General features: G+C 73.6%; 214 protein-coding genes, 4 tRNA genes and 1 pseudogene (2 of these 219 running past the window's edge). 158 read left to right on the top strand and 61 right to left on the bottom strand.

The features are described from left to right. The 3 genes in view from AMOR_RS29135 to AMOR_RS29125 are tightly spaced (at most 18 nt apart) and all read left to right on the top strand, a layout consistent with a single transcriptional unit that may run on beyond the window. On the top strand, nt 1–374 hold the final stretch of the coding sequence (locus tag AMOR_RS29135; protein WP_248357267.1) for a 2-oxoacid:acceptor oxidoreductase subunit alpha. The gene continues 793 nt to the left of window position 1, outside the view; only the last 374 of its 1,167 coding nucleotides appear in the window; its start codon lies off the left edge, out of view; it ends in the stop codon at nt 372–374. Next, nucleotides 371–1,249, top strand: a complete 879-nt coding sequence (locus AMOR_RS29130) for a 2-oxoacid:ferredoxin oxidoreductase subunit beta (RefSeq protein ID WP_248357266.1) — start codon at nt 371–373, stop codon at nt 1,247–1,249. The genes AMOR_RS29135 and AMOR_RS29130 overlap by 4 nt, the downstream gene beginning before the upstream one ends. Nucleotides 1,250–1,267: 18 nt before the next feature. Continuing rightward, nucleotides 1,268–1,822 carry a 2-oxoacid:acceptor oxidoreductase family protein gene (locus tag AMOR_RS29125; RefSeq protein ID WP_248357265.1) on the top strand — a complete coding sequence of 185 codons (555 nt, stop codon included), beginning with the start codon at nt 1,268–1,270 and terminating at the stop codon, nt 1,820–1,822. Nucleotides 1,823–1,888: 66 nt separating this feature from the next. On the opposite strand, the gene AMOR_RS29120 is transcribed toward AMOR_RS29125, so the two are convergent. Next, nucleotides 1,889–2,692, bottom strand: coding sequence for a tetratricopeptide repeat protein (locus AMOR_RS29120; RefSeq protein ID WP_248357264.1), 804 nt, complete (start codon nt 2,690–2,692; stop codon nt 1,889–1,891). A gap of 29 nt (nt 2,693–2,721) precedes the next feature. Between AMOR_RS29120 and AMOR_RS29115 the strand changes: the two genes are divergently transcribed. Then, complete coding sequence (locus AMOR_RS29115; RefSeq protein WP_248357263.1) at nt 2,722–3,219, top strand: hypothetical protein; 498 nt, start codon at nt 2,722–2,724, stop codon at nt 3,217–3,219. On the opposite strand, the gene AMOR_RS29110 is transcribed toward AMOR_RS29115, so the two are convergent. Next, nucleotides 3,210–3,830 carry an FG-GAP repeat domain-containing protein gene (locus AMOR_RS29110; protein WP_248357262.1) on the bottom strand — a complete coding sequence of 207 codons (621 nt, stop codon included), beginning with the start codon at nt 3,828–3,830 and terminating at the stop codon, nt 3,210–3,212. The genes AMOR_RS29115 and AMOR_RS29110 overlap by 10 nt on opposite strands. Before the next feature lie 141 nt (nt 3,831–3,971). Here AMOR_RS29110 and AMOR_RS29105 point away from each other — a divergent pair, with 141 nt between their 5' ends. From AMOR_RS29105 to AMOR_RS29075, 7 genes are all read left to right on the top strand, one after another. Continuing rightward, a complete protein-coding gene (locus tag AMOR_RS29105; RefSeq protein WP_248357261.1) occupies nt 3,972–4,163 on the top strand; it encodes a ribbon-helix-helix domain-containing protein in 192 nt (63 codons plus the stop codon). A gap of 22 nt (nt 4,164–4,185) precedes the next feature. Then, nucleotides 4,186–5,127 (top strand): UDP-glucuronic acid decarboxylase family protein, encoded by a 942-nt coding sequence (locus AMOR_RS29100; RefSeq protein ID WP_248357260.1) that lies wholly within the window; start codon nt 4,186–4,188, stop codon nt 5,125–5,127. Between the two features lie 87 nt (nt 5,128–5,214). After that, nucleotides 5,215–6,150 carry an NAD-dependent epimerase/dehydratase family protein gene (locus AMOR_RS29095; RefSeq protein WP_248357259.1) on the top strand — a complete coding sequence of 312 codons (936 nt, stop codon included), beginning with the start codon at nt 5,215–5,217 and terminating at the stop codon, nt 6,148–6,150. Between the two features lie 264 nt (nt 6,151–6,414). Next, the gene (locus AMOR_RS29090) at nt 6,415–7,002 is read left to right on the top strand and encodes an RNA polymerase sigma factor (RefSeq protein ID WP_248357258.1); all 588 of its coding nucleotides are present in this window, start codon (nt 6,415–6,417) and stop codon (nt 7,000–7,002) included. Further along, a complete protein-coding gene (locus tag AMOR_RS29085; RefSeq protein ID WP_248357257.1) occupies nt 6,999–7,730 on the top strand; it encodes a zf-HC2 domain-containing protein in 732 nt (243 codons plus the stop codon). Before AMOR_RS29090 ends, AMOR_RS29085 begins: the two co-directional genes overlap by 4 nt. Then, the gene (locus tag AMOR_RS29080) at nt 7,727–9,307 is read left to right on the top strand and encodes a caspase family protein (RefSeq protein ID WP_248357256.1); all 1,581 of its coding nucleotides are present in this window, start codon (nt 7,727–7,729) and stop codon (nt 9,305–9,307) included. Before AMOR_RS29085 ends, AMOR_RS29080 begins: the two co-directional genes overlap by 4 nt. Beyond that, a complete protein-coding gene (locus AMOR_RS29075; RefSeq protein WP_248357255.1) occupies nt 9,300–10,247 on the top strand; it encodes a hypothetical protein in 948 nt (315 codons plus the stop codon). The genes AMOR_RS29080 and AMOR_RS29075 overlap by 8 nt, the downstream gene beginning before the upstream one ends. On the opposite strand, the gene AMOR_RS29070 is transcribed toward AMOR_RS29075, so the two are convergent. Then, nucleotides 10,172–11,176, bottom strand: coding sequence for a biosynthetic peptidoglycan transglycosylase (locus AMOR_RS29070; RefSeq protein WP_248357254.1), 1,005 nt, complete (start codon nt 11,174–11,176; stop codon nt 10,172–10,174). The genes AMOR_RS29075 and AMOR_RS29070 overlap by 76 nt on opposite strands. 269 nt (nt 11,177–11,445) lie before the next feature. On the opposite strand from AMOR_RS29070, the gene AMOR_RS29065 reads away from it, so the two are divergent. The 44 genes from AMOR_RS29065 (at nt 11,446) to rsmI (ending at nt 39,582) form a co-directional block, all read left to right on the top strand. Further along, nucleotides 11,446–12,051 (top strand): superoxide dismutase, encoded by a 606-nt coding sequence (locus AMOR_RS29065; RefSeq protein WP_248357253.1) that lies wholly within the window; start codon nt 11,446–11,448, stop codon nt 12,049–12,051. Between the two features lie 112 nt (nt 12,052–12,163). Then, a complete protein-coding gene (gene mutY, locus AMOR_RS29060) occupies nt 12,164–13,318 on the top strand; it encodes an A/G-specific adenine glycosylase (protein ID WP_248357252.1) in 1,155 nt (384 codons plus the stop codon). Between the two features lie 110 nt (nt 13,319–13,428). Continuing rightward, nucleotides 13,429–13,800 (top strand): 30S ribosomal protein S12, encoded by a 372-nt coding sequence (gene rpsL, locus AMOR_RS29055; protein ID WP_248357251.1) that lies wholly within the window; start codon nt 13,429–13,431, stop codon nt 13,798–13,800. Between the two features lie 24 nt (nt 13,801–13,824). Further along, nucleotides 13,825–14,295, top strand: coding sequence for a 30S ribosomal protein S7 (rpsG, locus tag AMOR_RS29050; RefSeq protein ID WP_248357250.1), 471 nt, complete (start codon nt 13,825–13,827; stop codon nt 14,293–14,295). Nucleotides 14,296–14,452: 157 nt separating this feature from the next. Continuing rightward, nucleotides 14,453–16,546 (top strand): elongation factor G, encoded by a 2,094-nt coding sequence (fusA, locus tag AMOR_RS29045; protein WP_248357249.1) that lies wholly within the window; start codon nt 14,453–14,455, stop codon nt 16,544–16,546. A 36-nt stretch (nt 16,547–16,582) separates the two neighbouring features. Then, the gene (tuf, locus tag AMOR_RS29040) at nt 16,583–17,773 is read left to right on the top strand and encodes an elongation factor Tu (RefSeq protein ID WP_248357248.1); all 1,191 of its coding nucleotides are present in this window, start codon (nt 16,583–16,585) and stop codon (nt 17,771–17,773) included. Nucleotides 17,774–17,869: 96 nt separating this feature from the next. Beyond that, a complete protein-coding gene (rpsJ, locus tag AMOR_RS29035) occupies nt 17,870–18,175 on the top strand; it encodes a 30S ribosomal protein S10 (RefSeq protein WP_011421000.1) in 306 nt (101 codons plus the stop codon). An 11-nt stretch (nt 18,176–18,186) separates the two neighbouring features. Then, the gene (gene rplD, locus AMOR_RS29030) at nt 18,187–18,807 is read left to right on the top strand and encodes a 50S ribosomal protein L4 (RefSeq protein ID WP_248357247.1); all 621 of its coding nucleotides are present in this window, start codon (nt 18,187–18,189) and stop codon (nt 18,805–18,807) included. Beyond that, entirely contained in the window at nt 18,804–19,097 is a 294-nt protein-coding gene (locus AMOR_RS29025; protein WP_248357246.1) for a 50S ribosomal protein L23, read from the top strand. Before rplD ends, AMOR_RS29025 begins: the two co-directional genes overlap by 4 nt. Nucleotides 19,098–19,119: 22 nt before the next feature. Next, nucleotides 19,120–19,968 carry a 50S ribosomal protein L2 gene (rplB, locus tag AMOR_RS29020; RefSeq protein WP_248357245.1) on the top strand — a complete coding sequence of 283 codons (849 nt, stop codon included), beginning with the start codon at nt 19,120–19,122 and terminating at the stop codon, nt 19,966–19,968. Between the two features lie 21 nt (nt 19,969–19,989). Beyond that, nucleotides 19,990–20,289 (top strand): 30S ribosomal protein S19, encoded by a 300-nt coding sequence (rpsS, locus tag AMOR_RS29015; RefSeq protein WP_248357244.1) that lies wholly within the window; start codon nt 19,990–19,992, stop codon nt 20,287–20,289. Nucleotides 20,290–20,300: 11 nt separating this feature from the next. Then, nucleotides 20,301–20,741, top strand: coding sequence for a 50S ribosomal protein L22 (rplV, locus tag AMOR_RS29010; protein WP_248357243.1), 441 nt, complete (start codon nt 20,301–20,303; stop codon nt 20,739–20,741). A gap of 14 nt (nt 20,742–20,755) precedes the next feature. Beyond that, a complete protein-coding gene (gene rpsC / locus AMOR_RS29005) occupies nt 20,756–21,430 on the top strand; it encodes a 30S ribosomal protein S3 (RefSeq protein ID WP_248357242.1) in 675 nt (224 codons plus the stop codon). Nucleotides 21,431–21,467: 37 nt separating this feature from the next. Next, nucleotides 21,468–21,884, top strand: coding sequence for a 50S ribosomal protein L16 (rplP, locus tag AMOR_RS29000; RefSeq protein WP_248357241.1), 417 nt, complete (start codon nt 21,468–21,470; stop codon nt 21,882–21,884). A gap of 13 nt (nt 21,885–21,897) precedes the next feature. Beyond that, a complete protein-coding gene (gene rpmC, locus AMOR_RS28995; protein ID WP_248357240.1) occupies nt 21,898–22,122 on the top strand; it encodes a 50S ribosomal protein L29 in 225 nt (74 codons plus the stop codon). A gap of 5 nt (nt 22,123–22,127) precedes the next feature. After that, entirely contained in the window at nt 22,128–22,388 is a 261-nt protein-coding gene (gene rpsQ / locus AMOR_RS28990) for a 30S ribosomal protein S17 (RefSeq protein WP_248357239.1), read from the top strand. Nucleotides 22,389–22,391: 3 nt separating this feature from the next. Further along, a complete protein-coding gene (gene rplN, locus AMOR_RS28985) occupies nt 22,392–22,760 on the top strand; it encodes a 50S ribosomal protein L14 (RefSeq protein ID WP_248357238.1) in 369 nt (122 codons plus the stop codon). A gap of 2 nt (nt 22,761–22,762) precedes the next feature. Beyond that, complete coding sequence (gene rplX / locus AMOR_RS28980; protein WP_248357237.1) at nt 22,763–23,080, top strand: 50S ribosomal protein L24; 318 nt, start codon at nt 22,763–22,765, stop codon at nt 23,078–23,080. A gap of 91 nt (nt 23,081–23,171) precedes the next feature. Beyond that, entirely contained in the window at nt 23,172–23,714 is a 543-nt protein-coding gene (gene rplE / locus AMOR_RS28975) for a 50S ribosomal protein L5 (protein ID WP_248357236.1), read from the top strand. A 9-nt stretch (nt 23,715–23,723) separates the two neighbouring features. Then, nucleotides 23,724–23,909, top strand: coding sequence for a type Z 30S ribosomal protein S14 (locus AMOR_RS28970; protein ID WP_248357235.1), 186 nt, complete (start codon nt 23,724–23,726; stop codon nt 23,907–23,909). 12 nt (nt 23,910–23,921) lie between these two features. After that, nucleotides 23,922–24,320 (top strand): 30S ribosomal protein S8, encoded by a 399-nt coding sequence (rpsH, locus tag AMOR_RS28965; RefSeq protein ID WP_248357234.1) that lies wholly within the window; start codon nt 23,922–23,924, stop codon nt 24,318–24,320. 14 nt (nt 24,321–24,334) lie between these two features. Continuing rightward, nucleotides 24,335–24,877, top strand: a complete 543-nt coding sequence (gene rplF, locus AMOR_RS28960) for a 50S ribosomal protein L6 (protein ID WP_248357233.1) — start codon at nt 24,335–24,337, stop codon at nt 24,875–24,877. Between the two features lie 66 nt (nt 24,878–24,943). Next, a complete protein-coding gene (gene rplR / locus AMOR_RS28955) occupies nt 24,944–25,303 on the top strand; it encodes a 50S ribosomal protein L18 (RefSeq protein WP_248357232.1) in 360 nt (119 codons plus the stop codon). Between the two features lie 29 nt (nt 25,304–25,332). After that, on the top strand, nt 25,333–25,839 hold the full coding sequence (gene rpsE, locus AMOR_RS28950) for a 30S ribosomal protein S5 (RefSeq protein WP_248357231.1): 507 nt from the start codon (nt 25,333–25,335) through the stop codon (nt 25,837–25,839). 10 nt (nt 25,840–25,849) lie between these two features. Beyond that, nucleotides 25,850–26,083, top strand: coding sequence for a 50S ribosomal protein L30 (gene rpmD / locus AMOR_RS28945; RefSeq protein WP_248357230.1), 234 nt, complete (start codon nt 25,850–25,852; stop codon nt 26,081–26,083). A 35-nt stretch (nt 26,084–26,118) separates the two neighbouring features. After that, the gene (rplO, locus tag AMOR_RS28940) at nt 26,119–26,613 is read left to right on the top strand and encodes a 50S ribosomal protein L15 (protein WP_248357229.1); all 495 of its coding nucleotides are present in this window, start codon (nt 26,119–26,121) and stop codon (nt 26,611–26,613) included. Nucleotides 26,614–26,695: 82 nt separating this feature from the next. After that, entirely contained in the window at nt 26,696–28,036 is a 1,341-nt protein-coding gene (gene secY / locus AMOR_RS28935; RefSeq protein WP_248357228.1) for a preprotein translocase subunit SecY, read from the top strand. Between the two features lie 57 nt (nt 28,037–28,093). Further along, nucleotides 28,094–28,738, top strand: coding sequence for an adenylate kinase (locus tag AMOR_RS28930; protein ID WP_248357227.1), 645 nt, complete (start codon nt 28,094–28,096; stop codon nt 28,736–28,738). Between the two features lie 14 nt (nt 28,739–28,752). Beyond that, nucleotides 28,753–29,544: a type I methionyl aminopeptidase gene (gene map, locus AMOR_RS28925; RefSeq protein WP_248357226.1), complete on the top strand. Its 792-nt coding sequence runs from the start codon at nt 28,753–28,755 to the stop codon at nt 29,542–29,544. A gap of 241 nt (nt 29,545–29,785) precedes the next feature. After that, nucleotides 29,786–29,902: a 50S ribosomal protein L36 gene (gene rpmJ, locus AMOR_RS28920; protein ID WP_011420977.1), complete on the top strand. Its 117-nt coding sequence runs from the start codon at nt 29,786–29,788 to the stop codon at nt 29,900–29,902. A 27-nt stretch (nt 29,903–29,929) separates the two neighbouring features. Further along, entirely contained in the window at nt 29,930–30,319 is a 390-nt protein-coding gene (gene rpsM, locus AMOR_RS28915; protein ID WP_248357225.1) for a 30S ribosomal protein S13, read from the top strand. Nucleotides 30,320–30,348: 29 nt separating this feature from the next. Further along, nucleotides 30,349–30,843: a 30S ribosomal protein S11 gene (gene rpsK / locus AMOR_RS28910; RefSeq protein ID WP_449658176.1), complete on the top strand. Its 495-nt coding sequence runs from the start codon at nt 30,349–30,351 to the stop codon at nt 30,841–30,843. A gap of 21 nt (nt 30,844–30,864) precedes the next feature. Continuing rightward, a complete protein-coding gene (rpsD, locus tag AMOR_RS28905; RefSeq protein WP_248357224.1) occupies nt 30,865–31,491 on the top strand; it encodes a 30S ribosomal protein S4 in 627 nt (208 codons plus the stop codon). Nucleotides 31,492–31,676: 185 nt separating this feature from the next. After that, nucleotides 31,677–32,696 (top strand): DNA-directed RNA polymerase subunit alpha, encoded by a 1,020-nt coding sequence (locus AMOR_RS28900; protein ID WP_248357223.1) that lies wholly within the window; start codon nt 31,677–31,679, stop codon nt 32,694–32,696. Between the two features lie 29 nt (nt 32,697–32,725). Next, on the top strand, nt 32,726–33,205 hold the full coding sequence (rplQ, locus tag AMOR_RS28895; RefSeq protein WP_248357222.1) for a 50S ribosomal protein L17: 480 nt from the start codon (nt 32,726–32,728) through the stop codon (nt 33,203–33,205). A 163-nt stretch (nt 33,206–33,368) separates the two neighbouring features. Beyond that, nucleotides 33,369–33,968, top strand: coding sequence for a hypothetical protein (locus AMOR_RS28890; RefSeq protein ID WP_248357221.1), 600 nt, complete (start codon nt 33,369–33,371; stop codon nt 33,966–33,968). A gap of 113 nt (nt 33,969–34,081) precedes the next feature. Continuing rightward, nucleotides 34,082–34,348 carry a 30S ribosomal protein S16 gene (rpsP, locus tag AMOR_RS28885; RefSeq protein ID WP_248357220.1) on the top strand — a complete coding sequence of 89 codons (267 nt, stop codon included), beginning with the start codon at nt 34,082–34,084 and terminating at the stop codon, nt 34,346–34,348. 7 nt (nt 34,349–34,355) lie between these two features. Further along, the gene (locus tag AMOR_RS28880; RefSeq protein ID WP_248357219.1) at nt 34,356–34,586 is read left to right on the top strand and encodes a KH domain-containing protein; all 231 of its coding nucleotides are present in this window, start codon (nt 34,356–34,358) and stop codon (nt 34,584–34,586) included. Between the two features lie 9 nt (nt 34,587–34,595). Continuing rightward, the gene (gene rimM / locus AMOR_RS28875; RefSeq protein ID WP_248357218.1) at nt 34,596–35,087 is read left to right on the top strand and encodes a ribosome maturation factor RimM; all 492 of its coding nucleotides are present in this window, start codon (nt 34,596–34,598) and stop codon (nt 35,085–35,087) included. A gap of 32 nt (nt 35,088–35,119) precedes the next feature. Continuing rightward, nucleotides 35,120–35,863 (top strand): tRNA (guanosine(37)-N1)-methyltransferase TrmD, encoded by a 744-nt coding sequence (gene trmD / locus AMOR_RS28870; protein ID WP_248357217.1) that lies wholly within the window; start codon nt 35,120–35,122, stop codon nt 35,861–35,863. Between the two features lie 15 nt (nt 35,864–35,878). Then, nucleotides 35,879–36,286 (top strand): 50S ribosomal protein L19, encoded by a 408-nt coding sequence (rplS, locus tag AMOR_RS28865; RefSeq protein ID WP_248357216.1) that lies wholly within the window; start codon nt 35,879–35,881, stop codon nt 36,284–36,286. 140 nt (nt 36,287–36,426) lie between these two features. Further along, complete coding sequence (locus AMOR_RS28860; protein ID WP_248357215.1) at nt 36,427–38,289, top strand: AAA family ATPase; 1,863 nt, start codon at nt 36,427–36,429, stop codon at nt 38,287–38,289. After that, the gene (locus tag AMOR_RS28855; RefSeq protein WP_248357214.1) at nt 38,286–38,690 is read left to right on the top strand and encodes a YraN family protein; all 405 of its coding nucleotides are present in this window, start codon (nt 38,286–38,288) and stop codon (nt 38,688–38,690) included. The genes AMOR_RS28860 and AMOR_RS28855 overlap by 4 nt, the downstream gene beginning before the upstream one ends. Nucleotides 38,691–38,694: 4 nt before the next feature. Next, the gene (gene rsmI / locus AMOR_RS28850; RefSeq protein ID WP_248357213.1) at nt 38,695–39,582 is read left to right on the top strand and encodes a 16S rRNA (cytidine(1402)-2'-O)-methyltransferase; all 888 of its coding nucleotides are present in this window, start codon (nt 38,695–38,697) and stop codon (nt 39,580–39,582) included. 4 nt (nt 39,583–39,586) lie between these two features. Here rsmI and AMOR_RS28845 read toward each other — a convergent pair whose 3' ends face one another. The 3 genes from AMOR_RS28845 to AMOR_RS28835 form a co-directional block, all read right to left on the bottom strand. Beyond that, nucleotides 39,587–40,936, bottom strand: coding sequence for a hypothetical protein (locus AMOR_RS28845; protein ID WP_248357212.1), 1,350 nt, complete (start codon nt 40,934–40,936; stop codon nt 39,587–39,589). 168 nt (nt 40,937–41,104) lie between these two features. After that, nucleotides 41,105–42,517, bottom strand: a complete 1,413-nt coding sequence (locus tag AMOR_RS28840; protein WP_248357211.1) for a sigma-54-dependent transcriptional regulator — start codon at nt 42,515–42,517, stop codon at nt 41,105–41,107. Nucleotides 42,518–42,558: 41 nt separating this feature from the next. Beyond that, the gene (locus AMOR_RS28835; RefSeq protein ID WP_248357210.1) at nt 42,559–44,802 is read right to left on the bottom strand and encodes an ATP-binding protein; all 2,244 of its coding nucleotides are present in this window, start codon (nt 44,800–44,802) and stop codon (nt 42,559–42,561) included. A gap of 177 nt (nt 44,803–44,979) precedes the next feature. Between AMOR_RS28835 and AMOR_RS28830 the strand changes: the two genes are divergently transcribed. From AMOR_RS28830 to AMOR_RS28805, 6 genes are all read left to right on the top strand, one after another. Continuing rightward, the gene (locus AMOR_RS28830; RefSeq protein WP_248357209.1) at nt 44,980–47,319 is read left to right on the top strand and encodes a lytic transglycosylase domain-containing protein; all 2,340 of its coding nucleotides are present in this window, start codon (nt 44,980–44,982) and stop codon (nt 47,317–47,319) included. Between the two features lie 87 nt (nt 47,320–47,406). Continuing rightward, nucleotides 47,407–48,000 carry an HNH endonuclease gene (locus AMOR_RS28825; RefSeq protein ID WP_248357208.1) on the top strand — a complete coding sequence of 198 codons (594 nt, stop codon included), beginning with the start codon at nt 47,407–47,409 and terminating at the stop codon, nt 47,998–48,000. 30 nt (nt 48,001–48,030) lie between these two features. Continuing rightward, complete coding sequence (locus AMOR_RS28820) at nt 48,031–49,038, top strand: P-loop NTPase (protein ID WP_248362636.1); 1,008 nt, start codon at nt 48,031–48,033, stop codon at nt 49,036–49,038. Then, the gene (locus AMOR_RS28815; RefSeq protein ID WP_248357207.1) at nt 49,035–50,006 is read left to right on the top strand and encodes a helix-turn-helix domain-containing protein; all 972 of its coding nucleotides are present in this window, start codon (nt 49,035–49,037) and stop codon (nt 50,004–50,006) included. The genes AMOR_RS28820 and AMOR_RS28815 overlap by 4 nt, the downstream gene beginning before the upstream one ends. 71 nt (nt 50,007–50,077) lie before the next feature. Beyond that, on the top strand, nt 50,078–50,344 hold the full coding sequence (locus tag AMOR_RS28810; protein WP_248357206.1) for a hypothetical protein: 267 nt from the start codon (nt 50,078–50,080) through the stop codon (nt 50,342–50,344). An 81-nt stretch (nt 50,345–50,425) separates the two neighbouring features. Next, nucleotides 50,426–51,346, top strand: coding sequence for an RluA family pseudouridine synthase (locus AMOR_RS28805; protein WP_248357205.1), 921 nt, complete (start codon nt 50,426–50,428; stop codon nt 51,344–51,346). Nucleotides 51,347–51,359: 13 nt separating this feature from the next. On the opposite strand, the gene AMOR_RS28800 is transcribed toward AMOR_RS28805, so the two are convergent. From AMOR_RS28800 to AMOR_RS28780, 5 genes are all read right to left on the bottom strand, one after another. Then, nucleotides 51,360–52,844, bottom strand: a complete 1,485-nt coding sequence (locus tag AMOR_RS28800; RefSeq protein WP_248357204.1) for a hypothetical protein — start codon at nt 52,842–52,844, stop codon at nt 51,360–51,362. Between the two features lie 107 nt (nt 52,845–52,951). Then, the gene (locus tag AMOR_RS28795; protein WP_248357203.1) at nt 52,952–54,379 is read right to left on the bottom strand and encodes a hypothetical protein; all 1,428 of its coding nucleotides are present in this window, start codon (nt 54,377–54,379) and stop codon (nt 52,952–52,954) included. A 183-nt stretch (nt 54,380–54,562) separates the two neighbouring features. Next, nucleotides 54,563–55,387 carry a hypothetical protein gene (locus AMOR_RS28790; RefSeq protein WP_248357202.1) on the bottom strand — a complete coding sequence of 275 codons (825 nt, stop codon included), beginning with the start codon at nt 55,385–55,387 and terminating at the stop codon, nt 54,563–54,565. A gap of 89 nt (nt 55,388–55,476) precedes the next feature. Beyond that, nucleotides 55,477–56,055 (bottom strand): class I SAM-dependent methyltransferase, encoded by a 579-nt coding sequence (locus AMOR_RS28785; RefSeq protein ID WP_248357201.1) that lies wholly within the window; start codon nt 56,053–56,055, stop codon nt 55,477–55,479. Beyond that, nucleotides 56,055–57,923: an ABC transporter ATP-binding protein gene (locus AMOR_RS28780; protein ID WP_248357200.1), complete on the bottom strand. Its 1,869-nt coding sequence runs from the start codon at nt 57,921–57,923 to the stop codon at nt 56,055–56,057. Before AMOR_RS28780 ends, AMOR_RS28785 begins: the two co-directional genes overlap by 1 nt. 89 nt (nt 57,924–58,012) lie before the next feature. On the opposite strand from AMOR_RS28780, the gene speA reads away from it, so the two are divergent. The 3 genes from speA (at nt 58,013) to AMOR_RS28765 (ending at nt 60,797) form a co-directional block, all read left to right on the top strand. Then, nucleotides 58,013–59,977 (top strand): biosynthetic arginine decarboxylase, encoded by a 1,965-nt coding sequence (gene speA, locus AMOR_RS28775; protein WP_248357199.1) that lies wholly within the window; start codon nt 58,013–58,015, stop codon nt 59,975–59,977. A 64-nt stretch (nt 59,978–60,041) separates the two neighbouring features. Then, nucleotides 60,042–60,452: a DnaJ family domain-containing protein gene (locus AMOR_RS28770; protein ID WP_248357198.1), complete on the top strand. Its 411-nt coding sequence runs from the start codon at nt 60,042–60,044 to the stop codon at nt 60,450–60,452. Between the two features lie 141 nt (nt 60,453–60,593). Beyond that, nucleotides 60,594–60,797 carry a dodecin gene (locus tag AMOR_RS28765; RefSeq protein ID WP_248357197.1) on the top strand — a complete coding sequence of 68 codons (204 nt, stop codon included), beginning with the start codon at nt 60,594–60,596 and terminating at the stop codon, nt 60,795–60,797. Between the two features lie 3 nt (nt 60,798–60,800). Here the strand turns inward: AMOR_RS28765 and AMOR_RS28760 are convergent, their stop codons facing one another. Together AMOR_RS28760 and AMOR_RS28755 are read right to left on the bottom strand one after the other, a co-directional pair. Further along, nucleotides 60,801–61,937 carry a ferritin-like domain-containing protein gene (locus AMOR_RS28760; protein WP_248357196.1) on the bottom strand — a complete coding sequence of 379 codons (1,137 nt, stop codon included), beginning with the start codon at nt 61,935–61,937 and terminating at the stop codon, nt 60,801–60,803. 50 nt (nt 61,938–61,987) lie between these two features. Then, a complete protein-coding gene (locus AMOR_RS28755; protein WP_248357195.1) occupies nt 61,988–62,269 on the bottom strand; it encodes a hypothetical protein in 282 nt (93 codons plus the stop codon). A 133-nt stretch (nt 62,270–62,402) separates the two neighbouring features. Here AMOR_RS28755 and msrA point away from each other — a divergent pair, with 133 nt between their 5' ends. Then, on the top strand, nt 62,403–63,047 hold the full coding sequence (gene msrA, locus AMOR_RS28750) for a peptide-methionine (S)-S-oxide reductase MsrA (RefSeq protein WP_248357194.1): 645 nt from the start codon (nt 62,403–62,405) through the stop codon (nt 63,045–63,047). A 67-nt stretch (nt 63,048–63,114) separates the two neighbouring features. Continuing rightward, nucleotides 63,115–63,597: a response regulator gene (locus AMOR_RS28745; RefSeq protein WP_248357193.1), complete on the top strand. Its 483-nt coding sequence runs from the start codon at nt 63,115–63,117 to the stop codon at nt 63,595–63,597. Nucleotides 63,598–63,656: 59 nt separating this feature from the next. Here AMOR_RS28745 and AMOR_RS28740 read toward each other — a convergent pair whose 3' ends face one another. From AMOR_RS28740 to AMOR_RS28720, 5 genes are all read right to left on the bottom strand, one after another. Then, the gene (locus tag AMOR_RS28740) at nt 63,657–64,589 is read right to left on the bottom strand and encodes a zinc metalloprotease (RefSeq protein WP_318653842.1); all 933 of its coding nucleotides are present in this window, start codon (nt 64,587–64,589) and stop codon (nt 63,657–63,659) included. Nucleotides 64,590–64,739: 150 nt separating this feature from the next. Beyond that, nucleotides 64,740–65,180, bottom strand: coding sequence for a GNAT family N-acetyltransferase (locus AMOR_RS28735; protein WP_248357192.1), 441 nt, complete (start codon nt 65,178–65,180; stop codon nt 64,740–64,742). 10 nt (nt 65,181–65,190) lie between these two features. Beyond that, the gene (locus AMOR_RS28730) at nt 65,191–65,736 is read right to left on the bottom strand and encodes a metal-dependent hydrolase (protein WP_248357191.1); all 546 of its coding nucleotides are present in this window, start codon (nt 65,734–65,736) and stop codon (nt 65,191–65,193) included. Nucleotides 65,737–65,863: 127 nt separating this feature from the next. Beyond that, a tRNA-Sec gene (locus AMOR_RS28725) sits at nt 65,864–65,959 on the bottom strand. 55 nt (nt 65,960–66,014) lie between these two features. Further along, nucleotides 66,015–66,662 (bottom strand): phospholipid scramblase family protein, encoded by a 648-nt coding sequence (locus tag AMOR_RS28720; RefSeq protein WP_248357190.1) that lies wholly within the window; start codon nt 66,660–66,662, stop codon nt 66,015–66,017. A 158-nt stretch (nt 66,663–66,820) separates the two neighbouring features. Here AMOR_RS28720 and AMOR_RS28715 point away from each other — a divergent pair, with 158 nt between their 5' ends. Further along, a complete protein-coding gene (locus AMOR_RS28715) occupies nt 66,821–67,591 on the top strand; it encodes a hypothetical protein (protein WP_248357189.1) in 771 nt (256 codons plus the stop codon). 16 nt (nt 67,592–67,607) lie between these two features. Here AMOR_RS28715 and AMOR_RS28710 read toward each other — a convergent pair whose 3' ends face one another. Then, complete coding sequence (locus AMOR_RS28710; protein ID WP_248357188.1) at nt 67,608–69,278, bottom strand: HAD-IG family 5'-nucleotidase; 1,671 nt, start codon at nt 69,276–69,278, stop codon at nt 67,608–67,610. A 132-nt stretch (nt 69,279–69,410) separates the two neighbouring features. On the opposite strand from AMOR_RS28710, the gene AMOR_RS28705 reads away from it, so the two are divergent. After that, a complete protein-coding gene (locus AMOR_RS28705) occupies nt 69,411–69,611 on the top strand; it encodes a hypothetical protein (protein WP_248357187.1) in 201 nt (66 codons plus the stop codon). 43 nt (nt 69,612–69,654) lie between these two features. On the opposite strand, the gene AMOR_RS28700 is transcribed toward AMOR_RS28705, so the two are convergent. Further along, a complete protein-coding gene (locus AMOR_RS28700) occupies nt 69,655–69,900 on the bottom strand; it encodes a helix-turn-helix domain-containing protein (RefSeq protein WP_248357186.1) in 246 nt (81 codons plus the stop codon). Nucleotides 69,901–70,133: 233 nt separating this feature from the next. Between AMOR_RS28700 and AMOR_RS28695 the strand changes: the two genes are divergently transcribed. Genes AMOR_RS28695 through AMOR_RS28685 form a run of 3 tightly spaced genes read left to right on the top strand, consistent with a single transcriptional unit; the run spans nt 70,134 to nt 73,473 of the window. Then, nucleotides 70,134–71,453, top strand: a complete 1,320-nt coding sequence (locus AMOR_RS28695; protein WP_404800928.1) for a M16 family metallopeptidase — start codon at nt 70,134–70,136, stop codon at nt 71,451–71,453. After that, the gene (locus AMOR_RS28690; RefSeq protein ID WP_248357184.1) at nt 71,450–72,769 is read left to right on the top strand and encodes a M16 family metallopeptidase; all 1,320 of its coding nucleotides are present in this window, start codon (nt 71,450–71,452) and stop codon (nt 72,767–72,769) included. The genes AMOR_RS28695 and AMOR_RS28690 overlap by 4 nt, the downstream gene beginning before the upstream one ends. Before the next feature lie 8 nt (nt 72,770–72,777). Continuing rightward, nucleotides 72,778–73,473, top strand: coding sequence for an RluA family pseudouridine synthase (locus AMOR_RS28685; protein WP_248357183.1), 696 nt, complete (start codon nt 72,778–72,780; stop codon nt 73,471–73,473). 2 nt (nt 73,474–73,475) lie between these two features. On the opposite strand, the gene AMOR_RS28680 is transcribed toward AMOR_RS28685, so the two are convergent. Continuing rightward, nucleotides 73,476–74,246, bottom strand: a complete 771-nt coding sequence (locus AMOR_RS28680) for an SH3 domain-containing protein (protein WP_248357182.1) — start codon at nt 74,244–74,246, stop codon at nt 73,476–73,478. A gap of 110 nt (nt 74,247–74,356) precedes the next feature. Next, nucleotides 74,357–74,773: a hypothetical protein gene (locus tag AMOR_RS28675; protein WP_248357181.1), complete on the bottom strand. Its 417-nt coding sequence runs from the start codon at nt 74,771–74,773 to the stop codon at nt 74,357–74,359. A 96-nt stretch (nt 74,774–74,869) separates the two neighbouring features. Between AMOR_RS28675 and AMOR_RS28670 the strand changes: the two genes are divergently transcribed. The 8 genes from AMOR_RS28670 to AMOR_RS28635 all read left to right on the top strand — a co-directional run bounded on the left by AMOR_RS28670 (nt 74,870) and on the right by AMOR_RS28635 (nt 81,790). After that, complete coding sequence (locus AMOR_RS28670) at nt 74,870–75,622, top strand: MlaE family ABC transporter permease (RefSeq protein ID WP_248357180.1); 753 nt, start codon at nt 74,870–74,872, stop codon at nt 75,620–75,622. Between the two features lie 7 nt (nt 75,623–75,629). Next, nucleotides 75,630–76,376, top strand: coding sequence for an ABC transporter ATP-binding protein (locus AMOR_RS28665; RefSeq protein ID WP_248357179.1), 747 nt, complete (start codon nt 75,630–75,632; stop codon nt 76,374–76,376). A 25-nt stretch (nt 76,377–76,401) separates the two neighbouring features. After that, nucleotides 76,402–78,105, top strand: coding sequence for an MlaD family protein (locus AMOR_RS28660; protein ID WP_248357178.1), 1,704 nt, complete (start codon nt 76,402–76,404; stop codon nt 78,103–78,105). Nucleotides 78,106–78,249: 144 nt separating this feature from the next. Further along, the gene (locus AMOR_RS28655; protein ID WP_248357177.1) at nt 78,250–78,768 is read left to right on the top strand and encodes a TlpA family protein disulfide reductase; all 519 of its coding nucleotides are present in this window, start codon (nt 78,250–78,252) and stop codon (nt 78,766–78,768) included. 40 nt (nt 78,769–78,808) lie between these two features. Continuing rightward, the gene (locus AMOR_RS28650; protein WP_248357176.1) at nt 78,809–79,015 is read left to right on the top strand and encodes a DNA gyrase inhibitor YacG; all 207 of its coding nucleotides are present in this window, start codon (nt 78,809–78,811) and stop codon (nt 79,013–79,015) included. Continuing rightward, entirely contained in the window at nt 79,012–79,950 is a 939-nt protein-coding gene (locus AMOR_RS28645; protein ID WP_248357175.1) for a 2-hydroxyacid dehydrogenase, read from the top strand. The genes AMOR_RS28650 and AMOR_RS28645 overlap by 4 nt, the downstream gene beginning before the upstream one ends. 68 nt (nt 79,951–80,018) lie before the next feature. Continuing rightward, nucleotides 80,019–80,744 (top strand): tyrosine-protein phosphatase, encoded by a 726-nt coding sequence (locus AMOR_RS28640; protein ID WP_248357174.1) that lies wholly within the window; start codon nt 80,019–80,021, stop codon nt 80,742–80,744. Beyond that, nucleotides 80,741–81,790: a lysylphosphatidylglycerol synthase transmembrane domain-containing protein gene (locus AMOR_RS28635; RefSeq protein ID WP_248357173.1), complete on the top strand. Its 1,050-nt coding sequence runs from the start codon at nt 80,741–80,743 to the stop codon at nt 81,788–81,790. Before AMOR_RS28640 ends, AMOR_RS28635 begins: the two co-directional genes overlap by 4 nt. Here AMOR_RS28635 and AMOR_RS28630 read toward each other — a convergent pair. The 4 genes from AMOR_RS28630 to AMOR_RS28615 all read right to left on the bottom strand — a co-directional run bounded on the left by AMOR_RS28630 (nt 81,787) and on the right by AMOR_RS28615 (nt 83,831). Continuing rightward, on the bottom strand, nt 81,787–81,960 hold the full coding sequence (locus tag AMOR_RS28630) for a hypothetical protein (protein ID WP_248357172.1): 174 nt from the start codon (nt 81,958–81,960) through the stop codon (nt 81,787–81,789). The genes AMOR_RS28635 and AMOR_RS28630 overlap by 4 nt on opposite strands. Beyond that, a complete protein-coding gene (locus tag AMOR_RS28625; RefSeq protein ID WP_248357171.1) occupies nt 81,957–82,124 on the bottom strand; it encodes a hypothetical protein in 168 nt (55 codons plus the stop codon). Before AMOR_RS28625 ends, AMOR_RS28630 begins: the two co-directional genes overlap by 4 nt. Nucleotides 82,125–82,298: 174 nt before the next feature. Continuing rightward, entirely contained in the window at nt 82,299–83,414 is a 1,116-nt protein-coding gene (locus AMOR_RS28620; RefSeq protein ID WP_248357170.1) for an FAD-binding protein, read from the bottom strand. Nucleotides 83,415–83,757: 343 nt separating this feature from the next. Beyond that, a tRNA-Met gene (locus tag AMOR_RS28615) sits at nt 83,758–83,831 on the bottom strand. A gap of 127 nt (nt 83,832–83,958) precedes the next feature. Here AMOR_RS28615 and AMOR_RS28610 point away from each other — a divergent pair. The 5 genes from AMOR_RS28610 to AMOR_RS28590 all read left to right on the top strand — a co-directional run bounded on the left by AMOR_RS28610 (nt 83,959) and on the right by AMOR_RS28590 (nt 89,219). After that, nucleotides 83,959–84,828, top strand: coding sequence for a hypothetical protein (locus AMOR_RS28610; RefSeq protein WP_248357169.1), 870 nt, complete (start codon nt 83,959–83,961; stop codon nt 84,826–84,828). An 80-nt stretch (nt 84,829–84,908) separates the two neighbouring features. Then, a complete protein-coding gene (locus AMOR_RS28605) occupies nt 84,909–86,678 on the top strand; it encodes an acyl-CoA mutase large subunit family protein (protein ID WP_248357168.1) in 1,770 nt (589 codons plus the stop codon). Nucleotides 86,679–86,772: 94 nt separating this feature from the next. Then, on the top strand, nt 86,773–87,540 hold the full coding sequence (locus AMOR_RS28600) for a class I SAM-dependent methyltransferase (RefSeq protein ID WP_248357167.1): 768 nt from the start codon (nt 86,773–86,775) through the stop codon (nt 87,538–87,540). Further along, complete coding sequence (locus AMOR_RS28595) at nt 87,537–87,959, top strand: cobalamin B12-binding domain-containing protein (protein WP_248357166.1); 423 nt, start codon at nt 87,537–87,539, stop codon at nt 87,957–87,959. The genes AMOR_RS28600 and AMOR_RS28595 overlap by 4 nt, the downstream gene beginning before the upstream one ends. Before the next feature lie 114 nt (nt 87,960–88,073). Then, complete coding sequence (locus AMOR_RS28590) at nt 88,074–89,219, top strand: C45 family autoproteolytic acyltransferase/hydolase (RefSeq protein ID WP_248357165.1); 1,146 nt, start codon at nt 88,074–88,076, stop codon at nt 89,217–89,219. 2 nt (nt 89,220–89,221) lie between these two features. On the opposite strand, the gene moaA is transcribed toward AMOR_RS28590, so the two are convergent. After that, nucleotides 89,222–90,232 carry a GTP 3',8-cyclase MoaA gene (gene moaA / locus AMOR_RS28585; RefSeq protein ID WP_248357164.1) on the bottom strand — a complete coding sequence of 337 codons (1,011 nt, stop codon included), beginning with the start codon at nt 90,230–90,232 and terminating at the stop codon, nt 89,222–89,224. A 55-nt stretch (nt 90,233–90,287) separates the two neighbouring features. Next, a complete protein-coding gene (locus AMOR_RS28580; protein WP_248357163.1) occupies nt 90,288–91,385 on the bottom strand; it encodes an HD domain-containing phosphohydrolase in 1,098 nt (365 codons plus the stop codon). Nucleotides 91,386–91,556: 171 nt separating this feature from the next. On the opposite strand from AMOR_RS28580, the gene lipA reads away from it, so the two are divergent. The 12 genes from lipA to lipB all read left to right on the top strand — a co-directional run bounded on the left by lipA (nt 91,557) and on the right by lipB (nt 105,218). Further along, a complete protein-coding gene (lipA, locus tag AMOR_RS28575) occupies nt 91,557–92,543 on the top strand; it encodes a lipoyl synthase (RefSeq protein ID WP_248357162.1) in 987 nt (328 codons plus the stop codon). Nucleotides 92,544–92,558: 15 nt separating this feature from the next. Then, complete coding sequence (locus AMOR_RS28570) at nt 92,559–93,749, top strand: thiamine pyrophosphate-dependent dehydrogenase E1 component subunit alpha (protein WP_248357161.1); 1,191 nt, start codon at nt 92,559–92,561, stop codon at nt 93,747–93,749. A gap of 13 nt (nt 93,750–93,762) precedes the next feature. Beyond that, nucleotides 93,763–94,737, top strand: a complete 975-nt coding sequence (locus AMOR_RS28565) for an alpha-ketoacid dehydrogenase subunit beta (protein WP_248357160.1) — start codon at nt 93,763–93,765, stop codon at nt 94,735–94,737. A gap of 16 nt (nt 94,738–94,753) precedes the next feature. Continuing rightward, nucleotides 94,754–96,106 carry a dihydrolipoamide acetyltransferase family protein gene (locus tag AMOR_RS28560; protein ID WP_248357159.1) on the top strand — a complete coding sequence of 451 codons (1,353 nt, stop codon included), beginning with the start codon at nt 94,754–94,756 and terminating at the stop codon, nt 96,104–96,106. Between the two features lie 162 nt (nt 96,107–96,268). After that, nucleotides 96,269–98,068: a PQQ-like beta-propeller repeat protein gene (locus AMOR_RS28555; RefSeq protein ID WP_248357158.1), complete on the top strand. Its 1,800-nt coding sequence runs from the start codon at nt 96,269–96,271 to the stop codon at nt 98,066–98,068. Nucleotides 98,069–98,224: 156 nt separating this feature from the next. Beyond that, nucleotides 98,225–99,802 carry a YiiX/YebB-like N1pC/P60 family cysteine hydrolase gene (locus AMOR_RS28550; RefSeq protein ID WP_248357157.1) on the top strand — a complete coding sequence of 526 codons (1,578 nt, stop codon included), beginning with the start codon at nt 98,225–98,227 and terminating at the stop codon, nt 99,800–99,802. After that, a complete protein-coding gene (locus tag AMOR_RS28545) occupies nt 99,799–100,575 on the top strand; it encodes a TatD family hydrolase (protein ID WP_248357156.1) in 777 nt (258 codons plus the stop codon). The genes AMOR_RS28550 and AMOR_RS28545 overlap by 4 nt, the downstream gene beginning before the upstream one ends. A 153-nt stretch (nt 100,576–100,728) precedes the next feature. Further along, on the top strand, nt 100,729–101,175 hold the full coding sequence (locus AMOR_RS28540) for a DoxX family membrane protein (RefSeq protein ID WP_248357155.1): 447 nt from the start codon (nt 100,729–100,731) through the stop codon (nt 101,173–101,175). A 57-nt stretch (nt 101,176–101,232) separates the two neighbouring features. Further along, nucleotides 101,233–101,565: a hypothetical protein gene (locus tag AMOR_RS28535; RefSeq protein WP_248357154.1), complete on the top strand. Its 333-nt coding sequence runs from the start codon at nt 101,233–101,235 to the stop codon at nt 101,563–101,565. Between the two features lie 79 nt (nt 101,566–101,644). Continuing rightward, nucleotides 101,645–102,490, top strand: coding sequence for a tRNA threonylcarbamoyladenosine dehydratase (locus tag AMOR_RS28530; RefSeq protein ID WP_248357153.1), 846 nt, complete (start codon nt 101,645–101,647; stop codon nt 102,488–102,490). Nucleotides 102,491–102,645: 155 nt separating this feature from the next. Next, entirely contained in the window at nt 102,646–104,094 is a 1,449-nt protein-coding gene (lpdA, locus tag AMOR_RS28525; protein WP_248357152.1) for a dihydrolipoyl dehydrogenase, read from the top strand. After that, nucleotides 104,091–105,218, top strand: coding sequence for a lipoyl(octanoyl) transferase LipB (gene lipB, locus AMOR_RS28520; RefSeq protein ID WP_248357151.1), 1,128 nt, complete (start codon nt 104,091–104,093; stop codon nt 105,216–105,218). The genes lpdA and lipB overlap by 4 nt, the downstream gene beginning before the upstream one ends. A gap of 11 nt (nt 105,219–105,229) precedes the next feature. On the opposite strand, the gene AMOR_RS28515 is transcribed toward lipB, so the two are convergent. Beyond that, nucleotides 105,230–106,588: a serine/threonine-protein kinase gene (locus AMOR_RS28515; protein WP_248357150.1), complete on the bottom strand. Its 1,359-nt coding sequence runs from the start codon at nt 106,586–106,588 to the stop codon at nt 105,230–105,232. A gap of 32 nt (nt 106,589–106,620) precedes the next feature. On the opposite strand from AMOR_RS28515, the gene AMOR_RS28510 reads away from it, so the two are divergent. Continuing rightward, a complete protein-coding gene (locus AMOR_RS28510) occupies nt 106,621–108,237 on the top strand; it encodes an OPT/YSL family transporter (RefSeq protein WP_248357149.1) in 1,617 nt (538 codons plus the stop codon). 18 nt (nt 108,238–108,255) lie between these two features. Here the strand turns inward: AMOR_RS28510 and AMOR_RS28505 are convergent, their stop codons facing one another. After that, nucleotides 108,256–112,149, bottom strand: coding sequence for a serine/threonine-protein kinase (locus AMOR_RS28505; RefSeq protein WP_404800970.1), 3,894 nt, complete (start codon nt 112,147–112,149; stop codon nt 108,256–108,258). 202 nt (nt 112,150–112,351) lie between these two features. Between AMOR_RS28505 and AMOR_RS28500 the strand changes: the two genes are divergently transcribed. The 3 genes from AMOR_RS28500 (at nt 112,352) to AMOR_RS28490 (ending at nt 117,160) form a co-directional block, all read left to right on the top strand. Continuing rightward, nucleotides 112,352–113,362 carry a hypothetical protein gene (locus AMOR_RS28500; protein ID WP_248357147.1) on the top strand — a complete coding sequence of 337 codons (1,011 nt, stop codon included), beginning with the start codon at nt 112,352–112,354 and terminating at the stop codon, nt 113,360–113,362. Nucleotides 113,363–113,381: 19 nt separating this feature from the next. Then, on the top strand, nt 113,382–115,646 hold the full coding sequence (locus tag AMOR_RS28495) for a PAS domain S-box protein (protein WP_248357146.1): 2,265 nt from the start codon (nt 113,382–113,384) through the stop codon (nt 115,644–115,646). 131 nt (nt 115,647–115,777) lie between these two features. Further along, nucleotides 115,778–117,160: an aspartate kinase gene (locus tag AMOR_RS28490; RefSeq protein ID WP_248357145.1), complete on the top strand. Its 1,383-nt coding sequence runs from the start codon at nt 115,778–115,780 to the stop codon at nt 117,158–117,160. A 33-nt stretch (nt 117,161–117,193) separates the two neighbouring features. Here the strand turns inward: AMOR_RS28490 and hutH are convergent, their stop codons facing one another. After that, nucleotides 117,194–118,714, bottom strand: coding sequence for a histidine ammonia-lyase (hutH, locus tag AMOR_RS28485; protein WP_248357144.1), 1,521 nt, complete (start codon nt 118,712–118,714; stop codon nt 117,194–117,196). A 161-nt stretch (nt 118,715–118,875) separates the two neighbouring features. Here hutH and AMOR_RS28480 point away from each other — a divergent pair, with 161 nt between their 5' ends. From AMOR_RS28480 to AMOR_RS28460, 4 genes are all read left to right on the top strand, one after another. Beyond that, nucleotides 118,876–119,283 (top strand): ComEA family DNA-binding protein, encoded by a 408-nt coding sequence (locus AMOR_RS28480; RefSeq protein WP_248357143.1) that lies wholly within the window; start codon nt 118,876–118,878, stop codon nt 119,281–119,283. A gap of 52 nt (nt 119,284–119,335) precedes the next feature. After that, nucleotides 119,336–120,994 (top strand): zinc-ribbon domain-containing protein, encoded by a 1,659-nt coding sequence (locus tag AMOR_RS28475; RefSeq protein ID WP_263009832.1) that lies wholly within the window; start codon nt 119,336–119,338, stop codon nt 120,992–120,994. Nucleotides 120,995–121,045: 51 nt separating this feature from the next. Further along, nucleotides 121,046–122,263, top strand: coding sequence for a glycosyltransferase family 2 protein (locus tag AMOR_RS28465; RefSeq protein ID WP_248357142.1), 1,218 nt, complete (start codon nt 121,046–121,048; stop codon nt 122,261–122,263). A gap of 383 nt (nt 122,264–122,646) precedes the next feature. Beyond that, nucleotides 122,647–124,254 (top strand): amidohydrolase, encoded by a 1,608-nt coding sequence (locus AMOR_RS28460; RefSeq protein WP_248357141.1) that lies wholly within the window; start codon nt 122,647–122,649, stop codon nt 124,252–124,254. On the opposite strand, the gene AMOR_RS28455 is transcribed toward AMOR_RS28460, so the two are convergent. Beyond that, nucleotides 124,251–124,901: a CHAP domain-containing protein gene (locus tag AMOR_RS28455; RefSeq protein ID WP_248357140.1), complete on the bottom strand. Its 651-nt coding sequence runs from the start codon at nt 124,899–124,901 to the stop codon at nt 124,251–124,253. The two genes, AMOR_RS28460 and AMOR_RS28455, sit on opposite strands and share 4 nt — an antisense overlap. A 41-nt stretch (nt 124,902–124,942) precedes the next feature. Further along, the gene (locus tag AMOR_RS28450) at nt 124,943–125,119 is read right to left on the bottom strand and encodes a hypothetical protein (protein ID WP_248357139.1); all 177 of its coding nucleotides are present in this window, start codon (nt 125,117–125,119) and stop codon (nt 124,943–124,945) included. 20 nt (nt 125,120–125,139) lie between these two features. On the opposite strand from AMOR_RS28450, the gene AMOR_RS28445 reads away from it, so the two are divergent. The 9 genes from AMOR_RS28445 (at nt 125,140) to AMOR_RS28405 (ending at nt 135,563) form a co-directional block, all read left to right on the top strand. Next, on the top strand, nt 125,140–126,408 hold the full coding sequence (locus AMOR_RS28445; protein WP_248357138.1) for a winged helix-turn-helix domain-containing protein: 1,269 nt from the start codon (nt 125,140–125,142) through the stop codon (nt 126,406–126,408). Between the two features lie 39 nt (nt 126,409–126,447). After that, entirely contained in the window at nt 126,448–128,643 is a 2,196-nt protein-coding gene (locus AMOR_RS28440) for a M3 family metallopeptidase (protein ID WP_248357137.1), read from the top strand. A gap of 75 nt (nt 128,644–128,718) precedes the next feature. After that, nucleotides 128,719–130,872: an ATP-dependent helicase gene (locus tag AMOR_RS28435; protein WP_248357136.1), complete on the top strand. Its 2,154-nt coding sequence runs from the start codon at nt 128,719–128,721 to the stop codon at nt 130,870–130,872. Nucleotides 130,873–130,983: 111 nt separating this feature from the next. Further along, nucleotides 130,984–132,081: a BON domain-containing protein gene (locus tag AMOR_RS28430; protein ID WP_248357135.1), complete on the top strand. Its 1,098-nt coding sequence runs from the start codon at nt 130,984–130,986 to the stop codon at nt 132,079–132,081. Between the two features lie 117 nt (nt 132,082–132,198). Beyond that, nucleotides 132,199–133,812: an Hsp70 family protein gene (locus AMOR_RS28425; protein ID WP_248357134.1), complete on the top strand. Its 1,614-nt coding sequence runs from the start codon at nt 132,199–132,201 to the stop codon at nt 133,810–133,812. A gap of 3 nt (nt 133,813–133,815) precedes the next feature. Beyond that, on the top strand, nt 133,816–134,226 hold the full coding sequence (locus tag AMOR_RS28420) for an SCP2 sterol-binding domain-containing protein (RefSeq protein ID WP_248357126.1): 411 nt from the start codon (nt 133,816–133,818) through the stop codon (nt 134,224–134,226). Between the two features lie 13 nt (nt 134,227–134,239). Continuing rightward, complete coding sequence (locus AMOR_RS28415) at nt 134,240–134,584, top strand: hypothetical protein (protein ID WP_248357118.1); 345 nt, start codon at nt 134,240–134,242, stop codon at nt 134,582–134,584. Nucleotides 134,585–134,640: 56 nt separating this feature from the next. Continuing rightward, nucleotides 134,641–134,712: transfer RNA gene (locus tag AMOR_RS28410), tRNA-Val, on the top strand. 341 nt (nt 134,713–135,053) lie between these two features. Continuing rightward, nucleotides 135,054–135,563 (top strand): hypothetical protein, encoded by a 510-nt coding sequence (locus AMOR_RS28405; RefSeq protein WP_248357116.1) that lies wholly within the window; start codon nt 135,054–135,056, stop codon nt 135,561–135,563. Nucleotides 135,564–135,966: 403 nt separating this feature from the next. Here the strand turns inward: AMOR_RS28405 and AMOR_RS28400 are convergent, their stop codons facing one another. From AMOR_RS28400 to AMOR_RS28390, 3 genes are read right to left on the bottom strand one after another with little or no spacing between them, the layout of a single operon-like run. Further along, nucleotides 135,967–136,323 (bottom strand): metal-sensitive transcriptional regulator, encoded by a 357-nt coding sequence (locus AMOR_RS28400; protein WP_248357108.1) that lies wholly within the window; start codon nt 136,321–136,323, stop codon nt 135,967–135,969. Between the two features lie 5 nt (nt 136,324–136,328). Further along, nucleotides 136,329–138,731, bottom strand: coding sequence for a heavy metal translocating P-type ATPase (locus AMOR_RS28395; RefSeq protein ID WP_318653841.1), 2,403 nt, complete (start codon nt 138,729–138,731; stop codon nt 136,329–136,331). Next, nucleotides 138,731–139,120, bottom strand: a complete 390-nt coding sequence (locus tag AMOR_RS28390) for a cupredoxin domain-containing protein (protein ID WP_248357106.1) — start codon at nt 139,118–139,120, stop codon at nt 138,731–138,733. The genes AMOR_RS28395 and AMOR_RS28390 overlap by 1 nt, the downstream gene beginning before the upstream one ends. Nucleotides 139,121–139,392: 272 nt before the next feature. Here AMOR_RS28390 and AMOR_RS28385 point away from each other — a divergent pair, with 272 nt between their 5' ends. The 3 genes from AMOR_RS28385 to AMOR_RS28375 all read left to right on the top strand — a co-directional run bounded on the left by AMOR_RS28385 (nt 139,393) and on the right by AMOR_RS28375 (nt 143,259). Beyond that, nucleotides 139,393–139,671, top strand: a complete 279-nt coding sequence (locus AMOR_RS28385; protein ID WP_248357104.1) for a hypothetical protein — start codon at nt 139,393–139,395, stop codon at nt 139,669–139,671. A 178-nt stretch (nt 139,672–139,849) separates the two neighbouring features. Next, on the top strand, nt 139,850–140,236 hold the full coding sequence (locus AMOR_RS28380; RefSeq protein WP_248357102.1) for a hypothetical protein: 387 nt from the start codon (nt 139,850–139,852) through the stop codon (nt 140,234–140,236). 296 nt (nt 140,237–140,532) lie between these two features. Beyond that, nucleotides 140,533–143,259, top strand: a complete 2,727-nt coding sequence (locus AMOR_RS28375) for a hypothetical protein (protein ID WP_248357101.1) — start codon at nt 140,533–140,535, stop codon at nt 143,257–143,259. Between the two features lie 131 nt (nt 143,260–143,390). Here AMOR_RS28375 and AMOR_RS28370 read toward each other — a convergent pair whose 3' ends face one another. Then, nucleotides 143,391–144,791, bottom strand: coding sequence for a hypothetical protein (locus tag AMOR_RS28370; RefSeq protein ID WP_248357092.1), 1,401 nt, complete (start codon nt 144,789–144,791; stop codon nt 143,391–143,393). A 379-nt stretch (nt 144,792–145,170) separates the two neighbouring features. On the opposite strand from AMOR_RS28370, the gene AMOR_RS28365 reads away from it, so the two are divergent. From AMOR_RS28365 to AMOR_RS28345, 5 genes are all read left to right on the top strand, one after another. Next, nucleotides 145,171–145,683, top strand: a complete 513-nt coding sequence (locus tag AMOR_RS28365) for a cupin domain-containing protein (RefSeq protein ID WP_248357091.1) — start codon at nt 145,171–145,173, stop codon at nt 145,681–145,683. Nucleotides 145,684–145,686: 3 nt separating this feature from the next. Beyond that, nucleotides 145,687–146,853, top strand: coding sequence for a PQQ-dependent sugar dehydrogenase (locus tag AMOR_RS28360; protein ID WP_248357089.1), 1,167 nt, complete (start codon nt 145,687–145,689; stop codon nt 146,851–146,853). Between the two features lie 223 nt (nt 146,854–147,076). Continuing rightward, the gene (locus AMOR_RS28355; RefSeq protein ID WP_248357088.1) at nt 147,077–147,313 is read left to right on the top strand and encodes a hypothetical protein; all 237 of its coding nucleotides are present in this window, start codon (nt 147,077–147,079) and stop codon (nt 147,311–147,313) included. A gap of 78 nt (nt 147,314–147,391) precedes the next feature. Next, nucleotides 147,392–148,960, top strand: a complete 1,569-nt coding sequence (locus AMOR_RS28350; protein WP_248357086.1) for a sensor histidine kinase — start codon at nt 147,392–147,394, stop codon at nt 148,958–148,960. Then, entirely contained in the window at nt 148,923–150,278 is a 1,356-nt protein-coding gene (locus AMOR_RS28345; protein ID WP_248357085.1) for a sigma-54-dependent transcriptional regulator, read from the top strand. The genes AMOR_RS28350 and AMOR_RS28345 overlap by 38 nt, the downstream gene beginning before the upstream one ends. Nucleotides 150,279–150,286: 8 nt before the next feature. On the opposite strand, the gene AMOR_RS28340 is transcribed toward AMOR_RS28345, so the two are convergent. The 3 genes and pseudogenes from AMOR_RS28340 to AMOR_RS28335 all read right to left on the bottom strand — a co-directional run bounded on the left by AMOR_RS28340 (nt 150,287) and on the right by AMOR_RS28335 (nt 151,768). After that, on the bottom strand, nt 150,287–150,775 hold the full coding sequence (locus AMOR_RS28340; protein ID WP_248357083.1) for a DUF6328 family protein: 489 nt from the start codon (nt 150,773–150,775) through the stop codon (nt 150,287–150,289). Between the two features lie 121 nt (nt 150,776–150,896). Continuing rightward, a pseudogene (locus AMOR_RS29900) lies at nt 150,897–151,169 on the bottom strand (DUF6328 family protein); the annotation flags it as partial. Nucleotides 151,170–151,384: 215 nt separating this feature from the next. Continuing rightward, the gene (locus AMOR_RS28335; RefSeq protein ID WP_248357082.1) at nt 151,385–151,768 is read right to left on the bottom strand and encodes a hypothetical protein; all 384 of its coding nucleotides are present in this window, start codon (nt 151,766–151,768) and stop codon (nt 151,385–151,387) included. Nucleotides 151,769–151,850: 82 nt separating this feature from the next. On the opposite strand from AMOR_RS28335, the gene AMOR_RS28330 reads away from it, so the two are divergent. Next, nucleotides 151,851–152,486 (top strand): HAD family hydrolase, encoded by a 636-nt coding sequence (locus AMOR_RS28330; RefSeq protein WP_248357080.1) that lies wholly within the window; start codon nt 151,851–151,853, stop codon nt 152,484–152,486. Nucleotides 152,487–152,610: 124 nt separating this feature from the next. Continuing rightward, entirely contained in the window at nt 152,611–153,435 is an 825-nt protein-coding gene (pheA, locus tag AMOR_RS28325; RefSeq protein WP_248357073.1) for a prephenate dehydratase, read from the top strand. Between the two features lie 1,202 nt (nt 153,436–154,637). On the opposite strand, the gene AMOR_RS28320 is transcribed toward pheA, so the two are convergent. Continuing rightward, nucleotides 154,638–155,471 (bottom strand): homocysteine S-methyltransferase family protein, encoded by an 834-nt coding sequence (locus AMOR_RS28320; protein ID WP_248357071.1) that lies wholly within the window; start codon nt 155,469–155,471, stop codon nt 154,638–154,640. Between the two features lie 50 nt (nt 155,472–155,521). After that, a complete protein-coding gene (locus tag AMOR_RS28315; RefSeq protein WP_248357069.1) occupies nt 155,522–156,907 on the bottom strand; it encodes an MBL fold metallo-hydrolase RNA specificity domain-containing protein in 1,386 nt (461 codons plus the stop codon). Between the two features lie 89 nt (nt 156,908–156,996). On the opposite strand from AMOR_RS28315, the gene AMOR_RS28310 reads away from it, so the two are divergent. The 5 genes from AMOR_RS28310 to AMOR_RS28290 all read left to right on the top strand — a co-directional run bounded on the left by AMOR_RS28310 (nt 156,997) and on the right by AMOR_RS28290 (nt 162,362). Beyond that, nucleotides 156,997–157,386: a (deoxy)nucleoside triphosphate pyrophosphohydrolase gene (locus tag AMOR_RS28310; protein WP_248357067.1), complete on the top strand. Its 390-nt coding sequence runs from the start codon at nt 156,997–156,999 to the stop codon at nt 157,384–157,386. Nucleotides 157,387–157,626: 240 nt separating this feature from the next. Continuing rightward, the gene (gene ftsH, locus AMOR_RS28305) at nt 157,627–159,699 is read left to right on the top strand and encodes an ATP-dependent zinc metalloprotease FtsH (protein ID WP_248357065.1); all 2,073 of its coding nucleotides are present in this window, start codon (nt 157,627–157,629) and stop codon (nt 159,697–159,699) included. Then, on the top strand, nt 159,696–159,932 hold the full coding sequence (locus tag AMOR_RS28300; RefSeq protein ID WP_248357058.1) for an RNA polymerase sigma factor region1.1 domain-containing protein: 237 nt from the start codon (nt 159,696–159,698) through the stop codon (nt 159,930–159,932). Before ftsH ends, AMOR_RS28300 begins: the two co-directional genes overlap by 4 nt. A 116-nt stretch (nt 159,933–160,048) precedes the next feature. Continuing rightward, nucleotides 160,049–160,657, top strand: coding sequence for a nucleotide exchange factor GrpE (locus AMOR_RS28295; protein WP_248357056.1), 609 nt, complete (start codon nt 160,049–160,051; stop codon nt 160,655–160,657). Nucleotides 160,658–160,772: 115 nt separating this feature from the next. Then, nucleotides 160,773–162,362 (top strand): trypsin-like peptidase domain-containing protein, encoded by a 1,590-nt coding sequence (locus AMOR_RS28290; protein ID WP_248357054.1) that lies wholly within the window; start codon nt 160,773–160,775, stop codon nt 162,360–162,362. Between the two features lie 86 nt (nt 162,363–162,448). Here the strand turns inward: AMOR_RS28290 and AMOR_RS28285 are convergent, their stop codons facing one another. After that, nucleotides 162,449–163,051, bottom strand: a complete 603-nt coding sequence (locus AMOR_RS28285; protein ID WP_248357053.1) for a DUF6066 family protein — start codon at nt 163,049–163,051, stop codon at nt 162,449–162,451. A gap of 158 nt (nt 163,052–163,209) precedes the next feature. On the opposite strand from AMOR_RS28285, the gene AMOR_RS28280 reads away from it, so the two are divergent. From AMOR_RS28280 to AMOR_RS28270, 3 genes are all read left to right on the top strand, one after another. Beyond that, nucleotides 163,210–163,584, top strand: coding sequence for a PilZ domain-containing protein (locus AMOR_RS28280; RefSeq protein WP_248357051.1), 375 nt, complete (start codon nt 163,210–163,212; stop codon nt 163,582–163,584). 125 nt (nt 163,585–163,709) lie between these two features. Next, entirely contained in the window at nt 163,710–164,477 is a 768-nt protein-coding gene (locus AMOR_RS28275; RefSeq protein WP_248357044.1) for an ABC transporter ATP-binding protein, read from the top strand. Continuing rightward, nucleotides 164,474–166,159: a hypothetical protein gene (locus AMOR_RS28270; protein ID WP_248357042.1), complete on the top strand. Its 1,686-nt coding sequence runs from the start codon at nt 164,474–164,476 to the stop codon at nt 166,157–166,159. Before AMOR_RS28275 ends, AMOR_RS28270 begins: the two co-directional genes overlap by 4 nt. A 12-nt stretch (nt 166,160–166,171) precedes the next feature. On the opposite strand, the gene AMOR_RS28265 is transcribed toward AMOR_RS28270, so the two are convergent. Further along, nucleotides 166,172–167,698 (bottom strand): Glu/Leu/Phe/Val family dehydrogenase, encoded by a 1,527-nt coding sequence (locus AMOR_RS28265; RefSeq protein ID WP_248357040.1) that lies wholly within the window; start codon nt 167,696–167,698, stop codon nt 166,172–166,174. A gap of 494 nt (nt 167,699–168,192) precedes the next feature. Here AMOR_RS28265 and AMOR_RS28260 point away from each other — a divergent pair, with 494 nt between their 5' ends. The 5 genes from AMOR_RS28260 to AMOR_RS28240 all read left to right on the top strand — a co-directional run bounded on the left by AMOR_RS28260 (nt 168,193) and on the right by AMOR_RS28240 (nt 176,008). Beyond that, nucleotides 168,193–169,515, top strand: coding sequence for an aminotransferase class I/II-fold pyridoxal phosphate-dependent enzyme (locus AMOR_RS28260; protein ID WP_248357038.1), 1,323 nt, complete (start codon nt 168,193–168,195; stop codon nt 169,513–169,515). Between the two features lie 514 nt (nt 169,516–170,029). Then, complete coding sequence (locus tag AMOR_RS28255) at nt 170,030–170,296, top strand: hypothetical protein (RefSeq protein WP_248357031.1); 267 nt, start codon at nt 170,030–170,032, stop codon at nt 170,294–170,296. A 92-nt stretch (nt 170,297–170,388) separates the two neighbouring features. Then, on the top strand, nt 170,389–171,180 hold the full coding sequence (locus tag AMOR_RS28250) for a phosphatase PAP2 family protein (RefSeq protein WP_248357029.1): 792 nt from the start codon (nt 170,389–170,391) through the stop codon (nt 171,178–171,180). A gap of 115 nt (nt 171,181–171,295) precedes the next feature. Then, the gene (locus AMOR_RS28245; protein ID WP_248357023.1) at nt 171,296–173,569 is read left to right on the top strand and encodes a hybrid sensor histidine kinase/response regulator; all 2,274 of its coding nucleotides are present in this window, start codon (nt 171,296–171,298) and stop codon (nt 173,567–173,569) included. Between the two features lie 87 nt (nt 173,570–173,656). Next, nucleotides 173,657–176,008 carry a hybrid sensor histidine kinase/response regulator gene (locus tag AMOR_RS28240; RefSeq protein ID WP_248357021.1) on the top strand — a complete coding sequence of 784 codons (2,352 nt, stop codon included), beginning with the start codon at nt 173,657–173,659 and terminating at the stop codon, nt 176,006–176,008. A 361-nt stretch (nt 176,009–176,369) separates the two neighbouring features. Here AMOR_RS28240 and AMOR_RS28235 read toward each other — a convergent pair whose 3' ends face one another. The 3 genes from AMOR_RS28235 to AMOR_RS28225 form a co-directional block, all read right to left on the bottom strand. Beyond that, the gene (locus tag AMOR_RS28235; RefSeq protein WP_248357014.1) at nt 176,370–177,389 is read right to left on the bottom strand and encodes a hypothetical protein; all 1,020 of its coding nucleotides are present in this window, start codon (nt 177,387–177,389) and stop codon (nt 176,370–176,372) included. A gap of 30 nt (nt 177,390–177,419) precedes the next feature. After that, nucleotides 177,420–178,559, bottom strand: a complete 1,140-nt coding sequence (locus AMOR_RS28230; RefSeq protein ID WP_248357012.1) for a hypothetical protein — start codon at nt 178,557–178,559, stop codon at nt 177,420–177,422. A gap of 327 nt (nt 178,560–178,886) precedes the next feature. After that, a tRNA-Thr gene (locus AMOR_RS28225) sits at nt 178,887–178,962 on the bottom strand. 100 nt (nt 178,963–179,062) lie between these two features. Here AMOR_RS28225 and AMOR_RS28220 point away from each other — a divergent pair. After that, nucleotides 179,063–179,380 (top strand): translation initiation factor IF-2, encoded by a 318-nt coding sequence (locus AMOR_RS28220; RefSeq protein ID WP_248357011.1) that lies wholly within the window; start codon nt 179,063–179,065, stop codon nt 179,378–179,380. A gap of 5 nt (nt 179,381–179,385) precedes the next feature. Here AMOR_RS28220 and AMOR_RS28215 read toward each other — a convergent pair whose 3' ends face one another. Further along, nucleotides 179,386–182,127: a BamA/TamA family outer membrane protein gene (locus AMOR_RS28215; protein WP_248357009.1), complete on the bottom strand. Its 2,742-nt coding sequence runs from the start codon at nt 182,125–182,127 to the stop codon at nt 179,386–179,388. A 165-nt stretch (nt 182,128–182,292) separates the two neighbouring features. Beyond that, entirely contained in the window at nt 182,293–183,219 is a 927-nt protein-coding gene (locus AMOR_RS28210; RefSeq protein ID WP_248357007.1) for an alpha/beta fold hydrolase, read from the bottom strand. 113 nt (nt 183,220–183,332) lie between these two features. Between AMOR_RS28210 and AMOR_RS28205 the strand changes: the two genes are divergently transcribed. Genes AMOR_RS28205 through coaD form a run of 4 tightly spaced genes read left to right on the top strand, consistent with a single transcriptional unit; the run spans nt 183,333 to nt 186,451 of the window. Further along, nucleotides 183,333–184,346: a cation diffusion facilitator family transporter gene (locus AMOR_RS28205; RefSeq protein WP_248357001.1), complete on the top strand. Its 1,014-nt coding sequence runs from the start codon at nt 183,333–183,335 to the stop codon at nt 184,344–184,346. Nucleotides 184,347–184,387: 41 nt separating this feature from the next. Beyond that, on the top strand, nt 184,388–185,377 hold the full coding sequence (locus tag AMOR_RS28200; protein ID WP_248357000.1) for a hypothetical protein: 990 nt from the start codon (nt 184,388–184,390) through the stop codon (nt 185,375–185,377). Then, a complete protein-coding gene (gene rsmD / locus AMOR_RS28195; RefSeq protein WP_248356998.1) occupies nt 185,374–185,916 on the top strand; it encodes a 16S rRNA (guanine(966)-N(2))-methyltransferase RsmD in 543 nt (180 codons plus the stop codon). Before AMOR_RS28200 ends, rsmD begins: the two co-directional genes overlap by 4 nt. 19 nt (nt 185,917–185,935) lie before the next feature. Continuing rightward, nucleotides 185,936–186,451: a pantetheine-phosphate adenylyltransferase gene (coaD, locus tag AMOR_RS28190; RefSeq protein WP_248356992.1), complete on the top strand. Its 516-nt coding sequence runs from the start codon at nt 185,936–185,938 to the stop codon at nt 186,449–186,451. Here coaD and AMOR_RS28185 read toward each other — a convergent pair. Beyond that, entirely contained in the window at nt 186,448–187,173 is a 726-nt protein-coding gene (locus AMOR_RS28185; RefSeq protein ID WP_248356987.1) for a Cif family virulence factor, read from the bottom strand. The genes coaD and AMOR_RS28185 overlap by 4 nt on opposite strands. Before the next feature lie 33 nt (nt 187,174–187,206). On the opposite strand from AMOR_RS28185, the gene AMOR_RS28180 reads away from it, so the two are divergent. From AMOR_RS28180 to AMOR_RS28130, 11 genes are all read left to right on the top strand, one after another. Continuing rightward, nucleotides 187,207–187,644, top strand: a complete 438-nt coding sequence (locus AMOR_RS28180) for a Crp/Fnr family transcriptional regulator (protein ID WP_248356980.1) — start codon at nt 187,207–187,209, stop codon at nt 187,642–187,644. A gap of 96 nt (nt 187,645–187,740) precedes the next feature. Next, entirely contained in the window at nt 187,741–190,977 is a 3,237-nt protein-coding gene (gene carB / locus AMOR_RS28175; RefSeq protein ID WP_248356978.1) for a carbamoyl-phosphate synthase large subunit, read from the top strand. 168 nt (nt 190,978–191,145) lie between these two features. Beyond that, nucleotides 191,146–191,655 carry a transcription elongation factor GreA gene (greA, locus tag AMOR_RS28170; protein ID WP_248356966.1) on the top strand — a complete coding sequence of 170 codons (510 nt, stop codon included), beginning with the start codon at nt 191,146–191,148 and terminating at the stop codon, nt 191,653–191,655. A 29-nt stretch (nt 191,656–191,684) separates the two neighbouring features. Next, complete coding sequence (gene recG, locus AMOR_RS28165; RefSeq protein ID WP_248356964.1) at nt 191,685–194,513, top strand: ATP-dependent DNA helicase RecG; 2,829 nt, start codon at nt 191,685–191,687, stop codon at nt 194,511–194,513. A gap of 58 nt (nt 194,514–194,571) precedes the next feature. Then, a complete protein-coding gene (locus tag AMOR_RS28160; protein ID WP_248356962.1) occupies nt 194,572–195,213 on the top strand; it encodes a protein-L-isoaspartate(D-aspartate) O-methyltransferase in 642 nt (213 codons plus the stop codon). Nucleotides 195,214–195,255: 42 nt separating this feature from the next. Continuing rightward, the gene (locus tag AMOR_RS28155; RefSeq protein ID WP_248356960.1) at nt 195,256–195,789 is read left to right on the top strand and encodes a hypothetical protein; all 534 of its coding nucleotides are present in this window, start codon (nt 195,256–195,258) and stop codon (nt 195,787–195,789) included. Between the two features lie 74 nt (nt 195,790–195,863). Beyond that, nucleotides 195,864–197,069 carry an aminotransferase class I/II-fold pyridoxal phosphate-dependent enzyme gene (locus AMOR_RS28150; protein ID WP_248356958.1) on the top strand — a complete coding sequence of 402 codons (1,206 nt, stop codon included), beginning with the start codon at nt 195,864–195,866 and terminating at the stop codon, nt 197,067–197,069. A 2-nt stretch (nt 197,070–197,071) separates the two neighbouring features. Next, nucleotides 197,072–198,430: a threonine synthase gene (gene thrC / locus AMOR_RS28145; RefSeq protein ID WP_248356956.1), complete on the top strand. Its 1,359-nt coding sequence runs from the start codon at nt 197,072–197,074 to the stop codon at nt 198,428–198,430. Between the two features lie 12 nt (nt 198,431–198,442). After that, the gene (locus tag AMOR_RS28140; protein WP_248356954.1) at nt 198,443–198,820 is read left to right on the top strand and encodes a hypothetical protein; all 378 of its coding nucleotides are present in this window, start codon (nt 198,443–198,445) and stop codon (nt 198,818–198,820) included. Next, entirely contained in the window at nt 198,817–199,479 is a 663-nt protein-coding gene (gene tmk / locus AMOR_RS28135; RefSeq protein ID WP_248356948.1) for a dTMP kinase, read from the top strand. Before AMOR_RS28140 ends, tmk begins: the two co-directional genes overlap by 4 nt. 38 nt (nt 199,480–199,517) lie before the next feature. After that, nucleotides 199,518–200,267 (top strand): competence/damage-inducible protein A, encoded by a 750-nt coding sequence (locus AMOR_RS28130; RefSeq protein WP_248356946.1) that lies wholly within the window; start codon nt 199,518–199,520, stop codon nt 200,265–200,267. Nucleotides 200,268–200,285: 18 nt separating this feature from the next. Here the strand turns inward: AMOR_RS28130 and AMOR_RS29695 are convergent, their stop codons facing one another. Beyond that, on the bottom strand, nt 200,286–205,304 hold the full coding sequence (locus AMOR_RS29695; protein WP_263009831.1) for a tetratricopeptide repeat protein: 5,019 nt from the start codon (nt 205,302–205,304) through the stop codon (nt 200,286–200,288). 99 nt (nt 205,305–205,403) lie between these two features. Continuing rightward, nucleotides 205,404–205,604, bottom strand: coding sequence for a hypothetical protein (locus tag AMOR_RS28115; protein WP_248356942.1), 201 nt, complete (start codon nt 205,602–205,604; stop codon nt 205,404–205,406). Nucleotides 205,605–205,656: 52 nt separating this feature from the next. On the opposite strand from AMOR_RS28115, the gene AMOR_RS28110 reads away from it, so the two are divergent. Beyond that, nucleotides 205,657–206,508 carry a c-type cytochrome gene (locus AMOR_RS28110; protein WP_248356940.1) on the top strand — a complete coding sequence of 284 codons (852 nt, stop codon included), beginning with the start codon at nt 205,657–205,659 and terminating at the stop codon, nt 206,506–206,508. Nucleotides 206,509–206,517: 9 nt separating this feature from the next. Here AMOR_RS28110 and AMOR_RS28105 read toward each other — a convergent pair whose 3' ends face one another. Then, nucleotides 206,518–206,913 (bottom strand): hypothetical protein, encoded by a 396-nt coding sequence (locus tag AMOR_RS28105; protein WP_248356938.1) that lies wholly within the window; start codon nt 206,911–206,913, stop codon nt 206,518–206,520. A gap of 134 nt (nt 206,914–207,047) precedes the next feature. On the opposite strand from AMOR_RS28105, the gene AMOR_RS28100 reads away from it, so the two are divergent. Continuing rightward, nucleotides 207,048–207,953 carry an acyl-CoA desaturase gene (locus AMOR_RS28100; protein WP_248356937.1) on the top strand — a complete coding sequence of 302 codons (906 nt, stop codon included), beginning with the start codon at nt 207,048–207,050 and terminating at the stop codon, nt 207,951–207,953. A gap of 7 nt (nt 207,954–207,960) precedes the next feature. On the opposite strand, the gene AMOR_RS28095 is transcribed toward AMOR_RS28100, so the two are convergent. After that, nucleotides 207,961–209,256: a lysophospholipid acyltransferase family protein gene (locus AMOR_RS28095; RefSeq protein ID WP_248356935.1), complete on the bottom strand. Its 1,296-nt coding sequence runs from the start codon at nt 209,254–209,256 to the stop codon at nt 207,961–207,963. A gap of 72 nt (nt 209,257–209,328) precedes the next feature. On the opposite strand from AMOR_RS28095, the gene mutL reads away from it, so the two are divergent. From mutL to AMOR_RS28080, 3 genes are all read left to right on the top strand, one after another. Beyond that, nucleotides 209,329–211,149 (top strand): DNA mismatch repair endonuclease MutL, encoded by a 1,821-nt coding sequence (mutL, locus tag AMOR_RS28090; protein ID WP_248356933.1) that lies wholly within the window; start codon nt 209,329–209,331, stop codon nt 211,147–211,149. A gap of 419 nt (nt 211,150–211,568) precedes the next feature. Then, the gene (locus AMOR_RS28085) at nt 211,569–211,736 is read left to right on the top strand and encodes a hypothetical protein (RefSeq protein WP_248356929.1); all 168 of its coding nucleotides are present in this window, start codon (nt 211,569–211,571) and stop codon (nt 211,734–211,736) included. A 108-nt stretch (nt 211,737–211,844) separates the two neighbouring features. Then, nucleotides 211,845–212,375 carry a hypothetical protein gene (locus AMOR_RS28080; RefSeq protein WP_248356921.1) on the top strand — a complete coding sequence of 177 codons (531 nt, stop codon included), beginning with the start codon at nt 211,845–211,847 and terminating at the stop codon, nt 212,373–212,375. Nucleotides 212,376–212,383: 8 nt separating this feature from the next. Here AMOR_RS28080 and AMOR_RS28075 read toward each other — a convergent pair whose 3' ends face one another. From AMOR_RS28075 to AMOR_RS28045, 7 genes are all read right to left on the bottom strand, one after another. Further along, entirely contained in the window at nt 212,384–212,977 is a 594-nt protein-coding gene (locus tag AMOR_RS28075) for a hypothetical protein (protein WP_248356920.1), read from the bottom strand. Next, entirely contained in the window at nt 212,974–214,794 is a 1,821-nt protein-coding gene (locus AMOR_RS28070) for a sigma 54-interacting transcriptional regulator (protein WP_248356919.1), read from the bottom strand. Before AMOR_RS28070 ends, AMOR_RS28075 begins: the two co-directional genes overlap by 4 nt. Continuing rightward, nucleotides 214,794–215,651, bottom strand: coding sequence for a tetratricopeptide repeat protein (locus AMOR_RS28065; protein WP_248356912.1), 858 nt, complete (start codon nt 215,649–215,651; stop codon nt 214,794–214,796). Before AMOR_RS28065 ends, AMOR_RS28070 begins: the two co-directional genes overlap by 1 nt. Further along, the gene (locus AMOR_RS28060) at nt 215,648–217,468 is read right to left on the bottom strand and encodes a serine/threonine-protein kinase (RefSeq protein WP_248362630.1); all 1,821 of its coding nucleotides are present in this window, start codon (nt 217,466–217,468) and stop codon (nt 215,648–215,650) included. Before AMOR_RS28060 ends, AMOR_RS28065 begins: the two co-directional genes overlap by 4 nt. A 231-nt stretch (nt 217,469–217,699) precedes the next feature. Continuing rightward, nucleotides 217,700–218,758, bottom strand: coding sequence for an NAD-dependent epimerase/dehydratase family protein (locus tag AMOR_RS28055; protein ID WP_248356911.1), 1,059 nt, complete (start codon nt 218,756–218,758; stop codon nt 217,700–217,702). Between the two features lie 128 nt (nt 218,759–218,886). After that, nucleotides 218,887–221,373, bottom strand: a complete 2,487-nt coding sequence (gene lon, locus AMOR_RS28050; RefSeq protein WP_248356909.1) for an endopeptidase La — start codon at nt 221,371–221,373, stop codon at nt 218,887–218,889. 166 nt (nt 221,374–221,539) lie between these two features. Continuing rightward, the gene (locus AMOR_RS28045; protein ID WP_248356907.1) at nt 221,540–221,764 is read right to left on the bottom strand and encodes a hypothetical protein; all 225 of its coding nucleotides are present in this window, start codon (nt 221,762–221,764) and stop codon (nt 221,540–221,542) included. Nucleotides 221,765–221,820: 56 nt separating this feature from the next. Here AMOR_RS28045 and AMOR_RS28040 point away from each other — a divergent pair, with 56 nt between their 5' ends. Beyond that, nucleotides 221,821–222,163: the 5' end (the start) of an ATP-binding protein gene (locus AMOR_RS28040; RefSeq protein WP_248356905.1), read on the top strand. It continues 716 nt past the right edge of the window; 343 of the gene's 1,059 nt are visible here — the first part of the coding sequence; it begins with the start codon at nt 221,821–221,823; its stop codon lies off the right edge, out of view.

The following is a 222,163-nucleotide window of genomic DNA, read 5'->3' as shown; positions in this document are numbered from 1 at the left end:
ACAAGATCCTGAAGAACGTCGACAAGATCGTCCGGTGGGAGGAGAAGAACCTGGCCGACGCCGAGGTGGTGGTCGTCTCCTACGGCATCACCTCCCGCGTCGCCGAGAAGGCGATCCAGGCCGCCCGGGAGAAGGGCGTGAAGGTCGGCTCGTTCCGGCTCATCACCGCCTGGCCGTTCCCGGAGAAGCAGATCAAGGCGCTCGCCCCCAAGGTGAAGGCCTTCGTCGTCCCGGAGCTGAACCTCGGCCAGATGGCGCTCGAGGTGGAGCGCGTGGTCGGCGGGAAGACCAAGACCGTCCTCGTCCCGCACGTCGGCGGCACGGTCCACAACCCCGACGTCATCCTCAACGCCATCCTGGGAGCGGTTCGATGAGCGCGCCGGTCAAGGAGAACCCCGTCAACAAGTACCTGCGCACCGAGCGCATGCCGTCGATCTGGTGCCCGGGCTGCGGCATCGGCACGACGGTGAACTGCTTCACGCGCGCGCTCGACGCCTCCGGCTTCGATCTCGACAAGGTCGCGATCGTCTCCGGCATCGGGTGCACCGGCCGCGTGGCGGGCTACCTCAAGCTCGACTCGTTCCACACCACGCACGGCCGCGCGATCCCGTTCGCGACCGGGCTCCAGCTCGCGAACCCCGACCTGAAGGTCATCGTCTACTCCGGTGACGGCGACCTCACGGCGATCGGCGGCAACCACCTGATCCACGCGGCGCGCCGCAACGCCGACATGCTCGTGGTCTGCGTGAACAACTTCACGTACGGCATGACGGGCGGGCAGGTGACGCCGACCACGTTCCGGCCGGCGATCGCCTCGACGACGCCGTACGGCGCCTACGAGGAGACGTTCAACCTCCCGATGCTCGCCGACTCGTCGGGCGCGGTCTACGTGGCCCGCTGGACCGCGTACCACGTCCGCCAGCTCGCGAAGTCGATGGGCGAGGCCCTCAACAAGAAGGGCTTCCGGTTCATCGAGATCCTCGCCCCGTGCCCGACGCTGTACCTGCGCCGGAACAAGCTCGGCGACGGCCTCGACGAGATGAAGTTCTACCAGGAGAAGAGCGTCATCAAGAACGGCGCCGACACGCGCGAGGTCTTCCTCGACTACCGCAAGGAGATCACGGTCGGGAAGTTCGTCGATCGCGAGCGGCCGACGCTCGAGCAGGCGATGGAGACGCAGATGAAGCAGGCGCTCGGCTCCAAGTACGTCCCCTACGAATCGCCGGGCAAGAAGCCGGCGTGGTCCTGAGCGAGAGAGGACACGAACATGGGTCCCACTGAGATCAAGTTCGGCGGGCTGGGCGGGCAGGGCGTCATCCTCGGCGGCATCATCGTCGGGAAGGCCGCCGCGCTCTTCGACGAGAAGTTCTCCTGCCTCACGCAGGCGTTCGGCCCCGAGGCGCGCGGCTCCGCTTGCAGCGCGCAGGTGGTCGTGGACAAGGAGCCGATCCTCTACCCGTACGTCCACAACCCGCACATCATGGTGACGCTCTCTCAGGACGCGTTCGCCAAGTTCGCGCCGGAGCTGCGCCCGGACGGCATGCTCCTCATCGAGGAGGACCTCGTGAAGCCCACGAACCTCCCGAAGGGCGTGAAGGTGTTCGCCGTCCCGGCGACCCGCATCGCGGAGGAGCTCGGGCGGAAGATGGTGCTGAACATCGTGATGGTCGGGTTCTTCACCGCCGTCACGGGGCTCGTCAGCGAGAACGCCGCCCGCGAGGCCGTGAAGGACTCGGTCCCGCCGGCCACGATCGACCTCAACATGAAGGCGTTCGATCGCGGCTTCGAGTACGGCAAGAAGCTCGTCGCGGCGAAGGCCTAGCCTTCTCTCGATGGTCGTTTCGGCGGCCGGCGCCCCTCGGGGCGCCGGCCGTCTTCGTTCTCGGGGTCACTCGCCGGCGCACGCCAGCGCGCCGGCGAGGCTGGTGCGGCAGCGGTCGGCGCCCGGCGCGAGCTCGAGGCAGCGCTCGCACACCTTCGCCGCCTCCGCGCACCGCCCGAGCCGGACCAGCGCGATGCACCGCCCGTGCTGCGCCTCCTGCGACCCGGGCGCGAGCTCCGTCGCGCGCCGGTAGCTCGCCTCCGCCCGCTCGAACCGTCCCTCCACGTAGTCCATGAACCCGAGGTCGTGGTTCGCCGCGGCGCTGTCGGGCGTCGCCTCGAGCAGGTGGAGGTACTCGGTGCGCGCCGCCGCGAACGACGACGCGCGATCCGCTCCTGGGACGAGACCGCGCCGGAGCAGCGCCCGCGCGAGGTTGAGGCGCGCGTCGGCGAGGTCCGGATCGATCCGGAGCGCGGCGCGGAGCGCGCCCTCCGCGTCGGCGAACCGGTCCTCGGAGAGCAGCAGCTCGCCCAGGTTCGCGTGCGCCTCGGCGAAGTCGGGGCGGAGGCGGACGGCGCGCTCGAAGCGCCGGCGCGCCCGGTCGAGGTCGCCCCGGGTTCGCCACACGATGCCGAGCCCGTTCTCGGCCTCCGGAAGATCGGGGTCGAACGCGAGCGCGTGCGCGAACGCGATCTCGGCGCGCTCCGCGTCGCCGGACGCCAGGTGCCCGTAGCCGCGGCGGACCTCCTCGGCGGCGCGCGGAGGCACCGCGTGGCGCACGGCGCAGGCGAGGAGGGCTGCGAAGGGGAGGGCGAGCCAGAGGAGCGACAGGTAGGGCGCGGCACGACGCAGGGGATCGGGGAAGGTCATGCGCACGCGGGTTGCTACGGACGTGCCGCATGCGAACGCTCCTGCTCCTCTCCGCCGCGCTCCTCGCCCTCGCCGCCGCGCCGGCGCGCGCGCAGCTCTCCACGCGGATGATCGCCCTGGAATCGGGCGCCTCCACGCCGCTCGGGTCCGGCCCCGGCGCTCACGCACCTGCGGCGGTGGCCGCCGCGCTCTGGCTCGACGGCGACCTCGACCTCGTGCTCCGGCTCGCGCTCGGGACCGCGCCGCGGACCTCCGGCCGCCCGGCGGCCGGCTGGATGGCGGGCACGGCGGCGCTCCGGTGGTCGCTGGCGCCTGGCCCGCTCCGCCCGCAGCTCCTCGTCGAGGCTGGGTGGACGCGCGGCCGTGGGCCGGGCGGGGCGAATCGCCTCGCGCTCGGCGGCGGGGGTGCGCTCGAGTGGTTCTACGCGCGGGATCTCTCGGTGGCGCTCGCGGCGGCGGTGCGCCGCGCGCCCGCCGGCCCGGGCGCGCGGCTCGATCTGACGGCCGCGCTCGCCGCCTACTTCTGAGCGGCGGTCGTCTCGCCCCCCTCGACGGCCTTCCGCGTCTCCCAGCGATCGACCTGGCCGTCGCCGTCGAGGTCGACGCCGATGCGGTCGATCTCGCCGTTCTCCCAGTACTCCCAGTAGTCGACCTTGCCGTCGCCGTTCGTGTCGCGCTCCTTGCGGACCAGCTTGCCCTTCTCGAAGAAGCTCGAGCTGCGCGACGCGCCGTCGAAGCCGAGCGCGTACTCCTTCTTCACCAGCTGGCCCTTCTCGTACGTCAGCGTCACGTCCGGCTTGCCGTCGAAGTCGAGGTCGTACACCACGAGCGTGAGCGCGCCGTCGGCGCCGTACGCCTCCCATGTGTCGATCCGGCCGTCGCCGTTCAGGTCCTTCTCCTTCCGGAGGAGGACCTCCTTCCCGTCCGCGTCCTTCGTCACGTACTTCCAGACGTCCGGGCGGCCGTCCCGGTTCAGGTCGTACTCCGCGACGATCTCGCCCGGCTTGTGCTCCATCCCCGGGATGGGGGCGCGAGGCGCCTCGGCCGGAGCGGTGGCGGAGCTGACCGCGGGCGCCTTCGTCCGCCCGGCACAGGAGAGGGCGAGAAGACCGGCGGTGACGGCGAGCAGACGGCGCATGCGTGGGGACCCTCCGGGACGGGAGCGGGATTCTAGCCGCGCGCTCCGAACGGGCTCAACCGCGGGCGCGTGGCGGTATTTGACACTATATCAGTCGTCACATAGCTTCCGGAGGCGATCTACCGAACCGCCGGGACGCTCATGGCCCGCAAGAAGATCTCGACGACCGTCTACATCACGCCCGAGCAGAACGAGCGGCTCAAGATCCTGCACGAGCGCACGAAGGTCCCGGTCGCCGAGTACATCCGGCAGGGCATCGATCTCGTCCTCGACAAGTACCGCGGCGCCCTTCCCGGCCAGCTCACGCTCGAAGACGTGAGCGGCAAGAAGTAGCTACATTCCGGACCGGAGCGACATGAGCGAGAAGAGAGCCGTCATCCTCGGCGCGGCAGGTTTCATCGGCAGTCACCTCGTGGACCGTTTCCTCGCCGAGGGCTGGCGCGTCACCGGGGTGGACAACCTCATCACGGGAACGCTCCGGAACATCGAGCACCTCTCTCGCGAGACGCGGTTCGACTTCCTCGAGGCCGACGTCTGCGGCTCCCTCGACGCGATCCAGGGGACCGTCGACGCGGTCCTGGACTTCGCGTCGCCCGCTTCGCCCATCGACTACCTCGAGCATCCGTTCGAGACCCTCCACGTGGGCTCGATCGGCGTCGAGAACGCGCTCAAGCTGGCGAAGCGGACCGGCGCGGTGTTCCTCCTGTCCTCGACGTCGGAGGTCTACGGCGATCCCCTCGAGCACCCGCAGCGGGAGACCTACTGGGGGAACGTGAACCCCATCGGTCCCCGCGCGGTCTACGACGAGGCGAAGCGGTTCGCCGAGGCGATCACGGTGGCTTACCGGCGCTACGAGAAGGTGCAGGTCCGCATCGCCCGGATCTTCAACACCTACGGGCCCCGGATGCGGCTCGACGACGGTCGGGTGGTGCCCACCTTCGTCGCCCAGGCGCTGCGAGGCGAGCCCATCACGATGTTCGGCGACGGCTCGCAGACGCGGAGCTTCTGCTACGTCGACGACAACGTCGAGGGCATGTGGCGCCTGCTGCACTCCTCGTACGAGGACCCGGTCAACATCGGGAATCCGCACGAGCTCACCATCCTGGAGTTCGCGAAGGCGGTGCAGCGGCTCGTCGGCTCGGACGTGCCGATCGTGTCGAGGCCGCTTCCGCAGGACGATCCGCGGGTGCGGCGGCCGGACATCACGCGCGCGAAGGAGCTCCTCGGCTGGGAGCCGAAGGTCGGCTTCGACGAGGGGATGCGCCGCACGATCGCATGGTTCGAGCAGCAGGTCTGAGCGCCTCCGCGCGAGCGGCAGCTCCGGGAGAAGCGGCGGCGGCGTGAGCCGCCGCGGGGGCGCGCGCGGCGCGCCGGGGAGAGACAGATGGCGAGGCGGATCCTGATCACGGGCGGCGCAGGCTTCATCGGCTCCACGATCGCCGATCGGTTCCTCGACGCGGGCTGGGAGGTCGCGATCCTGGACGACCTCTCGACCGGGAAGCGCGAGAACGTGCCGGCGGGCGCGCGGTTCTATCCGGTCGACGTGCGCAGCGCCGCCGCGATCGAGGCGGTGAAGAAGGAGCGGCCGCAGGTGATCTGCCACCAGGCGGCGCAGATCGACGTCCGCCGGTCCATGGCCGATCCGCGGTTCGACGCCGACGTGAACGTCGGCGGGCTCCTCAACGTGATGCAGGCCGCGGTGGAGGCGCGATCGGTCGAGCACGTCGTGTTCGCGTCCTCCGGCGGCGCCACCTACGGCGACACCGACGTGATCCCGACGCCGGAGGAGCACCCGCAACGTCCCGTGTCGCACTACGGCGCGGCGAAGGCGGCGAGCGAGATCTACCTCGGCGTGTACCGCGCCAACTTCGGGATCCCGTTCACCGCGCTGCGGTACGCGAACGTCTACGGGCCGCGGCAGGATCCGCACGGTGAGGCCGGGGTCGTGGCGATCTTCTGCGGCCGGCTGCTCGAGGGTCGCGACTGCACGATCTACGGGGACGGGAAGCAGACGCGCGACTACGTCTTCGTCGGCGACGTGGCCCGGGCGAACCTGCTCGCCGCGGAGAAGCGGTTCGACGGCCCGATCAACGTCGGCACCGGCGTCGAGACCGACGTGAACGCGCTCTACGATCACCTGGCCCGCGCGGCGGGCACGTCGAGACCACCGGAGTACGGGCCGGCCCGCCTGGGCGAGCAGAAGCGCTCGTGCATCTCGCCGGCGGCCGCGGCGCGCGCCATCGGCTGGCGCCCCGAGGTGCCGCTCGCGGACGGCCTCGCGCGGACCTTCGAGTGGTTCAAGGCGCGGCGCGGCGGCTGAGCGATTCGCTCGCCCCGCGAGCTCGAGGGGCGCGCCGCGTCCTTCGAGTCCGCCCCCGGGGCTGTCGCACATCGACTCCGGCGCGCGGCGATGGCACCCTTTCCATCCAGGAGGGGGCGCGGTGTCATCCTCCAGGGAGCGGCCACGGCGCCGATCCGGAGGAACACCGACATGAGCGACACGACCGCCGGTCCGATGACGCCGGCCGCCGGCGCACCCGGACGGCCACCGCGCGACCTCGATCTCGCGGTCGCCTGACGCGGCGTGGCGCGGCTGGCCGTCATCCCGGGCGGACGCGGCGGCGAGGCCGCCGCTTCGCCGTCCCACGTCGACGCGCCGGCGGGCCTGGTCGAGCAGCTCTACCGGCGGCACGCCGCGGCGGTGCTCGCGCGCTGCCGCTACCTCCTCCGCGACGACGAGGCCGCCCGGGACGCGACGCAGGAGGTCTTCTGCCGCGCCCTGCGCGCGTCGGTCGAGCTCGAGGCGGCGGCGTCCCCGACCGCGTTCCTGCTCCGCGCCGCCACGAACCACTGCCTGAACCACCTCCGCGCCGCGCGAGCCGCGTGGCGGGACGAGGTGGTCCGGCTCGCCCGTGACCGCCACGAGCGCGGCATCGAGCCGGACGCCCGCGAGCTCGTCCGGGCGCTGCTCGGCGCGGCGCCCGCGGAGGCCCAGGAGATCGCCGTGCTCTACTTCGTCGACGAGCTGACGCAGGCGGAGGTGGCGGAGGTGACCGGGCGGAGCCTCCCGACGGTCCGCAAGCGACTCCGCGAGTTCCTCGCCGCGACGCGCGGCGCGCTGCGCGACGCGTTCCCCGACGTGATCCTCCCCGATCCGGAGGTGCTGCCATGACGCCGACGCTCGGCGGCCCCGGCGTCGCCTGCTCCATCACCCGCCTCCGCCGGCTGGAGGCCGGCGAGCTCTCGGGCGAGGAGCGCGCGCGGGTCGCCGCGCACGTGGAGGGCTGCGATCGATGCCAGTCCTCCCGCCGCGAGCTCGCCGCGGAGGCGCGCGCGCTCGCGGCGTCGCTGCCGTTCGAGGACTTCGCGGCCGGCGTCGCGGGGCGGCTCGCCGCCGCCGAGCGCCCCGCGCCGCGCCGCGCCCGACGCCTCGCGCGCGCGCTCGCGCTCGCCGCCGGGCTCGTGGTCGCGGCCGCGGTCCCGCTCGTGCTCCGGTCCGTCCGCCCCGGCCCGGTGGAGCGCACCAAGGGCGGCGCCGAGCTGACGGTCTACGTGCGCGAGCGCGACGGCGCGCGCGTCCTCGCCCCCGGCGAGCCGGTCCCGCCCGGCGCGGCCCTGCGCGTCGGGATCGACCCGGCGGGGCGGCGGCACGCGGCGCTCGCGCTCGTGGACGCGGACGGCGTCGCGATCCTCTACGCGGGACCGGCGGGCGCGGGCGTCCTCGCCGACGCGTTCGAGTGGACCGGGAGCGGCGCGGGGCGGCTCGTGCTCGTGCTCGACGACGCGCCCGTCGATGGGCCGGCCCTCGCGCGGCGGCTCGCGGCGGGCGGGATCGGCGCGGCGGCGCCGGGCCGCGCCGCCGAGGTCGTCGTCCGGCCGCTCGCGCGGGGCCGCCCGTGAGCCGCGCGGGCGTCGCCGCGGCGCTGCTCGCGCTCGCCGCCGGGGCGGGCGCGGCGGAGCCGCACCGGTTCGCGCTCGTCGCCGGAGAGCCCGACGGTGGCCCGGGGGCGGTGCGCCTGCGCTACGCGGAGCGAGACGCGCGGCGCATCCACGACATCCTCCTCCGCGTCGGCGGCGTCCGGCCCGAGGACGCCCGGCTGCTCCTCTCCGCGGGCGTCCGCGCGTTCATGGACGCGCTCGCCGAGCTCTCCGCCCGCGCCGAGGCGGCCCGTGCCCGCGGCGAAACGACCGTGCTGCTCGTCTACTACTCGGGCCACGCGCGCGACGGGGCGCTCCGCCTCGGCAGTGGCCGCCTGCCGTTCGACGACCTCCGCGCCGCCCTGGAGCGCGCGCCGGCGGACGTGCGGATCGGGCTCGTGGACTCGTGTCGCTCCGGCGCGATCGCGCGCGCGAAGGGCGCGCGGCCCGCGCCCGCCTTCGACGTCGCCAGCGCGGCGGGGGAGGGGCCCCGCGGCCTCGTCCTCATCGCGTCCTCGGCCGCCGACGAGGACTCGCAGGAGTCGGACCTCATCGGCGCCAGCTGGTTCACCCACCACCTGGCCTCGGGGCTCCTCGGCGGCGCCGATGCCTCGGGCGACGGGAAGGTCACGCTGTCCGAGGCGTACGCGTACGCCTACGCGCGCACGGTCGGCTCGACCGCGTCGAGCTCCGGCGGCGTGCAGCACCCGGTGTTCCTCTACGACCTCGGCGGCGCCGGAGACGTGGTGCTCTCCGACCTGACGCCCGTCGGCGGCGGGCTCGTGTTCCCGCCCGCGGCCGAGGGGCTGTACGTCGTGCTCGACGGCGGCGGCCGGGCCGTCGCGGAGGTCGCGAAGGGCGCAGGCGCCGAGCGGCGCGTCGCGCTCCCGCCCGGGCGCTACGTCGTGAAGAAGCGGCTCGCGGACGAGTCGGGGCTGCTCGTGACGCCGGTGTCGCTCGGCGGGGGCGCGGTCGCGGTCGACGACGCGCGGATGGACCGGGTGGCGCTCGAGCGGGATCCGCAGAAGGGCTACGGCGGCGCGCGGTGGTCGCTGCTCGGCGGCCTCGGCGCGCAGCGGTTCTTCGACCGCGCCGCGCGGGACGGCCTCTTCCCGCCCGCGACCCTGCTCGGCGCCGAGCTCGCGGTGCGCGACGACCTCGGGCACGGGCTCGCGTGGGGGCTCGACGCCGCGCTCGGCGGAGGGAACGGCGACCTCCGGATGCCGGGAGTGGAGCCCGTCCCCGTCAAGTTCGTCGAGGTCGCCGCGGGCGCGTCGCTCTGGAAGGACTTCCGCGTCGGCCCGGTGACGCTCTCGGCCGGCGGACGCGTCGCCTTCACGTGGCTCGCCCGGAGCTTCCCGGCGGAGGCCGGCCTCCCGTCCCAGTACTTCTTCACGGCCACGCCGGGCCTCGTCGGCGCGGTCTCGTGGCGGGCGACGCCGCGCCTCTCGGCGGTCGCGCGCGCCCGGATCTCGTACCTCTTCTACAACGTCGACCGGAACCGGAGCCTCGGGTTCGCCGAGGGGATCGTCGGGGTGGAGTATGCGCTCGGTGAATAGGCAGACGTTCGCGACGGCGGTCGTGCTCGCGCTCACGGCGTGCGGGAACTACTCGACGGAGGACCTCCGTTTCCTCGCGGCGGTGCCGTCCCGGGACGAGCTGCAGGTCGAGCTCCCCGCCGCGACCGCAACCGCCACGTCGGCCGCGAGCGCCGTGTCGGCGTGCGCGGGCGGGACGGCGGACACCTGGCTCTGGGCGAAGCCGACCTCGGATCACCTGAACGCCACGGTGGACGTCCTCGTCGGCCACGTGGACTTCATCCGGAGCCACGAGCCTTCGTGGCGCCAGGCCGACGCGCGCGGGTGGGGGCCGTTCCCGGACGCGCGGCACCCCGGCCGCGAGCTGCGGGTCATCATGGTCCGCACGTTCCCCGCGGGCCAGGACGGCGCGCCGGAGTTCGCGTACCGGGTCGACGCGCGCGTCGCCGGGAGCGCCACCTGGACGCCGGTGCTCGCGGGTACGTTCCACGGCGCCTCGGCGCGCAGCGGCGCGGGAGAGCTCCGCCTCGACTTCGACGCGCTCTGGAGCCTCGCGATGGCCGACGCCGACGCGCCGCGCGGCGTCCTCGTGGCGCAGTACGACCGCACCACGACGCCGGTCACCGTCTCGCTCGTGCTCGACCGCGACGGCTACGGCCTCCAGCGGTTCGGCTACCGCTTCGCCGGCTACGAGGACCGGAGCGGCGCGTTCGACTATGCGTTCCGGAACGCCGCGGGCGATCTGCTCACGGTGCAGGCGGGGTTCGACGCGGCGGGCGGCGGGCGCGCGCAGGTCGCGTTCCAGGCCGCGGGTGGCGCCTCCGGGGGCTTCCGCCAGTGCTGGGATCCGGCGGCGTGCCTCGTCTACGTCGACGACCCGGCGAGCTACTCGTGCGGCGCCGCGCCCTGCTCGTTTGGCGCCATGACCGCCTGCCCGGCCGTGCCGGCGCCGCCGTTCTGATGATCGGCGTCCTCGCTGCCGCGCGCAGGCGCCGCCTCGGCCTCGCTCGCCGGCGCGGCGGCGACCGGCGGTGGCGAGACGGTGGGCGGGGCCGGCGCCGTCGGGGCGGCCTCCTCCTCCGGCGGCTCCTCGCGGTCGTCGCCGGGAGTCGGCCCGGCGAGGATGCGGTCCAGCTCGGCGCTCGCGTGGAGGTGCTCGTCCGCGGAGATCCGTCCGGCGGCGCGCAGCCGATCGAGGAGCCGGCGCGAGCGGCGCTTCACCCAGGTCGACGGGTTCCCGAGGTCCACCCGGCGCGGCGCCGGGAGCATGCTCGCCATCACGACCGCCTGGGCCGTGTCGAGCCCCGCCGCGCTCGTCCCGAACCTGTCGCGCGCACCCGCCTCGATGCCGAACACGCCGTCGTCCCACTCCGCCACGTTCAGGTAGAGCGAGAGGATCCGGCGCTTCGTGAGGGCGCGCTCGAGCTTCCGCGCGAGGATCGCCTCCTTCGCCTTCCGCCAGAGGCTCTTCTCGGTGCCGAACCACAGGTTCTTCGCGAGCTGCTGGGTGATGGTCGAGGCGCCCACCGCGAAGCGGCGCTGCGTGAGGTCGCGGCGCGCCGCCTCCTGGATCGCGTCCCAGTCGATCCCGTCGTGCCCCCAGAAGTTCGCGTCCTCGGAGAGCAGCACCGCCTCGACGAGGCGCGGGGAGATCCGCTCGAGGCCGACCCAGACCTGCCGGGGGCGGTAGGCGCGGCGCCGCGCGCGCGCCTCGCCCCGGCGCTGCTCGATGAGCGCGGTGGTCCGCGGGTTCACGCGGGCGAGCGGGGCGGGGTCCGGGAGCGCGGCCCACAGCAGCGCGAGCGCGATCGCGCCCGACGCGACGAGCGCGGTGGCGGCGAGGAGGGCGCCGCGCAGGCGGCGCCGGAGCGGCGTTCGGCCCGCTGGCATCGCGCGCAATCTACCACCAGGGTCGCCGCCAGGAGGAGGGACGTCGTGCGGAGCCGCGCGCCGGGTTCGCGGCGGCCGCGCACCGGCGACGTCGCGACGATCGCGCTCGCGACGGGTTCGCGCCGTCGCAGGGCTGACCCGTTATCTGTACGTGAACACGGTTGCCCGCCCGGGACCCCGATCGGCTCCTTGACACATCCGGGGCTGGTCACTACTTCCCGGCCACCAGCAGCACCGATCTCGCGGCCGCTCGGCCCCACGGAGGGAACATGGCAGACACGAAGAAGTACGCGCCCAGGGATTACTCGAAGGTCCGCGGCCTGACGGGCATCTCCGACAAGCAGATCGAGGAGCACCTGAAGCTCTACGAGGGCTACGTGAAGCGCACGAACACGCTCACGGAGAAGCTCTTCGCGCTCTGCAACGACGGGAAGGCGTCCGGCGCGGATCCGGTCTACGCCGAGCTCACCCGCAGGCTCGGGTTCGAGTACTCGGGGATGGTGAACCACGAGTACTACTTCGAGAACATGGTGGGCGGCGCGCAGGCGGAGCCGCCGGCGGGCTCGAAGGTCCGCAAGGCGATCGAGGCGTCGTTCGGCAAGTTCGAGACCTGGCTCGCCGACTTCCGCGCGGTGGCCACGATGCCGGGCGTCGGCTGGGCGATGCTGTTCCAGGACCCGTCCACCGGCTGGCTGTCGAACCACTTCGTGCAGCTCCACCAGGACAACGTCCCCGTCGGCTTCAAGCCCATCCTCGTCATGGACGGCTGGGAGCACGCGTTCATGCGCGACTACCTCGCGACGGAGCGCGCGAAGTACGTGGACGCGTTCTTCAAGAACGTGAACTGGGAGGCGCTCGAGAAGCGCATCGCCTAGCCACGCGGAAGGCGCAGGTCTTCCGGGGGCCCGACCGCGACGCGCGGCCGGGCCCCCGCCGCATCCTGGGCGCGTTTGACCGGCGCGCGGGCGGGCCGCTACCGTGCCGCGCGTGTCCGGGATCCCGCCTGCTCGCCGCGCCGCGCTCCGCCGCCGGCTCCTCGCCTGGTACGACGGCGGGCACCGGGAGCTGCCCTGGCGCTTCCCGCAGCGCGCGGCGGATGGGTACCGCGTCTGGCTCGCGGAGGTGATGCTGCAGCAGACGCAGGTGCAGGCGGTGATCCCGTACTTCGAGCGGTTCCTCGCCCGGTTCCCGACGCTCGACGCCCTCGCGGCGGCGCGGGAGGAGGACGTCCTCGCGCTCTGGAGCGGGCTCGGCTACTACGCGCGCGGCCGGAACCTGCTCGCCGCCGCGCGGGCGGCCCGAGCGCGCCACGGCGGCCTGCCGGCGTCGGTCGAGGCGCTCCGCGCGCTCCCGGGCTTCGGCCCGTACACCGCGGGCGCCGTCGCGTCGATCGCGTTCGCGATCCCCGCGCCCGTCGTGGACGGCAACGTCGCGCGCGTGCTCGCGCGGCTGTTCCTCGTGGACGGCGCGCCGGGGGACGCCCGGACTCGCGCGCGCCTGTGGGCGCTCGCTGCGGACCTCGTGGATCCGGCGCGGCCCGGCGATCTCAACCAGGCGCTGATGGAGCTCGGGGCGACGGTGTGCGGGAAGCCGGCGCCTCGCTGCGACCGGTGCCCCGTCGCGGCGCTCTGCGCGGCGCGTGCGGGCGGCCGCGAGCGGGAGGTCCCGCCGGCGCGGCTTCGCCCGGCGCGGCGGCCGCTCGTCCTCGCGTGCGCGCTCGTCGAGCGCCGCGGCGCGGTGCTCGTGTTGCCGCGGCGCGCGCGGGGGCTCTTCGGCGGGCTCCTCGGTCCGCCCGCGGTCGAGGTCGCGGGCGGCGACGACGTGCGCGCGGCGCTCGCCCGCACCGTCCGGGCGGAGCACGGGATCGACCTCGCGGTGGGGGAGGAGGCGGCGGTCGTTCGCCGCGTGCTCACGCACCGGGAGCTGACGCTGCGGGGGTTCCGATGCGAGGCCGCCCGCATTCCCCGGGGCGCGGAGGGGGCGTGGATCCGGGAGGCGGCCGGGCGGAGGAGCGGGCTACCGACCGCCTTCGCGGCGCTGATCGACACATTTTTCTCGACGTGTCGCGGGGTTCAGGATAAGAAGCGCCCCCTCCGGCGTGGTCCTCCCGGAGCCAAGTTCCGGGATCGCGTTCGGGCTTGACACGAGAGGGCACATCCGTATAATTCGCCGCCCTTACGACGGGTTTGTTCACCGACGCCCCCAGAACAGCAGAGCGGGGCGTTTTTGTTGAGAAAAAGAGCTCGCACACGATGCCGACGATCAGCCAGCTGGTGCGCAAGGGGCGCGAGAAGCTCGAGGTGAAGAAGAAGGCGCCTGCGCTCAAGGAGTCGCCGCAGAAGCGCGGCGTCTGCACGCGCGTCTACACCACGACGCCCAAGAAGCCGAACTCCGCGCTCCGCAAGGTGGCGCGCGTCCGCCTCACCAACGGCTTCGAGGTGACGAGCTACATCCCCGGTGTCGGCCACAACCTGCAGGAGCACTCGGTGGTGCTCATCCGCGGCGGCCGCGTGAAGGACCTCCCGGGCGTTCGCTACCACATCATCCGCGGGACCCTCGACGCCGTGGGCGTGCAGGGCCGCAAGCAGGGCCGCTCGAAGTACGGCGCGAAGCGCCCGAGCTAGCCTCTCGAATCAAGGAAACGGCCGATGCCTCGTCGTCGCGAAGTCGAGAAGCGGAAGATCCTCCCTGATCCGAAGTTCCAGGACCGGATCGTGGCGAAGTTCGTCAACAACCTGATGCGCAAGGGCAAGAAGTCGACGGGCGAGCGCATCATCTATGGCGCCTTCGACCAGGTCGAGCAGAAGCTCAAGGACGATCCGCTCAAGGTGTTCAAGAAGGCCCTCGACAACGTGAAGCCCGTCGTCGAGGTGAAGAGCCGCCGCGTCGGCGGCGCGACCTACCAGGTGCCGGTCGAGGTCCGTCAGGACCGCCGCACGGCGCTGGCGATGCGCTGGCTCATCGAGTACTCGAAGGGCCGCGGCGAGAAGACGATGGTCGAGAAGCTCGCCGGAGAGATCATGGATGCGGCCTCGAACCGCGGGAACGCGGTGAAGAAGCGCGAGGACACGCACAAGATGGCCGAGGCCAACAAGGCCTTCGCCCACTACCGCTGGTAAGCAAGGAAGAGGAGGATCGAGGGAGAGCAAGAGGCCGGCTCGGTCGGCCGGGGTCGCAGGGAAGGACCCCTTCGCTCTTTGACAGCTCGGTCGTTGGTCTCGGCGCCGCTTCGGCGGGCCGGCTCTGCGCACGTACGAAGGTTTCGAGGAACGAAAGATGCCCCGCACCAATCCACTCGAGCGCTACCGCAACTTCGGCATCATGGCGCACATTGATGCCGGGAAGACCACCACGACCGAGCGCATCCTCTTCTACACCGGCGTCACCCACAAGATCGGCGAGGTCCATGAAGGCACGACCGTCATGGACTGGATGGAGCAGGAGCGCGAGCGCGGCATCACCATCACGTCCGCCGCGACCACTGCCTTCTGGCGCGATCACCGCCTGAACATCATCGACACCCCCGGCCACGTCGACTTCACGATCGAGGTCGAGCGGTCGCTGCGCGTCCTCGACGGTGCGTGCGCCGTGTTCGACGCGGTGAACGGCGTCGAGCCGCAGTCCGAAACCGTCTGGCGGCAGGCGGACAAGTACAAGGTCCCGCGCATCTGCTTCATCAACAAGATGGACCGCGTCGGCGCCGACTTCTACATGTCGGTCGGCACGATCAAGGATAAGCTCGGCGCGCGGCCGCTGCCCATCCAGATCCCCATCGGCGCGGAGGACAAGTTCCGCGGCATGGTGGACCTCGTCAAGATGAAGGGCATCACCTTCGACGACGAGACGATGGGCGCGAAGTACCAGGAGATCGACATCCCCGCGGACCTCCTCGAGCAGGCGCGGGAGTACCGCGCGAAGATCGAGGAGACCATCTCCGAGTTCGACGACGCGCTGATGCACAAGTACCTCGACGGTCACGCGCTCTCGAACGAGGAGGTCACCCGCGGCCTCCGCGCCGGTACGCTCGCGATGCACTTCTTCCCGGTGCTCTGCGGCACGGCCTTCAAGAACAAGGGCGTCCAGCAGATCCTCGACGCGGTCGTCGACTACCTGCCGAGCCCGCTCGACAAGCCTCCGGTCCAGGGCGTCACGCTCAAGGGCGAGGAGGTCGTCCGGAAGACCGCGGACAGCGAGCCGTTCAGCGCGCTCGCGTTCAAGATCATGAACGACCCGTTCGTCGGGAACCTCACCTTCTTCCGCGTGTACTCGGGGAAGCTGGAGGCCGGGTCCTACGTCCAGAACGCGACGAAGGACAAGAAGGAGCGCATCGGCCGCCTCCTCCAGATGCACGCGAACAAGCGCGAGGAGATCAAGGAGGTCTACGCCGGCGACATCGCCGCCGCCGTGGGGCTCCGGGCGACGACCACGGGCGACACGCTCTGTGACGAGGGCAGCGCGGTCATCCTCGAGCGGATGGAGTTCCCGGAGCCGGTGATCCACGTCGCGATCGAGCCGAAGTCGAAGGCCGACTCCGACAAGATGGGCATCGCGCTGAACCGCCTCCAGATGGAGGACCCGTCCTTCCGCGTCCGCACGGACGAGGAGACCGGCCAGACGATCATTGCCGGCATGGGCGAGCTCCACCTCGAGATCCTCGTGGACCGCATGTTCCGCGAGTTCAAGGTCGAGGCGAACGTCGGCAAGCCGCAGGTCGCCTACCGCGAGACCATCACGAAGCAGGTCGAGTCCGAGGGCCGCTACATCCGCCAGACCGGTGGTCGCGGCCAGTACGGTCACTGCTGGCTGCGCCTCATCCCGCAGGAGCCGGGGAAGGGCTTCGAGTTCGCCAACGAGACGGTCGGCGGCTCGATCCCCAGGGAGTTCATCAACCCGATCCAGAAGGGCATCGAGGAGGCCATGACGGGCGGCGTGCTCGCGGGCTACCCGATGGTGGACCTCAAGGTCGAGGTCTTCGACGGCAGCTACCACGACGTCGACTCGTCCGAGATGGCGTTCAAGATCGCCGGCTCGATGGGCTTCAAGGACGGCGCCGCGAAGGCGAACCCGATCCTGCTCGAGCCGATCATGGAGGTCGAGGTCGTGACGCCCGAGGAGTACATGGGCGACGTGATCGGCGATCTGAACTCGCGTCGCGGCAAGATTCATGCGATGAATCCGCGCACGGGCGTCCAGGTCATCGAGGCCCTCGTGCCGCTCGCCGAGATGTTCGGCTACGCGACCGACCTGCGGTCGAAGACGCAGGGCCGCGCCACCTACACCATGCAGTTCGCGCACTACGCGCAGGTCCCCAACAGCATCGCGGAGACCATCGTCACCAAGGCGAAGGGTGCCGCCGCCGGCGCGAAGTAAGACCGCCGCACGGACTCGAAAGGAAGAGAGGGAGTCATGGGCAAGGAGAAGTTCGAGCGTAACAAGCCGCACGTGAACGTCGGCACCATCGGTCACGTCGACCACGGCAAGACCACGCTCACGGCGGCCATCACCAAGTACTGCGCCTCGAAGGGCATGGCGCAGTTCATGGCCTACGACCAGATCGACAAGGCTCCCGAGGAGCGCGAGCGCGGCATCACCATCGCGACCGCCCACGTGGAGTACCAGACGGCGGCGCGGCACTACGCGCACGTCGACTGCCCGGGCCACGCGGACTACGTGAAGAACATGATCACCGGCGCGGCGCAGATGGACGGCGCCATCCTGGTGGTCTCGGCGGCGGACGGCCCGATGCCGCAGACGCGTGAGCACATCCTCCTCGCCCGCCAGGTCGGCGTGCCGTACATCGTGGTCTTCCTGAACAAGGTCGACATGGTGGACGACAAGGAGCTGCTCGACCTCGTGGAGCTCGAGGTCCGCGAGCTGCTCAGCGCCTACGAGTTCCCCGGCAACGACATCCCGATCATCAAGGGGTCGGCGCTCAAGGCGCTCGAGGGCGACAAGGGCGAGCTCGGCGAGCCGGCGATCCAGAAGCTGCTCGACGCCGTGGACAGCTACATCCCGACGCCGAAGCGCGCGACGGACAAGCCGTTCCTGATGCCGGTCGAGGACGTGTTCTCGATCTCCGGCCGCGGCACGGTCGCGACGGGTCGCGTCGAGCGCGGCATCGTGAAGGTCGGCGAGGAGATCGAGGTCGTCGGCCTGAAGCCGACGGTCAAGACGGTGGTGACGGGCGTCGAGATGTTCCGCAAGCTGCTCGACGAGGGGCAGGCGGGCGACAACATCGGCGCGCTCCTCCGTGGTCTGAAGCGCGAGGAGGTCGAGCGCGGCCAGGTGCTCGCGAAGCCGGGCTCGATCACGCCGCACACGAAGTTCAAGGCCGAGGTGTACGTGCTCACGAAGGAGGAGGGTGGTCGTCACACCCCGTTCTTCAACGGGTACCGGCCGCAGTTCTACTTCCGCACGACGGACGTGACGGGCTCCGTGCAGCTGCCGGCTGGCGTCGAGATGGTGATGCCGGGCGACAACATCACGATGGAGGTCGAGCTCATCACCCCGATCGCGATGGAGAAGGAGCTGCGGTTCGCGATTCGTGAGGGTGGGCGGACGGTGGGCGCGGGCGTGGTGGCCGAGGTCATCCAGTAAAGGTTTCACCACGGGCGAACGGCGGAGCCTCCCGGCCCGCAGGACGGGCATCGGGAGGTTCCGCGCCGCGCCGCGTGACGGAGAGAAGGCTTTCCGATGGCAACTCAGAAGATTCGGATCCGGCTCAAGGCCTACGACTACAAGCTTCTCGACCAGTCGGCCGGCGAGATCGTGGAGACGGCGAAGCGGACCGGCGCGAAGGTCGCCGGCCCCATCCCGCTCCCCACCCGGATCAACAAGTTCACCGTCCTCCGCAGCCCGCACGTCGACAAGAAGTCGCGCGAGCAGTTCGAGATCCGCACGCACAAGCGGCTTCTCGACATCCTCGAGCCGACTCCTCAGACGCTCGACGCGCTGATGAAGCTCGACCTGTCGGCGGGCGTGGACGTGGAGATCAAGTAGTCGAGGACACCATGGCCAAGTTCGACGTCTACGACCTCGAGAAGAAGAAGGTGGGCGAGCTCGAGCTCGCCGACGCCATCTTCGCCGGCGAGGTGAACGAGCACCTCTTCTACGAGGTGGTGAAGGCGAAGCTCGCCTCCGATCGCTCGGGCACCCACGCAGTGAAGAACCGGTCGCTCGTCTCCGGCGGCGGCAAGAAGCCCTGGAAGCAGAAGCACACGGGCCGGGCCCGCCAGGGCTCGACGCGTGCGTCGCAGTGGGTGGGCGGCGGCAAGGCCATGGGGCCGAAGCCGCGCGACTACTCCTACGACGTGCCGAAGAAGGTCCGGAAGGCGGCCCTCCGCTCGGCGCTCGCGCTCCGCAACCAGGATGGCAAGCTCGTGATCGTGCAGGAGTGGAAGCCCGCCGCGCCGAAGAGCTCGGCGGCGGCCAAGGTCCTCGCGAAGCTCGGCGCGAAGAAGGCCCTCGTGGTCGACGCCGGCGCGAACGAGGCGCTCGCGAAGAGCGTGCGGAACCTGGACGGCTCCGACTTCCTCGCGGTCGAGGGCCTCAACGTGTACGACATCCTGAAGCACGACATCCTCGTGCTCACGGCCGACACGGCGAAGAAGCTCGAGGAGGTGCTCGCGTGAACCTCGCGAACCAGGAAGTGGTGAAGCGTCCGCTCATCACCGAGAAGGCGGAGCGGAACCGCGAGGCGGCCCGCCAGTACGCCTTCGAGGTGCACCGGGACGCGACCAAGATCCAGGTGAAGCAGGCGGTCGAGAAGCTCTTCAACGTGCACGTGCTCGCCGTGCGCACCGCCATCGCCCGCGGAAAGACCAAGCGCGTCGGCCGCAACATCGGCCGCCGGCCCAACTGGAAGAAGGCCTTCGTGACCCTCAAGGAAGGCGAGACCATCGCCCTCTTCGAGGGGACGTAGCAGCCGGGACGGGAGATCGAACATGGCACTCAAGGAGTACAAGCCGACGAGCCCGGCCCGACGCCACATGACGGTGTCGGACTTCGCGGAGATCACGAAGTCGAAGCCGGAGAAGAAGCTCACCCGGCCGGTGAAGAAGAGCGGTGGCCGCAACGCCCACGGCCACATCACCACGCGCCACGTCGGCGGCGGCCACAAGCGCCGCTACCGCGTGATCGACTGGCGGCGCGACAAGGACGGCGTTCCGGCGAAGGTCGCGGCGATCGAGTACGATCCGAACCGCACGGCGCGCATCGCGCTCCTCCACTACCGGGACGGCGAGAAGCGCTACATCCTCGCGCCGGTCGGCGTGAACGTGGGCGACGTGCTCGTCTCCGGCGAGACGGTCGACATCCGCCCCGGGAACACGCTGCCGGTCCGGTCGATCCCGCTCGGCACCGTGATCCACAACGTCGAGACGCAGCCCGGCTCCGGCGGCAAGATGATCCGGACCGCCGGGTCCTTCGGCCAGCTCATGGCGAAGGAGGGCGCCTACGCCCAGATCCGCATGCCCTCCGGCGAGGTCCGGCAGGTGATGCAGGACTGCAAGGCGACCATCGGTCAGCTCTCGAACGTCGAGAGCTCCTCCGTGCGCGTCGGCAAGGCGGGCAAGAGCCGCTGGCTCGGCATCCGGCCGACCGTCCGCGGCCTCGCCATGAACCCCGTCGATCACCCGCACGGCGGCGGCGAGGGCAAGTCGGGGCAGGGCAACCCGCACCCGGTCTCGCCCTGGGGCCAGAAGACCAAGGGCCTCAAGACCCGCAACAACCGGCGGACCGACAAGTTCATCGTCTCCCGGCGCAAGCCCGGCATCCGGAACACGCCGCACTAGCGCGGGAAGGGACAGGCACTCATGGCGCGTTCGATCAAGAAGGGCCCGTTCGCGGACAAGCACCTCACGAAGAAGGTCGAGGACGCGAACAAGGGCAACAAGAAGTCGGTCATCAAGACCTGGTCGCGGCGGAGCACGATCCTCCCCGACTTCGTGGGCCACACGTTCGCCGTGCACAACGGGCGGAAGTTCGTCCCGGTGTTCGTGACCGAGAACATGGTGGGCCACAAGCTCGGCGAGTTCGCGCCGACGCGGACCTTCCACGGCCACTCGGCCGAGAAGAAGGTCGCGGCGGCCCCGGCCCCGGGCCCGAAGAAGTAGCGAGGACGACAATGGCCGAGACCCAGACCACCAAGAAGGGCTCGAAGCGCGTGCGCACCCCGGTGCCCGCGCGCCGCTCGAAGCCGAACCGCCCCGCGCTGCCCGCGCCGGGCCCGCACGCGTCGCTGAGCTTCCTCCGCGTGGCGCCGCGCAAGGTCCGCCTCGTCGCCGAGGGGCTCCGCGGGATGCCCGTGGGCGACGCCCTCGCGACCCTCAAGTACACCCCCCAGGCCGCGGCGAAGCCGCTCGCCAAGCTCCTCCGCTCCGCGGTCGCGAACGCCGAGCAGAAGGGCGGCCGGGTGGACGTCGACGCGCTGTTCGTGAAGACGCTCACCGTCGACCAGGGGCCGAAGATGCGCCGCTTCATGGCACGCGCGATGGGCCGGGCCTACCGCGTCGAGAAGAAGACCAGCCACGTGTACGTGGAGCTCGGCACCGCCGCCCGCGGCTAGCCAAGGAGACGAACGTGGGACAGAAAGTTCATCCTATCGGTTTCCGCCTCGGGGTCATCCGGTCCTGGGAATCGAAGTGGTACGAAGAGAAGAACTACGCGAAGTGGCTCCACGAGGACATCCACCTCCGTGAGTTCGTGAAGGAGAAGCTCGGCCAGGCCGGCATCTCCCGCATCGAGATCGAGCGCGCCGCGAACAAGGTGAAGATCAACGTCCACACCGCGCGCCCGGGCATCGTCATCGGGAAGCGGGGGGCGGGGATCGAGGGCATCAAGAAGGAGCTGCAGGCCCTCACCGACAACGAGGTCTTCCTCAACGTCGTCGAGGTCCGGAAGGCCGAGACCGACGCGCAGCTCGTCGCCGAGAACATCGCGACCCAGCTCGAGCGCCGCATCGCCTTCCGCCGCGCGATGAAGAAGGCGGTCCAGACCGCCCAGAAGTTCGGGGCGAAGGGGATCCGCGTGGCCTGCTCGGGCCGCCTCGGCGGCGCCGAGATGGCGCGGTACGAGTGGTACCGCGAGGGCCGCGTGCCGCTCCACACGCTCCGCGCGGACATCGACTACGGGTTCGCCGAGGCGAAGACCACCTACGGCAAGATCGGCTGCAAGGTCTGGATCATGCGCGGTGAGGTGCTGCCCCAGTCTGCGGCCGCCCGCGCCCCCCGGAACACCGGCGGCGCCCGGCCTTAGTGCCCCGGCGGACGCCTAGCGACACCAGGAGAAGGACATGCTTCAGCCGGCGCGAACGAAGTACCGCAAGATGATGAAGGGCCGCATGCGCGGCAAGGCGTACCGCGGCTCCGACCTGAACCAGGGCGAGTACGGCCTGCAGGCCACCGAGTGCGGCTGGATCACGGCCCGCCAGATCGAGGCGGCCCGCGTCGCGATCACCCGCTACGTGAAGCGCGGCGGGAAGCTCTGGATCCGCGTCTTCCCGGACAAGCCGATCACGAAGAAGCCGGCCGAGACGCGAATGGGCACCGGCAAGGGCAACGTCGAGTACTACGTCGCCGTGATCAAGCCGGGCCGGATCCTCTACGAGATGTCGGGCGTGGACGACGCCATCGCGAAGAAGGCGTTCCACCTCGCCGCCCACAAGCTGCCGGTCTCCACCAAGATGGTGAAGCGCGGCACGACGCTGTAAGGAGGCTTCGGACATGGCGACCATCCAGGAGCTGCGCGAGCTGTCCGCGACCGAGCTCAAGGCTCGCGCGGTGGAGCTGAAGGGGACGATGTTCGAGCTCCAGAGCAAGCTGAACACCGGCGTGCTCGACTCGACCGCCGACCTCCAGAAGACGAAGCGCGACATCGCGCGCTGCCTCACGGTGGCCCGCGAGAAGGAGCTCGCCGCCGCGGCGCAGGCCGGGAAGGCGAAGGAGTGACCGACATGGAGCGCGGCAACCGGAAGTCCCGCATCGGCGTGGTGGTCTCGAACAAGATGACGAAGACGGTCGTCGTCAAGGTCGAGCGCCGCGTCGCGGACCGGAAGTACGGGAAGATCGTGACCAAGGCCGAGAAGTACAAGGCCCACGACGAGAATCAGGCGTGCAACATCGGCGACCGCGTGCGGATCGTCGAGACCCGGCCCATGTCCAAGGACAAGCGCTGGCGCGTCGCCGAGACTCTCGAGAAGGCGGCGGAGGTCTAGGCCATGATCCAGCAGCAGACGATGCTCGATGTCGCCGACAACTCGGGTGCCAAGAAGGTCATGTGCATCAAGGTGCTCGGCGGCAGCAAGCGGAGGTACGCCTCGATCGGCGACGTCATCGTCGTCTCGATCAAGGAGGCGATCCCGCAGGCGAAGGTGAAGAAGGGCGAGGTCGCCCGGGCCGTCATCGTCCGCACGAGCCGCGAGGTGAAGCGGCCGGACGGCAGCTACATCCGGTTCGACGGCAACTCGGCGGTCCTCATCAACAAGGATCTCGAGCCCATCGGCACCCGCATCTTCGGCCCGGTCGCCCGCGAGCTCCGCGCCCGGAAGTTCATGAAGATCATCTCGCTCGCGCCGGAGGTCCTCTAGTCATGGCGGAGATCCGCAAGGGCGACACCGTCAAGGTCATCGCCGGCAAGGAGAAGGGGAAGCAGGGCAAGGTCCTCGAGGTCCTCCGGGAGAAGGGGCGCGTCCGGGTCGAGAAGCTCATGACCGTGAAGCGCCACATGAAGAAGGGCCGGAGCCAGGCCAACCCCGAGGGCGGGATCCTCGAGAAGGACGGCACGATCGCCCTCTCGAACGTGATGGTGGTCGGCAAGGACGGCGCGCCCGTCCGCCGCGAGAAGATCGGCCGTGAGCTCGGGGCGAAGGAGAAGGCCCGGGCCGAGAAGAGGGCGGCCGCGAAGTAGTCGCATCCGAAAACTGGCGGTATCGCAGCAACCGTAAGAGAACGCATCGCCCGGCACTCGGAAGGCGCCGGCCGAAGGCAAGGAGAGAACGATGGCAGCGCGACTGAAGGAGCGGTTCGAGAAGGAAGTCCGCTCCGAGCTGATGAAGGAGTTCGGGTTCAAGAACCCGATGCAGGCCCCCCGCCTCGAGAAGATCGTGGTGAACATGGGCCTCGGCGAGGCGATCAACAACGGCAAGATCATCGACGCCTCGGTGGAGCAGCTCTCCGCGATCACGGGCCAGAAGCCGGTCGTGACGCGCGCGCGGAAGTCCATCGCGAACTTCAAGCTGCGGCAGGGCCAGTCGATCGGCGCGATGGTCACGCTCCGCGGCGACCGGATGTACGAGTTCTTCGACCGCCTGGTCTCGATCGCGCTGCCGCGCGTGCGCGACTTCAAGGGCGTGTCGCCGAAGGCGTTCGACGGGAAGGGGAACTACACGCTCGGCGTCCGCGAGCAGATCATCTTCCCCGAGATCAACTACGACAAGGTCGAGAAGATCAAGGGCTTGAACATCACGGTCGTGACGACCGCCCGGAACGACGAAGAGGGCCGAGCGCTGCTGCGCCACCTCGGCATGCCGTTCCGTCAGTAAGGAGAGACCATGGCGAAGCTTTCGAAGATGGCGCAGGCCAAGCGCAAGCTGAAGTTCAAGGTGCGCCAGTACAACCGCTGCCCCCTGTGCGGCCGCCCGCGGGCGTTCCTCCGCAAGTTCCAGATGTGCCGCATCTGCTTCCGCAAGCGCGCGCTGCAGGGCGAGATCACCGGCGTCATCAAGTCGAGCTGGTAGGAGACACGATCGATGAGCTTCACCGATCCCATTGGCGACATGCTGACGCGCATCCGGAACGCCTCGAGCGCGCGGCACGAGAAGGTGCTCGTCCCGAAGTCCCGGCTCAAGGTCCGGATCGCCGAGGTCCTCCGCGACGAGGGCTTCATCAAGGACTTCGTCGTCCACCAGGACGGCGTCCAGGGCGCGATCACCATCGTCCTCAAGTACAGCGCCGATCGCGAGCCGGCGATCAGCGACATCAAGCGCGTCTCGAAGCCGGGGCTGCGCCGCTACGTCCCGACCGACTCCATCCCGCGCGTGCTGAACGGGATGGGCATCGCGATCCTCTCCACGTCCAAGGGCGTGCTGGTGGACCGCGAGGCCCGCAAGCAGAAGGTCGGCGGCGAGCTGATCTGCACCGTCTGGTAAGGGAGCCTCAGGTCATGTCCCGAGTCGGCAAGATGCCCGTCAAGATCCCGGAGAAGGTGAAGGTCTCCGTGGACGGCCACCTCGTGAAGGTCGAGGGGCCGAAGGGCAAGATGTCCTTCAACACGAATCCCATCGTGAAGGTCCAGGTCGACAAGGGCGAGGTGAAGGTCACCCGCCCGGACGACACCCGCATCGCGAAGGGCCTGCACGGCCTCACGCGCACGATGGTCAAGAACGCGCTCGACGGCGTCGTGAAGGGCTACGAGCGCGGCCTCGAGATCAGCGGCGTCGGCTTCAAGGCCGAGGTGAAGGGGAAGGACATCCACTTCACCCTCGGCTTCTCGCACCCGGTCGTCTTCAAGCTCCCCGAGGGCGTGACGGCCGAGGTCGACGCGAAGCAGACGAAGCTCACGGTGAAGGGCGTGGACAAGCACCTCCTCGGCCTCACGGCCGCGAAGATCCGCGCGCTCCGCCCGCCCGAGCCTTACAAGGGCAAGGGCATCAAGTACGCGGAAGAGACGATCCGTCGCAAGGAAGGCAAGACCGGCGCCGCGTAGTCGCGCTGGTGAACGAAACCCGCTCATGCGGCGGCTGAGCCGTCGCCGCCGCACGGAGGAACGATCATGGCGAAGCACGTCACCGCGCGCGAGAAGCGCAAGGCCCGCATCCGCCGGAAGGTCACGGGCACGTCCGCCCGTCCGCGGCTCACGGTCTACAAGAGCCTCAAGCACATGTACGCCCAGCTCGTCGACGACGTCGCGGGCAAGACCCTCGTCTCGGTGGGCACCAACTCCAAGGCGCTCAAGGACGAGGTCAAGGAAGACGACAAGACCGGCGCCGCGAAGAAGGTCGGCGAGGCGCTCGCGAAGGCGGCGAAGGGCAAGGGCATCGAGGCCGTCGTCTTCGACCGCAATGGCTTCGACTACCACGGCCGCGTCGAGGCGGTGGCCGCCGCCGCGCGCGAGGCCGGGCTGAAGTTCTAGGGCTGATCGAAAGGGTTTCGAGGGACCGAATGGCTACTCCCATCAACGCAAACGACCTCGAGCTTCAGGACAAGGTCGTCCACATCAACCGCGTCGCGAAGGTCGTGAAGGGCGGCCGCCGGTTCAGCTTCTCGGCGCTCGTCGTCGTCGGCGACGGCCAGGGTCACGTCGGCGTCGGCCTCGGGAAGGCGAACGAGGTCCCCGAGGCGATCCGCAAGGGCGGCGACCAGGCGAAGAAGAACCTGTTCAAGGTTCCGCTCGTCGGGACGACCATCCCGCACGAGGTGCTCGGCCACTTCGGCGCGGGCTGGGTGCTCCTCAAGCCCGCCGGCGAGGGTACCGGCGTCATCGCGGGCGGCTCCGTGCGCGCGGTCCTCGAGGCCGCCGGCATCCGGAACGTGCTCACGAAGTGCCAGGGCTCCCGCAACCCCCACAACGTCCTCAAGGCGACCGTGGCGGGCCTCAAGCGCCTCCGCGCGCTCGAGGACAGCGCCCGGCTCCGCGGCAAGCAGGCCGCCGAGATCACCGGGGCGTAAGGAGAACATCGTGGCTGCCATCAAGGTGAAGCTCGTCCGCGGGCTCGCGGGTTGCCCTGCGCCGCACCGGGTCATCGTCCAGGGCCTCGGGCTCAAGAAGCGGGACTCGACCAAGATCCTCCCCGACACCCCGCAGACGCTCGGGATGATCGCGAAGGTCGCTTACCTCGTCGAGTGGGAGCGGGTCGACGCTCCGCCGCCCGTGGGCCGGAAGGCCAAGAAGGCGGCGGCCGCGCGGTCGTGACACGCGCCCCCCGCGTGATAAAAGGAGAATCCTTCATGTCGCTCTCCAAGCTCAAGGCGCCCAAGGGCGCCAACCGCCGTAAGGTGCGCGTCGGTCGTGGCCAGGCCTCCGGCCTCGGCAAGACCGCGGGCCGCGGCGGCAAGGGCCAGAAGGCCCGCACCGGCAACATGCACTTCGAGGGGTTCGAGGGCGGCCAGATGCCGCTCCAGCGCCGCCTGCCGAAGTTCGGTTTCCACAACGTCTTCCGCCGGGAGTTCGAGGAGGTGCAGGTCGCCGACCTCGAGGGCCTCACCGGCACCGTCGACCCGGCCGCGCTCAAGGCGGCGGGGCTCGTCCGCGGCAACCGGGACGGCGTCGTCGTCCTCGGCCAGGGCGAGCTCAAGGGCGCCGTCAGCGTGCTGGTCCACCGGATCACGGCGGGCGCGCGGGCGACGATCGAGAAGGCGGGCGGGAAGGTGGAGCTCATCCCGGCGCCGGTGACGATGCACGAGAAGGCGAAGGCCGCGAAGAAGGCGGCGCAGGCGAAGTAGGGGCGTTCGACGGATCCACGTGCTCGGGGCGGCCGACCGGTCGCCCCGGGCTCGTCGAACGAAGGGTGCGAAAGGGGTCGGCATGGCTGCGAGCGGGCTGTTCAACATCTTCCGGGTCGCTGAGCTCCGGAAGCGGCTGCTGTTCAGTCTCGGCATGCTCGCCGTGTACCGGCTCGGCATCTTCGTCACGACGCCGGGCGTGGACCGGCGCGCGATGCAGGAGGTCGTGGCGCAGGGCGGCCTCTTCAACCTGCTGAACTTCTTCTCCGGCGGCGCCTTCGAGCAGCTCTCGATCTTCGCGCTCGGCATCATGCCGTACGTGTCCGCGTCGATCATCCTGCAGCTCCTCACCGTCGTCGTCCCGAAGCTCGAGGCCCTCCAGAAGGAGGGTGAGATGGGGCGGCGGAAGATCACGCAGTACACCCGCTACCTCACCATCGTCCTCGCCGGGATCCAGGGCTACGGGATCGCGACCTTCCTCGAGGCGCAGCGCACCAGCGCCGGCGTCATGGTCGTCGCGGATCCGGGCTGGGGCTTCCGCCTGCTCACGATGATCTCGCTCGCCGCCGGCACCGCCTTCATCATGTGGATGGGCGAGCAGATCACCGAGCGCGGCATCGGGAACGGCATCTCCCTCATCATCTTCGCGGGCATCGTGGCGCGGGCGCCCGCCGCCGTCGTCACCACCTGGAAGCAGATGCAGGCGTCGGGCAGCTCCTCGCTCTCCGGCGTGGGACTGCTCGTGCTCGGCGCGCTCATGGTGGTGGTGGTCGGCGCGATCGTGTTCGTCGAGCGCGGCCAGCGCCGCATCCCGATCCAGTATGCGAAGCGGATGGTCGGCCGGAAGCTGTACGGCGGCCAGTCGACCCACCTGCCGCTCAAGGTGAACACGTCGGGCGTGATCCCGCCGATCTTCGCCTCCTCGCTGCTCCTCTTCCCGGCGACGCTCGCGGGCTGGTTCCCGATGCTGTCGACGCTGTCGAACGAGGTCCGGCCGGGCAGCTGGATCTACAACACGCTCTACGTCGTCCTCATCATCTTCTTCGCCTACTTCTACACGGCCGTGACGTTCAACCCGGTCGACGTGGCAGACAACCTCAAGAAGTACGGCGGGTACATCCCGGGCATCCGGCCGGGGAAGAAGACCGCCGACTACATCGACTTCGTGCTCTCGCGCATCACGTTCGGCGGCGCGATCTACCTCGCCGCGATCTGCGTGCTGCCCACCGTCATCACCGACAAGTTCGGCGTCTCCTTCTACTTCGGCGGCACGTCGCTGCTCATCGTGGTGGGCGTCGCGCTCGACACGGTGCAGCAGATCGAGGGGCACCTCATCACCCGCCACTACGAGGGCTTCACCGGCCCTCGCGGCCCGCGCATCCGCGGGCGGCGGCTGGCGACCGGCACCGCGGTCAACGCGTAGATCGCGTACGAGGGGCCTCGCCGACGGCGGGGCCCTTCGCACCTCGGAGACACGACGATGATCCTCATCCTCCTCGGCCCGCCCGGCGCCGGCAAGGGCACGCAGGCGAAGCTCCTCGCCCAGCAGTACGGCGTCCCGCACATCTCGACCGGCGACATGTTCCGCGATCACAAGGCGCGCGGCACGCCGCTCGGCAAGAAGATCCAGGCCATCATGGACGCGGGCGGCCTCGTGACGGACGACGTCACGAACGAGATGGTGAAGGACCGCCTCTCGCAGCCCGACGTCGCGCCCGGCTTCATCCTCGACGGCTATCCGCGGACGGTAAACCAGGCCCAGTACCTCGACCTGCTCCTCCGGTCGCTCGGCCGGACGATCGACAAGGTCGTCTCCTACGAGGTCGCCGAGGAGACCGTCATCGAGCGGATCAGCGGGCGCCGGAGCTGCCCGAAGTGCGGCGCCGTCTACCACGTCTCGCAGAACCCGCCGAAGCGGTCGGGGTACTGCGACCGCGACGTGACGCCGCTCGTGCAGCGCGAGGACGACAAGCCGGAGAATGTCCGCAAGCGGATGCAGGAGTACGGCACCAAGACCGAGCCCCTGAAGCGCTTCTACCGCGAGCGCGGGCTCGTCGCGGAGATCGAGGGCGTCGGCACGCCCGAGGGCATCCTCGCCGCCACGCGAAAGGCGCTCGGCCGCTAGCGCCGACGCACTCGATGGACGGCACGACCCGCGAGAGGATCGCGACGCGGAGCGCGGACGACATCGCGCGGATCCGCGAGGCGGGGCTCGTGGTCTGGGAGGTCCTCGAGGCGCTCTCGGCCGCGGCGGTCGCCGGCACCACCACGCTGGAGCTCGACCGGCTCGCCGCGGATCGCACGCGCGCCCTCGGCGCGGAGCCGGCGTTCCTCGGCTACCACGGCTATCCCGCCTGCCTGTGCGCGTCCGTGAACGACGAGGTGATCCACGGGATCCCCTCGAAGCGCGTGCTGCGCGCCGGAGACGTGGTGGGCCTCGACTACGGCGTCGTCCTCCGCGGCTGGTACGCCGACTCGGCGAGGACGGTCGCGGTCGGGCAGCCGCCCCCGGAGGCCGCCCGCCTGCTCGCCGCCACGCGGAACGGGCTCGCGTCGGCGATCGCTGCTGCGCGCGCCGGTCACCGCATCGGGGACATCGGCGCGGCGGTCCAGCGGTACGTCGAGGAGCGGGGCTACTCGGTGGTCCGGGACTTCGTGGGCCACGGCATCGGCCGCCGACTGCACGAGCCGCCGCAGGTGCCGAACTACGGTCGCGCCGGGTCGGGGGCGTCGTTGCGGGTCGGGATGGTGCTCGCCATCGAGCCCATGGTGAACGCGGGCGGCTGCGAGGTGGAGACGCTCGACGATGGGTGGACGGCGCGCACGCTCGACCGATCTCTTTCCGCGCATTTCGAGCACACGATCGCGGTTACGGAAAACGGTCCGGAAATCCTGACGTTGCCGCCAGGTGTGGAGTTCCGCGTGGAGTGAGGACGGCCGAAGGAGGGAGGGGAGACCCGGCGGGCCCGGGGCTTCCGCTTGCACCCCAAAATCTCCTGTGTTATAGGGCCCGCTTCGCAACGGCCGCTCGGTGAGGGGCGGCCCTCCGGAAATCCCGGAGAATTCGGGCGGCTATGAAGGGGGCTCTGGGGCTCCCGCCGCCAATCCCCGCCGGCGGTCGCGGCGGGCGTTCTTGTCTTTTGGGCAGCATCGAGCATCGGAGGCGTAGGTCATGAAGGTCCGCGCGTCGGTCAAGAAGATTTGCGACAAGTGCAAGGTCATCAAGCGCAAGGGCACCGTGCGGATCATCTGCCCGGCCAACCCCCGCCACAAGCAGCGCCAGGGCTAAGGCCCCGCGCGTTTTTCGGAGAGACGAATGGCTCGCATCGCCGGCGTCGACCTTCCCCGTGAGAAGCGGATCGAGGTCAGCCTCCAGTACATCTACGGCATCGGGAAGACGACCTCGAAGCTGATCCTCGAGAAGGCGAACGTCTCGCCCGTCACGCGCACGAAGGATCTCACCGACGACGAGGTTCGTCGGATCCGCGAGACCATCGAGCAGAACCTGAAGGTGGAGGGCGACCTCCGCCGCGAGATCTCGCTCAACATCAAGCGGCTCATGGACCTCGGCTGCTACCGCGGCCTCCGTCACCGCAAGGGCCTGCCCGTCCGCGGCCAGCGCACGCACACCAACGCGCGCACGCGGAAGGGCCCGAAGAAGGGGCTCGTCCGGAAGCCGAGCGCGGCCCCGGCGCCCAAGGCCTAATCCACAGATAGCCAACCGGAGATTCCAGAGTGGCCGACGAGAAGCAGACGAAGCCCGCAGCTGAGCAGCCGAAGAAGGAGGAGGCGACCGCGCCCGCGGCGCCGAACCTCGGCGGCATCGAGCCGGTGACCGCCTCGCCCGTCACCCCGAAGAAGGGGAAGAAGCGGGTGAAGAAGAACGTGGCGACCGGCATCGTCCACATCGCCTCGACCTTCAACAACACGCAGATCACCATCTGTGACGCCTCGGGGAACGTCATCGCCTGGTCCAGCGCCGGCGCGCGCGGCTTCAAGGGCTCGCGCAAGTCGACGCCGTTCGCGGCCCAGGTCGCCGCCGGCGACGCCGCCGCGAAGGCGATGGAGCACGGGCTCAAGACGGTGAGCGTGCTCGTGAAGGGGCCGGGCGCCGGCCGCGAGTCGGCCCTCCGCGCCCTGTCCGCCGCCGGCCTCAAGATCACCCTGATCCGCGACGTCACGCCGATCCCGCACAACGGGTGCCGGCCTCCGAAGCGTCGCCGGGTCTGATCACCTTCCAGGAGAATCGACGTGGCTCGTTACAGCGAATCCGTGTGCCGGCTCTGCCGCCGCGAGAACCTCAAGATGTATCTCAAGGGCGATCGGTGCTACACCGACAAGTGCGCCATCGAACGCCGCCCGTACCCCCCTGGCCAGCACGGCCAGGGCCGGACCAAGTTCTCCGAGTACGGCGTCCAGCTCCGTGAGAAGCAGAAGGTGAAGCGGATGTACGGCCTCCTCGAGGCCGGCTTCCGCCACGCCTACCAGAACGCCGCCGCCGCGAAGGGCAAGACGGGCGAGAACCTGCTGCAGACGCTCGAGCTCCGGCTCGACAACGTCGTGTTCCGCCTCGGCTTCGCCGACACGCGCAACGAGGCGCGCCAGCTCGTCCGCCACGGCCACTTCAAGGTGAACGGCCGCAAGGTGAACATCCCGAGCTACATGTGCCGCCCGGGCGACAAGGTCGAGCTGAAGGACCGCTCGAAGAAGGTCGTCCGGATCAACGAGGCGCTCGAGGCCGTCGATCGCCGCCAGGTCCCGGCCTGGCTCGAGCTCGACAAGGGCGCCTTCAAGGGCACCGTGAAGACCTCGCCCGCGCGCGAGGACATCACCATGCCCATCCAGGAGCAGCTCATCGTCGAGCTGTACTCGAAGTAGCCCTTCGGCAGGCTCAGGGCGACCGGGCGGGTGATCCGCCTTGCCGCCCAGCCAGGTCGCGGGCGGGCGCGGTGGCCACGAGCCCCCGGCCCGCCCCTTTTCAGATGGTCGCGCGTCCCACGGAGCCCCGCACCGGCACTGGCTGAGCGGAAGCGGGGAGGGGGCGGCGGCCGAGGAGACAGCCCATGGTCGATCCCATCGTCACGAAGAACTGGCGGGACCTCATCAAGCCCCGCGGCCTGGTCGTGGACCAGGAGAGCCTCTCGAACACCTACGGGAAGTTCGTCGCCGAGCCGCTCGAGCGCGGCTTCGGTATCACGCTCGGCAACTCGCTCCGCCGCGTGCTCCTCTCGAGCCTGCAGGGCGCGGCGATCACCTCGGTGAAGATCGAGGGCGTCGAGCACGAGTTCATGACGATCCCCGAGGTGGCCGAGGACGTCACCGACATCATCCTGAACCTCAAGGAGGTCCTCCTCCAGATCCACACCAACGAGGTCAAGACGATCCGGATCGAGGCGGACGGGCCGAAGGAGATCAAGGCCGGTGACATCATCGCCGACGCCCAGGTCGAGGTCCTGAACCCTGGTCACCACGTCCTCACGATCAGCGAGGGCGGGCGGGTCCGGGCGGAGATGACGGCGCGGCGCGGCCGCGGCTACGTGCCGGCCGAGAAGAACAAGGTCCCCGGCGCCCCCATCGGCACCATCCCGATCGACGCGCTCTTCTCGCCGATCCGGAAGGTGAACTACCAGGTCACGAACGCCCGCGTCGGGCAGCAGACCGACTACGACAAGCTCACGCTCGAGGTCTGGACCGACGGCTCGGTCGCCCCGGCGGACGCGGTGGCGTACGCGGCGAAGATCGTGAAGGAGCAGCTCTCGATCTTCATCAACTTCGACGAGGCCGAGGAGCCCGCCGAGGAGATCAAGCCGGTCGAGGAGCAGAAGCTCAACGAGAACCTCTTCCGGTCCGTCGACGAGCTCGAGCTCTCCGTTCGCAGCGCGAACTGCCTGCAGAACGCGAACATCAAGACCATCGGCGACCTCGTGCAGAAGACCGAGGCCGAGATGCTCAAGACCAAGAACTTCGGGCGGAAGTCGCTGAAGGAGATCAAGGAGATCCTGGCCGAGATGGGCCTCTCCCTCGGCATGAAGCTCGAGAACTGGCCGCCGAAGGCGCCGCCGCAGGGCGCGCCCAAGGTCTAGCCCCAGGGCAGGGACAGGAGACCAACCAGATGAAGCACCGCGTCGTCGGCCGCCGGCTCGATCGCACCACCGAGCACCGCACGGCCATGTTCAGGAACATGGTGACGAGCCTCTTCCGCCACGAGCGGATCGAGACCACCACCCCGAAGGCGAAGGAGCTGAAGCGCTTCGCCGACAAGGTGATCACGCTCGCGAAGAAGGGTACGCCGCACGCTCGCCGCCAGGCGAACCGGGACGTGCGCGATGTCGAGGTGCTGAACAAGCTCTTCGGCGATCTCGCCGGCCGCTTCGAGAAGCGCCCGGGTGGCTACACCCGCATCGTCCGCGTCGGCCGCCGCGCCGGCGACAACGCGGAGATGGCGATGATCGAGCTCGTCGAGCGCGCCGCGCCCGCCGAGGCCGCGGGCGACGCCGAGGGCGAGAAGACCGCGAAGAAGGGCAAGGCCGCGGAGAAGGCGCCGAAGGCCGAGAAGAAGCCCGCCAAGAAGAAGGCCGAGAAGGCGGAGTAGTCCGCCTGCCGGAGGTTTCACCGAAGGGGGCCGCGTGCGCGACCGCACGCGGCCCTCGTCGTTTCCGCCGCTCGCCGGGCGCCCGCTCGCCGCCCGGCCTGGATCGCCGCTCCGCGCTCCCTTTCCGCCCCGGGGGACCGCTGATACAAGAGGGGCCGTCCCGATGCCGCCCTTCTTCCCGCAGCCGCCGCTCGACGCGCTCGCTCCGGGCGCGCCGCGCTGGCTCGACGTGGCCCTCACGGCCGTGACGGTCGCGTGCGAGCCTTGGGCGCTCGCGCTCATCGGCGTGGCGGTCTACTCGTGGCTCGAGCGCGAGGTGCCGGCGGTGCTGAAGGCCGCGGCCCCGCTGGTGGCTGCGCTGGCGGCCGGCGGCGGGCTCGCGTTCGCGGCGCGCTTCGCCTGGGCGGCGCCGCGGCTCGCCGGCGCAGGCGAAGGCCTCGCTCCCTTGCTCCATCGCGTCCTGCCGGGCGCGCAGGTGGTGGGGCTGGGCGTGTTCGTGGCGTACTCGCTCCTCGCCTACGGGCGGCGCGCGGCGCCGGCCGCGATCGGGCTCGCGGGCCTCGGCGGGGCGGCGCGGGTCTGGGCCAGCCCGCACTGGGTGTCCGACCTCGCGGGGGGCGGCGCGGCGGGCGCGCTCCTCGGGGCGGTCGCCTACCTGATCGCCGTGCGGCTCTTCCCGGAGGGGCACCTGGCGCGGCTCCGGGCCGCCCGGCGGGCTCCGTCAGCGCCCCCGGAGGCGGAGGCGGAGCGTCCTGCGTCTTGACACGACTGCTAAGTTGGCGTAAAGGAACCCACTTTTCGTGGTGGGCTCCGGCGCGCCGCGCTGAGAGAAGTCCTCACGTTCCAAGAGCTTAGGTTTTCGAGGAGGCAGACTTCATGGCGGTGGTTCTTCGGCTGTCGCGCGCGGGCACGCACAAGGCGCCCTTCTATCACGTGGTGGCGACCGACTCGCGCAACGCGCGGGACGGCAAGTACATCGAGGACGTCGGCATCTACGATCCGACCAAGCGCCCGGAGCGGATCGAGCTCAAGGCCGAGCGCATCGAGCACTGGCTGAAGGTCGGCGCGAAGCCGAGCCAGACGGTCGCGATGATCCTGAAGAAGGCCCAGAAGGCCCAGCCGGCGGTCGAGAAGAAGGCCTAGGCGTCCCGTGCGCGACCTCGTCCTCTGGCTCGCCCGCGAGCTCGTCGAGAAGAAGGACGCCGTGAAGGTGGACGCCATCGAGCGCGATCGCTCGAGCGTCTACGAGCTCACGGTGGACCCCGACGATCTCGGGCGCGTCATCGGGCGGGGCGGCAAGACCGCCAAGGCGCTCCGCACCGTCCTCGACGCCGCCGCGCGGCACGAGGGCAAGCGGGCCGTCCTCGACATCCTCGACTAGGCCTAGGCCGTGGCTCTCGTCCGGATCGGGAAGGTCGTCCGGGCGGTGGGCCTCAAGGGCCACCTGGGCGTGGGGGGATCGGAGGGCGCGCTCGGCGCGCTCGACGCGATCGTGCTCAGGACCGAGGGCGGCGAGCCCGAGGTCCGACGGGTACTGGAGGCGAGGCCGCAGGGCCGCCTCTGGGCGGTCCTGGTGGAGGGGATCGCCGATCGGTCCGCCGCGGAGGCGGCGGTCGGGGCGGAGGTCCTCGCCGAGCGCGACGCGCTCGGCGACGCGGGCGAGGCGGCGCACTGGTGGTCCGACCTCGAGGGCCTGCCGGTGGTGACGGTCGCCGGTGAGCCGGTCGGCACCGTGACCGGGCTGTACGCCACCGGCGGCGTGGACGTGCTGGTGGTGACGGGCGAGCGGGGCGAGAAGCTGGTGCCGCTCGCGCCGTACGTCGAGGTGGATCGCGCGGCGGGCCGGATCGTGGTGGACCCGCCGGAAGGATTGCTGGACTAGGAAGAAGGAGGCCGCAGGACGAGAGGACGGACGTGGCGAAGCTCGAGGTGGAGATCCTGACGCTGTTCCCGCGGATGATCGCGGGGTACCTCGAGGAGAGCATCCTCGGGAAGGCGCGGGAGAGCGGCCTCCTCGAGGTGCGGATCTCGGACATCCGGGATCACGCCGCGGGCAAGCACAAGGTGGCGGATGACGCCCCCTACGGCGGCGGCGCCGGGATGGTGATGAAGCCGGAGCCGCTCACCGAGGCCATCGAGGCCGCGAAGGCGCGGCTCCCCGGGGCCCTGGTGGTGCTGACCAGCCCGCGGGGCGAGCGGCTTACGCAGCCCCTCGCCCGGCGCTTCGCGGAGCACGGCAGGCTGATCCTCGCGTGCGGTCGATACGAGGGAGTGGACGAGCGGGTGATGGCGGCGGTGGACACAGAGGTCTCGCTGGGAGACTTCGTCCTCACGGGCGGTGAGCTGGCGGCGCTCTGCGTCGTCGACGCCTCCGCGCGCCTCGTCCCCGGCGTCCTCGGCAACACGGCCTCCGCGGAGGCCGAGAGCTTCGCGGGCGAGGACGGGCTCCTCGAGCACCCGCACTACACGAGGCCCCCGGAGTACCGGGGGATGAAGGTTCCGGAGGTCCTCACGTCAGGGGACCACCGGCGGATCAACCGGTGGCGGCGCCGCGAGGCGCTCCGCGCCACGCGGGACCGGAGGCCGGATCTGTTCGCGAGCCTCGCGCTCTCGGAGAGCGACCTCCGACTCATCGACGCCGGAGACGACGAGCTGTAAAGGAGAGAGAGACCCATGCTGCGCAAGGCGATTGCCGACATCCAGGCGAAGTACGTTCGCAACGACCTCCCCGAGATGCGGTCGGGTGACACGGTCCGCGTCCACACGAAGATCAAGGAAGGCGACAAGGAGCGCATCCAGGTCTTCGAGGGCGTCGTGATCGCCTACCGGAAGGGCCAGCCCGGCTCCTCGATGTTCACCGTGCGGAAGGTGAGCTACGGCGTGGGCGTCGAGCGCATGTTCCCGGTTCACAGCCCCCGCATCGACAAGATCGAGGTCGTCGGCCACGGCGAGGTCCGCCGGTCCCGGCTGTACTACCTCCGCGAGCTGCAGGGGAAGGCCGCCCGCCTCCATCAGGAGGAGCGCGGTCCGACGGACGGCGCCGCGGCGCCTGCCGCCCCTGCGACGCCGACCCCGGCGTAGCGAAGCCTCCGCGCGGCGCGCGGTCGGATCCGGCGGCGGTGGCGGGCCCTCGCGACCCGCGCCGCCGTCCGTGTCTCCGCGCGTTCCGCGCGCGAGGCCGTTCCGCCCGCGCCGGGCCTCCGGTAAGATCCGGCGCGAGCGTGATCCTCCTCGAGTTCGCAGCCCAGGGAGTCCGTGGCGTGGCGCCGGCCGGCGGCCGCGCCACGCTCCGTCCCGGCTACAACGTGGTCGCCGCCGACGGCGCGACGCTCCGTCGCGTCGTGGAGGCGCTGCTCTACCCGGATCCGCGCGACGGCGACTCGCTCCCGCGCGCGGCGGGCGGCCCCGCGGGCGCGGCCCTCCGCGCTGGGCTCACGCTGGTCGGCAACGACCGCGTGACCTACCGGCTCGTGCGCGACTTCGCGGCCGGCGCGCAGCTCCACCGCTTCGACGCCGAGAAGCGCTCCTTCGCCCTCGTCGCCCAGGACCTCGCAGAGATCTCCGCGTTCCTCCGCGAGACCGTCGGCGCGCCGCCGCCGGCCAGGCTCTCCGCCGTGCTCGCGCTGGGCGCGGCCGAGCTGCCGTCGAGGCAGGGCGCTTCAGGGGTGGGCGGGGGCGCCTCGCTCGCCCCCGCGCGGCAGGCCCTCAGCCCGGAGCAGGCGCGGAAGCGCCTGGCTCAGCTCCAGGCCGAGCTCGAGAAGGCCAGAGCTGCCGAGAAGCTCCAGGTCCAGCTCGACGGCCTCCAGGCGCGCGCCTTCAAGCTCGACGAGGCGCTCCGCGGCAGCGCGAACCTGCGCGACGGGCTCGAGACCGCCGAGGCGGCCCGCGCCGACCTCGCGCCCGTCGCGGCCGCGGCCACCCTCCTCGGCGACGACCCCGAGGCTCGGCTCGCGGCCTTCGACCGGGCGACCGCCAAGCACGACGAGGCCGTCGCGAAGGTCGCGGCCGAGCGCGGGGCCCTCGCCGAGGCGGAGGCGCGCGGTGCGCCGCGCCCGCTCTGGACGGACCCGCTGTTCTGGGGCGGCGTTGGCGCGGGCGCCGTGCTCGCGCTCGGCGGCGCCGCGCTGTCCGGCGTGGCGCCGGGGGCGCGCTACCTCGCGCTCCTCGACGTCCCCGCGTTCGGGGGCGCGGCGTGGATCGCGCTGCGGTGGATCGGCGCCGTCGAGGCCTGGGAGCGCGTGGCGCGCCGCAGGAAGGTCGTCGACGACTGGGAGAAGAAGATCGAGGGGCAGTACGAGAAGGACGCCGGCGATGTCCGGGCCGCGATCCGGGCGATCGAGGTCCGGAGCCCGGCCGAGCTCCGCGAGGCGCTCGGGCGGATCGCGGACGCGGACGCCGTGGTCGCCGAGTGGCGGCGGCGGCTCGCCGAGTGGGAGGGGTCGGCCGAGATCCGCGCCGCGGCCGAGGAGCGGGTCGAGGTCGACGAGGCGCAACGCGCGCTCGAGGCCCGGATGGCGGCCGACGTCGGCGGCTTCGTCCGCGACGTCCGCTCGGTCGAGATGGAGATCCAGCGCCTCGAGGGCGAGCTCGCGACGGCGCTTCCGCCCGCCGCAGCGCCGCCGCCCCGGCCCGTGGCGCCCGCGGCCGGGGGCACGGAGCCGCTCCGAGGCCTGCTCGAGCGCGCCGCGGCGGAGCTCGGCGGCTCGCCGGCTGCCGCCGGTCGCGCCGTCGCGCAGAAGGCGTCGCAGCTCCTCACCGGGCTCACCTTCCAGCGCATCACCGCGGCGCAGGTGGACGATCGCGGCGGCGTGCACGCGGTCACGGGCGGACGTCCCGTCCCGGCGCTCACTCTGCCGCCCGCGGACCGGGACGTGGTGTACGTCGCGCTGAAGCTCGCGCTCCTCGAGCAGGCGCTCGCCGCGGGGAAGCTCGTCGCGGTCCTCGACCAGGAGGCGTTCGCGGGCCTCTCCGACGGCGCGCGTCGCGTCGCCGCCCGGTTCCTGAAGCAGATCGCGCGGCCCGGCCAGATCGTGCACGCGACGACGGATTCCGCCTTCCGCGAGGCGGCGGACCACTCCGCGTGAGCACGGCCGGCGAGGACGCCGACGGCGGGCGGAGGGCGCGCGGGCGCGAGGCGGAGGCGCTCGCCGAGGCCTTCCTCCGCGGGCGCGGGCTGCGGGTCCTGGAGCGCAACCACGCGGTGCGACGCGGGGAGGTGGATCTCGTCTGCGAGGACGGAGACGTCCTCTGCTTCATCGAGGTGCGGAGCCGCTCGTCGGATGCGCAGGGCGGCCCGGAGGAGACGGTCGACCGCGGCAAGCGCCGCCGCGTCATCAAGGCCGCGACCGACTGGGCCGCACGGCACGACGCGCTCGAGCGCGCCATCCGGTTCGACGTCGTGGCGGTGACGTTCGGGGAGGCCGGACCGCGCATCGAGCACTTCCCGGCGGCGTTCGACGGCGACGCGAAGCCGTGGCTCGGGTGAGTCGATGAGCGACGGCGGAAAGGGCGCGCGGGAGTCGCGCGGCGCGAGCGGGGAGGGGACGCTGTACGTCCTCGCCACGCCGATCGGGAATCTCTCGGACCTCTCGCCTCGCGCCGCGGAGGTGCTCCGGACGGTGCGGGCGGTCGCGGCGGAGGACACCCGGCGGACGCTCAAGCTCTACGCGCACCTCGGCGCGCCCGCGCCCGCGCTCGTGTCGCTGCCCGCGTTCGACGAGCGTGGCCGGCTCGAGCCGCTCGTCGCGCGGCTCCGCGCCGGCGAGGCGGTGGCGCTCTGCACGGACGCCGGGACGCCCGGCGTCTCGGATCCAGGCGCCGCCCTCGTCGCGGCGGCCTGGGACGCGGGCGCGCGGGTCGTGCCGGTGCCGGGCCCGAGCGCGGGGCTCGCGGCGCTCGCCGCCTCCGGGTTCGCGGCCGACCGCTTCGTCTTCGCCGGGTTCCTGCCGCGCAAGGGCGGCGGGCGCGCCGAGGCCCTGGCCTGGCTCGCCGCGGCGCCGTGCACGATCGTGCTCTACGAGGCGGGGAACCGGACCCGCGAGACCCTCCTCGACCTCGCGGCGGCGCTGGGCGATCGGCCGGCGCTCGTCGCGCGCGAGCTCACGAAGCTCCACGAGGAGCTCGCGCGCGCACCGCTGTCCGCGCTCGCGGAGCGGTTCTCCGGCGAGGTCCGGGGCGAGGTGACGCTGGTCGTCTCCGGGCCGCCCGCCGGCGCGCCGCCGCCCGCGACGGCGGACGCGGAGCCGCTCGAGGACGAGCTGCGCCGGCGCATCGCGGCGGGGGAGGGGCCGTCGGCGATCGCGAAGGAGGTCGCGCGGGCGCGGGGGCTCAAGCGCGCGGACGTCTACGATCTCGTGGAGAAGCTGCGGGGGCGGTGAAGCGCTAGAACGTCAACACGCCCGCGACGCCGAGAGAGAACACCGACACCTCCGAGATCCGGAACCGGTTGCCCGGCGCGTCGTAGCGCCAGTCGAAGTTCGGGTTCAGGTCGGGATTCGGGGTCGCGCCGGACAGGTCGCCGGAGGGGGGCTGGCCGCCCTTCCCGAGCGACTCGCCCGAGAGCCAGTGGGAGCTCCGGGTCGCGAGCGAGGCGGTCGCCTGGAGCGACACCCAGCGCGACGCGCGCAGGTAGAGCCCCATGTACGCGCCCATCGTGAGGTACGCCTCCGTGTCGTGCAGCTTCCCCGAGGCGTCGGTGAGCTCGTTGTAGAAGCGGCTGCTCGACGTGTAGTCGGCCCAGACCCGGAAGTCGAAGGTGACCTTCTGGTCCTCCTTCGTGTCCTCGAACGGCACGAGCTCGGTCCCGAAGGTGAGGCCGGCCACGAACGGCAGCTTCGCCTTCGCGTCGTCCTTCCACCGCGGATCTGCGCAGTTCGTGACGGCCGCGAGCGTCATCTGCGCCGGCGCCCCGTTCGTCGGGTTCGCGAGCTCGGCCACGTGATCGCAGTTCGAGTAGGTGGAGGACGAGGGCAGGACGGCGGTGACGTGTGCCTTGAAGTACGGATCGACCACGCCGAACCGCCGGGAGAGCGCCGTGTAGAGATCGTACCGCCAGACCTTCTCGCCGCTCGCGCCGCGCTTCGCCTCGACCGCGTGCGGCGACTGCCAGTTCGAGCCGCGGTTCTCGGCGGGGTCGTAGAGGGGCGCCGTCGGGAAGGTGACGTCGAGGCCGACGAGCCAGTACGGCTTCGTGTCGTCCCGCTGGTCGTTGAAGATGCCCCACGCAAGGCCGGCGCGGAGATCGCCGAGGTTGCCGCCGTGGAAGACGGTGTTCTCCTCGCTGCCGACCGGGAAGAGGGAGCAGGGCGCCGCGACGCACGGCCGGCCCATGGCGTCGACGCCGTTCTGCGCGATGCTCGACGTCGAGGCGTTCACGGGGATCCCGTTCCGCGAGCCGAACCGCCACGCGGCGTCGTCGCCGAGCGAGTAGGGGACCTCGACGTGCAGCTCGAGGTCCGTGTAGAGCGCGAGGGCCGCGCGCGTCACGAGGTCGTTCTTCACGCGCGAGTAGCGGAGCTCGGTGAGGTCGCCCTGCGCCGGCGTGGGCGCGTACGCCTGCTCGCGGGAGATCGTCGCTCGCTCCTGCTCCCGATCCCACCGGATCGAGAACTGGAGCGCGAACGGGTCGCCGGGCTCCGCGCTCTGAAGCCGCGTCATCTCGGCCGCCCCGGCCGGGCCGGTCAGCGCTGCGAACAGGAACGCGGTGGTCAGGCCCTGGCGAAGCCGCCCCATGCTCTCCTCCGATGTGGGCGAAGGGTGCGAAAACGCGGGAAAAGGAACGGGCCGACGCTAGCAGTGGCCCCCCGATCGGTCAAGGGAACGACCCCCTGCCAGGTAGGCCCGCGTAGGTGCGATCGGACGACCGGTCGAGTCGGGTGCTCGCCGCCCCCGTCCGCCGTCTCAGTCGTCGCCCTCGGTCGCCCCGCGCAGCCCGAGCTCCTTCATCTTCACCTGGAGCGACTTCCGGCTGATCTGCAGCCGCTTCGCGGCGCGCGTGACGTTGCCGCCGGTCTCCTCGAGCGCGCGGGTGATGAGCTCCTTCTCGAGCTCGGCCTGCGCCTGGCGCACGATCTCCTTCATCGAGGCGCCGCTCGGCGCCGCGATCGCGCCCAGCGGCCCGACCGCCGCGATCGGCAGGGGCGGCTGCGGGCCCTTCTCGCGGAGCGAGTCCGGGAGCGCGCTCGCGAGGATGAGCGGGCCGTCGGCGAACAGCACCGACCGCTCCATGAGGTTCTCGAGCTCCCGGATGTTCCCCGGCCACGAGTAGCCCATGAGCAGCTGCAGCGCCTCGTCCTCGATCCCTTCCACCTTCTTCCCGAGCCGGTGGTCGTACTTCTCGATGAAGTGGCGGACGAGCGCCGGGATGTCGTCGCGGCGATCCCGGAGCGGCGGGAGCGCGATGGGGACCACGGCGAGGCGGTAGTAGAGGTCCTCGCGGAACTTGCCGTCCGCGATGAGCTGCTTCAGGTCCCGGTTCGTGGCCGCGATGAGCCGGACGTCCACCCGGAGCGTCTTGATTCCCCCGACGCGCTCGAACTCCGACTCCTGGATGGCGCGGAGCAGCTTCACCTGCATCTCGACGGGCACCTCGCCGATCTCGTCGAGGAACAGCGTGCCGCCGTCCGCGAGCTCGAACCGGCCGGGCTTCGAGCCGATGGCGCCGGTGAACGCACCGCGCTCGTAGCCGAACAGCTCGCTCTCCACGAGGTCCTTCGGGATCGCCGCGCAGTTCACCTTGATGAGCGGCTTGTCGCGGCGGGAGGAGCCGCGGTGGAGCGCCTTCGCGATGAGCTCCTTGCCGGTGCCGCTCTCGCCGGTGATGAGCACGGTCGAGGGCGAGTCCGCGACCCGCGCGACCATGTCGTAGATCGCGCGCATCGCGGGCGAGTCCCCGACGAGGGGCGGGCGGTCGCCGTCGTTCAGGACCGCGTGGAGGTTCTGCCGCTCGAGGTCGTGCGCGCGGGCGGCCTTCGCGATGACCTTCTTGAGCTCGTCCTGCTCGAACGGCTTGGTGATGTAGTCGAAGGCCCCGGCCTTGAGCGCCGCGACCGCGCTGTCCACCGAGCCGTGCGCGGTGATGACGATCACGGGCACGTCCGGGAAGTCGGCGCTGACTCGCCGGAGCAGCTCCATCCCGCCCACCTTCGGCATCACGAGGTCGGTCACGACGACGTGAACCGGCGTCCGGGACAGCGCGGCGAGCGCCTGCTCGCCGTCCGCGGCGGTGGTGACCTCGTACCCCTCGCGCTTCAGCATGGCGGCGAGGACGCGCCGGATGTTCACCTCGTCGTCGACGATGAGGACGTGGGCCACGAGGGTTCCTTAGCACGACGGCGCGCCGTTCGGGCACCCGCTCAAGCCTGGCGCTTCTTCTTCCGGCGGCGGCGGAGGCGCGCCTCGGCGCGCGCGCGGCGGCGCTCGCGGGCGCGCGCCTTCTCCTCCTCGTCGACGGGCGGGCGCGCGACCCCGGGCGGCCGCTCCTCGTGCAGGCCGGGGAGCGACACGAGGAACTCGGCGCCGTCGGTGGGCGAGGACCTCACGACGATCGAGCCCGCGTGCGCCTTCACGATGCGCTGGCAGATCGCGAGGCCGAGGCCGGTGCCCTTCTCCTTCGTGGTGTAGAAGGGCACGAAGATCGACTCGCGCGCCTCCTCGGGGATGCCGGGTCCGGTGTCCTGGAACCGGATCTCCACGATGTCGGAGCGACGCGCCCCCTCCCGCCAGAACGCGAGCTCGTCGCGCGCCACGCGGGTCGAGACCACGAGCCGCCCACCGCGCGGCATCGCCTGGAACGCGTTCAGGGCGAGGTTCAGGAAGACCTGCTTCAGCTGCTCGGCGTCCGCGTGGACCCGGGGCACCCAGTCGGCGAGGTCGACGTCCACCGCGACCCCCTCCGGCACCTCGGGCTGCAGCAGCCGGAATGTCTTCTGGAGGACCTCGTTCACGTCGGTCGGCGCCAGCGCCGGCTTGAGCGGGCGCGAGTAGTCGAGGAACTGGGTGACCACGCCGTTCAGGCGGTTCACCTCCTCGATCATGATCTCGAGGAACTCGCGGTCGTCCTCGGGCAGCTTCATCGGATCCAGGTACTGGATCGCGCCCTTGATGGCGGCGAGCGGGTTCCGGATCTCGTGGGCCAGGCCGGCGGACATCTCTCCGATCGCGGCGAGGCGATCGCGCTCCTTCATCTGCTGGTAGAGCTTGGAGTTCTCGATCACGAGGGCGCAGCGGTCCGCCACCTCGAGGAGCGCGGCGATCTCGTCGGACGCGAACGCCTCCGGCACGCGCTCGTCCCAGCACGCGAGGAACCCGACCACGCGATCCCCGGCGAGGAGCGGCATCGTGATGCCCGCCTTCATCGCCGCCATGACGCCGCGGGCGTCCGAGAGGCGCTTCAGCTCCTCCGCGATCGCCGCGGGCGCGCCGCGCGCCGGGCCGCCGTCGGCCGGCCCGGCGGGGAGCAGGGCCCGGAGCTCCGATACCCGCCGGTCGATGTTCTCGAGGAGGATCGCCTTCTGCCCGGAGGACGCCGCGGCGAGGAGGGCGCGCGCCGTCGCGGGCTCGAGGAACGGCACGGGCGGCGGGCCGCGGAAGTCGAGGAGCCGGTACCCGGGGCGGTCGTCCGCGAGCAGCCACAGCGCGCAGTGGGTCACGCGCCGCGTCTCGACGAGCCCGTCGAGCACCACCGCCGCGAGCCCCGCCGGGTCGATGACGTTGCCGGTCCGGTCGCGGAGCGCCTCGAGGCGCCGGACGAGCTCATAGCGCTCGTGGAAGAGCGTCGCGACGACCCACTCCTCCACGCGCTCCCGCATCGGCTCGAAGAGCGACAGGATCACGAACGAGGCGACGACGGTGTTGAAGTAGAACAGCTCCGGGCGGTCACCGACCCAGGACACGAGCCCGCCGTAGATCGCGACGAGCACGAGCCCGAGCGCGGTCACGACCACGATCTTCCCGAGGAACTCGTGCAGATCGAGCAGCCGGTGCCGCTGCAGGGTCTGCGACAGGAAGAACATGAAGATCGTGAGGCTGATCGAGCCGAGGCCCTCGGCGGGATAGGGCAGGCCGAACCGGGGCATCATGTCGAGCGTCGAGAGCGACACCGCGATGAGCGCGCCGATGAACAGGTACTGCAGCCGCGCGCGGTCGACCTTGGTCTGCGACGCGTGCATCTTCCCCCAGAGGGTGGAGAGCACGGCAGCGAGCCCGCCGATCACGTAGACCGCGACGAGCAGCTTCGCGGGCTTCAGGTTCACGAGCGGCGTGACGGCGACGACGAGGCCCGTGAGCGAGCCGGCGAGCATCGTGTTCCGCGCCCGCCGCGCGGGGCGGCGGGCGACGCCCAGGAACTCCAGGAAGAAGGCGAGGGCCGCGGCCGGGACGAGCGCTCCCGAGGCGACCGCGAGCCGCTCCCACCACATGACGCCGAACGCCTCGGACCACCGGAGGAAGAAGACGGCGAGGGAGAAGAGGAACAGGTCCGCCGCGAAGAGGGCGAACAGCGTGAAGACGCGCGGCCGGTTGTCGCGCAGGAGCGCGGCAGCCGAAAGGGCCAGCGTCACGATCGCGGCGAGGAGCGCCGCCTGGGTCCGGATGTCCACCGGGCGCGATCCTAAACCGTTTTCCGGCCGGGCACCGCAGCGGTAGCGCGCCACCCGGGCCGGGAATCGGGGCAGCCGCCCACCGGTTCCTCCGGGCGGGCTCGGGCGGGGGCCTCCCCGCCGAGCGGGCGGGCTTGACCTTGCCCGGCGCCACCCCCCACTCTCCAGCCGGTCCCGATGCGCACCGCAGGTCTCGTCGTCCTCCTCGCCGTCCCGCTCGCCGCCGCCGCGGCGCCTGCCACCACCCCCGAGTCGCCCCGGGTCTCCACCGCCGCCCGTCCGGGCGCGCCGCCCAGGCCGCACGCGGACGGCGAGACCTCGACGCTGATCCGCGACGCGGATCTCGCCCCGCTCCTCGCCGACGGCCCGGGTGCGGACGGGAAGGCCGCCTACCTCGCCGGCCACTTCGACGAGGCGGCGGCGAAGCTCGCGCGGAGCCCGCTCCCGGAGGCGGCGTATCTCCGCGCCCTCGCCCTCCTCGAGCGCTCCCTCGCCGCCGAGGCGCTCGGCGCCCTCGAGGGGCTCGAGGCGGAGCTCCCGGACCTCGCTGACCGCGTGCTCTTCCTCCGGGCCGAGGCGCTCGCCGCGGCGAGCCGCCCGAAGGACGCGCTCGCGGCGTGGGCGGCGATCCCGGAAGGCTCGCTCCTCGCGCCGGACGCCCGGCTCGCGCGGGCGCGCCTCGCGCAGGGCATCGGAGACCGCGCCGCGGCCCTCGACGCCCTCGCGCCGCTCCTCGCCGCCCCGCCGCCCCCGGATCTCTCCCGTCCCGACCTCTCCGCGACGGCGCTGCTCCTCGCCGGCCGCCTGCGCGCGTCCGGCGCGGCACCGGACCGGGCCACCGCGCGGAGGGACCTCCTCGCGTGCTGGAGCGATCACCCGCTCGCGCCCGAGTCGACGGACTGCCTCACCGCGCTCCGCGCGCTCCCCGGCGCCGACGGAGCGCCGCCCGAGCCCGCCGCCGTGCTCCACCGTGCCGAGCGGCTCCTCGACGCGAACCGGAACGCGCAGGCGCTCGCGCTGCTCCAGCCGCTGCTCGACGCGGTGAAGGCCTCCGATGCGGCGTCGCCGTTCGCGTGCAAGGCGCGCGCGGCGCTCGGCCGGGCGTACCGCAAGGAGCGGAGCTTCCCCCAGGCGATCGCTGCCCTCCGCCCGGTCGTGGAGCAGTGCGCGGACCCGGACCTGCGGGTCCGGTCGCTCTACCTGCTCGCGAGCGCTGCCTCCATCGCCGGGGACAAGGACGAGGCGGTCTCCCTGTACCGCCGCCTCGCCCGCGAGTTCCCGCACCACGCCTTCGCGGACGACGCGCTGTTCTACGCCGCCGACATCCTCGCCCGCGCGGGCCGCACCGCGGAGGCGCGCGAGGCGCTCTCCGCGCTCGTGCGCGACCAGGCCGGCGGTGACTACCGCGACGACGCGCGCTTCAAGCTCGCGTGGCTCTCGAAGCAGGCGGGCCAGGTCGACGAGGCGATCGCGCAGCTCCTCGTCATCGAGGAAGAGAAGGACGGGCGTGATCCGTACGAGCACGCGCGCGCCGCGTACTGGCGGGCGCGGCTGCTCGCCGGTCGCGGGGAGGGCGGGCGCTCCGCCGCGTTCGCCATCTGGACCGATCTCACGGTCCGCTACCCGACCGACTACTACGGCCTGCTCGCCCGCGCGCGCCTCGTCGCGAACGGCAGGACCCCGCCGCCGCCCGCGGCCGCCTCGCTCCCCGCCACGGCCGAGGCGGCCTACGACGCCGGGCCGCTCCGGGCCGACCCCCACTTCCGCGCCGGGCTGCTGCTGCTGCGCCTCGGCCTCGTCCACGCCGCCGCGGACGAGCTCGCCGCGTCGCTCCCGGCGCTGCGCGGCGCCGGCGACGCCGCCGACCCGGTGCTGCTCGTCGCCGACCTCCTCGACCGCGCCGGCGATCACCGCACCGCCCACGGACTCCTCCGGGTCCGCGCGCGCACCGCGCTCCGGAAGCCGCCGTCCGGCGACAACGTCCGGGTCTGGCGGATCGCCTTCCCGCCGGCGTACCGCGACGACGTGAAGCGCTGGGCGCCGCCCGCGAACGTCCCCGTCGACCTCGTGCAGGCGCTCATGCGCGAGGAGAGCGCGCTCGACCCGCGGGTGATCTCGCCGGCCGGCGCGATCGGCCTCACCCAGCTCATGCTCCCCACCGCGCAGTCGGTCGCGCGCGAGCTGAGGATCGGGCGGCCGTCGCGGAACGATCTCATGCAGGCGTCGCTCAACATCCGCCTCGGTGCGCGGTACCTCGGCTCGCTGATCCGGCAGTTCGACGGCTCGGTCGCGCTCGCGGTCGCCGCGTACAACGCCGGCGGGGGGGCGGTGAGCCACTGGCTCCAGACGCGCGGCGGCCTCGACGTCGACGAGTTCGTCGAGGAGATCCCGATCGAGGAGACGCGGGGATACGTGAAGCGCGTGCTGCGCTCGTACGCGACGTACCGCCTCCTCTACGGGAGCCCGGAAGAGGCCTCCGCCCCCGGGCTGTTCCGGCACGGCGGCGGCAAGACGTGATCTCCAGGAGGAGTCCTACGGGCGGGCCGGCGAGCCCAGCCCCCGACGTGCGAGGAATGACCTGTGGCTCTATGATCCAGGGGTCCGATGCTCGACACCGGCGTCCTCGTACTCAACAGGGTCTACCAGCCGGTCCACGTGACGTCGGTGCGTCGTGCGTTCACGCTCCTCTATCAAGGGGTGGCGAAGGCGATCGACGAGCAGTTCCAGCTGTTCGACTTCGACAGCTGGGCGGCGCTCGCGGCGGCGGAGCACGACTCGATCGGGACCGTCGGCCGGCGCATCCGGATCCCACGCGTCATCGTCCTGATGGCCTACGAGCACCTCCCCAGGACGAGGGTGCGGTTCTCGCGGTTCAATATCTACGCACGGGACGACAACACCTGCCAGTACTGCGGCAGGAAGTTCCGCCGCTCCGAGTTGAACCTGGACCACGTGATCCCGCGTTCACGTGGGGGCTCGACGAGCTGGGAGAACGTCGTCTGCTCGTGCATACGCTGCAACCTGCGGAAAGGTGGGCGAACTCCAGAGGAGGCGGGCATGCGCCTGCTCCACGCTCCGGGGCGCCCGCGCTGGACGCCGATGTTCCGGAGCGCCACGCGCCGCGCCTTCTACCGCGAGTGGCGGCCGTTCCTGTCGCTGGCGGATGCGGCATACTGGAACGCCGAGCTTTTGGACTAGGGGTCTCTTCGGTCTAGGATGGCGACCTCGATGGGCGACGTCCCGACGCTCAAGCTCGTGAGGACCGTGCCGGAGGCGCGGCGCCAGCCCGCCCGCCCGGCGGCGCCGGCCCGTACCGTGGCGCGTGCACGGCGGGTCGTCTCCATCGGCGGCGGGAAGGGCGGCATCGGGAAGAGCCTCATCTCCGCCAACCTCGGCATCGAGCTCGCGCGGCGCGGGAAGCGGGTCGTCCTGGTCGACGCAGACCTCGGCGGCGCGAACCTTCACACGACGCTCGGCCTCGACGTCCCGAAGCGGACCCTCTCCGACTTCATCGAGCGGAAGGTGGCCCGCATCGAGGACGTGGTGACCCCGACGGGGATCGAGAACCTCGGCCTCGTCTCCGGCGCCCTCGACCACCTGGACGCGGCGAACCCCCGCTACGCCCAGAAGATGCGGCTGCTCCGTCACGTCCAGCAGATGGACGTGGACTACGCCATCCTCGATCTCGGCGCGGGCACGCACACGAACGTCCTCGACTTCTTCCTCGTGTCGGATCACGGCGTCCTCGTGCTCGTCCCGGAGCCGACGGCCGTCGAGAACGCGTACCGCTTCGTGAAGGCGGCGTTCTGGCGCCGGATGAGGAACGTCGCGCAGGTGTACGGATACGAGGGGCTGCTGCGGAACGTGATGGAGAGCGGCAGCTTCCGGAGCCCGGTGGAGCTCGTCGCGACGGTGACGGAGCGCGACCCGGAGGCCGGGGCGAACCTCGCCCGGCAGCTCGCCACCTTCCGGCCCCGGCTCGTCGTGAACCAGGCCCGCACGCCGCAGGACGCGGACATCGGCCAGGCGGTCGTCGCCGCGTGGCGGAAGTACTTCGGGCTCGAGATGGATTATCTCGGGTACATCCACTACGACGACGCGATGTGGCGGACGCTCCGGGCGCGGAAGCCACTTCTCGTCGAGCGGCCGGACGTCCCGGCCGCCAAGGCCTTCGCGGCCATGGCCGATGCGCTCCTCGCGCTCGACGTGGCGGCGCGGCCCGGGGTCAACCGGTGAAGCGGCTCGCCGACCAGACGCTCTACGAGATCCTCGAGGTTCCACCCGACGCGAGCCCCGCGGCGATCGCTGCCGCGGTCGATCGCGCGCAGGCGCTCTACGGTCCGGGGTCCCTCGCCACGTACACGCTCATGTCGTCCGACGAGGCGGAGCTGCTCGGGCGGCGCATCGAGGAGGCGCGCGCGACCTTGCTCGATCCTGCCGCGCGCCGCCGCTACGACGACGACCTCACCCGGAATCGCGGCGAGGTCCGGGCGGCCGCGAACGGCGCCACCGCCCAGCCGCCCTGGGGCGAGCTGCCGCCCGTCATCCCGGCGCGGAAGCCGCTGCCCGACGAGGACGATGTGGACGAGGAGGACGAGGGCGAAGGGGAGGGCGAGGAGGAGATCGCCGCGGAAGCGGCGGTGCCCGAGCCGCCGCCCCCCGCCGCCGCCCCGCCGCCGGCGGAGCCCGCACCGGCGCCGGCGCCCGTCCGGCCGATCCTGCTCAGCCGCGAGGTGATGGCCCCGGCCGCCACTCCGGCGCCCGTCGTTCCCCCGGCCGTCGTCCCGCCCGCGGCCGCTCCGCCCGCGGCGGCCGCCCAGCCCGTGGCCGCCCAGCCCGTGGCCGCCCCTGCACCCGCGGCACCGACCTCGACACCGGTCCCGATGGTGCCGCCGCCCGCACCGCCGGCGCCGCCGGTCCCGGCGGACGCAACGGCCTGGACCGGGGAGGTCCTCCGGCAGCTCCGCGAGGCCCGCGGCATCACGCTCCAGCAGCTCTCCGAGCGCACCAAGGTCACGCGGCACCACATCGAGAACATCGAGTCCGACCGGTACTCGGCGCTGCCCGCGCCGGTGTACCTCCGCGGCATCCTGCTCTCCCTCGCGCGCGAGCTGCGGCTCGACGGCCAGAAGGTCGCCCGCTCGTACCTGGAGCGGTTCGCGGCCGGCACCGCGGTGCAGGGCTCCCCGCCGAAGCCACGGTGAACGGCCGGTGAGCGGGTCCGGCCGGCCGGTTCATTGACCGAGCGCACGTCCCGCCGTAGGATTCGCGCCGTATGCCGCTCATCGATACACCCGAGGCCGCGACGCGCCTGGCGCGGGCGATCTGCTCCGACGTGTCCCTCTACAACGAGGAGAAGATCGTCCGGGGTATCGAGCAGGACAACTTCTTCGACTCCCTCAAGGAGGAGCTCGAGGAAGGGCGCGAGCTCTACCGGTCGCGCGTCTCGCCGGAGCTGTACTCGCGGACCAACTTCTACGATCGCGCCATCGTGGACGTGATCCTCCGGTCCAAAGGTCACGTGAAGTCCCGGATCTGGTAGCCGCCGCTCCTCGAGGAGGCGGCCCTGTCCGAGCGCCGCGCCTTCGTCGCCCCCCCCGATCTCGCCGGCACGCGTCTCGACGTGGCGCTCGCGCGCCTCGCGCCCGAGCTCTCTCGCGCGCGGGTTCAGCGCCTCGTCGAGGACGGGCGCGTCACGGTGGCGGGCCGGGCCGCGAAGGCGTCGGCGAGGCTCCGCGGCGGCGAGGCGATCGAGGTCGAGCTGCCGCCTCCCGAGCCGTCCGGGCTCCTCGCGCAGGACCTGCCGCTCGCGGTGCTGTACGACGACGCGGACGTCCTCGTGCTCGACAAGGCGGCCGGGATGGTGGTGCACCCCGCGCGCGGCTCGCCGCACTCCACCGTCGTGAACGCGCTCCTGTTCCGCTTCGGGACGGCCGGGGCCGCGGCGGCGGAGGTCCCGCGGCTCGGCCTCGTCCACCGCCTCGACAAGGACACCTCCGGCTGCCTGGTCGTGGCGAAGACCGAGGCGGCGCTCGCGTCGCTGCAGGCGCAGTGGAAGGGGCGGACCGTCGAGAAGACGTACCTCGCGCTCTGCCACGGCGCGCTCGCGCCCGCCGGGCGGCTCGACACGCCGTACGGCCGCCACCCGCGCGACCGCACCCGCTACACCAGCCGGGTGAAGGCCGGGCGCCGCGCCGTCACGGAGTGGCGGGCCCTCGAGCGCTTCGGCGACGCGGCGACGCTCGCCGAGGTCACGCTGCACACCGGCCGGACGCACCAGATCCGCGTCCACCTGGCGGAGGCGGGCCACCCGCTCCTCGGCGACGCCACCTACGGCGGGACGCGCCGGGAGGCGCGGCTCCCGGCCGACGACCCGGCGCGGCGCGCCGCCGAGGCGGTCGGCCGGCAGGCGCTCCACGCCGCGCGTCTCGCGTTCGATCACCCGCGGACGGGGCGGCGGGTCGTGTGCGAGGCCCCGGTCCCCGGTGACCTCGCGCGGGCGCTCGCGGTGCTCCGGGCCGCGCCGCCGCGCGCCCGGCGCTGACGCCCCCCCGCCCTCACGGCGCCCCGCCGGCCGCGCGCAGCCCGGTCCGGCACTGCGCCTTGTACGCGCCGAGCCCGGCCGCGAGCTCCGCGCGGCTCTCGGCGCTCGCCCGCTCGGGCAGCGCCTCCATCGCCCGGCGCTGCGCCGCCAGCGCGGCGGCGCACTGCCCGAGGTCCGAGAGCACCGCCGCGTAGGCCGCGAGCACGGGCGGGCTCCACGGGGCGAGCTTCACCGCGCGCCGCGCGTGCGGCAGGGCCTCGCCGGACCGCCCCTGCGCGAGGAGCTCCGCGGCGAGGTTGTGGACCGCCGCGGCGTTCCGGGGCGCGAGCTCCGCCGCGCGCCGGTACGCCGCCTCGCGGGCCGCGGCGTCGTCCGGCGAGGGGAGCGCCGTCGCGAGGAACGTCCACGCGCGCGGGTCGTCGGGGTGCGCCGCCACGGCGGCGCGAGCGAGCGGGGCGGGGTCGGTCCCGTCGAGCGCGGCCCGGAACTGGAGCGCGATGGGGTGAGCCGCGTCCTCACCGAGCGCCTCCGCCACCTCCCGCTCGAGCGCGGCGCGACCCTTGTCCGGACCGTGCTGCCAGAGCACGAGGCGGATGGCGTGGATCTCCGCAGGCGGCACCGGCCGCTCGAAGTACCCGACGGCGATCGGCACCTCGACCATGCGCCGCTGGGTCTCGATCGGCGCGCGGACGTACTCGGCGAGCACGTCGTCGAGCGCCTCGAGCGCGCCGGGGACGTCCGGGTCGTGCTCCGGGAGCGCCGCGCGCCACGCCGCGGCGGGCTCCGCGCCGGCCGCGAGCCGCCGCTGGAGCTCCGCGAACGCCGCCGGGCGCCGGTGGGCGAGCCAGTGCACGAGGACCCAGCTCGCGGCGTAGTAGTCCAGCGCGGGGCGGAGGCCGGGGCCGCCGTCCCAGGCGAGCAGCTCGCGGACCGGAACGGGGCGGGTGCGCGCCCGGTCGAGCCGCGCCGGCGGCGGAGCGCCCACGGTGACGGCGGCGCTGCCCGGTGCGTCGTCGCCGAGCGATTCCATGTAGACGGCGAGCCCTTCCGCGAGCCAGCGCGGCTGCCGGTGGAACACGCTCGCGAGGAAGTGGTGGGTCAGCTCATGGGCGAGCAGCGCGCGCTGCCACGGCTGGAGCGCGCCCGAGAGCACGATGCGCGGCGGTCCGCCGGCGTACCGGAGGTAGTAGCCTGCGGCGCCCTCCGGCGCGAAGGGCCGGTACTCCTCCGCGGTCCGGAACGCGATGACCTCGACCTGGCCGGGCGCGGGCGGCGCGCCCTCGAACAGCGCTGCGCCGACCGCGACGCGCATGCGCTCGAGCCGGCCCGCGAGCGCCGACGCCTCGCGGGCGGGGAGGTCGGTGCGGAGGACGAGGTGGTCGGTGGAGAGCTCGCGCCACGGCGGTCCGCCCTGCGCGGGGCAGCGAAACGCGGACGGCGCGGCGCAGGCGGCGAGCAGCGCGGCGAGCACGGCGCACGCGAGGGGCGGCGACCGCATGAGAGGATCGTACCCGACCGCCGCGCCGGGGGCCACGCGCCCCCCCCTCCCGCGCGGCGCCCCGGCCCGGAACCAGCCGCGCCGGCCCGCTCGGCGACGCGCCCGGGCTACTCGAGGAGCGACGAGTTCACGGGGTCCCAGAGCGTCTGGTCGGGCGTCTCCGAACGCTCCCTGCCCTGGAACTGGACCTCGAGGCGGAGCGTCGCCGCGATGACGCGGCGACGCTTCTCGATCGGGTCCCACGGCCAGCCGATCTCGGGCTCGATCTCCGCGAAGATCCAGCGACGCCAGACCTCCCGCCGGAGGCGGGTGTAGACGCGGTACCGGTCCACGCCGACCGGCGAGCGGGTCGCGCCCTCCATGCCGGCGCCCACGGAGATCGCGCGGCGCGGCCCGATCGTGCGCACGAACGAGAGGTCGGACGCCCACTCGATCCCGAGGCTCCGCTGGCTCAGCTCGGCGCTCGTGCCGACACGCGCCAAGGAGACCGGACCGAGCGGCCGCACCAGCTCGAACGCCCCGGACGTGCCGAACAGGGTGTCGGTGCGCCAGAACCCGGCGCCCGCGAACCGCATCAGGACCCAGTCGCTCACGGGCACGGCCGTCCGGTACCGCAGCCGGGTGAAGACGCCGGGCGGCAGCTCCATGAGGACGCCCGCGCCGAGGTCGAGGTGCGAGAGGAGGCCGTCCCACAGCCCGTACCGGAGCTCCGCGTCGCCGCGGCCGGACCCGGGCCGGAGCGGGGTCGCGGTCGGGTCGTTCGGGAAGAGCGTGCTGCTGGTGTCCTCGCTCTCGCGCGCGATGACGAGGCGGAAGCGGTCGAGCCAGTGGGCCAGCCCTGGAAGCCGCAGGTCGGCGCGGAGGCTCACGCCGAAGACGGGCGCGCCGTCCTCCCTGAACCGGACCTCGCTCCGGAACCGGAGGAAGGACCGGGAGCGCTCGAGCTCGAGCTCGCGCTCGTCGGAGAAGAACCGATCGAACCCGAACACCGGCGCGAACATCTTCGCCTCGAGGAACGCGTGGCCGACGTCCCACCAGGTGTCCTCCGGCGCGAACGGCGACGGCGGCCCCGCGGCCGCGGGCTGCGACTCGGGAGGAGGCGTCTGCAGCTTCGAGGCGGGCTTCTCCTCGGCGGTCGCCTTGCTGCGCGCCGGCGGCGCGAGCGCGGGGGGTGGCGGAGCCGGGGCGGCCGCCCCGGGGGTGAATGCCGGCGGAACGAACGCGGGCGGCTCCTCGGGGAAAGGCGTCTGCAGCTCCGAAGGCTCCTCGCCGGCGCTCGTTCCGCCGGGCGCCGGCGGTGCGAGCGCGGGGGGCGGCGGAGCCGGGGCGGCCGCCTCGGGGAGGAATGCGGGCGGCGTGAACGCGGGCGGCTTCTCTGCAGGCGCCCCTTCCGTGGATGGCGTGGCGCCGGCCGGCGTCGCGTCGCCACTCCCGGCCTGCGGCGCGGAATCGTCCGGCGCGCCTGCGGCGAGCGGGACGGTCGGGGCCGCGAGGGCGAGGAGGAGTGCGACGAGCGGGACGTGCGACCGGGACACTGGCGCCTCGACGTTAACCCGTGCCGGCACCGCGGGACAGCGCCGGACTCGCGGTCGGTCTGCCGCGGGTGGCGCGGCGTGCGCGGAGCGAGGGCACGGAGAGGAGCCGCCGCGCCACCGGTCCCGGGAAGGACCACCGCGGCTCCCCGCCCGACCGCGCAGGGAGCCGGGGTGGGACCGCCACTAGAGGAACAGCCGCACGAACACGCGGCCGCTGCGCTCGTCGGCGGTGCCGTCCTTGCCGAGCAGGTTGTCGAACGTGAAGTCCACGCCGACGTCGAGGCGGGAGACCGGCTCGAACTCGACACCGAAGCCGACCGGCACCCAGTAGCCGAGGTCGACGCCCGCCGCCTCGCCGAGGAACTTCGTGTAGCCGATGCGCCCGAACGCTGCGAGGCCCTCGGCGATCTGGAGCTGGAGCTCGGCGTCGCCGGCGAGCTCGTCCTTCACGGAGCGCTCGTCGCGCTTCGTGAGCGACGCGACGTAGTCGACGCCGAGCACGAGGGCGAGGTTCCCGAGCGTGCGCTTGTAGGCGGCGCCGATGGAGCCCGCGTAGAGGCTGTCCTTCAGGCTCTGCGCCAGGACCGCGGCGCGGAGCGCGAGCTGGCCGCCCGGATCGCGGAGGATGCCGAGGGTGGCGCGGGCGCCGAGGTCGTCGTAGACGCGCTCGCAGCCGTTGGACGTGCCGGCGAAGCAGAGGCCCGTCTGGTGGAAGACGCCGATCGTGAGATCGTCGGAGAGGCCGAAGTCGAGCGACAGGGGGATCGACCACGGCTTCCCCACCTCGTCCTTCGACAGGTTGCTCTCGACCGGGACGTCGAGCTGGATGATCCCGGCGGACAGCGTCAGCGGCCGCTTCACCAGCTCGGCGTAGGGATAGTCGTCCTTCGGGTAGACCGTGCCGGCGCCGCCGCCGTGCCCTTCCGCGGCGCGCGCGGGCAGCGCGGCGGGGAGGCAGAGCGCGGCGAGAGCAAGCGACACGGTCCGGACGAGGCGGTTCGGATTCACGCGGTTCCCCTCGAAGATGAGGTGCGCGGAATTGCGCGGCGGGAGGATGCCACGTCACGCGCGCCCCGCAAGGGTGAAGTTGGCCGCCGTCAGCGGCGCATTTCGAGGCGGCGCAGGGTCCGGTGTGTGCGGCGAGACGCCGCATCGATCCGGAACCCAGCCGCCCTGACGGTGCGCTCCGTCTCGCGGTTCGGATGGCAACCGCCGGTGAACCGGGTCCAGGCAGGCTGCACGAGGTCCTGGAGCCGGCCGGCGAGCCCCGGCGAGCGGACGTGCTCGACGAGCCGGACGGCGCCGCCGGGGCGGAGGACGCGCCGGAGCTCGCCGAGCGCGAGCGCCGGGTCCTCGACGCTGCAGAGCACGAGCCCGCACAGCGCGCTGTCGAAGGCGCCGTCCCGGAACGGGAGGGCCTCGGCGCGCGCGAGCACGAGCGGCACGCCGGGCCCCCGGGTCCGGGCCCGGGCCAGGTTCGCCCGGTGCGGGTCGACGGCGATCGCCCGCGCGCCGGGCGGGAGGTGCCGCAGGTTGCGCCCGGTGCCGGTGCCGAGGTCCAGGGTCAGCCCCCGCGCGCCGGCGGCGAGCCAGGTCCGCCAGCGACGGAACCCGAGCGCCTCGGACCACGCGAGGCCCAGATCGTAGAGCCAGGGGATCTGCTCGACCCCGCGCATCAGTCCAGGTACCCGCGCGCCTGCAGCCTGAACAGGTGTGCGTAGCGGCCGTCCCGTTCGATGAGCTCGCGGTGCGAGCCGAGCTCCTCGAGGCGCCCGCCGTGCAGCACCGCGATCCGGTCCGCGATCCGCACCGTGGAGAACCGGTGGGAGATCACGATGGCCGTCCGGTCGGCCGCGAGCGCCTGGAACCGCTCGAACAGCTCGTGCTCCCCCTCGGCGTCGATGGCGGCGGTCGGCTCGTCGAGGATGAGCACCTCGGCCTCGTCCCGCATGAACGCGCGCGCCACCGCGAGCTTCTGCCACTGCCCGGACGACAGCTCGTGCCCCGCCTCGAACCACCCGCCGAGCACCGTGTCGTAGCCCTTCGGCAGCGCCGTCACGACGCCGTCCGCGCCGCCGCGCCGGGCCGCCTCGACGACGCGGCCGCGGTCCTCGACGCGGGCCGGGTTCCCGAGCCCGATGTTCTCCGCAGCCGTGAACTGGTACCGGACGAAGTCCTGGAACACCGCGCCGACGCGGCTCCGGAGGTCCTCCGGATCGAGGTCGCGCAGGTCCACCCCGCCGTAGCGGATCTCGCCCTCGGTCGGGTCGTAGAGCCGCAGCAGGAGCTTCACGAGCGTCGACTTGCCGGCGCCGTTCTCGCCGACGAGCCCGAGCTTCTCCCCCGGCGCCAGCGTGAGGGAGAGGTCGCGCAGCGCCCAGTCCTGCCGCCCCGGGTACCGGAACGACACCCCGCGAAGCTCGAGCAGCTGGGGCCGGCCGCGGGGGAGGGTGCGCGCGGGCTGGAGGCGCGGGGCCTCGCCGCCCGTGGGAATCTCGAGGTATGCGAACAGGTTCGACATGAAGAGCGCGTCCTCGTACAGCCCGCCCACGGCGGTGAGGACCGACTGCACGGCCGCCTGCCCCTGCCGGAACACCGCGATGTACAGCGTGAGGTCGCCGAGCGTGATCGCGCCGCGGGCGGCGCGCGCCGCCATCACCGCGAGCATCCCGTAGAACGCCGCGAGCGACACGAGGCCGAACACGACCCCGGCGCGGAGGCGGCGGATCGCGATGCTCCGATCCTCGTCGAAGAACTTCCGGAAGAGCTCGCGGTAGCGGCCGAGCACGAGCGGCCCGAGACCGTACAGCTTGACCTCCTTCACGTGGGAGTCGCGCGTGAGGATCCACTCGAGGTAGTTGAGCCGGCGCCCCTCCGGAGCGCGCCAGGTCCAGACGCGGAAGGACTCGCCCGAGAGGCGGGCCTCGGCCAGGAACGCGGGGATCGACGCGGCGACGATGACGAGGACGCTCACCGGCGAGATCCGGAGGAGGAGCCCGGAGAGGGCGGCGAGGGTCACCGTGTGCTGCCCGATGGCGAGGGTCTGCATGGCCAGCGAGAGCGGCCGCGACGACGCCTCCCTCCGCGCGTTCTGCATCTTGTCGTAGACGTCGCTGTCCTCGAAGTGGCGCAGCTCGAGCCGGAGCGCCTTCTCGAGGATCCGCTCGTTCACGAGGTTCCCGAGGGCGCCGCGGAGGAGCTCGCGGCGGAGGCCGACCAGGCGGCCGCCGGCCATCTGCACCGCCATGAGCCCCGCCTCGCCCGCGACGAGCCGGAGGACGCGGGCGCGGTCCGCGGCGGCGCCGCTCCGCGCCGCCTCCACCACGCCGTCCACGATGAGCTTGCCGACCCACGCGATGGCCGCGGGGAGGAGCGCGAGGACGATGGTGAGCGCCACGACGAGGACGGCGCCGCGGTGGTCGGCCTCCCACACGAGGCGCAGCGTCCCCGGGAGCTGCCGGAAGACGACGCGGGCGCCCGCGAGCCGTTCCTTCAGCGAGGCACCCGCTGGCGGCGGGCGGGGTCTCAGGCGAGGGGGCGTCACCGCGCCAGAACTCCTAACGGACCCTGCCGCGGAAGTCGACGGCGGTGCTCTCGATTTCTCGGCCGCGGTGTCGTAGATCAGCACGCGACATGAGCATCCCCGAGCAGCGCAGCGACGCGACGACGGCGATGGCCCCCGCGGACTGGTCCATCGATCGGGCGGCGCAGTACTACAACCTGAGCGGCTGGGGCGCCGGCTTCTTCTCGGTGAACGAGAAGGGGCACGTGGTCGTCCACCCGATGGGCCAGCCGGGTCCGGTGATCGACCTCATGGACGTGGTCGAGGACATCCGGGAGCGGAACATCGGATTCCCGTGCGTCGTGCGCTTCCAGGACGTGCTCCGCGCCCGCGTGAAGCAGATCAACGAGGCGTTCGGGAAGGCGATCGCCGAGATGAGCTACGGCGCCCGCTATTACGGCGTCTTCCCGGTCAAGGTGAACCAGATGCGCGAGGTCGTCGAGGAGATCCTCGACGCCGGCGCGCCGTACCACTACGGCCTCGAGGCAGGCTCCAAGGGCGAGCTGCTGGTGGTCCTCGGCATGAACGCCGACCCCGAGGCGCTCACCATCTGCAACGGGTACAAGGACGAGGAGTTCCTGCGCCTCGCCCTGCTCGGCCGGAAGCTCGGCCGGAAGGTGATCGTCGTCATCGAGAAGCTCTCCGAGCTGCCGCACCTGCTGCGGCTCGCCGACGAGCTGGGCGTGGAGCCCATGATCGGGCTCCGCTCGAAGCTCACGACCCGGGGCACCGGGAAGTGGGAGGGCTCCTCCGGCGACTTCGCCAAGTTCGGCCTCACCGTCCCGGAGCTCATCCACGCGGTCCGGATCCTCAAGGAGGCGCGGAAGGAGCACTGCGCGAAGCTCCTCCACTTCCACGTGGGGTCGCAGCTCACCGAGATCCGGGTGGTGAAGGACGCGGTGAACGAGGGCGCGCGGGTCTACGCGAAGCTCCGGAAGATGGGGCTCCCCATCGAGTACTTCGACGTGGGCGGCGGCCTCGGCGTCGACTACGTGGGCACGCACTCGAACGGCTACACGTCGTCGGTCAACTACACGATGGACGAGTACGTCGGCGACATCGTCTACAACGTGCAGCGCGTCTGCATGAACGAGGGCGTCCCCGAGCCGCACATCGTCTCGGAGTCCGGGCGCGCCGTCACCGCCCACCACTCCTGCATCATCATGAACGTGTTCGGCCAGATCGAGATCGGCTCGGTCGAGGAGATCGCGCAGGCGTCGATCCCGCAGCCGAACGAGCCCAAGGTCGTCCGCGAGATGCGCGAGATCGTGGCGTCGATGACCCCGCGGAACCGGGCCGAGGCGTACCACGACGCGGCGGCGAAGAAGGAGGAGGCGCTCCAGATGTTCAAGCTCGGCATCCTCGGCCTCGAGGAGCGAGCGGTGGTGGAGAGCCTCTTCTGGAAGCTCGTGCGCGGGATCGCCGACCTGAACCGCGGGAAGAAGCGGCTCCCCCGCGAGACGAAGGACCTCGGCGACAAGATCGCCGACCAGTACATGGCGAACTTCTCGCTGTTCCAGAGCGCGCCGGATCACTGGGCCTTCGATCAGCTCTTCCCGATCGTCCCGGTCCACCGGATGGGTGAGGCGCCGACCCGCGACACGACCATCGTCGACATCACCTGCGACTCGGACGGGAAGATCGACCGGTTCATCGAGGGCGACGGGGTCGACGAGACGCTCTCGCTGCACGCCCTCCGGCCCGGCGAGCCGTACTACCTCGGCATGTTCATGACCGGCGCCTACCAGGACATCATGGGCGACATGCACAACCTGTTCGGGCGCGTGAACGAGATCCACGTGTTCGTGGACGACGAGGATCCGGAGGACTTCTACATCGAGGAGGTCATCCCGGGAGACACGATCGAGAAGGTCCTCTCGCGCGTGCAGTACGAGCCCGCCGACCTCTTCCGGCGCGTGAAGACCGCGCTCGACCAGAAGGTGAAGGAAGGCGCGATCCGCCCGAAGGAGGGCGTGTCGCTCCAGGACTTCTACGAGTCGGTGATGAAGGGCTACACGTACCTCGGTGGCGTCTAGCCCGCCGCGCGCCGCCGGCGGCGCGGGTTGCGGGCGGGCGCGCGCGGCTTAGATCTCGATCGGCGTGTCGGAGCCCAAGCGAAAGCCGAACGAGCGGTTCGAGTCGTACGTCGAGCGGCTCATCCGCGAGGCCCAGGAGGAGGGCGCGTTCGATCGCCTCTCCGGCGCGGGCCGGCCCCTGCCGCTCACCGGCGGCGAGCTGCCCGAGGCCTGGTGGATCAAGGAGAAGCTGAAGCGCGAGAAGCTCTCGGCGCTCCCCGAGTCCATCGCGATCCGGCACGAGGCCGAGGCGCTCGTGGAGGAGATCGCGCGGCTCGACGACGAGCGCGTCGTGCGCGAGCGGCTCGCCACGATGAACGCGAAGATCCGCAGGCTCAACGCGACCGCCGTCACCGGACCACCGACGTCCCTCGCCCCGTTCGACGTCGAGGCCGTCGTGGCGCGCTGGCGCGCGCGCCGCGGTCCCGGGCACTAGGCCGTCCGCGGCTCGTCTGCGGCGCGTGCCGCGACCGGGCGCTTCGCCCCGAAAAGGGCGGGCATGCGCCTGCATCGCGACGCCATGATGGTGACCCAACGTCAACGCCGCGAGCGCCCGCCGCGCGAGGAGGGAGTCCACATGCCCGGTGTCTACAAGAAGATCGAGATCGTGGGGACGTCGCCGACCAGCTTCGCCGAGGCGACGCGCGTCGCGATCGAGGAGGCGTCGAAGACCGTCCGGCACATGAGCTGGTTCGAGGTCGCGGAGCAGCGCGGCGCGATCAAGGACGGGAAGGTGCTCGAGTTCCAGGTCACCCTGCGCGTCGGCTTCAAGCACGAGTAGTCGTCAGAGCAGATCCTCCGCCGACAGATCCGGCGCGGCGCGCTCGTGCTCGTACGCGAGCAGGCCGGCGCGGGCGTACCGCGGCCGGATCCGGTCGGAGAGGAGCCCGATCCGCCTCAGGTTCGGGACGATCCGCCTGAACATCGTCTCGCGGAAGAGCGCCATCATGCCGGACGCGAGGATCACCCGGTCCCACTCGGCGCGCCGGAGCGCGTGGCCGTAGTACTCGTCGTAGAACTCGTGGGCGAGGAAGCGGCTCCGGAGCAGCAGCGCGACCTCGAACGCCCACTCCTCGCGGTCGCGGCGCTCGCGCTCGGAGAGCTCGCGGCAGTGGCGCTCCAGGGCGAGCACGCCGAAGTGGACGTGCCGCGCCTCGTCGGTGATCACGTACCGGAGGACGTCGCGGAGCAACGGCTCGGCGGTGATCCGCCGGATCATCCCGAACGCGCCGAGCGCCAGCCCCTCGACGAGGATCTGCATGCCGAGGAACTTCACGTCCCAGCGGGCGTCGGTCATGAGCGCGTCGACGACGACGTAGAGGTTGTCGTCGATCCGGTACAGCTTCTCGAGCTTTCGCGTGAGGTACGCGTGGAAGACCTCGACGTGGCGCCCCTCGTCCACCACCTGCGTCGAGCCGTAGAGCTTCGCGTCGAGCCAGGGCACCGCCTCGGTGACCTGCGCCGCGGCGTGGAGCGCCCCCTGCTCGCCGTGGAGGAACTGGGACAGGGTCCAGGCGAGGTGGGAGCGGATCTGGTCGCGGCGCTCGGCGGGGCTCGCCCTCCGGAAGGCGGGGAGGGACGCGAAGGGGAGGAAGTCCTCGGGGAGGAGCGGCCTGGCGGGATCGTCCGGATCGACGGGTTGCGCCCAGTCGAGGTCGGTCACCGCGTTCCACTGCGACGACTTCGCGGCCTCGTAGAGACGGGCCAGCTCGGGGAAGCTCCGCGCGTAGCGCCAGTCGAACGTCGCGTCGCCGGCCACGGGGATCGCGGTCGCAGGCGCGGTGCGGGCGCGGCCGGCGACGAGGCCTCGCCACGCGGGACCGAGCATCGACGCGAGGACGCGGGCCGAGCCGCCCCCGCCGAGCGCCTCCCGCGCCATCCGCCCGCCCTCGACGAGATCGACGATCGCCTTCCGCAGCATGGCGCCTCCCGGGGGCGTCGCCGCCCCGGGGAGGCTCGATAACGCGGCGCCTACTTCTTCGCCTTCGCGCTGGACGCCTTCGCGGCCTTCACCTCGATGCTCGTGGCGCTCATCCGGTACTCGACGGTGACCTTCTCGCCCTTCTTGAGCTCGCCCGTCACCTTGGTTTCGGCCGTCCGGGCGATCTCCCACTTCTCGTTGCCCTTCTGGACGGTGATCGTGTCGTCCGTGACGTCCACGACGGGCCCGGTCACCTGGTACGTCTTCGGCGCTGCGAGCGCGGGCGACGCGAGCGCGCCGAGGAGGAGGGCGAGGGCGATCCGCTGCTTCATGTGAGGTTCCTTTCGGTGAAGGACTGCCGAGCTGCGCCGCCGGTTGTGCCGCGGGCGCGCGGCCCGGGGAAGGCCCCGCCGGGGCAATGCCGGCGCGCTGCCCCCGGCCTGGGGGGACGCTAGATCCCCGCACATGTTCGGAGCCAAGACGAGTCTACCGGCAGCCGGGGAGGCGCTCCCCGGGCGGCGCGAGAGGATGCCCGTCCCCGAGACCCACTTCGTGAGCGGCGCGCGGATCGTGCCGCCGTTCCCGGAGGGGCTCGAGATCGCGGAGTTCGGGATGGGCTGCTTCTGGGGCGCCGAGCGGCTGTTCTGGAAGCTGCCCGGCGTGTACGCGACCGCGGTCGGCTACGAGGGCGGCGAGACGCCGAACCCGACGTACCGCGAGGTGTGCACGGGGCGGACCGGCCACGCGGAGGTCGTGCGGATCGTGTTCGACCCGCGGCGCGTCCCGTACGCCGACCTCCTCCGCATCTTCTGGGAGAACCACGATCCGACCCAGGGCATGCGGCAGGGGAACGACGTGGGGACGCAGTACCGCTCCGCCATCTACACCCACGGTGACGCGCAGCAGCGGGCGGCGCTCGCCTCGCGCGAGGTCTACCAGGCCGCGCTCGCGCGGGCGGGCGGCGGCCCGGTCACGACGGAGGTCCGCGACGCGCCGGAGTTCTACTACGCCGAGGACTATCACCAGCAGTACCTGGCGAAGAACCCGGACGGCTACTGCGGGATCGGCGGGACCGGCGTGTCCTGCCCGGTCGGCTTCGCCGGAGCGTGATGACGCGCTGCGCCGCGCGGTGCTTCGGTCCCCCTGAATACCGCGCGGGGTGGCCCGTCGATGGGGCATGAGCGCGACGCCCCCGACCCCGACGACGAACCGGCGCCCCCGGGCGCTCCTCCTCGACGACGACGCGGTGGTGGTGCGGCTCCTCCGGACCGCCCTGCAGTGCCACGGCTACGAGGTGCTCTCCGCCGGAGACGGCGCCGAGGGCGTCGCGGTCCTCCTCGACGCGCTGCTCGATCTCGACGTGCTCGTCGTCGACCTCGACCTGCCCGGCCGCGACGGCTGGTCGTTCCTGCGGCTCATCCGCGACGCGGGCGGCGAGCGGGACCTGCCGGTGGTGGTGCTCGCCACCGCCGCGTCGCCCGCGGTCCGCGCGCAGCTCCGCAGCCTCGGCGCGGACGCGGTCGTCGAGCGGAGCGCCGGCCCCGCGGCGGTGGCGCGCGCGGTGGACGCGGTGGTCGCGCACCCGGCGTCGCGGACCCGCATCCGCGCGACGGTCGACTCCATCTCCGCGCTGCTCGTGCCGGTCGCGGTCGCGGCGTAGGCAACGGCTCGCGCGGCCCGCCGCGCCCGGTCGGACCGGACGGGCGGGCGGCGCGGGCGTCAGGGCGCCGGGCGGTACGTCGCGAACTGCGCGTCCGAGCGGGTGGCCTGCCCCGGCGTGAAGCGGAACATGCAGGAGTCGTCGGTGTAGTCCATGAAGTTGTCGATCGGATCCACGCCCGGGTACTTCTTCGCCGCGCAGCTGTCGCGGCCGCTCGGGCAGCCGAAGGCGGCGGATCTCTCCGCGTTGGTGTCCGAGACGCTGTCGCCCGTCGCGGTGCAGCCGCCCTGGAACGTGTGATAGAGGCCGACCCAGTGCCCGACCTCGTGCGTGGCGGTGTCGCCGAGATCGTACGGCGCGGCGCCGCCGCCCGGGACGGAGGAGTACAGGATCACCACGCCGTCCATCGCCGGGGTCGACGCGTAGCTCCACGGGAAGGTCGCCCAGCCGAGGAGCCCGCCGCCCGGATTGCACGTGTAGAGGTTCAGCGTCCCCGCGCCGCCCTTGCGGAGCGCGGTCTTCATCTGCGCCTCGACCGACGATACGTCGCAGCTGTTGAACCAGGTGGCGTTGGTCGTTCGCGTGACGCCCGCGAGCGTGAACGTGAACGGCGTCGCGGCGCCGCCGGTCCGCCCAGCGTAGGCATCGTTCAGGACACGCAGCTGGTCGTCGAGCTGCGCCTGCGTGACGTCGCCGTTCGCCGCCCCCGCCCCCTGGTTCACGACGTGGAACCAGACCGGGATCGTGACCGAGCCCGCGGCGCGCAGCGCGAGCGCCTGCGCGTTGGTCGCCGCGAGGCGCGCGTCGATCTCCTTCGAGACGCGGTCGAGCTCGGCGGCGGTCGGGTTCTCCGTGCCGCAGCTGCGGATCAGGTGCTGCGCGGCGAGCGCAGCCTGCTCCTGAGTGAGGTTCGGGTCGGTCCGGGCGCCCTCGCACGCGGCGAGGACGGCGGTGACCGCGAGCGCGGCGGGGAGCGAGCGGGACGTGCGCACGGGTGCCTCCAGGGAGAGCGGGGGAGGCGCCGATGCTACGAAGGCTCCTCACGCAGAGCCAACCCGGCCAGACGGGGGGCGGTGCGGCGCACACACCGCCCGCGCGCAGCGCGTCCGCGCGGGCTCGAGGCGAGCCGCCGCGGGCCGGCTTCAGGGCACCAGGACCTTCCGCATGAGCACGTGCGCGACGCCCTGATCCACGAACGGCTCGCCCTCGGCGACGTATCCGCGCTTGCGATAGAAGGGCTCCGCCGGGAGCTGCGCGTGCACCGTGAGCTCGCGCAGGCCCTGGAGGATCGCCATGCGCTCGAGCGCGTCGAGGAGCGCGGCTCCGATGCCGGAGCGGCGGTGCTCCGCCGGGACCGCCTCGCGCCCGATCTGGCCGGTCCGCCTCGTGATGCGCACGAGGCGCCCGGTCCCGATGCAGCGGCCGGACGCGTCGTAGGCGACGACGTGCGAGGCGCGGTCGTCGAACGCGTCGCGATCGAGCGGGCGCGGCACGCCCTGCTCGACCTCGAACACCGCACGGCGGAGCGCGAACGCCGCCTCGAGATCCTCGGCGGTGGTGGCGAAGCGGACGAGGGGGGACATGCGCGTCATCCTATCGCGGACCCTGGCACGCGACGGATGGCCCCGGGCGGGGCGCGCCGGATGGCCAGAGCGCATACACGAGCAGCGGCAGGAACAGCACCGCCTCCGTCGCCATGATCTCGAGACCGGACACGGAGAGGAACCGGAGGCCCATTGGCGCGGCGGGCAGCAACGTCCACGGCGCGAGCCGCCGGACCGTGTCGAGAGGCCAGAGGAGCATCACCCCCGCGCCGCCGCCGGTCAGCGTGTCGAGCAACCCGTGCGAGGCGGCGACGGCCGCACCGGTGAGCGCCGTCCGGAGGCGCGAACGGCCGAGGCCGCCCGCGAGCAGCGCCGCGAGGAGGCCCGCCGCCGCCGCGATCGCGACGGAGTGCAGCGCGCCGCGGTGGAGCCATGGGGACCCGCGCCCGGCGCCGAGGCGGCGCGCCAGCACGTCGAGGTCCGGGAACGTCGACAGCGCGGTGAACAGCGCCGTCGCCGCGAGCCGGCGCGGCCGGTCCTCCGCGTGGAGCCGGCCGGCGGCGAGGCCGACGGCGACGTGGCCGAGGGAGGGCATGCGGCGGTGTGCTGCAAGCGCGGGGCCGATGCGCGCGCGGCAGGAACACGGAGGAATCCGTTCCCGGCGCGTGTCCGGGCGGCGACAGCCGTGGGCGCCTGGACGCGGCGGCGCGGCGGACGCGGCACGGCAGAGCAGGGGAATCGAACCCCCCGACAGCGCCTCTCAGCACCATCCACCGGTTTTGAAGACCGGGCCCGGCACCAGCCCAGGACGCTCTGCCGCGAACGGGTTTACGTGCGCGCCGGGGCGGGGTCAAGCGCGCATCCGCGCGTCGCTCAGTCGTGCTCCTCGAACCAGAGGAAGTCCGCGAGCACAGCCGCCCCGAGCACGAGGCGGCGCAGGCGCGGCTCGCCGGGGGGCATCGTGACCCGGTACGTGTCCGCGTTCGTGAGCAGCTCCGTCACCGCTCCGGACCAGCGCTTCTCGATGCGTCCGACCTCGCGTCCCGACGGCGCCTCGACGAGGAACGTCCAGGGCCGCCACACGGGGCCGACGACCCGGGCGAGCACGCGGCCGTCGGGCGCCTCGAGATCGAGCCGGCGGCGGAACCAGGTGAACCGCTGCCGCACCGTCCCGACCGGTCGCCCGTCGGCGTCGGTCACCTCGAGGACCGACAGCCACCACGTCCAGGGCCGCCGGAACCGCAGCGCCGGGTAGCGGCGCTCCTCGGAGCCGTAGACGCCGATCTCGAAGGGGCGCCGTGCGCGGAGCCACCAGCGCCCGATCCAGGCGCCGGCGCCGCCGGGGTACTCCGCGGCCATCCCGGCGAGGGCGCCGGACTCCGTGAGCAGCGCGTACCGGTTCGGCGCCTCGAGGTCGAGGAGCTCCGTCCAGTCGCGCGCCTGGCGCACGACGAGCCGTGGCGCCGCGTCGAGGACGTGAGCCAGCGGGAGCTCCGCGGAGGGCAGGGGCGGGGAGCGCATGCGCGATTCTCGCACGCGCCGCGGACGGGTGCGATCGGGTGAACGCCGGGAGAACGTGGGACACGCAACCGGGAGCGGGCCCGACCCTCGACCACGCCGGAAGCGCGGCGCTACAGTCGAGCAGCGCTCCGGAGCGGAGGACGTGGATGGGGGGAGCGATGGAACGCCGTGGTCCGTGGATCGAGGTGCCGGTGCGCCGGGTGGTCGGCGCGCTGCTCACGGTGTCTGGGCTGCTCGTCGTCGCGAGCTTCACCGGCCGTTGCGTGGAGGCAGCCTCCGGCTGCGTGCCCGGCTCGTTGCGCTGCCTGGTGTTCCGCGCGTTCGACGTGCAGCTCGAGCAGAACCTGACCACCCGGTGGTCGGGCGCGCTCCTCCTGTGCGCGGCGCTCGTGTCCCTCGGAGCCGCCGTGGAGGCGCGGCAGGGGCGGCGCACGCAGTTCCTGCTCTGGGCTGCGCTGTCGGTCCTCTCGGTGGTCGGCTCCTTCGACGAGATGAGCTCGCTGCACGACCGGCTGAACGGGCCGGTGAAGGCCGTGCTCGGCGCGTCCGCCGCCGGAATGCGGGACGCCTGGATCATCCCCGCAGCGGCGGTGGTCACCACGGCCGCCGTCGCGATGCTCCCGTTGCTGCAGGACGTCTCGCCGCGCGTCCGCCGGCTCCTGTTCGTGTCCTTCGGCCTCTTCTTCTCGGGCGCGCTCGGAGTCAAGGCGGTGGAGGAGATCCTCCGGCTTTCGGGGGCTCACGGCACCGTCGGATATGCCGCGCTCGCGTCGCTCGAGAAGCTGCTCGAGCTGGTCGGCGAGTCGCTCCTCGTCGGGGCCGTGCTCCGGCACCTCGGGGAGCGCGGGGCCGCGTTCCACGTCGCGGGGGGCGCGGCCGCCCGGGAGCTGCCGGGCTCGCCTCCGCTCCGGATCGTGGCCCAGCGCTGAGCCGGAGCGGCCGGCGCTACCGCGAGGCCTTCGATGCCTTCGAGGGCCGGTCGCCGGCGACCGGGGCGCCGTGCTGGTCGCCGTAGGGCGAGATCCGGACCAGCGCGGTGCGCTCGTGGGGCATCGCCGCGCGCGGAGAGCGGAAGTACTGCATCGGCGAGTAGAAGACGAAGTTCGAGGCCCGGCTCGTGTACAGGCAGGCGTAGACCTCGGTCTGCTCGCCGAAGCGCGAGTTCTCGTTCCCCTCCTTGAACGTGAGCCCCCAGTACGGGTTCAGGCCCTCCTCGACGGCGCGCTCGAGCGCCTCGATCCGGCCGTTCGCGTCGCGGAGCGCGCGGCGGAGCCCCTCCAGCTCGAGCTTGTTGCGCCGCCGCTCCGCCTCGAGGCCGTCGCGCTCCTCGGCGTTCGGCTCCTCCCGCTCGAGGCGGCGATCGAGGACGTTCAGCGCGGCGCGGTGGACCGCGATCTCGTCCTCGACGCGCAGGCGCAGCTCCTCGAGCCGCGCCATCTCCTGCAGCGCTTCCTGGTTCCGCTCGAGCCAGGCGATCTCGCTCTCGATCTCCTGCACGACCATGCAGGTGCGCCACAGCGAGCTCTTCTTCGACCGGAGGATGTCGCCGTAGATGTGGTCGCCGACGTAGAGGACGCGATCGCCGCCGATGCCCATCAGCCGCTCGAACGTCGAGAGGTCGCCGCCCTCGTACCACTTGCCGCGCTCGAGCGCGGTCGCCTCGCCGAGGGGCTCGCCCTTCGGCCCGAGCGCGAGCAGCGGCCGGCGCTCCGAGAAGAACGCCGGCTTCGCTGCGCCCGTGATCACCGCGTCGAAGTAGTTCCGCCAGCTCGGGTACTCGGCGAGCACGCCGTCGAGCACGTACGACATCACCGCGTCGGTGTAGTCCCAGAGCGAGTTGGTGAGGAGGAAGAGCTTCTTGCCCCCGGAGCGGAGGCGGTGGAGCGCCGGCCCGAGGTCCGGGTCCTTCACGAGGTAGCGGTCGAGGTCCTTCTTCACCTCGGCCTTGAGCGAGCCGTCGCGGTGGACGGTGTCGATCGCCTCGCGGATGTCGTCGAACAGCTGGTGGTAGTCGACGCGCTGGCCCTGGCCCTCGAGGAGCTCGATCACGAGGGCGAAGAGGCACGCCTCGGGCAGGGCGAAGAGCGTGTCGATCCAGGCGAACCGCGGGAGCGAGAGGTGGATCTTCTCGTCCCGGTAGAGGCGCCGGACCATCTCCACGGGGACCTGCCGCCGGCCGTGGTAGGCGCGCCCGACGTGGTTGTGGCGGTCCATCTTGAAGATGTTGCCGTACTGCTTGTCCACCACGACGCCGCGGATCACGAACTCGGGATCGTACTGGAGCCCGCCGATGCTCGGCGGGTACCCCATGAACTCGATCATGCGCGCGAGGGTCATCTCGAACGCGAGCGTCTCGAGCTGGCGCAGGTGGTAGATCGCCAGCGTGTAGTCCATGTCGAAGCCGACCAGCTCGATCCTGTCCATCCGGAGGTTCCGGTTGACGAAGATCTGGCGAGCGCGCGGCACCTCGCGGTGGCCGGCGTGGGGCAGCTCGAGCAGGGCCTGGATCCGGGGATCGTCGTAGGCGCGCCCGGGCGGGGGCGCGGGCGCCGTCACGCCCGACGACCCGGCAGGCACGGCGGCCTCGGCCGCGGCGGAGCCTTTCGGCGTGTCCATCGCCCGGGCGAGATAACACGGGGGCCGGAGGGGCTCAACGCACCGCGGGGGCGGGCGGCCGGCCGTGGAACTTGACCGCACGGCGGGGCGTGGCACGCTCGCGACCCCGTGTCCTCGTCGAGGCGCCCCACCGTGAAGGAGCTGCTCGCGCGCGTCGAGGCGCTCGAGGCCCGCGTCGCGCGACTCGAGGCCGGGCGCGCTCCGGAGGGGGACGGGCGCGCCGCGGCGCGGCCGCGCGAGCCGAACGTGAAGCGGTGCCCGGGCTGCGGCCTCCCGCTCCGCCGGCGGGCGGGACGCTGCGCGGCGTGCGGGCGGCCGATCGATTCGCTGTGACGCGAGGCGGGCCGCGGCGGAGCGCCGCGGCCCACCGCCTGGTTCATTCCTCGGCGACGATGCGGGCGGCGGGGATGCCGAGAGCGCGCGCGATGGCGACGACGGTCGTGTACGGCGGGTTCCGGCCGCCGCGCTCGATGAGGCTCACGTAGGCGACCGACAGCTCGAGGGCCTCCGCGAGGGCCTCCTGCGTCATTCCGCGCGTGCGGCGGTGCTCGCGGACGCGCTCGCCGAGCCGGCGCAGGTCGTCGCGGCGAGGGTCACGCTGCGTCTTCGTCTTGTTGGGCATGGTGGATGGGGTCAGGGCTGGATCCGCGTGGTGAAGGTCTCGGACTCCAAGGGTCGCGCGGTCGGTCGTTTTAGGTCCAACGGCTTTGGACCGTCCACCGACCCTGGGTCCTATCGACGGTAGGTTTGGGAACACGCAGAGGAACGCGGTCCATTCCTGATATCGGTCCGGAGCCCCGGGTCGGCAAACGACCCGGGGGTCCGACGGCCCGAGGCGAGCGGCCGGGCGCTTCCGTGGACGGTGTGGCGTGGCGCGGCTATCTTCGCGACGTGCCACCGCGACCCACGCCGTCCGTCCTCGAGCTCGCCGACGTGCGGGCTCACACGCTCCCGAACGGCCTCCGCGTCCGCGTCCTGCCGGACCGGAGCGTCCCGACCGTGAGCTACTACACCTTCTTCCAGGTCGGCTCGCGCAACGAGCGCCTCGGCACGACGGGGATCAGCCACCTCTTCGAGCACATGATGTTCAACGGCGCCGCCAAGTACGGCCCGAAGGAGTTCGACCGCGTGCTCGAGTCCCGCGGCGGACACTCGAACGCCTACACCTCGAACGACGTGACGGCGTACTACGAGGACTTCGCGGCCGACGCCCTGCCCACGGTTGTCGATCTCGAGTCCGACCGGATGCGGTCGCTCCGCCTCACGTCCGACTCGCTCGAGCAGGAGCGCGAGGTCGTCAAGGAGGAGCGCCGCCTCCGCACGGAGAACTCGATCTTCGGCCTCATGGAGGAGCAGCTCGAGGCGCTCGTCTTCCTTGCGCACCCGTACCGCTGGCCGGTGATCGGGTGGATGGAGGACATCCAGCGGATCACGCGCGACGACTGCGAGGCCTTCTTCCGCACCTACTACGCGCCGAACAACGCCGCGGTCTACGTCGTCGGCGACGTCGAGTCGGACGAGACCATCGCGCTCGTCGAGCGGCTGTACGGCGACGTCGCTGCCGGCCCGCGCCCGGCGCCGGTCCCGCAGGGCGAGCCCCCGCAGCGCGGCGAGCGCCGCGCGACCGTCCGCTATCCCGCCCAGGCGCCGGCGCTCCTCGCCGGCTGGCGCGGCCCGGCGGCGCGCAGCCCGGACTCGGCGGCGCTCGACGTCCTGCAGGTCTGCCTCGCGGTGGGCGAGTCCTCCCGCCTCCGCCGGCGCATGGTCCAGGAGCTGGAGCTCGCGGTCTCGGTCTCCATCAGCTGGGGGTGGCGGATCGACCCCGGCGTCTTCCTCGCGTTCGCGGAGCTGTCGCCCGGCGTCACGGTGCCGAAGGCGGAGGCGGTCCTCTGGGAGGAGGTCGCCCGGGCCGCCGAGAAGGGCGTCACGGCCGCGGAGGTCAAGCGAGCCCAGGCCCTCCTCCGGAGCTCGGTGCTGCACGAGCTCGCGACGCACCACGGCGTCGCCCACGCGCTCGGCCAGGCCGAGGCGCTCCTCGGGGACTGGCGCGAGGCCGGCCGCGCGCTCGAGCACTACGCGGCCGTCTCGCCGCGCGACGTGCGGCGCGTCGCGGCCGAGTACCTCGATCCGACCCGCAGGTGCGTCGTCGTCCTCGAGCCCGAGGTGATCCGGTGAGCGCTCCCATCACGCTGCCGCCGATCCACCGGGAGCGGCTCCCGAACGGCCTCGCCGTGATCGTCGCCGAGCGGAGCGGCGTCCCGCTCGTGGCGGCCCGCCTCGTGCTCCGCGGCGGCGCCTCCCTCGATCCCGCGGGCCGCTCCGGGCTCGCCCACCTGGTCGCGCTCACCGCGCGGCGGGGCACGCGGACGCGGTCGGGGCCGGAGATCGACCTCGCGGTGGAGTCGCTGGGCGCCGAGCTCGGCGCCGGCGTCGACGAGGACGCGACCTACTTCGGCCTGTCGGCGCCGGTCGAGGTCCTCCCGCGGTGCCTCGACATCCTCTCCGACGTGACGACCGGCCCGACGTTCCCGGCGAAGGAGGTCGACCGGCTCCGCCGGCGCGAGGTGGCGGGCCTCGCCCACGACCTCGACGAGCCCAGCGTCGTCGCGGACCGGGCGATGCTCGCGGCGGCGTACGGCGATCACCCGTACGGTCATGCGGCCGAGGGGCGGGTGAAGGACCTCACCGCGGCACGGCGCGGCGACGTCGTCGGGTACCACGCCCGCCACTACCGGCCATCGGAGGCGTTCGTGGTCGTGGTCGGCGCGGTCCGCACGGCCGACGTCCTGCCGCTCGTGCGGCGCCGGTTCGGCGGCTGGCGCGCGCCCGGCGGCGCCGGGCCGGCGGTGGCGCCCCCGGCGCCGCCCCGCACCGCCGTCGTCGTCGTGGACAAGCCGGACCTCACGCAGACGCAGGTCCGGATCGTGTCCGAGGGCTTCCCGCGGAAGAGCCCGGACTACTTCTCCGGGATGGTGGCGAGCGCGATCCTCGGCGGCGGGTTCACCTCCCGCCTGATGGAGGCGATCCGCGTCGAGCGCGGCCTGTCGTACGGCGTCCGGAGCCGGTTCGCGACGAACGGCGCCGGTGGCGTGTTCTTCATCTCGACGTTCACGAAGGTCGAGACCACCACGGAGATCGTCCAGGTCGCGCTCGATCAGACGGCCCGCTTCGCCGAGGAGGGGCCTTCCGGCGAGGAGCTGGAGCGGACGCAGAGCTACCTCTGCGGCCTGTATCCCCTCTCGCTCGAGACGCACGATCAGCTCGCGGAGAAGCTCGCGGACCTGGAGCTGTTCGGCCTGCCCGACGACGAGGTGACCGGCTTCCGGGATCGCGTCCGGGCGGTCACGCCGGACGCGTGCCGGGCCGCAGCGCGTCGCTACCTCCCGCTCGAGCGCCGGGTCGTGGTCGCGGTGGGGCCGGCGAAGGCCATCGCCCGCGGGCTCGAGCGGTTCGGGCCGGTGAGGATCGTCCCGGCCCGGAAGATGGTCTGAGGTCCGCGATGACCGCCCCCGCCGTCCTCCACGAGGACGGATACGTCCTCGCCGTCGACAAGCCCCCAGGCCGGCTCGTGATCCCCGGCCGGCAGGGCGGCGAGCCGAGCCTCCGCGAGGAGCTCGAGGCGAGCCACGGCCGGCTGTGGGTCGTCCACCGGCTCGACCGCGGCACGAGCGGCGTCCTCGTGTTCGCCCGCACCGCCGAGGCGCACCGGACGCTGAACCTCGCGTTCGATCGCGGCGAGCCGCGGAAGCGCTACCTCGCCCTCGTCCGCGGCTCCCCGCCGCCCGAGCGGCGCATCGACGTCCCCATCGCGCCCGCGCGGCGCGGCCGGATGCGGCCCGCGCGCTCGGGGGATCCGCGCGGGAAGCCGTCCGCGACGGTGGTCCGCCTGGTCGAGACGTTCCCGGCGCGGCCGTGGGCCGGTGGCGCGCTCGCCCTCGTGGAGGCGCTGCCGGAGACCGGCCGGACGCACCAGATCCGCGTCCACCTCGCCGACGCGGGCTGGCCGCTCGCCGTCGACCCGGACTACGGGCAGGAGGAGCCGCTGCGCGGTCCCGACGCCCGCATCCTGCTCGGGCGCACGCCGCTCCACGCGTCGCGGCTCGAGCTGCGCCACCCGGCGACGGGCGCGGCGCTCGTGCTCGAGGCGCCGCTCCCGGCCGATCTCGCGGAGACCCTCGCGGCGCTGCGCGGGTGAAGCTACTGCTTCGGCGCGCTCTCCGGCTGGCCCGGCGCCGGGCCGCCGGCCGGGATCACCACCGCGCCGTCGGGCGCGGGCGGCTCGTCGCCGAGCTCCTTCGCGAGCACGTCCACGAGGGCCACGCCCGCGAAGTGCTCGCGGGCGAGGGCGAGCGCCTGGAGGGCCTCGTCCTTCTTGCCGGCCCGGACGAGCCAGCGCGCCTTCTCAACCAGCTTCGCGACCGCGACCTCCTTCTCGCCCGTCGCGAGGCGCTCGGCGAGCACCCACGCCGTCTGCGCGCCGGCGACGTTGACCTCCGCGAAGGGCGGCCGCTGCTTCAGGACGAGCACGAGCGTGCCGGGCTCGATCTTCCGCTTCGCGTTCGCGGCGAGCAGCTCGGGGCGGTCGAACACGTCCGCGGCGACGAGCACGGTCGCCTCCGTCGCGGCGTCCTCGAGGAGCGCCGTGCGCCGGAGCCAGCCCTCGTGGTCGTCGGAGAGGCGGATCCTGGCCCAGTCGTCCTTCGCCTCGACGAGCGTCACCTTCTCTCCGCGGTGGAGCGTCGCGAGGTAGTTGGTGACGTCCTTGCCGGTCGGCCCGGGCACCTTCGCGGCGTCGGTCGGCCCGCGCCGGAGCGCGACCACGGCGGTCACGTACGCGCTCGAGGCGACGGGCCCGGTCGCCGGGGCCGCCGCGCCGGCGGCGCCGGGAGTGGCGTCGGGGGAGGGCGCCTTCGACCGGCCGCACGAGAGGAGGGCGGCCACGACGGCGAGTGCGAGGGCGAAACGCATCGGATCACCAGCTCCCCGCGCGTGGCGCGGGATGTCGGAGGGAGGAGCCGACGGCGAAGCTACCGGAAGGGGAGGCGGCGGGGAAGCGGCCGCCGCTGTGCGCGGAGGGCCTACCCGCGGCCGTGGACGAGGATCTTCACGTCCGAGCGGAAGGTGATCTCCACCTTCCCCGCGTCGCGGATCGCGGAGACGAACCCGCGGCCGAAGATCGGGTGATCGACCACGTCGTCCACCGCGAACGTCTTCTTCGGCGAGTACGGCTGGGCGCCGGAGACGTTCCGGGTGCCGAGCAGCTCGTCGAACGCCACGGCCACCGGCCGCTCGCGCGGGACGGCGGCCCTCGAGCCCGCCGGACGGCTGGCCGCCGCCTTCGCGGCGCCGATCGGCCCCTTGTAGCGATGGACGGCGTGGCAGGTGTTGCACTCGACCTTCACGGGCCGCCCTGACACCACCGCGTGGACCGTGTGCGCCAGCGTGAGCTGGCACTTCGTGCAGAACGCATCGACCTCGCCGCCGACCTTGACCATGGGGGCGCGCAGTATAGCGACGACCCCCGGCGACCGCACCTCCCCGCCCGCGCGAAAACGGGCGCTCCGGGGGGCGGCGTGCGAGAATGCGCCGCGATGAGAGCGCTTCGTGCCGCCTTCGAGGACTTCGGGCGGATGCTGTTCTTTGCCGTCGAGACCGTCGCGTGGGCGTTCCGCCCGCCGTTCCGGCTCGAGCTCGTCCTCGCCCAGATGGCCTTCATCGGGGCGGGCTCCGCGTTCATCGTGGGGGTGACGGGCACGTTCGCGGGGATGGTGTTCGGGCTGCAGATGAACTACGCGATGAAGCAGTTCGCCGCGGAGGGCTACGTGGGCGGCTCGACCGCCTTCGCGCTCTCGCGCGAGCTGTCGCCGGTCTTCACGGCGCTCATGGTGACGGGCCGGGCAGGCAGCGCCATCGCGACCGAGCTCGGCACGATGCGGGTGACCGAGCAGCTCGACGCCATGGAGTCGATGGCGGTCTCGCCCATCCAGTACCTCGTCGTCCCGCGGGTGATCGCGTCCATCGCGATGTTCCCGGTCCTGACGATGCTGTTCGACGCCCTCGGATACGCGGGTGCGTACTTGATGGGCATCTACGTGGCCGGCATCCCGGAGGGGCCGTTCATCGCGCACACCCGCGAGTTCGTCGGCCTCGACGACATCTTCCACGGGCTCTGGAAGGCGGTCGTCTTCGGGGCGATCGTCTCCGTCATCACGACCTGGCGCGGGTACTCCGCGAGCGGGGGCGCGCGGGGCGTCGGCGAGGGCACCACGCGCGCCGTCGTGGCGAGCTCCATCGCGATCCTCGTCGCGGACTACGCGGCGACGGTCATCTTCGTGGGGACCTGACTCCGCCGTGATCCAGGTGATCGATCTCTGGAAGTCGTTCGGCGACAACCACGTCCTGAAGGGCGTGAACCTCACCGTGCCCACCGGGCAGACCTACGTCGTGCTGGGCGGGTCGGGCTCGGGGAAGACCGTGCTCATGAAGCACGTCATCGGCCTCCTGAAGCCCGACCGCGGACGGGTGATCGTGGAGGGCGTGGAGATCTCCGCGCTCACCGGGAAGGCGCTCACCGAGGCCCGGCAGCAGTTCGGGATGGTGTTCCAGGGCGCCGCACTCTTCGACTCGATGAACGTGTTCGACAACGTCGCGTTCCCGCTCCGCGAGCGCCACCGCGGCGAGCGCATCAAGTCGGACGAGGTGCGCACGCGCGTCGTCGAGAAGCTCAAGGTGGTGGATCTCGGCGAGGAGGTCCTGGGGCGCTGGCCGGCGGAGCTCTCCGGCGGCATGCGGAAGCGCGTCGCGCTGGCGCGGGCGCTCGTCTCCGACCCGCAGGTCGTGCTCTACGACGAGCCGACCACGGGTCTCGATCCCATCACCACGAACTACGTGGACGAGATGATCCTCCACGCCAAGGAGCGGCTCGGTATCACGAGCATGGTGATCTCGCACGACATCGCCAGCGCTTTCCGTGTGGCCGATCGCCTGGCGGTGCTCTACGATGGGCACCTGGCGGCCGAGGGGACGCCCGCGGAGGTGCGCGACAGCAAGGACCCCTTCGTGCAGCGGTTCCTCTCCACGTGGTTCGAGAAGCAGTGACCCGAGACTCGTCCAGCGCGACGCCGTGAAGCCCGCCCTCAACAAGGCTGTCGCCGTCGGCGTCCTCGTCGCGATCGCGGGGGCCGCGTTCCTGTTCGCGTTCACCTTCTTCAAGAAGGGCGGCTACTCGAGCGGCGACAGCTACCTCGTGCGGGCGCACTTCTCGGACGCGACCGGCCTCACCTGGAAGAGCAGGGTGCAGATCGCGGGCATTCAGATTGGAGAGGTGACCAAGATCTCCCTCGACCGCGCGAAGGCGCTCCTCGAGATCCGCATCAAGAAGGACGTCCAGCTCCACACCGACGCCTGCCTCTTCAAGGCGTTCCCGTCGGCGCTGCTGCCCGACGCGCTTCTCGAGGTCGTGCCCGGCTCGGAGGACAAGCCGCTCCTCTCGTCGCTGCCGGAGTCGGAGCGCGAGATCACCTGCGTCCGCGAGGCGACGAGCGTGCAGCAGCTCCTCGACTCCATGGCCAAGATCGCGAACGACGTCCAGATCGTGACGGGCGACCTCGCGGCGACGGTGAAGGGCGACCAGGGCAGCCTGCGGGAGATCATCGAGAACCTCGCGCGCATCACGCGGCAGGTCGAGACCGTCGTCAGCCAGAACGGCCAGACGCTCACCGACATCCTCGCGAACACCCGCGAGTTCACCGGCGACCTCCGCGACATCTCCGGGCGCGACAAGGAGCGGATCCACAGCATCATCCGGAACGTCGACGAGCTCACCGCGCAGCTCCGCACCGTCGCGGCGAGCGCGCAGACGATCCTCGGCGTCGAGCCGGGCGCTCCGGGCGCGACCGGCGTGCCCGGCGCATCGGGCGCCCCGGGCGCCCCGGGCGCGCCCGCCGCGGGCGGCCCGCTCTCGCCGGCGCAGGCCGAGGCGCGCGCGCAGGCGAAGGGCGTGCAGCAGGCCGTGGCGCGGCTGAACGACAGCCTCGCCAAGCTCGACGACATGCTCGGGAAGGTGAACGAGGGGAAGAGCGTCGCCGGCAAGCTCCTCGTCGACGAGCGGCTCGGGCGCAAGCTCGGCAACGCCATCGAGGGCGTGTCGGACTACGTCGACCGGCTGCAGAAGCTCCAGATCGAGCTGAACCTCCGCTCCGAGTGGCTCCTCAACCAGAGCATCGAGGAGGGCCGCCCGGGCGCGAAGATCTACGTGGGCGCGAAGCTCCTGCCCCGCCCGGACAAGTTCTACCTGCTCGAGGTGGTGAGCGATCCGCGCGGTGTCGACACGCTCACGACGGAGACCATCACCACCCGTCAGCCGGGCTCCACGACGGAGACGACGACCGTCGTGAACCGGACGCTGCACGAGGACCGGTACACCTTCTCGGCCCAGATCGGGAAGCGGTACGGCGCGATGACGTTCCGGGCCGGCCTCATCGAGAGCTCGGGCGGCGTCGGGACCGACCTCCACCTCCTCGACGACGCGCTCCAGCTCTCGGTCTCGATGTACCAGTTCACCCGCGTCGGCCAGAACGTCTACCCGCGCGCCAAGGTCTGGCTGAACTACAACCTGCTGCAGCACTTCTTCCTCACGACGGGCGTCGACGACTTCCTGAACCGGTGGCAGAGCCTCTCGAGCGTCGGCGGCCGGAAGTTCAACATCGGCACCGACGTCTTCTTCGGCGCGGGCATCTTCTTCACGGACGACGACCTCAAGACCCTCCTCATCTCCGGCTCCGGCAGCGCGGTGGGGAACGTCACCAGCAGCTCCGGCGCCAAGTAGGGGCCGGTGTCGAGGCGCCGCGCGGTCCCTCCGATGGCCGGGCCCCCGCGGGATGACGGATGGAACCCTCGGCGCCGCGCGTGGCTCCGAGCCCATGGGGCCGGGCGACGGCCGTGGCTATACTCCCCGGGGCGAGGTCTCAGGATGACGAACTGGCTCAAGCTGGCGGTCCTGGTCGTGGCAGCGGTGGTCGTGACGCAGCTGCTGGTCCGGAGGTCGGACCGGATCCTCCCGCCGCAGGGCGCCGCCGCGCCGCAGCTCGTCCTCCCCGACCTCGAGGGCCGCGCGCGGGACCTCTCCTCGCTGAAGGGCAAGGTCGTCGCCGTGAACTTCTGGGCGACGTGGTGCCCGCCGTGCCGCCGCGAGCTGCCCGGGCTGGCCGCGTTCTACCGCTCTCACCAGGGGCGCTGCTTCGAGATGCTCGGCGTGGCCGAGGAGTCCGGGCGCGCCGACGTGCTCGCTGCGGCGCGGAGCATCCCGTATCCCATCCTCTTCGACGCCGACGCCGGCGCCCTCGAGCCGTGGGGCATCCAGGGATACCCGGCGACCTTCGTCCTCGATCCGGAGGGGCACGTCCGCCAGGTGTTCCGGGGCGAGGTGGAGCCGGCGCAGCTCGCGGAAGCGGTGGCGCCGCTGCTCCCCGGGACCTGCCCGCGCAGCTAGCGCCCTGGCGCGAGCGGCGGCGCCGGGGTAAATCCCGGCCGTGCCCAGCGACGCCACTCCCTGCCCCATCTGCGGCCGCCCGGCGCCCCGGCGCCCGGCGAATCGCTCGCACCCGTTCTGCTCCGATCGCTGCCGGCTGATCGACCTCGGCAAGTGGCTCGGCGAGGCGTACCGCGTCCCCGGCCCGCGCGCCGGCGACGGCGCTGAGTCGCCGGGCCGGCCGGTGGAGCAGGAGGACGAGCCGTGAAGCCGGTGCTCTGCATCGCGCGCCCGCTCCCCGGCGGCGACCTCCGGCCGCTCGAGGCGCTGTTCGAGATCCGCGGCGGCTCCGCCCCGCTCTCGGGCGCCGCGCTCGTGGACGCCGCCCGGGACGCACGAGCGCTCGTCGTCACGTACATCGACCGCGTGGACGTCCCGCTCCTCTCCGCGCTGCCGGCGCTCTCGCACGTCGCGTCCTACGGAGTCGGCGTGAACCACATCGACCTGGACGCCTGCCGCGCGCGCGGCGTCCTCGTCACGAACACCCCGGGCGTCCTCACGGACGCGACCGCCGATCACGCGATGGCGCTCCTCCTCGCGTCCGCGCGGCGGGTCGCCGAGGGAGACCGCATCGTGCGCGCCGGCGGCTGGACGGCCCTCGACCCGGCGTGGATGCTGGGGACGCAGGTGACGGGGAAGACGCTCGGCATCGTGGGGTTCGGGCGGATCGGGCAGGCGGTGGCACGCCGGGCGGCGGGCTTCGATCTGAAGATCCTGTACACGGGCCCGCGCGAGGTGCCGTTCCCCGGGGCGCGGCGCCTGCCGCTCGACGATCTCCTCGCGGTCGCCGACTTCGTGTCGCTGAACGTCCCGCTCACGAACGAGACCGAGAACCTCCTCTCCGCGGGGCGGATCGCCCGGATGAAGCCGGGGGCGATCCTCGTGAACACCGCCCGCGGATCCGTCGTCGATGACGTCGCGCTCGCGTCGGCGCTCGAGTCGGGGCGTCTCGCGGCGGCGGGCCTGGACGTGTTCCGCGACGAGCCGCGCGTCCCGGAGCGCTTCCGGCGGCTCCCGAACGTGGTCCTCACGCCGCACCTCGGCTCGGGAACCCGCGAGACGCGCGCCGCCATGGCGCGGATGGTCCTCGACGAGCTGCAGCGCGTCGCCCGCGGCGAACCGCCCCGGCACCGCGTCGTCTAGGTCCGCGCAGACCGGGACCCTTCCTGGCCCGCCGGGGGGCGGTGTGGTATTGACCGCGGGCCGTTCCCATGGGCTTCGTCGACCTGCACAACCACCTGCTGTACGGCATCGACGACGGCTGCGAAACGCCTGGCGAGACGCTCGAGGCGGCGCGGCTGCTCGTCGCCCTCGGCTACGACGAGGCGGCGCCGAGCCCGCACGCCGTGCCGGAGCTGCCGAGCGGCGACGCGGCCGTGTGCGACGCCCGCCGCGCGGACGTGGAGTCGCTGCTCGCGCGCGAGGGGATCGCGCTCGCGCTCCACGCGAACGCCGAGAACCGGCTCGACGAGGCGTTCCTCGCGCGCACGGAAGTGCCCGGCCGCCGCGGCATCGGCTCGTCGCAGCGGTGGGTGCTGGTCGAGGCGCCTTTCCAGACCGGCGTCCCCGCGCTCGCGGACCTGGTCTTCCGGCTCCGCCGCAAGGGTGTGGCGCCGCTGTTCGCGCATCCCGAGCGGTGCGTGGAATTCGAGCGCATCGGCCGGGCCGAGGAGGTCGTGCGGCTCGGGGGCGCGCTCCAGCTCAACCTCGGCGCACTGGCCGGCGCGTACGGGAAGGGCGCGCGGAAGCTCGCCGAGCGATTCCTCGGAGATGAGCTCTACGCGGTGGCCGCGACGGACCTGCACGCGCCGCAGAACGCGCGGCGCTGGCTCGAGGACGGGCTCGCCGCGATCGAGAAGCGGGCGGGAAAGGCCACCCTCGAGCGCCTGTGCGCGGGCAACCCCCGCCGCATCCTCGCGGGGGAGGAGGTCGCGTGAAGCGGATCGTCCAGGCGGTCGTGGGGCTCGCCATCTCCGCCGTGGCGCTCTGGCTCACGCTCCGCGGCAAGGATCTCGGCGCGGTGCTCGGCGCGATGCGCGACGCCGACTACCGCTACCTCTGGCTGTACGTGCCGTTCCTGGTCGCCATCCATGTCTCGCGCACGGTGCGCTGGGGCATCCTGCTCGAGCCGGTCGCGAAGGTGCCGTGGAGCCGCCTCAACGCGGTGTCCGCGGTCGGGTTCATGGCGCTCGTGATCCTCCCGTTCCGTCTCGGCGAGTTCGCGCGCCCGTACCTCGTCGCGGAGCGGCCGCGGATCCGCGTCTCGGCGGCGCTCTCGTCGGTGGTGGTCGAGCGGGTCGCGGACGGGCTCTTCACCGGCCTGCTCCTCGTCGTGTCGCTCCTGTTCGTGCCGGACGGCACGCCCGGCATCCGGGTGCTGCGCGCGGGCGGCGTCGTCGTCTCGCTCGCCTTCGCGGTGGTGCTCGCGTTCCTCGTCCTCGCATACCGGAACCGGACGCGCGCGGTCGCCCTGGTGACGCGCCTCCTCGCGCCGGTCTCCCCCCGGATCGCCGCGCGCGCCGGGGGGATGCTCGACGCCTTCATCCACGGGCTGCGGCTCGTGCCCTCGCGCGGGAAGGTCGCGCTCTTCTTCGCGCTCACCGCCGCGTACTGGGGCGTGAACGCGTGGGGCATGGTCGTGCTCGCCCGTGGCTTCGGCTTCCACCTCGACGCGACGGCGGCGTGCACGCTCCTAGGCGTGCTGGTGGTCGGCGTCATGATCCCGGCGGGCCCCGGGATGGTCGGCACGTTCCAGGGCGCGGTGGTGCTCGGGCTCGGCCTGTTCGCGCCGAAGGCGATCGTCGCCACGCACGGCGTCGCCTACGCGAACGTGCTCTGGGCCGCGCAGCTCGGCTTCCAGACGGCGATCGGCGTCTTCTTCCTCTTCTCGCGCCACATCCAGCTCGGGCGGGTCTTCTCCGCGCCGGCCGAGGTCGGCGCGGGGCTCGAGGCGGAGGAGACGCAGTACCGCGCCGAGGGCTAGAGCGCGATCGCGTCGGGTGGCGGCGCCTCGTCGCGCGTCTCGGCGGCGCGAGCGAAGGCGACGTCCATCTCCGACAGGAAGCAGGCGTCGAGCGCGTCGTCGATCTCGCGCAGGAAGGCGTCCAGCTCGGACGCCTGCGGGTCGCCGAAGGGCAGGTCGAGATTCGTCACATCTCCTCCTCGAGCCAGCGGAGCAAGGCGTCCTTGATGCGGTCCGCCGTCCGGTTCTCCGGCCGGGGCAGCGGCAGCTGCGGCGTCTTCGGCGCCTCGAGCGGAAGCTCCCGCGGTGCGAACTCCTCGGTCCGCGTCGAGAGGGAGGGGACGGTCTTCCGCATCGCGAAATCCTCCGATATCGCCGGCCAGCCCGACCCTCGTACCATGCGCAAACCCGGGGTCAAGAAAACGGCCGCCCGGGAGTGAGGGTGGGTCAGCGTGGAGGGTGCGATAGCACCTCGGTCTGACACGGCGCGGCGACGCCGGGAGAACAGCGGGCGCCACGCGACGAGCGCTCACCGTGGCGCGCGGGCGAGCGCCGCGAGCCGGGCCGGGGTCGCGCGGGGCGACTCGCCGACCGCCATCGCGCCGACGCCGCTCGCGAGGATGGCGCGCCGGACGAGGGGCACGTACAGCGCTGGGGACTTCCAGCTCTTCCAGCGGATCGCGCGCCGGAGCCCCGCCGTGCGCGCGCGGTAACGCGCGAACCAGCCGTCGAGGCCGGGCTCGAGCGCCTCGGCGAGCGCGGCCGCGCTGCGGAGGGCGAAGCTCACCCCCTCCGCGCTGCTCGGGCTCACGAACCCGGCGGCCTCGCCGGCGAGCGCGACGCGCCCGCCGCCGCAGAGGAGCTCGGCCGGCGCGGGCCGGTGGAGGAGCGTCCCTTCGCGTCCGAGGGTGCGTCCGTGCCGGACCCCGGCGCCTTCGAGCGCGGCGACGATGCGCGCGAACCGCGCCGGCGCGTCGCCGCCCTGCGGGAGCGCGGCGCCGATGACGAGCCGGTCGGCCTTCGGGATCGCCCAGCCATAGAAGTCGGTCGCCGCGGCGTCGAAGAGCGCCGTGTAGCAGGGGTCCGCGCTCCGTGCCTCGAACCACTCCTGGATCGCGACGTAGGTCGTGGGCTCGGGCGTGCGCGGGAACGCGAGCCGACGTACGCGCGACCCGGCGCCGTCGGCGCCGACGACGAGTCGGGCGCGCTCCACGCACGGACCACGCGGCCCCCAGAGCTCGACCGCGATCGCGGTGCCCTCGTCGCGCAGCGCCACCGCGCGAACGCCCATCCGGACCTCCACCTCCGGCGGCACGAGCGCGCGGAGCCAGGCGTCGAAGCGGCCCCGGTCGACGTTCAGGTACGAGCGCGGGTAGTGGCGCTCGCGCCCGCTCGCGACGTCGATCGCGCGGACGGCGAAGAGCTGCGGCCCGACGAGCGCGTCGCCCGGCAGGCCGAGCCCGAGCGCCGCGAGCGCGCGCTGCGCGTCCGGCGCGAGGAGCCCGCCGCAGCACTTCGCGCCGCGCGGCCCGAGCTCGCACGCGCCGGTCCGACGATCGACGAGCAGCGTGCGGAGCCGTGCCCCCGCGAGCCGCGCGAGCGTCGCGCCGGCCGGTCCTGCGCCCACCACGATGAGGTCGTACATCGCGCCTCCCGCGCGTTCCGTGTCCCGCCGGCCACGTGGCCGGCGTGGCCACCCGGCGCCGGCGCGAAGACGCCACGCCGCAAGTCCGCGCAGCGCCGCCGGTTCCGGATGGCGAGGGGAGCGGAATGCAGCAGGGGTGCCACGCGGCCGCCTCGCGGCGGCCTTCGAGTGGTGAGGGGGAGAATCGAACTCCCGACCTAGGGATCATGAGACCGGCGGCGGCGCCTTCGGCGCCTGTCGCTCGCTGGCGCGAGCGGGCCGCCGGCTTCGCCGTATCTAAGTCGGGGGCTCCGCCCCCGACGCCCCCGAAAACAAGAAAGGCCGCCTCGCGGCGGCCTTCAAGTGGTGAGGGGGAGAATCGAACTCCCGACCTAGGGATTATGAGACCCTCGCTCTAGCCGACTGAGCTACCTCACCGAACCGGCTTGAGAACGCGGGTTTATAGAGGCTCGGTCCGCGACCGTCAAGGGCGGCGCGCGCGACGCGATCGCGGAGACGCGAGGTTCGGGCGGGAGCGGACCGAACGTTCTGGTACCCTTACGGGATGCGCGTTCTCTTCGCTGCCTCCCTCGCACTGCTCGCCTCCGGCTGCGCCGCTCCTTCCTTCGTGGGCCAGACCGGCCGGACGACGCCGAAGGGCTCCGTCCGCTTCGGCGCCGGCTCGGGATACCAGCTCAGCACGCAGGCCGCGAACGTCGTGAAGGACGGTCGAGACGCCGCGCAGACGCTCCGCTCGCGATCGTCCACGTGCCCCGGCGGATCGGGCCAGTGCTGGTCGCAGGCGGACGTCGAGCCGGTCGTGGACGCCGCGTTCCGCTTCGCGGTGCTCGCGCCCATCTCGAGCCACACCGAGATCTCCGGTCGCTACGGGCTCGCGGACGGCTTCGACGTCGGCCTGCACTGGGGGCCGGACTCGCGCGCGATCGACGCCGGCTTCCAGGTCTTCGGTCCGGTCGACCCCGCCGCGGACGGCTGGGCGGGCACGGTGCTCGCCGGCTACGGGCAGCGGTCGCTCGGGACGCTCGGCGACGTGATCGAGAACGTCTTCCAGGGCGACGCGAGCCTCCAGGACTGGCAGGCCACCTTCGTCGCCGGCCGGCAGTGGAGCCAGATGGTCCACGCGTACGTCGGCGGCAGGTACGTCCTCACCCACTGGAAGCTCCAGGTGATCCCCGACCTGCCCATCGTGTTCGACGGCGGGGAGATGCAGAAGGCGCTCCTCGGCACGGATTCGAGCGGGAACGTGCACCAGCTCTCGGCGGTGTTCGGCGGGGCGGTCGGGTACAAGCACCTCTTCGTCGGCGCGGAGCTGAACCTCGTCCAGACCTTCGGGTCGGCCGAGGTCCTGTTCCGGCAGCGCGACCTCGCCGGCTTCGGCGTGATGCCGGCCGTCTACGTGTACGGACAGTACTGAACGGCCGGCTGCCCCCCAAGGCCCCCTGTCGCACCCGTCCCGATCGGCTAGATTTCGGAGACCAGCGAAGGGGGCAGCGCATGGGCTCGAAGGTCGCGAAGGACCTGAACCCGCAGCACGGCGCGCCGCGCGGCGAGACGCCCGCCGCGCCGGACCACGCCGACACCGCGCTCTACGGCCGCGAGGAGATCGCCCAGGTGCTCGCGGGGCGCGACGCGTGGACGCGGGAGGAGCTCGCGGATGCGCTCGCGAGGCTCCCCCGGCGCAAGCCCGCGTTCCAGACGGACTCGGGCATCCCGATCCCCGACGTCCTCGATCCGGCGAGCGTGCGCGAGCACGACTACCTGCGCGACGTGGGCTGGCCCGGCCGGTATCCGTTCACGCGCGGCCCGCAGCCGACCATGTACCGGGGCCGGCTCTGGACGATGCGCCAGTTCGCGGGCTTCGGGACGCCGAAGGACACGAACGCGCGCTTCAAGTACCTGCTCCAGCACGGCATGACCGGGCTCTCGACGGCCTTCGACATGCCTGCGCTCATGGGCTACGACGCGGACCACCCGATGAGCCGCGGCGAGGTCGGGAAGGAGGGCGTCGCGATCTCCACGCTCGAGGACTTCGAGATCCTCTTCGAGGGGATCCCCCTCGGCGACGTCACCACCTCGATGACGATCAACGCGACGGCGGTCATCGCCCTCGCGATGTACGTCGCCGTCGCGGAGAAGCAGGGCGTGCCGCGCGCCAAGCTCGGCGGGACGATCCAGGCCGACATGCTGAAGGAGTACATCGCGCAGAAGGAGTGGATGATCCCGCCGGCGCCCGCGGTGAAGATCGTCTGCGACATGATCGCCTTCTGCGCGAAGGAGATGCCGCGCTGGAACCCGGTGTCGATCTCCGGGTACCACATCCGCGAGGCGGGGGCGACGGCGGTCCAGGAGCTCGCGTTCACCCTCGCGGACGGCATCGAGTACGTGCAGGAGTGCGTCGAGCGCGGCCTCGCGGTCGACGACTTCGCGCAGCGGCTCTCGTTCTTCTGGGACGTGCACAACGACTTCTTCGAGGAGGTCGCGAAGTTCCGCGCCGCGCGCCGGATCTGGGCCCGTACGATGAAGGAGCGGTTCGGGGCGAAGCGGAAGGAGTCGCTGCTGCTGCGGACCCACGCGCAGACGGCGGGCGTGTCGCTCACGGCGCAGCAGCCGTACAACAACGTGATCCGGACGACGCTGCAGGCGTTCGCGGCGGTGCTCGGCGGGACGCAGTCGCTCCACACCAACTCGCTCGACGAGACCTACGCGCTCCCCACCGAGGAGGCGGTCACGATCGCCCTCCGGACGCAGCAGCTCATCGCGTACGAGTCCGGGGCGGACCGGGTGATCGATCCGCTCGGCGGCAGCTACTACGTCGAGTACCTCACCGACGAGATGGAGCGGCGCGCGCTCGAGTACATCCGCAAGATCGACGCGATGGGCGGGATGCTCCGCGCCGTGGAGGAGGGCTTCCCGCAGCGCGAGATCGCGGAGAGCGCCTACCGGTGGCAGCGGGAGATCGAGAGCGGCGAGCGGACCGTGGTCGGGGTGAACGCGTTCCGGACGGAGGGCGACGAGCCCATCCCGATCCTCAAGATCGACGAGACCGTCGCGCGCGAGCAGATCGAGCGGCTCCGGGCGACGAAGACGCGCCGGAGCGGCGCGCGCGTCGCGGAGACGCTCGCGGGCGTCGAGCGCGCGGCGCGCGACGGGGCGAACCTCGTGCCGCCCGTCATCGAGGCGGTGAAGGCCTACGCGACGCTGGGGGAGATCTCCGACGTCCTCCGGAAGGTGCACGGCGTCTACCGCGAGGACGGGCGGTTCTAGGGCGCCGGCGGCTGGCCGGCCGGCGAGAGGACCTCGAGGGGCAAGGGCTCGACCGCTGGCGGGCAGGAGGCGCCCGGTGGGCTAGAGTCCGGGCGTGCCCGCTCACTGGACGGACGACTACTACGGCGACCTCTACCTCGACTCGATCGCGGATCTGCTCACGCCGCGCCTGTCGGCGCTCGAGGCGGAGGTGATCGCGGGGCTGCTGGGCGTCGGACCGGCGGATCGGGTCCTCGATCTCGCGTGCGGGCACGGGCGGCACGCGTGGCCGCTCTCGGCGCGGGCGGGGAGGGTGTTCGGGCTCGAGCGGAGCCGGGCCTACCTCGCGCGGGCGAGCGCGACCTCGCGCCCGCCTCCCCGGCGCCCGCTCTTCGTCCGCGCGGACGTCCGCGCGCTCCCGCTCCGGGCCGGAAGCATCGACGCGGCGTTCTCCTGGTACGCGTCGCTGTTCATGTTCGACGACGCGACGAACGAGGCCTGCCTCGCCGACCTCGCGCGCACGCTCCGCCCGGGTGGGCGCGCGCTCGTGCACCACGCGAACCCGCTCCGGCTCGCGCTCGAGCCGCGCGACGCAGCGCGTCGCACGCTTCCGGACGGCTCCACCGTCGAGGAGGTCTCGGCGTTCGATCCCGCGACCGGCGTCGATCGGTGCAGCCGACGGCTGGTCCGGACCTCCGGCACGGTGCTGGCGGGCACCGCGGAGTTGAGGTACTACAGGCCCTCCGAGTGGAGGCCGCTGTCGGAGCGCGCGGGCCTCCGCCTCGTGGAGCTGACGAGTACGACGGACGCGGGCCGGACGCCGCGCCCGGACCTGGGTCCCGAAGCGCCGGATCTGATCGCCCTCCTGGAGAAACCGAGATGACGCCCGCCAAAGAGCGCCCCCTCCGCATCCTCGTCGCGAAGCCCGGTCTCGACGGCCACGATCGCGGCGCCAAGATCATCGCGCGCGCGCTGCGTGACGCCGGGTTCGAGGTCATCTACACCGGCCTGCACCAGACGCCCGAGATGATCGTCGCGGCGGCGGTCCAGGAGGACGTGGACGCCATCGGACTCTCGATCATGTCGGGCGCGCACATGACCCTCTTCCCGGCGGTCGTCGAGCTGCTGAAGGAGAAGGGCGCCTCGGACATCGTCGTCTTCGGCGGCGGGATCATCCCGCAGGACGACGTTCCGCGCCTGAAGGAGAAGGGCACCGCCGAGGTGTTCCTCCCCGGCTCGCCCACCCAGGCGATCATCGAGTGGATCCGGGCGAACATCCGCCCGCGCGCCGCCGCGGCGTAGCGCACTGCGCCGCGGGTGAACGTCGGGGTCCCCCGTGCGGCCCCGCCCCGCGCCGGTCCTCCCGCACCTCGCCGTGCGGATCGAGATCTTCCCCCTCACCGGGAGAGTCTCGGCATGGCGCTGCGCGTCGAGGAACGCATCGTGGCGGGCGAGGACGGGGACGCGATCGTCGTTCACCACCTCGTCCTGCACGGCTCGAACCGCGCCATCGGCCGTCACCTCGGCGACGTGGCGCGCGCGCGCTACCACCTCGCGCCCGCGCCCGCGATCGATCCGCTGCGCGCCCGCGTCCAGCGCGAGTGGCTCCGCCGGAACGCGCCGGTGCTCTTCGAGCGGATGCGCGGCGTCGCCGACGCGTTCCGCGTGGACGTCGGCGCGGACGGCCTGGATCTCTCGCGTCTCGGCGCGCCGCCGCCCACCGCCGGCTGCTCGGCGATCTTCCTGCCGCCCCGCGCGACGGCCGTCGGCCACCCGCTCGTCTCGCGCGCCTTCGACTTCGCCGCGCCGGTGGCGGGCCGCGCGCCGCCCGGCGTGGCACCCGCCGCGTCGCGCCCGTACGTCCTCGAGACGCATCCCGACGAGGGCCACGCAGCGCTCGCCCTCGTCGCGTTCGACCTCCTCGGCGCGGCGCTCGACGGCGTGAACGCCGAGGGGCTCTGCGTCGTCGCCGCTTCCGACGTGGAGTCTCCGGCGGCGGAGCCCGATCCCGCCGGAATCGGGCTCGACGAGCTGCAGATCGGGCGCGTCCTCCTCGACTCCTGCGCGACCGCGCAGGAGGCGCGCGAGCTGCTCCTCTCGGCGAAGCACCACTACGCCGCCGTCCCGGCGCACTGGCTGGTCGCGGACCGGCACGGCGACGCGTTCGTCTTCGAGGTCGGGCCGGGGCGAAACCGCGTCCACCTCGTCGAGGCGCGGGCGGAGCCGCTCGTCCTCACGAACCACCCGCTCCACCGCTACCCGGCGGACGAGGCGCTCCCCCGCGCCGCCGGGCCGGTCGGCACGTACGCACGGTACAGGCTGCTCCGCGCCGCGCTCGCGGAGGCCCTGGCGCCGTGGCGCGCCGAGGCGCTCGGCGCCGTCGCGGAGCGCGCGTTCGTGGGACCCGCCGGCTGCGATCGGACGCTCTGGCACGGCGTCTACGACCTCGCGGAGCGGTCGCTCGAGGCGACGTTCTTCCTCCGCGACGAGCCCGATCCCGCGCGCGCCCGGGGAACGCGCACGGTGCGGACGCCGGCGCTGCGCTTCGAGCTTCAGGCCTAGCTCTACCCGCCGGTGCCGATCATCGGCAGGAGCTTCCCGCGCGCGTGCTCGAGATCGTGGCGGGCGCCCTTGCCGAGCAGCGCCGCGCGGATCGCGGCCGCGACGTCCGCGTCGCTCGCGCCGCCGCGGAGCAGCTCCTTCAGGCCGAGCCGCTCGCGCCCGCCGAGGCACGCCCGCAGCGAGCCGTCCGCGCCGACGCGGACCCGGTTGCACGACTCGCAGAAGTTCTCCGTCATCGCGCCGATGAACCCGACGAGGCCGGTCACCGGCCGGCCGCCGGCCGACGATGCGCCGCGCATGTGATACGCGGGGCCCCAGCCGCGCGTCGCGTCCGGCTCGAGGCGGATCCCCTGCGCCTCGAGGAGCCGCTTCACCTCCGCGGTGGGCACGGGCGCCCCGGGCCCGAACGGCATGAGCTCGATGAAGCGCGCCGTCGCGCCGAAGCGCCACGCGAAGCGCGCGAGGTCCCCCAGCTCGTCGTCGTTCTCGCCCTTCACGACGACGACGTTCAGCTTCACCGACGCGAACCCCGCGGCGTACGCAGCCTCGATGCCCGCGACGATCCGGTCGAGCGTCGCGGCCCGGCCGGCGATCCGGCGGAGCTTGTCGGGGTGGAGCGTGTCGAGCGAGACGTTGAGCCGGGTGACGCCCGCCTCGCGGAGCGGCCGCGCGAGCGTCGCGAGGAGGTGTCCGTTCGTCGTGAGCGCGATCTCGTCGATGCCCGGCGCGGAGGAGACGTCGCGGACGACGTCGAGGAGATCCTTCCGCAGCGTCGGCTCGCCGCCGGTGAGCCGCACGCGCCGGATGCCCAGCGCGCCGAAGATGGCGGCGAGGCGCGCCACCTCCGTGCGCTCGAGCGGGTCCTCGTGGGTCTCGGCGGACGCGGGCGAGCAGTAGCTGCACCGGAAGTTGCAGCGGTCCGTCAGCGAGAGCCGCAGGTAGACGATCCGCCGACCCTGGCCGTCGACGAGCGGCGCCGGTGGCGCGGCGGGATCGGGCAGGCTCTCGGGCACGGGGCCGCTTTATATCCCGGAGCGGTCCACGAACGCCACGCCGCCCCGCGGGCCCTCAGCGCGCCGGGAACAGCGCGGCCATCGCGCCGGGCGGCGCCGGCCGCGCGAGGCGGGCGAGCTCGTCCTCGCCGATCGAGAGGAACGCGTCCGCGCACCTGGGGTCGAACTGGGTCCCCGCGCAGCGGGCGATCTCGGCGCGGGCGGCGTCGACCCCGAGCGCGCGCCGGTAGGGCCGGTCGCTCGTCATCGCGTCGTACGTGTCCGCGACGGCGAAGATGCGCGCCGGGAGCGGGATGGCCTCGCCCGCGAGGTTGCGCGGGTAGCCGCCGCCGTCGAAGCGCTCCTGGTGGCACAGCACCATCTCCGCGGGCCCGGCGAGGAAGTCCACGGTCCGGAGGATGTTCGACCCGGTCCGAGGGTGCTTCCGCATCTCCACCCACTCGTCGGGCGTGAGCGCCCCGGGCTTGAGCAGGATGGCGTCCGGGACGCCGATCTTGCCGATGTCGTGGAGCAGGGCGCCGCGGCCGACGTCGGCCCACTCGCGCTCGGGGACGCCGAGGCGGCGCGCCACCGCGAGCGTGTAGCGGACGACCCGCTGGGAGTGGTCGCTCGTCTCGTGCTCCCGCGCGTCGAGGGCCGCGACCAGCGTCCAGAGCGTCTGCGAGTACGTGCTCTCGAGGTCGCGCAGCGCCCGCGAGAGCTCCGAGGTCTTCTCCCGGACGCGCTGCTCGAGGCCTTCCTGGTAGCGCACGCGCGCGAGCGCGAGCGAGCGGCGGCCGAGCGCTCGCTCGATGGCCCGGATGAGGTCCGTGACCTTCGGCGGCTTCAGCAGGTAGTCGGCGGCGCCGTTCCGGAGGCACTCGACCGCGGCCTCGGTGTCGCCGTAGGCGGTGAGCATGATGACGGCGGTGTCCGCGCTGGCCTCGCGGATCCGGTCGAGCAGCCAGAACCCGTCGTGGCCCGGCATGCGGACGTCGCTGATCACGAGGGGAAAGCGCGTCGAACGCAGCGCGTCCAGGGCCGCGTCCGCGCTGGAGACCGCGGTGACCGCGTACCCGTCCTCGCCGAGCAGCACGGAGATGACGTCGCGGACGGCCGCGTCGTCGTCGACGACGAGGATCGGGGTGGCGTCCTGGGCGGGCAGCTCCGGCATGGCGGGCAGTCTAGTCGCTGGCGCGTTTCCGCCCCAAGAGGGGGAGACTCGCGTCGCGGAGCTCCATGCGCCAGGACTCCCCAGTGTGTAGGGTAAGGTGAGGCGCACGGGCGAACGAGCGCCGCGTCTTGACCCGCCTCACCCGCGTCGCTACATCGGCGGCGGCCAACAATGTCCGACACCCCTCGAACCAGCCTGCCGATCCTCGGCGATGCCGCGCCGACGAGCCGCCGCGAGCTCGCCGCCACGATGCGCGAGCGCGGAATCCCGATGGAGGCGCGGAAGCCCGGCTGGCTTCGGGTGAACGTGCCCGGCGGGGAGCGCTACCAGAAGGTGAAGGACACGCTGCGCGGCCTGCGGCTGCACACGGTCTGCGCCGAGGCGCACTGCCCCAACGTCGCGGAGTGCTGGGGTGGCGGCACCGCCACCGTCATGCTCATGGGCGACGTCTGCACGCGCGGCTGCCGGTTCTGCAACGTGAAGACCGCGGCGCAGCCGCCTCCGCTCGATCCGGACGAGCCGCGCCACCTCGCCGAGGCCATCGCGGAGCTCGGCCTCGACTACATCGTCGTGACGAGCGTCGACCGGGACGACCTGCCCGACGGCGGCGCCGGCCACTTCGCCGACGCGATCCGGCGCCTCAAGGCGATCCCGCGCCTGCTCGTCGAGGTGCTCACGCCGGACTTCCGCGGCGACGCGGAGGCGATCCGCACGGTCGGGCGCGCGGCGCCGGACGTGTTCGCGAACAACATCGAGACCGTCCGCCGGCTCACGCCGGTCGTGCGGGACGCGAAGGCGGGGTACGACCAGACGCTCGACGTGCTCGCCCGGATGAAGCGCGAGTTCCCGGCCATCGTCACGAAGTCCTCGATCATGGTCGGGCTCGGCGAGCGCGAGGCGGAGGTGGTCGAGACGATGAAGGACCTCCGCGCGAACGGCGTCGAGATCCTCACGCTCGGCCAGTACCTGCGCCCGAGCGCGTGGCACCTGCCGGTCGTCGAGTGGGTCACCCCGGAGCGGTTCGCCGCGTACCGGGAGCAGGGGCTCGCCCTGGGGTTCCGTTACGTCGCGAGCGGGCCGCTGGTCCGCTCGTCCTACCGCGCCGCCGAGCTGTTCCTCCGGGGCGAGATCGAGGCGAGGTCCGCCGCCGTCCGCTAGCGAGGGGAGCCTGACATGCGTCGAGAGCACGAGGTGGGTCCCGCGACCAGGCGGCGTCACCCGGCGGACGTCGACCAGCCGGGCTTCTTCCTCCGCGAGTTCCCGCTCCAGACCGTCATCCAGGAGGACGGCACGGCGGAGCCCTCCGAGGTCCCGCTCGCGGACGCGGAGCTCCTCCACCTGTACCGCTGGATGGTGCTGAACCGCTCGCTCGACGAGCGGATGATCACGCTCCAGCGGCAGGGGCGGATCGGCTTCTACATCGGGTCGATCGGGGAGGAGGCGACCGTCCTCGGCGCGGCGGCGGGCGTCGACGCGCGCGACTGGATCTTCCCGTGCTACCGCGAGCACGGGGCGGCGCTCCTTCGCGGCATGCCGCTCGTCACGTTCCTCTGCGATCTCTTCGGTAACGCCGGCGACGCGATGAAGGGCCGGCAGATGCCCTGCCACGAGGCGTGGCGGCCGGGGCGTTTCGCCTCCATCAGCTCGCCCATCGCGACCGAGATCACGCACGCGGTGGGCGCCGCCTGGGCCGCGCGCCTCAAGGGCGACGACATGGTCGCGCTCACGTACTTCGGCGAGGGCGCGACGAGCGCGCACGACTTCCACACCGGCCTCAACTTCGCCGCGGTCCGGAAGATCCCGGTCATCTTCGTCTGCCGGAACAACGGCTGGGCGATCAGCGTCCCGCGCGAGCGACAGACCGCCTCCGAGACCATCGCGCAGAAGGCCATCGCCTACGGGATGCACGGCGAGCGGGTGGACGGGAACGACCTCCTCGCGGTGCTGGGCGCGACGCTCCGGGCCCGGGCGCGCGCGGCGGCGGGGCAGGGCCCGACGCTGCTCGAGTGCGTCACCTACCGCGTCGAGGGCCACTCGACCTCGGACGATCCGCGCGCGTACCGGCCCGCGGCGCTGGTCGAGCCGTGGAAGAAGAAGGACCCGATCCTGCGCATGCGCCGATTCCTCTCGCTCCGCGGCGCGCTGGACGACGCCGGCGACGCGCGGATCCGCGACGAGGTGCGCGAGGAGATCCAGCGCGCGCTGAAGGACGCGGAGGCGTTCCCGCCGAAGCCGCCCCTCGAGACGCTCTTCGCGGACGTGTACGAGGAGCCCCTCTGGCAGCAGCGCGAGCAGCTCCGGGAGCTCGAGGCGGCCGTGGCCGCCGACCCGCGGGTCGCGAACCCGCGCCACTCCGACGCCTGACCGGGGAGCGGTCATGCCGACGATGAACATCATCCAAGCAGTCAACGACGCGCTGCGCATCGCCATGCGCAAGGATCCGGACGTCGTGGTGATGGGCGAGGACGTCGGGAAGTTCGGCGGCGTGTTCCGCGCGACGCAGGGCCTCTACGACGAGTTCGGTGCGGACCGGGTGATCGACACGCCGCTCGCGGAGGGCGGGATCGTCGGCACCGCGGTGGGTATGGCGCTCTACGGGCTGAAGCCCGTCCCGGAGATCCAGTTCGCGGACTTCATCTTCCCCGCGTTCGACCAGCTCGTGAACGAGGTCGCCAAGTACCGCTACCGCTCCGGCGGGCAGTACGCGTGCCCGCTGGTCATCCGGGCGCCGTACGGCGGCGGCATCAAGGGCGGCCACTATCATTCGCAGTCGCCCGAGGCGCACTTCGTCCACACCGCGGGGCTCAAGGTCGTCGTGCCCTCCAACCCGTTCGACGCGAAGGGCCTCCTGCTCTCGGCGATCCGGGATCCCGACCCGGTGCTCTTCTTCGAGCCGAAGCGCGTCTACCGCGCCGCGAAGGGCGACGTGCCGGAGGGCGACTACGCCGAGCCGCTCGGGAAGGCGCGCGTCACGCGGGCCGGCACGCAGGCGACGATCGTCGCCTGGGGCGCGATGTGGCACGAGGCCGACCAGGCGGCGCGGGAGGCGGCGGCGGAGGGGTACGACTGCGAGGTCCTGGACCTCCGGTCGCTTCAGCCGCTCGACGTGGACGCCCTGGTCGCGTCGGTCTCGAAGACGGGCCGCGCCATCGTCGTGCACGAGGCCCCGCGGACCTGCGGCTTCGGCGCGGAGCTCACGGCGCTGATCCAGGAGCGGTGCTTCCTGCACCTCGAGGCGCCGATCAAGCGCGTGACCGGCTTCGACACGCCGTTCCCGTACACGCTCGAGAACGAGTACCTGCCGCGCGCGCCCCGGATCCTGCAGGCGATCCGGGAGGTCGTCTCCTACTGACGTGGGGAGGTCCCCCGTGGCGTACAAGCTCGAGCTCCCCGACATCGGCGAGGGTGTGGTCGAGGCCGAGGTCCAGCAGTGGTTCGTCCAGCCCGGCGAGGTGGTCAGCGAGGACCAGCCGCTCGTCGAGGTGATGACCGACAAGGCGACCGTGGTCATCCCGTCGCCCAGGCGCGGCCGGATCGTGAAGCTCTTCTGGAAGATCGGCGACGTCGCGAAGGTGCACGAGCCGCTCGTCGAGATGGAGCTGGACGAGGGCGCGCCGCGGCCGGCGCCGGACTCGCCCGTGCGTGCGGCGGTCGCGGCGGCGGCCGACAGCGCCGCCGTCACCTCGGCGCCGCACACCGGCATCGTCGAGCCGGAGCGGCGCGGCGGCGAGCCCGAGCGCACCGCCGCGCAGAAGGCGCTCGCCACGCCCGCGGTCCGGGCGCTGGCGCGCGAGCTCGGCGTCGACGTGAACGGCGTCGCGGGGACGGGGCCGGGCGGGCGGGTCACGAAGGACGACCTCGCGCGCTACCGGAGCGGTCGAAACGGCCAGCCGCACCCGCTCGACGCGTCCGTGCAGGCGCAGCGGGCCGCCGCGGTCGCGGCGCGCGGGGCCGCCGTGGCGCCCCCGCCCGGGGCCGCGCCGCGTTCGTCCGCGCTCCCCGCAGCGCCGGACGGGGGAGAGGAGGAGCGGATCCCGCTCCGCGGCCTCCGCAAGCGCATCGCCGAGAACATGGCGCGGTCCAAGCGGACCGCGGCGCACTTCACGTTCGTCGAGCAGGCGGACGTGTCCGAGCTCGTGCGCGTGAAGGACCGGATCGCCGCGGCGGCGCGCGAGGAGGGCGTGAAGGTCACGTTCCTCCCGTTCGTGGTGAAGGCGGTCGTCGCCGCGCTCCGGAAGCACCCGAACCTCAACGCCGCGCTCGACGAGGAGCGGCAGGAGCTCGTGCTGAAGCGCCGATACGACATCGGCATCGCGTCCGCCACCGACGCCGGGCTGGTGGTCCCGGTGGTCCGCGGCGCCGACCGGCTGTCGCTCCTCGACGTCGCGCGCGAGATCGAGCGGCTCGCCGCGGACGCGAAGGCCGGGCGGTCCCGGCCCGAGGACATGGGCCGCTCGACCTTCACGATCACGAGCCTCGGCGCGCTCGGCGGGCTCTTCGCGACGCCCGTGCTGAATCACCCCGAGGTCGGCATCCTGGGCCTGCACCGGATCCGGCCGACGCCCGTCGTGCGCGACGGCCAGGTCGTCGTGCGGGACGTCATGCACGTCTCGGTGACGAGCGACCACCGGGTCGTCGACGGGCACGAGGCGGCGGCGTTCGCGTACGAGGTGATCCGGTCCCTGGAGCAGCCCGAGCTCCTGTTCATGCACCTCGCCTAGCGGCCGGGCCGTCGTCCCTCGCGCGCCCGCCTCCCCGCGCGCTCGCCGCCCCCGCGTCCCGGCCTACCCTGACCGGGGACTCACCCGCGCGTGCGCGCGGCCGGACATTCACGGTGGGTCACCCGGTGCAGCCTGCCGCGAGCGCGGGTGGTGGGGGCTTACATGTCACGTGTCGTGTGTGCCGGCGCGCTCGCCGCGCTCGTCGTCGTCGTCGCGTGCGGGGGCTCCCACGCCGCCGCCCCGGCCTGCACGCCGACGACGTGCGCGGCCGCCGGCGCGACCTGTGGAGAGCTCCCGGACGGCTGCGGCGGCACGCTCGCGTGCGGGACCTGCGCGCAGGGCGAGGCGTGCGGCGGCGGCCAGCCCAACGTGTGCGGGCCGGCGACCTGCGTCCCGACGACGTGCGAGGGCCTGGGGAAGGACTGCGGGCCGGTGTCCGACGGGTGCGGGCACGTGCTCGACTGCGGGGCGTGCCCCCAGGGCGAGACCTGCGGCGGCGGCGGCGTTGAGAACGTCTGCGGGAGGCCCGCGTGTGTCCCGTCGACGTGCCAGTCGCTCGCGAAGAACTGCGGGGACGTCGGCGACGGCTGCGGCGGGACCCTGCACTGCGGGACGTGCCCCGCGGGCCAGACCTGCGGCGGCGCCGGCACGGCCAACGTCTGCGGGCCCGCCGCGTGCACGCCGACCACGTGCGCCGCGCAGAAGAAGAACTGCGGGAAGATCTCCGACGGGTGCGGGCGCGAGCTCGACTGCGGGACGTGCCCGCAGGGCCAGCAGTGTGGCGCGGGTGGCACCGCCAACGTGTGCGCGGCCCCGCCGACGCCGCCGCCGCCGCCCGGGAACGTGCGGTGGTCCTTCGCGGTCTCGAGCCCGGGGCCGGACCAGGCGTGGGCCGCCGGGGGTGACGACGCGGGGGATCGCCTCCTCCTGTCCGTGACGCCGGACGAGACGGGGAACACGCACACGCTCCGGATCGACGCGCGCAGGCCCGACGGGAGCGAGGCGTGGTCGAGGACGTGGCCGTTCCGGGCGTCGCTTCCGTGGTCGGGCCCGTTCACGATGGCGGTGACGCCGCTCGGGAACGTCCTCGTCCTCGCCCGGCCGGCCTGCGACCGTTCCGACTGCACGAACGCGATCGACGCCGACCTCGGGGGCGGCGCGATCACGAGCGGCGCGGTCGTCAAGCTCGACCCGGACGGCGGGTTCCTGTGGCAGCAGACCTACCCCGGCGCGGTGGCGTACTCCGTCGCGACGGACGACGCGGGCGACGCGCTCGTCGCGTGGGCCCCGCCTTCCACGGCCCTGCAGCTCGACAAGCTCCGGTGGGACGGCACCCGCCTGTTCCGCGTGGACACCGGTGTCCGGCGCGACGTCGGTTTCGCTGCCACGCTCACGCCGTCCGGCGACGCGCTCGTTGCCGGCTCGACGGGGGAAGGGTTCGTGCTGCAGCGGCTCGGCGCGACCGGCGACGTCTCGTGGCGGGAGCCGCTGCCGGGCGGCGGGTACGTCTTCGGCATCGGGGCGACCGCGAAGTCGACCGTGGTCGTGCTGGCGCTGCGCACCGGCGACGTCTCCTTCGGCGGGTCGACGGTGCGGAGCGGCACGTTCGTCCTGTACGCGTTCGAGGCGGACGGGAGCCCGAGGTGGGCGCAGGGCGTCGAGGCGCTCGGCGCGCCGACGCTGGCGGTCGATCCGACGGGGCGGCTCGCCGTGGTCGGGCAGGGCAGCGGGTGCGGCGAGCTCGTGCTGCAGGCGCTGAACCTCGACGGCTCGGCGCTGTGGCGGCGAAGCCTGCCGACGGACGAGAAGACCTGCTGGTCCGTGTCGTCGCCGCTGGCCGCCTTCTACGGCGCGAACCACGAGCTCTTCGTCGGCGCCTCGTTCTGGAGCACGGTGATGCTCGGCGACGCGACGTACTCGCCGCGCGGCATGGACGCGTTCGGCGCCGAGCTCGCGCCGTGAGAAGGGCTCGGGCCCGGGCCTCACGCCTCGGCCCTCGGGCCGCGAGGCGGAGAGTCCCGGCTTCACGCGTTCGTCGTCGGTCCGAGGCCTCTCTTTGTCGAGGTCCGAGGCCCGCCTCGGGTACACTCGGGGTCGTCATCCGGAGGGAGACCACCCGTGCGCCTCGCCTTGCCGCTCGCTCTCGCCCTCGTCGCCGTGCTCCCGTCCCGCACCCGGGCCGCGGGGCCGTCGCCGGCGTCCTCGCCGCCCACACCAACCCAGGCTGCGACCGCCGCCGCCGACGACGCCCACCAGATCCTCCACGCGCGCGAGGAGCTCCTCCGGGTCGTCGCGTTCCTGCGGGAGCGGCCGGCGCTCCTCGATGGCCGTAGGAAGGACCTCCTCACCCGCGACGAGAAGCTGACGCTGTGGGGCGCGTGGGCGACGGTGCTGGATCACGCCGCCTTCCTGGAGGCGCGGCGCGCGGATCTGCGCGCGTGGTCCGTCGACCCGCGACGGAACGGCGGCCTCGCCCTGGCGCGCGGGCAGGCGGCGCTCTACGCCGCGTACCGCGCCGGCCTGGAGCTCATCGCGCTGCTCGACCGGAGCGCCGCGGCGCGGACGATCCTCGACGAGGCCGTCCCGGAGCTGGGGCTGCCGCCCGGCACGTTCAGCCGCTACAAGCTCCACCACCTGAACGCCGCGCGCGCCTCCGAGTTCGCAGCGCTCGAGGCGGTGACCGCGAAGGGGGCTCGGGACCTCGCTCGCGCGAGCGAGGCGCAGGTCGTCCCCACGGCCCTGGCGCGCGCGACGGCCGAGGACCGGGACGTGATCTGGAGGCTCGGGAAGGTGAAGGGGCTCGTCCTCACCGCGAAGAACGCGGTGCAGGTGGTGGGCGGCGCGGCCGCGGTCGCGTGGTTCCCCGTGCAGAAGGGCGTGTCCACCTGGATGGGCGACACGCGCGTCCGGCGCGGCGACACCGCGCTCGTCTCGGCCGCGCAGATCGCGGCGCTCCCGCCGCGGCTCGAGCCCGGCGACGTCCTCCTCGAGCGCCGCGAGTGGTACCTCTCGAACCTCGGGCTCCCCGGCTTCTGGACGCACGCGGCGCTGTACATCGGCACGCCCGAGGAGCGGCGCGCCTTCTTCGACGACCCGGGCGTGCGCGCGCTGGCGGTGGCCGAGGGCCAGGCGGACGGCGATCTCGAGGCGCTGCTCGCCCGCCGCTCGCCGGACGCCGCCGCCGCGAGCCGCGCGCCCGACGCGGCGGGCCACGCCCCCCGCGTCCTCGAGGCCATCTCCGAGGGCGTCTCCTTCACGTCGCTCGAGCACAGCGCGGCGGCGGACTCCGTCGCCGTGCTCCGGCCGCGCCTCGATCGGCGCGCCCGGGCGTTCGCGCTGCTCCGCGCGTTCCACTACGCCGGCCGCCCGTACGACTTCGACTTCGACTTCCTCACCGACTCGTCCCTCGTCTGCTCCGAGCTCGTCTACAAGGCCTACGAGCCCGGCCCGGGGATGCCGGGCGTCCGGTTCGACCTCGAGGAGATCGTCGGCCGCCGCATCGCGTCGCCGAACGGCATGGCGCGCCAGTTCGACGCGGAGGCCGCGGCGGGGAAGCCGCAGCTCGACCTCGTCCTGTTCCTCGACGGCTCCGAGCCGGCCGGCCGGGCGGACGAGGCGGACGAGGCCGCGTTCCGCGGGAGCTGGCGGCGGCCGAAGTGGCACGCCGTGGTGGCGCACGGGCCCGGGCCGCGGTGATCGACACCCACTGCCACCTGGACGGCGACGCGTTCGCCGGCGACCGCGACGCGGTGATCGCGCGGGCGCGCGCGGCCGGCGTCACCGACGTGGTGATCCCCGCCGTCGGTCCGGAGGGCTGGGCAGCGCTCCCGCCGCTGTGCGCCGCCGCGGCGGGGCTGCACTTCGGGCTCGGGATCCACCCGCAGCTCCTGCCCGAGCTGGCGCCGGCCGGGGATGATCGCCGCCTCGCGGACCTCGACGCAGCGCTCGCGCGCGGCGGGGCCGTCGCCGTCGGGGAGTGCGGGCTCGACGGGCCGAGCGTCGAGGCGGGCGCGCCGATGGACCGCCAGGTCGCGGTGCTGCGCGGTCACCTCGCCCTCGCGCGGACGCACCGGCTCCCGGTGATCGTTCACTGCCTCCGCGCCCACGACGCGCTCCTCGCGGTCCTCGCGGCGGAGCCGCTGCCGGCCGGCGGCGTCCTGCACAGCTGGTCGGGGAGCGCCGACCAGGTCCGCGCCTTCCTGTCGTTCGGGCTGCACTTCGCGTTCGCCGGCCCGGTGACGTACGCGCGCGCCCGCAAGCCGCTCGTCGCCGCGCGCGCCGTCCCGCGCGACCGGCTCCTCCTCGAGACGGACGCCCCCGACCAGACCCCGGCGCCGCACCGCGGCGGTCGCAACGAGCCGGCGTACCTTCCCCTCGTCGCGGCGGGCCTCGCCGCGGCGCTCGGCGTGTCCCCGGCGGAGCTCGACGCGACGACGACCGCGAACGCGCGGGCGCTCTTCCGGATCTGAACGTCCGCTGACCCCCGCACGGTGCGCGCCTCGCGGTTGCGGGGCCGCCCGATCGCCGGCAGGAGACGCCCACGCGACGCGGCCCGATGGGGCGGCGGCCCGACCCCGCTGCCACGCCGCGCGGGGTCGCGCGTCGAACGGGCGGAGGCGAAGATGCGCGCGGTCGAGGAACGGCTGAACGGGGCGTGGTGGCTCCTGCGGCTCGGGCTCGCCGCGAGCATCTTCGTCGCCGGCCTGGACAAGTTCTTCGACCGGCTCGCGCAGTGGTCCATGTACCTGAGCCCCGCCGCCGAGAAGCTCCTGCCGGTGAGCGGGGACGCCTTCCTGCGCGCCGCCGGCGTCGTCGAGATGGTCATCGGAGTCCTCGTCCTGACGCGCTGGACGCGGGTGGGTGCGTACGCGCTCGCGGCCTGGCTCCTCGCCATCGCGGCGAACCTCGCGCTCGCGGGGAGCTTCTGGGATCTCGTGATGCGCGACGCGGTGAACGCGCTCGCGGCGTACACGCTCGGGCGACTCACCGAGTGGCGCGCCGCGCTCGCCCCGCGGGCCGCGCCGCTCCGGCCGCCCGCGGTGCAGCAGCCCGGCGCGGCCAAGGCCTGATCTGGGAGGGTTTCACGACGGGGGCGCTCGCCCGCGTCCGCACAGGAGGAGGTCGTCATGAGGAAGCTCGTCGCGATGCTGGTCGTGCTCGGGATGCCCGCGGTGGTGCTCGCGGAGACCTGGCAGAAGGTCCCGATCGTCGACCACATGTGCTTGAACAAGGTGAAGGACGACACGTCGAAGCACCCGACGTCGTGCCTGCTCAAGTGCGCCAGCAGCGGGTACAGCGTGAAGACGGCCGACGGCTGGCTCAAGCTCGACGACAAGGGCAACCAGGACGCGGTCGCCGCGCTGAAGAAGACCGCGAAGAAGGAAGACATTCGCGTCGACGTCAGCGGCGAGAAGAAGGGCGACACGATCCAGGTGACGTCCCTCACGATCCCGGACTGACGCGCGGCGACGGCGGGAGGAGCCGGGCGGGCGCCCGCCCGGCCTCCCGGACCGCGGGCTCCGGTAGAATCCCGGGCCGATGACCGCTCCGCGCCGCGTCCCGCCCCGCCTCGATCGCACCGCCCGGCTCCTCGGCCTCGAGGCGATGGACCGCCTCGCCGCCGCGCACGTCGTGGTGCTCGGGCTCGGCGGCGTCGGCTCGTTCACCGCCGAGGCGCTCGCGCGCGCCGGCGTCGGCCGGCTCACGCTCGTCGACGGCGAGCGGATCGAGGAGTCGAACGCGAACCGGCAGCTGCACGCGCTCGACGGCGCGTTCGGCCGGTACAAGGCGGACGAGATGGCGTCCCGGCTCGCGCGCGTCCACGCGACCGCGCGGATCGAGGGCGTGGCGGCGCGCTACGCGCCCTCGACCGCGGAGCGGCTCGTGCCGGAGGGTGCCTCGTTCGTCGTCGACGCGATGGACACCGTCGTCGCGAAGCTGCACGTCATCGCGCGCTGCCTGGAGCGTCGGATCCCGGTCGTGACGGTGCTCGGCGCCGCGCGGCGGATCGACCCGACCGCCGTCCAGGTGACCGACCTCTGCGAGACGCACACCGACCAGCTCGGGAAGGACGTCCGGAAGTACCTCCGGCGCCGGCACGGGATCTCCGCCACCGCTCCGACCGGCGTCCTCGCCGTCTGGTCCGTCGAGGCGCCCCGGCCGACCCTGGCGCTGCCGGGGGACGAGGAGGGCATCCCGGGCGTGCGCGTCCGGGAGCCCGGCGAGCGCCGCCGGGAGCCGAGGTGCTACGGGAGCGCGGCCTTCGCCACCGGCGCGTTCGGCCTCGCGGCGGCGGCGGCCGTCGTGCAGCGGCTCACCGGCGTCGCGCCCGAGTGCCACCGCGTGCTCTCCGAGGCGGAGGCGAAGCGGCGCCGGAAGCGCTGACGCCCTTCGCCTCGCGACGCGCCGTCGCGCGAGGAGGTGTCCACCCGCCGGGAGGCGCCTTTTGCGTTTACGGCCGCCCGGCCCGTCGCTACAGTCCGCGCGACGCGCGCGCCCGCGCCGATTATGTCTCTGGCACCCTGGAAGGGGGATTCGCCATGGCCACCCAGACCTTCGACGCCGTCGTCATCGGCGCCGGCCCCGGCGGCTACGTCGCCGCCATCCGGCTCGCGCTCCTCGGACAGAAGACCGCCCTCGTGGATCGCGAGGCGCTCGGCGGCGTCTGCGTCAACTGGGGGTGCATCCCCTCGAAGGCGCTCATCGCCGCGGCGAACCTCGTGGAGGACATGAAGCACGCGTCGAACCGCGGGATCTTCGTCGAGGCGCCTCGCGTGGACATCGCCAAGCTCCGGGAGTTCAAGGACGCGGTGGTGAAGAAGATGGTGAGCGGCATCGGCTTCCTCGAGAAGGGGAACAGCGTCACCGTCGTGAAGGGCACCGCGGCGTTCGTGGCGCCCGGCGCGGTCGAGGTGACCGGGGCGGACGGCGCGAAGAGCCGGATCGAGGCGAAGGCGTTCATCGTCGCGACCGGCGCGCGCCCCATCGAGATCCCCGGCTTCCCCTTCGGGCCGGACGTCTGGAGCGCGAAGGAGGCGGTGGACCTGCCGGAGATCCCGAAGCGGCTCGTCTGCATCGGCGGCGGCGTCATCGGGATGGAGCTCGGCACCGTCTACGCGAAGCTCGGGTCGCAGGTGATCTTCCTCGAGGCGCTCCCGCAGATCCTCACCGGGATCGACCCGGACGCCGTGCGGCTCGTCCAGAAGGGGATCCGCCAGCGCGGCGGGGCCGTGCACGTGAGCGCGAAGGCGAAGGGGTACGAGCGGCGTGGGGACGAGCTGGTCGTCAAGGCGGAGATCGACGGGAAGGAGCAGGAGATCCCCTGCGACCGGATCCTGTGCGCGGTCGGTTTCAGGCCCGCACCCGCCGGGCTGGGGCTCGACCAGATCGGCGTCAAGCTCACGGAGCGCGGCTACGTCGAGGTGAACGAGCAGTACCGCACGAGCGTCCCGTCCATCTACGCCATCGGCGACATCGCCGGCCCACCGCTGCTCGCCCACAAGGCCTCGAAGGAAGGCGAGATCGCCGCCGAGGTCATCGCCGGCATGAAGTCGGCCCGGGACTGGGTGGCGCTCCCGGCGGCGATCTTCACCGACCCCGAGATCGCGGTCGTCGGCATGTCCGAGGACGACGCGCGCAACGCCGGCTACGATCCCATCGTCGGGAAGTTCGCGTTCGGCGCGCTCGGGCGCGCCGTCGCCATCGATCACGCCGAGGGGTTCGTGAAGGTGATCGGCGACCGCGCCTCGAAGCTCCTCCTCGGCGTGACGATCTGCGGGCCGGAGGCGTCCGACCTCATCGCCGAGGCGGCCCTCGCCCTGGAGATGGGTGCCTACCTCGAGGACGTCGCGCTCACGATCCACGCCCACCCGACGCTGCCGGAGGCGTTCATGGAGGCGTGCAAGGCCGCGCTCGGAGAGGCGATCCACATGCTCAACCGCCCGGAGCGGCCGCGGAAGGCCGAGGCCGGGGCTGCGGCGCGGGCATGACCGCCGCCGCGTCCCGCACGCTCCGGACGTACCGGCTCGGCCGCGTCGAGTACGAGGACGGCCTCGGCTTGATGCGCCTCGCCGGCGACGCCGTCCGCGGCGGGACGCCGCCCTCCACCGACTTCCTGTTCCTGCTCGAGCATCCGCCGGTCATCACGCTCGGCCGGAACGCCGCGACCGGGAACATCGTCGCCGCGCCCGCCTGGCTCGAGCGGCAGGGGTTCGAGATCCACGAGACCGATCGCGGCGGCGACGTCACGTATCACGGACCCGGTCAGATCGTCGGCTACCCGGTCCTCGATCTCTCGGATCGCCCGGACGTGCGCCGGTACGTGGCCGCGCTCGAGCAGGCGATGATCGACACCTGCGGCGACTACGGGGTCGAGGCGGGGCGGCACCCCGAGCACCGCGGCTGCTGGGTCGGCCGGAAGAAGATCGGCGCCGTCGGCGTGCACCTCTCGCGGTGGATCACCTCCCACGGGTTCGCGTTCAACGCCCATCCGGACCTCGGGCACTTCCAGGCCATCGTTCCGTGCGGGATCGCCGATCCGCGCCTCGGGGTGACGAGCCTCGCCGCCGAGCTCGCCGCGCGCGGCCGCCCCGCGCCGGAGGCGCCCGACGTCGAGAACCGGCTGGCGGCGCACCTCGGCGCCGCGCTCGGCCGGGTCCGCGTCGACGCGGGCCCCGACCTCCGGACCGTGTCGGTCGCCGCCATGGCCGAGGACGGGCGCGTGCTGCTGCTCCGCCGGAGCGCGGCGCGGGGCGGCTTCTGGCAGCAGGTGACCGGCCGGATCGAGCCGGGCGAGACGCCCGAGGCGGCCGCGCGGCGCGAGCTCCACGAGGAGACCGGGGCCGACGTCCCGGTCGTGTCGCTCGGGTATCGCCACGCGTTCGCCCTCGACCCGAGCGTGAACCGGGTCCGGCCCGGCGCGGTGGTCGTGGTCGAGGAGTCCGCGTTCGCGGCGCGCCTGCCGCCGGGCTTCTCGCCGCGCCTCTCCGACGAGCACGCCGAGCACGTGTTCCTGCCCCTGCCGGACGCCCTCGCCCGGCTCCGGTTCGCGGGCCTGCGGCGCGCGGTGCGCCTCGCGGCGGCCGCGCCCGCGCTCGCGTCGTCGGCCGCGTAGGCGGTGGCGGGCTACGGCGCCGGCTCGAGGCCGTCGGCCGCCGCGGAGGTCGCGAAGAAGCCGGCGGGGGCGGGCCGGACCCACTCGGCGGTCCGGTAGACGGCGCCGCCCCCGCGCCGGTCGCCGGGGCCGAGCCGGATCTCGCCCGCGTGAACGCAGAGCTCCACGCGCGCCGCGGCGCCGGCCAGCGCGGCGAGATCCTGCTGCAGCGCGCGGCCGAGCGCGATCGCGTCGGCGCGCGCGGCGCGCCCCGGCGCGGCGCCGGCCGGCAGCACCTTCGTCGCGAGGAGCGCGTCGCCGGCCCGGACGTCCAGCTCGTATCCGGCGTCGGCCAGGCGGCGGGCCGCCTCCTCCTCGACGCCGACGAGCGCGATCGCGCCCTCCTCGTCGAGGTCGGCCGCGGGCTGGAACGCGACGTGGATCGCCGTCGCGCGGCCGGTCCGCTCGGCGCCGCGGCCGGCCTGACCGGCGGCGGCGCGGAGCGCCTCGAGGAACGCCGCCGCGGAGCTGAACCGATCCTCGGGGCGCTTCGCGAGCGCGCGCTCGACCACCGCGTCCACCGCGGCCGGGACGGGCGCGAGCCGGCCGGGGCGCGGCGCCGGCGCGGCGAGGTGCAGCCGCTCCAGCTCGAACGCGTCCTCGGACCAGAACGGCAGCTCGCCGGTGAGGAGCTGGTACAGAAGGACCCCGAGGGCGTACACGTCCGCCCGGGCGTCCACGGCCTGGCCGCGGATCAGCTCCGGCGCCATGGCGTGCGCGGAGCCGAGGCGCTGGCCCGCGGCGGTGAGGACGGGATCGTCCGGACCGGTGGACCGGGCGACGCCGAAGTCGAGGAGCTTCACCCGGGGTGGATCGCCGTCCTCCACGAAGACGTTGGACGCCTTCACGTCGCGGTGGACGACGCCCTCGCGGTGCGCGGCGTCGAGCGCGGCGCAGACCGGTCCGAGGATCTCGAGCGCCTCCGCGATCGGCATGCGCCCGCGGCCGGCGAGCAGGTCGAGCAGGCTCCGGCCGTCGAGCAGCTCCATCGCGACGAACGGGCGTCCGTCGGGGAGGATCCCGAGCTCGAGAATGTCCACGATGTTCGGGTGGCGGACGCGGGCGAGGATCCGCGCCTCGCGGACGAAGCGGCCCGCCATCTCCGGGGACGCGGCGAAGCCGCGGGAGAGCACCTTCACCGCGGCGCGCCGTCCCGACTCGCGATGCTCGGCGACGTACACCGTGCCGTGGCCGCCGCGGGCGAGGAGGGCGAGCAGCTCCCAGGCTCCTGCGCGCGCGCCCGGCGCCATCTCCTCGGGGTCCCCGTCGCGCGGCGGGACCGGGGGGGTCGAGCCGGGCAGGGGGATCGTCGCGTCGTCGTCGTGCACCATGATCCGCGGCTCCGGTCTACCATGGTTCCTCCGTGTCGCTCACCCCCTCCACCGTCCTGACCGGCGTCGCGCTCGGCGTGCTCCTCGCGGCCGGGAACGTCTACATGGGGCTGCGCACCGGCTTCTGGGAGATCGGCGTGGTGACCGCGTCGGTCCTCGCGGCGGCGCTGCTCGGCGGCGGGGGCCGGCGCGGCCGGGCGGTCGACGCGACCCTCGCCCAGTCACTCGCCACGTCGATGGGCGCGATCCCTGCGGCCGCGGGGCTCCTCGGCGCGGTGCCCGGCCTCGCGCTGCTCGGCCGGCCGCCGCCGGCCTGGGCCGTCGTGCTCCTCGGCGCCGGCGCGGCGGGCCTCGGTGTCGCCCTCGCGCACGCGCTCCGGCGGCGGCTGCTGGAGGACGAGGCGCTGCCCTTCCCGAGCGGCGTCGCGGCCGCGGAGCTGCTCGCGACCCGCGGCCGGAGCGCGCGCCCGCTGCTCGCCTCGGGGCTGGTGTCCGCCGCCGTCACCGCCCTCCGCGACGGGCCGGGGACGATCCCGGCGGCGCTCCTCGCACCCGGCACCGCGGGCGCGCTCGGCGCCGGGATCGCGATCTCCCCGATGCTCGTCGCGGTCGGCGCCCTCGTCGGCGTCGCGGGAGCGGCGTCCATCGGGCTCGGCGCGCTCGTCGCGTGGGCGGGCATCGCGCCCGCGCTGCTCCGGTCCGGGGCGGTGGCGGGCGCCGGGTTCGGCGAGCTCTCGGCCTGGCTCCTCTGGCCCGGCGTCGGGCTCATGCTCGGCGGCGCGGCGGTCGCGCTCGTGCGGGATCTCGCGGCGGCTGGCGGCGGCCTCTTGGACCTCGCGTCGCTCGGCCGGCGCGGCGGGCCGGGGTGGGCGTGGGCGGCGGTGGCCATCGCGGCGGCCGTCGCCACCGTCGCCGGCGTGCACGGCGCGTTCGGCCTCGGGGTCGCCGCGGCCGTGCTTGCCCTCGTGCCCGCCGTGCTCGCCACGATCGCGTGCGCGCGGTCCGCCGGGCGGACCGACGTCGCGCCGGCGGGTGAGCTCGGGCAGGCGGTGCAGGCCGCCGCGGGCGCCGCCGGGGCCGGCGCAGGGCCGGCGGCCGGCGCGGGCGCCGTCGCCGCGGGCGCGGCGGCCCAGGCGAGCGTGGCCCTCTGGTCGCTCCGCGCGGGCGCGCGGGTGGGAGCGCCGCCGGCGGCGCAGGCGCGGGCGCAGCTCGCGGGGGTGCTGCTCGGCTCGGCCGTCGCCATCCCGGTGTACGCGCTCCTCGTGGGGGCGCGGGGGCTCGGGACCGCGGCGCTGCCGGCGCCGACGGCGCTCCGGTGGCGCGCGCTCGCGGAGGTCGCGTCGGGTGCATCGGCGCTGCCCCGGGGGGCCGCGGTCGCCGCGATCGCCGGAGTCGCGCTCGGCGTCGCGCTCGAGCTGCTCGCGCGCGGCCGGCTCGCGGGCCGCCTCCCGTCCGCCGGTGCGCTCGGGCTCGGCTTCGTCGTCCCCGCGCACTACGCGGCCGCCATCGCGCTCGGCGCGCTGCTCGCGGGGCCGGTCCGGCGGCGCGCGGGCGAGGGCGGCCTCGAGGGCGTCGCGGCGGGCGCCATCGCCGGCGAGTCGGTCGCCGCGCTCGCGGCGTCCGCGGTCGCGGCGCTGCGAGGCGGGTGATCGCCTCCGCCCCGACGGTCACTCCGAGCGCGCCCGCGCGGTCGCGAGCGTCGCGCGGACCCGGTTCTCCATCACGTTCGGGATCACCTCGGCGAGCGCGAGCGCCTCGGCCGCCGCGGCCTCCCCATCGACGCGGCGCCCGGCCCGCAGCGCCGTCAGCGCGCGGAGCTCGTGCACCTCGATCGGCTCCTGCTCCACCGAGTGCGTCCGCGAGCGCGCGCAGAGGTCGGCCCAGTCCGCCTCGCCGCCGTCCGTCGCGGCGAGCTCGACCATCTCGGCCAGGATGCGGTCGGAGGGGCCGAGGAGCGCGCCCGGACGACCGTGGGCGGCGCGGGCCTCGACGTCGCGGATCTCGTCGAGGCGCTTCCGGGCGCCGGCGAGATCGCCGCGGTACGCGAGGAGGCGCGCGTGGAGGAGCCGCGCGACGGGGCGGGCCGCCACCTCGGGGTGGCGCCGCTCGATCTCGACCGCGCGGAGCACGTGCCCCTCGGCGCGAGCCAGGTCCGCCGACTGGTACAGCAGCTCGCCGAGGTTGAACTGGCCGACGTATTCGATCCCGACCATGCCGAGGTCGCGGCCGATGCGGAGGAACGCGCGCTGGTCCTCGAGGGCCAGGTCGAGCGCCCCGCGCGCGACCCACAGGTTCCGGCGGTTGTTGAGCGCGGAGGCGAGGTGGAGGGCGTCGCCGCGGCCGCGGGCGAGCGCGAGCGCGCGAGAGAGGGCCTTCTCGGCGTCGGCGGCGCGGCCGAGGTTCGGCAGCCCGAACCCGCCGACGAGGAGCGCGACGACCACCGTCTCGTAGCCGTCGTCGCCGAGCGGCTCCGCGAGGGCCGCCGCCGCCTCGACGGCGGCGACGCCCTCGCGCCAGCTCGCGGCGCGGAGGAGCGCGCGGCCGCGGGCGAGCTCGAGCCGCGCCGCCGTGAGCGGGGCGGTGTCGCCGCCGCCGAGCCGCTCCGCCTCCCGCACGCACTCCGCCGAGCGCGCGTAGTCGTTCATCCAGTCGAGCGCGGTCGCCTGCTCGAGGAGGCAGTCCACCTCGCCCGCGCGGTCGCCGAGCGCCCGCGCGCGCTCGACCGCGCCGGCGAGATCCGCGATCGCGTCGTCGTAGCGTCCGAGCCGGTACCGCACGACGCCGCGCCCGCGGAGCGCCACGAACTGGCCGCGTGCGTCCTCCCCGGCGAGCTGGGCGACCGCCCGCGTGTAGTGGGTCTCCGCCTCGAGGTAGGCGTGGCGGGCGCGCAGCCCCTCCGCCATGCGGAGCCACAGCGACGCCGCCTCGGCCCGCAGCCCGGAGGCCTCGGCGTGCGTCGCGAGGCGGGGCAGCCGGTCGTGCTCGGGCATGCCGGCGATGAGGTAGTGCCGGAACGCGGCGCGGTGGACCGCCCGGCGCTCCGCGTCCGCGGCCGAGCGGGCCACCGCCTCACGGAGGAGCGGGTGGCGGAACGCCATGCGCTCGCCGCGCGCGACGAGCACGCGGAGCTCCAGCAGCCTGCGCATGGCGACGTCCGGGTCCAGCGCCACGACGCCGCCCGAGCCCTCGCGGTCGAGCTCGGCGACGACGCCCGCCACCTCGTCGCGGGCGACCTCGTCCGCGAGCAGCGCGACGAGGCGCGCGTGCGCCGCGAGCGCCTCCGGCAGCCCCGCGATCTCGCGCTGCGCGAGCCAGTCCACGAGGGGCAGGCCGGGCAGGTTGTCCAGCTCGTCGGTCGCGACGTACCAGCTCCCCTCGGCGCCGCGCTGGCGCACGAGGCCAGCGGCGCGGAGGCCGCGGACGAGCTCGACGAGCAGGACGGGCACGCCCTGGGCCCGCTCGACGAGACGCGCGACGGCGCGCGCGGGCACGTTCTCCGCGGGCAGGAGGAGGCGGCGGCAGAGCTCGGCGGCGTCGTCGGCGGGGAGCGGCCCGAGGGTGAGCTGGACGGGGCGCGCGGAGCGCTCGCCGAGGCCCGGCCGCGCCACCGAGAGGGCCGGGCGGGCGAGGGCGCAGACGAAGAGCGGCGCCGCCGCCTCGGCCAGCGCCGCGTACTCGAGCGCGTCGAGGGCGGCGGCGTCGGCGAGGTGCGCGTCATCGACGAGGATGCAGACGGGGCGCGCGCGAGCGCGGGCGCGGAGCCCCTCGCCCGCCGCGCGCACGACCGCGGCGCGGAGCGCGCCGGGCGCCGCCCGCCACGGCCGCAGCGCGGGCGCCTCCGGGCCGATCCAGCCTAGGGCGAGCGCGACGGGTGCCCAGGCGTCGGCGACCTCCGGGAGCGCGGCGACGGCCGCCCGGCCGCCGTCCGCCGGCGGGGGGCCGCGCGTCGGCAGCCGCAGCGCCCAGACCAGCAGCGCGCGCAGGGTCTCGTCCGCGCCGACGGCGCCCTCGCGGGCGCGCACCTCGAGCACCTCCGGGCCGCCGCGCAGGGCGCGGAGCCGCGCCGCGAGCTCGGTCGCGAGCCGGGTCTTGCCCATGCCCGCCTCCGCCGTGACTGCCGCGATCGCCGGTGCGCTCCGCGCGAGCGCCTGCTCCGCCTCGGCGAGGAGACGATCGAGCACCGGATCGCGCCCGACGAGGGCGGGGTGGTGCCCGTCCGGATCGGTGCCGGCGACGATGCGCAGGACGCCCTCTCGCGGGCCCGGCGCGACGCCGGCCTCCGGCACGGCGGCGGCTGCGCCCGGCGTGAGGAGGACGCCCGGCGGGTCGTCGCGCCTCGGCGCCGAGGCGCCCGCGGCGGGCGGCAGGACGTAGCGCGTCCCCGCCGCGCCCTCGAGCACCGGCACCGTGGCGAGGTCGACGACGGCGCCGTTCGCGAGCCCCGCGGCGATGACGCCGGCCGCGCAGTCCAGCGCGAGCCGGACGGCGTTGTCCCGGGCGCCCGGCTCGAACACGAGGGCCACCTTGCCGGGCGACGTCGACGCGAGCCGCCCGCCGGCGGCCTCCGCCGCGCGGCGGATCGCGAGGAGGTCCGCGTCGGTCTGGAGCCGCACGACGCCGACCGTGCGCCGCGGCAGCCCGGGGGAGGGGGCACGCGCGGCAGCGGATCGCTCCGGCGCAGGCGCGCGCACGTCGGGCGTGGCGCCGGCGAACACGGTCCGGAGGGCCGCGCGGAGCGCGCCCCCGTCGGCGAACCGGGCCGCGGGCTCCTTCGCCAGGCACCGGAGGATCACCTCGTCGAGGCCCTGCGCGACCGGCGCCCTGTCCGACGGGCGCGTCGGCCGGAGGGCGAGGTGGGCCTGGCGCATCTCGGCGGGGCCGCCGTCGAAGGGGCGCTGGCCGGTGGCGAGCTCGAACAGGATCGCGCCCGCCGCGTAGACGTCGCTGCGGGCGTCCGCGGGATCTCCGCGCACCTGCTCCGGCGCCATGTACGCGGCGGTCCCGACGAACGCGCCGGGTGGCACCGCCGAGCGGACGGACGCGGGCGCCGGCCCGACCGCGAGGCCGAGGTCGACGAGGCGCGCCCGGTCGCCTTCGAGGAAGACGTGTCCCGGCTTGAGATCGCAGTGCGCCCAGCCGCTCCCGTGCAGCGCCGCGAGCGCGTCGGCGAGGGCCATCGCCGACGCCCGGAGCGCGGGATCGGGCAGCGGGCCCCGCGCCTCGGCGAGGCGCGTCGCGAGGCTCGGAACCTCGATGAGCTCGACGGCGATCCAGGGTGACCCGTCGGCGAGCTCGCCCGCCGAGAGCAGCGCGGGCGCGAGGCCGGCCGGCAGCGTCCGGAGCGCCGCCGCCTCCCGGACGAGCTGCGCGCGCGCCCAGGGGAGCTCGGCGCGGACGATCTTCACCGCCGCCGCGCGTCCATCCTGGCTTCGCCGCGCCGCGAGCACCTCGCCGAAGCCGCCGCGTCCGATCCGTCCGACGAGCTCGAACCCCGGGATGCCCCAGGCGTCCGGGATCACGGGCGTTGTGGGCGTCGGGGGCTCGTGCGGCACGCGGCGCATCATACGCCGGCGGGTCCGCGCGGACGGTGTAGGTGCCGAGCCTACGGCGTCGCGCCGTGCGCTTGCTTGGGTGACACTGGCGTCGCGTCCCGAGAACGAGGGCTGTCGTCCCCCGATCCCGGGCTTGAACATCCGCGGTCACCGCAGTCCACCGCACCGGGCGCGCCGCCCGCGTGCCGCCCACGCCGAAGTGAGGAGCGCCATGTCGAACCGAATCCACGTCTACGCCGTCGTCGCCGCAACCGTCCTGCTCGCCGCCTGCGCACCCGCGAACACGCCGGAGGACGGGATGCCGGCGCAGGGGCTCATCACCGCCGCGGCCACCGATTCGAACGGGATCATGACCAACGGCATCATGACGAACGGGATCATGACCAACGGCATCATGACGAACGGGATCATGACCAATGGCATCATGACGAACGGGATCATGACCAACGGGATCATGACGAACGGCATCATGACCAACGGGATCATGACCAACGGGCTCGCGCCCGGGTACGAGGGGACGAACGGGCTGGCGGCCAACGGGCTCACCCCTGAGGGCCTCGACACGGACACGTTCCACGGCTGGTTCGTCCAGAACACGTCCTACTCCGACATGGTGATGCGCTACGTCGTGAAGTGCGCGCTCCCGCTCGACGCGACGCTCTCGTACGAGACCGACGGCGCGTCCTACGCGTGGCCGGGCGGCCTCGGCCTGGCGCCGCGCTGGGCGGCCGGCGAGGCCATCGGCGCGGACGAGCAGGAGCTCGTGTCGGCGTGTCTCGCCGCCCACACGAACGGCCTCGGCCGCCACGTCACCATCTCCGTCCGCGGGTACAAGGCCGACGGCACGACCATCGAGGTGACGCCGGAGGAGGACGCCGGGTGGCGGTTCCACGAGGCCTGCTTCATGGGCAACCTCTTCGACGGCGCCGGCGTCGGCATCGGCCTCGAGCCCGACTCGCTCCAGAGCGACGTGACGACGCCCCGCGGCTGCGCCGCCGAGTTCGGCATCCCCGGGGACTGCTCGCCGATGGTCCACGTCGGCATGTGCTCCGATCTCTGCACGCTGGGGGAGGACGGGAAGACGTACACGTCCTGCACCGTGAACGGGCGCGCGTACCGGGCGATCCAGGTCTTCCTCCAGGACCCCGACGTGTACCGCTGCGGCGACGGCACCTGCCAGTTCACCGAGAGCGCGGACACCTGCCCGGCGGACTGCCAGTAGCACGGGAGGAGCGCACGCCATGATCGCCTCCTCCGAGCAGGTCACACCCGGCTGCGGCGTCCCCCCGGACGAGCTCGTCGCCGGCCCCGGCCGACCCTCCCTGTTCTGGATCTCCGCCGCCCGCTCCGACCGCCTCGGCCAGTCCCTCCGGCTCGACGCGGACGAGATCTCCATCGGCCGCGCCGACGCGTCCGATCTCGTCGTCGACGACCTCGGCGCCTCGCGCCGCCACGCGCGCCTCGCCCACACGCCGGACGGCGAGTGGATCCTCACCGACGCCGGGTCGACCAACGGCACGTACGTGAACGGCGTGAAGATCCTGTCCACGCCGCTCCGCGAGGGCGACAAGATCCAGCTCGGCACCGTCAGCGCGTTCCGGTTCTCGTTCCGCGAGGCGCTCGAGGAGCGCGAGGACCGGCTCGCCCGGGCGCTCCGCGCCACCGGCATCGGCGCGTTCGACTGGAACCGCACCACCCGCGACGTGGCGCTCTCCGGCGGCGCCGAGCGGCTCCTCGCGGAGGGGCGCGGCTTCTGGCCCTCCGTGCACCCGAACGATCGCGAGCGGCTCTCCGGCCTCCTCGACGAATCCGCCGGGTCCGGACGCCGCTTCGAGGGCGAGTTCCGCCTCGCCGGCCCCGACGGCGTGCGCTGGTACATGCTGCGCGGCGAGCCGTTCCAGGGGCAGGACGGCGCCGTCACCCACGTCGCCGGCTCGCTCGTCGACGTCACGTCCCGCAAGCTCGCCGAGGCGGAGCTGCGCCGCCAGGCGGCGCTCTTCGAGAGCCTCCTCGACGCGGTCGTGGTGATGGACCTGCAGGGGCAGATCATCGACTGGAACCGCCGCGCCGAGGGGCTGTTCGGGCACGCGAAGCGGGACGCCGTCGGCCGCCGCGCCGACGAGCTCCTCGGCCCGACGGGCGGCGACGTCGCCCGTGAGCCCACGGTCCTCCTGCCGCTCCCGGGCGAGCCCTCCGGCGCCCGCGAGGTGACGCTGCGCCGCAAGGACGGGCGCGAGGTCGTGGCCGAGCTCGTGGTCGTCCCGCTCAAGGACGCGGCCGGCCGGCACGTCGCGGACGTCGCCATCTACCGCGACGTCACGGAGCGGAAGCAGCTCGAGGCGCGCCTCCGGCTCGCGGACCGCATGGCCGCGCTCGGCACGCTCGCCGCCGGCGTCGCCCACGAGATCAACAACCCGCTCGCGTTCGTCCTCGGCAACATCGTGTTCCTCGAGGGCGCGCTCCCCCGCGCCGGCGGCGACGCCGCTGCGCCCCCCGAGCTCACGACGGCCCTCGCCGACGCCAAGACGGGCGCCGAGCGGATCCGGTCCACCGTCCGCGACCTGCTCGACCTCGCCCGGACGCGCGAGGCCGAGGCGGTGACCGACGTGGACGTGAACGGCGCGCTGGAGTTCACCCTCAAGATCGCCGAGCCGCAGCTCCGGCACCGCGCGCGGATCGTGAGGCGCCTCGACGCGGTCCCGCGGGTCGCCGCGCCCGAGTCCCGGCTCGGCCAGGTGTTCATGAACCTCGTCATCAACGCGGCCCAGGCGATCCCCGAGGGCGAGCCTGCGAGGAACGAGGTGCGGATCGCGACGCGCTACGACGCCGTGACCGAGTCGGTCGTCGTCGAGATCTCGGACACCGGCGTCGGCATCGCGCCGGAGGACCAGCGGCGGATCTTCGACCCGTTCTTCACCACGAAACCCGTCGGGCAGGGCACCGGGCTCGGGCTCTCGATCTGCCACTCCATCGTCGGCTCGCTGGGCGGCGACATCCAGGTGGACAGCGCGCCCGGCCGCGGCGCGACCTTCCGCGTGCGGCTCCCCGCGTCCGCGCGGCCGGCGCGCCTCGGCGCCGTCCCGGACCGCGCCGCCGCCGCGGCGGGCCTGCGCATCCTCGTGGTCGACGACGAGCCGCTCGTCGCGAGCGTCATCCAGCGGCTGCTCGCCGGGCGGCACGAGGTCGTCACGGCGACCCGCGCGGGCGAGGCGCTGCTGCTGCTCCGCGCGGGCGCGCGGTTCGACGCCATCCTCTCGGACCTGCTCATGCCGGAGATGACGGGCATGGAGCTCTTCGAGACGCTCGGCGCGGAGCTGCCGGACCAGGCGGCGCGGATGGTGTTCATGACGGGCGGCGCCTACACCGACCTCGCGCGCGCGTTCGTCTCGCGCCAGAAGGCGCGGGTCATCCCGAAGCCCATCGATCTCGACGAGCTCGACCGCGTGCTCGCCGAGGTCGCGCGCACGGACCGGGACGGCCGCTCCGCCCACGGCGGCGAGGGGTGAGGGCGTCCGGGCGGGTGGCCTCCGGGCCGCCCCCCGGCAGTCCAGGACGACGCAGCGTGGCGCGGGCCGGAGATCCGGGTATCATCCCGGGTCCTCGGCCCCTCCACCCCTCACACACCCGGGAACCTCGGATGATCAGCGTCGAAAAGATCGGCGGCACCTCGATGTCTCGCTTCGACGAGGTGCTGAAGAACATCATGCTGCGCGACCCGAAGGCCGTGAACGGGCGCGTCTACGTGGTGTCCGCCTACTCCGGCGTGACGAACCAGCTCCTCGAGCACAAGAAGACCGGCGAGCCCGGCATCTACGCCCGCTTCACGAGCGGCGGCGACTACGCGACGGCCCTCGAAGGCCTCACCCAGAAGCTGAAGGGCATCAACAAGGAGCTGGCGCCGCTCGGGCTCGACCTCGCGGCCGCCGACGGGTTCATCGAGAAGCGCATGCGGGAGCTGCGCGCCTACCTCGACTCGATGCGCCACGTCCTCGCGAGCGGCTACGTCCGCCGCGAGAGCGTCCTCCTCGCCGCGCGGGAGATGCTCGCCGCCGTGGGCGAGGCGCACAGCGCGTTCAACAGCGTCGAGATCCTCAAGGCGAAGGGCGTGAAGGCGATGCTCCTCGATCTGTCCGGGTTCGACGACGACGAGCCGCTCACGATCGACGAGCGGATCCACGAGTCCTTCAAGGGCGTCGACCTCCGGTCGCAGGTGGTGGTGGTCACCGGCTACACGAAGGGCGTCGAGGGCATCATGCGGGAGTTCGACCGCGGGTACTCCGAGGTGACCTTCAGCAAGGTCGCCGTCGAGCTCAAGGCGACCGAGGCGGTCATCCACAAGGAGTTCCACCTGTCCTCCGCCGACCCGGAGCTGGTCGGCGCCCCGAACGCGGTGGTCGTCGGGATGACCAACTACGACGTCGCGGACCAGCTCGCGGACGTCGGCATGGAGGCGATCCACCCGAAGGCCTCGAAGCCGATGGAGCTCGCCGGGATCCCGATCCGGCTGAAGAACACCTTCGAGCCCGAGCACCCGGGCACGCTCATCACGAAGGACTACGTCGGCACGAAGGCCCGCATCGAGGTGATCGCCGGGTCGCCGAAGGTGATCGCCGTCGAGATCCACGATCCGTCCATGGTCGGCACCGTCGGGTTCGACCTCGGCGTGATGGAGATCTTCAAGCGGCACGGCGTCTCGTACATCCTCAAGGCGACCAACGCGAACTCGATCACGCACGTGGTCTGGGAGAAGTCGGTCAGCTCGGCCTTCCTGGAGGAGCTCGAGAACGAGTACGAGATCGTGACCGCGGTCCCGTCGGCGATCGTGTGCGTCATCGGCACGAACATCGCCTTCCCGGGCGTCCTCGCCCGCGCCGCGCAGGCGCTCGCGGACAGCAAGATCAACGTGAACGCGTTCTCGCAGTCGCTCCGGCAGACGAACATGCAGTTCGTCATCAACCGGGACGACTACAAGAAGGCGGTCATCGCGCTGAACCAGGCGCTCTGCCTCGAGAAGCTGTAGCGGCCTGCGGGCGCCCCCCCGGGCGCCTCCGCCTCAGACCGCGAGCGCGCCCCCGTCGACGAGCCGGCACACGGCCTCGATGTCGCGGTGCAGCTCGCGGTCCTCCTCGAGCCGCGGCACGACGGCCCGGATGCGGCGGTGCGCCTCGGCGACGGGCGCGGCGGGCCGGAGCGGCGCGCGCAGGTCGATGGCCTGCGCCGCGACGAGCAGCTCGATGGCGAGGCAAGTCCGGACGTTCTCGACGATCTGGCGCGCCTTCAGCGCCGCCGTCATCCCCATCGAGACGTGGTCCTCCCGTCCGGCCGAGGACGGGATCGAGTCGACCGAGGCCGGGTGGCAGAGGACCTTGTTCTCGGAGACGAGCGCCGCGCTCGTCACCTGGGCGATCATGAAGCCGGAGTTCAGGCCGTGCCGCGGCGCGAGGAACGGCGGGAGCCCGGACAGCGACGGGTTCACGAGCTGCTCGACGCGGCGCTCCGAGATCGCCGCGAGGTGCGAGGCCGCGATGCCGAGCACGTCGAGCGCCAGCGCCACCGGCTGGCCATGGAAGTTGCCGCCGGAGACGATCTCGCCGGTATCGGGGAAGACGAGCGGGTTGTCGGTCGCGGCGTTCACCTCGCGGCCGAGCACCTGCCGGCAGAACGAGAGCCCGTCGCGCGTGGCGCCGTGCACCTGGGGCATGCAGCGGAGCGAGTAGGGGTCCTGGACCTTGTGGCACCCGGGCCCCTGGTGGGAGGCGTTGATCTCCGACCCCTCGAGCAGCGCACGGAGCCGCGCTGCGCTCACCACCTGCCCGAGCTGCCCGCGGGCCGCCTGGATCTCCGCCGCGAACGGCCGCTGCGAGCCGAGCAGCCCCTCGAGCGTCATGGCGCCGGCGAGATCGGCCATGTCCGCGAGGCGCTCGGCCCGGAGCAGCGCGAGCGTCCCCACCGCCGCCATCGCCTGGGTGCCGTTCACGAGCGCGAGGCCCTCCTTCGGCTGGAGGATCACGGGCGCGAGGCCGGCGCGCCGGAGCGCCTCGCGCGACGGCAGCCGCTCCGGCGCCGCGCCCGGGGGTGCGAGGAACGCCTCGCCCTCGCCGATGAGGACGAGCGCGAGGTGGGCGAGGGGCGCGAGATCGCCGGACGCGCCGACCGACCCGCGCTCGGGCACGACCGGGACCACGCCGCGCTCGAGCAGCGCGACGAGCAGGTCGAGGGTCTCCTCCCGGATCCCGGAGACGCCCTTCGCGAGGACGTTGGCGCGGAGCAGCACGAGGGCGCGGGCCTCCTCGAGCGGCAGCGGCGCGCCGACGCCGGCGGCGTGGGACAGCACGAGGTTTCGCTGCAGCCGCTCGAGGTCGGCGCGGTCGATCCGCACCTCGGCGAGCGTCCCGAACCCGGTGTTGATGCCGTAGTGCGCCTCGCCGTCCTCGAGCCTGGCCTCCACGAGCGCCCTCGCGCGGCGCACGCGGTCGCGCGCCTCGGGGGCGATCTCGGCGCGCGCGCGGGCGTGCGCGACCGCGAGCACCTCGTCGAGGGTGAGGGTGTCGCCGTCGAGGAGGACGTGTTCCATCGGGACGCTCCGCGCCGCCGCCGGGCCCCGGGCCTCCGGGCCGGCGCGGCCGGGTCGAGGGTACCCCCGTCGCGCGAGGCCCGCGCGGTCTTCGCGAGGTCGCACCCGGTGGGTCGCGCCCCGGCCGCGCGCCCGGCGCGGGTCTTGCTCCCCGGCGCGCCATGGCACCGCGCCGCCTGGCCCTCCCGCTCCTCCTCGCCGCCTCCCTGCTCCCCGCCGCGCTCCGCGCCCGGCTGGAGCGACCAGCCGCGCGATCCGCGTGCGCGCCCGCCGGTCTCGGCGAGCCGCCCCGTCACTGGCTCGGCTGCGCGACGGACCCCGGTCCGCGGCGCGCCCTCGCTGCCGACGAGCGGCTCGTGCTGGGTCTCCCCATCGATCCCAACACCGCGTCCGCGCGCGAGCTGGCGTTCGTGCCGGGGCTCGGCCGACGCCTCGCCGACGACATCGTGGCCGATCGTGCGCGGGAGGGTCCTTACCGCTCCGTCGACGACCTGGACCGCGTCCGGGGCATCGGACCGCGCCGGCTCGCCCGGGCGCGCGCGGCGCTCGCCGTCGCTCCCGACCCGTAGCGACGCGGCCTGCCCTGGGGTACGCTGCGCGCGACTGGAGGGTCGATCGTTGGTGATCCGCTGCGAACGCTGCTCGACGCTCTACGAGCTCGACGAGGCGCTGCTCGCGCCCGAGGGCTCGCCCGTGCAGTGCACGCGGTGCCAGCACGTCTTCACGGCGCGCCCGCCGCAGACGGCCGGGCTGACGCTCGCCGACGTGCCCGCCCCCCGTGAGCCCGCGCCGGAGCCCCCGGCGAATGCGGCGTCCACGCCCGTTCCCGAGCCGGCGGCCGCGCCCGCCCCCGACGTCGCGTCTCCGGCCGTTCCCGAGCCGGCCCGGAGCCCGGTGCCGCCCCCGGGCCCGGCGTCGCCGCCGTCCGGCCCGCGCGCCCCGGTGAGCGACGCGCCGCGCGGCGTCCGCGCCGGGCCCGCCGTCTACCGGCCGGCGCCCGGGCAGCTCCCGGCGCAGCGCGGGCCCGTGCTCCGCCGGGACAGCGTCGGGACGATCGAGTCGCGGCTCCGGTGGAGCGCCCGGGTGAAGTGGCTCGTGCCGGTCGCCGTCCTCGTCGTGGTCGCGCTCGCCGGGGCGGCCTGGCTCTTCCTCGCGAACCGCCGGGATCCGCGCGCCGCGCAGCTCGACGCCGAGGCGCTCGCGCTCGTCGCGCAGGACGACGCCGCGAGCCTCGACGCCGCCGTCCAGCGCCTCGACGACGCGATCCGCTCCGCGCCGCGCGCGAAGACCCTCGTCGCGGACCGCGCGCTCGCGCAGGCCCTCCAGGCTGCGGCGCTCGCCGAGGACGGCGCGGCGCTCGCGGCCCGCGCCGCGGTGCTCTCGGCCGAGCGCGAACGGCTGCGCCGCGAGGCGTCGCCGGGGTGGGAGATCGCCGAACGGGCGGTTGCAGCGGAGGCGGACGCGGTCGGCGGAGAGGTGCGCGCCGGCGACGAGCGCGCCCGCGCGCTCGGAGCCGCGGCGCTCGCCGCGCTCGTGCCGCTCGAGGACACCCGGGGGCCGGAGGTGGCGCGCGCCCTCGCGAACGCACACGCCCTCGCCGGCGATCGCGAGCTCACGCACCGGGCGGCGCTCGCCGCGCGGGCGGCAGTGCCGGACGATCCGTGGGCGGCGCTCGCGGAGGCGTCGCTGGATGCGCGATCGCAGGATCGCGCCGCGCGGGAGAAGGCTGCTGTCGCGCTGTCCGCGATCGTCGAGCATCACCCGGAGGTGATCCGCGCCCGGTACCTGCTCGCCCGGACCCAGGCCGAGCTCGGTCGGCGGGCCGAGGCGCTCGCCACGCTCGACCGCGCGCTCGCCGCGAACCCGCACCACGACCGCGCGAAGGCGCTGAAGGCCGAGCTGTCCCGTCACCCGGCGCCCGCCGGGGTCGCCTCGCCGGCGCCCGCAGCGTCCTCGCCGCCGGCCGGCGCGGGGAACGCCGCCGCCCTGCCGCGGAAGCCCGTTGCCCAGCCCGTCGTCGTCGCGCCCACGGCGCCGCCGCTGCCCGCGCCGGCCGTGGGCGGCCCGCAGCCCGCGGCCCCCCGCCCCGGTGCGCCCGCGCCGGACGGCCTGTCCGTGACCCTGCAGCCCGCTCCGGTGCCGTCGCCCTCGCCCGCGACCCCCGCGCCGGGCGGCCCGCAGGGCGTGCTCGTCCCGTCCGCGGCGCCTGCGCCCGCGCCGCGGACGTCACCCGCGCCCACCGCGCACGAGGCGGGCGAGCCGGCCGGCGGCGGCGGATAGCCCCGCACGGCACCAGACGCGTGGCCCGCGCGTTGCTCTGGCGCGCCCGCGATGGAACTCCTCTTCTGGATCGCGCTCGGCCTCGTCGCCTTCAGCTACGTCGGTTACCCCATCGTGCTCGCCGCCTGGGACGGTGCCCGGGAGGTGCTGTCCGGGCTCCACTTCGTCTCCGGCGGCCCCGACCGGCGCCGCCGGCGCGAGGCGGAGGCGTGGCCGCGCGTGTCGATCGTGTTCGCCGCGTACAACGAGGCGGCGTGCATCCGCGCGAAGGTCGAGAACTGCCTCGCCCTCGACTACCCGGCGGACCGGATCGAGATCGTGATCGGCTGCGACGGCTGCACCGACCGCACCGTCGAGCTCGCGCGCGCCGCCGGCGGCGGGCGGGTCGTCGTCCACGACCTCTCGCCGCGCTCGGGCAAGGCGAGCGTCCTGTCGCGCCTCGTCCCCGCGGCGACCGGCGACGTCGTGGTCCTCACCGACGCGAACGTGATGCTGGAGCCCGGCGCGATCGGGGCCCTCGCGCGGCGGTTCCGCGACGCGTCGGTCGGCGCCGTGGTCGGACGCCTCCGGCTCTACAACCCGACGCGCCGCGAGTACGAGGAGAGCGCCTACTGGAAGTACGAGACGGCCCTCAAGTACTGGGAGGGGAAGCACGGCTGCGTCGTCGGCGCGAACGGCGGGATCTACGCCATCCGCCGCCTCCTCTTCGCGCCGATCGCGCCCGACACGATCACCGACGACTTCGTGATCCCGGCCCGCATCGCCGCCCGCGGCTGGCGCGTGCCGTTCGAGCCCGACGCCGTCGCCCACGAGGAGACGACCGAGGACGCCACCCGCGAGTTCGTCCGGCGCGCCCGGATCGGCGCGGGCAACTGGCAGGCCCTCGTGCGGGTCCCCGAGCTGCTCGACCCGCGCACCGGGTTCCTCTGCTTCGCCTTCGTCTCCCACAAGCTGCTCCGCTGGGCGACGCCGTTCCTGCTCGCCGCCGCGGTCCTCGCGAACGGGTTCCTCGCGGCCCGCCCGGGCGCGTGGGGGTACCGCGCGATCTTCCTCGCGCAGGCGGCGTTCTACGGGCTCGCGGTGGCGGGCTGGTCGGGGTACGCGGGCCTCGCGCGGCCGCTCCGCCGCGTCGCCTCCCTCGCGCACTACTTCGTCGCGATGAACGCGGCGCTGGCGGTGGGTCTCTGGCGGTTCGCGCGAGGGACGCAGCGGGCGACGTGGCAGAGGACGGAGAGGACCACGGGGCCGGGGAGCATCGGGGCTGCGTGACGGACGATACGCGGGCGTCCACCCCGTGCCCGTAAACGTGACCGTACACGTGCCCGGGTCTCTCCGTGGCCGTGCCCCCCCTCCCGTGGCCCGTGGCCCCTGGTCCGTGCCCGACGTCCGACGCCCGCCCCCGACCCCCGACGCCCGACGCCCGACGCCCGCCCCCGACGCCCGACCCCCGGGCGTCTGAGCCCGACGCGGCCGCGACCGCGCCGGACCCCGCGGCCCTCCGCCGAACGGGCACGGTTCACGGTCCAGGGGCCACGGGAATCGGGTGACGGGCACGGGGGCGGGCACGTGTACGGGCACGGCCACGGGCCGGCCGCCGGCACGCCACGTCGCCGCGCTGACATCGGCCTCGCGCGGCGGTAGACCCGGTCGCGATGCGCCCCTCCGACCTCCTCGTCGCCGGCACGATCCACACGCTGGACCCCGCGCGGCCTCTCGCCGGCGCGGCCCTCCTGCGTGATGGCCGCATCGCGTGCCTCGGATCCGAGGCCGAGTGCGCCGCGCGCGCGACCCCGGGCGCGCCGCGGCTCGCGCTCGGCGCGGGGTGTGCGATCCCAGGCCTCGTCGACGCCCACGGGCACGTCTTCTGGCTGGGCCGCGCCGCCCTCGAGGTGAGCTGCGCCGGGGCGGCGAGCGCGGAGGCGTGCGCGGCGCTCGCGGCCGAGCGGGCGCGGAGCACGCCCGCGGGCCGGTGGATCCGCGGGCGCGGGTGGGACCAGAACCGCTGGCCCGGCGCCGCGTTCCCGGACGCGGAGCTCCTCTCCCGCGCCGTCCCGGGGCACCCGGTCTTCCTGACGCGCGTCGACGGACACATGGCGTGGGTGAACGGAGCCGCGCTCGAGGCGGCCGGGATCGGGGCCGGGACGGCGGATCCGCCCGGCGGGCGCATCGCGCGCGACGCCGCGGGCCGCCCCACCGGGCTCCTCGTCGACACGGCGATGGACCTCGTCCTACGGACGCTGCCCCGGCCCGCGCCCGCGGAGCGCGAGGAGGCGCTCCTCGCCGGCCTCCGGGCGCTCGCGTCGCTCGGCCTGACCGGCGTGCACGACGCCGGCTGCGAGCCGGACGTGCTCGACGCGTACCGCCGGCTCGCGGCTGCGGACCGGCTGCCGCTCCGCGTGTACGCGATGATCGACGGGACCGTGCCGCTCCCGGAGCTCGAGCGCGCGCTCGCGGCGTGGCGGGAGACGCCCGAGGTCGGGCTGCTCGAGGTCCGCGCGGTGAAGCTCTACGCGGACGGCGCGCTCGGGAGCCGCGGCGCGGCGCTCCTCGACGACTACGCCGACGACCCCGGGAACCGCGGCCTCCTGCTCGAGCCGCTCGAGGCGCTCCGCGCGAAGCTCGTCGCCGTGGTCCGCGCCGGGTTCCAGCCGGCGATCCACGCCATCGGCGACCGGGCGAACCGCGAGGTGCTCCACGCGCTCCGCGAGGCCGGCGAGGCGGCGCGGGCGCTCCGGCCGCGCATCGAGCACCTCCAGATCCTCCAGGCGTCGGACCTGCCCGTCCTCGCCGCGACCGGCGCCATCGCCTCCATGCAGCCCGTCCACGCGACGAGCGACGGTCCCTGGGTCGCGGCGCGCCTCGGCGCGGGTACCTCGCGCCTCGCGGGTGCGTACGCCTGGCGATCCGTCTCTCGCGCGGGCGCGGTGCTCGCCTTCGGCTCGGACTTCCCGGTGGAGGCGCCGGACCCGCGGGCGGGGCTCCACGCCGCCGAGACCCGCCGGACCGCCGACGGGACGCTCTTCCAGCCGGAGGAGGCGGTCTCGCGCCTCGAGGCGCTCCGGGCCTTCACGGCGGGGGCCGCGTACGCCGCCTTCGCGGAGGGGCGGCGCGGGACGCTTCGCGAGGGCCTGGACGCGGACCTGACGCTCTTCGGGGAGGACGTCCTCGCGGTGCCGCCGGAGGCGCTCCCGCACCTCACCGTGACGCACACGATCGTCGGCGGCCGGATCGCGTTCGAGCGGGGCGTGGCGAGGCGCTAGAGCAGCGTCGCGTAGCCGACGAGGAGCCGCCCGGCCGGGAGGCGGCCGCCGCCGACCACGAGCAGATCGTTCAGCGCCCGGCCCCCCTCGGCGCGCGTCTTCCAGGCCTGCGCCGCGTTCACGCGGATGCGCGCGACGCCCCGCTCGGTCCGGTGGAGGAGGAGGGCGGTGCCGTCGGGTGACACGGACTCGACGAGGCCCACGTGCTCGGCGGGGCCGCCGGGTCGCTCCGCGAGGAAGGCGAGGTCGCCGGGGGCCGGGCGCGTCCGGCGGAGCGTTCCGGCGGTGCGGGCGAGGGCGAGGAGGGCACGGGCGTCCGCGTCCGCGGCGACCGGCGCACCCCCGGCGTCCAGCGAGGCCCGGACGAGCGCGGCGCAGCCGTCGCCGTAGGCGACGCCGCCCACGACGATCTCGCGGGCGCCGACGAGGTGCGCCGCGGTGTCGAGCGCGCGGCGGACGGCGACGTCGTGCGGGGCGCGGGCCTGCACCGGGCGCGAACCGGTGGCCGGGCCGGCACCCGGGTTACGGGTGCCGGCCCGGGCCGGGGCGGGCGGGGGCAGGGGGTTGCCGCGGGCCGCGCGGGTCCCGCTCGCGCAGCCCGCCGCGAGGAGGGCCAGCGCGAGGAGCGACGTGCGCGGCGGCGACATCGAGGTCGGATGCTATCCGCGATGGAGACCGCGTCCAGTTTTCACCCGCGGCGCTCGGCTCGCCGGCACCCGCGGAGCCCGATCGACACGCGCACGACGCCGATCCCGAGCAGCGGCAGCATCCGCACGAGCACCTTCCGCCGGTGCGGCGGGCCGTAGCCATGGGAGGCCCGGGTGAGGGGGGCGCAGAAGGCTTTCGCTCGTCTCGCGCGCTCCATCGAGCTAATTACCTCCCCGCATGCCCGCCCCCGCGCGCGCCCCCCGCGCCCCCCGCGCCCCCCGCGCCCCCAGGCCCGATCTGCAGACCCTCACCGCGGCCGAGGCGCGGGCGTTCCTGGTCGGGCACCACGGGCTCAGGGCGGTCGAGCACCCGCCCGGCGCCGAGGGCGTCCGCGCGCTCGTGCGGCGGCTCCGCTGCATCCAGCTCGACCCGCTCGACCCGCTCGGAACGAACGCGGACCTCGTGGCGCTCGCGCGACTCGACGGGATCGCGAAGGGGGACGTCTACCGCCACCTCCTGCCCGGGCACGCCTTCGAGCACTTCGCGAAGGAGCGCTGCCTCCTGCCACCGGAGGCGTTCCCCTGGTACCGCGCCGAGCTCATGGTCGAGGCGCCGTGGTGGTCGCACCAGGAGCGCCTCCGCCGGCTGCCGCCGGGCGTCGTCGAGGCAGTCCTCGCGGAGGTGCGCGCGCGCGGGCCGGTCGGCGCGGACGACGTCACGGACCACGGCCGCGTCGAGCCGCTCGACTGGAGCGGCTGGAAGGGCACGCCGCGCGCCGCCAAGATGGCGCTCGAGGTGCTCTGGGCCCGCTGCGACGTGGTCGTGTGCGGGCGCACGGCCCGGGGTGGCAAGACGTACGACGTGCCCGAGCGCGCGCTGCCCGGCGTGGCGGCCCGGGATCCGCATCCGGCGCGCCGGTCCGCCGAGGCGCGGATCGCGGCGTTCCGGCGGTGGGCGACCGTGGACCGGGTCGAGGCCGCCGGGCTCCTCTCGACGGCGGGCAGCGCAGCATGGTCGACGCTGGAGCCAGCGCGGCGCGCCGGCATCGCGGCGGCGCTCGTCGCGGAGGGCGCCGTCGAGGAGGTGCGGGTCGAGGGCTCGACGCGGACCTTCCTCGCGCCGCGCGGGTTCCGGGCGCGGAGCCACCCGCCCGCGGACGGCCGGATCCGGCTCCTCGGCCCCCTCGACCCGCTCGTCTGGGACCGCGGCCTCGTGAAGGCGGCCTTCGGGTTCGAGTACACGTGGGAGGTCTACCGGCCCGCCGCGCTGCGGACGTTCGGGTGGTACGTGTGCCCGCTGCTCGCCGGCGACGCGCTCGTCGGGCGCCTCGACGGCGCGGTGGATCGCGGCGCGCTGCGCGTGCGGGCGGTCTGGGCCGAGCCCGGCGCCGACCTCGACCCGGGCGCGCTCCGGGCCTGCCTGGAGCGCCACGCGGCCGCGTGCGGCGTCGATCGTGTCGTGATGCCGCGCCGGATCCGCGTGAATCAGGCCCGCGATCGGTCGTAATCTCCCTGGCGCCGGACCCAGAGCCAGGAGAAGACACGGATGACCAGGATCCTCGCCGCCCTGAGCGCGGCCTCCTTCCTCGCCTGCGCCAGCGCGCCCGCGAAGAAGCCGGCCGCACCCCCGTCGCCCGCCATGCCCGACACCACGCTCCTCTCCCGCTGGACCGGCCCGTACGGCGGCGTCCCGCCCTTCGATCGCGTCCGGGTCCAGGACCTCGCCCCCGCGCTCGACGCGGCGATGGCGTCCTGCCGGCGCGACGTCCAGGCCATCGCGGCGGATCCCGTCCCGCCGACGTTCGAGAACACGCTGGCCGCCCTCGAGCGCGCGGGCCGGGGCCTCGAGAACGTCCAGACGATCTTCGGGGTGTGGGCGAGCACGATGAGCTCACCCGAGTTCCAGGCGGTCGAGCGCGAGGTGGCGCCGAAGCTCGCCGCGTTCTCCGACGAGATCACGCAGAACGAGCGGCTCTTCCGGCGCATCGAGGCCGTCTACGAGGCGCGCGAGCGGTCCGGGCTCACTCCCGAGCAACAGCGGCTCGTCTGGCTCCAGTACACGACCTTCGTCCGGGAGGGCGCGAAGCTCGACGCCGCCGGCAAGGCGCGCGTCGCTGCGGTGAACCAGCGCCTCGCGACGCTCTACACGCAGTTCGGCCAGAACGTCCTCAAGGACGAGGAGGAGTACGCGGTGATCCTCCCGTCGGAGGCCGACCTCGCGGGCCTGCCGGCGTCGCTGCGCGCCGCGGCCTCCGCCGCCGCGGAGGAGCGCGCACAGCAGGGCAAGTGGGCCATCGGGAACACGCGCTCGTTCGTCGAGCCATTCCTCACCTACTCGACGCGCCGCGATCTCCGCGAGCAGGTGTGGCGCAACTTCGTCTCCCGCGGCGACCACCGCGACGCCCGGGATACGAACGCGATCATCGCCGAGATCCTGAAGCTCCGCGCCGAGCGGGCGAGGCTGCTCGGGTACCCGACCCACGCGCACTGGCGCCTCGAGCACTCGATGGCGAAGACGCCGGAGCGGGCGATGGCGCTCCTCGAGGCGGTCTGGACGCCTGCGGTGGCGCGCGTGCGCGAGGAGGTCGCCGAGATGCAGGCGGTCGCCGACCGGGAGAAGGCCGGCTTCCGGATCGCGCCGTGGGACTACCGCTTCTACGCGGAGAAGGTGCGCAAGGCGAAGTACGACCTCGACGACGAGGCGGTGAAGCCGTACCTCGAGCTCGAGCACCTGCGCGAGGGCATGTTCTGGGTGGCGGGTGAGCTGCTCGGCCTGTCCTTCGCGCCGGTGTCGGGAGTGCCCGTCTACCACCCCGACGTCCGGGTCTGGGAGGTGACCGACCGGAAGAGCGGGAAGCACGTGGGGCTGTGGTACTTCGACCCGTACGCGCGGAAGGGGAAGCGCTCCGGCGCGTGGATGAACGCGTACCGCCGCCAGGAGCGGATGGACGGCGAGGTCACGACGATCGTCTCGAACAACGCGAACTTCGTGAAGGGCGCGCCCGGCGAGCCGGTGCTCGTCTCCTGGACCGACGCGGAGACACTCTTCCACGAGTTCGGGCACGCGCTGCACGGCCTCGCGTCCGACGTCACCTACCCGAGCCTCTCCGGGACGCAGGTCGCGCGCGACTACGTGGAGATGCCGTCGCAGCTGCTCGAGCACTGGCTGCCGACGCCGGAGGTGCTGACCCGCTTCGCGCGCCACTACCGGACGGGCGAGCCGATCCCGCCGGCGCTCGTGGAGCGGATCGAGAAGGCCTCCACGTTCAACCAGGGGTTCAAGACGGTGGAGTACCTGGCGAGCGCCCTCGTGGACCTGAAGCTCCACACCGCGCCCGACGCGTCGAAGATCGATCCCGTGGCGTTCGAGAAGGACACGCTCGCCGCGATCGGCATGCCCGCCGAGATCGTGATGCGCCACCGGACGCCGCAGTTCCAGCACGTCTTCGCCGGCGACGGGTACTCGGCCGGCTACTACAGCTACCTGTGGGCCGACACGCTCACCGCGGACGTCTACGAGGCGTTCACGGAGGGGAAGGGCCCCTACGACGCCGAGGTCGCCGCCCGGCTCCGCAAGGACCTGCTCGCGCCGGGCAACACGGTGGATCCGGGCGAAGCGTACCGCGCGTTCCGCGGGCGCGACGCGAAGATCGACGCGCTGATGCGCATGCGCGGCTTCCCGGTCCCCGCGACGGGGACGGCGGGCAGCGCGCCGGCGGCACCCGCGAAGAGCGGGCGCTGACGTCAGACGGACGCGCGAGGGTGGGCAGGTTTGACCGCAGGCGATATCGCCTGCTAGCCTGCTCACCCTGAACGCATGTCCCGTCGTTACCAGCTCAAGACGGCCGCGCCGCCGGCCCGCGCCCTGAACTACGAGGGCCTCCTCAACGACCAGCAGATCGCCGTCGTCGAGGCCGGGAACGGGCCGATCCTGGTCATCGCCGGCGCGGGCTCGGGGAAGACGCGGACCCTGACCTGGCGCGTCGCGCGGCTCGTCGCGGACGGCGTGGCGCCCGAGGCGATCCTCCTCCTCACGTTCACCAACAAGGCGGCGCGCGAGATGCTGAAGCGCGTCGAGGAGGTGTGCCGGGTCGACACGCGCCGGATCGCGGGCGGCACGTTCCACCACGTCGCGCACGAGGTGCTGCGCGAGCACGGCGCCGAGCTCGGGTACCAGCGCGGCTACTCGATCCTGGATCGCGAGGACTCGCGCGACGTGATGACCGCGGCCATCGCGGACTGCGGCCTCGCGGTCGGCGCGCGCAGGTTCCCCAAGGCGGACGTCCTCATCGACCTCGTGTCGATGGCCGTCAACACGCAGACGCCGCTCGCCGACGTCCTCGCCGACCGCCGCCCGCAGTTCGCCCCGCTCACCGACGACGTCCTCCGCGTCGCGCGCCGCTACGCCGAGCGCAAGCACGCGATGAACGCGATGGACTTCGACGACCTGCTCCTCAACTGGAAGATCCTCCTCGCCGAGCGCGAGCCCGTGCGGCGGGCGCTCGCCGAGCGGTGGCGGCACGTGCTCGTCGACGAGTACCAGGACACGAACCGCCTCCAGGGCGACGTCGTGGACCTCATCGCGGCCGAGCACCGCAACCTCTGCGTCGTCGGCGACGACGCGCAGAGCATCTACTCGTTCCGCGGCGCCCACTTCGAGAACATCCTCGAGTTCGAGAAGCGCTACCCCGACGCGCGCCGGTTCGATCTCACCATCAACTACCGGTCCACGCCCCAGATCCTGGAGCTCGCGAACGTCTCCATCGCTGGCAACCTCCGCCAGTTCGAGAAGTTGCTCTCCGCGGTGCGGCGGGACGGGACGCTCCCCGCCCTCGTCCCGTGTCGCGACGTGCCGCAGCAGGCGGCCTTCGTGGCGCAGCGCGTGCTGGAGCTCCGCGACGAGGGGATCCCGCTGCCCGAGATCGCCGTCCTGTACCGCGCGCACCACCACTCGATGGAGATCCAGTTCGAGCTGGCGCGGCGCGGGATCCCGTTCGTCGTCCGGAGCGGCGTCCGGTTCTTCGAGGCGGCGCACGTGAAGGACGTGCTCGCGCACCTGCGCTTCGCCCGGAACCCCGGCGACGAGCTCGCGCTGAAGCGCTGCCTCAAGATCACGCGCGGCGTGGGCACCGCCACCGCGGAGGCGGTGTGGAGCGCGTTCGCGGTGCGCCGGGGCCGCGGCCAGGGGACCGTCGACGAGCTGCTCGCGCCCGACGTCGCCTCGCAGGTCCCGGCGAAGGGCCGCGCCGGCTACACGCGGCTCGCGCAGCTCCTCCGCAAGCTCGCGCGGAAGCCCACGAGCGAGCTCCCCGGCGAGGCCATCGAGGAGGTCCTCGCCAACGGGTACGAGGAGTACCTCCGCGCCGAGTTCCTGAACGCCGACTCCCGGATCGAGGACGTCGAGCAGCTCGCGCAGTACGCGCGCGGCTACGAGGACACCGAGGCGTTCCTCTCCGAGATCGCGCTGCTCACCGAGCTCTCCGCGGAGACGGTCTCCGAGGGCGGCGAGCCCGACGAGAAGATGATCCTCTCGAGCGTGCACCAGGCGAAGGGGCTCGAGTGGCGCGCGGTGTTCGTCGTGTGGCTCGCCGACGGCCGCTTCCCGTCGGCGCAGGCGCTCAAGGACCTCCAGGGCGAGGAGGAGGAGCGGCGGCTGTTCTACGTCGCGTGCACCCGCGCGAAGGACGAGCTGTACCTCACGTACCCGGTGGTCGCCGCGCCGCGCGACCGCGAGCGCGTCGTGATGAAGGCGTCGCGCTTCCTCGAGGAGCTGCCGGCGGAGCCCGAGCTCTTCGAGCGGTGGCAGCTCGACGATCCGGGCGTGGCCGCGCCCTCCCTCGGCGCGCCGCCCGCCACGCCGTCGCTCCCGCGCGATCCCCGCGTCGTCCCCGCCCTGTTCGGCGCGCCGGCCGACGACGAGGACGCGTCCGGCGGCGGCGAGCCCGGCGCCGGCGGCGGCGTGCCGTTCTAGCCCCCGCCGCGCGGCGCGGCCGCGTGGCGACCCCGATCCGCGTGCCCAGATTTCCGCCGAGCCCGACAGCTCGGTTCGGCGGCGTCGCGTACGCGACGCGGGAGGCAACACATGGCACGGTGGGACGAGGAGCGCAGGTGGGAGGGGCGCGATCCGTGGAGCGAGGGGGACGGTGGGTCCGGCTCCGCCCGGCGCGGCGAGCGCTCCGAGGGGCGCGGCGAGGGGTGGAGCAGCGGCGGTCGATGGCGCGGCGAGGAGGGGGGCTGGCGCGGTCGCGAGGAGCGTGACGAGCGCGGCGGCTGGGGCGAGCCGATCCGGCGCGGCGAGAGCCGCACGTACGCGCCGCGCGGCGGGCGCGAGGGCGGCGACTGGCGCCGCGAGCGCGAGTGGCGCGGCCAGGGGGACTGGCGGGGCCAGGGCAGCGAGGACTGGCGGCGCGAGGCTCGCGACTGGCGCGATCGCGAGTACGGGCAGCGCCATGGCCAGGACTACGAGCACCGCGAGGCGGAGGGCCATCAGCGCTCGCCGTCGTGGCTGGGCGAGCGCGAGGGCGAGCGCGAGGGCGGGCGCGAGGAGCGCGGCCGCGACTGGCGCGGCGGCGGCACGTACGCGGGGCCGTACGGCGGCATGTTCGGCTACGGCGGCTACGGCGGGGAGTACGAGGGCCGCGGCGACTGGGACCGGCGCGGCATGTGGGGCGAGCCGTCGTACGGCTCCGGCCGCGAGCGGTGGGGCCGCGAGCCCGGCCGGGAGTACGGGACGTACGGGCGGCACGAGGGCGAACACGAGGACCGCGGTCCCATGGAGCGGCTCGGCGACAGGATGAAGGAGGGCTGGCGGAAGATGACCGGCCGCGGGCCGAAGGGCTACCGGCGCTCCGACGAGCGGATCCGCGAGGACGTCTGCGAGCGGATCGCGCGGGCCGGCGTCGACGCCGACGAGGTCGAGGTCAAGGTGCTGAACGCGGAGGTGATCCTCACCGGCGAGGTCCAGCGGCGCGAGGACAAGCGGATGCTCGAGGACCTCGCCGAGGACGTGTTCGGGGTCGACGAGGTGCAGAACCAGCTCCGCGTCCGCCGCGAGGGCGCGCGGACCTTCGAGCAGGGCCAGGCGGCGCAGTCGGCCACGACCACGCCCGGCCTGCCGGGCACGCAGGCCGGCGGGCAGCAGCGGCCGGCGACCCAGCAGCAGCCACCGCAGCGCCACTGACGGGAGCGGCGGGATCCGAGGCGCCCGGCGGCCCGCAAACGGCCGCCGGGCGTCGCCATCCCGGCACGCCGGCGCGGGCTCGGGCGTGCGTCCGTTCCGTGCTAAGGATCTCCCGACATGGCCGGCAACCGGGAAAAGCCCATCCTCGGCATCGATCTCGGCACCACCAACGCCTGCGTCGCCCACGTGCGCAGCCGGATCCCGCGGGTGGTCCCGACGGACCGCGGGAGCCTCATCCTGCCCACGGTGGTCGCGCTCGGCGAGAAGGGCGACGTGCTCGTGGGTGGGGTCGCGAAGGACCAGCTCGTCACGAACCCGAAGAACACGATCTACGGCGCGAAGCGGCTCATCGGGCGCAAGTGGAGCTCGAAGGTCGTGCAGGAGCTGCGGAACTACTACTCGTACGACATCGTCGAGGGGCCGAACGGCGAGGCGGCGGTGATGCTCGGCGGCCAGGTCCGCACGCTCCCGCAGGTGAGCGCGATGGTCCTCGCGCACATCAAGAAGATCGCCGAGGCCTTCCTCCAGAAGCCGTGCGAGGAGGCGATCATCTCCGTCCCCGCGTACTACTCCGATGCGCAGCGCCAGGCGGTCCGCGAGGCGGGGCGGCTCGCCGGGTTCGACGTGAAGCGGATCGTCAACGAGCCCACCGCCGCCGCGCTCGCGTACGGCTTCTCGCGCGGGCTCGATCAGAAGGTGCTCGTGTACGACCTCGGCGGCGGCACGTTCGACGTGTCGGTGCTCCAGCTCTCCGGGAACGTCTTCGAGGTCCTCGCCACCGGCGGCGACACCTTCCTCGGCGGCGTCGACTTCGACAACCGCATCATCGACTTCGTCCTCGAGGACTTCTGGCGGCAGCACAAGATCGACCTCGCCCAGTCGCCCATCGCCATGCAGCGCGTGAAGAAGGGCGCCGAGGCCGCGAAGATCGACCTGTCGCTCATCCCGAACGTCGTCATCGACCTGCCGTTCATCGAGGAGCGGAAGGGCAGGCCGCTCGACGTGCGGCTCCCGCTCTCGCGGCAGCAGCTGCACGAGCTCACGATCGACCTCGTGGAGCGGACGTTCCAGATCTGCCACGAGGTGCTCGCGGAGAAGGGCCTCCGTCCGGAGGACATCGACGAGATCATCCTCGTCGGCGGCCAGAGCCGCATGCCGCTCGTGCAGCAGAAGATCCAGGAGCACTTCGGGAAGCCGGCGCGGAAGGGCGTCCACCCCGACGAGTGCGTCGCGCTCGGCGCCGCGCTGCTCGGCGACTCGCTCGACCAGATCGACTCGGTGACGCTCGTGGACGTGCTCTCGATGCCCATCGGCATCGCCACGCCGACGCAGCACTTCCGGAAGATCCTCGACAAGAACCTCACGATCCCGTCGACGAAGAGCTTCCGCCTGCCGCCGCCGCGCGAGCCGGGCCAGCCCATCGAGATCGACATCTACCAGGGCGAGTCCGACGTCCTCGTGGACAACGAGTTCCTCGGGTCGATCCGCCTCCCCGCGGCCGCGACCGGCCGGCGCATCGACTTCAGGCTCGACGAGGAGTGTCTTCTGAAGGTGAGCTTCGACGACCCCGCGAAGGGCATGACGGAGGTCGAGCTCGCGACCCGCGACACGCCGGAAGGGCTCAAGAAGGCCCTCGCCGAGGACGCGCGGAAGCGGCAGGCTAGCGGGGACGAGAGCCCGGCCGGGGAGGAGCGGAGGGGTGGCCTGTTCGGCTGGCTGAAGCGAGGGTAGGGGATGCGGTTCGGGTCGCGGGAGTGGATCCAGGCGGTCGTCGCCGCAGCGAACGCGAACCCCGAGCTCGCCGCCGGCCTCGCCGGGCTCGGGCGCGACGTGGCGATGGTCGTCGAGGCCGATCCGCCGGCGTGGCCGCTCACGGTCGCCGCGTGGGCGGAGCACGACGGCCGCCGCATCGCGCGATGGCGGCTGCTCGCGGACGAGGACGAGATCCTGGAGCTCGAGCCCGCCTACGTGATCCGGGCGCCGTACCGCGCGTTCCGGGCATTGCTCCGCGGCGCGGATCCGGTGGAGGCGGCGCTGTCGGGCAAGGTCAAGGTCGAGGGCGACCTCGAGGCGCTCGTGCGCCGGTCACGCTACCGCCACGTGATCGACGCCGCCCTCGCCGCGGTGCCGACCGAGCTTCCGTGAGGAGAGAGACGAGATGGCACGTCGAGGCAGGGGGTTCGCAGGCGCGCTGTTCGAGACGGGGACGAAGCTCGTGTCGACCGCGGTCGAGGGGATGATGAAGGATCCGCGCGGCCAGGAGGCGGTCGCGCGCGCCGTCGGCCTCGCCCAGCGCGGCAAGCGCCGCGTGGAGGAGCTGCAGGAGAAGGTGATGCAGGCCGCCGGGATCCCCGGTCGCCAGGACTACCAGGACCTCGCGAAGCAGCTCGCGCGCATCAAGCGCAAGGCGCGCGAGCTCGGCGAGAAGGTCGACGCCGCGCGCGGGAACGGCTCCGGCGGCGAGCCGGGCGAGGGTCCGGGCGAGGGCGGATCCACGCACTGATCATGTCGTTGACACCCCTCGGGACCGGCGGCATACTCCGCCGCCTCGCAGCACCGGGGCGCCTAGCTCAGCGGTAGAGCACTGCCTTCACACGGCAGGGGTCGCAGGTTCGAACCCTGCGGCGCCCACTCCGAAGGGCCGGAATCCAGGGAGGAATCCCAGGGTCCCGGCCCTTCGGCTTTCCGCGCGAAGGCGTCGGGTAGAAGCCGGGCGGAACGCGCGTCGAAAGCGGTGGCGCGCGGCACCACCTCGCCAGGCGCTACGGCGACATCCCCAAGGACATCGCAACGCGGTTGCAGAACGCGGGTCGCGCCCGCTGAACGGGCGGCCCGCTCCAGCTGAACGTCCGTCAGAGTTGGCCCGCGTGCCCTCAGCGCACGTAATGTGAACCGTCGGCGCACGACAACGACAGCGTCGACGCGGGAACAGGCCGGGTCGTCGAGGCATCCCGTTTGCAGCCTGGTCACGCATGCGCCGCGCTCGGATCTCTGCCCTGTTCCTGCCCGCGTTCTGCGGGTGCGGGCTCTTCCTGAGCCAGTCCACTGGGAAGGACGCCAACGGCTTCTACGTGTACCCGCAGCAGCAGGCGCCCCCGCACGCCCTGCTGGTCGAAGGCGAAATTCGCGACTCCCTCAGCTTTCGGGCCGAGCCCCGCGCAGTGATCGAGACCCGGACCGACGATCCGGATTACGCGCCGAAGGCGACCATCGACGAGCGCGGCCAGTTCAGTCTGCGGATCGACGTCTGCCGGCGGGAGGCGACCGCCGGCGAGGAGTTCGTCAGTGAACTGCTCATCGGCAGCTCCGACGGCTGCGCGCGCTGGCTCGGGCAGTTCCACTTCCGCGCCCGCCTGGGCGACCGCTGCTCGCTCTCGTACGGGGAGGACACGCTCCCGAAGGAGCACGGGCCGCTCGTCCTCTGGCTGCGCCCGTGCACCGAGGCGGAGTCCCTGAAACGCCCGCAGCGCGGCGAACGGTGACCGAAGGCCCGCCAGCGCCGGTAACTCATATGGCGTGAAGCGACCGCGCGAAGGTCGTCCGGATGCACGCGGATCGCATGCGCAGTGCGAACCCGTGCGAAGCGCCCGGTCCGGTTTCACACGGCAGGGCTCGCACGTTCGAACCCTGCGGCGCCCATGAGGAAAAACGGGAGGTTGGCTTCGCGGCCGGCCTCCCGTCTTCGTTCGTCCGACCGCTGGTGAAGGCGGAGTGACGACGGTTCCGCTCGGGATGGTATCCTCGCCGGGTGGACGCCGATCACGGTACCAGCGACTTCTTGTTCGGCCTGTGCCTCGTCGTCTTCCTGACGGCGTGCTCGGTCGTGCTGGGCGTGCTGTTGCCCGCACCGTGACGGCGGAGCGCCGTGTCGGCCGTCGCGCGCCGTCACCGCGCGGCGCGGTACACGAGCTCGAGCAGCTCGTCGTACATCGCGTCCGCCTTCTCGCCCCCCTCCCGGATCGCGTTCGTCGCGCAGTACTTCAGGTGGTTGCGCATGAGCTCGCGGCCGACCGACCGGAGCGCTTCCTGGACCGCTCCGACCTGGGTGAGGATGTCCGCGCAGTAGCGCCCGTCCTCGACCATCTTCTGGATGCCGCGGACCTGCCCCTCGATCCGGCGGAGCCGCTTCAGGTTCGTCTCGGTCGTCTCCGGATCGACCGCCAGCGCGCGGCCCCCCGGGCCGACGTGGTCTCCGGTCCCGCACGCGCACGCCACGGCCTCGCTCGGCTTCGTCCTCGCCATCGCCGTCACTCCCTCCGCGCGCCGCGGAACCGCCGCAGGCGCAGGCTGTTCGACACCACGCTCACGCTGCTCATCGCCATCGCCGCGCTCGCGAGCACGGGCGAGAGCATGAGCCCGAACGCCGGGTACAGCGCGCCGGCCGCGACCGGGATCCCCACCACGTTGTACGCGAACGCCCAGAAGAGGTTCTGGCGCATCGTCCGCATCGTCCGGCGTGACAGCGCGATGGCGTCGGCCACCGCGCCGAGGTCCGGGCGCATGAGCGTCACGTCCGCGGCTTCCACGGCCACGTCGGTGCCGCCCCCCATCGCGACGCCGACGTCCGCGCGCGCGAGCGCCGGCGCGTCGTTGATGCCGTCGCCGACCATCGCGACGATCTTCCCCTCGGCCTGGAGCCGCTCGATCTCGGCGACCTTCCCCGCGGGGAGGACGCCGGCCACGACGCGCGCCACGCCCGCCTCGCGCGCGACGGCCTCGGCCGTGCTGCGGCCGTCGCCCGTGAGCATCACCACCTCGAGCCCCATCCTCCGGAGCCGCGCGATCGCCTCCCGCGAGGTCGGCCGGAGCGGGTCCGCGATCGCGACGAGCCCCGCGAGCGCGCCGTCGACCGCGGCGAACACGACGGTCCGGCCGCGCGACGCGAGCTCGGCGGCGCGCGCCCGGAGCGGGGCGGGGTCGACGCCCGCCTCGGCGAGGAGCGCTTCGTTGCCCACGAGGACGGCACGGCCGTCCACCGTCCCGCGCGCCCCACGCCCCGTCGCCGACTCGAACGCGGCGGCCGCCAGGGCCGGGGCGCCGCGCTCCGCCGCGTGCGCCACGATCGCCGCCGCCAGCGGGTGCTCGCTCGCGCGCTCCACCGCGGCCACGAGCGCGAGGAGCTCGGGTTCGGACGTCTCCGATCCCGCCGCGAGCGCCACCTCCGTCACGACGGGCTTCCCGGCGGTGATGGTGCCGGTCTTGTCGAGCACGACCGCGCGGACCGCATGCGCGCGCTCCAGCGCCTCGCCGCCCTTGATGAGGACGCCGAGCTCGGCCCCCTTGCCGGTCGCGACCATCACCGCGGTCGGCACCGCGAGCCCCATGGCGCACGGGCAGGCGATGACGAGCACCGCGACCGCGGCCACGAAGGCACGCACCGCAGGCGCCGCGTCCGCGGCGAGGAACCAGGCGACGAACGTGGCGATGGCGATGGAGAGCACCACCGGCACGAAGATCCCGCTGATCCGGTCGGCGAGCTTCTGGATCGGGGCGCGCGACCCCTGCGCCTCGCGCATGAGCCGCACGATCCCGGCGAGCACGCTGTCCGCGCCCACCGCGGTCGCGCGGAACCGGAACGCGCCGGTCCCGTTCAGCGTCGCGCCGATCACGCGATCGCCCGGGCCCTTCCGGACCGGCAGCGGCTCGCCGGTGAGCATCGACTCGTCCACCGCGCTCCCCCCCGACACGACCTCGCCATCCACCGGGATGCGCTCGCCGGGCCGGACCGCCACGACGTCGCCGGGGTGCACCAGCTCGACGGCGACGTCGAGCTCGGCGCCGCCGCGGACGACGCGCGCCGTCGCCGGCTGAAGCTGGACGAGCTTGCGGAGCGCGGCGGAGGTCTCGCGCTTCGCGCGCGCCTCGAGCGCGTTCCCGACGAGGATCAGCGCGATGATGAGGACGACCGCCTCGTAGTAGACGTCCGGCGGCACGCCGCGCGCCAGGAAGAAGCCGGGCGCGACCGTCGCGACGACGGAGAGCAGGTACGCCGCGCCGGTGCCGACCGCGACGAGGGTGTTCATGTCCGCGGAGTGGTGGCGGAAGGCGGCCCACGCCCGCACGTAGAAGTGCCGTCCGGCCCACGCCATGACGGCCGTCGTGAGCAGGAGCAGGGCGAACGCGATCGCCCGCGGCTGGATCGCGTACAGCCACGGCAGCGCGCGGGCGAGCGGCGGATCGAGGACGCGCATGCTCCAGCGCATCAGCGGATCGACGGGCCCGCCGAGGCCCAGGTGCGCGTGGGCGGCCATGAGCGGCATCGACGCGACCATGGCGATCGCGCCCGCCGCCGTCGCCACGAGCGCCTTGGCACGGAGCTCGTGGAACTCCCGGGCGCGTGCCTCGTCCTGCTCCGCGAGCGGGTCGCCGCCGGCGCGCGGGAGGGCGGCGCCGTAGCCCGTCTCCCGGACGCGCGCGACGAGGGCGTCGGCGCTCGAGGTCGCGGGGTCGAACGTCACGGCGGCCTCGGCCGTCATGAGGTTGACGTTCGCGTCCACCACGCCGGGAACGTTCGCGAGCGCCTTCTGGACGCGCGCCTGGCATGCCGCGCAGGTCATCCCGGAGATCTGGAGAGAGACGCGGACGGGCGCGCCGTCCCGGGCCGGCGCGGCGGCCGGCGGCGTCGCCTCGGTCGGAAGGGCCGGTCTCATCACGCCTCCTCGACGACGAGGGTGCCGCGGAGCATCCCCATCCCGCAGGTGAACTCGTACGTACCGGCACGAGTCGGCGGCAGGTCGATCCCGGTGCGCTGGTGGGCGGGGAGGAAGCGGCGGACGCCGAGGTCCGGGATCACCACCTCCTCCGAGCAGCTCGAGTCCTCGCGCCGGTCGAAGACGAGCCGCGCCGGCTGGCCCGCGCGCAGCCGCACGCGAGACGGCGCGTAGCCGCCCTCCACGCGGATGACAGCCTGCTGCAGGCCGGTCGCGCCGACCTTCGCCGCGACCGCCGCCTTCCGGCGCTCGGCGAGGAAGAAGTACCAGTTCACCCACGCGATCGCCGCGACTCCCAGCACCGCGACGACGACCTTGCTCACGTCCACGATGTTGCCTCCGTGCCGCTCGCCGCGAGCAGCACCCCGATTCCTATATACGGGGGGAGGGTATGTCAAGCGGAGGAGGGGGCGCTCGCCGGCGGCGAGGCACCGGGAGCGCCGAGCCGTAACGGATCGCGTGACAGCGTGACGGAGGTCGAGTCTCCACGCAGCCGCGCGAGTGTCGTCTCCCGCCGATTCCCGGGGGGAGAGGCGGCGCGGGCGACGGCACGTCCCTCGCATTCGTGGCGTGGAGCCGAAACGAACCGGAAAGGAACACCATGATTGCCAGGCTGATTGCGCTGTCTCTCTCCGCGGGCTTCACCACGATCGCCTTCGCGAACGATCTCCCTCCGTATGCGGGCTCGCACGACGACGCCTCGTACGGCGACGCGACGCACGCGACGTTCGGCGTCGAGCTCCCGCGCCCCGACGACACGACCGTGGTCGGGTCGCGGTACGACGACACGAGCTACGCGCGGCCAGCCCGCGACGCGCGCGCCGAGCAGCGGAGCGAGACGCGTCTCCCCCGGCGCGACGACTGCAAGTGCCGCTCGTGACGACGCCCTGGTCGCCACCACCAACGCTCATCGACGGACACGATATCGGAGTCTCTCCCACGCGCAGATCCTGGCATCACGGCCGACACCGCCCCACCGCGCTCGCGGGCGCGCGGTTTATCGCCTGTGCCTCGTCGACGGGAGCGCTCGACGACACTGACGGTGCTAGCGTGCGGTCATGCTTCGCTCGACCGGTCACTCCGCCGTCGTCCGCGTCCTCGCGGCGATCCTCGCCGCGTGTCTCCCCGTCCTCGGCTCCGCCGAGTTCCACTGCGAGCGCTCCGTGGAGGTGAACGCGTCGTGGTGCCAGGAGAGCGTGATGCCGAGCGTCCGCCAGGTGGACGCGAGCGCCATCTGTCTCGACTTCCAGAAGCGCCTCGCCGCGAAGTGCAAGCCGAGCTGGGACCAGGTGAAGTCGTGCGACGAGTTCTCCCGCCGCTTCGCCGACCTGCTCGTCGCGACGTGCCTCGCCCGCGGCGTCTCCGAGAAGGCGTGCGAGGACTGGGGGAACAGCTTCGCCGTCGGCCCGCTCACCCGCTGCGAGCGGAAGAAGGTCTCGTACTGACGCGGTCGACCGGCGCGCTCGGTCGTGGCCGGAGGTGCCGTCGAGCGCGAACGACGGGTGACCGCACGCTGGTGGTCGAAGGTGCTACCCCCCGGATGCCGCGTCGGGCGCGCGCTGGGTGCTTTCACGCACCGATGGGCGAGGTCGCGCAGCCGCTTTCGTACATTCCGTACGGGCGCTGCGTGACGGGGACGCCACGGTTCTGGAGCGCCCGCATCCGTCGTTGGAATCCATACGATGCCAGCGGAGCGGGGTTTGCCGTCCGGGCCGGATCGATTCCTGCACGTTCCGTGTCGGTGCCGCGATCAGTGCTCGTCTGGGCGATCCTCTGGTCCGTGTTCGCGCGTGCTGCGTTCGCGCAGCCGATGGGCGATCCCACTCCCGGCACCCTCGCCCCCCTCGTCGTCATCGTGAACCCGATGGACGGCGGCGTCGTCGGGCAGCGCATCCGCGTCGAGGCGCGCGTCCAGCACCCGCTGGGCCTCGGGGCGATCGCGTCGGTCAGGCTGTCGATCGCGGGCGCGAGCACCTCGAGCATAGCGCTCGTGCAGAACGCGAGATACGCGGGCGCGGGAGGCAGCGCCATCTACGAGGCGACGGTCGCGCTGCTGCCGGGGACCTCGACGCTCGTGGCGACCGCGACCGACACGGAAGGGCGCGCGACCACCTCGGCCGTGGTGTCGGTGGTGGCGAACGCCGGGATGGGCGATGGCAACCTGCTCGTGCGCGACAACTCGAGCCAGCTCTGCACCGCGTGCCACGTGCTGTCCGACCACGGGAGCGAGACGCTCGGTCGCGCGTACGGCGCGTGGACGACGACCTGCCGCGACTGTCACGCGCCCCACGGGACCCGGAACGTCGAGCTGATCCGGGAGACCATCAAGCCGCCCTTCGTCACCGGGACGGAAGCTCCGCCGGCGAGGCCGGTCCGGATCGGCACGCCGACCGGCTACTCCGCGGCGGGCGGCGTCGCGAACCCCGGGCTGGCGAGCTTCGCGAACGGCGACGGGAGCGGCCCCTGCCAGGTGTGCCACACGCGGACCTCGCGCTGGCGGAGCGGCGGCACCCCGGACGCGGTCCACGTCGGCAGGTGCGGGTACTGCCATCGGCACGAGAAGGGCTTCAGCGGACGGTGCCAGGACTGCCACCCGACACCGCCGAGCACCGGCGCGCACGCGGCGCACCACGGGCCGAACGCGCCCGAGCCGCCGTTCCCCACCGACGAGCGGCCGTTCGGCTGCGGGACCTGCCACCCGACGAGTCCGGATTCCCACGGCAACGGCGTCGAGGAGATCGTGCTGAACCCGTCGATCGTCCTGCCGGGCGGGACGCAGACCACGGGAGCACAGAGCAGCGGCTCCTCGACGGCGACGAGCTGCCTCGTGGCGTGCCATTACCCGCTCGGCGCGCCGGCGCCGTCGCAGGCGGTGACGTGGAGCGCGGCCGGGCCGCTTCCGTGCACCTCCTGTCACAGCCGGATCAACCCCGGCGGCGCCGCCCCGACGCCCCGCGCCGGACCTTCGCTCCACGATCCGATCTTCTCGGAGGCGCGGCCTGCGAGCGGGGAGCCGACGAGCTGCTGGTCCTGCCACGAACCGGCCTCGCACGACGCGAAGCACACGACGGGGAATCCCGGGCTCGTCGCGAGCAGCGCGGTGAACCTGGTGTGCGTCACGTGCCACTCGCCACCCTCCGGCCCCGGCGCCGGACCGCAGGGACAGGTGCTACACCACGGGAACGACGCGGAGAGCTCCGCGACACCGCCCGTCCTGCCTGGGTGGAGCGAGGCGACGCAGGACTCCACCTCGGGTGACTTCCACGGCGGGCGCCGCGGGACGTGTTTCGATCCGAACAACGGGCCCGTGCCCTGCGCCCCCGGAGTCACGCCGACCGGCTACGGCGGCACGCTCCGGGCGCCGTACTACCGCGGGTACCCGGCCATGCCCTGCACCGCGTGCCACGCCGGCCACGCGAGCCGGAACAGCTTCCTGTTCGCGTCGACCGTGAACGGCGTCGCCGTTCCCGCGAACGCGATCGACCGGACCGGCGTCGGCGCCGAGCGCCTCTGCGAGGCGTGCCACGCGGGCGGCCGGCACGAGCGCTGCGCGGCGTGCCACACCGACGCGATGATCTGCGACAGCGGTCAGTGCTGGATGGATCCGAGCGCGAACCACGTCGATCCCGCCGGGCCGGGCACCGCCTGCTTCTATTGCCACGGCCACGAGGGCATCCGGTTCTGGACCGAGCCATACAGCGGCCAGGGGATGTCGTCCGGCAATTGCGCCCATTGCCACGGCTTCAGCATACCGGCGCCCCGGTACGATCCGCCGAGGATCGCGACCTGGTCGGACGGCGCGCCCAGGGCGACCGGGGTCACCTGGGCGGGCGCGACCATCTCGTGGACGACCGACGAGGCGGCGTCCTCGTGGCTCGAGTTCGGGGTGGGGCTGCCGGGATGGGTCGCCGGGAGCGCGGACCTCGTCCAGAACCACAGCGTGACCCTGAGCGGGCTCACTCCCGGTACGACGTACGTCTGGCGCGTCCGGAGCGCCGACGCCCAGCGGAACGTGCTCCGTACGCCGATCTCCACGTTCACGACGACTTCTTCGGACGCGCCCCCGCGCCCGGACGTGGTCCCGGTGGGCTGGACCGGAGTCACCGCGGCGCCGTCGATGTCCCAGGCCCTCCAGTGGTACCCGGTGACCGGGCCGAGCGGGAACACCCTGGAGTACCGCGTGCAGCTCGGGTCGGACGCGACCTTCACGTGGCTCGCGAGCGGGGCTCCTCCCGACTCGGGCTGGATCGCCGGCGCTCCCGGGACGAACGGCGGGAAGGCGACCCTCTCCTTCGTCGTCTCGCTCACGAACCTGCCGATGGACGATTGCGTCACCGAGCCCATCCCGAGCAACACCTACTACTGGCGCGTCAAGGCGCGGGATGCGGTCACGCGCGTCGAGTCGGACTGGTCGGTGATCGACGTGTTCCAGGCGACGTCCTGGGACTCGGGCCACTGCGGCTACTAGATTGGCCCGGCATCCTCCGGGACGCGGCGTTCAGCGCCTCCGCGTCGGGCGCGCCCGACGACCCGTGCGACCGGGGGCGGGCACCGCGGGGCGCCGAGGAGCCGGCGCCCGGCGGTGCCGCCGGCGCTCCGTCAGAAGAGCGGGGTGGGGCAGGACTCCGGACCGGGCTGGAGGAAGCTGCGGTCGTTGTTCGCGGCGTCGAGCGCGTTCTTGAGCGCCTCCTGGAGCTTCCGCGCGTCGCACGGCGCGACCGTGAGCGCGTTCGCGCCGAGCGACGCGTTCGCCTCGTCCATCAACGCCTCGACCGTCGCGAAGCCCGCCGGGTTGGCGCTCGTCGCGCCGGGCGCATACACGAGCGCGGAGCCGCTCACGAGGCCGTGCCGGACGTTCAGCTCCATCGCGGCGAGCTGCGCGGACAGCATGTACGCCATGTTGGTCGCCGTCGCGCCGAGGATCCAGGCGCGGAACGCCGAGCCGCTCGCCGGGTCGAAGTCCGCGCCGCTCGCGTCGCGGAGGTGGACGTCCGACCCGAGGAAGGCGAGGTCCCCGGCCGTGAGCAGCGCCTGCCCGTTCTTGTTCGACCAGAAGCCGAGCGTCTTGCCGCCGCCCGGGCCGAGGCAGACGTTGCCGAAGTACACGCCGGTGACGCCGGAGTCGTCCACGACGTCGAGCGTGTACGTGCGGTCGGAGTGGAGCGTCGCGGTCGCGCCCCCCGTCGTCCCGAGCTGGCTCTCGACGTTGCCGGTCTGCATCCAGGTCGTGGGCGCGAGCGGCTGGCGCTCCGCGAAGGTGAAGACGTCCGCGACGAGGGTCACGTCGAACGTCCCGTCGGAGGCGGTGAGCAGCGTCCCCGCGATCTCGTCCGTGAAGTCGATGGCCCATCCGCCGATGCCCGGCTCGCCGTCGTCGTACCGCCCGTTCGCGTTCGTGTCGTAGTACTTCATGCCGGACACCGTCGGGAACGCGTGGCCCGCCCCGATCCGGAACGCGTCGAACTTGCACTGGCTCGGCGACGTCGCCCCGGCCTGGCAGATCGCGAGGATGTAGACGCCGCCCGGGTTCGGGGTGTCCGCGAAGGGAGCGACGCCGATGACGCGCCGGCCGCCCGGGTTCGTCCCGAGCGCGTGCGGCCCGGAGTACGCGATCTCGTGGCTCCCCGCGGTGAAGGTCCGGTCGGTGGCGGAGTCGAGGCTCAGGTTGCCCTCCGCGCCGTCGACGAAGCCGCCGTTCGCCGCGCCGGGCGCGAGCACCGCGAAGAAGTAGTCGCCGTCCGACAGCCCGGCCCGCGTCGGGCCGCCGCTCATGTACACGAACTCCTTGCCAGCGTAGTGGTTGCAGTTCACCCCGTTCACGCCGTCGAGACAGCCGCCGAGCGTCGCGTCGAAGGTCGTGTAGCCCGCCTCCGCCACGATGCCCTGCGTGACGACCGTGCCCCGCTCCCCGGCCCGCTCCGCCCGGCTGCACGCCGCGAGCCCGACCGCGACCGCGGCGATCGTGACGTATCGTGAATACCACCCGAACCTGGTCTGCATGGCTTTCTCCCCCCTCGAGAAGGTCGACGGATCGCGGCTGGCGATCCGGGTCTGGTCCTGCCGGTCTCCGCCTCTCGGCCCACCGCCGAGGACGTGCCCCTCCACTGTCAGGCCGTGTGTGCTCGGCGGGCCGGTGTGACCGGGCGCGACGCTGACATGCCGCAGCCGCGGGCAGGTGCACTCGATGGGCGTCCCCGGTCTCCCCACCCTCGATCCGCGGAGGGCCGGCCCTGGATCCGTGGAGTTCCCCGGCGCGGCCTGCCTCGCACGGGGGGCGCGGACGCCCCGCGCGGCGCTCTCCGCGCGTGAAGGCGGCTGCGCCCGCGCGTCGTTGCGCGGGCGGGCGCGGACGTTAAGCCTCGTTCGCGAGGAGACCTCCATGCCCGACGCGAACCGGCGTCACCCGAACGTCGTCCACCTGACCGAGGTCGAGCCCCGGACCGTGTCCGCCGGCACTCGGTTCGCCTTCACGACGCGCTGGTTCACCCGCGCGACGGGCGCGAGGGGCGTCGGCTGCAGCTGGTTCGAGGTGCCGCCCGGGAAGACGGCGTTCCCGGCGCACTACCACTGCGCGAACGAGGAGTCGGCCTACGTGCTCGAGGGCGAGGCCACCCTGCGGATCGGCGATCGCACCGTGCCGATCCGCGCCGGCGACTACGTCACGTTCCCGGTCGGCCCCGAGGCCGTGCACGAGATCGTGAACACCGGCACGACGCCGCTGCGGTACCTCGCGTTCTCGACCCTCCTGCCGACCGAGGTGGTGGGCTACCCCGACTCGCGGAAGATCGGCACCACGGCGACGGCGCGGTTCGGCGAGCAGCCGTGGATCCGCGGCCTCTTCCGCGAGGGATCGAGCGTCGACTACTACGACGGCGAGAAGATGGAGCCCTGAGGCATGCGCGGCGTCCGGGTCCGGCTCCTCGCGGTGCTCGCGCTCGGCTGCGCCTGCGGGACGGCCCGCGAGGCGCGCGGCGCGGACGCTCCGGGCTGCCTGCTCGTCGAGGACGGGTGGGGGCCGGCGGGGCAGGTGCCGATCCGCGTCGAGCGGGTCGCCACGGGGCTCGAGGTGCCGTGGGGGCTCGCGTTCCTGCCGGGCGGCGACGTCCTGGTGACGGAGCGCCCGGGGCGCGTGCGGCTGCTCCACGGCGGCCAGCTCGTCCCCGAGCCGGTCGCGCGGGTCACCGTCTCGGAGGGCGGGGAGGGCGGGCTCCTCGGCATCGCCGCGGATCCCCGGTTCGCGGAGAACCGCCGGTTCTACGTGTACTACACGACGAGCAAGGGCGGACGCGACGTGAACCGGCTCGTGCGCTACGTCCTCGCGCCCGACGGGCTCTCCGCCCGCGAGGACCGGGTCCTCCTCGACGACGTCTCGGCGGCGCGGTTCCACGACGGCGGCCGCGTCCGCTTCGGGCCGGACGGGCTCCTGTACGTCGGCACGGGCGACGCGGGCGACCCGCCGCGCGCCCAGGACCCCGCGAGCCCGAACGGGAAGCTCCTCCGGCTCACCACCGACGGCGCCGCGCCGCCGGACAACCCGCAGCCCGGGAGCCCGGTGTTCCTGAGCGGGCTCCGAAACGTCGAGGCGTTCGACTGGCTCGACGCGCGGACCCTCGTCGTCGCCGACCACGGTCCGAGCGGCGAGCTCGGCCGCACCGGTCACGATCGCGTGCTCGTCGCGACCGCCGGCGCGAACCTCGGCTGGCCGGACGTGTACGGTTGCCAGGCGCGCGCCGGGATGCCCGCGCCCACGATCTCCTGGGTGCAGGCGGCGCCGCCCGGCGGAGCCAGCGTCTACCGCGGCGGCGCGGTCCCGGCGTGGAAGGGCAGCGTGCTCGTCGGGACCCTCGGCTCTCGCCACCTGCACCGGATCGTCCTCGGAGAGGGCGGCCGGCTCGCGAGCCACGAGGTCTACCTGGCCGGCGACCCTCCGCAGGGGCTCGGCCGGGTCCGCGAGGTGGTACAGGGACCGGACGGCGCGGTCTGGGTCACGACCAGCAACTGCGACGGTCGGGGCACCTGCCCGGAGGAGAAGGACGCGATCCTCCGGATCGTCGCCCGGTAGCGTCGCCCCCGCCGAGGCGACTGCGTGGCGATTCGCCCCGGAGACACGGGACACGCCGCCCCGGAACGCCACGCCACCCGGGACCCCCATGCGGGGCGCGCTCACGTAAGTCCTCAGAAAGACGGGCTTGCGGGACGGGAGCTGGGCCGGCACGCCGCGTGCTCTTCCTCCGCTCGTGAGGCGCGAGACACACAACCCCCCGCGCCACCAGGGAGAACACCTCATGCGTAAGCTCGTGACGATGCTCGCCGCCTTCGCCGTCCTCGCCCTCTCCACCGCCGCCCGCGCCGAGGAGGCCGCTGCTCCGGCCGCCGCCCCCGCGCCGGCCGCCGCCGAGGCGAAGACCGAGGCCAAGGCCGAGGCGAAGCCGGCCGCCAAGCCGGCCGCGAAGAAGCACTCGAGCCACAAGAAGACCACCGAGAAGAAGGCCGAGACCGCCGCCCCCGCCGCCGCGAAGTAACATTGCGGTAGCGGACCCCGGTGCCGGCGGTTCGCGCCGCCGGCGCCGGGTCCACCCGGGCGCGAGGCGGGAGCTTCCATGTCTCTGCGTGCCCGGATCATCCTCCTCTTCGCGGCGACGCTGGTCTGTACGCTCGCCGTCGCCGCCTACCTCGGCGAGCAGGTCGCGAAGCGCGTCATCGAGCGCAGCCTGCGCGACCGCACCGCGGATGTCGCGAAGGCGATCGCCGAGGAGCTGGACCTCACTCCCCGCACCGACGTCGAGCAGGCGTCCTCGCTCCTCGAGGGGCAGCTGCTCCGGCGGCGCGGCATCCGCTCCGCCGAGCTCGCGATCCGCAAGGGCAGCGAGGTCAAGGTCGCGCGGGTGACGATGGGAGCGGACGGTCCGGAGACGTCCCTCGACACCATCTCGTCCCGCGCGTTCGCCGTCGAGACCACCGTGACGCGCGTCGAGTTCGCGCAGGGTCGCGGCTGGCGCGTCGATCACCCGCTGCACGACACGCCGAAGCACATCTTCGGCGCGCTCCGCATCGAGTCGAACCTGTCGGAGGTGGAGGAGATCGCCTCGACGGAGCGGAACGTCTTCTTCCTCGTTGCCGGTATCGGCGCGGCGCTCATCGCGATCGTCTTCAGCGCCATGCTCGGCCGGATGCTCGTGCGGCCGCTCTCGCAGCTCGCCGTCTCGGTGGAGCGCGTGGAGTCGGGCGCGCTCGACGTGGGCGCCGTCCCCGGGACCGAGCGGCAGGACGAGATCGGCGTCCTCGCCCGCGGGCTCGCCGCGATGCTCTCCCGCGTCCGCCGCGTCAACTCGAACCTGAAGTCCATGATCGACGACGCCACCGCCGACCTCGCGACCAAGAACCGCGAGCTCGCGGAGGTGAACAGCCTGCTCGTCGAGGCGCGGCGCGACCTCACCTCGAAGGAGCGCCTCGCCGCGCTCGGCCAGCTCTCCGGGACGATCGCGCACGAGCTCGGGAACCCGCTCAACACCATCAGCGGTCACGTCCAGCTCCTCGCGCGCGACCCCGCCTGCCCCGAGGTGCTGCGGCCCGGGCTCCAGGCGCTCGAGGGCGAGGTGAAGCGCATGACCGGCATCATCCGCCGGTTCCTCGACTCTGCGCGGGCGCTCGCCCCCGATCCGGAGCCGGTGGACGTGGCCGCGCTCGTCGACGACGTGCTCGACCTCTCCGTCCCGCGCGGCGCCCGGGTCCGCATCGAGGTCGAGCGCGACGTCCCGGCGGATCTCGGCGAGGTGCGCCTCGACCCGACGCTCGTCCGGCACGTGCTCACGAACCTCGTCGCGAACGCCGTCGACGCGATGTCCGAAGGCGGGCGGCTCGTGGTGGGCGCCGCGCGCCGCAACGGTCAGCTCGCGCTCTCGGTGAAGGACACCGGCCCCGGGATCGGGCCCGACGAGCGGAAGCGGATCTTCGAGCCGTTCTACACGACGAAGCCACGCGGGAAGGGGACGGGCCTCGGGCTCGCCATCTCCCGCGAGATCGCCAACGCGCTGAAGGGCCGGATCGAGGTCGAGAGCGAGCCCGGCGTCGGCTCGACGTTCACGCTATGGATCCCCACGGCCGCGGACGAGGTCCGCGGGGAGGGTCGCGATGCCGCAGCCGCCGTTCCGGATCCTGGTCGTCGATGACGATCCCGCGAGCCGCGCGCTGCTCGCGCGGATCCTCTCGTCGCGCGGCCACGCGGTCGAGGCGCTCGCCGACGGCAAGGACGCCCTCGCCGCCCTCGAGCGCGGGCCCGCGGACCTGGTCGTCTCCGACATCCGGATGGCGGAGGTGGGCGGGTACGAGCTCGCCGAGGCCATGCGCGAGAAGGTCCCCGAGACCCCCATCATCCTCGTGACCGCGTTCGGCAACATCGAGGGCGCGGTGGAGGCGATCCGCCGGGGCGCGTTCGACTACATCTCCAAGCCCTACGACGTCGACGCGATCGCGGTCGTCGTCGACCGGGCGCTCCGGCAGCGCGCCCTCGTGCTCGAGAACCGCGCGCTCCGCCGGCAGGTGCGGGACAAGTACCGGCTCGAGAACGTGGTGGGCCGGAGCGAGGCGATGCTCGAGGTCTACAAGACCGCCGCGCGCGTCGCCGCGTCGAGCGCGACGGTCCTCATCCTCGGAGAGAGCGGGACGGGGAAGGAGCTGGTCGCGCGGGCGATCCACACGGCGTCCAGCCGGGCCGCCGGTCCGTTCGTGCCGGTCGATTGCGGCGCCATCGCGGAGGGGGTCCTCGAGTCCGAGCTGTTCGGGCACGCCCGGGGCGCGTTCACCGGGGCGCAGGCCGCGCGCCGCGGCCTCTTCGAGGAGGCCAGCGGCGGGACGCTGTTCCTCGACGAGATCGGCGACATCGGGCCGGGGCTGCAGGCGCGGCTGCTGCGCGCGCTCCAGGAGGGCGAGATCCGGCCGGTCGGCACGAACGAGCCGGTGACGGTGGACGTCCGCGTGGTCGCCGCCACGAACAAGGACCTCGCTCTCGCGGTGAAGGACGGCAAGTTCCGCGAGGATCTCTACTACCGCCTGAACGTCGTCACCATCCGCATCCCGCCGCTCCGCGATCGCCGGGAGGACATCCTGCTCCTCGCCGAGCACTTCGCGGCGAAGCACGGCCGGCCCGAGGCGGCGATCACGCCGGCGGCGCGCGATCTGCTCGTCGCGTACGCCTGGCCGGGGAACGTCCGCGAGCTCGAGAACGTCGTCGCGCGGGCGCTGGCGCTGAACCCGAGCGGCATGATCGTCCCGGAGGACCTGCCCGACGCGATCCGCCCGGCCGGCGCGCCGCCGGTCCCGCCGCCCGGCACCGGGGAGCGCCCGACGCTCGCGGAGGTGGAGCGGCGATACGCGGCCCAGGTGCTCGCGGAGCAGGGCGGGAACAAGACGCGCGCGGCCGAGGTGCTCGGGATCGATCGCAAGACGCTTTACCGGATCCTCGGCGAGAAGGACGAGGGGCGGGCGTAGCGCGGTCGTCAGGCGCGCGCGGCGGCTCGCCGGAACCGCGGCGGCTCGGAGCGACGCCGGCGCGCGCGGAGCGCGAAGGTCACGCCGAACCAGACGCCGTGCAGCACGACGGCCGCCGCGACGCCCGCTGCGATCGCGGGCGTGGCGGCGCGCGTGAGGACGTACGTCACCACCCCGAGCTGCGCCGCGAGGGCGAGGGCGAGCGGCGTGAGCGAGGCGACGAGCAGGCGCGTCGCGACGCGGTGGAACCGCTCCGTCTCCTCGCCGCCCTCGACGATGCGGTGGTACGCGGCGGGCGCGATGAGGAGCACGATCGCGGCGCACGTCACGACGATCGCCGCGAGGTGGACGAGCTGCGCCTGGCGCGGCAGCTCCCCGAAACGCTCGGTCAGCACGGCCGCGAGCGCGAACCCGAGGAGCGCCTGCGCCCCGGGAAGCATCATGCGCGCCTCCGTGAGGACGTGGTGGATCTTGTTCTGCAGCGAAGGCGGCGCCATCTCCTCGTCCCCGCTCCTGTTGCGGGCGCGGCCTCCGGCGCCGCGCGAGAGCGGTCCACCCGTACCAGCAGCCGACGGCCATCGCCGCGGTCGACCCGCCGACCGCGGCGGCGCCGCCCGCGCCGAGCACCGGCTGTGCCGCCACGACGACGTCCAGCCCGAGGCCGACGCCGAGCGGGAGCAGCGCGAGCCCGACGGACCGCGTGGTGAGCCGGAGCTGCCGCCGCGTGTCCTCCCCGGCCTCGACGAGGCGGTGGAACGCCGCTGGCAGCACGATGAGCGCGAAGGCGCAGAGCATGACGCAGAGCGCCACGAGCTTCAGCGCGCGCGCCCAGCCCGGCAGGTCGGAGAAGGCGCGAGCGAAGAACGCGCGGTACTCGAACCCGAGCAGCACCTGCGTCCCGAGGAGCAGGATGCGTCCTTCGTCGAGCGCCTCCTGCACCTTGCTCGAGAGCTTCGCCACGCCGCCTCCTGGCGTAACCTTGCGGCCGCGGCCGTCCACGCGAAACCCCGCCGTCGGCCGTGGCCGGCCTCGATCCGCGCCGCGCGGTGGCCCGGACTCCGTCAACGGACCGGCCGTCCCCGGCCACGGGCTGGGGCGGCACGTGGTCACGCCACGGCGGAGGTGTCCGCGTCGAGCGGCTCCAGGCGGAGCGCGGGTCCGGTCGCGGGGACCTCGACGGTCGCCCACGTCCGGTCCTCGTCCTCGAGGACCTCGAGGCCGAACCCGACGAGCAGGCGGACGTGATCGGGCTCTCCGGGCCGGAACCGGACTCGCTTCTCCCGGCGGTGCTCCCGAGCCCACGCGGCGAGGAGGCAGGCGGCGAAGTCGCAGGCCTCCTCCGCGTGCGTCAGGTCGACGATGAAGTCGTGCGCCCGCGACTCGTCCATCTCGAGTCGGAGCGCCCACGCCGACGACCCGTCGAACGCGCCGTACACCGCCAGCACGATCGCGTCGTCGGCCTCCCTCCGGACGATCGCTGCTCCAGTCATCGCAAACGGAAATTAGGCACGCGCGGCGCGGGGCAACGCCGGATTTTTGATTATGCTCCCGGACGTGCCTTCTCCTCGCCCGATGGCGATCTTGTTCGATCTGGACGGGACCCTGGTGGACACGGTCCCGCTCATCCTCGCCACCGTGCGCCACGCCTTCGACGGGTACGGCTGGTGCCCATCGGAGGCGGAGTGGATCGCGGGGATCGGGACACCTCTCCGGACGCAGCTCGCCGGATTCGCTCGGGCGCCGGAGGACGTAGAGCTGCTCCAGGCGCGCTACCGGCGGTTCTGGCTCGCCGAGCACGACCGGATGACCCGCTGCTTCCCGGGCGCGCTCGAGGTCGTCGAGCGCCTGGCCGCGCGCGGGCACCCGCTCGGCGTGGTCACCGCGAAGGTCGAGGAGGGCGCCTGGCGCACCCTCCGTCACACGGGCCTCGACCGCTCGATGGGGGCCGTCGTGGGGGCGGACAGCTGCGCCCGCGCGAAGCCCGACCCGGAGCCGGTGCTGCTCGCGCTGTCGCGGCTCGGGCGCCCGCCGTCGGAGGCGCTCCTCCTCGGCGACTCCCCGCACGACCTCGTCGCCGGGCGGCGCGCCGGCGTGCGGACCGCGGCGGCGCTGTGGGGCGCGTGCAGCGCGGAGGCGCTCGCGGCGGCCGAGCCGGACCACCGCCTCGCGACCATCGGCGAGCTCCTCGCCCTCGTGGACGCGGGGTGAGCGCGGACGGGCCTTCGTCCGCCACGGCCGAGACACGTTCGCGGCATCGGTGCGGACCACCGTGGCGCTTCGTTGCGGAGGTGGCGGCGTCGAGCCCCGCGGCGTGATAGGACTCCCGAGGAGCATGCGCGTCGCCTATCTCGGCCCCCCCGGTACCTTCAGCGAGGAGGCGGTCTCCCGCTGCGATCTCACGCAGGGCGGCGAGGCCCTCCCGTACTCCACCTTCGCGGACGCCTACGACGCGCTGCTGTCGCGCGCCGTCGACGCCGCGCTCCTCCCCATCGAGAACTCCATCGAGGGCGCCGTGAGCACGGTCCTCGACCTGCTCGTGCTGAAGCCCGGCCCGCGCATCCGGCGCGAGGTGCTGCTGCCCGTGCGCCAGCACCTCCTCGCGCGCCCGGGCACCCGCCTCGAGGACGTCCGGCGCGTCCTCTCGCACCCCCAGCCGTTCGGGCAGTGCGCGAGGTTCCTGCGCGAGCGGCTCCCGCAGGCGGCGCTCGAGTCGCAGACCTCCACCGCGGAGGCCGCCCGCAAGGTCGCGGCCGGCGAGTCCGCGGCGGCCGCGATCGGCTCTCGCGCGGCGGCGGACCGCTACGGCCTCGCGCTGCTCGCCGAGTCGATCCAGGACTCGGACGAGAACGTGACGCGGTTCGTCCTCCTCGCGCCGAGCGACGAGGCCCCCACCGGCGCCGATCGGACGAGCATCGCGTTCACCCTCGATCGCGATCGGCCCGGCGGTCTCCACGAGGTCCTCGGCGAGTTCGCCCGGCGCGGGATCAACCTGTCCAAGATCGAGAGCCGCCCGACCAAGCGCACGATGGGCCACTACGTCTTCTACCTGGACTTCGAGGGCCACCGGGCCGAGCCCGCGTGCGCCGAGGCGCTCGCGTGCGTGCTCGGCCGCGTCCACACGCTGTGGCTGCTCGGCTCGTATCCGCGGGCAACCTGATCTCGCAAATACGAGCTCGTTCCCTGCTCGTATCCCTCTCCGCCGCGTCGTACAGGCTCGGGTCCTTCGTTCGTAGCCCCTCTCCGCCGCGCGGCTTCATCGCGTGGGGGAGAGCAACCGTGTTGACCGTCAAGCCGCGACGGTGACCAACGCGCCCCCCCCACCTTGAGTCACGTTCGCACTCGCTTTCCCGTCAGCGATCTCAGTCCCATTCACTTTCGCGTCCGCCCGATGCCGGGTGCTGGGCGCTCCGGTGTACGGCGCCGCGCCGGCGTGGAGGCCCCCTCGTCCGTGCTCGCCGCGGACTCGCGACCGGGCGCCGTAGGTCGATCGGGCGCCGAAGCGCGCGGGGCCGCGGCACGCCCGGACGCGCCACGCTCGCGCCCGGGCGTGGCGTGCGTCGCGCGAGGCGAACGGTTCCGTGGGGCGCTCGCGTGTCACGTCGCGTGCACCGCGGCTGAAGTACTGTCGACCGGGTCCGTACGCAGCGACGCGGCTGCGCGCGGGCGAGGGGGCCTCCCCGACTGTATGGCGCGGCGCCTGTTGGCGTTCGCGATCCCGGCCTCGCTTTCGCCGCTCGCCGCTCGCCCTCGCCCTCGCCCTCGCCCTCGCCCTCGCCCGAGCCCGACCTCGACCTCGACCCCGACCCCGACTTCGACCCCGACTCCGACCCCGAACCCGAGCCCGAACCCGAGCCCGACCTCGACCCCGACTCCGACCCCGACCCCGACTCCGACCCCGACCCCGACCCCGACTTCGACCCCGACTTCGACCCCGACCCCGACCCCGACCCCGACTTCGACCCCGACCCCGACCCCGACCCCGACCCCGACCTCGACCTCGACCCCGACTTCGACCCCGACCCCGACCCCGACCCCGACCTCGACCCCGACCCCGACTCCGACTCCGACCTCGACCTCGACCCCGACCTCGACCCCGACTCCGACTCCGACCTCGACCTCGACCCCGACTCCGACCTCGACTCCGACCTCGACCGAATCCGACCTCGACCTCGACCGAATCCGACCTCGACGCCGACCTCGACGCGGACCTCGCGCTGGTCATCTTCGCCCGGCACACCAGATCCCTCCCTCTCCCCCGCGCGGCTTCATCGCGTGGGGGAGAGGGCCGGGGTGAGGGGGCGCGTCCCCAACGCGAACTCCCGTCTCCACGGGATCCCCTCCCCATCGCCGACGGGGGAGTCACGCCGGCGGCAGCACCCCCGCGAGCGCCCGCAGGTGCTCGCCGGTCGCCCCGCAGCACCCACCCACGACCCGGAGCCCCGCCGCGACCGCCGGCCGGACCGCGTCCGCGAACGCCGCGGGCGCGAGGAGCGCGCCGGGGAGGCCCGGGCTCGGCTTCGCGACGAGCGGCGCCGGCAGCTTCCGCGCCGCCCAGTCCGCGAGCCGCGCGAGCGCCTTCCCCGGCGAGACGCAGTTCACGCCGACCGCGAGCGCGCCGTCGAGCGCCACGTCGGCGAGGAGCGCCTCGGCGGCGGTGCCGTCCGGCGCCTCGAGATCGCCGAGACGTTCGCGCAGCGTGAACGTCACGACGACCGGTAGCCCGGTATCGCGCGCGGCAGCGAGCGCGAGGCGGGCCTCGCCGAGATCCCACTGGCTCTCGATCCAGATCAGGTCGGCGCCGGCGGCGGCGAGGGCGCCCGCGGCACCGGCGTAGCGGGCGCGGAGCCCGGCCGGGTCCGCCGGCGGGCGGCCCGGCACGACGAGCCCGGTCGGGCCGAGGTCGCCCGCGACCAGCACGCCCGGCGCCGCGTCGCGAGCGAGCGCGACCGCGGTCCGGCAGAGCGCCGCGACGTCTGCGCCGGGGAGGGCCGCCTCGAGGCGCGGCGCGGCGACGTTGAACGTGCTGGTGAGGAGGACCCGCGCGCCCGCCGCGGCGTGCGCCCGGTGCACGCGGGCGATCTCGGCGGGACGCTCCGCGAGCCAGGCCTCCGGCGGCGCGCCCGCGGGGAGGCCCCGGTCGAGGAGCGCCGTCCCCATCGCGCCGTCGAGCAGCAGCGGTCCGTCGAGCTGCACACACCCGCTCCGGACGCGCGCCGCGCCGGTCGCGTCCCGCACGCATGGCGTCACAGCGCGAACTCCTCGAGGTGCCGCGGCGCCTGCGCGGGCCAGCCGAGGGCGTCCATCCGCGCCTGCGCCGCCGCGAGGGCCGCCGGCTCGCCGTGGACGAGGAACGTGCGGCGCGGCGGGGTGGGGAAGGTGCGGAGCCAGCGGGAGATCTCCGCCTCGTCGGCGTGCGCGGAGAACCCGGACAGCGTGGCGACGCGCGCCTTCACCGGCACGTCCTCGCCGTGCATCCGCACCGTCGCGGCGCCGTTCTGGAGGCTCCAGCCGCGCGTTCCCGTGGCCTGGTAGCCCACCAGGAGCACGGTGGTGCGCGGGTCCGGCAGGCGCCGCGAGAGGTGGTGGAGCACGCGTCCGCCGGTCGCCATCCCGGACGCGGAGATGATGATGCACGGCCCGCGGACGTCGTTGATCGCCTTCGACTGCTCGGGGCTCCGGGCGAACGTGAGGCGGGCGGGCCGGAGCGGCTCCTCGCCCGCGGCGAGGCGCCGGGTCATCTCGTCGTCGTGCTCCTCGCGGTGTGCGAGGTAGATCGGCGTCGCGTCGACCGCCATCGGCGAATCGACGAAGACCGGCAGCTCCGGGATCTGGCGGCGCCGTTCCAGGTCGCGGAGGGTGAAGAGCAGCTCCTGCGTGCGACCGATGGCGAACGACGGCACGAGCAGCGCGCCGCCCTGCTGGACCGCGCGGTGCACCTCGTCGCGGAGCCCGTCCGCGGGCGACGCGTCGGGGTGGCGCTTCCCGCCGTACGTGCTCTCGAGGAGGAGCGCGTCGGCGCGCCGGCCGGGCTCCGGGTCCGGGAGGATCGGCGCGCCGTAGCGGCCGAGGTCGCCGCTGAACAGGATCCGGATCGGGCGCGCGCCCTCGAGCTCCAGGTCGACGGTCGCGCTCCCGAGGATGTGGCCGGCGCGGTGGAAGGTGATCGCCGCGCCGGGCGCGATGACGCGGCGCTGGCCGTACGCGAGGGTCGCGAGCTGCGGCAGGACCGCGAGGGCGTCCTGCTCGGCGTAGAGGGGGCGCGCGTTCGGCGCGTGCTTCGAGTACCCCTTCCGGTTCGCGAACCGCGCCTCTTCCTCCTGGAGCCGCCCGGAGTCCGGCAGGAGGAGGCCGGCGAGGTCGCGCGTCGCGGGCGTGCAGTGCACCGGGCCGCGGTAGCCGTCCCGCGCGAGGAGGGGCAGCGCCCCTGCGTGGTCGATGTGGGCGTGCGTCAGGACCACCGCGGTGATCGACGCGGGCGCCACGGGCCAGGGGGACCAGTTCCGGAGCCGCAGCTCCTTCGGGCCCTGGAACAGGCCCGCGTCCACGAGGAGCCGGACCGACCCGTGCTCCACGAGGTACCTGGACCCCGTGACCGTGCCGGCCGCGCCGAGGAAGCGGATGGACGCCATCCGGAGCGGATTCTACAATCCGGTAGCGGGCGTGGCGCGTCCTTCCGCGCGCGCGTACCGGGCGGGGCGGTCCAGAACGGAGCGTGGCGATGCGCCGGAAGATCCGGGTCGTGGGCGCGATGATCGAGCGGGACGGGCACTACCTCATCACCCAGCGCCCGCCGACGGCGTCGCTGCCGCTGCTGTGGGAGTTCCCGGGGGGACGCGTCGAGCCGGGCGAGACCGATCAGGCCGCGCTCGCACGCGAGCTGCGCGAGGAGATGGACATCGGCGTCGAGGTCGGCGGCCGCGTGATCCACGTCGAGCACGCATACGAGGACTACGACATCGACTTCTGCGTCTACCGGTGCCGCTTGACGCAGGGGCCGGTCCAGCACATCCGCGTGCACGACCACCGCTGGGTGCGACCGGACGAGATCGATCAGTACGAGTTCCCGCCGGCCGACGAGAAGTCGATCGCGAAGCTGCTGGACCTGTAGGGCGGGTCTGCCGACCGCCCCGGTCGCCGGGGCGCCACCCGCCGGGCGGCAGGATCGCGCACCACCCGCCACGTCGCCGTCGCGCCAAATCCGCCTCTGCCGCTTGCGTTCTGGCGCGCGCCGCTTAATCGCCTCACATGCGCCCGGAACCGACCGACCGGGGCCTCCCGAGCTTGGGTCCTCGCATTGCCGGGCCCCCGGACGTGCGCACATTGCCTGGGAAGGGGGCAGGAGGCCTCGGTGTCAGCTGACGACAAGAAGCCCCAGGGACAGCGCGGCGGTAGAGGGGATCGCATCGGTCCGCAGACGCGCCTGCCGCTCGCGTCGCCGGCGGCGTGGCTCGTCCTCATCGCGCTCGCGGTGTTCCTGTTCCGCGCCTTCCAGGACGTCGGCGTTCGCCGCATCGGGTACTCGCAGTTCAAGGAGATGGTCCGGCAAGGCTCGTTCGAGCGGGTCGTGATCGGTCCGGACTGGGTGCGCGGGATCCCGAAACCGGTCGCCGCCCCGTCGCCCGACGCGAAGGACGGCAAGGAGGAGGCGCAGGGCGACCGGGGCGGTGGTCAGGCGTTGCCGTACGTCGCGACGCGGGTGCCCGGCGGCGGCGACGACCTCGTCCCCGCCATCGAGAAGGCGCAGATCCCGTACGACGCGGTGGCAGGGGGAGGCATGGGCGATCTGTTCTGGATCTGGATCGCGCCGATCGCGATCGGGCTCGTGTTCTGGGTCTGGGTGATGCGGCGCATGTCCGGCCAGATGGGCCAGGGGCCGCCGGGCGTCATGGCGTTCGGCAAGAGCCGCGCGCGCATCCACATGGAGCCGGACACCGGCGTCACGTTCCAGGACGCCGCGGGCATCGACGAGGCGGTGGAGGAGCTCCAGGAGATCGTGGAGTTCCTGAAGACGCCGGAGAAGTACCGGCGCCTGGGCGGCCGGATCCCGAAGGGCGTGCTCCTCGTCGGCCCGCCGGGCACCGGCAAGACCCTCCTGGCGCGGGCGACGGCGGGCGAGGCGGGCGTGCCGTTCTTCTCGCTCTCCGGCTCCGAGTTCGTCGAGATGTTCGTCGGCGTCGGCGCGGCACGCGTTCGCGACCTGTTCGGCCAGGCCACGCAGAAGGCGCCGTGCATCGTCTTCATCGACGAGCTCGACGCCCTCGGGAAGTCGCGCAACTCCGGCATGCTCGGCGGCCACGACGAGCGCGAGCAGACGCTGAACCAGCTCCTCGCCGAGATGGACGGCTTCGACTCGCGCGCGGGCCTCATCATCATGGGCGCGACGAACCGCCCGGAGATCCTCGACCCGGCGCTCCTCCGGCCCGGCCGCTTCGACCGGCAGGTCCTCGTCGATCGCCCCGACAAGCGGGGTCGCGAGCGGATCCTCCAGATCCACGCGCGCAACGTGAAGCTCGGGCCCGACGTCGACCTGAAGGCGGTCGCCTCGCGGACGCCCGGGTTCGCCGGCGCGGATCTCGCGAACGTCGTGAACGAGGCGGCGCTCCTCGCGGCGCGCCGCAACAAGAACCACGTCACCCGCTACGAGTTCGACGAGGCGATCGAGCGCGTCGTCGCGGGGCTCGAGAAGAAGAGCCGCCGCATCAACGAGCGCGAGAAGGAGATCGTCGCCTTCCACGAGTCGGGCCACGCGCTCGTCTCCTGGATGCTCCCGTACGCGGATCGCGTGACGAAGGTCTCGATCATCCCGCGCGGCCTCGGCGCGCTCGGCTACACGCTCCAGCTGCCCATCGAGGACCGCTACCTGCTCACGCGGAGCGAGCTGCGCGATCGAATGGCGGGGCTCATGGGCGGGCGCGTCGCCGAGGAGGAGATCTTCGGGGAGCCGTCCACCGGTGCCTCGAACGACCTGCAGCACGCCACCGGCGTGGCCCGCATGATGGTGCGCGACTACGGGATGAGCGAGGCGCTCGGCCCGGTCGCGCTCGGCGATCAGGGAGGCCCGGGATTCCTCGGGGTGAAGGGGCTCGAGAACCGGACCTACTCCGACCAGACCGCGCTCGCGGTGGACCGGGAGGTCCAGGCGATGGTGGTCGAGGCGCTCGAGCGGGCGCGGGCGGTGATCCGCGGGAACCGCGAGAAGCTCGACGCCATGGCGGCGCGCCTGCTCTCGGTGGAGGTCATCGAGGAGGACGACATCACCCGGCTGTGGGGGCCCAAGGTGACGCGCCCCGGAACCATCGACGGGCGCGGCCACACCGAGGCGCCCCCGGACAACCCGAACCACCCGGTGCAGGTGGCCGATCGGCCGGCCGGGTGGGCGGTCCCGCAGGCGCTCGCCCAGGACCCGGACGAACGCCCGTGAGGCATGGGAGCGAGAGCCACGAGGCGCGGAAGGCGCTCTTCCAGCTCGGGATCCGCCGCGGTCACCTGACCGTCGCGGAGATCGACCACGCGCTCCCGTCCGGCAGCCTCTCGCCGGCGGAGCGGTGGCTCCTCTTCTACAGCCTCCGCGCCGCGGGCGTGGAGATCCGGGACGACCGCGGCGCGTCCCTCGATGAGCTCCCCGGCGAGCCGCCCGCGCCCGACCACGCGTGACCCGGGCGCCCCGTCCGGTTTGACAGGTGGCGTCGGCTGGTTAGCTTCGGCGGCGGAGGTCTTCCAGAATGTCCGATGAACGCCGTGACGCTTCCGCTCCCCGGGCGGAGGGTCAGGTGAAGGTCAACGACCGGCGGCGGTTCCGCCCCGACGGCCGGCCCATCGCCGAGGACGAGCTGGGCGCGGCCGAGCCCGCCGCGCTGCCCGACGCGGAGGCCGCGACGCCGTCCGTCGAGGAGCCGCGCGACGCGCAGCTCGCGGCGCAGGCGGCGCGCATCGACGAGCTCACGCGCGCGTACGCGTCCCTCGTCGAGGACAACAAGGCGTTCCGGCAGCGGCAGGAGCGCGAGCGAGCCCGGGTCGTCGAGGCGGAGCGGGCCGGCGTCGCTCAGGCGCTGCTCGAGTCCGCCGACGACCTCGAGCGCGCGCTCGCGGCGGTGTCCGGCGCCGGCGAGGCGCACGGCGACGCCCTCCGCAACCTGGTCGACGGCGTCCGGCTGTCGCTCGCCGCGCTGCACAAGCGGATCTCGGACCTCGGCGCACAGCGCATCCCGGTGGCGGGCGTACCGTTCGACCCGCACGTGGCGGAGGCGGTGGACACCGTCGCCGTCGCCGACGCAGCGCAGGACGGCGTGGTCGTCCAGGAGGTCCGGCCGGGCTACCGCATCGGGGACCGGGTCCTCCGCCCCGCCCGGGTGCGCGTGGGCCGGCTCGCCCGCGCCTGAGCCACCACCCCGCGCGGCGACGGGTCACGCGCGGGCGGGGGAATAGAATCCCTGCCCGAGCGTCCTCCAGCCGATGGTGACGCACCGATCGACTCGAACATCCAGGAGAGGGGACATGCCCCGGATCATCAGCCGTTTCCTGACCGTGACGGTCGCCGTGTCGGCGACCGTGCTCGCCATCCTCGCGTGCTCCCAGAACGGGCGCGCAGCCACCGACGGGGCGCGCGACGCGCCGACGGCCCAGCTCTTCCGCGACGCCGCGGCGACCGGACCCGAGGCGAGCGTGCCGGCGCAGATGTCGCTCGCGCCGCTCATCGAGAAGCTCCGCCCGGCGGTGGTGAACATCTCCACGACCACCGTCACGAAGCACCCGCGGGTCAGTCGCGCACCGCGCGGGACGCCGCGCAACCCACACGGACAGGGCGGCCCCGGTGGGCAGGGTGACGACGGCTACGAGGACTACTTCGAGCGCTTCTTCGGGCGCCCCGCGCCCGAGGCGCCGGAGGAGTTCAAGGGGTCGTCGCTCGGCTCCGGCTTCGTGCTGAACGGGGACGGCTACATCCTGACGAACAACCACGTGGTGAAGGACGCGAGCGACATCCGCGTGACCCTCGACGACGGCCGCGAGTTCGTCGCGACGGTCGTCGGCACCGACCCCCTCACGGACGTCGCGCTCATCCGGCTCAAGAACCCGCCGAAGAACCTCCCGACGCTCGTCCTCGGCTCCTCGGAGAACCTGCGGCAGGGCGATTACGTCCTCGCGCTCGGCAGCCCGTTCGGCCTCCGCGCGACCGCGACGCTCGGCATCGTCTCCGCGAAGCACCGCGCCGGGATCAACCCCGGCGGCACCTACGACGACTTCATCCAGACCGACGCGGCGATCAACCCCGGCAACTCCGGCGGGCCGCTCTTCAACCTGAAGGGCGAGGTGGTCGGCATCAACACCGCCATCGTGTCGCCACAGATCGGCCAGGGCATCGGGTTCGCGGTCCCCATCGATCTCGCCAAGGCGATCCTCCCGCAGCTCAAGGACAAGGGGAAGGTCACCCGGGGCTTCCTCGGCGTGTCCGTGTCGGAGCTGACGCCAGATCTGATCCAGGCCTTCGGGCTGCCGCAGGGGACGAAGGGCGCCCTCGTGCAGAACGTGGTGCCGAAGTCGCCCGCGGCGAAGGCCGGCATCCAGGCCGGCGACGTCGTGACGGGGCTGAACGGCAAGCCGATCGACTCGTCCGGCTCCCTCACCCGCGCGGTCGCGCTCATCCCGCCCGGCGGCAGCGCCGACCTCACCGTCGTCCGCGGCGGTGACCGGAAGCAGTTCGGGATCAAGGTCGCGCAGCGCCCCGACGACGAGTCCGCGGTCGGCCGCGGCGAGAGCGAGGGCGAGGGGGAGGGCGGGCCTGCGAAGGATCAGACGCCGAAGCTCGGCGTCTCGCTCGCGCCCCTCACCGCGGACCTCGCCCGGCAGCTCGGCGTCTCCGGAGACGAGGGCGTCGCGGTGGTCGACGTGGTCGACGGTGGACCGGCCGACCGCGCCGGCATCCGCAAGGGCGACCTCATCCTCGAGGTGAACCGCCGCCCGGTGAAGAAGCCCGACGACGTGCGCGCCGCGGTCGGCAAGCTCAAGGACGGTGACATGGTGCTGCTGCGCGTCCGCCGCGGCGACCAGGCGGTCTTCGTCGCCGTGCCGGTCGGCGGGAGGCAGTAGCAGGTTCCCGTTCGCCCTGAGCGTGGCGCCCGTGCAGCGGGCGCTACGCTCGGGGGCGAGCGGATGAGGGTGAAGCGTCGCCGTCCCTACAGCACCTTCGCGACGATCGGCGTCCCCGTCCGCGCGTCGATGAGGCGGACGCCGAGGAAGCGGGCGGCGACGCCCTCGTAGCTGCCCGCCTCGCCTTTCCGCGCCAGCTTCCAGGTGCGCTCCGGCCGGAAGACGATCTCGAGCTCGACGGCGCCCGTGCGGAACGGGCTCTCGAACTCGAGGTCCATCACGCCTGGCGGGACCGTCCCCTTGATCGGGATGAGGCCGATGAGCGGCTGCCCGGCCCGGTCCTGGCCGGTCGGCGCGCCGTGGGTGAGGGCGAGCCCGCCGCCGTCGACGAAGGGCGTGAACAGGAGCAGGAAGGCCCCGTCGCGCAGCTGCGGCTTCACGAGGCTGGTCGCGTCGGGGATCCGCACGACGAAGGTCTTCCCGGCGACCGACCGGCGCGCCGCGGCGACGTTCTCCAGGCAGACCCGCTTCTCGATGCTGTCCGGGCATCGTCCGACGTACCGCGCGAGGAACGGCTCGAGCGCATCGACGCGCTCGGCGGCGGCCTCCAGCGCGTCGAAGTCACCGCCGGCGGCGGCAGGGCGGGGCAGGGCCAGGATGGCGAGCAGGAGGGCGAGGGGTACGCGCATGGAGGGGCCTCGGGTGGGGCTGCCAGGTTCCGGGGCGAGTGTAGCGCGCGGGAATTCGGTCATCGGGCGGTATCTGAACCTACAGGTGTACCAAGGTCGGAAATTTGCCTACATCGAACCACCCGTCTAGAGTCGCTCCGATCTTCAGGAGGCACCGGATGCTCTGGGGACGGCGTGAGGCGCGGAAGGTGGAGGCAGGGCCGGTGACGGAGCGCCGCGGCGCGCCGCGGCTCGACAAGGTGTTCCGGGTCTACCTGGAAGGCGATCGCGGCTGCGGCCTCGGCATCGCCCGGAACATCTCCGAGGGCGGCATGTTCGTAGAGACGCGCGCGCCCCAGCCCATCGGGACGCAGGTGAAGATCACGTTCCCCTCGGAGTCCGGGGACATGATCGCGGTCGCCGAGGTCCGGTACGTGTGCCACCTGCTCGGCCGGGCCCCCGCCGCGGAGCGCGGTCCGCTCGCCATGCGCGGGATGGGGATCCGGTTCCTCTACTTCGAGCTCGAGCCCGAGTCGGCGCTGCAGGTGCATTGAGAGGGGCGCGGGCGGCGCTTCCGCCGCCCCCGAACGCCCCGCACGCCGCGGGGCTCACCTGGAAATCTGCGCTCCGCGCCGTCGCCTTGCCGCCCCCCCGGCGCCGTGTTACCCGAAGCGGGGACATGCTCGCCATCGAGACGCACGGCCTGTCGCGGAGCTTCGACGGCCGGCCCGCAGTGCAGGACCTCGCGCTGCACGTCCCGGTCGGCGCGTTCTACGGGTTCCTCGGGCCGAACGGCGCCGGCAAGAGCACCACCATCCGGATGCTGACGGGGCTCCTCGCGCCGACCGCGGGGCGGGCCCGCGTGCTCGGGCACGACCTCGACGCGGATCCGCTCGGGGTGAAGCGGCAGGTCGGCGTCGTGCCCGACGGGCTCGCGCTGTTCGACCGCCTCTCCGGCGCCGAGCAGCTCCGCATCCACGGCCAGCTGTACGGCCTCGAGCGCGCCGTCGCGGCGCGGCGCACGGACGAGCTCCTCGACGCGCTGGAGCTCACGGCGCACGCCGGCAAGCTCGTCGGCGACTACAGCCACGGCATGAAGAAGAAGCTCGCCCTCGGGTGCGCGCTCATCCATGGCCCGCGGCTGCTCTTCCTCGACGAGCCGTTCGAGGGGATCGACGCGCTGGCGGTCTCGGGGATCCGCGGGATGCTGCAGGATCTGGTCGCCCGCGGCGCGATGACGATCTTCCTCACGAGCCACGTCCTCGAGGTCGTCGAGCGGCTCGTGACCCACGTCGGGATCATCCACGGCGGTCGCCTCGTGGCGGAGGGGACGCTCGAGGAGGTCCGGGGGGCCGGATCGCTCGAGGAGGTCTTCATCCGCACCGTCGGCGAGGAGCGGGCGCCGCGGCCCGGGCTCTCGTGGCTCGGCGAGGGGCCGCGGACGTGAGGGCGGATCCGGCCGCGGGCGGCGGCGCGGCCGGGACCGTCGCGCGCGCGGCGTCGGCCGCCGCGCCGGCAGGGGAGGGCCACGGCGCCCGACTGTCGGCCTTCGCGGAGCTGCGGTTCCGCCTGCTGTGGCGCCGGCTGCGCGGGCGCCAGGGCATCCCGGATCTCGTCGCGCGGATCGTCGCGTTCGCCGTGGCGATCCCCGCCGGGCTCGTGTTCGCCGCCGCGGCCGGCTGGGCCGCGTTCCAGGCGGTGCGCGCCGGCGACGGGCTGCGGGCGCAGGTCCCAACGGTCGCGCTCTTCTTCGGCGTGTGGCAGGCGTGGACCGCCATCGCGCTCTCCGTCTCCGACGGCGAGGCCGTCGATCTGCGCCGGTTCCTCGTCTATCCGATCGCCCCCGCGCGGCTGTACGCGTACGGCCTCGCGGGCTCCGTCCTCGGCGATCCCTTCGCGGTCTTCTGGTGCCTCCTCCTCGGCGGCGCGTTCGCGGGCGCGGCGGTCGCGCGTCCCGGCGTCTGGCTCGTGCCGCTCGCGCTCGTGTACGCGGCGTTCGTCGCCGCGACGGCGTGCCTGGTGGCGCTGCTGCAGGAGCTGCTCGCGCGCTTCCTCCGCCGCCGCGGCGCGCGGACGCTCGCGGTGGCGGCGATCTACGCCGGCGGCGCCGCCCTCGTCGCGTGGGGCGCGGGCTCCCGGCGGCTCCTCGACGTGGCCCGCGGCGTCCGCGCCCTTCGCTGGGTGATGTTCCCGCCGGCCTTCGCCGCCGAGGCCGCCCGCGCGCTGTACGCGGGGCGCCTCGCGGCGGCGCTCCCGTGGCTCGGTGCGCTCCTCGCGGCGGGCGCGGCCGCTGCGCTGCTCGCGTACCGGCTCGCGCTCGCGCAGGCGCTCTCCGGCGGCGAGGGCGGGCTGGCGCGGGGTGCGCGCGCCGGCCTCGGCTGGCGGCTGCCGGGCCGCCTCGGCGCGCTCGTCGAGAAGGACGCGAAGCTCCTGCTCCGGCACCCGCTCGCGGCGGTCCTCCTCGTCGTCGTGCCCGCGCTCGCCGGGGTCGTCGGCTGGCAGGTCGCGCCCCGCATCCCCGCGGAGGCGGGCGAGGTGATCCGCGCGGTCCCGCTCCTCGGATTCGCGCTCTACGCCCACCTCGCCACCGAGCCGTACTGGCTGAACGCGTTCGGCTGGGACCGCGGCGGAGCGCGCCTCTACGTGCTCGCCCCCGTGCCGCCGGCCGACGCGCTCCGGGCGAAGAACCTCGCCGCGTACGGGCTCTCGCTCGCGATCTTCGCCGGGGCCGCGGCGCTGCTGGTCGCCGCCGGAGGGGCGCCGCCGCGCTGGGCGCTCGCGGCCGCCGTCGCCCTCCACGCCGGGATCGCCCCGTGGTTCCTGGCGGCCGGGAACGTGGTCTCGATCCTGAACCCGCGCGCGGCGGCGTTCACGCTCCAGCGCGGCAGCCGGCTCTCGCCGGTGTCGGCGCTCGCGGGCATGGCGATCGTCTCGGGGGGCGCAGGGCTGTTCGCGGTCCCCGTGCTCGTCGCGCTGCGCCTCGAGTCGCCGCCGCTCCTCGTGGCGCTCTGGGCGGCGCTCGGCCTCGCCGGCGCCCTCGTGTACCGGGCGGCGCTGCCGGCCACGGCGCGCCTGCTGGAGCGCCGGCGAGAGCCGCTGCTCGCGGCGGTCGCCGGCGATCCGGAGTGACGGCTCGCGCCGCTACTGCGAGAAGCCCTCGATGAGGTAGTGCGCCTCGATGCGCTTCAGCGCGAGGATCATCGCGGCGGTGCGCACGTCCACGGTCTGGCCGACGCAGTACGGCCGCGAGTCGTAGAGCGGGGTCCGCTGCGGGCGGTTCCGGGCGATGTCCCGGATGATCGCGTAGTTCTTCTTGATCGCCTGCTCGAGGCGGCCGTTCACCTCGGCCTCGCTCCAGTGCTCGAGGCGCTGGTTCTGGAGCCACTCGTAGTACGACACGGTGACGCCGCCGGCGTTGCAGATGATGTCCGGGATCACCTCGATGCCGCGGGCGCCGAGGACGCGATCGCCTTCGCGCGTCGTCGGGCCGTTCGCGCCCTCCGCCACGAGCTTCACCTTGAGCCGCTCCGCGACGGGGCCGTCGATCTCCTCGCCGAGCGCGGCGGGGACGAGGATGTCGGCGTCGATCCCCCAGAAGTCGTCCTTCGAGATCGCGGTGCCGCCCGGGAACCCCGCCACGGTGCGGCGGAGGTTCTGCGGGTTCTGGTGCACGTGGTGGACGAGCGCCGCGACGTCGAGCCCGGCGTCGCGCTGGATGGTGCCGTTCACGTCGTTCACCGCGACGATCTTCGCGCCGAGGGCGGAGAGGATCTCCGCCGTGGCGGAGCCGACGTTCCCGAAGCCCTGGATGAGGACGCGCGCGCCCTTGAGCTCGAGCTTCCGCTCGCGAGCCCACTCCTCGATGCAGTAGACGACGCCCTGGCCCGTCGCCTTGACGCGCCCCTCCGAGCCGCCGATGCGCACGTCCTTGCCGGTGACGACGCCGCGCAGCTTGTGGTGCTCGCGCTCACCGTCGGTGAACTGGCGCATCATGTACGCCATGATCTCCCCGTTCGTCCCGACGTCGGGCGCCGGGATGTCGAGGAACGGGCCCATGAGGTTCTTCAGCTTGTAGACGTAGCGGAGGGTGACGTGCTCCATCTCCTCCTTCGAGTACGCGAACGGATCGATGCGGATGCCGCCCTTCGCGCCGCCGAACGGAACCTCGGAGATCGCGGTCTTCCAGGTCATGTCGGCGGCGAGCGTCTTGAAGAGATCGAGCGAGCACTCCTTGTGGTAGCGGATGCCGCCCTTGTACGGCCCGCGGACCTGGTTGTGCTGGATGCGGTAGGCCTTGAACTTCCTCGGACCGCCCTTCTCGATCCGGAAGAAGCCCTTGCCCGGGATGTTGATGACACCCTGGCGGATCGTGATGTCCGCCTTGAGGAGGGCGCGCCGGTGGAGGACGTACTTCCCGTCGGCGAGGGGCTCGAGCGCGTCGGCGGCCTTCACGTCCGAGGGAGGGAGATCGCGGAACGGCTTCAGCTCGTCCGTCTCCAGCGGGACCAGGCGGTCGCGCGTCTCGACGGTGACGTAGAAGATGTGCTCGAAGTCCGGCTCCTCGAGCTCCATCCGCACGCGGGGGTTCATCTGGATGAGATCCGCGGCGCGGTGGAAGGTCTCCATCGCTTCCTCGTAGAAGCTCTTCTTCCCGTTGCGAACGGCCATGGTTGGTTGCCTCGCGGTGGAAGGAACCTGCGGAAGCGGGCGGGATGGTAGCCCCGGGTTCCCCCACGGTCAATCTTGGGAGATCGGTCGAATTCGGCAGGAATGACGGTCGCCTGAGTCGTGTCACCGACTCGCGGGTCAGCGGGTCGTGCCCCCGTCGAGAGCGCGCCGAGCCATCGCCAATCTAGCCCATGGGCGGCCCGGCGTCCGGGTCCCGGGTGAGCGACTCAGGAGGCGAGCGCGGCCCCGAGCACGACGAGAAAGACGGCGAGCGCGAGCCGCTCGCGGCGCAGACTCCGCACGGTCCTGGCGATCATGAGAGAGCCCCCCCGGGCACCCCACTCATAGCCGGAGGCGGCACCATGCGGCCAGGCGGCCGAAGGTCACGCCGCCTCGGTGGCGCCCCGGGCGAAACGAGTGGGTTGACCGGGCGCGCCGGTCGTGCACCATTCACCTCCCCCGACCTCGTGTCGCAAAACCGCCCAGGAGCCCCGATGAGCCCCTCCGCCCTCCATCCCCTCGCCCAGACCGCGAACGACGCGCTCGCGAAGGACTGCCCCGTCGTGCTCGACCTGCTGAGCGCGCGCGGAAAGCGTTTCTTCTTCCCCGCGAAGGGGATCCTCGCCCAGGGCGCGGAGGCGAAGCAGAAGGCGAAGACGGCGAACGCGACGGTCGGCATCGCCACCGAGAACGGCGCGCCGATGCACCTCGCCTGCGTCGACAGGTACTACCAGGGCCTCACGCCCTCCGAGATCTACGACTACGCGCCGAGCTACGGCCGGCCCGACATCCGCGCGGCGTGGGCGAAGAAGCAGCGCGCCGAGACGCCGAGCCTCGGCGATCACCTCACCTCGAGCCCGGTCGTCACGAACGCGCTGACCCACGGCCTCGGCCTCGTCGGGGATCTCTTCCTCGACCCGGGCGACCCGGTGCTCACGAGCGAGCTCCACTGGGAGAACTACGAGCTCTCGTGGGACACCCGGCTCGAGGCGCGGTTCGACTACTTCCCGTTCTTCGACGAGAAGCTCACCGGCTTCAACCTCGCCGGCTTCACCGCGGCGCTCGCGAGGTACCGCGGCAAGAAGCTCGTCGTCGCGCTCAACTTCCCGAACAACCCGTCAGGCTACACGCCGACGAGGGCCGAGGCCGAGGGCATCGCGAAGGCGCTCACGGCCGAGGCCGAGGCCGGGACGAAGCTCGTCGTCTGCGTGGACGACGCGTACTACGGCATGCTGTTCGACGACGCGTGCACCACCGAGTCGCTCTTCGGGCGGCTCGCGAAGGCCTCCGACAACCTCCTGGCCGTGAAGATCGACGGCGCGACGAAGGAGGAGTTCGTCTGGGGCCTCCGCGTCGGCTTCATCACGTTCGGCGTGAAGAACGGCACCGCCGCCGCGTACAAGGCGCTCGAGGACAAGACCGCCGGCCTCATCCGCGGGTACGTGTCGAACATCTCGAACCCCGGTCAGTCCATCGTCCTGAAGGCGCTCTCGGACCCCGAGTTCCGCGCCCAGCAGGCCGAGAAGGTGGCGATTCTGCGCGCCCGCGCGAAGGTCGTCGCGAAGGAGTGCCGCAAGCCCGAGTACGCCGACTGCTGGGACGTCTACCCGTTCAACAGCGGCTACTTCATGTGCCTGCGCCTCAAGGACGCCGACGCGGACACCGTGCGCGTGCGGCTCCTCGACGACCACGGCGTGGGGACCATCGCCCTCGGCAAGCGGGAGCTGCGGATCGCGTTCTCGTGCCTCGCGGAGGCGCAGATCGCCGGCGTCTTCAGCGCGGCCGCGAAGGCGGTCCGCTCCGTGCGCGGCAAGTAGCGAGCGGGTTCCGGTGATCGCGGCGGCCCGGTGGGTGTTCCCGCCGGGCCGTCGTGCTTCGTCGATCCAGGATCGTGCAGGTGCCGCACGGGCCCCGCGGCGCGGCGCGGCCACGGCGCCTGCGTGAGGCCATCGGTCCGTCTCGTGATCGCGGGAGTCGGTCGCAGGGCAGGGCGCTAGATCGCGACAATCACGCGCGTTTGCGACCACCGAACGGGGCTGCGCGCTTGGACCTCCCCCGGGATGATCGACGTCAACGCAAAAGCCGCATCGATTTGAAAGAACGTCGGCAACGTTTGCTGGCGGCCGTCGTCTGCTGGAGACCGCATCGGTCGTGTGCGCTGTCGTTGCGGTGAGACGAAGGCGCGGTAAGTCGATCGACGGGATCACGGCAGCACCCCGGCACGGAGAGCGTCCCCTGGAACGGAACGGCGTCGAGCATCCCCCCGCGGCAGAGAACCTCGAGACGCGGGCGCCGCGCGCGACCGCGAGGTCACGGCGCGCGGCATTCGTCGTGGCGGTCCTCGCGGCCGGGTGGGTCGAGGCGGCGCCCCGTGCGGCGGCCGCTCCGGCCGCCGTCCCGGCGCCGGCGCGCTCCGCGGTCGCGCTCGCGGAGCGGAAGTGCGGGACGTGCCACGCGGTCCCGTCGGCGAGGAGTCGCCGGAGCGGCTGGGTCGGTGCGTCGGTCAAGATGCACGAGCGGCGCGTCGCGATGTCGCGCGAGGAATGGGCGCTCATCCGCGAGTACCTCGGCGAGTCGAGCGCGACCGCCGCGCGATAGGCGGATCCGGAGGTCGCGCCGGGCGCGGCACGTCGACACACGGGCCCGAGTCGCGCGTGCGGCCGGGCCGCCGGGCGGATACCGCCGGTCCGATGCGTCTCTCCCTCGCGATCGCCGTCGCGGCGCTCGTCGCCGCGTCGCCGGGCGCCGCCCGGGGACGCGAGCCGCCCGGCGACGACGCGAGCGTCTACCGGGTGGACCTGCCCCTCGACGTCGCCATCTCGGGGGCGGCCGGCCTGGCCGCGCTGGTCCCGTGGCTGCTCGAGGATCGAATCATCCGGCTCCGCTGTCCGTGCGATCCGTCCGAGGTGCCGCGGTGGGAGCGGTTCGCGATCGGCAACAAGAGCCACGCCGCCGACGTCGCCTCGAACGTCACGCTCGGCGTCGCGGTCGGCGGTCCCCTCGTGCTCGACGCCGCCCGGCTCGGGTGGACGCGGCCGCTCCTCGAGGACGTGACGGTGTTCGCGGAGGCGCTCCTCGTGAACGCCGCCCTGGTGACCGCGGTGAAGTACTCGGTGCAGCGCCCGATCCCGCTCGCCTACGCGAACGATCCGCAGTACGTCCACGAGCCGGGCTCCTACCGCGCCTTCTACTCCGGCCACACGAGCGGGGTCGTCACGGCGCTCACGGCCGCCGCCTGGACGGCGCGATTCCGTTACGGCGAGACGGTCTGGCCCTGGCTCGCGGTCGCGGTCGGGGGCGTGAGCGTCGGGCTCGAGCGGATCGCCGGCGGGAACCACTTTCCGTCCGACGTCATGGTGGGCGCCGCGGCAGGGCTCGCCGTCGGGACCGCCGTCCCGCTCCTCCACCGTCGGAGCAGGCAGGCGGCGCCGCTCGCGCTCGTGCCCGCGCCAGGCGGGCTGGGGATCGCCGGGCGGTTCTAGCGTGAAGCTCGCGTCCGGCGTTCTGCCGTCCGTGCCCCCCCCCTGTGCTCCGATGTAGGAATAGGCCCGCGCACCCCCGCTGTTCTGGCGTCGGTAACCGGAACGGGGGGGAAGGTTGCTCGACGCCGCTGCTCAGCTGGACGCGCTCTGGGAGGCGCCGGTCGGCCTCGCGCTGTTCGATGCGGAGCTGCGGTACGTCCGCGTGAACGCCGCGCTCGCCGCGATCAACGGCGTGCCGGCGGCCGATCACGTCGGGAAGACCGTCCTCGAGGTCCTGCCCGACCAGAACCCCGAAGTCGCCGACCAGCTTCGTCGCGTGCGCGACACGGGCGCCGCCCTCGACGTGGAGGTCGAGGGCTACACGCCGCGGTCGCCGGGGGTCCGCCGCACCTGGCGCGTCTCGTACTACCCGGTGCGGGACGGGGCCAGCGTGGTCGGCGTGGGGGCGACCGTCGTCGAGATCACCGGCCAGAAGGAGATCGAGCAGGAGCTTCGCCGCAGCGAAGAGCGCTACCGATCGCTCTTCGAGAGCATGACGGAGGGGTTCGCGATCGGCGAGGCGATCTGCGACGACGGGGCGGCGCCGGACTTCCGGCTCCTCGAGATGAACGACGCCTTCGAGCGGCAGTCGGGCCTGAGGCGTCGCGAGGTCGAGGGGCGGCCCATCCGGGAGGTCCTCCCGAGGATCGAGCGGGCGTGGATCGACACGTACTGCGGCGTCGCGCTCTCCGGGAAGCCGGTCCGGTTCGAGAGCTACAACCGCGACCTCGACCGGCACTTCAGCGTCTATTGCTTCAGCCCGGCTCCACGCCGGTTCGCGGTCGTCTTCACCGACGTCACGGCGCAGAGGCGCGTCGACGAGGCCCTGCGCGCGGCGGAGCAGCGGTTCCGCTCCGCCATCGAGAACCTGCCGTCCGGCCTCATCGTCGCGGACCTCTCGACCCGCGCCCTGCAGTGGAACGGGGAGGCGCTGGCGATCCACGGCTACCGGGCCGAAGAGGACGAGCACAGGTTCCTCGAGACCCTGGTCGCCGAGCACGAGCTCCGGACGCTGGACGGCGAGCCGATCCCCGTCGAGCGGTGGCCCCTGCCGCGTCTGCTGAACGGAGAGACCTTCCACGAGTACGAGATCGTCGTCCGGAACGAGCGGCTCGGCTGGGAGCGCATCTTCAGCTACTCGGGCGTCGTGGTCCCGCCCCAGGCCGGGCTCGCGGCCACGGGCCTGCTGGCGATCCAGGACGTCACCGAGCGGAAGCGCGCCGAGGCGGCGCTGCGCGCGGCGAACGACCGGCTCCGCGAGGCCGATCGCCGCAAGGACGAGTTCCTCGGGATGCTCTCGCACGAGCTGCGGAACCCGCTCGCCCCCATCCGGAACGCGCTGTACATCCTCGACCGCACCGATCCCGCGGGCCTGAAGGCGCACCGGGCGAAGGCGGTCGCGAACCGTCAGGTGACGCACCTCACGCGCCTCGTCGACGATCTCCTCGACGTGACCCGGATCGCCCGCGGCAAGGTCCAGCTGCATCGCGCGGACACGGATCTCACGGCCCTGGTCCGCCGGACTGCGGAGGATCACCGAGCGCTGATGCAGGAGCGTGGCCTCGAGCTCGCGGTGGCGATCCCGCTTGGCGCCGTCGTCGTGAACGCGGACGAGACGCGGCTCGCGCAGGTCGTCGGGAACCTCCTCCAGAACGCTGCGAAGTTCACGCCGTCGGGAGGGCGGGTGTCGCTGTCGGTCGGCGTGGAGGAAGACCGCGCCGTGATCCGGGTCGCCGACGATGGCGCCGGCATCGCGCCCGAGGTGCAGGGGACGCTGTTCGAGCCGTTCGTCCAGGCGAAGCAGACGCTGGCGAGGAGCGAGGGCGGGCTCGGGCTCGGGCTCGCGCTCGTGAAGGGGCTCGTCGCCTCGCACGGCGGGGAGGTCGCCGTCGCGAGCGAGGGCGTGGGGCGCGGGGCGGAGTTCGTCGTGAAGCTGCCGCTCGCCGGCGGCGCGCACCGCGCGCCCCGGGCCGCCGAGGGCCCGCGGCCCGGCGCCGCGCGGCGGCGGCGCGTCCTCGTCGTGGACGACAACAGGGACGCCGCCGAGACGCTCGCCGAGCTCGTGCAGCTGCTGGGCCACGAGGCCGAGACGGCGTTCGATGGCCCGAGCGCTGTCGAGAAGGCGCGGAGCGACCCGCCGGACGTGGTGCTCTGCGACATCGGGCTGCCGGGGATGGACGGCTACGCGGTCGCGAAGGCGCTCCGCGCCGCCCACGACCGCCGCCTGCGCCTCGTCGCCGTCAGCGGCTACGCGCAGCCCGAGGACCTGGCGAAGGCAGCGGAGGCGGGCTTCGACGATCACATCCCGAAGCCGCCGGCTCCGGAGCGCGTCGAGCGAGCGCTCGAGTAGGGCGATGGCCCGTCCGGCACCCGCCCGGGCGCCAGCGAGTGACTACGTTCTCGGCGCGAGCGCTCGACGAGGACGAGGGAAATCCCGATGACCGTGAGGCAGGAGCTCGCCGCGAGCGCGCTGACGGACCTCCTCTTCGAGGAGCCGGGGGTGGGCCGCTGCCTGGTCGCGCCGGACGGCAGCGTCCTCCGGGCGAACGCCGAGTGGATCCGCTCGACGGGCTTCCCGGTGGACGAGGTCCTCGGGGCGGACGTGATCGAGCTGTTCCCCGAGACGCGAGACCTGGCGCTCGCGCTGCACGCCCGGGCACGCGCCGGACATCGGGTCGACGTGCCGCGCCATGCGCAGCGCGTCCAGGGCCGGGAGACGTGGTGGGAGGGAAGCATCGCCCCGGTGCCGATGGAGGGCGGGACGGGGCTCCTCATCACGGCGCGCGAGGTGAGGCGCGAGTCCCTTTCACCGCCGAAGGAGTCGCCGGGCGCGGGTCCCTCGCGAGAGCTGCTCGCGTCGGTCGTGGCTCACGCGCAGACGTGCATCGCGGTCGTCACCGGGCGCGACCTCCGCTTCACGCTCGTCAACCCGGCGTACCAGGCGATCGCGCCCGGCACGCCGATGCTCGGCCGCACCTACGCTGAGGTGTTCCCCGAGGCTGCCGCGAGCGGCTCGCGGACCCGGCTCCTGCACGTCCTCGAGACCGGCGAGCCGTGGGAGGTGGAGCGGTGGCGCGCGCCCGTCCCGGGGAAGCCCGACGCGGCGTGGCGGGGGCGCGTCGTGCAGCTCCCGACCGTTCCGTTCGATCCGCCGTCGGCGCTCGCGGTCATCGAGGACATCACCGATCAGACCCGCGCCGAGGAGGCGCTGGATCGGACGGAGGCCGCGCTCGACGCGTACTTCTCCGAGCAGAGGCGCACCGAGGAGGAGCTGCGCCGCGCCGTCGAGCGCTACGAGCGCCAGGTCCGGCTGTTCGACGGGGTGGCCTCCACCACGCCGGACTTCGTCTACCTCTTCGATCGGCAGGGGCGGTTCCTGTACGCGAACCGGCGCCTGCTCGAGGTATGGGGCATGAAGCTCTCCGACGCCGTCGGCAAGACCTGCCGCGAGCTCGGTTACGAGCAGTGGCACCACGACATGCACATGCGCGAGATCGCCCAGGTGATCGAGACGAAGGCTCCGATCAAGGGCGAGGTCCCGTTCAAGGCACCGCGCACCGGGCACTTCGGCGTTTACGAGTACATCTTCACGCCGGTCATCGGCCCCGACGGCGAGGTCGAGATCATCGCCGGGACGACCCGGGACGTCACGGAGCGTAAGCACGCCGAGGACGCGCTGCGCGAGGCCGACCGGCGCAAGAGCGAGTTCATCGCCGTGCTCTCGCACGAGCTCAGGAACCCGCTCGCGCCGATCCGGAACAGCATCCGCGTCATCGAGCGGGCGCCGGCCGGGAGCGACGCGGCGGGCCGCGCGCTGGGCGTCCTGCGCCGGCAGGCCGACCACCTCGCTCGCCTGGTCGACGACCTCCTCGACCTCACCCGCATCACGCACGGGAAGATCGAGCTCCAGGTCGATCGCGTGGACGCGCGAGACGTGGTGCGTCGCGCCTGGGAGGACGCGCGATCCCTGTTCGACGAGCGCGACGTGGATCTCCTTCTCTCCCAGGCCGGCGAGCCGCTCTGGGTCGACGTGGACGCGGCGCGCCTGTCGCAGATGGTCGGCAACCTCCTCAGCAACGCGCTCAAGTTCACTCCGCCCGGCGGTCGCGTGCGCGTCGGGGTCGACCGGCGCGGCGGAGCCTGCGAGGTGTCGGTGAGCGACACCGGGCTCGGCATCGACGCGGCCGACCTGGAGCGCATCTTCGACCCGTTCGTCCAGTCCGAGCGGACCCGGCACGGGCACGGGGGGGTGGGGCTCGGGCTCGCGCTGGTGCGGGATCTGGCGGATCGGATGGGCGGCGAGGTGCGGGCCGAGAGCGACGGCCCGGGCCGGGGCGCCGAGTTCGTCATCAGCCTCCCGCTCGAGGCGGCCCCTCCGGACGGCGCCGTGGCGTCGCGAGCCGATCCAGAGGCGATGGGGCTGTCGGTGCTGATCGTCGAGGACAACCAGGACGCTGCGACGACCCTCGCCGACCTCCTCGCGCTCGGCGGCCACCGGGTCTCGACGGCCGGCACCGGCCGCGCCGGCATCGAGGCGGTCGCCGCGCGCGCTCCCGACGTCCTCATCTGCGACGTCGGCCTGCCCGACATGAGCGGCCACGACGTGATCCGTGCCGTGCGCTCCAGCGCGCCGCAGACGCCCGTCTTCGCCGTCGCGCTCACCGGCTACGCCCAGCCCGCGGACCGCGAGGCCGCGCTCGCGGCGGGGTTCGACGCCCACCTGCCCAAGCCGCCGCCGCTCGAGGAGCTTGACGTGCTGCTCGGGGAGGTAGCGCGGCGGAAGGGGTGAGGACGGCGTGTGCGGCGCGCGCAGCTCGGTCGCCTCGGCCCAGAAAGAAGACGGGCGCTCGACCGGTTGGCCAAGCGCCCGTGAAGACTGGAGCCGACACCCAGACCTGAACTGGGGACCTACTGATTACGAATCTGGCCCCTCATTCCAAAACCCTTTCAGATTCCGTGCTTACGCAGGGTGCAGACTGCGTTTTGAGCCCCTGTGGCCCTGGTTCTGGGTGTTCCTTGGGTGATTCGCTCATTCTCCTTGGGACCTACTGATTACCGGATTTCGTCTGAGAGCCTACTGATTGGTTAATCAGTAGGTCCCAAACTCGGCCTTGGGTGTCGGCATTGCGGCGCTGGAGCGTCGGGCGGCGTCAACGCGCCACCTGCGCCTCGATATGCTGGGCAACGGCAGCGGGACCGCCCACGGCAGTGATCGGCGGTGGCCGTCCGAGAAGGTCACGCCCGTTGTCGAGGCGCCGCGCCGTTCGCGTATCGCAGGTGAAGACGTCCGCGTAGGCCGCTCCGACGAGATGCGTGAGGTCGTAGAGATCGCCACGTTGCTGCTCGAAGGCCCGCGATGCCGTGCTCGGCCGCGCGATGATCTCGAAAGACATGGCTCTGAGAGCCCGGTGGAAGAGGAAGATGAACGGGAGAACCGTGAGATCCGGGAAGCCGTTCACCGCCGCGGCCACCTCGGCGTCGGTGGGAGCGACGAAAATGCCGCTCTGGTTTCGGTGGAACCCCGACGCGGGGTCCTTTCGAAGGAGCGCGGCTGCTTCCGCCACGTCGACCTGGAGGTTCGCGCGCACCTTCCGATCCAGCTCCTCCTCCATCGCCGCGCGGTCCACCTGCTGCAACCCGGTGATGCGGTCGTCGTAAAGGCGACGTGCACTCTGCACCGAGAGTTCACGGAACCGGGCGAGGCGTGCCATCAGCGACGGCGCCGAGCCGGCCACGTCAACGAAGTCGGCGAGCGTGGGGTGCGCGAGCGCGTAACCGAGACTCTCGGCATCCCATGCCTCGAAAAGCGAGAAGAACGACGCGGCCGCCGGGAGCGGCGCCGGGGTCTTCGTCCCCCGAACGGCGTCGAGGACGGCGTGCAGGACTTCCCGCTTGATCACGTCGTTGTCGGAGTAGACCCACACGAGATCGAGCCGGTCGAGCCAGCGCGCGATCGCGACGCGGGAGGCGGGGTTCTCCTGGTGAAGGAGCTCCCAGACGTGCGTGAGCGAGAAGCACAGGTTCTCACCCGCTGAGAGCCGCACGACGAGGTCGTGGAGCGCACGGGCGGGGTCGTTCGCCGGTGCGTCAATGCCGCGGAACGCATCAACGAACGTGCTCCAGTCCAGGTAGATGGACTTTCGACTCTCGGTGAGCGCCTTCGCTGGCACGGTCCTCCCCGGTGCAGGGGGTGTGTGATGCTACCGAACGAACTCGGATAGGACCCGGAGAAGGCGGCGAGCCGCGCCGACCTCATCGGGAGTCCACTCCCGCCACGCGGCGGCGAACGGCCAAGTTCCCATGGACCGAATCGTGGCGGACCACTCTGCATATGCTGCGCGCTCCGCCTCGACCCGGGCGCCAACGCGAGCAGTCTCGCCCTCGTCCTCCGCAAGCCGGGCGCCCTTCTGCGCGAGCGTTGCTCCTTGGAGACGCTCCAGCCAGGCGTCGCCGTCCATCATGCGGAACCCGATCGCCGCGATGGCGCGACCTGCGGCGCGCCGGGTCTGGGCGTCTTCGATCGCCTCGGCCAAGGCGACGAGCCGCATGAGCGGTACGTCGAGCGCCAACCACGCCGAGATCGCACGGACGCGGGCGTTCGCGCGATCCGCACGCTCACTGATCGCCTGGATCTCACGGAACGCGCGCTCGCGCGGGTACCGGAACTCGGAACTCGCCGCCGCCTTCGCAAGCAACGCCACGCCGTCCGGGTCGAGCCGCTTCGGGCAGCCGGCGAGCCAGCCCGCGACGGTGACGAACCCGTTCCCGGGCACGGACCGGGCCGCAGCTTCCACCGCGCGCGCGACCGCCCTTCGTTGCTCTGAGGGATCCGCGGGGCATGTCTGCATCCCGAGCATCCCGAGCACCTGGAGGTTCGCGACGAGTGCGTTGCGGTCCGCTTCCGCTGCGGAAGCCAGCGCGAGCGCCCGCTGCTCGTCGGCGCCATCCGGCGGGGCGATCAGGAGACGCTCCGCCGCAGTCAGGGAAACTGACGTCGGTAGCGCCGGAAGAGCCGTCTGCGGAGCATCCGCCACACCGGGGTCCGCGCCGGCAAGATCGGGGCGACCCGCATCCCTCCAGGCGAGAGCGAGATCCTGCATCAACGGCGCCTGCGACGACCCTCGACGGCGCTCGATGAGCCGCCGGAGGACCGCAGCTCGCGGCGGCGGCCGTTCCACGCCTTCCAGCGGCGCGAGCAGGCCCTCTGCACGGCGATGGTCACCGAGCTCGATGGCGGCGCACGTCGCCGCGAAGCGAGCGACAGGATCGTGGGGCGCGGAACCCAACGCGGCCTGCGCTTTCCGGAGCGCGCCCGCGGCGTCGCCGCGGTACTGCTGCACGGCGGCGTCCGAGCCGGATGATGACACCGTGACAATTAGCGCGAGGATAGGTCCCATCGTCTGCAACGAGACCACGTCGGGGAACTAGGGTCGAGCGCGTCGTCGCACGATCTCGCGCCTGCTCGCCCACGTCGCGCCCCATTCGCGAGACGCGCTGCCTCTCGATTCCCATCGTCGCCTGCTCTGTGTAGTCGCACGAAGGCGGCGGCAGACGGGCGCCAGAGCGGCTGGGTGTCCCGTGGGTGTTCGCCGTACCAGGAGAAGAAAAGGCCCGTTCGACGGTCAGTCGAACGGGCCTTCAAGGGCCTGAACGTACTCAGGAAAACTTGGAGCCGACACCCAGACTTGAACTGGGGACCTACTGATTACGAATCAGTTGCTCTACCATCTGAGCTATGTCGGCAAGCCCGAAGCGCGCGTTTTCTAGCATCGGTCGGGCCGGGTCGCAAGCACCGACATGCGGGCGGGTCGCCGCCGCGGTGCGGCGCGCCTAGGTTGCAGGCATGGCAGTGAAGAATCGACCGGGTTCGGCCAAGGACTCCCTTGCGCGGCAGGAGGCGGACCTCCGTCGCGGGGCGCCCGGCGGCAAGCGCTTCATCGGCGGCACCGCGGCGCAGAGCCAGCGGGCCAGGCGCGCCCAGCGCGAGACCGTGGAGCGGATGGCGGAGATCGACTCCGCCGAGCACCGCGCCCGGGAGATCGGCGTCCCGGTCTCGGCGATCCTCGCCGAGCTGGTCCAGGACTCGCTCCGGCTCGCCCGGACGCTCCTGTACGCGCCGTTCCGCATCGCCCAGGCGCTCCGCAGGCCGCGCGAGGCGTAGAGCCTCTAGAAGGACGGGCCGACGGTCAGGTAGACGCTGAGGTTCCCGACCGTCGGGTCGCTCACCTCGCCGGCGAAGACGCGCCCGAACGCGTGGGCGACGCCGAGCCGGACGTCGGTGACGATCCAGTAGCCGAGTACGACCTCGGCCCGCAGCTCGGCGCCGGCGCCGAGCCTGAGCTGGTCGGCGCCGAACGCGTGCCCCGCGAACGGGAGCTCGCCCGGAAGGTCGAATGCGTCGCCGAGGTCGGCGAACGCGGCCCCGTGGAGCCGGCGCAGGAACACCGGCCAGGTGGAGTGACCCCACACGGGCGTCGCGATGGGGAACCGGAGCTCCGCGTTCGCGATCGCGAGCCCCGTGCCGCGCAGGTCGTTCACCGGGTAGCCGCGGAGCTGATCCGACGGGGCGGCGACGGTGCCGAGGACGAGGGACAGGGGATTGCCGGTCGACGCGCCGCCGAGCTCGAACGGCGCGCGGCCGCCGATGGAGCCCTGCGCGACGCCGCCACCGGCGTGGAGCGCGAGCACGGCGTGTCGCGTCCCCGGGACGCGGAGGTACTCGGACCAGCCCGCGCGCGCCCGCGCCACGGAGAAGTCGCTGCCGACCTCGGGGCCCGCCGCGGCGAGCCCGAGGCTCACGGTTCGGCCCTCCTCGGGCGAGATCGAGTGTACGAAGCGGCGCGCGTCCGAGTAGACGATCCCGAGCGACAGGTCGGACAGGAAGCCGTCCCCGTAGCCCAGGAAGTCCGACGTGGGGGCGTGCCGCGACTCGCCGAGGACGTCGTAGATCGTCCCGGCCCAGCCGAGGCGCAGGGCGAGGTCGGAGGTCAGGCGGGAGAAGGTGAACGTGAGCCCTGCGGCGAAGCTCGTGTCCGCCTCGAGGCCTCGCGTCCCGCCCGGTGCGGTGTCGAGGATCCGCGAGGACGAGAGGTCCAGCTGCGGCCACGACCAGCCGCCGGCGTAGGCGACGGCGTACCCGGGCTCGTGCCCGCTCGCGCTCCACCACGCCTGAGCCGCCCACGCGTGCCGCCCGAGCACGTCCGTGCCGCCGGTCGCGGCGCCGAAGATGTTGCCCGCGCCGTCGGAGCCCCAGACCGGGAACCACCAGTGCGGCGCGACCGTCCGCCAGGGCGAGTAGGGTCGGGTCGGGAGCGGGGGGGCCGCTTCGGGCGCGGGCATCGCGATCGGGGCCGCCGCCGGGGTCGGGTCGAGCCACGTCGCCGGGTCGAACGGGATCGACGCGAGGTCGAACCCGGCGCGCGAATAGATGACGAACGCGATGGTGCGCCCGTCCGGCGAGACCGCCGGCTGGAACGCGCCGGACTCCACGTTGGTGACCTGGCGGATGGCGCCCGTGGCCGCCTCCCACGCGTACAGGTCGTACACGCCGCCGCGATCGGAGGAGAAGAGGACGTACCGTCCGTCCGGCGTCCACGCCGGGCTCGCGTCGATGGCGTCGTCGTCGGTGATGCGGCGGACCTGGCCGTCCTCCCAGAGGGCGAGGTCGCGGCGTCCGTCGTCGTGGATCGCGAACACGACGCGGCGGCCGTCCGGTGACACCGCGGGTGCGTAGAGCTGCGCGCCGGGGCGCGAGAAGAGGACCTCCTCCGGACCGCCCGCGAGCGGGCGCCGCGCGAGGTGCATCGCCCCTCCGACCGAGCGCGCGACGTAGACCACCGCGGCGCCGTCCGGCGCGACGGCGGGATCGGTGGCGCGGGCGCCGTCGGTGAGGCGCCGCCTGTGACCGCTCTGGAGCTCGAGCAGCCAGAGGTCGTCGTAGACGCGGTGCTCGCGCCAGACCTCGGTGACCGCCACGACCGCCTCGCGCGGGGAGCGGAGCGCGAGCGCGCCGTTCGCGTCGATGGTCGCCACGCGGCCGAGGTCGCGCCCGTCGGGCGCGATCCGGAACACGCCCCCGCGCCCGTCGAGCGTGTGGCGAAAGTACGCGATGAACGAGCCGTCCGGCGACCACCGCGGGGTCCCCGCCTGGCCGCCGTGCGTCGTGAGCCGCCGGAGGGACGTCACCGGCCGCGTCCGGATCTCCGCGAGCTGCGCGGTGAACCGCGCCTCCTCCGCCGCGCGGTACTCCGCGTAGAGGCCGAGGAAGTCCTTCCCGAACCAGCGCTCCGCGCCGAACCCGGGAGCGTAGGGCCAGACCCGGGAGCCCTGGTCCGCGAGGTAGCCGGCGAGGGCGGCGCGACCGGCGCGCGCCTCGATCCACGCCATGAACCGGCCGCCGACGAGGTACGGGACGCTCCCGAGCGGCCAGTCGACGCTCGGGTTCGACACGTCGTCGAGCGGCGGCCATCCCGGCGGCTCCGTCGCGAGCGCGCGCGCGTACATGTCGAAGAGTGCGCTCGCGTTCCGGCCGGCGCCGGGCGGCTCGCCGTCGCCCTCGTGCGACACCGCGAGCCCCTCGATCATCCAGCCCGGGACGACGCCGTTCGGGAACCACAGCCGGCCGAAGACCCGGTTCCAGAGCCCGGGCAGGCCGCCCACGTTGTCGAGGTGCAGGATGTGGACGTACTCGTGGAAGAAGAGCGCGGAGACCCAGTCCCGGTAGTCGTTCAGCTCGGAGAGATCCGGCGGCGGGACCGCGTACAGGCGGATGGTGTCGTAGGGCAGCGGCGTCGCGGACCCGTTCGCGTCGTCGGTGTCGTCGGAGAGGACGACCTCGGTCCGCGCGGCGGGCGCGTGGCCGAGGAGGGGGGAGAGGACGGCGTGCGCGCGCTCGGCGGCGCGGGCCACCTCCTGCGCGAGCGGCTCCTCGCCCTGGTGGAAGTGGACGCGGAAGTGCTCCGTCTCGATCGTGCGGAAGCGGTACGCCGGGTCGTACAGCTGGGCGGCGGTACGGGCGGGGAGTAGCGCGGCCGCCGCGAGGGCGGCCGCGAGGGCGACGGGGGTGCGCAGGGATCACCTCTGGGGGCGGCGCGGGGTCCGGCGGCGGGCGCGCGGGCGGGCGGCGCGGCGACGAGCGGCGACGGGGCCGTCGAGGAAAGGGAGGACGCGGTCGGCGACGAGCGCCGGGGCCTCGAGCGGCGCCACGTGCGTGCCGCCGGGGACGACGAGCAGCTCGCTCCCGGGGATCGCCTCGTGCATGCGCACCGAGAGCCGGACCGGCGTGAAGGAGTCCCGCTCGCCCGCGATCACGAGCGCCGGGACGTCCACCGCGGGCAGGTGGTCGGTGGTGTCGTGCGCGGCGGCGGACGCGAGCATCCGCACGAACAGGGTGGGATCCACGGCGGCGAGATCCGCGAAGTACCGCTCGAGATCGGCGCGATCGACGCGGCTGCGGTCCACCTCGAACGCGAGCGCGTACTGCATCGCGAGCTCCGTCGAGACGACGGCGCGGAACGCGGTCCGTGCCGCGTCGGGCCAGCGCTCCACGAGCGCCCGTGCGAACGGGAAGGCGATCTTGAGCGCCGGCGAGTCGTGGAACGTGTCGATGGGGTGCCCGGGCGCGCCGCAGAGGAGGACGAGGCCCCGGACCCTGCGCGGCGCGAGGCGATGCGTCTCCAGCGCGACCTGCACGCCCATCGAGTGGCCGACGAGGACGACCTGGCGCTCGCCGGCGTCGTCGAGCACGGCGAGGAGGTCCGCCACGAGGTCATCGAGCCCGACGCGCTCCGGATCGCGGGGCGCGTCCGAGCGGCCGTGGCCGCGGTACTGCGGGTGGAGCACGCGGTGCCCGGCGGCGAGCGCCGGCTCGAGGTGGCGCCACACGTACCCGGCGCAGCCGATCCCGTCGAGCAGCACGACGGCCGGGTTCCCTTCGCCGAGGCTCGTCCAGTGGATCCGGGTCCCGTCCGGCGCCTGCGTCTGGTGGTGTTCGAGGTCCATCCGTCTCCCGGCCCCTGGCGGGGCCGCGGCCGGGCGGGCGCCGCCCGCTCCGCCCCCGGTGTCGGCCGCGAGGTGCATGGCGTAGACTATCGCGAGACGGAGGTTCAAGCGGAATGTCGCACGGCCACTCGCACGGCGAGAGCGCTCGCCGGCACCGACACGGCATCGAGGAGGCGCATGGCGCGGCCGGTCACGACCACGAGCACGGTCACGACCACGATCACGCGTCGGCTCACGCGCTCGGGGCGCACGCCGCCGGGGCGAGCATGCGCCGGCTCGGCGCCTCGCTGGTGGTCACCGCGACGGTGATGGTGGCGGAGGCCGTCGGCGGGTGGCTCTCCGGCTCGCTGGCGCTGGTGTCCGACGCCGGGCACATGCTCACCGACGCCGGTGCGCTCGGTCTCGCCCTCGTGGCGGCCTGGCTCGCGGCGCGGCCGGCCGACGACAAACGGACCTTCGGCTACCGCCGGGCGGAGGTGCTCGGGGCGCAGCTCAACGTGGGCGCGCTGCTCGTCCTGTCGATCTGGATCGCGTGGGAGGCGGTGGACCGGCTCCGGACGCCGCACGAGCCGATCAAGCTCGGCCTCATGGCGATCATCGCCGCCATCGGCCTCGTCGCGAACGTCTCGATCCTCTGGTTCCTGCACGGCGAGCACTCGCTCAACGCCCGGTCGGCGTTCCTCCACGTCGTGGCGGACACGGTCTCCTCGGTCGCGATCCTCCTCGGCGCCGGCGCGATGGCGCTCCGCCCCGGCCTCGAGTGGCTCGACCCGGTGCTGTCGGTCGCGATCGCCGGGCTCATCCTCTGGGGCGCGCTCCGCCTGATCCTGGAGATCACCGACATCCTCATGGAGAGCGTGCCGAAGCACCTCGACGTCGGCTGCGTCTGCAAGGAGATGGAGTGCTGCGCCGGCGTCATCGCGGTGCACGACCTCCACATCTGGACGATCTCCAGCGGCCTCTATGCGCTCTCGGCGCACCTCGTGGTCCACACCGACGCGATGGGCAGGAACGACGACATCCTGAACGCCGTGAAGCTCGAGTTGCGCCGGCGCTTCGGCATCGACCACACGACGCTGCAGATCGAGTCGGCCGACTACGCGCACGTGCACGACTACCAGCACTGAGCGTCCCGCCCGCGCCGGGGCACCCGTGCTATACCCGTGCCGTGGTCTCGCGGATCCTCGCCTTCCGGCCGGCGAGCGTCGTCGAGCGGCTCGCGCCGCGAAGCGACGCGTGCCCGCTGTCGCTCCGGGATCTGCTCGGCCCCGCCTCCGCCCTCGGCATCGTCCTGCCGGTGGTCCGGGCCCCGATCGCCGGCGTCGCCCGGGCGGCGCTCGTGGCCGCGAAGGAGCACCGGTCCGCGCTCGGCCTCGCGCTCCCGCCCGGCGTGCTCCCGGAGCCCTGGTTCGACGCGGTGACGCGGACGGCGGACGAGCTCGCCGCCGGGCTGCCGATCTTCCTCTCGGCGGAGGTGAAGGTGGACGGCGACGGCGCGACGCAGGTCGAGCGCGCGCTCCACGAGGCGTGGCGGCTCGTCGACGCGGGCGTGACGCACCTCGCCATCGACGTCGTGGCGGTGGAGCGGCTCGACCGGGCCCGCGTCGTCGCGGAGGTCGCCGCCGCCGCCTTCGAGCGCGGCATCTGCGTCGACTGCGTCCTCCCGCTCGAGGACGGGGCGCAGGCGCGCGCCGCCGCGCTGCTGGAGGAGCTGTCCCGGCGCGGCGCGACGCCGGACGTCGCGAGCGTGCGCTGCCCGGCGCCGGCGAGCCCCGACGAGGCGCGCCTCCAGGTCGCCGCCCTGGCCCGCGTCTGCGGCGCGCTCTCCGGCGTACCGGTCATGCGGCGCGGCCCGGCCACGCCCGACCTGCTCCGGCTCCTGGAGGGCTCGCCCGTGAAGGCGTGCGACGACGGCGGCCTCGCCGCGGCGAGCGCGATCGGCGTCATCCCCTGGGACCTCATCGTCGCCGACGAGGGCGAGGACGAGTCGCGGGCGAACCGGCTGGAGCAAGCCGCGCGCGAGCTGTCGGACGAGGGCGCCGATCGCCTCGAGGCGCGCGCGTACCTCGAGGTGATGCAGTTCCTCGAGGCGCTCGGCGCGCCCGGCAGCGCCCTTCAGCTGTCGCGGGTGCTGGAGCGCCAGCTCGAGGATCGATGACGACGCGCATCATCGCTGGCACGGCGCGCGGCCGGCACCTCGCCGTCCCCCCGGGCGTCGCCACCCGGCCCACGAGCGACAAGGTCCGGGGCGCGGTGTTCAACGTGCTCGGGCAGTTCTTCGAGGGCGGCGACGTCCTCGACCTCTACGCCGGGACGGGTGCGCTGGCCCTCGAGGCGCTCTCGCGCGGCTGCGCGCGTGCGGTGTGCGTCGAGGCCGACCGCCGCGCCGCCGGGATCGTCGCCCGGAACGCGGAGGCGTGCGGGTTCGGCGAGCGCGTCGAGGTCGTGCTCGGGCGGGTCCCGGAGGCGCTCGGGCGGCTCGCGCGGGGCCGGTTCGCCCTCGCGTTCGTCGATCCGCCCTACGCGGAGGGGCCGGAGACCGCGCTCGCGGCGCTCGGACCGCTGCTGGCGCCCGGCGCGCGGGCGGTCGCCGAGCACGACGCCCGGCGGCCGCCGCCCGACCGGCTGGGGTCGCTCGCGCTCGTCGACCGCCGCACCTACGGCGGCACGGGAATCTCGATCTACCAGCGCGAGTGAGCGATACTCCGCGCCCGACATGCCCCGGACGCCCCGCGTCGCCATCTACCCCGGCTCGTTCGACCCGCTCACGAACGGGCACCTCGCGATCATCCAGCGCGGGCTCAAGATCTTCGACCGGCTGATCGTCGCCGTGGCGAACAATCCGCAGAAGACGCCGCTCTTCTCGGCGGACGAGCGAAAGGCGCTCATCGCCGAGGCGCTCGGGAACGACCCGCACGTCGAGGTCGACTCGTTCGACGCCCTCATGGTCGACTACGCCCGGCGGCGCGGCGTGCACACCGTGCTCCGCGGCCTCCGCGCCGTCTCGGACTTCGAGTACGAGTTCCAGCTCGCCAACATGAACAAGCGGCTCCTGCCGGAGTTCGAGTCGGTGTTCGTGATGACGGGCGAGGACTACTTCTTCGTCTCGGCGCGGCTCGTGCGCGAGGTGGCGACGTTCGGCGGCGACGTGTCCGGGTTCGTCCCGGCGAACGTCCTCGCCGCGCTCCAGAAGAAGCTCGGGAACCCGAACCTCGGGAAGCCGGCGCGCTAGTCGTGCATCCCGGCGACGGCCCACCGGCCGCCGTCCCGCACGAGGAAGAGGATCACCGCGCGGCCGGAGACGTCCGCGATCGCGACCCAGCCGCCGCGCGCGGCGAGCGGCGCGACCCGCGCCGGCGGTGGCCCGAGCCGCGCGACCGCGTCCGCGGCGGGCAGGATCTCGAGATCGAGGAGCGCTCCCCGTTCGGCCCGGCCGGAGAGGAGCCCGCGCCAGGTGGTGCGGACGACGTCGCGCCCGGTCCGGACGTCGCCGTCGAAGCTGAAGCGCTCGGTGGAGAGCGCCGCGACGGCGTCCGCGTCGCGGGTGACGAGCGCGTCGAGGAAGGCGAGGGCGGTCTTAGCGACCTGGGTGCGATCGGGGTCGAGGGGAGAGGCGGCGGGGCGCGCAGTCTTCGCGGTCGCGCTCGCCGGCGGAGTCGTGCCCGTACCCGTGCCCGTGAGCGTACCCGGCCTCTCCGTGCCCGTGCCCCGCGTCCCGTGGCCCGTGGGCCCTCGGCCGCCACCCGTGCCCGTCTCGCTCGCGGGCGCGCGCCCCCGGTCTTCCTCTTCCGCGGCCGCGGCGGGGGGAGAGGACCGCGGTGAGGGAGGCGCGGCGGGCGCCGGCGTCTCCGCCGCGGGTGCGTCCGGGCGCGGATTCGCCGCCGCGGACGGAGGATCCCCCGCCTCGCCCTGCGCGAGCGCCACCGCCGCCAGGATCGCCGCGAAACCGTTCATCGGTGATCCGAGCTTATGCTAGCTTTCCCGGCCATGGCCAGCGCGGCTCGCGAGGTGTGGGGAGACCTCGCCACCACGGCGTTCGTCGAGTCGAGCCTGCTCTTCCGGTCGCTCGACCCGGAGGCGCGCCGGGATCTGCTCCAGCTCGCGCGCCAGGCGACCTGGGCCGCCGGCGACCAGGTCTCCGGCGACGCCGACGAGGGCTTCTACCTCGTCGTCGACGGCCAGGCAGCGGCGCTGGTCGGCGGCGTCGAGGTCGCGCAGCTCGAGCGCGGCGCGTTCTTCGGGGAGGGGCGGGTGCTCGGCGCGGGTCGTCCCACGGCGCTCGTCGCCCGCTCGGAGGTCGCCGCGGTGGTCTTTCCGGCGCCGGTCGTCGCTGCCCTCGGCGAGCGGTTCCCGAAGGTCCGGAAGCTGCTCGAGGCGATGCACGCGGCCCGGCAGAAGGACGCCTCCGGCAAGCTCGCGTCCTGACCGCCTGCCCGGCCGCCGGGCAGCCAGCGACCCCCCGGCGCGCCCGCGCGACGCGGGTTACATCCTTGCGCTCGCGTGTGCTAGTTTCCCCGCCCCATGCCGCGCCGTACCGACATCAAGAAGATCATGATCGTGGGCTCCGGGCCCATCGTCATCGGGCAGGCCTGCGAGTTCGACTACTCGGGCACGCAGGCGTGCAAGGCCTTGAAGGAGGAGGGGTACGAGATCGTCCTCCTCAACTCCAATCCGGCCACCATCATGACGGATCCGGGGTTTGCCGACCGGACCTACGTCGAGCCGATCACCCCGGAGACGGGCGAGCTCATCCTCGCCCGCGAGAAGCCGGACGTGCTGCTGCCGACGCTGGGCGGGCAGACCGCGCTCAACCTCGCGGTCGCCCTCGCGAAGAACGGCGCCCTGAAGCGCCACGGCGTCGAGCTCATCGGCGCGCAGCTCGAGGCCATCGAGAAGGCCGAGGACCGGCTCCTCTTCAAGGAGGCGATGAACCGGATCGGCGTGGAGCTGCCGAAGTCGGGGTACGCGACCTCCTGGGAGGACGCGCGCGCGATCGCGAAGGACATCGGGTTCCCGATCATCATCCGCCCGAGCTTCACGATGGGCGGCGAGGGGGGCGGTGTCGCCTACAACCTCGAGGAGTTCGAGCCGCTCGCGCGGCGGGCGCTCACGCTCTCGCCCACCCACACGATCCTCTGCGAGGAGTCGATCATCGGGTGGAAGGAGTACGAGCTCGAGGTGATGCGCGACAAGCGGGACAACGTCGTCATCATCTGCTCCATCGAGAACTTCGACCCGATGGGCGTCCACACCGGCGACTCGATCACGGTCGCGCCGGCCCAGACGCTCACGGACAAGGAGTACCAGCGGATGCGCGACGCGGGCGTCCGCATCATCCGCGAGATCGGCGTCGAGACCGGCGGGTCCAACATCCAGTTCGGCGTCCACCCCACCACCGGCCGGATGGTGGTCATCGAGATGAACCCGCGCGTCTCGCGGTCGTCGGCGCTCGCCTCCAAGGCGACCGGCTTCCCGATCGCGAAGATCGCCGCGAAGCTCGCCGTCGGCTACACGCTCGACGAGCTCAAGAACGACATCACCCGCTACACGCCGGCGTCGTTCGAGCCGACCATCGATTACGTCGTCACGAAGATCCCGCGCTTCGCCTTCGAGAAGTTCAAGGGCGCCGACGACACCCTCACCACGCAGATGAAGTCCGTCGGCGAGGTGATGGCGATGGGCCGGACGTTCCAGGAGAGCTTCCAGAAGGCGACCCGCGGCCTCGAGATCGACCGCTGCGGCCTCGAGTCGCCGCTCGGCAAGAAGCCGGGGCAGCCCTACGCGCCCGACGAGGTGGACCGGGTGAAGGCGGAGGTCCGCGTCCCGCGCGCCCACCGCTTCTTCTGGATCGCCGAGGCGTTCCGGGCCGGGCTCTCCGTCGAGGACCTCTACGCGCTCACGTGGGTGGACCGCTGGTTCCTCCGCGAGCTGGAGGAGCTGGTCCGCGTCGAGAAGGACCTCGCGAAGGGCGTGCCGCAGGGCGCGGACGCCCTCCGGGCCGTGAAGCGGATGGGCTTCTCCGACAAGCGCATCGCCCAGCTCGCCGGCACCACCGAGAAGGTGGTCCGCGAGGCGCGGCACGCCGCCGGCGTCCGCCCCGTCTTCAAGCGCGTCGACACCTGCGCCGCCGAGTTCGAGGCGTTCACCCCGTACCTCTACTCGACGTACGAGGAGGAGTGCGAGGCGGCGCCGACCGACCGGCCGAAGGTGATGATCCTCGGCGGCGGCCCGAACCGCATCGGCCAGGGGATCGAGTTCGACTACTGCTGCGTCCACGCGTCCTTCGCGCTCGCGAAGGCCGGGTTCGAGACCATCATGGTCAACTGCAACCCGGAGACGGTCTCGACCGACTACGACACCTCCGATCGCCTCTACTTCGAGCCGCTCACGCTCGAGGACGTCCTCGAGATCGTCCACGTCGAGAAGCCGAAGGGCCTCATCGTCCAGTACGGCGGCCAGACGCCGCTCAAGCTCGCGGTGCCGCTCCACGAGCTCGGCGTGCCGATCTTCGGCACCACGCCGGACGCCATCGACCGCGCCGAGGACCGCGAGCGGTTCGCGGAGCTCATCGAGAAGCTCGGCCTGAAGCAGCCGCGGAACGGCGTCGCCCGGAGCGCCGAGGAGGCCTTCGCGGTCGCGCGCCGCATCGGCTACCCGGCGATGGTCCGGCCCTCGTACGTGCTCGGCGGCCGCGCCATGGAGGTCGTCTACGACGACAAGGACCTCGAGACGTACCTCCGCGAGGCGGTCCAGGCGTCGAACGAGCGGCCCGTCCTCATCGACCGGTTCCTCCGCGACGCCGCCGAGGTGGACGTCGACGTGGTCTCGGACGGCAAGGACGTCGTGGTCGGCGGCGTGATGGAGCACATCGAGGAGGCCGGCATCCACTCCGGCGACTCCGCCTGCTCGCTGCCCCCGTTCAGCCTCACCCCGGACGTCATCGCGGAGATCGAGCGCCAGTCCATCGCGATGGCGAAGGAGCTCGGCGTCGTCGGCCTCATGAACGTCCAGTTCGCCATCCAGGGGAAGGACATCTACGTCCTCGAGGTGAACCCGCGCGCGAGCCGCACGGTGCCGTTCGTCGGCAAGGCGACGGGGCTCCCGCTCGCGAAGGCCGGCGCGCTCTGCATGGTGGGCAAGTCGCTCGCCGAGGCGGGCGCGCTCGGGACGCCGCGCCCGAAGCACACCTCCGTCAAGGAGGCGGTGTTCCCGTTCGCGCGGTTCCGCGGCGTGGACACGGTGCTCGGCCCGGAGATGAAGTCCACCGGCGAGGTGATGGGCGTCTCGGACGACTTCTACCGCGCGTTCTTCAAGGCCCAGGCGGCGGCCGGCAACACGCTCCCCTCCGCGGGCGAGGGGAAGCGGGCGTTCGTCTCGGTGAAGGACTCCGACAAGGAGGGCGTCGTGGACATCGCGCGCCGCCTGGTCGGGCTCGGGTTCGAGGTGCTCGCCACCGCGGGCACGAGCGCGTTCCTCGGGAAGCGCGGGATCGCGACCACGCCCGTGAAGAAGGTCGTCGAGGGGCGGCCGTCGATCGTCGACCGCATCATCGACGGCGACGTCCACTTCGTCGTGAACACGACGGCCGGCAAGCAGGAGATCGCGGACAGCTTCGCGATCCGCCGTGAGACGCTCATGAAGGGGCTGCCGTACTTCACCACCCTGACCGGGGCGCGAGCCGCCGTGGGGGCGATGGAGGTGGCGCGGGGCGGCAAGGCGACCGTCCGGTCCATCCAGGAGTACCACTCGAAGCGCTAGGCGGCGCGCGCGGGCCCGTTGACAGGGGGCCCCGCCGCGCTCTAGTCAAATGAGCAGGAAGCGGCCGCCCCGGGCTTCTCGGGCCGGCCGCCCTCGTTTTTTTCGGGCCCTTCGACGACGGACCGGCTCTGCCGGCTCCACGCTCGGGGCGAACGGAGTGAATGAAGAATGAGCGAGCGCGTCCCCATGACGAAGGGCGGCCTCATCCGGCTGAAGGATGAGCTGAAGCGCCTCAAGGCCGTCGAGCGGCCGAAGATCGTGAAGGAGATCGCCGAGGCGCGCGCTCACGGCGACCTCTCCGAGAACGCCGAGTACCACGCGGCCAAGGAGAAGCAGTCGCACATCGAGGGCCGGATCCTGCAGGTGGAGCACTGGATCGCGAGCGCCGAGGTGATCGACGTCTCGAAGCACGCCGGCAGCGACCGCGTGATCTTCGGCGCGACCGTGACGCTCGAGGACACGGACTCCGGCGATCAGGTGACGTACCGGATCGTGGGCGAGCTCGAGGCCGACCTGAAGCGGGGGAAGATCTCGGTCACGAGCCCCATCGCGCGCGCCCTCATCGGGCGCAGCGAGGGCGACACGGTCGAGGTCCGCACCCCGGGCGGCGCGAAGGAGTACGAGATCCAGACGGTCGATTTCGAGGAGGAGGAGCTGCCCGGCGAGTCCGGCGAGTAGCCGTCGGACCCGGCGGATAGCCTCGCGCCGTGCAGCGCAGCGACGGCCACGGCGGTGAAGGCGCGGGCGCGATCCCGGGCCTCGCCGCGGCGCGCGCCCTCGAGGCGCTCGTCCCGCCGCTCCGGTTCGCGGTGGCGAACGGGTTCGCGGGCGCCGCGCGGCTCGTCGCGTTCGGCGCGACCCTGCGCGGCGCGATCGATCGCGCCCGCGGCCTCGGCGCCGCCGACACGCCGGCGCTGCGCCGGCTGGCCGCGGAGGCGGAGGGCTTCGACGCGCTGCCTGCGGCGGCGCGCAAGGCGGCGATCCAGCGGATCACCGCGGATGTCGCGGCGCTGATCCCGGTGCCGGACGAGCTGCGGGCGGTGGCGAGGGCGGGGAGGGTGGAAGCGGGGCCGGTGCCGTCGGGAGGGCTGCCCCCCCGGCCCGTGGCGCCTGGCACGACCTCGCCGCGTCCCCGCCCCTCGGCCACCAGCGGGCCCCCCTCACCCCGGCCCTCTCCCCCCGCTCGCGCGGGGGGAGAGGGAGAGATCTCTTCGACGGGCGGCGGGCCAGGGGCCACGGGCCACGGGAGGCGGGTCGCGGGCACGGAGAAGCCGGGCACGTTCACGGGCACGGGCACGGGCACGCCCTCATCCGTGCGCCCTGAGCGTAGCGCCCGCGAAGCGGGCGCGGAGTCGAAGGGCGTCCCGGCCGCCCCGTTCGCCCCCGACCCCCCCTGGCAACCGCTCCCCGACGCGAAGACGCCCGAGGAGCGCGCGCAGCGACGGCAGCGGCTCGCGACGAAGCTCGCCGATCTCCCGCGCGCGCACCCCGCGCCGCGCGCGCAGCTCGAGGAGCGCGGCCGCCTCACCGTCGAGGACGCGCTCGAGTTCTGGCCCAAGGCGTACCAGGACCGGACGCAGGTCCGCCGGATCGCCGAGCTGAAGGTCGGCGACGAGGCGACGGTGCTCGGGACGGTGACCCACGTCCGGATCCAGCGGATGCGGAACGGGCGGCCCATCCTCAAGGTCGGCGTCGCGGACGCGGGCTCCGGGCTCGAGCTCGTCTTCTTCAACCCGCCGCCCTGGCGCCTCAAGCAGTTCCAGGCGGGCGACGTGCTGGTCTGCTCCGGGAAGATCTCCGAGGGCTTCGGCGCGCGGCGCCAGATGAGCCAGCCCGAGGTGGAGAAGGTCCAGGCCGGCGACTCGGCGAGCTTCGGCCGGATCGTCCCGGTCTACGCGGGTCCGGCGGACTACCAGCACCCCGCGCTCCGGAAGCTGATGAAGCGGCTCGTGGACGAGCTCGCGCCGGCGGCGGTGGACGACGTGCCGGCGGACGTGCGCGCGCGGCGCGGGCTGCTCGGCCGCGCCGACGCCCTCCGCCAGGCGCACTTCCCGCCGGCCGGGACCGACCTCCTCCTCGCCGCCGCGCGCGCGACGCCGGCGTTCCGCCGCCTCGTCTTCGAGGAGCTGTTCTTCCTCCAGCTCGCACTGGCGCTCCGGCGCCGCGGCGTCCGCTCGGAGCCCGGCATCGCGTTCGACGCGTCGCGTACGGCGCTGGCGAGCGCCGTCGCGCCGCTCCCGTTCCGCCTCACCGGCGCGCAGGAGAAGGCGCTCGCCGAGATCGCGCGGGACATGGCGCGTCCCGAGCCGATGAACCGGCTGCTCCAGGGCGACGTCGGCAGCGGCAAGACGGCGGTCGCGTTCGCGGCGATGATGCTCGCGGTGCAGTCCGGCTGGCAGGCCGCGCTGATGGTGCCGACCGAGATCCTCGCCGAGCAGCACGCGCGGACGCTGGCGCGGTGGCTCGAGGGGCGGGACGTCGAGGTGGCCCTGGTCGCGGCGGCGGCGCGCGGGAAGGGACAGAAGGAGACGCGGGCGGCGGTCGCGTCCGGGCGGGCCCGCATCGCGGTCGGCACGCACGCGCTCCTCGAGGAGGACGTCGGCTTCGACCGGCTCGGGGTGGTGGTCGTGGACGAGCAGCACCGCTTCGGCGTGCTCCAGCGCGCGTCGCTCATCTCGAAGGGGCGGCGGCCCGACGTGCTCGTCATGACCGCGACGCCCATCCCGCGGACGCTCGCCCTCGCGTTCTACGGCGATCTCGACCAGTCCAAGATCGGCGAGCTGCCGCCGGGCCGGACGCCGGTCACGACGAAGCTGTACGGGGACTCGCAGCGGAAGGGCGCGTACGATCTCGCGCGGAAGGAGCTCGAGGCCGGGCGGCAGGCCTACGTCGTGTACCCGCTCGTCGAGGAGTCGGAGAAGAGCGACCTCGCCGACGCGACGACCGGCGCGGCCGAGCTGGCGCGGATCTTCGCGGGTCACGCGGTCGGGCTCCTCCACGGGCGGATGAAGGGCGACGAGAAGCAGGCGGTCATGGAGCGCTTCAGGGCGGGTGAGCTGAAGGTGCTCGTCGCGACCACCGTCATCGAGGTCGGCGTGGACGTCCCGAACGCGACCGTGATGATCGTCGAGCACGCGGAGCGCTTCGGGCTGTCGCAGCTCCATCAGCTCCGCGGCCGGGTCGGACGCGGCGCCGCGAAGAGCTGGTGCCTGCTCCTCGCCCACTTCAAGCGCGCCGGCGACGAGGCGCGCGAGCGGCTCAAGGCGATGGAGCGGACGCAGGACGGGTTCGAGATCGCCCGCGTCGACCTCCAGCTCCGGGGTCCGGGGGAGCTCCTCGGGACCCGCCAGTCCGGGCAGCAGCTCCTCGAGATCGCGGACCTGTACCGCGACGAGGCGATCCTGGAGGAGGCCCGGGAGGAGGCGTTCGCCCTCATCGAGGCCGACCCGACGCTCGCCCGGATGGAGCACGCCGCGGCGCGGGAGGCCCTGCTCGGGCGGTGGGGGCGGCGCGTCTCCCTCGCCCGGATCGGGTGACCCGCCCGGTGCGCGCCCGCCCCGACCCGGAGCGCCGCGGAGTGGCTACCATCGTGTCGTGAGCGTGGCGCTCGCTCGACGGCTGGCGGGGCAGGGCATACGCGACCCGCGGGTGCTCGAGGCGATCGCGCGGCTCGACCGCGGCCGGTTCGTTCCCGAAGCGCACCGCGCCGAGGCGGACCTGGACCAGCCGCTCCCCATCGGTTTCGGGCAGACGATCTCGCAGCCGTTCGTCGTCGCGTTCATGACGGAGCGGCTCGAGCTCTCCGGCGACGAGCGCGTGCTGGAGATCGGGACGGGGTCTGGCTACCAGACCGCCGTGCTCGCGGCGCTGGCGCGGCACGTCTTCTCGGTGGAGATCGTCGCGCCGCTCGCGGAGCGCGCGCGGGAGGTCCTCCTCGGCGAGCTCGCGCTCCCGAACGTCTCGCTCCGCACCGGCGACGGCGCCCTCGGCTGGCCGGACGCGGCGCCGTTCGACCGGATCGTCGTCACCGCGGCGACGCCGCGGATCCCGGACGCGCTGATCGCGCAGCTCGCACCCGGCGGCCTGCTCATCCTGCCGCTCGGCGAGCCGCACGGGGATCAGGCGCTCCGGGTGATCCGCCGCGAACGGACCGGGGCGCTCGGGAGCGAGGACGTGCTGCCGGTGCGGTTCGTGCCGCTCACGCACGGCGTCGCGCCCAAGGACGGCGCGCCCTGACCCGGGGCGACCCGCGGGCGCGGCTGGGGTAGACTCGGCGCGATGATCGTCTGCCCCGTGTGCGAGCACGCCCAGCCCGAGGGCGCAGAGTGCGAGGTCTGCGGCAAGCGCTTCGGGCGCGCGGCGATCGCCGCGCCGGTGCCGCTGCTCGAGGGCCTCGAGACCACCTCGTACGACGGCGGCGGCGTCCCCGTCCCGACCCCGATCCCCGAGCTCGAGCCGACCCGGCACGGCCCCGCGGCGCTCGTCGTCGCGGATGCTCCGCCGGACGTCGAGCGGACCGCGGCCGCGCCCGTGGACGTCGACGCGGCGCCGCTGCCGGATCTGGAGCGGACGCGGGCCGAGCTCCCCGGGGACGGCCCCACGCCGCTCCCGGCCCAGGTGCTGTGCCGGTACTGCCGGACGCCGGCCGGACCGGGCGAGCGGATCTGCGGCCGCTGCGGGATGCGCCTCCCGGTGATCGCGGCCCCGCCGCGGGAGGCCGCCCAGGCCGCCGGTCCGCGCCTGTGCAGCTGCGGAGCGCCCGTCTCCGGCGCGCTCTGCCCCGCCTGCGGCGCCCGTTGCACGGGGGGCTGACGCTCGCGCCGGGCGGGCAGCCAGCTCGCCCCTTGCCAACCGCGGCCGCTCCCGGCAAATTGGCCCGTCCGTCCATGAAAACGTTCCACGACCCCGAGGTCTTCGCGCGCGTCAAGCGCCTGCCGCCGTACGTGTTCACCATCACCGACCGCCTCCGCGACGAGGCGATCGCGCGAGGGATCGACGTCGTCGACTTCTCGATGGGCAACCCCGACGGCGCGACGCCGAAGCGGATCGTCGACCGGCTCGAGGCCGCCGCACGCGAGCCGGGGCTCCACCGCTACCTGAACCCGCGCGGCGTCCCGGAGCTGCGCGCGGCCGCGGCGCGGTGGTTCAAGCGGCGCCACGACGTCACGCTCGATCCCGAGCGCGAGGTCCTCATCTCCATCGGGTCGAAGGAGGGCATCGGCCACGCGCTCGTGGCGATGCTGTCCGAGGGCGACGCGGTGCTCGCGCCCTCGCCGACCTACCCCATTCACGCGTACGGCGCGGTCCTCGCGGGCGCGGAGTCGATCCCGGTGCCGGTCGGCCCGGGGGTGGACTTCTTCGATTCCATCGTCGAGGCGACGGAGCGGGCGGAGCGGCGGCCGAAGGGCATCGTCGTGAACTTCCCCGGGAACCCGTCCACGGCGATCGCGACGCCGGAGCTGTTCGAGAAGATCGTCCGGTTCGCGGAGGCGCGCGACCTCTTCATCATCTCGGACCTCGCCTACTGCGACATCGTCTTCGACGGCGCCAAGGCCCCCTCGATGCTCGCCGTCCCGGGCGCCCGCGAGCGCACGCTCGAGTTCATGTCGCTCTCGAAGAGCTACAACATGCCCGGCTGGCGCGTCGGGTTCTGCGGCGGCAACGCGGCGCTCGTCGCCGCGGCGGCGCGCGTGAAGAGCTACCTGGACTACGGCCTCTTCGGCGCCGTTCAGGCGGCCGCGATCACCGCGCTGGACGAGTGCGACGACGAGGTCGCCGCGATCCGCCGGAAGTACCACCAGCGGCGCGACGCGCTCGTCCGGCACTTCGGCGCGGCCGGGTGGCAGATCCCGTCGCCCGCGGCGAGCATGTTCGCCTGGGCGCCCATCCCGGAGGCGTTCCGGTCCCTCGGCTCGCTCGAGTTCGCGAAGCGGCTCATCGACGAGGCGGGCGTTTGCGTCGCGCCGGGCATCGGCTTCGGGAAGGCGGGGGACGGCTTCGTCCGCATCGCCCTCATCGTCGACGAGCCCCGGATCCAGCTCGCGGCCGAGCGGATCGAGAAGTTCCTCAAGAAGGGTCCGGGGGGGAGGTAGCGATGCGAGCCCCCGTCCTCTCCGCCTGGTTCCGCTGCGCCGACGGCTGCGACTTCCGCGCCGCGCTGACGGAGGTCGTCTACTCGTGCCCGCGGTGCGGCGGGCTCCTCGAGGTGGAGCACGATCGCGCCGCGCTCGCGGGCCGGTCCGCCGCCGAGTGGAAGGCGCTGTTCGACGGCCGCTTCAAGCTCGGGGCCTGGCCGTACGGCTCCGGGGTCTGGGGCAAGAAGGAGTGGGTCTACCCTCAGCTCGCGGACGAGAACGTCGTCTCGATGTTCGAGGGCGGGAGCCCGCTCCTGAAGGTCGACCGCTACGCGCGGGAGATCGGCCTCGACGACGTCTGGCTGAAGGAGTGCGGCGTCACCCACACCGGGTCCTTCAAGGACCTCGGGATGACGGTCCTGGTGTCCGCGGTGAAGGAGATGCGGGCGCGCGGCGGCTCCGTGCGGGCGGTGGCGTGCGCGTCGACGGGCGACACCTCCGCGGCGCTCTCGGCGTACTGCGCGGCGGCGGGCATCCCGAGCGTGGTGCTCCTCCCGCGCGGCAAGATCTCCACCGCGCAGCTCGTGCAGCCCATCTCGAACGGCGCGCTCGTGCTCGAGCTCGACACCGACTTCGACGGCTGCATGGCGGTCGTGAAGCAGCTCTCGGAGACGAAGGACATCTACCTCGCGAACTCGATGAACTCCCTGCGCATCGAGGGGCAGAAGACCGCCTCCATCGAGATCGCGCAGCAGCTCGGGTGGACCTCGCCGGACTGGATCGTCATCCCGGGGGGGAACCTCGGGAACGCGAGCGCGGTGGGGAAGGGCTTCCTCCTCATGAAGGAGCTCGGGCTCGTCGATCGGCTCCCCCGCCTCGTCGTGGCGCAGGCCGAGAACGCGAACCCGCTCTGGCGCGCGACGAGCGGCGCGGGCGTGAGGCCGACCGCGGCGGTGAAGGTCGAGGCCGTCGCGGCGCGGAAGACGCTCGCCTCGGCGATCCAGATCGGCGCGCCGGTCTCGTCACGCCGCGCGCTCCGCGCGCTCGAGGCGCTCGACGGCCTCGTGGAGCAGGCGACCGAGCAGGAGCTCGCGGACGCCGCCGCGCGGGCGGATCGGGCCGGGATGTTCACCTGCCCCCACACCGGGGTCGCGCTCGCCGCGCTCGAGAAGCTCGCGGCCCGCGGCGTCGTGAAGAAGGGCGAGCGCGTCGTGGTGATCTCGACCGCCCACGGCCTCAAGTTCTCCGACTTCAAGGTCGGCTACCACGAGGGCACGCTGCCCGGCGTCGCGCCGGGGCTCCCGAACCCCGGGGTGAAGCTTCCGGCGACGCTGGGCGCGGTCCAGGACGCGATTGCCGCCCGCTTCGGACGGGGGTAGAAACGCCCGCGCATGAGCACCGCCCCGCAGCCCACCGCCGCCGATCCCGTCGCCCTCCGGGCGGAGCACGACGTCCTCGCGAAGCAGCTCGAGACGCGCCGCTCCATCGACGTCGCGCGGCGCGGCCTGTACCTCGTCTTCGCCGGCCTCATCGGCACCGGCACGAGCATCGCGCTCGCGTGGGATCGCTGGGGCAGGCTCAAGCCCGGCGTGGTCCGGAAGGTCACCGGCCAGCGGCCGCTCTTCCTGTACCTGGCCATGGTCGTCACCGTCGTCCTCCTCGCCCTCGCGGTCCGCGCCCTCGCGCGGGCGCGCCGGCTCATGCGCGAGGAGGACGCGCTCTTCTCCCGGTACCGCGCGATCCGGGAGGTCCTGAGGCTGGATCCGTGACGCGGCGGGGGAGGGGGGCCTCCGGCGCGAAGGATCGGCAGGGTCGGCTCCTCGTCGTGGAGGGGCTCGACGGCGCCGGGACGACCACGCAGGCGCGCCTCCTCGGCGAGCGGCTCCGCGCCGCCGGCCGCACCGCGCACGTCACTGCCGAGCCCTCCGGCGGACCCGCCGGCGCCCTGATCCGGCAGGTGCTGTCGAGGCGCGTCACGGGCCGGGACGGCCGCGCCTTCGACGCGCGCGCGCTCGCGCTGCTCTTCGCCGCGGATCGCCTCGATCACCACGCCGACGAGATCGCCCCGAAGCTCTCCCGCGGCGTGGACGTGGTGTCGGATCGCTTCACGCTGTCGTCGCTCGCGTACCAGGGCGCGGCGCTCGGCGACATGGCCTGGGTGGCGGAGATCAACCGCGCCGCCCCGTCTCCCGACCTGACCGTGTTCCTGCGTGTCTCGCCCAGGGTCGCGCTGCCCCGCCGCCGCGCGGCGACCCTCGATCGCGAGATCTTCGAGGTGGACGCGTTCCAGCGGCGGGTCGCGGCGAGCTACGAGCGCGCGCTCGAGGTGCGGCGCGCCGCGGGCGATCGCATCGCGGAGATCGACGGGTCGCGCCCCGTCGAGGCGGTCGCCGACGCGGTCTGGGCAGCCGTGTCGTCCCTCGATTAGGACGGAAGGGAGCGCGCCGCTGGGCGCGCGGAGCGAGCATGGCCGAGACGCCCACCGCCGCCCTCGTCGTGATCGGAAGCGAGGTCCTCTCCGCGAAGGTGCAGGACGAGAACGGCCCCTACGCGGCCCTCCGGCTGCGCGCGCTCGGCGTCCAGCTCGTCGGGATCCACACGGTCCCGGACCGCGAGGAGGACATCGCGACCTCGCTCGACGTCCTCCGTCGCCGCGTGGACTGGTGCTTCACCTCCGGCGGGGTCGGCCCGACGCACGACGACATCACCCCGCGCGCGGTGGCCCGCGCCCTGGGCCGGCGCGTCGCGCGGTCGCAGGCGCTCGCGGAGTCGATCCGGGCGCTGCACCGCGCCCACCACGGCGGCGAGGAGCCGCCCGAGGCCGCGCTCCGCATGGCGGATGTGCCGGAGGGGACGCGGCTCCTGGGCGATCCGGGATACCCGACGCTCGCGGTGGAGAACGTCGTGATGCTCCCCGGCGTGCCGCGGTTCTTCCGGCACCAGCTCGACGCGATCGCGCCGCTGCTGCAGGCTCCGCCCTGGCGGCTCGCCTCCGTGTTCGTCGCGGTCGGCGAGGAGCGCTTCGCGCCCGCGCTCGATCGGGTCGTCGCGGCGCACCCCGCGGTGGAGATCGGGAGCTACCCGCGGTTCGACGCGACGGACCACCGGGTGAAGCTCACGGTGGAGTCGAAGGAGCTCGCCGCGGTCCAGGCGGCGCTCGCGGCGCTGCTCGAGGCGCTTCCGCCCGGCAGCGTGGTGCGGGTCGAGGGGCCCTGACGCGGACGCCGCCGTCGCTCAGGCGATCGCGACGCGCAGCCGCTGCCGCAGCACGAAGTGGGCCTCGCTCGCGGCGAACGCGAGGAGCGCGAGCGCGTCGGGGCACGCGCGGACCGCCGCGAGCCGTTCCGCGGTCGCCGCGGGGGCCGCCGTCGTGCCCCGCTCGTCCCGGAGCAGCAGGGCGATGGCGGTGGGCACGTCGCCGCAGAGCACGAGGCCGGCGCGGTCGGCAGTGGCGGCCGCCGCTTCCCGCCAGGCGCCGACGTCCGGCGCGGGGCGGAGCTGGGCGAGCGCGCGGGCGGGCTCCTCGAGGGCCTTCCGGGCGCGCCGCGGGAGCATCCGTCCCAGGAGACGGACGAGGTCCTCCGCGGGCCGCCCGGTTCCGGCGTACCCGGGCACGATCTGCCAGACCGCCGCCGCGACGCCCTCGCCTAGCGCCGCGGGCGGGACGGCGTCCGCGACGGCGCTGCGCGCCCGAAGCCTCGCGGCGACGCGGCCGAGCAGGAACCGCTGCTCGCGGGCGGTGGTCCGGCGCACGAGATCGGCGCCCACGAGGACCGCGGGCGGCGTCCCAGGCTCGATCGCGAGCCGCCCGAGGGGCGCCGCGTGGACCTCGGGCTCGCTGGCGCCCAGGCTGCGGGCGAGGTCGGCGAGGAGGCGGCGGAAGGGATGGTCCTCGCGGACGGGCGCGCCGCGGGCGGCGGCGGGCTCGAGCAGCGCCGCGGCGAGCACGTCGCCGACCACCGCCATGACGTCGGCGAGCGGCCCGCCATCGCCGGGCGCCCGGAGCGTCTCCCAGTCCGCCGCGGGGAGCGGCGGGGGCGCGGCGAGCGTCTGGCGATCGCCCTCGAGCAGCAGCCGCTCGGCGCCGGCGGCCGGGAGAGGCGCGCCGAGCCAGCGGAGGACCGTCGCGGCGACGTAGGCGCGGTCGTGGGCGCGCGTCCGGTCGAACAGCCGGTACAGCGCGCTCCAGCTCGCGTCGCGGAGGGGGTCCCGCGCGAGCAGCCGGCGGTGCGCGTCGATGGCGAGCGCGGGGGCGGTCTCCTCGGAGGTCTCGGCGAGCAGCGCCAGGACGTCCTCGCGGTCCGGGGCGGCCTCGAGGGCGGCGCGGAGGTGCTCGAGGCCCTTCGCGCGGCTCCGGAGCTCCCCGGCGTGGAGCCGCGCCGCCGCGAGGTGGGCGTCGGCCCGGAGCGCCGGATCCCGCGCAGCGATCGCGGCGGTCTCGAGCGCCGCGGCCAGCATCGGCACGTCGCCCCGGCGCTCCTCGACGGAGACGAGGAGCCGGAGCGCGAGCGGGTGGCCCGGGTCGAGGTCGAGGATGCGCCGGCACGTCGCGGCCGCGGCGTCGAGCTCCGGCCCGGCCGCCTCGAGGTCCGCGAGCCCGGCCAGGTGGTCCAGGTGCGCGTCGCGCGGCAGACCGGGCAGCGCGACGAGCCGGCGGAGCGCGGCGATGGCGGCCTCCCGGTCTCCGCCGTCGCGATGGATCCGCGCGATCCGGGCGAGCGCCTCGGCCTGGTCCGGCGCGAGCGCGAGCGCCCCCTCGAGGTGGCGCCGGGCGCGGTCGGGGTCGCCGAGCGCCTCGTGGCACAGGGCGGCGGCCTCCAGGTGGAGCGCGACGTTTCCGCCGGTCTCGCCCCCCGCGGCGAGGCACGCCTCGAGGTCCAGGACCGCCTCGGCCGCACGGCCGGCCTCCGCCCGCAGCCGGGCGCGGAGCTCGAGCGCGGGCCCGTGCGCCGGGGACACCTCGAGCGCGCGATCGAGCGCGGCGAGCGCCTCGTCCCGCCCGACACCGCTCCCGCCCCGGAGCGCGGCGCGGGCGGCCGCGAGCCAGGCGTCGGCGGCGCGAGCGGGATCGGGCTCGGCGCGGGCGCGGGCCGCGAGCAGCGCGGCCACCTCGTCGCCGCCGGCGTGGCCGGACGCCGCGAGGAGCGCCTCGAGGCGCGCGACGGGCGCGCGGCTGCGCGGGTCCCGCTCCGCGGCCCGGCGGCAGTCGCTGGCGGCGCCCTCGAGGTCCGCGAACCGCTGCTCGGCGACGGCGCTCGCCTCGAGCCACGCCGCGGCCGCCTCGTGCGGATCCTGGAGGGCCGCGCCCTCGGCCTGGAGCGTCGCCCGGACCGCGCCCCAGTCGCCGCGTCGGACGAACAGCGCGCGGGCGGAGCGGAGCGCCGCGAGGTGGGAGGGCGAGTCCGCGAGCGCCGCCTGGAACGCCGCGAGGGCGCGCTCCGGGGCGCCGGCCCGTTCCCACGCCTCGCCGGCGCGGACGGCCCAGGAGGCGCGCGACGGCCGGTCGGACGCGGTCGCACGGCGCGCCTCGCAGAACGCGGCGAGGGCGGCGTGCTGGCCGGCCTCCCGGAGCCGGCGCTCCTCCTCGGCCGCGAGCACGGGATCGTCGGGCGCGAGCGCCGCGGCCTCCGAGAGGGCCGCCCGGCGGAGCCCCGCGGGGCGCCGATCGACGGCGGCCGCCGCGAGGAGGGCGGCGGAGGCCGCCGGGACCGTGGCCGCCGCGGCGAGCCCGGCGCGGGCGCGGGAGCGGCCCTCGGGATCCATCGCGAGCCGGAGCGCGAGGAGCAGGGAGGCCGGGTTCCCCGGGGCCGCTCGCGCGAGCGCGTCCGCGGCACGGCGGGCGGCGGCCGGGTCCGCCATCCGGTCCGCCTCGAGCCGGGCGAGCGCGAGGAGCCGCTCGCCGGCGCCGGGGGTCGCGTCGTCGACGGCGGCGGCGCGCCGGAGCGCGGCGAGGGCGTCGCGCCGGCCGGCGTCGGCGTGGAGCCGGTCCAGCGCGCGGCGCGCGGGCTCGAACGCGGGATCGGCGCGCAGCGCCTCGTCGTAGGCCTCGGCGGCGCGCTCGGGATCCCGGAGGCGCTCCTCGCAGATCGCCGCTGCCTCCGCGAGGGCCGCGGCCCGCTCCTCGGGCGCGAGGCGGACCGACGCCTGCGCGCGCAGGTTCTCGACGAGGCTCTCTTCGTCGCCGCGCGCCCGGTAGAGCCGCGCGAGCGCGTGCAGCGCCGGGAGGTGCGCCGGCGCGAGCGTGAGGACCTCGCGGTACGCGGCGACGGCGTCGTCGCTGCGCCCGAGCCGCCGCTCGAGCAGCTCGCCGGCGCGCATCACCAGCTCCGCCGCCTGATCGGGATCCGGAGCGGCGTCCGCCTCGGCGCGGAACATCTCCGCGAGCGCTTCCCAGCGGCCCGCGCGCGCATGCAGGCGCCCCAGCGCGCGGAGCGCCGGGAGGTGGTCCGGCGCCGCGACGCGGACGTCCTCCCATGCGACCCGGGCGGGCTCCGGATCCTCCACGTGCTCGTCGAGGACCTCGGCCCGGCGCTGGAGGAGCGACACGCGCCGCCGCGGATCGACGGCGACCGCCGCCTCGCGCGCGAGCACCTCCGCGAGCTCCTCCCACCGCCCGAGGCGCGTCAGGGCCGACGACAGGGCGGGGAGGGCGACCCGGCTCTCCGGGGCGAGCGCGAGGATCCGGCGGTAGAGCTCCGCCGCGCCGGCGAGGTCGCCGAGCCGCTCCTCCCGGAGGCGCGCGATCCGGAACAGGTGCGCGGCCGCCTCCGCGGGCGAGTCGAGCCGCGGCGCGTCCTCCTCGAGGAGCGCGCACAGAGGCCCCCACTGGCCCTCGCGCTCCAGGATCCGCTCCAGGGCCGCGCGCGCAGGGAGGAGGTCCGGGTCGACCCGGAGCGCCTCGCGAAGCAGGGCGGTCGCGTCCGCGGCGCGACCGAGCCGCTCGTCGAGGACCTCGGCGGCCTTGAACGTGCGCTGCGCGCGATCCCGGGGATCCCGGGCGGCGGTCGCCTCCGCCTCGAACGCGGCGAGCAGGCCTTCCCAGTCGCCGGCGCGCGCGCAGAGCCGGCCCAGCGCGGTGAGCGCGGACCGGTTCAGCGGATCGAGCGCGACGACCTCGCGGCAGCAGCGGATCGCCTCCCCGGCGCGCCCGAGCCGCTCCTCCTCGATCTCGGCGCGCCGGAGCTTCGCCGCGACCGTCTCGCGGAGGTGCCCCGCCGCCCGCCGCGCCAGGTGGGCCGCCGCGAGCGCCTCGAGGACCGCCGCCGCCTCCTCCCATTCGCCGCGCGCCTCGCGGAGCCGCGCGAGCTCACCGAGGACGACGGGGTCGTCCGGGCTGCCGGCGCGGGCGCGATCGAGCGCGACGACTGCGGCGTCGGTCCGGCCGAGCCGCTCCTCGACGCGCGCGAGCGCCTGGAACGCGCGGGCGGCGGCGGCGCCGGTGGCGGACTCTGCCTCCGCCCGCAGGATCTGCGCGAGCGGCTCGCCCGGCCCGAGCCGCTCGGCGTGCCGCCGCGCGGTGGCCCGGACGAACGGGTCGTCCGGGACCAGCTCGAAGGCCTCGAGGGCGAGGGGGGCGGCGCGCTCGGGCGCCTCGAGCGCGTCCTCGAGGAGCGCCGCGGCGGCCGAGAGGTAGTGCGCCGACAGGAGGCGGTCGCCGGCGGCGCGCGCGCAGCGCACGTACGCGTCGGCGAGGGCGGCGCGATCGCCCGAGGCGGCGGCAGCGCGCGCAGACTCCTCGGCGATCGCGAACGCCTCCGGCGCGAGCGCGGCGGCGCGGGCCAGGGCGTCGCCGGCCGCGCCCTCCTGCCCGAGCGCCGCGAGGAGGCGGCCGCGGAGGAGCAGGAGCGCCGCCCGGGCAGCGGGGTCGGTCGTCGCGGCGGCCTCGGCGTCCAGCACCTCGGCGGCGAGCGCGTCGTCGCCGAGGTCCATCGCGAGGCGGCGGGCGGTCCGGAGGTTCGGGAGGAAGGCCGGGTCGCGGGCGAAGGCGCGCCGGTGGAACTCGAGCGCGGCGGCGGGGTCCCCGAGCCGCTCCTCGTAGATCCGGCCCGCCTCGAAGAGCAGCTCCGCCGTGGCGGGGTGCGCGCCGAGGGCGAGCGCCTCGCGCTCGTAGCCCGCAGCGACGGACACCCAGTCCATCGCGTCGCCCGGCGCCGGCGGCACCGCGTCGATGCGCGACGCCAGCTCGCCGGCGATGGAGTCGGCACCGCCGCCGGCGTCGCCCGGGGGCGGCCAGAGGGAGTCGGCTTCGGGCATACCGGGTCCGACCTCCCGTCCTCGTCGCCGGGCCGCTCGGTGCGACGCGGACGGCGGGACGTCATCCGAACGGGCCGCAGCGGCGCCGCGGCAGGCGCGCTACAGGTCGAAGCGGTCGATCTTGCCGGCCTTCTGCAGGATCTCGAGCGCGCCCTTCGTCGCCGCCTCCTTGTCGTTGCCCTGGAGCTTCACGACGAGTGGTGCGGCAGACGGGACCACGACCGACACGGCCCACGTGTCACCGAGATCCTTGTCGACGTTCACCCGGCATTCCATGCTTCCGACGAACGCGCGTGCCATGCTGGATCGCTCCATGGTGAAGGGGACCGGGAAGATAGCCCAAAGGCGGCTCATGAAAAAGTCCAGCGCAGCGCTCCTCCTCGCGATTCTCTCCTGCTCGAGCGGCCCCCGCCTCCCGAGCGGACCGCCCCGCGGCGACACGGTCGTCGAGGTCAGCGGCGCGGTGAAGGGCGGCCCGTTCCGGCTCGGGAAGGCGGACCTCGACGCGCTGCCGCGGGGCAAGGTGGAGGGGACCGACCCCGTCACCGGCCGCGCCGCGACATGGGAGGGGCCGCAGCTCACCCAGCTCGCCTACGGCCGCGTCGAGCTGACGAAGGGCGCCGACACCGCCGTCGTCCGGACCGCGGATCGGCGCGCCGTCCCGATCCCGTTCAGCCAGATCCGGACGTTCCGGCCGGTCCTCGCGGACCGCGCCGACGGCGTGCCGCTCCCGGATCGCGTCGTCGCGTGGCCCACCGGCGCGCAGCGGGGGCTGCTCACCGATCCGCGGGCGAGGCTCTGGTGGGCGCGGGGCGTCGTCGCGATCGAGATCGTGAACTCGTTCACGACCTACGGCCGCGCGCTCGCCGTCCCGGACGGCGCCCCCGAGGGCGCCCGCCCCGGCGCCGACCTCTTCGGCGCCCTGTGCATCGCCTGCCACCGCCTGCGGAAGGCCGGCGGCGAGGCCGGCCCCGACCTGACGCGGATCGCCGACCGGATCGCGCCGGACGCCTTCTTCGCCATGCTCGCGAAGCACCCCGGCTGGACGGACGCCACGGGGGAAGCCCGCGCCGACGGAGGCGCCCGCCAGCTCTGGGCGTTCCTCCGGTCCGTCGCCGCGGTCGAGGCCGGCGCGGCGGAGCCGCCCGAGCAGCCGCCCGAGAAGGAGCGGGGCGGCGACCGGCATGGGTACCCGGCACGCTGAGCTCGCCGGTCAGACCGTCCAGATGTAGCCGATGCGGACGCCCACGAGCTCGGCGATCTGCTTCGCGACCGTCCGGCCGTCGCGCCCCGCGACCCACCGCGGGATGACGACGTGGAACTCGCCGCCGGTGAGCTCGGCGGCCGACGCGAAGAGCTGCCAGCGGCTCGCCACCTCCTCCAGCGTCACGGGGCCAGGCGAGAGCACGTCGAGGAAGATCGGCTTCGGCGCCTCGCAGAACAGGCACGGGCGGTGATCGCGCATCGCGCCGTGGATCACCTCCGGCGCCTCCCAGCCCGGCAGGTCGGCCCGGACACCCGCATAGCCGGCGAGGGGGAGCGTCTCGGCCATGAGGCGGATGAACGCCTCCTTGTGCACGTCGGTTCGGGTCTCGACCGTCTCGAGCATGTCCCCTCCCTCGTCGGGGCGACCGCCACCGACCCGTCTCCCGGTGCCGCTCCTCCCTTCCAAGGGTGGTGCTCGCGCGGTCGGCCTGCATCCCCTGCCGCTCGCGGCGCGTCCTGGGCGGCGATGACCCGCCCATGACGGCGGGACGGCAGGTGTCACCGATGACCCGCGCCCCGAACCCCGACCGCGTGAGCTGGCTCGCTTCGGTCCCGTTCCTCGCCGCCCACGCGGTCGCGTTCGCGACCCCATTCCTGGCGCCGTTCGCGTGGCGCTGGCTCCTCCTCGCCGCCGCGCTGTACGCCGTCCGGCTCTTCGCCATCACCGCCGGCTATCACCGGTACTTCTCGCATCGGTCGTACCGCACCTCGCGCGCCTTCCAGCTCGTGCTCGCCGTGATCGCCACGACCGCCACGCAGAAGGGACCCCTCTGGTGGGCCGCGCACCACCGGGACCACCACCGTCACTCGGACGCGCCGGACGACGTGCACTCGCCGCTCGAGGGCGGGTTCTGGTGGAGTCACGTGGGCTGGATCCTCTCGCGCCGCCACGACGAGACGAAGCTCGATCGCGTGAGGGACCTCGCGCGCTACCCGGAGCTCGTGTGGCTGAACCGGTTCCACCTCGTCCCGCCGATCGCGCTCGCGGCGCTCCTCCTCGTCGCGGGCGGGTGGCCGGCGCTGCTCTGGGGCTACTTCGTCTCGACGGTCGCGCTCTGGCACGGCACGTTCGCCATCAACTCGCTGGCGCACGTGGTGGGGGGGCGCCGGTACGAGACCGGCGACGGATCGCGGAACAGCCTCGTGCTCGCGCTCCTCACCTTCGGTGAGGGCTGGCACAACAACCACCACTTCTACTCCGCGAGCGCGCGGCAGGGCTTCTTCTGGTGGGAGGTGGACGTGTCCTGGTACGCGCTCCGGGCGCTCTCGGCGGCCCGGATCGTGTGGGATCTCCGGGCGCCGCCGCCGCAGGTCCGGCTCGCCCACCTGCGCGTGGAGCGCGTGGCGGCGCCGGATGCGCTGCCCGCCGCGGAGCCCGGGTAGCTCGCGTCTACAGGAACACCGAGGTCCGCGCCGCGACGTCCTCGTCGAGCATCTCCTGCAGCGTGGCGCGGATCCGCTCGGCGAGCCGGTTCACGGTGGCGGGGTCGCCCGCCGCGGCGGGGCCGAGGGCGCGAACCTCGACCGGCTCGCCGAAGCGCAGCGTCCAGCGCGTGGGGAGCGGCAGGAACGCGGCGGCGCCGACCCGGAGCGCCGGGCTCGCGGACAGGAGCGGAACGCCGAGCCGCTCGGCGAGCCAGCCGGTCCGCGAGATCCCCGGCGAGGCCTCCTCGCTGCCGACGATGGCGCAGGGGACGATCGTGGCGCCGGTGCGGAGCGCGATCTTCACGAACCCGCCGCGCCCGAAGTGCTGGATGCGGTAGCGGTCGCGCCAGGCCTTGTGAGCCCCGGCGCTCCCCTCCGGAAAGACGCCGAGCACCGCGCCGTCCCGCAGCAGCCGCTCGGCCGCCTCCGGCGTGGCGCGCACGGCGCCGAGCCGCACCGCGAGACCGCCGATCACCGCCGCGTCCACCTCTCGATCGTCGAGCAGCGGGCGCAGGTCCCGCCGCGCCGGGTGGTCGCGGCGCAGCGCGTGCCGGAGGACGAGAGCGTCCCAGGGGACGTACCCGGCGTGGTTCGCGACGACGATCGCGGGGCCCTCGGCGGGGACGTGCTCGATGCCCCGCACCGTCGTGCGCCACCAGCTCGCATAGAGGAGCTCGATCACGGGGGCGGCGCGCTCGACCAGGCGCGGGTCCATGCCGAACCGGTCGAGCCGGTCCGGCGGCTCGAGCAGCCGCGCCACGTCCGCCAGGCCGCCGAGCCGCTCCCGGAGCGCCGGCAGGAGCCGCGCCACCGTCTCGCGCAGCTCGTGCGCTCCGGCGGTGACGCCGGTCCGCGCGGCGAGGGCGGCGAGGCGCTCCTCCGCGCCGTCGAGAGCAGCCTCGACCTTGCGCTCGACCTCCGCGAGGCGGGCCTCGGCGCGGCGGGCTGCGGAGTCGGGCGGGGGGGTCGGGGTCGGGGTGAGTCCGCCCTCTCCCCCCGCGCGAGCGGGTGGAGAGGGCCGGGGTGAGGGGGCCCCGCTCGCGCTCGCGGGCGGCACCTTCACCTCGGCGATCGCGGGCGAAACCGACGCGGGCGACCGCGACTTCGCCACGGCGGTCCGCGGCGCTGCACCACGCGTGAACGGATCGTTCCCGAGCACCGGGCGCACGGCGGCGCGCGCGGGCGCCGGCCTCGCCTTCGCCTTCTTCTTTCGGCCCGTCCCGCCCGCCACCCGAACCGTATAGACGTGGCGCGGCGCCATCGTCAAACGCTCACGCGGGGGACGGGCCGGGTCCGGCTGCGCGGGCCCTGCCGTCGTGGTACGACCGCGGCCATGGCGCGCATCCAGGTGCTGCCCCCCGGCCTCGTGAACCAGATCGCCGCCGGCGAGGTCGTGGAGCGGCCGGCGTCGGTCGTGAAGGAGCTCGTCGAGAACGCCCTCGACGCCGGCGCGCGGGCCATCTCCGTGGACGTGGAGGACGGCGGGCTGTCCCTGGTCCGCGTGGCGGACGACGGATCCGGGATGGACCGCGAGGACGCGCTCCTCGCGCTGGAGCGGCACGCGACCTCGAAGCTGCGCGACGCGGATGGGCTCGCGGCGATCGCGACGATGGGCTTCCGGGGCGAGGCGATCCCGGCGATCGCCTCGGTGTCGCGCTTCCGCGTCGACACCGCCCCCGCGGACGACGGGGCCGGCACGCGCATCGACGTGGAGGGGGGCGCGCTCGGCGACGTGGCCGCGGTGGCGAGGCCCCGCGGGACCACCATCGAGGTGCGGGAGCTCTTCTTCAACACGCCCGCCCGCCGGAAGTTCATGCGCGCCCCGGCGACGGAGGCGGGGCACGTGACGGAGGCGGTCATCCGCCTCGCCCTGGCGCGCCCTGAGGTCTCGTTCAACCTCCGCTCCGCGTCGCGCCTGGTGCTCGCGGCGCGCGCCGGGGCCGGCCTCGCCGATCGCGCCGCGCAGGCGCTCGGGCGGGAGGCGCACCGGCACCTGGTCCCCGTCGACGCGCGCCGCGGCGACGTGCGCGTTCACGGTGTGGTGTGCTCGCCCGACCACTCCGAGGCGACCGGGCGATCGCTCTACCTGTTCGTGAATGGCCGTTACGTGCGCGACCGCGGCGCCGCGCACGCGGTGCTCCGTGCGTTCGCCGGGACACTCCCGCCCGGTCGCCACCCGGCCGGCGTCCTGTTCGTGGACCTTCCGCTCGGCCGCGTCGACGTGAACGTCCACCCGCAGAAGCTCGAGGTCCGGTTCGCGGAAGGGCGCGAGGTGTACGACGCGATCTTCCACGCGATCGCCGGAACCCTGCGGACCACGCCGTGGCTCCGCCGACCGGTCCCGGCGGCCGGCGCAGGGCTCTCCGCGCCTCCCGGCGCCTCGGCGGAGCCGCCGTCCGACGGCGTGCTCGGCCCGGAGAGCCCGCGCGCAGGCGAGGAGGCCGCGGCGGTGCTGGCGTGGTCCCGCGCGACCCCGGACGCGGCGGCGACGGAGCGCGGCGCCACCGGAGCGTCCGAGCGGTTCGCGTTCCCGATCGTGGACGCGGAGGGCGGCGCGCGACCTGCGGGGTACTTCGCTTCCCTCAGGTACGTCGGCCAGCACGCCCGGACCTACCTCCTCTGCGAGGCTCCGGGGGGATCCCTCGTCGTGATCGACCAGCACGCGAGCCACGAGCGCATGCTGTTCCACCGGCTCCGCGAGGCGTTCCGGACGCGCCGCATCCCCGTGCAGCCGTTCCTGCTGCCGCAGGTCGTCACGCTGCAGGCCGCCGTCGCGCGCGCCCTCGAGGGCGGTCTCGAGGAGCTCGGCCGGCTGGGTTTCGACGTGGAGCCGTTCGGCGGCGACAGCTTCGCGGTGAAGGGCGCGCCGGCGGCCCTCTCCGGCGTCGATCTCACGGCGCTGCTCGGCGATCTCGCCGCGCAGCTCGAGCAGCTCGAGCGGACGAGCGCGGTGGATGACGCGTTCCACGACCTGCTCGCCACGATGGCCTGCCACGCCGCGGTCCGCGCGAACCAGGACCTCGCGGCGGAGGAGGCGCGCGCGCTCCTCGACGGCCTGGACGCCATCGACTTCAAGGCCCGGTGCCCTCACGGCCGCCCGGTGGTGTTCGAGCTGCCGCTGGCCGACCTGGAGCGGCGGGTGGGGCGGCGCTGAGGGAGGGGGAAAGGGCTGCTCTCGGCGCGGCGTGGTGTCGTTCCGAGATGCGGATCCGGACCGCGCCGAGAGCTTCCCAGTCTCGATAGGCGCGCCGCCCTGGCCTGGGGGGGGTGGCTGGGCTGCAGCGCCGCTCGCGAGGGCCGACTTCGCAATCGACGTGCCGCTCCACGGATCGCTTCAGAGTGGACGCATCTGGCCGATTTTACTGCGCTCGGCCGGTCGGACCCTGCCGGAGCGTTTCATCGGTGCACGGTCCATTTCAGGTCTGAAAGGTTTTCCGGCCCAGCCGGAGCCTGTAATTCCTGGTGGTCGCGGCGGGAAGGAACGACCGCCCACGGTGACGGTTCGGCGACCGGCCGAGCACGGCGGGCCCCGGATCACACGGAATCTTTTCCGACGCCGCCGCGGCACCGCGTATGCAGAAGCCAGGAGACGTGCAGGGGACGATCACCAGCAAGGACGTGTTCCTCCACTCCTTCACGATCCTCCGGCTCTGGGGGCCGGCGGTCTACCTCCGCTGCCTCCGCGCGATCGCGAGCCGCCGGCGCTGCACCTTCCTCGGCGTCCTCGCCGAGGAGCGCTGAGGGCCGCTCTTCCCCAGCGCCGCGCCCCGTCCAGCGCCACGATGACCGGCACGGAGGCGCCGCACGCCGCGGTGGACGGCCCACCGTCCGTGTGGCACCGTCCCGCGCGTGACGCCGCGAGATCCTCGCTACCGCCCGTTTCGCATCGGGCTCTGGGCGCTCTACTTCGGCGTCATCGTCTTCGCGCTCGCCGTGGTGATGACGAGCATCGTCCGGCATCTGCGCGGGCCGCACCGCCCGCCGGCGACCGGTGCGCTCCCCACGCGCGCCGCGCTCCGCGTCTGCGTCGCCGATCTCGAGGCGCTCAACCACGAGCAGAACCAGCGCGCGTGGCGCCTCGGCGACGACGTAGGGGAGGGCGACGCGATCGCCCGCTGGGAGACGTGGGCGCGCGAGTGGGAGCAGCGGGTCGACGATCTCTCGGATCGCTGCCGCCTCGACGCGGGCGATCCGGATCCGCAGGGGTTCGGCGGTCGCCAGGAGCTCGCGCGCGCTCGCGACGCGGTGCTCGCGCTGCACCGCGCCTATCGCGCCCAGGTGAACCGGTTCGCCCAGGAGGAGGCGAACCTCGCCCGCGGCGCGCGGCGCGACCTGGACGCCGCGCGCGAGGCGGTGAGCCGCCCGCCGGAGCGGCACTAGCTCCAGCTCTAGGGGCAGGTCACCGTGGCGTTCGGCGCGACGTTCACGAACGTCCACCGGTACGTCTGGATCTCGAACTGCCCCGTCGACGTGTGAGCCGGGGTGCGGTTCGGCTCGGGGACGTCCGCGCTCGCGTCGAAGCCGTTCGAGACGACGAGCTCGACGACGTGAACCACTCCGGGCGCCTGCCGGTCGAGGCCGCCCGCGAGCTCGTCCGGCACCGGGTAGCCGTACGGGCGGAAGTGGAAGCGCGGCACCGCGCGCGTCAGCACCGTCGGGTCCGGATCGGGCGGCACCGCGGTGATGCCGCTCGTGTTCTGGATCGCGTAGCGGCTGGGCTCGGTGGTCTTGTAGTCGACGAACCACCGCGCCTCGACGGTGACGGTGTCCTGGTAGAAGATCGTGGCGTCGAGGTCGAGCGTCGGCTCGGTCGCGCAGCCCGCGGGCACGGGGATCAACGACTCCACGCCGCGCGTCGTGCTCGCGGCGAGGATCCGCGGCGGTGTCACGGTCCCGGCCGGATAGTCCGGGAGCGGCTGCGGCAGGGGACAGCCCGCCAGCAGGAGGGTGGCGGCGAGTCCCACGACGAGGTTGCGGCTCACGGCGCCTCCCCCTCGTCCGGCGGCGGCGGCTGGCCGCGCCGCTCCGCCTCGAGCTTCTCGAGATGCCGGAAGATGGTGCGCGGGTCGACCCCGAGGTCCTTCGCCGTCTTGGTCCGGTTGCCCGCGTTCCGCTCCAGCACCTCGTTGATGTAGCGCTTCTGGAACTCCTCCTTCGCCTGCGCGAGCGGGAGGATCGGCTCCAGGATCTCCGGCCTGAGGTCGAGATCCTCGGCCGAGACGAGGGCCCGGTCCGCGAGCACCACCGCCTTCTTCACCCGGTTCTCGAGCTCCCGGATGTTGCCCGGCCAGGCGTACTTCCGCATCGCCACGAGGGCGCTCGGGGTGAACCCGCGCACCTTGGCGCCGAACTCCTTCCCGTACTTCTGCAGGAAGTACTTGCCGAGGACCAGGGTGTCCTCGCCGCGATCCCGGAGCGGCGGCAGCTGGATCGCCACGACGTTCAGCCGGTAGTAGAGGTCCTCGCGGAAGGTGCCCTTCTTGATCTCTTCCTCCAGGACGCGGTTCGTGGCGGCGACCACCCGGAGATCGACGGGCTCGGGGCGCGTGTCGCCGACCTTCGTGACCGCCCGCTCCTGCAGCGCGCGCAGGATCTTCACCTGGAGCGCGAGCGGCATGTCGCCGATCTCGTCCAGGAACAGCGTGCCGCCGTGGGCCGCCTGGAACTTCCCCATCCGCGTCGCGACCGCCCCGGTGAACGCGCCTTTCACGTGCCCGAACAGCTCGGACTCGAGGAGCGACTCGGGGATCGCGCCGCAGTTCACGGCGACGAACGGACCGTTCGCGCGGCCCGACCGCCGGTGGATCTCCCGCGCGACGACCTCCTTGCCCGTCCCGGTCTCGCCCGAGACGAGCACTGAGATGTCGGTCGCAGCCACCTTCTCGATGCGCCGGTACACCTCGCGCATCGAGGCGCCCGCGCCGATGAGGTCGCCGTACTGCTTCGACGAGACCGCCTCCTTCAGCGTCAGGTTCTCGCGCCGGAGGCCGTCGAGCAGGATCGCGTTCTGCACCAGCAGCGAGGCCTGCGCGGCGAACACGGTGAGCGCCTCGAGCGCCTTCTCGTCGAAGAGCGAGACGACGTTGTCGTTCCCGAGGTAGATGACGCCGAACACGTCGCCCTTCTGCATGAGGGGGGCGCACATCACGGAGCAGAGCTTCAGGTTCACGACGGAGGAGGAGCCGGACCACTCGCGATCGTGGAGCGCGTCCGCGACCACGATCGGCCGGCGCGTCTGCACGACGCGCGCGATGATCGAGTCCGACACCCGGTCCACCGCGCCCTCGATGGTCTCCCGCGCGACGTTCCGCGCGGCGCGGACGCTCATCTCGCCGTCCTCGAGGAGGATCAGGAAGCCCTTGTCGGCCTGGGTCACCTCGAGGAGGGCGTCCATGAGCTCGTCGAGGAGCCGCGCGAGATCCGTCGCCCCGAGCAGGCGCTCCGAGAACCGGACGAGCGTCTCGAGCGCCAGGAGCCGCTGCCCCGACTGCGGCCGCGCCGTGACGACGGAGCGGGGGGCGGGATCGAAGAACAGCTCGGTCGCGGCCACCCGGATCCGGTCCCCGGGCGCGAGGCGCCAGGCCGTGCGCCGCTTCCCGTTCACGGTCATGTCCGCGCGCTCGTGCGCGGCGGCGTTGTAGTCGCGTCCGTCGAAGTGGATGTGGAGCGCCGTCGCCGGGAGGCCCGGGTCCGCCACGGGCACGTCGTTCTCTACGTCCCGCCCGACGCTGGTGATGCGCTTCACGAGCGCGACCTCGCGCTCGCTGCCGTCCGGCCCCTTCACGATGAGCGTCGCCACTAGAAGCTCCACTCGAGCTTGAGCGATCCGCCCGTCAGCTGGCCAGTGGGCGTCATCTCCGTCTCGACGATGGGGACGAAGTACTTGTGCGCGTCCCAGACCCCGTAGGCGTACAGCGCCCAGAAGAGCCCGGCGGACACGTACTTCACGGCCTCGACGTTGCCCAGCAGGCGGCGGTCGGAGTCGGTGTACGGCGGGTTCGAGCAGCCGGGCTGCCCGGACACGCAGGTGCGCGCCGCGTCCTTCGCGATCTGGTTGTGCACGAGGATGGCGGTGATGTTCACGAGGCCCATCGCGATCTGGCCCGCCGCGATCGCGGTGCCCTTCGCGCGCTGGCCGTTCTGGAACTGGCCGGCGCCGAGCGGCATCCAGTTGAAGAGGTACAGCCGCTCCTGGACGCGGACGACCTTCGTGGGCGGCCCGGTCCGGGCGGCCTCCTCCGCGAGGAGCCGGCGCTTGGCGTCGTCCGCGAGGCGTTGCTGCTGGCGGAGCGCCCGCCGGCGCTCCCGGAGCGGCGCGAGCGCGGGCTCGTGCTCCTTCTTCACGCGGTCGAAGAACTCGACGATGGGCGGAGGCACGAGGAACGGGTCGAGCGCGTAGTCCGGATCGTAGGAGAGCAGGTTCACGAACGCGGCGCGCGCCTGGGGCAGATCGCCGAGGTGGTACTCGGAGATGCCGAGCATCCGGTACGCGTCGACCGCCTCGTCGTCCGTGAGGTCGGGCTCGCCGGCGAGGAGGTGCCGGAGCGCGCCGGCCGCGTCGGCGTAGGCGCCGAACTCGAAGCGATCCTTGGCGCGCTTCAGCTCGGCCGGTGCCGCGAGGGCGAGGCCGAGGAGGACCAGCGGGACGATGTTCACGGACGGTCCTCCGACTGCGGCGACGCGACGATGACCTCGTTGCCCGCGCGCAGCTTCACGATCACCGTGCGCGCCGGCAGGCCCTCGAGCTCGAGGCCGATGCGCGCGGCGGCCTCGTACGGATTGTCGCCGCCGGCCGGAACGGTGACCGCGAACGGCGTGCGCTGGGACTCGCCGGCCGTGCCGAGCAGGCGGCCCTCGACGTAGACGCGCGTGGCGGGATCGCCCTCGACGCGCAGGCGCGCGGGGCGCGGCTCGAGCGGGACCCGCAGCTCCCCCAGCCGGGAAGCCTCCTCGGCCGTGATCTGCTTCACGAACGGCGCGCAGCAGGCGTGCTCGATCTGGATCACGTGCGTGCCGGGGCCGAGCTCGAAGCGCACGAGCTGCTCGCCGCGCGCGACCTCGACGCCGTCCAGGAGCGCCCGCTGCGCGTAGGGGCGGACGTGCACCGCGAGCGCGGCGTGCGCGAGGGCCGGGGCGGCGCCGCCGCCGCGCGGGGGCGCGGCCGAGGGCGCGGGCGCCGGCGGGCGCGCCGCCACCGCCTCCGTCCCGCCTCCGCCCTCGGGCGGCGCGGGCGCGGGCGCTGCCTCGGACGGCGGCGCCGCGGGCGGGGCCGTCACGGGCGGCGGGCCGGCGATCGGCGGGGGCGCCGTCTCGTGCGGGGCGGGCGTCCGCGCGGGCGGCGGCGCGCGCGTCACGAACGCGTACACGCCCGCTCCGGCGATCCCGAGGGCGGCGGTCGCGGCTGAGGTCCACGCGAGCGTCCGGCGGAGGCGACGGCGCCGGGCGAGGCGCGCGAGCTTCGCCGGCACGTCCGGGTTGGCCGGATCGATGGCGAGGACGCGGTTGTAGTACCCGAGCGCGCGGGCGGTGGCTCCGGCGGCCAGGGCCGCGTCGCCGAGCGCTCCGAGCGTCGCGATGGCGCGCGCCGGGAACGCGGCCTTGAAGCCGGCCGGATCCCGGAGCAGCGCCTGGAGCGCCTCGCCGGGCCGCTCCACGCCGACCTCCGCCAGGATCCGGTCCAGCGCGTCCCGGACCTCCGCCGCGCTCGCCGGCCGCCGCGCCGGATCGAGCTGGAGGCAGCGCGTCACGAGGTCCGCGAGCGCGTCGGGCACGCGGGGCTCCGCCGCCCGGGGATCCTCGAAGTCGCCCTGGAGAACGCGCCGGAGGATCGCGGTCGGGTTCGGCGCCGCGAACGGGAGCTTCCCGGTCGCGAGCCAGTACAGGATGGTGCCGAGCGAGAAGAGGTCGCTCCGGGCGTCGGCGTCCTTCCCTTCGACGATCTCCGGCGCCATGTGGTGCGGCGAGCCGACGAGCGCGCCGGTCATCGTCATCCGCTCGTCGGAGGCGAGGATACGTGCGATCCCGAAGTCGGCGAGCTTCACCGCGGGCGGCTCGTCCTCGTGCACGAGGACGTTCTCGGGCTTGAGATCGCGGTGGATGACGCCCGCGGAGTGCGCGTGGACGAGGGCGTCCGCGAGCGCGCGTCCGACGAGCATGCCGACCTCCGGGTAGCCGAACCCCACGTCGGCCGCCCACGCGCGCAGCGTGCGGCCGCGGACGAACTCCGTGACGAGGTAGCTCTCGACCGCGGCGTCTCCCGCGTAGTCGTAGATCTCGACGATGCCCGGGTGCGAGAGGCGCGCGACGGCGCGCGCCTCGCGGGAGAAGCGGGCGCGGGACTCGGCGGCCGACGCGAGGTGCGGGTGGAGCAGCTTCACCGCGACCTCACGATCGAGCGCGGTGTCGCGGCCCCGGTACACGACGGCCATGCCGCCGCTCCCGACCTGCTCGAGCAGCTCGTAGCGGCCCAGCATCCGGATCACCGCGCCGTCCCCCCATCGTGCCGAGTCCCTCCGGGGCGCCCGGGGAGCGCAGCCGCGTCACGTACGTCTCCGCACATCAGAAGAGCCTCTGCAGTCGGCCAGGCGGCAGCGTCGGATCGCGACACGGGTGGCGGGCCGGAAGCCGCCACTATGACACGGCTGCCCCGCTGCGGCCACTTTACGATCGCTTGTCGCGGCGACCCCGTCCGATCCGGGGCGGCGCTACCAGGCCGGCAGGACGCGGCCGCCGGTCCCCGGCAGGAGCTGGTTCGCGACGAGCGCCCGGATCGTCTCCGGCACGGATGCGGTCGACACGGGGTGCTGCGGGCGCCAGCCGAGCGCGGCGAGCCGCGACGTGTCGTAGTAGTGGTCGGCGCTCATCCAGTGGAGCGCCTCGCGGTCGATGCGCGGCACGAGCGCGCCGCCCATCGCGGCCCGGCCCGAGAAGCGGCGCCAGCGGCGCGCCAGCCGCCGGTTCACGGTCGTGAGGAGCGTCCGGTCGGGCACGTGGCGGACCAGCCACAGCAGCGCGCCCGTGAGCCGCGGCAGGGTCGGCAGGACGCGGCCCGGCTCGTACCCGAGCGCGCTCAGCGCCGCCGCGAGGTGCTCCGCGAGCGGAAGGGGGGCGTCGTCCCCCACGTTGAACGCGCGTCCCACGACGGCGCGATCGTCCGGGTGATCGGCGACGTGCACGACGGCGCGGGCGAGGTCCGACAGGTGACAGAGGTGCGCGACGGGACCGCGGCGGATGATGGGGATGCGCCGCCGGCCCTGGTTGAAGAGCGCCACCAGCGCGAGCGCCCTCACCGGGCCGCCGCGGAGGGTAGGCCCGTAGAGGAGCGTCGGCCGGAGCACGGTGAGGGGCACGCCCTTGCGAAAGGCCGCCCAGCTCGCCTGCTCGGCGGCCCACCGGATCCGCTCGTACGCGGTCCGCGGCGCCTTGAGCTCACCCTCGCGGCACGGCAGGTTCCGGGGCTGGCCGTACACCGACGTGGTCGACACGTGAACCAGGCGCCGGGCGCCGGACTGGCGCGCGATGGACGCGGCGGTGATGGCGGCGCCCGCCTCGACCTCGACGCGTCGCTCCTCGTCCAGCTCGCGCGGGGTCCGCACGCCGAGGTGGACGACCACCTCGGCGCCGCGGATCTCGCGCCCCGGCGAGATCGCTCCGCCCGGCCCGACCGGCAGGTGCCGGACGGCGTACCCTGCCGCGTCGAGCTGCGCCGCGATCGCGTCGGCGAGGGCGCCGGTCGAGCCGGTGAGGAGGGCGAGGCGGGGCACGCTCCGACTGTAACAGCGGTCCGGCGCCGCGCGAGAGGCCCGGACGGAGGCGCGACGGTCGAGGCCGAAACGAAGAAGAGGCCCGGCCGGAGCCGGGCCTCTTCCGGTTGCTGCGGCGTGGGGATCCGCTAGACGCGGACCTCCTCGCTCTTCTTCGGTGGCGCCTTCTTGTCGCCGCCCTCGGGCTCCGGCGGCGGCTTGCGACCGAGCGGGTTCTCCTCGAGCGCGGCCGCGAGCACCTCGTCCATGTGCGCGGCGAACACGAAGTCGAGCTCCTTGCGCGCCTGCTCCGGGACGTCGATGAGGTCCTTCTCGTTGCGGGCAGGGATGATGATCCGCTTGATGCCCGCGCGGTGCGCCGCGAGGACCTTCTCCTTGATGCCACCCACCGGGAGCACGAGTCCACGGAGGGTGACCTCACCGGTCATCGCGACGTCCGAGCGGACGCGGATGCCGGTCAGGAGCGAGACGAGCGCCGTGAGGATGGTGACGCCCGCGCTCGGGCCGTCCTTCGGGATGGAGCCGGCCGGGAAGTGGATGTGCAGGTCGGTCTTCTCGAGGAAGTTCGGCGCGATCCCGATGGTCTCCGCCTTCGAGCGCAGGTACGACAGCGCCGCCTGGGCGGACTCCTTCATCACGTCGCCGAGCTGGCCGGTGAGGGTGAGCGACCCCTTGCCGGTCATGCGGGTCGCCTCGATGAAGAGGATGTCGCCGCCCGCCGCGGTCCAGGCGAGGCCGGTCGCGACGCCGGGGATCTCGGTCCGCTCCGCGGTCTCGTTGTAGAACTTCTCCGGCCCGAGCATCTCGAGGACGTCGTTCTCCTCGATGCTGCGCTTCGCGCCCGCGCCGACCTTCCCGCTCGCGACCTCGACCGCGACGGCGCGGCAGATGTCGGCGATGCGCCGCTCCAGGTTGCGGACGCCGGCCTCGCGTGTGTACGCCATGATCACCTTGATGAGCGCCTTCTCGGTGATGGCGATCGCGTCCGCCGAGAGCCCGTGCTCCCTGAGCTGCTTCGGGATGAGGTGGTTCTGCGCGATGTGGACCTTCTCCTCGAACGTGTAGCCGGGCAGCTCGAGGATCTCCATGCGGTCCTTGAGCGGGCCGGGGATCGGATCGAGCAGGTTCGCCGTGCCGATGAACATCACCTTCGACAGGTCGTAGGCGAGGTCGAGGTAGTGGTCGGAGAACGCGTGGTTCTGCTCCGGGTCGAGCACCTCGAGGAGCGCCGCGGAGGGGTCGCCGCGGAAGTCCGCCCCGAGCTTGTCGATCTCGTCGAGCATCATCACCGGGTTCACCGTCCCGGCCTTCTTCATCGACTGGATGATCCGGCCGGGGAGGGCGCCCACGTAGGTGCGCCGGTGTCCGCGGATCTCGGCCTCGTCGCGCACGCCGCCGAGGCTCAGGCGGACGAACTTCCGCCCGATCGCGCGCGCGATGGACTGCCCGAGCGACGTCTTGCCGACGCCGGGAGGGCCGACGAAGCACAGGATGGGCCCGCGCATGTCGTTCTTCAGCTTCCGCACCGCGAGGTACTCGAGGATGCGCTTCTTGATCTTGTCGAGGCCGTAGTGATCGGCGTCGAGGATCTGACGCGCGTTCTCGATGTCGAGGTTGTCGTCGCTCTTCTTCGCCCACGGCAGATCGGCGATCCAGTCGAGGTAGGTGCGCGCGACCGTGTACTCGGAGCTCGCCGTCGGGATCGACTTCAGGCGGTTCAGCTCCTTCTGCGCGACCTTCTCGACCTCCGGCGGGAGGCCCGCCTTCTTGAGCCGCTCCGCGAGCTCGTCGAGCTCCTCCTCCTCCTCGCCCAGCTCGCCGAGCTCCTCCTTGATCGCCTTGAGCTGCTGGCGGAGGTAGTACTCGCGCTGCGTCTTCGACATCTCGCCCTTCACGGCGGAGTCGATCTTGTTCGAGAGCTTGAGGATCTCGCGCTTCCGATTGAGGAGCTCGAGGACGAGCTTCATCCGGGCCTTCAGCTCCACCGTCTCGAGGACCTGCTGCTTCTCCTCGATGGGGACGTCGACGTTCGCCGCGATGAGATCGGCGAGGTGGCCGGGGTGGGTGATGGACTCCACGAGCTCCGTCGCCGCGGCGGGGAGCTCGGGCATGAGCTCGATCACCTCGCGCGCGAGCTTCTTCAGGTTGATCGCGAGCGCCTCGACCTCGACGTCGTCCGTGAGGGTCTTGTCCTCGACCGGGTCGACGCGGGCCTTGAGGTACGGGCTCTCCTGGACGAGCTCGAGGACCTTGAACCGTGCGAGGCCCTGCACGACGAGCGAGTAGTTGTCCTCGCCCATCTTGAGCAGCTTCACGACCCGCGCGACGGTCCCGACGGTGTAGAGGTCGGCGGCGCCGGGATCCTCCTCCTCGGCGCGCCGCTGCGTGACGACGCCGATGACCTGCTCGTCGCGGACCGCGTCCTTGATGAGCGCGATGGTCTTCTGCCGGCCGACCGCGAGCGGGAGCACACCGCCGGGGAAGAAGACGGAATTCCGCAGCGGCAGGATGGGGAGCACCGCGGGGATGTCCTCGTTCGCGATCAGGCCGGGCGGCCCCATCGCGGGCGCCACCTGCGCGCCGGCACCAGGGCCCTTCTTTTCCTTCTCAGACATCGCCGTGTCCTCCGCATCGATCGCGGTTCCCGATCGATTCGATCAGGGATACCCGCGAGAGGTGACGTTATCAACTAAAAGCAGCTGGTCTTGCGGGCGGTTGGGGCGCAGTTCGCCCATGCGGCTCCGAGAGCCGCGAAGCCCGTCGTGCGACGCGCGTCGCGCGTCAGTCCTCGTTCAGCGCGGTGCGTCCCGGGCGCGAGATCGTGTGCCCGTCGGGCTCGCCCCCCGGGCCGCCCGGATCGCTCCGGGTCGGCCCCTCCGACGGCGCCCAGAGGCCGGAGCGCCGATCGTCGTCACCCGAGCCGGACACGTGGCCGCTCCGGTGCGGGATCTGTTGCGGCGCCGCCCCGGGACCCTCCGCCGGGGACCACGCGTGCTTGCGAGTCATGCCCTCTGGATAAGACCGGCTTCCGGTTGTGCAAGCCCGTGGGCACCTTGCGCAGCGTGTCGCTCCTTGCGGCCGTGCTCGCGCTCGCTGCGGGGGGGATGCTGGTCGCGGCGCTGCTCGCCGTCGCGCACCGGCGGCTCCCGCGGGCGCTGCGGCCGCTCCTCGGCGCGGTGCCCGACGCGCTGGGCGACGCGGCGCTCCTCCTCGACCCGCGCGGCGTGATCGCGGCGGCGAACGCGGCGGCGGGGCGGCTGGCCGGCGCTCCGCCGGCGACGCTCGCGGGGGCCTCGGCGAGCACCCTCTTCGGCGCGGACCTGTCCGTGCTCCAGCGCGACGCGGCCCGCGGACCCGCGGCGGGCACGATCGCGCTCGCTGGCGGCGGCGTGCCGGCGCGGGCGC

It is taken from the genome of Anaeromyxobacter oryzae, from assembly GCF_023169945.1.
In the GTDB taxonomy this organism is placed as follows: domain Bacteria; phylum Myxococcota; class Myxococcia; order Myxococcales; family Anaeromyxobacteraceae; genus Anaeromyxobacter; species Anaeromyxobacter oryzae.
This window is presented reverse-complemented; position numbering and strand designations above follow the sequence as displayed.

Excerpts from the sequence above, each read along its gene's own strand:
- coaD (WP_248356992.1), top strand. The coding sequence starts at position 185,936 with ATGCCCCGGACGCCCCGCGTCGCCATCTACCCCGGCTCGTTCGACCCG.
- AMOR_RS28710 (WP_248357188.1), bottom strand. The coding sequence starts at position 69,278 with ATGGACACGCCGAAAGGCTCCGCCGCGGCCGAGGCCGCCGTGCCTGCC.
- AMOR_RS28430 (WP_248357135.1), top strand. The coding sequence starts at position 130,984 with ATGGCACGGTGGGACGAGGAGCGCAGGTGGGAGGGGCGCGATCCGTGG.
- msrA (WP_248357194.1), top strand. The coding sequence starts at position 62,403 with ATGTTCGGAGCCAAGACGAGTCTACCGGCAGCCGGGGAGGCGCTCCCC.
- rsmD (WP_248356998.1), top strand. The coding sequence starts at position 185,374 with ATGACGACGCGCATCATCGCTGGCACGGCGCGCGGCCGGCACCTCGCC.
- AMOR_RS28210 (WP_248357007.1), bottom strand. The coding sequence starts at position 183,219 with ATGGACCTCGAACACCACCAGACGCAGGCGCCGGACGGGACCCGGATC.
- thrC (WP_248356956.1), top strand. The coding sequence starts at position 197,072 with ATGCGAGCCCCCGTCCTCTCCGCCTGGTTCCGCTGCGCCGACGGCTGC.
- speA (WP_248357199.1), top strand. The coding sequence starts at position 58,013 with ATGAGCATCCCCGAGCAGCGCAGCGACGCGACGACGGCGATGGCCCCC.
- AMOR_RS28540 (WP_248357155.1), top strand. The coding sequence starts at position 100,729 with ATGCGCGCGGTCGAGGAACGGCTGAACGGGGCGTGGTGGCTCCTGCGG.
- AMOR_RS28565 (WP_248357160.1), top strand. The coding sequence starts at position 93,763 with ATGCCGACGATGAACATCATCCAAGCAGTCAACGACGCGCTGCGCATC.
- AMOR_RS28625 (WP_248357171.1), bottom strand. The coding sequence starts at position 82,124 with ATGCGGAAGACCGTCCCCTCCCTCTCGACGCGGACCGAGGAGTTCGCA.
- AMOR_RS28515 (WP_248357150.1), bottom strand. The coding sequence starts at position 106,588 with ATGGTGCACGACGACGACGCGACGATCCCCCTGCCCGGCTCGACCCCC.
- AMOR_RS28330 (WP_248357080.1), top strand. The coding sequence starts at position 151,851 with ATGGCGATCTTGTTCGATCTGGACGGGACCCTGGTGGACACGGTCCCG.
- AMOR_RS28370 (WP_248357092.1), bottom strand. The coding sequence starts at position 144,791 with ATGCAGACCAGGTTCGGGTGGTATTCACGATACGTCACGATCGCCGCG.
- AMOR_RS28425 (WP_248357134.1), top strand. The coding sequence starts at position 132,199 with ATGGCCGGCAACCGGGAAAAGCCCATCCTCGGCATCGATCTCGGCACC.
- AMOR_RS28800 (WP_248357204.1), bottom strand. The coding sequence starts at position 52,844 with ATGCGGTCGCCGCCCCTCGCGTGCGCCGTGCTCGCCGCGCTGCTCGCC.
- AMOR_RS28480 (WP_248357143.1), top strand. The coding sequence starts at position 118,876 with ATGGCACCGCGCCGCCTGGCCCTCCCGCTCCTCCTCGCCGCCTCCCTG.
- AMOR_RS28045 (WP_248356907.1), bottom strand. The coding sequence starts at position 221,764 with ATGACTCGCAAGCACGCGTGGTCCCCGGCGGAGGGTCCCGGGGCGGCG.
- AMOR_RS28610 (WP_248357169.1), top strand. The coding sequence starts at position 83,959 with ATGCGCGTTCTCTTCGCTGCCTCCCTCGCACTGCTCGCCTCCGGCTGC.
- AMOR_RS28890 (WP_248357221.1), top strand. The coding sequence starts at position 33,369 with ATGCCGCCCTTCTTCCCGCAGCCGCCGCTCGACGCGCTCGCTCCGGGC.
- AMOR_RS28280 (WP_248357051.1), top strand. The coding sequence starts at position 163,210 with ATGCTCTGGGGACGGCGTGAGGCGCGGAAGGTGGAGGCAGGGCCGGTG.
- AMOR_RS28285 (WP_248357053.1), bottom strand. The coding sequence starts at position 163,051 with ATGCGCGTACCCCTCGCCCTCCTGCTCGCCATCCTGGCCCTGCCCCGC.
- AMOR_RS28440 (WP_248357137.1), top strand. The coding sequence starts at position 126,448 with ATGACCAGGATCCTCGCCGCCCTGAGCGCGGCCTCCTTCCTCGCCTGC.
- AMOR_RS28535 (WP_248357154.1), top strand. The coding sequence starts at position 101,233 with ATGAGGAAGCTCGTCGCGATGCTGGTCGTGCTCGGGATGCCCGCGGTG.
- AMOR_RS28180 (WP_248356980.1), top strand. The coding sequence starts at position 187,207 with ATGGCCAGCGCGGCTCGCGAGGTGTGGGGAGACCTCGCCACCACGGCG.
- rplF (WP_248357233.1), top strand. The coding sequence starts at position 24,335 with ATGTCCCGAGTCGGCAAGATGCCCGTCAAGATCCCGGAGAAGGTGAAG.
- AMOR_RS28490 (WP_248357145.1), top strand. The coding sequence starts at position 115,778 with ATGATCAGCGTCGAAAAGATCGGCGGCACCTCGATGTCTCGCTTCGAC.
- AMOR_RS29100 (WP_248357260.1), top strand. The coding sequence starts at position 4,186 with ATGAGCGAGAAGAGAGCCGTCATCCTCGGCGCGGCAGGTTTCATCGGC.
- map (WP_248357226.1), top strand. The coding sequence starts at position 28,753 with ATGGACGGCACGACCCGCGAGAGGATCGCGACGCGGAGCGCGGACGAC.
- AMOR_RS28420 (WP_248357126.1), top strand. The coding sequence starts at position 133,816 with ATGCGGTTCGGGTCGCGGGAGTGGATCCAGGCGGTCGTCGCCGCAGCG.
- rpsH (WP_248357234.1), top strand. The coding sequence starts at position 23,922 with ATGAGCTTCACCGATCCCATTGGCGACATGCTGACGCGCATCCGGAAC.
- AMOR_RS28100 (WP_248356937.1), top strand. The coding sequence starts at position 207,048 with ATGACGGCGGGACGGCAGGTGTCACCGATGACCCGCGCCCCGAACCCC.
- lipB (WP_248357151.1), top strand. The coding sequence starts at position 104,091 with ATGACCGCCGCCGCGTCCCGCACGCTCCGGACGTACCGGCTCGGCCGC.
- lipA (WP_248357162.1), top strand. The coding sequence starts at position 91,557 with ATGTCCGACACCCCTCGAACCAGCCTGCCGATCCTCGGCGATGCCGCG.
- AMOR_RS28205 (WP_248357001.1), top strand. The coding sequence starts at position 183,333 with ATGTCGCACGGCCACTCGCACGGCGAGAGCGCTCGCCGGCACCGACAC.
- rpmC (WP_248357240.1), top strand. The coding sequence starts at position 21,898 with ATGGCGACCATCCAGGAGCTGCGCGAGCTGTCCGCGACCGAGCTCAAG.
- rpsE (WP_248357231.1), top strand. The coding sequence starts at position 25,333 with ATGGCTACTCCCATCAACGCAAACGACCTCGAGCTTCAGGACAAGGTC.
- rplR (WP_248357232.1), top strand. The coding sequence starts at position 24,944 with ATGGCGAAGCACGTCACCGCGCGCGAGAAGCGCAAGGCCCGCATCCGC.
- AMOR_RS28500 (WP_248357147.1), top strand. The coding sequence starts at position 112,352 with ATGTCGAACCGAATCCACGTCTACGCCGTCGTCGCCGCAACCGTCCTG.
- AMOR_RS28845 (WP_248357212.1), bottom strand. The coding sequence starts at position 40,936 with ATGGGGCGGCTTCGCCAGGGCCTGACCACCGCGTTCCTGTTCGCAGCG.
- AMOR_RS28785 (WP_248357201.1), bottom strand. The coding sequence starts at position 56,055 with ATGCGCGGGGTCGAGCAGATCCCCTGGCTCTACGATCTGGGCCTCGCG.
- AMOR_RS28290 (WP_248357054.1), top strand. The coding sequence starts at position 160,773 with ATGCCCCGGATCATCAGCCGTTTCCTGACCGTGACGGTCGCCGTGTCG.
- AMOR_RS28685 (WP_248357183.1), top strand. The coding sequence starts at position 72,778 with ATGACCGCCCCCGCCGTCCTCCACGAGGACGGATACGTCCTCGCCGTC.
- AMOR_RS28730 (WP_248357191.1), bottom strand. The coding sequence starts at position 65,736 with ATGCCCTCCCTCGGCCACGTCGCCGTCGGCCTCGCCGCCGGCCGGCTC.
- AMOR_RS29095 (WP_248357259.1), top strand. The coding sequence starts at position 5,215 with ATGGCGAGGCGGATCCTGATCACGGGCGGCGCAGGCTTCATCGGCTCC.
- AMOR_RS28760 (WP_248357196.1), bottom strand. The coding sequence starts at position 61,937 with ATGCTGCGGAAGGCGATCGTCGATCTCGTCGAGGGCGGGCGGATGGCG.
- secY (WP_248357228.1), top strand. The coding sequence starts at position 26,696 with ATGGCTGCGAGCGGGCTGTTCAACATCTTCCGGGTCGCTGAGCTCCGG.
- AMOR_RS29085 (WP_248357257.1), top strand. The coding sequence starts at position 6,999 with ATGACGCCGACGCTCGGCGGCCCCGGCGTCGCCTGCTCCATCACCCGC.
- AMOR_RS28445 (WP_248357138.1), top strand. The coding sequence starts at position 125,140 with ATGCCCGCCCCCGCGCGCGCCCCCCGCGCCCCCCGCGCCCCCCGCGCC.
- AMOR_RS28720 (WP_248357190.1), bottom strand. The coding sequence starts at position 66,662 with ATGCGCTCCCCGCCCCTGCCCTCCGCGGAGCTCCCGCTGGCTCACGTC.
- AMOR_RS29115 (WP_248357263.1), top strand. The coding sequence starts at position 2,722 with ATGCGAACGCTCCTGCTCCTCTCCGCCGCGCTCCTCGCCCTCGCCGCC.
- AMOR_RS28590 (WP_248357165.1), top strand. The coding sequence starts at position 88,074 with ATGGCGCTGCGCGTCGAGGAACGCATCGTGGCGGGCGAGGACGGGGAC.
- AMOR_RS28460 (WP_248357141.1), top strand. The coding sequence starts at position 122,647 with ATGCGCCCCTCCGACCTCCTCGTCGCCGGCACGATCCACACGCTGGAC.
- AMOR_RS29070 (WP_248357254.1), bottom strand. The coding sequence starts at position 11,176 with ATGCCAGCGGGCCGAACGCCGCTCCGGCGCCGCCTGCGCGGCGCCCTC.
- rpsL (WP_248357251.1), top strand. The coding sequence starts at position 13,429 with ATGCCGACGATCAGCCAGCTGGTGCGCAAGGGGCGCGAGAAGCTCGAG.
- AMOR_RS28450 (WP_248357139.1), bottom strand. The coding sequence starts at position 125,119 with ATGGAGCGCGCGAGACGAGCGAAAGCCTTCTGCGCCCCCCTCACCCGG.
- AMOR_RS28335 (WP_248357082.1), bottom strand. The coding sequence starts at position 151,768 with ATGACTGGAGCAGCGATCGTCCGGAGGGAGGCCGACGACGCGATCGTG.
- AMOR_RS28130 (WP_248356946.1), top strand. The coding sequence starts at position 199,518 with ATGGCCGAGACGCCCACCGCCGCCCTCGTCGTGATCGGAAGCGAGGTC.
- AMOR_RS28310 (WP_248357067.1), top strand. The coding sequence starts at position 156,997 with ATGCGCCGGAAGATCCGGGTCGTGGGCGCGATGATCGAGCGGGACGGG.
- AMOR_RS28715 (WP_248357189.1), top strand. The coding sequence starts at position 66,821 with ATGGAACGCCGTGGTCCGTGGATCGAGGTGCCGGTGCGCCGGGTGGTC.
- rplN (WP_248357238.1), top strand. The coding sequence starts at position 22,392 with ATGATCCAGCAGCAGACGATGCTCGATGTCGCCGACAACTCGGGTGCC.
- AMOR_RS28250 (WP_248357029.1), top strand. The coding sequence starts at position 170,389 with ATGCGTCTCTCCCTCGCGATCGCCGTCGCGGCGCTCGTCGCCGCGTCG.
- AMOR_RS28435 (WP_248357136.1), top strand. The coding sequence starts at position 128,719 with ATGTCCCGTCGTTACCAGCTCAAGACGGCCGCGCCGCCGGCCCGCGCC.
- AMOR_RS28765 (WP_248357197.1), top strand. The coding sequence starts at position 60,594 with ATGCCCGGTGTCTACAAGAAGATCGAGATCGTGGGGACGTCGCCGACC.
- AMOR_RS28605 (WP_248357168.1), top strand. The coding sequence starts at position 84,909 with ATGGGCTCGAAGGTCGCGAAGGACCTGAACCCGCAGCACGGCGCGCCG.
- AMOR_RS28355 (WP_248357088.1), top strand. The coding sequence starts at position 147,077 with ATGCGTAAGCTCGTGACGATGCTCGCCGCCTTCGCCGTCCTCGCCCTC.
- AMOR_RS28345 (WP_248357085.1), top strand. The coding sequence starts at position 148,923 with ATGCCGCAGCCGCCGTTCCGGATCCTGGTCGTCGATGACGATCCCGCG.
- rplO (WP_248357229.1), top strand. The coding sequence starts at position 26,119 with ATGTCGCTCTCCAAGCTCAAGGCGCCCAAGGGCGCCAACCGCCGTAAG.
- AMOR_RS28580 (WP_248357163.1), bottom strand. The coding sequence starts at position 91,385 with ATGCCGGAGCTGCCCGCCCAGGACGCCACCCCGATCCTCGTCGTCGAC.
- rplP (WP_248357241.1), top strand. The coding sequence starts at position 21,468 with ATGCTTCAGCCGGCGCGAACGAAGTACCGCAAGATGATGAAGGGCCGC.
- AMOR_RS29130 (WP_248357266.1), top strand. The coding sequence starts at position 371 with ATGAGCGCGCCGGTCAAGGAGAACCCCGTCAACAAGTACCTGCGCACC.
- rpsG (WP_248357250.1), top strand. The coding sequence starts at position 13,825 with ATGCCTCGTCGTCGCGAAGTCGAGAAGCGGAAGATCCTCCCTGATCCG.
- AMOR_RS28595 (WP_248357166.1), top strand. The coding sequence starts at position 87,537 with ATGACGCCCGCCAAAGAGCGCCCCCTCCGCATCCTCGTCGCGAAGCCC.
- carB (WP_248356978.1), top strand. The coding sequence starts at position 187,741 with ATGCCGCGCCGTACCGACATCAAGAAGATCATGATCGTGGGCTCCGGG.
- greA (WP_248356966.1), top strand. The coding sequence starts at position 191,146 with ATGAGCGAGCGCGTCCCCATGACGAAGGGCGGCCTCATCCGGCTGAAG.
- rpsM (WP_248357225.1), top strand. The coding sequence starts at position 29,930 with ATGGCTCGCATCGCCGGCGTCGACCTTCCCCGTGAGAAGCGGATCGAG.
- AMOR_RS28900 (WP_248357223.1), top strand. The coding sequence starts at position 31,677 with ATGGTCGATCCCATCGTCACGAAGAACTGGCGGGACCTCATCAAGCCC.
- AMOR_RS28700 (WP_248357186.1), bottom strand. The coding sequence starts at position 69,900 with ATGCCCAACAAGACGAAGACGCAGCGTGACCCTCGCCGCGACGACCTG.
- hutH (WP_248357144.1), bottom strand. The coding sequence starts at position 118,714 with ATGGAACACGTCCTCCTCGACGGCGACACCCTCACCCTCGACGAGGTG.
- AMOR_RS28060 (WP_248362630.1), bottom strand. The coding sequence starts at position 217,468 with ATGCTGGGCCGCTACGAGCTGCTCGAGCAGGTCGGGAGCGGCGGCATG.
- rplS (WP_248357216.1), top strand. The coding sequence starts at position 35,879 with ATGCTGCGCAAGGCGATTGCCGACATCCAGGCGAAGTACGTTCGCAAC.
- AMOR_RS29120 (WP_248357264.1), bottom strand. The coding sequence starts at position 2,692 with ATGACCTTCCCCGATCCCCTGCGTCGTGCCGCGCCCTACCTGTCGCTC.
- AMOR_RS28360 (WP_248357089.1), top strand. The coding sequence starts at position 145,687 with ATGCGCGGCGTCCGGGTCCGGCTCCTCGCGGTGCTCGCGCTCGGCTGC.
- AMOR_RS29105 (WP_248357261.1), top strand. The coding sequence starts at position 3,972 with ATGGCCCGCAAGAAGATCTCGACGACCGTCTACATCACGCCCGAGCAG.
- AMOR_RS28810 (WP_248357206.1), top strand. The coding sequence starts at position 50,078 with ATGCCGCTCATCGATACACCCGAGGCCGCGACGCGCCTGGCGCGGGCG.
- AMOR_RS28640 (WP_248357174.1), top strand. The coding sequence starts at position 80,019 with ATGGGCTTCGTCGACCTGCACAACCACCTGCTGTACGGCATCGACGAC.
- AMOR_RS28620 (WP_248357170.1), bottom strand. The coding sequence starts at position 83,414 with ATGTACGACCTCATCGTGGTGGGCGCAGGACCGGCCGGCGCGACGCTC.
- AMOR_RS28260 (WP_248357038.1), top strand. The coding sequence starts at position 168,193 with ATGAGCCCCTCCGCCCTCCATCCCCTCGCCCAGACCGCGAACGACGCG.
- AMOR_RS28655 (WP_248357177.1), top strand. The coding sequence starts at position 78,250 with ATGACGAACTGGCTCAAGCTGGCGGTCCTGGTCGTGGCAGCGGTGGTC.
- rsmI (WP_248357213.1), top strand. The coding sequence starts at position 38,695 with ATGAGCGACGGCGGAAAGGGCGCGCGGGAGTCGCGCGGCGCGAGCGGG.
- AMOR_RS28755 (WP_248357195.1), bottom strand. The coding sequence starts at position 62,269 with ATGAAGCAGCGGATCGCCCTCGCCCTCCTCCTCGGCGCGCTCGCGTCG.
- AMOR_RS28350 (WP_248357086.1), top strand. The coding sequence starts at position 147,392 with ATGTCTCTGCGTGCCCGGATCATCCTCCTCTTCGCGGCGACGCTGGTC.
- AMOR_RS28110 (WP_248356940.1), top strand. The coding sequence starts at position 205,657 with ATGAAAAAGTCCAGCGCAGCGCTCCTCCTCGCGATTCTCTCCTGCTCG.
- AMOR_RS28825 (WP_248357208.1), top strand. The coding sequence starts at position 47,407 with ATGCTCGACACCGGCGTCCTCGTACTCAACAGGGTCTACCAGCCGGTC.
- rplB (WP_248357245.1), top strand. The coding sequence starts at position 19,120 with ATGGCACTCAAGGAGTACAAGCCGACGAGCCCGGCCCGACGCCACATG.
- AMOR_RS28745 (WP_248357193.1), top strand. The coding sequence starts at position 63,115 with ATGAGCGCGACGCCCCCGACCCCGACGACGAACCGGCGCCCCCGGGCG.
- AMOR_RS28240 (WP_248357021.1), top strand. The coding sequence starts at position 173,657 with ATGACCGTGAGGCAGGAGCTCGCCGCGAGCGCGCTGACGGACCTCCTC.
- AMOR_RS28385 (WP_248357104.1), top strand. The coding sequence starts at position 139,393 with ATGATTGCCAGGCTGATTGCGCTGTCTCTCTCCGCGGGCTTCACCACG.
- mutL (WP_248356933.1), top strand. The coding sequence starts at position 209,329 with ATGGCGCGCATCCAGGTGCTGCCCCCCGGCCTCGTGAACCAGATCGCC.
- rplE (WP_248357236.1), top strand. The coding sequence starts at position 23,172 with ATGGCAGCGCGACTGAAGGAGCGGTTCGAGAAGGAAGTCCGCTCCGAG.
- AMOR_RS28570 (WP_248357161.1), top strand. The coding sequence starts at position 92,559 with ATGCGTCGAGAGCACGAGGTGGGTCCCGCGACCAGGCGGCGTCACCCG.
- AMOR_RS28315 (WP_248357069.1), bottom strand. The coding sequence starts at position 156,907 with ATGGCGTCCATCCGCTTCCTCGGCGCGGCCGGCACGGTCACGGGGTCC.
- AMOR_RS28930 (WP_248357227.1), top strand. The coding sequence starts at position 28,094 with ATGATCCTCATCCTCCTCGGCCCGCCCGGCGCCGGCAAGGGCACGCAG.
- AMOR_RS28680 (WP_248357182.1), bottom strand. The coding sequence starts at position 74,246 with ATGCGTTTCGCCCTCGCACTCGCCGTCGTGGCCGCCCTCCTCTCGTGC.
- AMOR_RS28670 (WP_248357180.1), top strand. The coding sequence starts at position 74,870 with ATGAGAGCGCTTCGTGCCGCCTTCGAGGACTTCGGGCGGATGCTGTTC.
- AMOR_RS28115 (WP_248356942.1), bottom strand. The coding sequence starts at position 205,604 with ATGGCACGCGCGTTCGTCGGAAGCATGGAATGCCGGGTGAACGTCGAC.
- lpdA (WP_248357152.1), top strand. The coding sequence starts at position 102,646 with ATGGCCACCCAGACCTTCGACGCCGTCGTCATCGGCGCCGGCCCCGGC.
- AMOR_RS28400 (WP_248357108.1), bottom strand. The coding sequence starts at position 136,323 with ATGGCGAGGACGAAGCCGAGCGAGGCCGTGGCGTGCGCGTGCGGGACC.
- AMOR_RS28150 (WP_248356958.1), top strand. The coding sequence starts at position 195,864 with ATGAAAACGTTCCACGACCCCGAGGTCTTCGCGCGCGTCAAGCGCCTG.
- fusA (WP_248357249.1), top strand. The coding sequence starts at position 14,453 with ATGCCCCGCACCAATCCACTCGAGCGCTACCGCAACTTCGGCATCATG.
- AMOR_RS28340 (WP_248357083.1), bottom strand. The coding sequence starts at position 150,775 with ATGGCGCCGCCTTCGCTGCAGAACAAGATCCACCACGTCCTCACGGAG.
- rplQ (WP_248357222.1), top strand. The coding sequence starts at position 32,726 with ATGAAGCACCGCGTCGTCGGCCGCCGGCTCGATCGCACCACCGAGCAC.
- rpsQ (WP_248357239.1), top strand. The coding sequence starts at position 22,128 with ATGGAGCGCGGCAACCGGAAGTCCCGCATCGGCGTGGTGGTCTCGAAC.
- AMOR_RS28820 (WP_248362636.1), top strand. The coding sequence starts at position 48,031 with ATGGGCGACGTCCCGACGCTCAAGCTCGTGAGGACCGTGCCGGAGGCG.
- AMOR_RS28465 (WP_248357142.1), top strand. The coding sequence starts at position 121,046 with ATGGAACTCCTCTTCTGGATCGCGCTCGGCCTCGTCGCCTTCAGCTAC.
- AMOR_RS28395 (WP_318653841.1), bottom strand. The coding sequence starts at position 138,731 with ATGAGACCGGCCCTTCCGACCGAGGCGACGCCGCCGGCCGCCGCGCCG.
- AMOR_RS28185 (WP_248356987.1), bottom strand. The coding sequence starts at position 187,173 with ATGAACGGTTTCGCGGCGATCCTGGCGGCGGTGGCGCTCGCGCAGGGC.
- rplX (WP_248357237.1), top strand. The coding sequence starts at position 22,763 with ATGGCGGAGATCCGCAAGGGCGACACCGTCAAGGTCATCGCCGGCAAG.
- AMOR_RS29125 (WP_248357265.1), top strand. The coding sequence starts at position 1,268 with ATGGGTCCCACTGAGATCAAGTTCGGCGGGCTGGGCGGGCAGGGCGTC.
- AMOR_RS28140 (WP_248356954.1), top strand. The coding sequence starts at position 198,443 with ATGAGCACCGCCCCGCAGCCCACCGCCGCCGATCCCGTCGCCCTCCGG.
- AMOR_RS29695 (WP_263009831.1), bottom strand. The coding sequence starts at position 205,304 with ATGCCCGAAGCCGACTCCCTCTGGCCGCCCCCGGGCGACGCCGGCGGC.
- AMOR_RS28505 (WP_404800970.1), bottom strand. The coding sequence starts at position 112,149 with ATGCGCCGCGTGCCGCACGAGCCCCCGACGCCCACAACGCCCGTGATC.
- AMOR_RS28415 (WP_248357118.1), top strand. The coding sequence starts at position 134,240 with ATGGCACGTCGAGGCAGGGGGTTCGCAGGCGCGCTGTTCGAGACGGGG.
- rpmJ (WP_011420977.1), top strand. The coding sequence starts at position 29,786 with ATGAAGGTCCGCGCGTCGGTCAAGAAGATTTGCGACAAGTGCAAGGTC.
- AMOR_RS28735 (WP_248357192.1), bottom strand. The coding sequence starts at position 65,180 with ATGTCCCCCCTCGTCCGCTTCGCCACCACCGCCGAGGATCTCGAGGCG.
- AMOR_RS28530 (WP_248357153.1), top strand. The coding sequence starts at position 101,645 with ATGACCGCTCCGCGCCGCGTCCCGCCCCGCCTCGATCGCACCGCCCGG.
- AMOR_RS28555 (WP_248357158.1), top strand. The coding sequence starts at position 96,269 with ATGTCACGTGTCGTGTGTGCCGGCGCGCTCGCCGCGCTCGTCGTCGTC.
- AMOR_RS28155 (WP_248356960.1), top strand. The coding sequence starts at position 195,256 with ATGATCGTCTGCCCCGTGTGCGAGCACGCCCAGCCCGAGGGCGCAGAG.
- rplD (WP_248357247.1), top strand. The coding sequence starts at position 18,187 with ATGGCCAAGTTCGACGTCTACGACCTCGAGAAGAAGAAGGTGGGCGAG.
- pheA (WP_248357073.1), top strand. The coding sequence starts at position 152,611 with ATGCGCGTCGCCTATCTCGGCCCCCCCGGTACCTTCAGCGAGGAGGCG.
- AMOR_RS28265 (WP_248357040.1), bottom strand. The coding sequence starts at position 167,698 with ATGGCCGTTCGCAACGGGAAGAAGAGCTTCTACGAGGAAGCGATGGAG.
- AMOR_RS28105 (WP_248356938.1), bottom strand. The coding sequence starts at position 206,913 with ATGCTCGAGACGGTCGAGACCCGAACCGACGTGCACAAGGAGGCGTTC.
- AMOR_RS28675 (WP_248357181.1), bottom strand. The coding sequence starts at position 74,773 with ATGGTCAAGGTCGGCGGCGAGGTCGATGCGTTCTGCACGAAGTGCCAG.
- AMOR_RS28495 (WP_248357146.1), top strand. The coding sequence starts at position 113,382 with ATGATCGCCTCCTCCGAGCAGGTCACACCCGGCTGCGGCGTCCCCCCG.
- AMOR_RS28455 (WP_248357140.1), bottom strand. The coding sequence starts at position 124,901 with ATGTCGCCGCCGCGCACGTCGCTCCTCGCGCTGGCCCTCCTCGCGGCG.
- AMOR_RS28830 (WP_248357209.1), top strand. The coding sequence starts at position 44,980 with ATGCGCACCGCAGGTCTCGTCGTCCTCCTCGCCGTCCCGCTCGCCGCC.
- AMOR_RS29065 (WP_248357253.1), top strand. The coding sequence starts at position 11,446 with ATGGCAGACACGAAGAAGTACGCGCCCAGGGATTACTCGAAGGTCCGC.
- rpsS (WP_248357244.1), top strand. The coding sequence starts at position 19,990 with ATGGCGCGTTCGATCAAGAAGGGCCCGTTCGCGGACAAGCACCTCACG.
- AMOR_RS28275 (WP_248357044.1), top strand. The coding sequence starts at position 163,710 with ATGCTCGCCATCGAGACGCACGGCCTGTCGCGGAGCTTCGACGGCCGG.
- AMOR_RS29110 (WP_248357262.1), bottom strand. The coding sequence starts at position 3,830 with ATGCGCCGTCTGCTCGCCGTCACCGCCGGTCTTCTCGCCCTCTCCTGT.
- rplV (WP_248357243.1), top strand. The coding sequence starts at position 20,301 with ATGGCCGAGACCCAGACCACCAAGAAGGGCTCGAAGCGCGTGCGCACC.
- lon (WP_248356909.1), bottom strand. The coding sequence starts at position 221,373 with ATGTCTGAGAAGGAAAAGAAGGGCCCTGGTGCCGGCGCGCAGGTGGCG.
- rpsP (WP_248357220.1), top strand. The coding sequence starts at position 34,082 with ATGGCGGTGGTTCTTCGGCTGTCGCGCGCGGGCACGCACAAGGCGCCC.
- AMOR_RS28970 (WP_248357235.1), top strand. The coding sequence starts at position 23,724 with ATGGCGAAGCTTTCGAAGATGGCGCAGGCCAAGCGCAAGCTGAAGTTC.
- tuf (WP_248357248.1), top strand. The coding sequence starts at position 16,583 with ATGGGCAAGGAGAAGTTCGAGCGTAACAAGCCGCACGTGAACGTCGGC.
- rpsJ (WP_011421000.1), top strand. The coding sequence starts at position 17,870 with ATGGCAACTCAGAAGATTCGGATCCGGCTCAAGGCCTACGACTACAAG.
- AMOR_RS28380 (WP_248357102.1), top strand. The coding sequence starts at position 139,850 with ATGCTTCGCTCGACCGGTCACTCCGCCGTCGTCCGCGTCCTCGCGGCG.
- AMOR_RS28365 (WP_248357091.1), top strand. The coding sequence starts at position 145,171 with ATGCCCGACGCGAACCGGCGTCACCCGAACGTCGTCCACCTGACCGAG.
- AMOR_RS28220 (WP_248357011.1), top strand. The coding sequence starts at position 179,063 with ATGGCAGTGAAGAATCGACCGGGTTCGGCCAAGGACTCCCTTGCGCGG.
- AMOR_RS28085 (WP_248356929.1), top strand. The coding sequence starts at position 211,569 with ATGCAGAAGCCAGGAGACGTGCAGGGGACGATCACCAGCAAGGACGTG.
- AMOR_RS28095 (WP_248356935.1), bottom strand. The coding sequence starts at position 209,256 with ATGGCGCCGCGCCACGTCTATACGGTTCGGGTGGCGGGCGGGACGGGC.
- AMOR_RS28405 (WP_248357116.1), top strand. The coding sequence starts at position 135,054 with ATGCGCCGCGCTCGGATCTCTGCCCTGTTCCTGCCCGCGTTCTGCGGG.